Source organism: Mesorhizobium sp. 1B3, from assembly GCF_050958605.1.
Classification (GTDB): Bacteria; Pseudomonadota; Alphaproteobacteria; order Rhizobiales; family Rhizobiaceae.
Genome location: NZ_JBJHDO010000004.1, coordinates 1 through 226,302 on the forward strand (window position 1 = coordinate 1; position 226,302 = coordinate 226,302).

General features: G+C 61.9%; 211 protein-coding genes, 3 tRNA genes, 2 pseudogenes and 1 riboswitch (1 of these 217 only partly in view). Of the genes and pseudogenes, 140 read left to right on the plus strand and 76 right to left on the minus strand.

The window, feature by feature from the left end:
- Window positions 1–301: 301 nt before the first annotated feature.
- Window positions 302–1,093 (minus strand): exodeoxyribonuclease III, encoded by a 792-nt coding sequence (gene xth, locus ACCO56_RS12025; RefSeq protein WP_433640914.1) that lies wholly within the window; start codon window positions 1,091–1,093, stop codon window positions 302–304.
- 127 nt (window positions 1,094–1,220) lie between these two features.
- Between xth and ACCO56_RS12030 the strand changes: the two genes are divergently transcribed.
- A complete protein-coding gene (locus ACCO56_RS12030) occupies window positions 1,221–2,702 on the plus strand; it encodes a nucleobase:cation symporter-2 family protein (protein WP_433640916.1) in 1,482 nt (493 codons plus the stop codon).
- 78 nt (window positions 2,703–2,780) lie between these two features.
- Here the strand turns inward: ACCO56_RS12030 and erpA are convergent, their stop codons facing one another.
- Window positions 2,781–3,128, minus strand: a complete 348-nt coding sequence (gene erpA / locus ACCO56_RS12035) for an iron-sulfur cluster insertion protein ErpA (protein ID WP_433640917.1) — start codon at window positions 3,126–3,128, stop codon at window positions 2,781–2,783.
- Between the two features lie 71 nt (window positions 3,129–3,199).
- Here erpA and ACCO56_RS12040 point away from each other — a divergent pair, with 71 nt between their 5' ends.
- The 17 genes from ACCO56_RS12040 (at window position 3,200) to ACCO56_RS12120 (ending at window position 20,891) form a co-directional block, all read left to right on the plus strand.
- On the plus strand, window positions 3,200–4,420 hold the full coding sequence (locus tag ACCO56_RS12040; protein ID WP_433640918.1) for a deoxyguanosinetriphosphate triphosphohydrolase: 1,221 nt from the start codon (window positions 3,200–3,202) through the stop codon (window positions 4,418–4,420).
- A 94-nt stretch (window positions 4,421–4,514) separates the two neighbouring features.
- A complete protein-coding gene (gene argS / locus ACCO56_RS12045) occupies window positions 4,515–6,272 on the plus strand; it encodes an arginine--tRNA ligase (protein ID WP_433640920.1) in 1,758 nt (585 codons plus the stop codon).
- 103 nt (window positions 6,273–6,375) lie between these two features.
- Window positions 6,376–9,531: an SPOR domain-containing protein gene (locus ACCO56_RS12050; protein ID WP_433640922.1), complete on the plus strand. Its 3,156-nt coding sequence runs from the start codon at window positions 6,376–6,378 to the stop codon at window positions 9,529–9,531.
- A gap of 118 nt (window positions 9,532–9,649) precedes the next feature.
- Window positions 9,650–10,669, plus strand: coding sequence for a beta-N-acetylhexosaminidase (gene nagZ, locus ACCO56_RS12055; protein WP_433640924.1), 1,020 nt, complete (start codon window positions 9,650–9,652; stop codon window positions 10,667–10,669).
- Between the two features lie 65 nt (window positions 10,670–10,734).
- Entirely contained in the window at window positions 10,735–11,535 is an 801-nt protein-coding gene (locus tag ACCO56_RS12060) for a segregation and condensation protein A (protein ID WP_433641499.1), read from the plus strand.
- Window positions 11,532–12,263, plus strand: coding sequence for an SMC-Scp complex subunit ScpB (gene scpB, locus ACCO56_RS12065; protein ID WP_433640925.1), 732 nt, complete (start codon window positions 11,532–11,534; stop codon window positions 12,261–12,263). The genes ACCO56_RS12060 and scpB overlap by 4 nt, the downstream gene beginning before the upstream one ends.
- 33 nt (window positions 12,264–12,296) lie before the next feature.
- Window positions 12,297–13,394 carry an ABC transporter ATP-binding protein gene (locus ACCO56_RS12070; RefSeq protein ID WP_433640927.1) on the plus strand — a complete coding sequence of 366 codons (1,098 nt, stop codon included), beginning with the start codon at window positions 12,297–12,299 and terminating at the stop codon, window positions 13,392–13,394.
- Between the two features lie 36 nt (window positions 13,395–13,430).
- On the plus strand, window positions 13,431–13,652 hold the full coding sequence (locus tag ACCO56_RS12075) for a twin-arginine translocase TatA/TatE family subunit (protein ID WP_433640929.1): 222 nt from the start codon (window positions 13,431–13,433) through the stop codon (window positions 13,650–13,652).
- 33 nt (window positions 13,653–13,685) lie between these two features.
- Window positions 13,686–14,318, plus strand: a complete 633-nt coding sequence (tatB, locus tag ACCO56_RS12080) for a Sec-independent protein translocase protein TatB (protein ID WP_433640931.1) — start codon at window positions 13,686–13,688, stop codon at window positions 14,316–14,318.
- Entirely contained in the window at window positions 14,315–15,148 is an 834-nt protein-coding gene (tatC, locus tag ACCO56_RS12085; RefSeq protein ID WP_433640933.1) for a twin-arginine translocase subunit TatC, read from the plus strand. The genes tatB and tatC overlap by 4 nt, the downstream gene beginning before the upstream one ends.
- Before the next feature lie 206 nt (window positions 15,149–15,354).
- Window positions 15,355–16,659, plus strand: coding sequence for a serine--tRNA ligase (gene serS, locus ACCO56_RS12090; protein WP_433640935.1), 1,305 nt, complete (start codon window positions 15,355–15,357; stop codon window positions 16,657–16,659).
- 19 nt (window positions 16,660–16,678) lie between these two features.
- Window positions 16,679–17,437 (plus strand): 5'/3'-nucleotidase SurE, encoded by a 759-nt coding sequence (gene surE / locus ACCO56_RS12095; RefSeq protein WP_433640937.1) that lies wholly within the window; start codon window positions 16,679–16,681, stop codon window positions 17,435–17,437.
- The gene (locus tag ACCO56_RS12100) at window positions 17,434–18,081 is read left to right on the plus strand and encodes a protein-L-isoaspartate(D-aspartate) O-methyltransferase (RefSeq protein ID WP_433640938.1); all 648 of its coding nucleotides are present in this window, start codon (window positions 17,434–17,436) and stop codon (window positions 18,079–18,081) included. The genes surE and ACCO56_RS12100 overlap by 4 nt, the downstream gene beginning before the upstream one ends.
- A gap of 183 nt (window positions 18,082–18,264) precedes the next feature.
- Window positions 18,265–19,494: a peptidoglycan DD-metalloendopeptidase family protein gene (locus ACCO56_RS12105; protein ID WP_433640939.1), complete on the plus strand. Its 1,230-nt coding sequence runs from the start codon at window positions 18,265–18,267 to the stop codon at window positions 19,492–19,494.
- Between the two features lie 173 nt (window positions 19,495–19,667).
- The gene (locus ACCO56_RS12110) at window positions 19,668–20,021 is read left to right on the plus strand and encodes an ArsR/SmtB family transcription factor (RefSeq protein ID WP_433640941.1); all 354 of its coding nucleotides are present in this window, start codon (window positions 19,668–19,670) and stop codon (window positions 20,019–20,021) included.
- Window positions 20,008–20,472, plus strand: a complete 465-nt coding sequence (locus ACCO56_RS12115; RefSeq protein ID WP_433640943.1) for an SRPBCC domain-containing protein — start codon at window positions 20,008–20,010, stop codon at window positions 20,470–20,472. Before ACCO56_RS12110 ends, ACCO56_RS12115 begins: the two co-directional genes overlap by 14 nt.
- Entirely contained in the window at window positions 20,469–20,891 is a 423-nt protein-coding gene (locus ACCO56_RS12120; RefSeq protein WP_433640945.1) for a GFA family protein, read from the plus strand. Before ACCO56_RS12115 ends, ACCO56_RS12120 begins: the two co-directional genes overlap by 4 nt.
- Before the next feature lie 169 nt (window positions 20,892–21,060).
- On the opposite strand, the gene ACCO56_RS12125 is transcribed toward ACCO56_RS12120, so the two are convergent.
- The 4 genes from ACCO56_RS12125 to ACCO56_RS12140 form a co-directional block, all read right to left on the minus strand.
- A complete protein-coding gene (locus ACCO56_RS12125) occupies window positions 21,061–21,327 on the minus strand; it encodes a hypothetical protein (RefSeq protein WP_433640946.1) in 267 nt (88 codons plus the stop codon).
- Window positions 21,291–21,545, minus strand: a complete 255-nt coding sequence (locus ACCO56_RS12130) for a hypothetical protein (RefSeq protein WP_433640947.1) — start codon at window positions 21,543–21,545, stop codon at window positions 21,291–21,293. Before ACCO56_RS12130 ends, ACCO56_RS12125 begins: the two co-directional genes overlap by 37 nt.
- Window positions 21,542–21,859, minus strand: coding sequence for an ArsR/SmtB family transcription factor (locus ACCO56_RS12135; protein WP_433640948.1), 318 nt, complete (start codon window positions 21,857–21,859; stop codon window positions 21,542–21,544). Before ACCO56_RS12135 ends, ACCO56_RS12130 begins: the two co-directional genes overlap by 4 nt.
- Window positions 21,860–22,139: 280 nt before the next feature.
- Window positions 22,140–23,012, minus strand: a complete 873-nt coding sequence (locus tag ACCO56_RS12140) for an ATP-binding protein (protein WP_433640949.1) — start codon at window positions 23,010–23,012, stop codon at window positions 22,140–22,142.
- Between the two features lie 185 nt (window positions 23,013–23,197).
- Here ACCO56_RS12140 and yajC point away from each other — a divergent pair, with 185 nt between their 5' ends.
- Genes yajC through ACCO56_RS12160 form a run of 4 tightly spaced genes read left to right on the plus strand, consistent with a single transcriptional unit; the run spans window position 23,198 to window position 27,393 of the window.
- Complete coding sequence (yajC, locus tag ACCO56_RS12145; protein WP_433640950.1) at window positions 23,198–23,539, plus strand: preprotein translocase subunit YajC; 342 nt, start codon at window positions 23,198–23,200, stop codon at window positions 23,537–23,539.
- A 51-nt stretch (window positions 23,540–23,590) separates the two neighbouring features.
- Window positions 23,591–26,152, plus strand: coding sequence for a protein translocase subunit SecDF (gene secDF / locus ACCO56_RS12150; protein WP_433640951.1), 2,562 nt, complete (start codon window positions 23,591–23,593; stop codon window positions 26,150–26,152).
- Between the two features lie 4 nt (window positions 26,153–26,156).
- Window positions 26,157–26,546, plus strand: coding sequence for an Mth938-like domain-containing protein (locus tag ACCO56_RS12155; RefSeq protein ID WP_433640952.1), 390 nt, complete (start codon window positions 26,157–26,159; stop codon window positions 26,544–26,546).
- A gap of 4 nt (window positions 26,547–26,550) precedes the next feature.
- On the plus strand, window positions 26,551–27,393 hold the full coding sequence (locus tag ACCO56_RS12160) for a phytoene/squalene synthase family protein (RefSeq protein ID WP_433640953.1): 843 nt from the start codon (window positions 26,551–26,553) through the stop codon (window positions 27,391–27,393).
- Window positions 27,394–27,901: 508 nt separating this feature from the next.
- Here the strand turns inward: ACCO56_RS12160 and trmFO are convergent.
- Window positions 27,902–29,320, minus strand: coding sequence for a methylenetetrahydrofolate--tRNA-(uracil(54)-C(5))-methyltransferase (FADH(2)-oxidizing) TrmFO (gene trmFO, locus ACCO56_RS12165; RefSeq protein WP_433640954.1), 1,419 nt, complete (start codon window positions 29,318–29,320; stop codon window positions 27,902–27,904).
- 137 nt (window positions 29,321–29,457) lie between these two features.
- Here trmFO and ACCO56_RS12170 point away from each other — a divergent pair, with 137 nt between their 5' ends.
- Window positions 29,458–30,075, plus strand: a complete 618-nt coding sequence (locus tag ACCO56_RS12170) for a hypothetical protein (RefSeq protein WP_433640955.1) — start codon at window positions 29,458–29,460, stop codon at window positions 30,073–30,075.
- Window positions 30,076–30,565: 490 nt separating this feature from the next.
- Here the strand turns inward: ACCO56_RS12170 and ACCO56_RS12175 are convergent, their stop codons facing one another.
- Window positions 30,566–30,706, minus strand: a complete 141-nt coding sequence (locus ACCO56_RS12175; RefSeq protein ID WP_433640957.1) for a DUF1127 domain-containing protein — start codon at window positions 30,704–30,706, stop codon at window positions 30,566–30,568.
- 243 nt (window positions 30,707–30,949) lie between these two features.
- Here ACCO56_RS12175 and ACCO56_RS12180 point away from each other — a divergent pair, with 243 nt between their 5' ends.
- Both ACCO56_RS12180 and ACCO56_RS12185 read left to right on the plus strand, forming a co-directional pair.
- Window positions 30,950–32,053, plus strand: coding sequence for a DUF2157 domain-containing protein (locus tag ACCO56_RS12180; protein WP_433640959.1), 1,104 nt, complete (start codon window positions 30,950–30,952; stop codon window positions 32,051–32,053).
- Entirely contained in the window at window positions 32,050–32,634 is a 585-nt protein-coding gene (locus tag ACCO56_RS12185) for a GDYXXLXY domain-containing protein (RefSeq protein WP_433640961.1), read from the plus strand. Before ACCO56_RS12180 ends, ACCO56_RS12185 begins: the two co-directional genes overlap by 4 nt.
- 189 nt (window positions 32,635–32,823) lie before the next feature.
- Here ACCO56_RS12185 and ACCO56_RS12190 read toward each other — a convergent pair whose 3' ends face one another.
- Window positions 32,824–33,057 (minus strand): hypothetical protein, encoded by a 234-nt coding sequence (locus tag ACCO56_RS12190; protein ID WP_433640963.1) that lies wholly within the window; start codon window positions 33,055–33,057, stop codon window positions 32,824–32,826.
- 154 nt (window positions 33,058–33,211) lie between these two features.
- On the opposite strand from ACCO56_RS12190, the gene ACCO56_RS12195 reads away from it, so the two are divergent.
- Entirely contained in the window at window positions 33,212–34,255 is a 1,044-nt protein-coding gene (locus ACCO56_RS12195) for a ribonuclease Z (RefSeq protein WP_433640964.1), read from the plus strand.
- A gap of 44 nt (window positions 34,256–34,299) precedes the next feature.
- On the opposite strand, the gene ACCO56_RS12200 is transcribed toward ACCO56_RS12195, so the two are convergent.
- The 3 genes from ACCO56_RS12200 to ACCO56_RS12210 form a co-directional block, all read right to left on the minus strand.
- A complete protein-coding gene (locus ACCO56_RS12200; protein WP_433640965.1) occupies window positions 34,300–34,602 on the minus strand; it encodes a hypothetical protein in 303 nt (100 codons plus the stop codon).
- Between the two features lie 809 nt (window positions 34,603–35,411).
- Window positions 35,412–35,642, minus strand: a complete 231-nt coding sequence (locus ACCO56_RS12205) for a hypothetical protein (RefSeq protein WP_433640967.1) — start codon at window positions 35,640–35,642, stop codon at window positions 35,412–35,414.
- 319 nt (window positions 35,643–35,961) lie between these two features.
- Complete coding sequence (locus ACCO56_RS12210; protein ID WP_433640969.1) at window positions 35,962–36,165, minus strand: hypothetical protein; 204 nt, start codon at window positions 36,163–36,165, stop codon at window positions 35,962–35,964.
- Between the two features lie 324 nt (window positions 36,166–36,489).
- Between ACCO56_RS12210 and ACCO56_RS12215 the strand changes: the two genes are divergently transcribed.
- Entirely contained in the window at window positions 36,490–36,702 is a 213-nt protein-coding gene (locus tag ACCO56_RS12215; RefSeq protein WP_433640971.1) for a hypothetical protein, read from the plus strand.
- Window positions 36,703–37,008: 306 nt separating this feature from the next.
- Here the strand turns inward: ACCO56_RS12215 and ACCO56_RS12220 are convergent.
- A tRNA-Leu gene (locus tag ACCO56_RS12220) sits at window positions 37,009–37,093 on the minus strand.
- A gap of 343 nt (window positions 37,094–37,436) precedes the next feature.
- Between ACCO56_RS12220 and tig the strand changes: the two genes are divergently transcribed.
- From tig to ACCO56_RS12235, 3 genes are all read left to right on the plus strand, one after another.
- Window positions 37,437–38,924, plus strand: coding sequence for a trigger factor (gene tig, locus ACCO56_RS12225; RefSeq protein ID WP_433641500.1), 1,488 nt, complete (start codon window positions 37,437–37,439; stop codon window positions 38,922–38,924).
- Window positions 38,925–39,039: 115 nt separating this feature from the next.
- Complete coding sequence (locus tag ACCO56_RS12230) at window positions 39,040–39,393, plus strand: ArsR/SmtB family transcription factor (RefSeq protein ID WP_433640972.1); 354 nt, start codon at window positions 39,040–39,042, stop codon at window positions 39,391–39,393.
- Entirely contained in the window at window positions 39,390–39,878 is a 489-nt protein-coding gene (locus ACCO56_RS12235; protein WP_433640974.1) for an SRPBCC family protein, read from the plus strand. The genes ACCO56_RS12230 and ACCO56_RS12235 overlap by 4 nt, the downstream gene beginning before the upstream one ends.
- A 68-nt stretch (window positions 39,879–39,946) precedes the next feature.
- Here ACCO56_RS12235 and radC read toward each other — a convergent pair whose 3' ends face one another.
- The 5 genes from radC to ACCO56_RS12260 all read right to left on the minus strand — a co-directional run bounded on the left by radC (window position 39,947) and on the right by ACCO56_RS12260 (window position 45,844).
- The gene (radC, locus tag ACCO56_RS12240; RefSeq protein ID WP_433640976.1) at window positions 39,947–40,702 is read right to left on the minus strand and encodes a RadC family protein; all 756 of its coding nucleotides are present in this window, start codon (window positions 40,700–40,702) and stop codon (window positions 39,947–39,949) included.
- Window positions 40,703–40,866: 164 nt separating this feature from the next.
- On the minus strand, window positions 40,867–41,694 hold the full coding sequence (gene map, locus ACCO56_RS12245; protein ID WP_433640978.1) for a type I methionyl aminopeptidase: 828 nt from the start codon (window positions 41,692–41,694) through the stop codon (window positions 40,867–40,869).
- A gap of 333 nt (window positions 41,695–42,027) precedes the next feature.
- Window positions 42,028–42,103 (minus strand) — tRNA-Glu (locus tag ACCO56_RS12250).
- Window positions 42,104–42,383: 280 nt separating this feature from the next.
- On the minus strand, window positions 42,384–43,625 hold the full coding sequence (locus ACCO56_RS12255; RefSeq protein WP_433640980.1) for a YcbK family protein: 1,242 nt from the start codon (window positions 43,623–43,625) through the stop codon (window positions 42,384–42,386).
- A 389-nt stretch (window positions 43,626–44,014) separates the two neighbouring features.
- A complete protein-coding gene (locus ACCO56_RS12260; RefSeq protein WP_433640982.1) occupies window positions 44,015–45,844 on the minus strand; it encodes a PHA/PHB synthase family protein in 1,830 nt (609 codons plus the stop codon).
- Between the two features lie 97 nt (window positions 45,845–45,941).
- Between ACCO56_RS12260 and ACCO56_RS12265 the strand changes: the two genes are divergently transcribed.
- From ACCO56_RS12265 to recJ, 5 genes are all read left to right on the plus strand, one after another.
- Window positions 45,942–46,313: a hypothetical protein gene (locus ACCO56_RS12265; protein WP_433640983.1), complete on the plus strand. Its 372-nt coding sequence runs from the start codon at window positions 45,942–45,944 to the stop codon at window positions 46,311–46,313.
- Window positions 46,314–46,513: 200 nt separating this feature from the next.
- Window positions 46,514–47,731 (plus strand): LL-diaminopimelate aminotransferase, encoded by a 1,218-nt coding sequence (locus tag ACCO56_RS12270; RefSeq protein ID WP_433640984.1) that lies wholly within the window; start codon window positions 46,514–46,516, stop codon window positions 47,729–47,731.
- A gap of 48 nt (window positions 47,732–47,779) precedes the next feature.
- Window positions 47,780–49,093, plus strand: coding sequence for a homoserine dehydrogenase (locus tag ACCO56_RS12275; RefSeq protein ID WP_433640985.1), 1,314 nt, complete (start codon window positions 47,780–47,782; stop codon window positions 49,091–49,093).
- Window positions 49,094–49,245: 152 nt separating this feature from the next.
- Window positions 49,246–50,229, plus strand: coding sequence for a class II fructose-bisphosphatase (glpX, locus tag ACCO56_RS12280; RefSeq protein ID WP_433640987.1), 984 nt, complete (start codon window positions 49,246–49,248; stop codon window positions 50,227–50,229).
- Between the two features lie 135 nt (window positions 50,230–50,364).
- Complete coding sequence (recJ, locus tag ACCO56_RS12285; RefSeq protein WP_433640989.1) at window positions 50,365–52,149, plus strand: single-stranded-DNA-specific exonuclease RecJ; 1,785 nt, start codon at window positions 50,365–50,367, stop codon at window positions 52,147–52,149.
- Here recJ and ACCO56_RS12290 read toward each other — a convergent pair.
- The 3 genes from ACCO56_RS12290 to folE all read right to left on the minus strand — a co-directional run bounded on the left by ACCO56_RS12290 (window position 52,141) and on the right by folE (window position 54,343).
- The gene (locus ACCO56_RS12290; RefSeq protein WP_433640991.1) at window positions 52,141–53,112 is read right to left on the minus strand and encodes a patatin family protein; all 972 of its coding nucleotides are present in this window, start codon (window positions 53,110–53,112) and stop codon (window positions 52,141–52,143) included. The genes recJ and ACCO56_RS12290 overlap by 9 nt on opposite strands.
- An 86-nt stretch (window positions 53,113–53,198) precedes the next feature.
- Window positions 53,199–53,657: a phosphoribosyl-AMP cyclohydrolase gene (gene hisI / locus ACCO56_RS12295; RefSeq protein WP_433640993.1), complete on the minus strand. Its 459-nt coding sequence runs from the start codon at window positions 53,655–53,657 to the stop codon at window positions 53,199–53,201.
- Between the two features lie 53 nt (window positions 53,658–53,710).
- Entirely contained in the window at window positions 53,711–54,343 is a 633-nt protein-coding gene (gene folE / locus ACCO56_RS12300; RefSeq protein ID WP_433640995.1) for a GTP cyclohydrolase I FolE, read from the minus strand.
- A 236-nt stretch (window positions 54,344–54,579) separates the two neighbouring features.
- On the opposite strand from folE, the gene ACCO56_RS12305 reads away from it, so the two are divergent.
- Entirely contained in the window at window positions 54,580–55,026 is a 447-nt protein-coding gene (locus tag ACCO56_RS12305) for an iron-sulfur cluster assembly scaffold protein (protein WP_433641501.1), read from the plus strand.
- A 904-nt stretch (window positions 55,027–55,930) separates the two neighbouring features.
- On the opposite strand, the gene ACCO56_RS12310 is transcribed toward ACCO56_RS12305, so the two are convergent.
- Window positions 55,931–56,386, minus strand: a complete 456-nt coding sequence (locus ACCO56_RS12310) for a universal stress protein (RefSeq protein ID WP_433640997.1) — start codon at window positions 56,384–56,386, stop codon at window positions 55,931–55,933.
- 305 nt (window positions 56,387–56,691) lie between these two features.
- Between ACCO56_RS12310 and yidD the strand changes: the two genes are divergently transcribed.
- Together yidD and thrS are read left to right on the plus strand one after the other, a co-directional pair.
- Window positions 56,692–57,051, plus strand: coding sequence for a membrane protein insertion efficiency factor YidD (gene yidD, locus ACCO56_RS12315; protein WP_433641502.1), 360 nt, complete (start codon window positions 56,692–56,694; stop codon window positions 57,049–57,051).
- 116 nt (window positions 57,052–57,167) lie between these two features.
- Window positions 57,168–59,150 carry a threonine--tRNA ligase gene (thrS, locus tag ACCO56_RS12320; RefSeq protein WP_433640998.1) on the plus strand — a complete coding sequence of 661 codons (1,983 nt, stop codon included), beginning with the start codon at window positions 57,168–57,170 and terminating at the stop codon, window positions 59,148–59,150.
- Window positions 59,151–59,387: 237 nt separating this feature from the next.
- Here thrS and ACCO56_RS12325 read toward each other — a convergent pair whose 3' ends face one another.
- Window positions 59,388–60,347, minus strand: coding sequence for a hypothetical protein (locus tag ACCO56_RS12325; protein ID WP_433641000.1), 960 nt, complete (start codon window positions 60,345–60,347; stop codon window positions 59,388–59,390).
- Window positions 60,348–60,483: 136 nt separating this feature from the next.
- Between ACCO56_RS12325 and ACCO56_RS12330 the strand changes: the two genes are divergently transcribed.
- Window positions 60,484–61,071, plus strand: a complete 588-nt coding sequence (locus ACCO56_RS12330) for a nitroreductase family protein (protein ID WP_433641002.1) — start codon at window positions 60,484–60,486, stop codon at window positions 61,069–61,071.
- A 30-nt stretch (window positions 61,072–61,101) separates the two neighbouring features.
- Window positions 61,102–61,197 (plus strand): annotated as a pseudogene (locus tag ACCO56_RS12335) (flavin reductase family protein); the annotation flags it as partial.
- Between the two features lie 39 nt (window positions 61,198–61,236).
- Here the strand turns inward: ACCO56_RS12335 and ACCO56_RS12340 are convergent.
- Together ACCO56_RS12340 and ACCO56_RS12345 are read right to left on the minus strand one after the other, a co-directional pair.
- Window positions 61,237–62,103, minus strand: coding sequence for an HpcH/HpaI aldolase/citrate lyase family protein (locus tag ACCO56_RS12340; protein ID WP_433641003.1), 867 nt, complete (start codon window positions 62,101–62,103; stop codon window positions 61,237–61,239).
- Window positions 62,103–62,558: a MaoC family dehydratase gene (locus ACCO56_RS12345; protein ID WP_433641005.1), complete on the minus strand. Its 456-nt coding sequence runs from the start codon at window positions 62,556–62,558 to the stop codon at window positions 62,103–62,105. The genes ACCO56_RS12340 and ACCO56_RS12345 overlap by 1 nt, the downstream gene beginning before the upstream one ends.
- 108 nt (window positions 62,559–62,666) lie before the next feature.
- Here ACCO56_RS12345 and ACCO56_RS12350 point away from each other — a divergent pair, with 108 nt between their 5' ends.
- Window positions 62,667–63,818, plus strand: a complete 1,152-nt coding sequence (locus tag ACCO56_RS12350; protein WP_433641503.1) for a DUF2336 domain-containing protein — start codon at window positions 62,667–62,669, stop codon at window positions 63,816–63,818.
- A 71-nt stretch (window positions 63,819–63,889) separates the two neighbouring features.
- On the opposite strand, the gene parE is transcribed toward ACCO56_RS12350, so the two are convergent.
- From parE to ACCO56_RS12395, 9 genes are all read right to left on the minus strand, one after another.
- Complete coding sequence (gene parE / locus ACCO56_RS12355; protein ID WP_433641007.1) at window positions 63,890–65,950, minus strand: DNA topoisomerase IV subunit B; 2,061 nt, start codon at window positions 65,948–65,950, stop codon at window positions 63,890–63,892.
- Window positions 65,951–66,146: 196 nt separating this feature from the next.
- On the minus strand, window positions 66,147–67,850 hold the full coding sequence (locus ACCO56_RS12360; RefSeq protein ID WP_433641008.1) for an HAD-IIB family hydrolase: 1,704 nt from the start codon (window positions 67,848–67,850) through the stop codon (window positions 66,147–66,149).
- A gap of 178 nt (window positions 67,851–68,028) precedes the next feature.
- On the minus strand, window positions 68,029–70,830 hold the full coding sequence (gene gcvP / locus ACCO56_RS12365; RefSeq protein WP_433641010.1) for an aminomethyl-transferring glycine dehydrogenase: 2,802 nt from the start codon (window positions 70,828–70,830) through the stop codon (window positions 68,029–68,031).
- 12 nt (window positions 70,831–70,842) lie between these two features.
- Window positions 70,843–71,211 carry a glycine cleavage system protein GcvH gene (gcvH, locus tag ACCO56_RS12370; RefSeq protein WP_433641012.1) on the minus strand — a complete coding sequence of 123 codons (369 nt, stop codon included), beginning with the start codon at window positions 71,209–71,211 and terminating at the stop codon, window positions 70,843–70,845.
- A gap of 5 nt (window positions 71,212–71,216) precedes the next feature.
- Window positions 71,217–72,317 (minus strand): glycine cleavage system aminomethyltransferase GcvT, encoded by a 1,101-nt coding sequence (gcvT, locus tag ACCO56_RS12375; protein WP_433641014.1) that lies wholly within the window; start codon window positions 72,315–72,317, stop codon window positions 71,217–71,219.
- A 151-nt stretch (window positions 72,318–72,468) separates the two neighbouring features.
- A riboswitch (glycine riboswitch) is annotated at window positions 72,469–72,555 on the minus strand.
- Between the two features lie 72 nt (window positions 72,556–72,627).
- A complete protein-coding gene (fghA, locus tag ACCO56_RS12380; RefSeq protein ID WP_433641016.1) occupies window positions 72,628–73,464 on the minus strand; it encodes an S-formylglutathione hydrolase in 837 nt (278 codons plus the stop codon).
- 13 nt (window positions 73,465–73,477) lie between these two features.
- On the minus strand, window positions 73,478–74,083 hold the full coding sequence (locus ACCO56_RS12385; protein ID WP_433641504.1) for a DUF1345 domain-containing protein: 606 nt from the start codon (window positions 74,081–74,083) through the stop codon (window positions 73,478–73,480).
- Window positions 74,084–74,147: 64 nt separating this feature from the next.
- Window positions 74,148–74,609: a YaiI/YqxD family protein gene (locus ACCO56_RS12390; protein WP_433641018.1), complete on the minus strand. Its 462-nt coding sequence runs from the start codon at window positions 74,607–74,609 to the stop codon at window positions 74,148–74,150.
- 11 nt (window positions 74,610–74,620) lie between these two features.
- Window positions 74,621–75,748: an S-(hydroxymethyl)glutathione dehydrogenase/class III alcohol dehydrogenase gene (locus ACCO56_RS12395; protein ID WP_433641020.1), complete on the minus strand. Its 1,128-nt coding sequence runs from the start codon at window positions 75,746–75,748 to the stop codon at window positions 74,621–74,623.
- A 162-nt stretch (window positions 75,749–75,910) separates the two neighbouring features.
- Here ACCO56_RS12395 and ACCO56_RS12400 point away from each other — a divergent pair, with 162 nt between their 5' ends.
- Entirely contained in the window at window positions 75,911–77,923 is a 2,013-nt protein-coding gene (locus ACCO56_RS12400; RefSeq protein ID WP_433641022.1) for an acetyl-CoA carboxylase biotin carboxylase subunit, read from the plus strand.
- Between the two features lie 296 nt (window positions 77,924–78,219).
- Here ACCO56_RS12400 and ACCO56_RS12405 read toward each other — a convergent pair whose 3' ends face one another.
- A complete protein-coding gene (locus tag ACCO56_RS12405; protein WP_433641024.1) occupies window positions 78,220–79,269 on the minus strand; it encodes a type I restriction endonuclease in 1,050 nt (349 codons plus the stop codon).
- Between the two features lie 307 nt (window positions 79,270–79,576).
- Here ACCO56_RS12405 and dnaE point away from each other — a divergent pair, with 307 nt between their 5' ends.
- Together dnaE and ACCO56_RS12415 are read left to right on the plus strand one after the other, a co-directional pair.
- Window positions 79,577–83,104, plus strand: a complete 3,528-nt coding sequence (dnaE, locus tag ACCO56_RS12410; RefSeq protein WP_433641025.1) for a DNA polymerase III subunit alpha — start codon at window positions 79,577–79,579, stop codon at window positions 83,102–83,104.
- A gap of 19 nt (window positions 83,105–83,123) precedes the next feature.
- Window positions 83,124–83,894 carry a TSUP family transporter gene (locus ACCO56_RS12415; RefSeq protein ID WP_433641027.1) on the plus strand — a complete coding sequence of 257 codons (771 nt, stop codon included), beginning with the start codon at window positions 83,124–83,126 and terminating at the stop codon, window positions 83,892–83,894.
- A gap of 416 nt (window positions 83,895–84,310) precedes the next feature.
- Here the strand turns inward: ACCO56_RS12415 and ACCO56_RS12420 are convergent, their stop codons facing one another.
- The 7 genes from ACCO56_RS12420 to ACCO56_RS12450 form a co-directional block, all read right to left on the minus strand.
- Window positions 84,311–86,494: a molybdopterin cofactor-binding domain-containing protein gene (locus ACCO56_RS12420; protein WP_433641029.1), complete on the minus strand. Its 2,184-nt coding sequence runs from the start codon at window positions 86,492–86,494 to the stop codon at window positions 84,311–84,313.
- 3 nt (window positions 86,495–86,497) lie between these two features.
- Window positions 86,498–86,956, minus strand: a complete 459-nt coding sequence (locus ACCO56_RS12425) for a (2Fe-2S)-binding protein (protein WP_433641030.1) — start codon at window positions 86,954–86,956, stop codon at window positions 86,498–86,500.
- 191 nt (window positions 86,957–87,147) lie between these two features.
- A complete protein-coding gene (locus ACCO56_RS12430) occupies window positions 87,148–88,023 on the minus strand; it encodes a DMT family transporter (protein WP_433641032.1) in 876 nt (291 codons plus the stop codon).
- A gap of 92 nt (window positions 88,024–88,115) precedes the next feature.
- The gene (locus ACCO56_RS12435) at window positions 88,116–88,919 is read right to left on the minus strand and encodes a DUF72 domain-containing protein (RefSeq protein ID WP_433641033.1); all 804 of its coding nucleotides are present in this window, start codon (window positions 88,917–88,919) and stop codon (window positions 88,116–88,118) included.
- Between the two features lie 80 nt (window positions 88,920–88,999).
- Entirely contained in the window at window positions 89,000–91,921 is a 2,922-nt protein-coding gene (gene uvrA, locus ACCO56_RS12440) for an excinuclease ABC subunit UvrA (protein ID WP_433641035.1), read from the minus strand.
- Window positions 91,922–92,565: 644 nt separating this feature from the next.
- Window positions 92,566–93,057, minus strand: coding sequence for an N-acetyltransferase family protein (locus ACCO56_RS12445; RefSeq protein WP_433641037.1), 492 nt, complete (start codon window positions 93,055–93,057; stop codon window positions 92,566–92,568).
- Window positions 93,058–93,090: 33 nt separating this feature from the next.
- Window positions 93,091–93,375 carry a hypothetical protein gene (locus tag ACCO56_RS12450; protein WP_433641038.1) on the minus strand — a complete coding sequence of 95 codons (285 nt, stop codon included), beginning with the start codon at window positions 93,373–93,375 and terminating at the stop codon, window positions 93,091–93,093.
- Window positions 93,376–93,654: 279 nt separating this feature from the next.
- On the opposite strand from ACCO56_RS12450, the gene ssb reads away from it, so the two are divergent.
- Window positions 93,655–94,161, plus strand: a complete 507-nt coding sequence (gene ssb, locus ACCO56_RS12455; protein WP_433641039.1) for a single-stranded DNA-binding protein — start codon at window positions 93,655–93,657, stop codon at window positions 94,159–94,161.
- Between the two features lie 102 nt (window positions 94,162–94,263).
- Here the strand turns inward: ssb and ACCO56_RS12460 are convergent, their stop codons facing one another.
- Together ACCO56_RS12460 and ACCO56_RS12465 are read right to left on the minus strand one after the other, a co-directional pair.
- Entirely contained in the window at window positions 94,264–94,905 is a 642-nt protein-coding gene (locus ACCO56_RS12460; RefSeq protein WP_433641041.1) for a hypothetical protein, read from the minus strand.
- A 407-nt stretch (window positions 94,906–95,312) separates the two neighbouring features.
- Window positions 95,313–96,968 carry a hypothetical protein gene (locus tag ACCO56_RS12465; RefSeq protein ID WP_433641043.1) on the minus strand — a complete coding sequence of 552 codons (1,656 nt, stop codon included), beginning with the start codon at window positions 96,966–96,968 and terminating at the stop codon, window positions 95,313–95,315.
- Between the two features lie 216 nt (window positions 96,969–97,184).
- Between ACCO56_RS12465 and ACCO56_RS12470 the strand changes: the two genes are divergently transcribed.
- From ACCO56_RS12470 to ACCO56_RS12480, 3 genes are all read left to right on the plus strand, one after another.
- The gene (locus ACCO56_RS12470; RefSeq protein ID WP_433641045.1) at window positions 97,185–97,427 is read left to right on the plus strand and encodes a hypothetical protein; all 243 of its coding nucleotides are present in this window, start codon (window positions 97,185–97,187) and stop codon (window positions 97,425–97,427) included.
- 240 nt (window positions 97,428–97,667) lie between these two features.
- Entirely contained in the window at window positions 97,668–99,101 is a 1,434-nt protein-coding gene (locus tag ACCO56_RS12475) for a DUF1254 domain-containing protein (RefSeq protein WP_433641505.1), read from the plus strand.
- A gap of 134 nt (window positions 99,102–99,235) precedes the next feature.
- Window positions 99,236–99,892 carry a hypothetical protein gene (locus ACCO56_RS12480; RefSeq protein WP_433641046.1) on the plus strand — a complete coding sequence of 219 codons (657 nt, stop codon included), beginning with the start codon at window positions 99,236–99,238 and terminating at the stop codon, window positions 99,890–99,892.
- Between the two features lie 69 nt (window positions 99,893–99,961).
- On the opposite strand, the gene ACCO56_RS12485 is transcribed toward ACCO56_RS12480, so the two are convergent.
- From ACCO56_RS12485 to ACCO56_RS12495, 3 genes are all read right to left on the minus strand, one after another.
- Window positions 99,962–100,591, minus strand: a complete 630-nt coding sequence (locus ACCO56_RS12485) for a MarC family protein (RefSeq protein ID WP_433641047.1) — start codon at window positions 100,589–100,591, stop codon at window positions 99,962–99,964.
- A 179-nt stretch (window positions 100,592–100,770) separates the two neighbouring features.
- The gene (locus ACCO56_RS12490) at window positions 100,771–101,139 is read right to left on the minus strand and encodes a VOC family protein (RefSeq protein ID WP_433641049.1); all 369 of its coding nucleotides are present in this window, start codon (window positions 101,137–101,139) and stop codon (window positions 100,771–100,773) included.
- Window positions 101,140–101,172: 33 nt separating this feature from the next.
- On the minus strand, window positions 101,173–101,676 hold the full coding sequence (locus tag ACCO56_RS12495; protein ID WP_433641051.1) for a hypothetical protein: 504 nt from the start codon (window positions 101,674–101,676) through the stop codon (window positions 101,173–101,175).
- 35 nt (window positions 101,677–101,711) lie between these two features.
- Between ACCO56_RS12495 and ACCO56_RS12500 the strand changes: the two genes are divergently transcribed.
- The 3 genes from ACCO56_RS12500 (at window position 101,712) to gyrA (ending at window position 105,956) form a co-directional block, all read left to right on the plus strand.
- Window positions 101,712–102,581, plus strand: a complete 870-nt coding sequence (locus ACCO56_RS12500; protein ID WP_433641052.1) for a helix-turn-helix domain-containing protein — start codon at window positions 101,712–101,714, stop codon at window positions 102,579–102,581.
- Between the two features lie 28 nt (window positions 102,582–102,609).
- On the plus strand, window positions 102,610–102,966 hold the full coding sequence (locus ACCO56_RS12505; protein ID WP_433641054.1) for a VOC family protein: 357 nt from the start codon (window positions 102,610–102,612) through the stop codon (window positions 102,964–102,966).
- 227 nt (window positions 102,967–103,193) lie between these two features.
- On the plus strand, window positions 103,194–105,956 hold the full coding sequence (gene gyrA / locus ACCO56_RS12510) for a DNA gyrase subunit A (RefSeq protein WP_433641056.1): 2,763 nt from the start codon (window positions 103,194–103,196) through the stop codon (window positions 105,954–105,956).
- Window positions 105,957–105,996: 40 nt separating this feature from the next.
- On the opposite strand, the gene ACCO56_RS12515 is transcribed toward gyrA, so the two are convergent.
- Window positions 105,997–106,131: a hypothetical protein gene (locus ACCO56_RS12515; protein ID WP_433641057.1), complete on the minus strand. Its 135-nt coding sequence runs from the start codon at window positions 106,129–106,131 to the stop codon at window positions 105,997–105,999.
- 278 nt (window positions 106,132–106,409) lie between these two features.
- On the opposite strand from ACCO56_RS12515, the gene coaD reads away from it, so the two are divergent.
- From coaD to ACCO56_RS12565, 10 genes are all read left to right on the plus strand, one after another.
- A complete protein-coding gene (coaD, locus tag ACCO56_RS12520; protein ID WP_433641059.1) occupies window positions 106,410–106,910 on the plus strand; it encodes a pantetheine-phosphate adenylyltransferase in 501 nt (166 codons plus the stop codon).
- Window positions 106,911–106,928: 18 nt separating this feature from the next.
- The gene (locus ACCO56_RS12525; protein WP_433641061.1) at window positions 106,929–107,516 is read left to right on the plus strand and encodes a peptidylprolyl isomerase; all 588 of its coding nucleotides are present in this window, start codon (window positions 106,929–106,931) and stop codon (window positions 107,514–107,516) included.
- 117 nt (window positions 107,517–107,633) lie between these two features.
- On the plus strand, window positions 107,634–108,146 hold the full coding sequence (locus ACCO56_RS12530; RefSeq protein WP_433641063.1) for a peptidylprolyl isomerase: 513 nt from the start codon (window positions 107,634–107,636) through the stop codon (window positions 108,144–108,146).
- A gap of 73 nt (window positions 108,147–108,219) precedes the next feature.
- Entirely contained in the window at window positions 108,220–109,311 is a 1,092-nt protein-coding gene (queA, locus tag ACCO56_RS12535) for a tRNA preQ1(34) S-adenosylmethionine ribosyltransferase-isomerase QueA (protein WP_433641065.1), read from the plus strand.
- The gene (locus tag ACCO56_RS12540; RefSeq protein WP_433641066.1) at window positions 109,295–109,564 is read left to right on the plus strand and encodes a hypothetical protein; all 270 of its coding nucleotides are present in this window, start codon (window positions 109,295–109,297) and stop codon (window positions 109,562–109,564) included. The genes queA and ACCO56_RS12540 overlap by 17 nt, the downstream gene beginning before the upstream one ends.
- Window positions 109,557–110,687 carry a tRNA guanosine(34) transglycosylase Tgt gene (gene tgt, locus ACCO56_RS12545; RefSeq protein WP_433641068.1) on the plus strand — a complete coding sequence of 377 codons (1,131 nt, stop codon included), beginning with the start codon at window positions 109,557–109,559 and terminating at the stop codon, window positions 110,685–110,687. Before ACCO56_RS12540 ends, tgt begins: the two co-directional genes overlap by 8 nt.
- A gap of 68 nt (window positions 110,688–110,755) precedes the next feature.
- On the plus strand, window positions 110,756–110,992 hold the full coding sequence (locus tag ACCO56_RS12550) for an Lrp/AsnC ligand binding domain-containing protein (protein WP_433641070.1): 237 nt from the start codon (window positions 110,756–110,758) through the stop codon (window positions 110,990–110,992).
- A gap of 220 nt (window positions 110,993–111,212) precedes the next feature.
- A complete protein-coding gene (locus ACCO56_RS12555; protein ID WP_433641072.1) occupies window positions 111,213–111,944 on the plus strand; it encodes a peptidase in 732 nt (243 codons plus the stop codon).
- Between the two features lie 104 nt (window positions 111,945–112,048).
- Entirely contained in the window at window positions 112,049–113,479 is a 1,431-nt protein-coding gene (locus tag ACCO56_RS12560) for a pyridoxal phosphate-dependent decarboxylase family protein (protein ID WP_433641073.1), read from the plus strand.
- Window positions 113,480–113,793: 314 nt separating this feature from the next.
- The gene (locus tag ACCO56_RS12565; RefSeq protein ID WP_433641075.1) at window positions 113,794–114,876 is read left to right on the plus strand and encodes a helix-turn-helix transcriptional regulator; all 1,083 of its coding nucleotides are present in this window, start codon (window positions 113,794–113,796) and stop codon (window positions 114,874–114,876) included.
- A 65-nt stretch (window positions 114,877–114,941) separates the two neighbouring features.
- On the opposite strand, the gene ACCO56_RS12570 is transcribed toward ACCO56_RS12565, so the two are convergent.
- Window positions 114,942–115,844 (minus strand): cation diffusion facilitator family transporter, encoded by a 903-nt coding sequence (locus ACCO56_RS12570; protein ID WP_433641077.1) that lies wholly within the window; start codon window positions 115,842–115,844, stop codon window positions 114,942–114,944.
- Window positions 115,845–115,994: 150 nt separating this feature from the next.
- On the opposite strand from ACCO56_RS12570, the gene ACCO56_RS12575 reads away from it, so the two are divergent.
- The 9 genes from ACCO56_RS12575 to glpK all read left to right on the plus strand — a co-directional run bounded on the left by ACCO56_RS12575 (window position 115,995) and on the right by glpK (window position 126,057).
- The gene (locus ACCO56_RS12575) at window positions 115,995–116,771 is read left to right on the plus strand and encodes a DeoR/GlpR family DNA-binding transcription regulator (protein ID WP_433641079.1); all 777 of its coding nucleotides are present in this window, start codon (window positions 115,995–115,997) and stop codon (window positions 116,769–116,771) included.
- 110 nt (window positions 116,772–116,881) lie between these two features.
- On the plus strand, window positions 116,882–118,408 hold the full coding sequence (gene glpD, locus ACCO56_RS12580; protein ID WP_433641081.1) for a glycerol-3-phosphate dehydrogenase: 1,527 nt from the start codon (window positions 116,882–116,884) through the stop codon (window positions 118,406–118,408).
- 25 nt (window positions 118,409–118,433) lie between these two features.
- Window positions 118,434–119,516 carry an ABC transporter ATP-binding protein gene (locus ACCO56_RS12585; RefSeq protein ID WP_433641082.1) on the plus strand — a complete coding sequence of 361 codons (1,083 nt, stop codon included), beginning with the start codon at window positions 118,434–118,436 and terminating at the stop codon, window positions 119,514–119,516.
- A 4-nt stretch (window positions 119,517–119,520) separates the two neighbouring features.
- A complete protein-coding gene (locus tag ACCO56_RS12590; protein ID WP_433641083.1) occupies window positions 119,521–120,591 on the plus strand; it encodes an ABC transporter ATP-binding protein in 1,071 nt (356 codons plus the stop codon).
- A 3-nt stretch (window positions 120,592–120,594) separates the two neighbouring features.
- Entirely contained in the window at window positions 120,595–121,461 is an 867-nt protein-coding gene (locus ACCO56_RS12595; protein ID WP_433641085.1) for a carbohydrate ABC transporter permease, read from the plus strand.
- 112 nt (window positions 121,462–121,573) lie between these two features.
- On the plus strand, window positions 121,574–122,395 hold the full coding sequence (locus ACCO56_RS12600) for a carbohydrate ABC transporter permease (protein WP_433641506.1): 822 nt from the start codon (window positions 121,574–121,576) through the stop codon (window positions 122,393–122,395).
- Window positions 122,396–122,398: 3 nt separating this feature from the next.
- Window positions 122,399–122,680 carry a DUF2160 domain-containing protein gene (locus tag ACCO56_RS12605; protein WP_433641086.1) on the plus strand — a complete coding sequence of 94 codons (282 nt, stop codon included), beginning with the start codon at window positions 122,399–122,401 and terminating at the stop codon, window positions 122,678–122,680.
- A gap of 76 nt (window positions 122,681–122,756) precedes the next feature.
- The gene (locus ACCO56_RS12610; RefSeq protein ID WP_433641088.1) at window positions 122,757–124,481 is read left to right on the plus strand and encodes an ABC transporter substrate-binding protein; all 1,725 of its coding nucleotides are present in this window, start codon (window positions 122,757–122,759) and stop codon (window positions 124,479–124,481) included.
- 82 nt (window positions 124,482–124,563) lie between these two features.
- Complete coding sequence (glpK, locus tag ACCO56_RS12615) at window positions 124,564–126,057, plus strand: glycerol kinase GlpK (protein ID WP_433641090.1); 1,494 nt, start codon at window positions 124,564–124,566, stop codon at window positions 126,055–126,057.
- A 40-nt stretch (window positions 126,058–126,097) separates the two neighbouring features.
- Here the strand turns inward: glpK and ACCO56_RS12620 are convergent, their stop codons facing one another.
- Entirely contained in the window at window positions 126,098–126,487 is a 390-nt protein-coding gene (locus ACCO56_RS12620) for a BA14K family protein (protein WP_433641507.1), read from the minus strand.
- Window positions 126,488–126,798: 311 nt separating this feature from the next.
- On the opposite strand from ACCO56_RS12620, the gene ACCO56_RS12625 reads away from it, so the two are divergent.
- Entirely contained in the window at window positions 126,799–127,374 is a 576-nt protein-coding gene (locus tag ACCO56_RS12625) for an NUDIX domain-containing protein (RefSeq protein ID WP_433641092.1), read from the plus strand.
- Between the two features lie 135 nt (window positions 127,375–127,509).
- Window positions 127,510–127,585 (plus strand) — tRNA-Lys (locus tag ACCO56_RS12630).
- On the opposite strand, the gene ACCO56_RS12635 is transcribed toward ACCO56_RS12630, so the two are convergent.
- Window positions 127,580–127,846, minus strand: coding sequence for a hypothetical protein (locus tag ACCO56_RS12635; protein WP_433641094.1), 267 nt, complete (start codon window positions 127,844–127,846; stop codon window positions 127,580–127,582). The two genes, ACCO56_RS12630 and ACCO56_RS12635, sit on opposite strands and share 6 nt — an antisense overlap.
- Window positions 127,847–128,316: 470 nt before the next feature.
- Here ACCO56_RS12635 and ACCO56_RS12640 point away from each other — a divergent pair, with 470 nt between their 5' ends.
- The 4 genes from ACCO56_RS12640 (at window position 128,317) to ACCO56_RS12655 (ending at window position 133,329) form a co-directional block, all read left to right on the plus strand.
- Window positions 128,317–129,063, plus strand: coding sequence for a cytochrome c biogenesis CcdA family protein (locus ACCO56_RS12640; RefSeq protein ID WP_433641095.1), 747 nt, complete (start codon window positions 128,317–128,319; stop codon window positions 129,061–129,063).
- Between the two features lie 135 nt (window positions 129,064–129,198).
- Window positions 129,199–130,554, plus strand: a complete 1,356-nt coding sequence (gene glmU / locus ACCO56_RS12645; RefSeq protein WP_433641096.1) for a bifunctional UDP-N-acetylglucosamine diphosphorylase/glucosamine-1-phosphate N-acetyltransferase GlmU — start codon at window positions 129,199–129,201, stop codon at window positions 130,552–130,554.
- Window positions 130,555–130,686: 132 nt separating this feature from the next.
- Window positions 130,687–132,510, plus strand: a complete 1,824-nt coding sequence (gene glmS, locus ACCO56_RS12650) for a glutamine--fructose-6-phosphate transaminase (isomerizing) (protein ID WP_433641098.1) — start codon at window positions 130,687–130,689, stop codon at window positions 132,508–132,510.
- 57 nt (window positions 132,511–132,567) lie between these two features.
- Window positions 132,568–133,329 (plus strand): DUF502 domain-containing protein, encoded by a 762-nt coding sequence (locus ACCO56_RS12655; RefSeq protein ID WP_433641100.1) that lies wholly within the window; start codon window positions 132,568–132,570, stop codon window positions 133,327–133,329.
- Here the strand turns inward: ACCO56_RS12655 and recG are convergent.
- Window positions 133,281–135,389: an ATP-dependent DNA helicase RecG gene (recG, locus tag ACCO56_RS12660; RefSeq protein ID WP_433641102.1), complete on the minus strand. Its 2,109-nt coding sequence runs from the start codon at window positions 135,387–135,389 to the stop codon at window positions 133,281–133,283. The genes ACCO56_RS12655 and recG overlap by 49 nt on opposite strands.
- Before the next feature lie 157 nt (window positions 135,390–135,546).
- On the opposite strand from recG, the gene ACCO56_RS12665 reads away from it, so the two are divergent.
- Together ACCO56_RS12665 and mfd are read left to right on the plus strand one after the other, a co-directional pair.
- Window positions 135,547–135,834, plus strand: coding sequence for a succinate dehydrogenase assembly factor 2 (locus ACCO56_RS12665; protein WP_433641104.1), 288 nt, complete (start codon window positions 135,547–135,549; stop codon window positions 135,832–135,834).
- 4 nt (window positions 135,835–135,838) lie between these two features.
- The gene (mfd, locus tag ACCO56_RS12670) at window positions 135,839–139,333 is read left to right on the plus strand and encodes a transcription-repair coupling factor (RefSeq protein WP_433641106.1); all 3,495 of its coding nucleotides are present in this window, start codon (window positions 135,839–135,841) and stop codon (window positions 139,331–139,333) included.
- A 4-nt stretch (window positions 139,334–139,337) separates the two neighbouring features.
- Here mfd and ACCO56_RS12675 read toward each other — a convergent pair whose 3' ends face one another.
- Both ACCO56_RS12675 and ACCO56_RS12680 read right to left on the minus strand, forming a co-directional pair.
- On the minus strand, window positions 139,338–140,015 hold the full coding sequence (locus ACCO56_RS12675; protein ID WP_433641108.1) for a DsbA family oxidoreductase: 678 nt from the start codon (window positions 140,013–140,015) through the stop codon (window positions 139,338–139,340).
- A gap of 22 nt (window positions 140,016–140,037) precedes the next feature.
- Window positions 140,038–141,843, minus strand: coding sequence for an extracellular solute-binding protein (locus ACCO56_RS12680; RefSeq protein ID WP_433641109.1), 1,806 nt, complete (start codon window positions 141,841–141,843; stop codon window positions 140,038–140,040).
- A gap of 214 nt (window positions 141,844–142,057) precedes the next feature.
- Between ACCO56_RS12680 and ACCO56_RS12685 the strand changes: the two genes are divergently transcribed.
- Entirely contained in the window at window positions 142,058–142,687 is a 630-nt protein-coding gene (locus ACCO56_RS12685; RefSeq protein WP_433641111.1) for an invasion associated locus B family protein, read from the plus strand.
- A gap of 57 nt (window positions 142,688–142,744) precedes the next feature.
- On the opposite strand, the gene hspQ is transcribed toward ACCO56_RS12685, so the two are convergent.
- Window positions 142,745–143,077, minus strand: a complete 333-nt coding sequence (gene hspQ, locus ACCO56_RS12690; protein ID WP_433641113.1) for a heat shock protein HspQ — start codon at window positions 143,075–143,077, stop codon at window positions 142,745–142,747.
- Window positions 143,078–143,195: 118 nt separating this feature from the next.
- Here hspQ and ACCO56_RS12695 point away from each other — a divergent pair, with 118 nt between their 5' ends.
- Window positions 143,196–144,158 carry an AEC family transporter gene (locus ACCO56_RS12695; RefSeq protein WP_433641115.1) on the plus strand — a complete coding sequence of 321 codons (963 nt, stop codon included), beginning with the start codon at window positions 143,196–143,198 and terminating at the stop codon, window positions 144,156–144,158.
- A gap of 17 nt (window positions 144,159–144,175) precedes the next feature.
- On the opposite strand, the gene ACCO56_RS12700 is transcribed toward ACCO56_RS12695, so the two are convergent.
- Window positions 144,176–145,414, minus strand: a complete 1,239-nt coding sequence (locus ACCO56_RS12700) for a UbiH/UbiF family hydroxylase (RefSeq protein WP_433641116.1) — start codon at window positions 145,412–145,414, stop codon at window positions 144,176–144,178.
- Window positions 145,415–145,516: 102 nt separating this feature from the next.
- Here ACCO56_RS12700 and ACCO56_RS12705 point away from each other — a divergent pair, with 102 nt between their 5' ends.
- The 8 genes from ACCO56_RS12705 (at window position 145,517) to ACCO56_RS12740 (ending at window position 153,847) form a co-directional block, all read left to right on the plus strand.
- A complete protein-coding gene (locus ACCO56_RS12705) occupies window positions 145,517–146,407 on the plus strand; it encodes a DUF2182 domain-containing protein (protein ID WP_433641117.1) in 891 nt (296 codons plus the stop codon).
- Window positions 146,408–146,424: 17 nt separating this feature from the next.
- The gene (locus ACCO56_RS12710) at window positions 146,425–147,039 is read left to right on the plus strand and encodes a DUF1326 domain-containing protein (RefSeq protein WP_433641119.1); all 615 of its coding nucleotides are present in this window, start codon (window positions 146,425–146,427) and stop codon (window positions 147,037–147,039) included.
- The gene (gene pcsA / locus ACCO56_RS12715; RefSeq protein WP_433641121.1) at window positions 147,036–147,770 is read left to right on the plus strand and encodes a phosphatidylcholine synthase; all 735 of its coding nucleotides are present in this window, start codon (window positions 147,036–147,038) and stop codon (window positions 147,768–147,770) included. The genes ACCO56_RS12710 and pcsA overlap by 4 nt, the downstream gene beginning before the upstream one ends.
- Before the next feature lie 2 nt (window positions 147,771–147,772).
- On the plus strand, window positions 147,773–148,750 hold the full coding sequence (locus ACCO56_RS12720) for a quinone oxidoreductase family protein (RefSeq protein ID WP_433641123.1): 978 nt from the start codon (window positions 147,773–147,775) through the stop codon (window positions 148,748–148,750).
- A 287-nt stretch (window positions 148,751–149,037) separates the two neighbouring features.
- Window positions 149,038–150,615, plus strand: coding sequence for an ABC transporter ATP-binding protein (locus ACCO56_RS12725; RefSeq protein WP_433641508.1), 1,578 nt, complete (start codon window positions 149,038–149,040; stop codon window positions 150,613–150,615).
- Window positions 150,615–151,712, plus strand: coding sequence for an ABC transporter permease (locus ACCO56_RS12730; RefSeq protein ID WP_433641124.1), 1,098 nt, complete (start codon window positions 150,615–150,617; stop codon window positions 151,710–151,712). The genes ACCO56_RS12725 and ACCO56_RS12730 overlap by 1 nt, the downstream gene beginning before the upstream one ends.
- Window positions 151,705–152,619 (plus strand): ABC transporter permease, encoded by a 915-nt coding sequence (locus ACCO56_RS12735; RefSeq protein ID WP_433641125.1) that lies wholly within the window; start codon window positions 151,705–151,707, stop codon window positions 152,617–152,619. Before ACCO56_RS12730 ends, ACCO56_RS12735 begins: the two co-directional genes overlap by 8 nt.
- A gap of 157 nt (window positions 152,620–152,776) precedes the next feature.
- The gene (locus tag ACCO56_RS12740) at window positions 152,777–153,847 is read left to right on the plus strand and encodes a BMP family ABC transporter substrate-binding protein (protein ID WP_433641127.1); all 1,071 of its coding nucleotides are present in this window, start codon (window positions 152,777–152,779) and stop codon (window positions 153,845–153,847) included.
- Window positions 153,848–154,089: 242 nt separating this feature from the next.
- Here the strand turns inward: ACCO56_RS12740 and rimO are convergent, their stop codons facing one another.
- Window positions 154,090–155,406 carry a 30S ribosomal protein S12 methylthiotransferase RimO gene (rimO, locus tag ACCO56_RS12745; RefSeq protein WP_433641509.1) on the minus strand — a complete coding sequence of 439 codons (1,317 nt, stop codon included), beginning with the start codon at window positions 155,404–155,406 and terminating at the stop codon, window positions 154,090–154,092.
- Between the two features lie 49 nt (window positions 155,407–155,455).
- Window positions 155,456–156,151, minus strand: a complete 696-nt coding sequence (locus ACCO56_RS12750) for a TerC family protein (RefSeq protein WP_433641129.1) — start codon at window positions 156,149–156,151, stop codon at window positions 155,456–155,458.
- Between the two features lie 777 nt (window positions 156,152–156,928).
- On the opposite strand from ACCO56_RS12750, the gene cml reads away from it, so the two are divergent.
- A complete protein-coding gene (cml, locus tag ACCO56_RS12755) occupies window positions 156,929–158,125 on the plus strand; it encodes a CmlA/FloR family chloramphenicol efflux MFS transporter (RefSeq protein ID WP_433641131.1) in 1,197 nt (398 codons plus the stop codon).
- Between the two features lie 19 nt (window positions 158,126–158,144).
- Here cml and ACCO56_RS12760 read toward each other — a convergent pair whose 3' ends face one another.
- Window positions 158,145–159,029, minus strand: coding sequence for an EamA family transporter (locus tag ACCO56_RS12760; protein WP_433641133.1), 885 nt, complete (start codon window positions 159,027–159,029; stop codon window positions 158,145–158,147).
- A gap of 125 nt (window positions 159,030–159,154) precedes the next feature.
- Complete coding sequence (locus ACCO56_RS12765) at window positions 159,155–159,721, minus strand: TetR/AcrR family transcriptional regulator (RefSeq protein WP_433641135.1); 567 nt, start codon at window positions 159,719–159,721, stop codon at window positions 159,155–159,157.
- 85 nt (window positions 159,722–159,806) lie between these two features.
- Between ACCO56_RS12765 and ACCO56_RS12770 the strand changes: the two genes are divergently transcribed.
- On the plus strand, window positions 159,807–160,448 hold the full coding sequence (locus ACCO56_RS12770; RefSeq protein WP_433641136.1) for a glutathione S-transferase N-terminal domain-containing protein: 642 nt from the start codon (window positions 159,807–159,809) through the stop codon (window positions 160,446–160,448).
- Between the two features lie 156 nt (window positions 160,449–160,604).
- Window positions 160,605–160,895, plus strand: a pseudogene (locus ACCO56_RS12775) (DUF6105 family protein); the annotation flags it as partial.
- Here ACCO56_RS12775 and ruvX read toward each other — a convergent pair.
- Window positions 160,896–161,375: a Holliday junction resolvase RuvX gene (ruvX, locus tag ACCO56_RS12780; RefSeq protein WP_433641137.1), complete on the minus strand. Its 480-nt coding sequence runs from the start codon at window positions 161,373–161,375 to the stop codon at window positions 160,896–160,898.
- Between the two features lie 67 nt (window positions 161,376–161,442).
- On the opposite strand from ruvX, the gene ACCO56_RS12785 reads away from it, so the two are divergent.
- The 5 genes from ACCO56_RS12785 (at window position 161,443) to ACCO56_RS12805 (ending at window position 165,457) form a co-directional block, all read left to right on the plus strand.
- Complete coding sequence (locus tag ACCO56_RS12785) at window positions 161,443–162,150, plus strand: metal-dependent hydrolase (protein ID WP_433641138.1); 708 nt, start codon at window positions 161,443–161,445, stop codon at window positions 162,148–162,150.
- A 95-nt stretch (window positions 162,151–162,245) separates the two neighbouring features.
- A complete protein-coding gene (gene gatC, locus ACCO56_RS12790; protein WP_433641139.1) occupies window positions 162,246–162,533 on the plus strand; it encodes an Asp-tRNA(Asn)/Glu-tRNA(Gln) amidotransferase subunit GatC in 288 nt (95 codons plus the stop codon).
- A 3-nt stretch (window positions 162,534–162,536) separates the two neighbouring features.
- Window positions 162,537–163,007 (plus strand): GNAT family N-acetyltransferase, encoded by a 471-nt coding sequence (locus ACCO56_RS12795; RefSeq protein WP_433641140.1) that lies wholly within the window; start codon window positions 162,537–162,539, stop codon window positions 163,005–163,007.
- Window positions 163,008–163,018: 11 nt separating this feature from the next.
- Window positions 163,019–164,590 carry an amidase gene (locus tag ACCO56_RS12800; protein WP_433641141.1) on the plus strand — a complete coding sequence of 524 codons (1,572 nt, stop codon included), beginning with the start codon at window positions 163,019–163,021 and terminating at the stop codon, window positions 164,588–164,590.
- Between the two features lie 69 nt (window positions 164,591–164,659).
- A complete protein-coding gene (locus ACCO56_RS12805) occupies window positions 164,660–165,457 on the plus strand; it encodes a YdcF family protein (protein WP_433641142.1) in 798 nt (265 codons plus the stop codon).
- Here the strand turns inward: ACCO56_RS12805 and ACCO56_RS12810 are convergent.
- On the minus strand, window positions 165,433–166,152 hold the full coding sequence (locus ACCO56_RS12810) for a DUF599 domain-containing protein (RefSeq protein ID WP_433641143.1): 720 nt from the start codon (window positions 166,150–166,152) through the stop codon (window positions 165,433–165,435). The two genes, ACCO56_RS12805 and ACCO56_RS12810, sit on opposite strands and share 25 nt — an antisense overlap.
- A gap of 146 nt (window positions 166,153–166,298) precedes the next feature.
- On the opposite strand from ACCO56_RS12810, the gene ACCO56_RS12815 reads away from it, so the two are divergent.
- The 5 genes from ACCO56_RS12815 to ACCO56_RS12835 all read left to right on the plus strand — a co-directional run bounded on the left by ACCO56_RS12815 (window position 166,299) and on the right by ACCO56_RS12835 (window position 170,120).
- The gene (locus tag ACCO56_RS12815) at window positions 166,299–166,562 is read left to right on the plus strand and encodes a hypothetical protein (protein WP_433641144.1); all 264 of its coding nucleotides are present in this window, start codon (window positions 166,299–166,301) and stop codon (window positions 166,560–166,562) included.
- 161 nt (window positions 166,563–166,723) lie between these two features.
- On the plus strand, window positions 166,724–168,130 hold the full coding sequence (locus ACCO56_RS12820; protein WP_433641145.1) for an L-serine ammonia-lyase: 1,407 nt from the start codon (window positions 166,724–166,726) through the stop codon (window positions 168,128–168,130).
- Between the two features lie 61 nt (window positions 168,131–168,191).
- Window positions 168,192–168,629: a DUF1489 family protein gene (locus ACCO56_RS12825; protein WP_433641146.1), complete on the plus strand. Its 438-nt coding sequence runs from the start codon at window positions 168,192–168,194 to the stop codon at window positions 168,627–168,629.
- Window positions 168,630–168,690: 61 nt separating this feature from the next.
- On the plus strand, window positions 168,691–169,425 hold the full coding sequence (locus ACCO56_RS12830) for a VWA domain-containing protein (protein ID WP_433641147.1): 735 nt from the start codon (window positions 168,691–168,693) through the stop codon (window positions 169,423–169,425).
- On the plus strand, window positions 169,425–170,120 hold the full coding sequence (locus ACCO56_RS12835) for a DnaJ domain-containing protein (RefSeq protein WP_433641148.1): 696 nt from the start codon (window positions 169,425–169,427) through the stop codon (window positions 170,118–170,120). Before ACCO56_RS12830 ends, ACCO56_RS12835 begins: the two co-directional genes overlap by 1 nt.
- A gap of 50 nt (window positions 170,121–170,170) precedes the next feature.
- Here ACCO56_RS12835 and ACCO56_RS12840 read toward each other — a convergent pair whose 3' ends face one another.
- A complete protein-coding gene (locus tag ACCO56_RS12840) occupies window positions 170,171–171,532 on the minus strand; it encodes an SPOR domain-containing protein (protein ID WP_433641510.1) in 1,362 nt (453 codons plus the stop codon).
- A 298-nt stretch (window positions 171,533–171,830) separates the two neighbouring features.
- Between ACCO56_RS12840 and ACCO56_RS12845 the strand changes: the two genes are divergently transcribed.
- From ACCO56_RS12845 to ACCO56_RS12865, 5 genes are all read left to right on the plus strand, one after another.
- Window positions 171,831–172,160, plus strand: a complete 330-nt coding sequence (locus ACCO56_RS12845) for a phasin family protein (protein ID WP_433641149.1) — start codon at window positions 171,831–171,833, stop codon at window positions 172,158–172,160.
- Window positions 172,161–172,391: 231 nt separating this feature from the next.
- Entirely contained in the window at window positions 172,392–172,742 is a 351-nt protein-coding gene (clpS, locus tag ACCO56_RS12850) for an ATP-dependent Clp protease adapter ClpS (RefSeq protein WP_433641511.1), read from the plus strand.
- Between the two features lie 8 nt (window positions 172,743–172,750).
- Complete coding sequence (gene clpA, locus ACCO56_RS12855) at window positions 172,751–175,207, plus strand: ATP-dependent Clp protease ATP-binding subunit ClpA (RefSeq protein ID WP_433641150.1); 2,457 nt, start codon at window positions 172,751–172,753, stop codon at window positions 175,205–175,207.
- Window positions 175,208–175,321: 114 nt separating this feature from the next.
- A complete protein-coding gene (locus ACCO56_RS12860) occupies window positions 175,322–176,062 on the plus strand; it encodes an AzlC family ABC transporter permease (RefSeq protein ID WP_433641151.1) in 741 nt (246 codons plus the stop codon).
- Window positions 176,059–176,409 (plus strand): AzlD domain-containing protein, encoded by a 351-nt coding sequence (locus ACCO56_RS12865; protein WP_433641152.1) that lies wholly within the window; start codon window positions 176,059–176,061, stop codon window positions 176,407–176,409. The genes ACCO56_RS12860 and ACCO56_RS12865 overlap by 4 nt, the downstream gene beginning before the upstream one ends.
- A gap of 15 nt (window positions 176,410–176,424) precedes the next feature.
- Here the strand turns inward: ACCO56_RS12865 and ACCO56_RS12870 are convergent, their stop codons facing one another.
- The 4 genes from ACCO56_RS12870 to ACCO56_RS12885 form a co-directional block, all read right to left on the minus strand.
- Entirely contained in the window at window positions 176,425–176,856 is a 432-nt protein-coding gene (locus tag ACCO56_RS12870; protein WP_433641512.1) for an HIT family protein, read from the minus strand.
- 124 nt (window positions 176,857–176,980) lie between these two features.
- Window positions 176,981–178,183, minus strand: coding sequence for a GNAT family N-acetyltransferase (locus tag ACCO56_RS12875; protein WP_433641153.1), 1,203 nt, complete (start codon window positions 178,181–178,183; stop codon window positions 176,981–176,983).
- A 51-nt stretch (window positions 178,184–178,234) separates the two neighbouring features.
- Window positions 178,235–178,957 (minus strand): glycerophosphodiester phosphodiesterase, encoded by a 723-nt coding sequence (locus ACCO56_RS12880; RefSeq protein WP_433641154.1) that lies wholly within the window; start codon window positions 178,955–178,957, stop codon window positions 178,235–178,237.
- Window positions 178,958–178,963: 6 nt separating this feature from the next.
- Window positions 178,964–179,428, minus strand: a complete 465-nt coding sequence (locus ACCO56_RS12885) for a RidA family protein (RefSeq protein ID WP_433641155.1) — start codon at window positions 179,426–179,428, stop codon at window positions 178,964–178,966.
- Window positions 179,429–179,567: 139 nt separating this feature from the next.
- Here ACCO56_RS12885 and ACCO56_RS12890 point away from each other — a divergent pair, with 139 nt between their 5' ends.
- The 15 genes from ACCO56_RS12890 (at window position 179,568) to lpxB (ending at window position 194,421) form a co-directional block, all read left to right on the plus strand.
- Window positions 179,568–180,392, plus strand: coding sequence for a cell envelope integrity EipB family protein (locus tag ACCO56_RS12890; RefSeq protein WP_433641156.1), 825 nt, complete (start codon window positions 179,568–179,570; stop codon window positions 180,390–180,392).
- Between the two features lie 26 nt (window positions 180,393–180,418).
- Complete coding sequence (locus ACCO56_RS12895) at window positions 180,419–180,712, plus strand: DUF4031 domain-containing protein (RefSeq protein WP_433641157.1); 294 nt, start codon at window positions 180,419–180,421, stop codon at window positions 180,710–180,712.
- 314 nt (window positions 180,713–181,026) lie between these two features.
- Window positions 181,027–181,809 carry a 30S ribosomal protein S2 gene (gene rpsB / locus ACCO56_RS12900; RefSeq protein WP_433641158.1) on the plus strand — a complete coding sequence of 261 codons (783 nt, stop codon included), beginning with the start codon at window positions 181,027–181,029 and terminating at the stop codon, window positions 181,807–181,809.
- A gap of 122 nt (window positions 181,810–181,931) precedes the next feature.
- Entirely contained in the window at window positions 181,932–182,855 is a 924-nt protein-coding gene (gene tsf, locus ACCO56_RS12905; RefSeq protein WP_433641159.1) for a translation elongation factor Ts, read from the plus strand.
- Between the two features lie 148 nt (window positions 182,856–183,003).
- A complete protein-coding gene (pyrH, locus tag ACCO56_RS12910) occupies window positions 183,004–183,723 on the plus strand; it encodes a UMP kinase (protein WP_433641160.1) in 720 nt (239 codons plus the stop codon).
- A gap of 146 nt (window positions 183,724–183,869) precedes the next feature.
- Window positions 183,870–184,430 carry a ribosome recycling factor gene (gene frr, locus ACCO56_RS12915; RefSeq protein WP_433641161.1) on the plus strand — a complete coding sequence of 187 codons (561 nt, stop codon included), beginning with the start codon at window positions 183,870–183,872 and terminating at the stop codon, window positions 184,428–184,430.
- Between the two features lie 34 nt (window positions 184,431–184,464).
- Entirely contained in the window at window positions 184,465–185,184 is a 720-nt protein-coding gene (locus ACCO56_RS12920) for an isoprenyl transferase (protein WP_433641162.1), read from the plus strand.
- Between the two features lie 38 nt (window positions 185,185–185,222).
- A complete protein-coding gene (locus tag ACCO56_RS12925) occupies window positions 185,223–186,038 on the plus strand; it encodes a phosphatidate cytidylyltransferase (RefSeq protein WP_433641163.1) in 816 nt (271 codons plus the stop codon).
- Between the two features lie 113 nt (window positions 186,039–186,151).
- Entirely contained in the window at window positions 186,152–187,291 is a 1,140-nt protein-coding gene (gene rseP / locus ACCO56_RS12930; RefSeq protein ID WP_433641164.1) for an RIP metalloprotease RseP, read from the plus strand.
- Between the two features lie 219 nt (window positions 187,292–187,510).
- The gene (bamA, locus tag ACCO56_RS12935) at window positions 187,511–189,877 is read left to right on the plus strand and encodes an outer membrane protein assembly factor BamA (protein WP_433641165.1); all 2,367 of its coding nucleotides are present in this window, start codon (window positions 187,511–187,513) and stop codon (window positions 189,875–189,877) included.
- 53 nt (window positions 189,878–189,930) lie between these two features.
- Entirely contained in the window at window positions 189,931–190,989 is a 1,059-nt protein-coding gene (lpxD, locus tag ACCO56_RS12940; protein WP_433641166.1) for a UDP-3-O-(3-hydroxymyristoyl)glucosamine N-acyltransferase, read from the plus strand.
- Window positions 190,982–191,452, plus strand: coding sequence for a 3-hydroxyacyl-ACP dehydratase FabZ (gene fabZ, locus ACCO56_RS12945; protein WP_433641167.1), 471 nt, complete (start codon window positions 190,982–190,984; stop codon window positions 191,450–191,452). Before lpxD ends, fabZ begins: the two co-directional genes overlap by 8 nt.
- Window positions 191,453–191,459: 7 nt before the next feature.
- Window positions 191,460–192,299, plus strand: coding sequence for an acyl-ACP--UDP-N-acetylglucosamine O-acyltransferase (gene lpxA / locus ACCO56_RS12950; protein ID WP_433641168.1), 840 nt, complete (start codon window positions 191,460–191,462; stop codon window positions 192,297–192,299).
- A 44-nt stretch (window positions 192,300–192,343) separates the two neighbouring features.
- On the plus strand, window positions 192,344–193,243 hold the full coding sequence (locus ACCO56_RS12955) for an LpxI family protein (RefSeq protein WP_433641169.1): 900 nt from the start codon (window positions 192,344–192,346) through the stop codon (window positions 193,241–193,243).
- Window positions 193,240–194,421, plus strand: coding sequence for a lipid-A-disaccharide synthase (gene lpxB / locus ACCO56_RS12960; protein ID WP_433641170.1), 1,182 nt, complete (start codon window positions 193,240–193,242; stop codon window positions 194,419–194,421). The genes ACCO56_RS12955 and lpxB overlap by 4 nt, the downstream gene beginning before the upstream one ends.
- Before the next feature lie 105 nt (window positions 194,422–194,526).
- Here lpxB and gltA read toward each other — a convergent pair whose 3' ends face one another.
- A complete protein-coding gene (gene gltA, locus ACCO56_RS12965; RefSeq protein WP_433641171.1) occupies window positions 194,527–195,816 on the minus strand; it encodes a citrate synthase in 1,290 nt (429 codons plus the stop codon).
- Window positions 195,817–195,993: 177 nt separating this feature from the next.
- A complete protein-coding gene (gene gltX / locus ACCO56_RS12970; RefSeq protein ID WP_433641172.1) occupies window positions 195,994–197,418 on the minus strand; it encodes a glutamate--tRNA ligase in 1,425 nt (474 codons plus the stop codon).
- A 105-nt stretch (window positions 197,419–197,523) separates the two neighbouring features.
- Between gltX and ACCO56_RS12975 the strand changes: the two genes are divergently transcribed.
- Window positions 197,524–200,013: a ComEC/Rec2 family competence protein gene (locus ACCO56_RS12975; RefSeq protein WP_433641173.1), complete on the plus strand. Its 2,490-nt coding sequence runs from the start codon at window positions 197,524–197,526 to the stop codon at window positions 200,011–200,013.
- Here ACCO56_RS12975 and lexA read toward each other — a convergent pair.
- The 6 genes from lexA to ACCO56_RS13005 form a co-directional block, all read right to left on the minus strand.
- Entirely contained in the window at window positions 199,970–200,692 is a 723-nt protein-coding gene (gene lexA / locus ACCO56_RS12980; protein WP_433641174.1) for a transcriptional repressor LexA, read from the minus strand. The two genes, ACCO56_RS12975 and lexA, sit on opposite strands and share 44 nt — an antisense overlap.
- A 134-nt stretch (window positions 200,693–200,826) precedes the next feature.
- Complete coding sequence (locus ACCO56_RS12985; protein ID WP_433641175.1) at window positions 200,827–202,032, minus strand: molybdopterin molybdotransferase MoeA; 1,206 nt, start codon at window positions 202,030–202,032, stop codon at window positions 200,827–200,829.
- On the minus strand, window positions 202,029–202,526 hold the full coding sequence (moaC, locus tag ACCO56_RS12990) for a cyclic pyranopterin monophosphate synthase MoaC (protein ID WP_433641176.1): 498 nt from the start codon (window positions 202,524–202,526) through the stop codon (window positions 202,029–202,031). The genes ACCO56_RS12985 and moaC overlap by 4 nt, the downstream gene beginning before the upstream one ends.
- Before the next feature lies 1 nt (window position 202,527).
- On the minus strand, window positions 202,528–203,325 hold the full coding sequence (gene trpC / locus ACCO56_RS12995; protein WP_433641177.1) for an indole-3-glycerol phosphate synthase TrpC: 798 nt from the start codon (window positions 203,323–203,325) through the stop codon (window positions 202,528–202,530).
- Between the two features lie 4 nt (window positions 203,326–203,329).
- The gene (gene trpD / locus ACCO56_RS13000; RefSeq protein WP_433641178.1) at window positions 203,330–204,340 is read right to left on the minus strand and encodes an anthranilate phosphoribosyltransferase; all 1,011 of its coding nucleotides are present in this window, start codon (window positions 204,338–204,340) and stop codon (window positions 203,330–203,332) included.
- A gap of 8 nt (window positions 204,341–204,348) precedes the next feature.
- Window positions 204,349–206,238 carry a SurA N-terminal domain-containing protein gene (locus tag ACCO56_RS13005; protein WP_433641179.1) on the minus strand — a complete coding sequence of 630 codons (1,890 nt, stop codon included), beginning with the start codon at window positions 206,236–206,238 and terminating at the stop codon, window positions 204,349–204,351.
- Between the two features lie 143 nt (window positions 206,239–206,381).
- Here ACCO56_RS13005 and tpiA point away from each other — a divergent pair, with 143 nt between their 5' ends.
- From tpiA to ACCO56_RS13055, 10 genes are all read left to right on the plus strand, one after another.
- The gene (tpiA, locus tag ACCO56_RS13010; RefSeq protein WP_433641180.1) at window positions 206,382–207,155 is read left to right on the plus strand and encodes a triose-phosphate isomerase; all 774 of its coding nucleotides are present in this window, start codon (window positions 206,382–206,384) and stop codon (window positions 207,153–207,155) included.
- Window positions 207,156–207,298: 143 nt separating this feature from the next.
- Entirely contained in the window at window positions 207,299–207,709 is a 411-nt protein-coding gene (gene secG, locus ACCO56_RS13015) for a preprotein translocase subunit SecG (protein ID WP_433641181.1), read from the plus strand.
- A 294-nt stretch (window positions 207,710–208,003) separates the two neighbouring features.
- Window positions 208,004–209,074, plus strand: coding sequence for a L,D-transpeptidase (locus tag ACCO56_RS13020; protein ID WP_433641182.1), 1,071 nt, complete (start codon window positions 208,004–208,006; stop codon window positions 209,072–209,074).
- Window positions 209,075–209,228: 154 nt separating this feature from the next.
- Window positions 209,229–210,857: a CTP synthase gene (locus ACCO56_RS13025; protein WP_433641183.1), complete on the plus strand. Its 1,629-nt coding sequence runs from the start codon at window positions 209,229–209,231 to the stop codon at window positions 210,855–210,857.
- 335 nt (window positions 210,858–211,192) lie between these two features.
- On the plus strand, window positions 211,193–212,431 hold the full coding sequence (locus tag ACCO56_RS13030; protein ID WP_433641184.1) for a TCR/Tet family MFS transporter: 1,239 nt from the start codon (window positions 211,193–211,195) through the stop codon (window positions 212,429–212,431).
- A gap of 132 nt (window positions 212,432–212,563) precedes the next feature.
- Window positions 212,564–213,397, plus strand: coding sequence for a 3-deoxy-8-phosphooctulonate synthase (kdsA, locus tag ACCO56_RS13035; protein WP_433641185.1), 834 nt, complete (start codon window positions 212,564–212,566; stop codon window positions 213,395–213,397).
- A 69-nt stretch (window positions 213,398–213,466) separates the two neighbouring features.
- Window positions 213,467–213,832, plus strand: coding sequence for a PRC-barrel domain-containing protein (locus ACCO56_RS13040; RefSeq protein WP_433641513.1), 366 nt, complete (start codon window positions 213,467–213,469; stop codon window positions 213,830–213,832).
- A 122-nt stretch (window positions 213,833–213,954) separates the two neighbouring features.
- Window positions 213,955–214,404 carry a redox-sensitive transcriptional activator SoxR gene (gene soxR / locus ACCO56_RS13045; protein WP_433641186.1) on the plus strand — a complete coding sequence of 150 codons (450 nt, stop codon included), beginning with the start codon at window positions 213,955–213,957 and terminating at the stop codon, window positions 214,402–214,404.
- Window positions 214,405–214,523: 119 nt separating this feature from the next.
- On the plus strand, window positions 214,524–215,996 hold the full coding sequence (locus ACCO56_RS13050) for an MFS transporter (RefSeq protein WP_433641187.1): 1,473 nt from the start codon (window positions 214,524–214,526) through the stop codon (window positions 215,994–215,996).
- A gap of 163 nt (window positions 215,997–216,159) precedes the next feature.
- Entirely contained in the window at window positions 216,160–217,152 is a 993-nt protein-coding gene (locus ACCO56_RS13055; RefSeq protein WP_433641188.1) for an isopenicillin N synthase family dioxygenase, read from the plus strand.
- Between the two features lie 7 nt (window positions 217,153–217,159).
- On the opposite strand, the gene ACCO56_RS13060 is transcribed toward ACCO56_RS13055, so the two are convergent.
- Window positions 217,160–218,173, minus strand: a complete 1,014-nt coding sequence (locus ACCO56_RS13060) for an Lnb N-terminal periplasmic domain-containing protein (RefSeq protein WP_433641189.1) — start codon at window positions 218,171–218,173, stop codon at window positions 217,160–217,162.
- 189 nt (window positions 218,174–218,362) lie between these two features.
- Between ACCO56_RS13060 and eno the strand changes: the two genes are divergently transcribed.
- The 8 genes from eno to lpdA form a co-directional block, all read left to right on the plus strand.
- Complete coding sequence (gene eno / locus ACCO56_RS13065; RefSeq protein WP_433641190.1) at window positions 218,363–219,637, plus strand: phosphopyruvate hydratase; 1,275 nt, start codon at window positions 218,363–218,365, stop codon at window positions 219,635–219,637.
- Window positions 219,638–219,810: 173 nt separating this feature from the next.
- The gene (locus ACCO56_RS13070; protein WP_433641191.1) at window positions 219,811–220,137 is read left to right on the plus strand and encodes an FtsB family cell division protein; all 327 of its coding nucleotides are present in this window, start codon (window positions 219,811–219,813) and stop codon (window positions 220,135–220,137) included.
- A gap of 185 nt (window positions 220,138–220,322) precedes the next feature.
- A complete protein-coding gene (pdhA, locus tag ACCO56_RS13075; RefSeq protein ID WP_433641192.1) occupies window positions 220,323–221,366 on the plus strand; it encodes a pyruvate dehydrogenase (acetyl-transferring) E1 component subunit alpha in 1,044 nt (347 codons plus the stop codon).
- Between the two features lie 15 nt (window positions 221,367–221,381).
- Window positions 221,382–222,773, plus strand: a complete 1,392-nt coding sequence (locus ACCO56_RS13080) for a pyruvate dehydrogenase complex E1 component subunit beta (RefSeq protein ID WP_433641193.1) — start codon at window positions 221,382–221,384, stop codon at window positions 222,771–222,773.
- A 15-nt stretch (window positions 222,774–222,788) separates the two neighbouring features.
- The gene (locus ACCO56_RS13085; protein ID WP_433641194.1) at window positions 222,789–224,177 is read left to right on the plus strand and encodes a pyruvate dehydrogenase complex dihydrolipoamide acetyltransferase; all 1,389 of its coding nucleotides are present in this window, start codon (window positions 222,789–222,791) and stop codon (window positions 224,175–224,177) included.
- Window positions 224,178–224,346: 169 nt separating this feature from the next.
- Window positions 224,347–224,985 (plus strand): SGNH/GDSL hydrolase family protein, encoded by a 639-nt coding sequence (locus ACCO56_RS13090; protein WP_433641195.1) that lies wholly within the window; start codon window positions 224,347–224,349, stop codon window positions 224,983–224,985.
- Between the two features lie 3 nt (window positions 224,986–224,988).
- Window positions 224,989–225,564 (plus strand): N-acetyltransferase family protein, encoded by a 576-nt coding sequence (locus ACCO56_RS13095; RefSeq protein ID WP_433641196.1) that lies wholly within the window; start codon window positions 224,989–224,991, stop codon window positions 225,562–225,564.
- 18 nt (window positions 225,565–225,582) lie between these two features.
- Window positions 225,583–226,302, plus strand: the 5' portion of a protein-coding gene (gene lpdA, locus ACCO56_RS13100) for a dihydrolipoyl dehydrogenase (protein ID WP_433641197.1). The gene runs 726 nt beyond the window's last position; the window shows 720 of its 1,446 coding nt (coding positions 1–720); it begins with the start codon at window positions 225,583–225,585; the stop codon falls past the right edge of the window.

Genomic DNA, 226,302 nt, shown 5'->3' on the forward strand with positions numbered 1-226,302 from the left:
TCCGGTGCTTGTGCCGCGGCTCAACCGCATCACAAGCTTGTCGGCCACCTTCTCCCACAAGGGGAGAAGGGAAGACGGCCGCAGCACCAATGCCAATCGCCAGCGCTGGCGATTGGCAGGAGCGCTTGTGCAAAACTCCCCCTTCTCCCCTTGTGGGAGAAGGTGGCCGCGCCAAGCGCGGTCGGATGAGGGGTGCTCCAGAAGGCCCCGTCGGATGTGTGAATCTCGTAGGCTTTACGGGGGGAGAGATGCCGGCAGATGAGGGACTTGCCCGAACGGTCTACTCTTAGTGTCGCTGGTATTATGCCGCTTCCAACGAGAGTTCGACGACGGCCGGCACGTGGTCGGACGGTTTTTCCCAGGCCCGTACATGTTTCTCGATAAAGGCCGACGACAGCCGGTCGGCGGCCTCGGGCGACAGCATGAGATGGTCGATGCGGATGCCGTTGTTTTTCTGCCAGGCGCCCGCCTGGTAGTCCCAGAAAGTGTAGGTGTCGCGAGCGTCGGTCACGGAGCGAATAGCTTCGGTGAAACCAAGATATTTGAGTCGGCGGAACGCCTGGCGGCTTTCGGGCTGGAAGAGTGCATCATTGACCCATTCTTCCGGGCGCTTCGCGTCGATCGGCTCGGGGATGACGTTATAGTCTCCGGCAAGTACCAGGGGCTCCTCGAGGTGGAGGCGTGCCTCCGCCCATCGTTCGAGCCGTCCCATCCATGACAGTTTGTAGGGAAACTTCTCGCTGCCGACCGGATTGCCGTTCGGCAGGTAGAGCGACGCGACCCGGAGAGCGCCTTTCGAGGTGGAGAAGACTCCCTCGATGAAACGGGCCTGTTCGTCGTTCTCGTCACCGGGAAGGCCGCGATTTACCTCATCGAAAGGCAGCTTCGATAACAGCGCCACGCCGTTGAAGCCTTTCTGTCCATGCGTCTCGACATTGTAGCCCAGCGCTTCGATTTCGGCTCGTGGGAACTGGTCGTCGACCGACTTGATCTCCTGCAGGCATGCGATGTCGGGCGCGCTTTCGCGTAGCCAATGCAGCAGATTGCCGATGCGGGCGCGCACGCCGTTGATGTTCCAGGTGGCCAGTTTCATGAAAATCACACGAGAATTTCAAATAATTCTTGATAGCGGAATCTAGCAGACCGTCTGATCCTGCATCATCCCGCTTTGAAAGAAAACCCGGGTGGGGAGCGGCGGGACAACAATGGGGAACAACCGCATGTCGTCGACGCATCCGGCGGACGAGGCTTTGCCCGTTCCGCGTCTCACCGCGCTTGGATTTCAACACGTCCTGGTCATGTACGCCGGCGCGATCGCCGTGCCTTTGATCGTCGGTCGGGCGCTCAAGCTCGAGCCTGAGCAGGTGGCCTTCCTGATCTCCGCAGATCTCTTCGTTTGCGGCCTGGTGACGATCATCCAGTCCTTTGGCGCCACCCAATGGTTCGGCATCAAGCTGCCGGTCATGATGGGCGTCACCTTTGCCGCCGTTGCGCCGATGGTAGCGATGGCCAACGCCAATCCCGGCGTGGACGGCGCCCGCATGATCTTCGGCGCCATTATCGGAGCGGGCATCATCAGCATCGTCATCGCGCCGCTGGTGAGCCGGATGCTGCGTTTCTTTCCGCCGGTCGTCACAGGCACCATCATCGTGGTGATCGGCGCATCGCTGATGCGGGTCGGCATCAACTGGATTTTCGGCAATCCGGTGGGGCCGACCGCTCCCAGGATCGTCGCTCCCGAGCATGCCGCCTGGCTGAAGTCGGTGACGGAACTGGCGGCGGCTGGCGGTTCGGTCGTTCCGCCCCTGCCGGAGAAACTCGCGCTCGCTTCCACGATTCCGAATGCGGCCTATGCGCCGGTCACCAACATCGCCATATCGGCGATCGTGCTCGTCTCCATCCTGTTGATCGCCCGCTTCGGTCGGGGCTTCATCGCAAATATCGCCGTCCTGCTCGGCATCATCATCGGTGGCCTAGTCACCGCCGGTCTCGGCATGATGCATTTCGACAAGGTCGCTTCTGCGCATTGGTTCGCCCTTGTCACGCCGTTCCGTTTCGGAATGCCGATCTTCGATCCCGTGCTCATCATCACGATGACGCTGGTGATGATCGTCGTCATGATCGAGTCGACGGGCATGTTCCTGGCACTGGGCGAGATGACCGGCAAGAAGGTGTCGCAGCCCATGCTTTCCGCCGGCCTGCGCACGGACGGGCTCGGCACCTTGATCGGCGGCATCTTCAACACATTTCCCTATACGAGCTTTTCGCAGAATGTCGGGCTGGTCGGCGTGACGGGGGTACGCAGCCGCTTCGTCTGCGTTGCCGGCGGCGTCATACTGATCTTCCTGGGCTTGATGCCCAAGATGGGCGCGTTGGTGGAGGCTTTGCCGACCTTCGTGCTCGGCGGGGCAGGACTGGTCATGTTCGGGATGGTCGCGGCCACCGGCATCCGGATACTGTCGAATGTAGACTTCAAGTCGAACCGCAACAATCTCTTCATCGTCGCCGTGTCGATCGGCTTCGGCATGGTTCCGCTGGTGGCGCCGGACTTCAAGATGTGGATGCCGCACGACATCCACCCGCTGATCGAGTCCGGCATACTTCTGGCCTCGGTATCGGCTGTCGTCCTCAACATCTTCTTCAACGGAACGCAAGGCGACGAAGCCGGCGTCCGTGAAGCGGCGATGGCCGCGGAAGCGTGAGGCGCAGAACTGGGCGCTTCGGCACATATGGAAAGGGCCGCTGCAACGCGGCCCTTTCCGATTGTGCACCTGTAGCGCTCAGATCGAGAAACTGGTGCCGCAGCCGCAGGATGCGACCGCATTGGGGTTCTTGATCTGGAAGGATTGGCCCATCAGGTCGTCGACGAAATCGATCACCGAACCGCCCATATAAACCAGCGACAGGTCGTCGATCAGCACGGTTGCGCCGTCCTTCTCGATAGCGATGTCGTCTTCGTTCCGGGTTTCGACCAGATCGAACTTGTAGGAGAAGCCGGAGCATCCGCCGCCTTCGACCGATACGCGCAGGGCTGTTTTGCCGGGCTCGGCGGTCAGGATCTTGTTGATCCGCCTTGCCGCCGCGTCGGTCACCTCGACTTTCATCGCATTCTTTGCGTCAGCGCCCATGGCCATCACCTTGCATTCGCATCCGCACAATAGGTATGAAGCGCCAACGGGCAAGTCAACGGCGGCGATCCATGGCGGGCGCGAACGAACTAGGCGACATCGGCTTCGGCTACCGGCCGCGGGCAGCCTACGCCTGCGATCCCGCGCGATCGCGCGGCCGCTTCTACGGCGAGGTCGAAAGCCCGACCCGCACGCCGTTCCAACGCGATCGTGATCGCATCATCCATTCGACGGCTTTTCGCCGGCTGAAACACAAGACCCAGGTCTTCGTGGCGCATGAAGGCGATCACTACCGGACGCGGCTCACCCACACGATCGAAGTCGCGCAGATCGCCCGGGCACTGGCGCGCGCGCTTCGCTGCGACGAGGACCTCGCCGAAGCGGTGGCGCTAGTCCATGATTTCGGCCACACGCCTTTCGGTCACACCGGGGAAGATGCGCTCAACGAGAAGATGGCGCCCTGGGGCGGCTTCGATCACAACGCGCAGTCCTTGCGCGTGGTGACGAAGCTCGAGAGCCGCTACGCCGAATTCGACGGGCTCAATCTCACCTGGGAGACGCTCGAAGGGCTGGTGAAGCATAATGGGCCTCTGGCCGATCGCGATGGTAACGGCCTGGCAGGACCGATCCCCCAGCCGGTCCGCGATTTCAACGAGTTGTTCGACCTCGAGTTGGACCGGTTCGCCAGTCTCGAGGCGCAGTGTGCCGCGATTGCCGACGACATCGCCTATGACGCGCATGATATCGACGACGGGCTGAGAGCGGGGCTGCTGACGCTGGAAATGCTCGACGAGGTGCCGCTGGCGTCGCGTATCCTCCACGGCGTGCGCTCCCGTTACCCGGGGCTGGATGCCATGCGGACCGGCCATGAATTGATGCGTCGCCAGATCACTCTCATGGTCGAGGATGTGATCGCCACCTCCACCGCGGCCATTGCCGGGATGCGTCCCGGCAGCGTCGAGGACATCCATGCGGCCGGCCGCCCGATCGTGGCCTTCTCCCGCGACATGGCCTCGGCCGAGAAGCGACTGAAGGCCTTCCTCTACAAGAACCTGTACCGGCACGCTGATGTGATGCGGGTGCGCGCTGATGCCGATCGGATCGTTCGAGACCTCTTCGATGTCTATTTTGCCGATCCTCGGGCCATGCCCGATGGTTGGCGAGAGGGATTGGACCGTGCGGGCGATGCGGTAAAGGCGCGCTCGGTCGCAGATTTTCTTGCGGGCATGACCGACACCTACGCCTTGAAGGAGCATCGGCGCCTGTTTGACCGGACCCCGGATTTAAGCTAGAGCGCCCGCGCCTGCAGGCAGGATTTTTTTAGCTTGCAGGCTTCTTGCGCAGGCGGATGATCCGTGCGCCGACCAGAACCGAATAGAGTCACCCATGAACATCTTTGCCGAATTCAACGAGCGGATCAGGAAGGCCGTCGAAGCGCTCGAACTGAAGGACAAGGATGGCGGGGTTCTCGATCTTGGCCGCATTACCGTCGAGCCGCCGCGGGATCCCTCCCATGGCGATCTCGCCACGAACGCAGCGATGGTGCTGGCCAAGCCGGCTGGCCAGAACCCTCGGGCTCTGGCGGAGCGGCTAGCTGCCGCGTTGAAAGACGACCCGGACGTCTCATCCGCGGAGGTGGCGGGACCGGGCTTTGTCAATCTCAGGCTCGGTGAGGGCTTCTGGCAAGGCCAGCTCGCAGTCATTCTCGACGCGGGCCAGGATTTCGGGCGCTCCGCCATTGGAGCCGGCGCCAAGGTCAATGTCGAGTATGTGTCGGCCAACCCAACCGGACCCATGCATGTCGGCCATTGCCGCGGCGCGGTCGTGGGAGACACGCTGGCGAACCTGCTGGCCTTCGCAGGTTACGACGTCACCAAGGAATACTACATCAACGACGCAGGCGCTCAGGTGGATGTGCTGGCGCGGTCGGCGATGCTTCGTTATCGAGAGGCCTTGGGCGACCAGATCGGCGAGATCCCTCCGGGCCTCTACCCCGGCGACTATCTTGTTCCGGTCGGTCAAGCCCTGGCGAAGGAATTCGGAAGGAGCCTCCTGCAGAAACCAGAGGAAGAGGCGCTGGCGATCGTGAAGGATCGCACCATCGATGCCATGATGGCCATGATCCGCGAGGATCTGGCGCTGCTCAACGTGCATCACGAAGTCTTCTTCTCCGAACGCACGCTGCACGCCGACAATGCGCGCGCGATCCGCGCAGCGATCAGCGATCTGACCCTGAAGGGCCACATCTACAAGGGCAAGCTGCCGCCGCCGAAAGGCGAGAAGCCCGACGACTGGGAGGATCGCGAGCAGACCCTGTTTCGCTCGACGGAAGTGGGTGACGATATCGATCGGCCGCTGGTGAAGTCCGATGGGACATTCACCTATTTCGCCGCCGATGTGGCCTATCTCAAGGACAAGCTGGCGCGCGGTTTCGACGAGACGATCTTCGTTCTCGGCGCGGATCATGGCGGCTACGTGAAACGCATGGAGGCTCTTGCCAAGGCTTTGTCGAGCGGTGCGCTCAAACTCACCGTTCTTCTTTGCCAACTCGTCAAGCTCTACCGCGCGGGCGAGCCTGTGCGCATGTCCAAGCGCTCGGGCGACTTCATTACTTTGCGAGAGGTCGTGGAGGAAGTCGGGCGCGATCCCATCCGCTTCATGATGCTTTATCGCAAGAACGATGCTCCGCTGGATTTCGACTTCGCCAAGGTGACGGAACAGTCGAAAGACAATCCCGTCTTCTATGTGCAGTATGCCTCCGCGCGCACTCATTCGGTATTCCGGCAGGCGAGGGAGCAGCTCGGCGTGGATGATTTCAGCCGGGCCGCGCTCAAGGCAGCTGCGTCTCGCCTGACCGACGAGGGGGAAATTGCCCTCGTCAAGAAGCTCGCGGAATATCCGCGGTTGATCGAGCAAGCCGCACAGTCGCACGAGCCGCATCGTCTGGCGTTTTACCTCTATGATCTTGCAAGTGCCTTCCACGCCCATTGGAACAGAGGCACGGATAATACGGACTTACGTTTTGTTAAGGTTAACGATCCAGAATTGACATATGCCAGACTCGGGCTGGTGCAGGCCGTCTCGGACGTTTTGACGTCAGGCCTGGCGTTGATTGGGGCCGATGCGCCCAAGGAAATGCGCTAGGCAGCAGGGGATTACCTGTCACCTTTTGCCCACATTGCGCTGGTAGGGCCAACCCGGAAATGTGCCTTGGTCGCGCATTTCGAGTGCAAGTATGGGAAAGATAATGGCAGACAGCAACCAGCTCAAGCGCGTTGATCCTGTCGACCTCGGCGACGAAGATCCCTTTGCCGAACTCACCAGGATCATGGGCTTCGATCCGCGGGTTCCGGTGCATCCAGCGTCCGAGCGGCAGGCTGTGCCGGTCGTCGCGATGCCGGCGGTTGCGGCGCCGGAGCCTGATCTCGACCCGTCCTCCGACGATCTGAGCATCGATCTCGAAAAGGAACTGCTCGGTGATTTGGCGTTGGAAGAGGCATCGGCTCCAGACGTGGTAGCCGAGCGCGCTGCCGTTCTTCCCAGCCCGATCGAAGACGGCGAAGTCGACCCCAATCTGGATGTCGCCGTTGCGGCAGACCTCTATGACGAGTTTGCGCCAGAAACGGTCCGGGAGAGCTTCGACCGGGAACCTTTGTTGTCCGATGTCGATTTCGACGCGGCGTTCGAGCGTGAGCTCGCCTTCGGCGAAGATGGCTCACATTCTGCCGTGCCGATCGAACGGGATGCCGAGCTGAGCAGTCTCTCCGTCGAGGATGCGGCTCTTCTCGCTGTCTTGGACCCCGCGAGCGCATTCGACGAGCCTGCACAGCAGGTGGCGCCGCAGGCCGGCCCCGCGAATTCCTATTCGGGCGAGGATCTCGATCAGACCTTCGACTTGGCCATGGCCGAAGTCGATATGGATTTCGGCATGGATACCGAGACCTCCGGTCATCGTCTCGACAATGTCGAGCATGACCCCGACGCCCATCAGGCGCCAGTCTTCGAAGCGCAGTCGGACGAACCTGCCCCCTATCAAGAGGGCTCGATCGATTTCGACGATTTCGACGAGGCTTCCCTGGATGAGGCTCCTGTAATGGAGGAGGTCGCCTCGGAGGCGGCTTATGTCGAGCCGGAGGGCTCGGGCGAATTCGAGCCGCAGAACCAGGCTCATGTCGACCAGCAGGCCTCGGGGCATGACGAATGGCAGGCCGCTGAATATTCCGAGCCGCAACCGGCTGAGTATGCTGAGTGGCAGGCGGAGGATGTCGCGCCGCAAGGAGCGGAGCCGGAACTGGGCGCCGAGATGGCCGAACCCGCGGCCGCTATGGCGGCCGAGGCGGAGCCGGAAGAACTCAGCCTCGAGGACGAGCTGAACGCTCTCCTGGGCAATACTGTTCCGAGGGCGAAACTGACCGGAGGCTACGACGCTCCTCCTCTGAGCGCGGCGCTTGGCGAGGGTGCCGCATCGGCTGGCGGTCATGGCGAATACCGGTCCGATTTTGCGAACTGGGGCTCCCCGGCCGCTTCGGCGGCTCTGACTGGAGAGGCGTCGGTCGAGGCAGAAACCTATCGCCAGGACGACGCCGAATACATTTCCGACGACTATGCAGGCCCCTCTTACCAGGTTGCCGAGATCGAACACGCGCAGCAGTGGAGCGACGGTTCGAGCTACGCCGGGGCCGAGCAGTCGACGACGGTCGAACTGGAATTCGACGATGCTTTCGATGCGGCCTTCGAAAACAGTCTGCACGCCGAAGAGGCGGAGGTGAATGCCGGCCAATACGTCGGGCTGCAATCATCGGGGTCGGAACATTTTGCGGCCAATCGATCGGAAACCGTCTCGGCGTATACTGGCGCGGACCAGGCTCACGTCTGGCATGCAACGGCTTCGGCCGCGAGCGACGAGGACGTTCCCGACATCGAAACCATCGATGTGCCGGAAAGTGCCATTGCGGTGACCGATGACCTGGACATTCCGGAAGTGGCCTACGAGGAAGATGTGCGTCCGGCGCCTGTCTTCGACGAGTTCGAGAGCGAATTCGCAGCCGTCTTTGCCGAACCGCAACAGCCGGAAGCAACTGCCGCGCACCCCGAGGACGACCGCGATCCACACGCCGCCGAGACGCAACCCGTCGAAGGCGTTGCATACGACTACGGCGCCGGCGTCGCAGCGGCGGCTGTTGGGGCAGGCGCTGCCTATCAAGCGACAACTCGAACCCACGCACATCGCGATTTCGATCCGGCGCAGGGATTCAATGCCGACGAACTCCCCGGCAGCCGTAAGCCTGTCGGTCGCGACGCCGACCCGTTCGATGCCGTCGACTACAACGACCCCGACGAGGAAACGACTCTCCCGCCCTATGTCGAGACGCGTCGTGCGCCGCAACGGCGAGGCCTGATGATAGCGGCGATTGTCGGTGGCGTTGCCGTGCTGGGCGGCGTCGGGGCGTTCGCCCTGTCCTTTGGCGATGGTACCGACGTGCCGGCTATTGTGAAAGCTGATGACAGTCCGATCAAGGTGCGGCCGGAAAACCCGGGTGGGACGACTGTTCCCAACCAGGACAGCAAGGTCTACCAGACGGTTGCCGGTGCCGGGACGGCAGCCGCGCCGGCGCAGCAGAAGCTGATCAGCAGCGCCGAGGAGCCGGTTGACATGACCGCCAAGGCCCCGGAGCCGGAGGTAATACCGTCAGGCGTCAATGATGGGGAAGCGTTGGATGATGGCGACGATCAGATCGCCGCGATCACGAAGGCCGAGGACCGAATCGAGCCTTCGTCCGCAGCCGATCAGGCTGGAACCGACAACACCGAGGTTGCCGCCGTGACCCCTCGGCGGGTGCGCACCATGGTCGTTCGCCCCGACGGTACACTGGTCCCGCGTGAGGATCCGGCACCGGTCGCCGTGCCGGAGCCGCGGGCTGCCGCCGAGGCTATGATGGAATCGCAGCCGGCCGATGCCTCCGCCGAGCCGAAGGTGGCTGCCGCTTCGCCGGCAGCGACGTCGGCCTTGAAGCCTGCGAACGTTCCCGTCTCCGCCACTTCGGGCACGCCGGCCAGTGTTCCTGTTGCCCCGTCGCGTCCTGCCGACCAGCCGGTGAATGTGGTTGGCGAGGTCAAGCCGGATCAGGTCGCTTCGATCAGCACCGGTGCCCCCGCGGCGGGAGGCTGGTCGATGCAGATCGCCTCCCAGCCGAGCGAAGAAGCCGCGAAGTCGAGCTTCCAGGACCTGGCGCGGCGCTATGCTGGCGTACTCGGCGGCCGCGAAGCCACGATCGTCAAGGCCGAAATCGCCGGCAAGGGCACCTACTGGCGAGTTCGAGTGCCCGCCGGGAGCCGCAACGACGCCATAAGCCTGTGCGAAAGCTACAAGGCTGCCGGGGGCAACTGCTTCGTATCCAAGTAGCGGCGACAACAAGCTGATTGACGGCGCGGCATGAGGATGCCGCGCCGTCATCGTTTCAGCGGGGACCGCGCGGAGGCTGCGATTTCCTTGTCGGCAATCCCGGTTTAGGCTGAACTCCATGACCGAATCAAAAGCCATGATTCTCGGCTGTGCCGGGAAAAGCCTCACCGCCGAGGAGATCGGCTTCTACCGTGGCGAACAGCCCTGGGCTTTCATCCTGTTCGCGCGCAATATTGGCGAGCCGGAGCAGATCAGTGACTTGGTGGCCTCGCTACGCGACACAATCGGCCGACCGGATGCCCCGATTTTCATCGATCAGGAAGGAGGGAGGGTACAGCGGCTGCGGCCACCGGTTGCTCCGAACTATCCCGCCGCCGCCGCGATCGGCTCGCTCTATCGGCAGGATCGCCCGGCCGGCCTGAGAGCGGCCTGGCTGCTGGCCCGGCTTCATAGCTTCGACCTGCAACGGCTTGGTATCACGGCTGATTGCCTGCCCGTGCTAGACGTGCCGGTCGAGGGCGCGAGCGACGTTATCGGCACGCGAGCTTACGGCACCGATCCCGACGCTGTGATCGCCCTTGGCCGCGCCGCCGCCGAAGGCTTGATGTCCGGCGGCGTGCTGCCGGTGATGAAGCACATGCCCGGCCATGGGCGCGCCTTTGCGGATTCGCATCATGCCTTGCCGGTGGTCGAAGCGTCGTTGGAAGAGCTTCGCGCGCGTGACTTCCGTCCGTTCACCGCGCTCAGTCATCTCCCAGCCGCAATGACGGCGCATATCGTCTTTACGGCTGTCGATCCGCAGCGCCCGGCAACCACCTCGGCCAAGGTCATTGGCGAGATCGTTCGCGGCGAGATCGGCTTTGACGGTCTTTTGATCAGTGACGATACGTCGATGAAGGCACTTTCTGGGGATTTTCCGGAGAAAGCGGCCGCGATTCTTGCGGCGGGCTGCGATCTGGTTCTTCACTGCAACGGCGTGATGGAGGAAATGGTGGGGATCGCCTCCCGCACGACGGCGCTGACCGGAAGGTCTCTCGAGCGCGCCGAGCGGGCGCTCGGTTATATCAGGGCCGGTGACGAGACGCAGGAGATGGCATTCCGCACCGAATTCGCCAACTATTTTGAAGCGGTGGCCTGACGCCGCCTCGGGGAGAACGACGAAGCGTGGCCGATATCAAGAACAAGCCGGGCAACGCCGCGCCTCTGGAGCAATTCTGGGCCGAGAACGACGACGCGCGCACGTCCAGCGAGCCGTCGCTGGTCGTCGACGTAGCGGGATTCGAAGGACCGCTCGACCTGCTGCTTCATCTCGCCCGCAACCAGAAAGTCGACCTGTCCCGCATCTCCATTCTCGCGCTGGCCGAGCAATATCTGAAGTTCATCGAGCAGGTGAGGGCGCTTCGTCTCGAACTGGCCGCTGATTATCTGGTCATGGCAGCTTGGCTCGCATTCCTGAAGTCGAAGCTGCTGATCCCCAAGCAGGTGGATGACACGGGCCAGAGCGGCGAGGAATTGGCAGCCGTGCTGCAATTCCGCCTGAAGAGGCTCGAAGCGATGCGTGACGCCGCCGCTCGTCTGGTCAATCGCAACCGTTTGGGCCGCGACGTCTTTGCCCGGGGCGTTCCGGAACTCGTCATCGTCGAAAAAAGGAATGAATATTCGGCGACGCTGTATGATCTCCTGACGGCCTACGCGGCGCAGCGCCAGCGTCAGGCCATTACCAATGTGCGCATTGCCAAGCGTGGCGTCTGGTCGCTGAAGGATGCCCGCGAGATCTTGACCCGGCTGGTCGGCACCTTCTCGGATTGGACGGCACTCGACCGGTTCCTGCTCGATTATCTGACCAGCTCCGAAGAGCGACCGACGGCGATCGCCAGCTCCTTCGCCGCCAGTCTCGAACTGGTTCGGGAAGGGCGGCTGGAAATCAGACAGGAGCAAGCTTTTGCGCCGATCTACTTGCGCAACCGGCAGCAGGGGCCGAAGCCGATCGAGGTGACGTCATGACCGACAGTTCCAACGCCGCCGTCATTCCGTTCGTCATCGAAGACGAGGACCGCGGCGGTAACCCGGTCGAGCGCTTGCTTCTTGCGGAAGCGGTCCGCATGGCTGAAGCCATCGTCTTTGCCAGCACCGAGCCTGTTACGGAAAAGGCGCTCCTGGCGAGGCTGCCTGATGGCGTCGACCTGCCCCACGTGATGGCCGAACTGCGGACGCATTACGAAAAGCGCGGCGTCAATCTGGTCCGTTCGGGCGATGCTTGGGCGTTTCGGACCGCGGGCGACCTTTCTTTTCTCATGAGCCGCGATACCGTTCAGCAGAGAAAGCTGTCGCGCGCCGCCCTCGAGGTTCTGGCGATCATTGCCTATCATCAGCCCGTGACGCGCGCCGAAATCGAGGACATACGCGGCGTCGAAACTTCGAAGGGCACGCTCGACACCCTGCTCGAAACCGAATGGGTAAGGATGCGGGGGCGCCGAAAGACGCCGGGACGGCCGGTCACTTATGGCACCACCGACAAGTTCCTCGATCATTTCCAGCTCGAGGAGATACGCGACCTGCCCGGTATGGAAGAGCTGAAGGGCGCCGGGCTCCTTTCGGCGCGCATGCCCTCGAACTTCTCAGTTCCGCTTCCGCCGCCCGATCTTGACGCCCTCACAGAGGACGAGGAGCCGCTCAGCGATATCGACCTGGAGGAACTCGGCCTGTTGACACCACGCATCGAGAGTGATTGACCGGACCATCTTGAACATCCGAGGCTCTCGCTCTTGACGGTGCAGGAAGGCTCGCGGGTTTCGGCTGGCGTGACATTCGCCGCCCGGCTCTCCTTCGAGGATATCACTCATACCTTCGGCAATGGTTCGGCAACGCTGCACGGCGTCTCGCTGTCCGCCGAGCCCGGTGAGGTGCTTTGCCTCCTCGGTCCATCCGGCTCGGGCAAGACCACACTGCTCAGGATCGCCGCCGGTATCGAGGCGCAGACGACCGGGCGCGTGTTGCTCAATGACAGGGAGATTGCCGGGCCATCGGTTTTCCTCCCGCCGGAACAGCGCTCGATCGGGCTCGTCTTCCAGGATTTCGCGCTCTTTCCGCATTTGACGATCCTCGACAATGTCCGCTTCGGTTTGACGGCGCTCTCGCGCGAGGAGTCGCGGCGCGAGGCGATGATCGCGCTGTCTCGGGTCGGTCTGGAGCACTATGCGAATTCATATCCGCACGTTCTGTCAGGGGGCGAGCAGCAGCGTGTCGCACTAGCCCGCGCCATCGCACCCCGGCCGGCAGTGCTTTTGATGGACGAACCCTTTTCCGGCCTCGATTCCCGGCTGAAGGACAGCGTGCGGGCCGAGACCCTCGATATCCTGCGGCGCAGCCGGGCGACGGCGATCGTCGTTACGCACGATGCCGAGGAGGCTATGCGCATGGGCGATCGCATAGCGCTTCTCAGGGATGGCCGGCTGATGCAGATGGGCGGCGCCGAAGATCTCTACCAGAAGCCGGCGAATCTCTTCGTCGCGGGCTTTTTCTCCGAGCTCAACATTTTTGACGTCCGGGTGAAGGGGGGGATGGCCGAAACACCGGCCGGGCGCGTGCCGTCGGCGATGTTCGACGATGGCGCCGCGGTCACGGTGGCGATACGCCTTTCCGGCTTCGACGTATCGGAAAAGCAGGGGGAGACGCAGGCTCGTATCCTCTCCCGGCGCTATCTGGGCGTGGTCGAATTGCTCGATCTTGCGGTCCAGGGCACCGATCGGCCTGTCCGTGCCAGGGTGAGGTGCGGCGCTTTGTCATCCCATGCGCGCGATATTTTTCTTTCCTTGCGCCCTTCGGACGTACTTGTGTTTGAAACGCGGGTCGAAAACGCATAGATCAGTGCGAGGAAGATCCTTCGAAAGAGAGTGACAATGGGTTCGTTTTCGATTTGGCACTGGCTGATCGTACTGGTCGTCGTGCTATTGCTGTTCGGTCGGGGCAAGATACCCGAGCTGATGGGTGACATGGCCAAGGGCATCAAGAGCTTCAAGAAGGGCATGTCCGACGACGATGCGGTCGACGACACCAAGACCGTCGAGCATCGTTCTGACGAGACCGTAGCGGCCGCCAAGGAAAAAGCCAGCAAGAGCTGAGCAGCGGTTTTGGCCTAGCCTGATTGGATTGCCATGTTTGAGATCGGCTGGACCGAGATGCTGGTGATCGCGGTCGTTATGATCGTGGTCGTGGGGCCGAAGGATTTGCCGCGTATGCTGCGTACCTTCGGCCGGACGACGGCGAAGCTACGTGCGATGGCCGGCGATTTCCAGAAGCAGTTCAACGAAGCGTTGAAGGAGGCCGAGCTCGACGACGTCAAGAAGTCCGTCGATTCGCTGCGCAGCCTCGATCCGTCGGCCGAGATCCGCAAGCAGCTCAATCCCTTCGAAAAGGCCGCGGCCGATATCCGCTCCGGTCTGGATTCGCTCAAACCTTCGGCCGCGCCGACTGCCGAGGCAGTGACACATGCGGCCGAGCCGTTGAAGAACGGGCCGGCAGCCTTGCCCGAGCAGGCGCCTCCTGCCGAAGCTGTTCCCGCGCCGAAATCGGCCGAGCCTGCGCCGGCCGAGAAGGCGCAGCCGCAGGCCACGGCCGCATCGGCGGCAGGGCCGGTCAAGCCTGCCGGCAGCCGCGGTGTCGCGAAGGCGAAACCCGCCGCGGCCAAGGCCAAGCCGGCGCCCAAGGCGGCCAAAACATCCGCAAAGCCGAAAGCCGCGCCGAAGCCCGCCGCGGCACGCAAGAAGCCGGCGGGAAGCACAAAGTGAGCAATTCTGAACAAGACGAGATCGACAAATCGTCAGCACCGCTGATCGAGCATCTGATGGAGTTGCGCACGAGGCTGATGTGGTCGCTCGGCGGCTTCTTCGTCGCATTCCTCGCCTGCTTCTTCTTCGCCAAGCACCTATTCAACCTTCTCGTCATCCCGTTCAAATGGGCGACCGTCCTGGCCGGGCTCGATCCGCACAAGGTCGAGCTGATCTATACCGCACCGCAGGAATTCTTCTTTACACAGATCAAGCTCGCGATGTTCGGCGGAATGGTCATCGCGTTTCCGCTGATTGCGACGCAAATCTACAAATTCATCGCGCCCGGCCTCTACCGCAACGAGCGCGGGGCGTTTCTGCCCTTCCTGATAGCCTCTCCGATCCTGTTTCTCATGGGCGCGGCGCTCGTTTATTTCTTCTTCACGCCGATGGTCATGTGGTTCTTCCTCGCCATGCAGCAGACGGGCAGCGACGATCAGGTGCAAATCTCGCTGTTGCCGAAGGTTTCGGAATATCTCAGCCTCATCATGACGCTGATCTTCTCTTTCGGCCTGGTGTTCCAATTGCCCGTCGTGACATCGCTCATGGCACGGGTCGGGCTGCTGTCTTCGCAATCGCTCAAGGAGAAGCGCAAATGGGCGATCGTGATCGCTTTCGTGGTCGCCGCCGTTTTGACGCCGCCCGATCCGATAAGCCAGATCGGTCTTGCACTGCCGACGATCCTTCTCTACGAGATTTCCATCTGGACCGCCCGGATGATCGAACGGAAGCGTGAGGAGCAACAGGCCGCACGGGAAAGCAAGGAGGCCGGCGAGAGCGCCGGGGCGTGACCGAGGCTTTCTGCGTAGCGATGTTGTCCTTGCTGGACTGATCCGGATTGCTGCGCCCGGCGCGGTCCAAAGCAATCGCGACCGGGCTCTTCTGCAGTGCTTTGCCTTTCGGACATGTACTTTCCGCATCGGGCGTGCCGGCTTCCTTCGCCAGCGCGACGCGGTCGCTTTTTTACCGGACATGATTGAAATGGAATTCCTGGACCATGCTTGACATCAAATGGATACGCGACAACCCGCAGGTTCTGGTGGAGGCGCTGGTGAAGCGCGGCCAGCCGTCGGACGTGGCGCGGTCGACTGTCGAGGACGTCATCGCCAGGGATGAGGGCCGCCGCAACCATATTTCCCAGTTGCAGGAGGCCCAAGAGCGCCGCAACGCCGCTTCGAAGGAGATCGGCAATGCCATGCGCAACAAGGACATGGCGCTGGCCGAGAAGCTGAAGGAGGAGGTCGGCGCTATCAAAGCCTTCATCCAGGGCGGCGAGGCGGAGGAGCGCCGGCTCGACAAGGCACTCTTCGATGCGCTCGCCGTGTTGCCGAACGTCCCATTGAACGACGTCCCCGTAGGCGCTGACGAGGATGACAACGTGGAGATCCGTAAGGTCGGCGAGGTGCGCCAGCGGCCGAATTGGGCAAAGGAGCATTTCGAGATCGGCGAAACGCTTGGCCTCATGGATTTCGAGAGCGCCGCGAAGCTCTCCGGTGCCCGCTTCACCGTGCTGAAAGGACAGCTCGCGCGGCTGGAGCGCGCACTCGGGCAGTTCATGCTCGATCTCCACACCACCGAGCATGGCTATACCGAGGTGCAGCCGCCACTGCTGGTCCGCGACGAGGTTCTGTTCGGAACGAACCAACTGCCGAAATTCGAGGAAGACTTGTTCTTCACGCCGCACGCCGGCTCGCGTCTCGGCCTGATCCCAACCGCCGAAGTGCCGCTCACTAATCTGGTTCGCGAGCAGATTCTGGCGCAGGAGCAACTGCCGCTGCGCTATACAGCCCTTACGCCCTGCTTCCGTTCGGAAGCAGGTTCGGCCGGACGCGATACGCGCGGAATGCTGCGGCAGCACCAATTCTACAAGGTAGAACTCGTTTCCGTCACAGATCAGGAAAGCTCGATCGCCGAACACGAGCGTATGACCGAATGCGCGGAGACTGTGCTGAGGAAGCTGGGACTGCCCTATCGCACGGTCGTGCTTTGCACCGGCGACATGGGCTTCGGCGCACGTAAGACCTACGATATCGAAGTCTGGTTGCCAGGCCAGAACGCCTATCGCGAAATCTCGTCCTGCTCCGTCTGCGGCGACTTCCAGGCGCGGCGAATGGATGCTCGCTACCGGGGCAGGGAGGATAAGGGCACCCGCTTCGTCCACACGCTGAACGGGTCGGGTGTGGCGGTCGGTCGTGCGCTGATCGCCGTCATGGAAAATTATCAGAATGAGGATGGCAGCGTAACGATTCCTGAGGTGTTGGTGCCTTACATGGGCGGCACGACCAGAATTGAGACGAGATGACCGGCGCGGAGGCGAGAAGATGCGTATCCTCCTGACCAATGACGACGGGATCCATGCCGAAGGGCTGCAGGTGCTGGAGCGCATCGCGCGTCAGCTTTCGGACGATGTTTGGGTGGTTGCTCCGGAGACGGATCAGTCCGGATACGCGCATTCGCTGTCCTTGTCCGAGCCGCTCAGGTTGCGAAAACTCGGCGAGCGCCACTACGCCGTGCGCGGCACGCCGACCGACTGCGTCATCATGGGCGCCCGCAAGCTGATGCCGGGACTTCCCGACCTCATCCTGTCAGGGGTGAATTCCGGTTCCAACACCGCCGACGACGTGACCTATTCCGGCACCGTCGCAGGTGCCATGGAAGGGTGTCTTCTGGGGATACGCTCGATTGCCTTGAGCCAGGCCTACAATTTCTACAACCAGGAACGGATCGTTCCGTGGGAGGTGACGGAAACCCATGCGCCGGCACTGCTGGATCGGCTGATCAAGATCGATCTTCCGGCTGGCGTGTTCCTCAACGTCAACTTTCCCAATTGCCGGCCGGAAGAGATCCGCGGCACTGTGGCCACCGCCCAGGGCAAGTTGGTCCACGGCCTCTGGATCGACGAGCGGGCGGATGGCCGCAATTTCCCGTACTATTGGCTGCGTTTCGGCCGTGAACCGGGGGAGATGAAGCCAGGAACCGACATGGCCGCCCTGCGCGACAGGATGATTTCGGTGACGCCGCTGAAACTCGACCTGACGGCGCATGAAGTGAAGGACGCGCTGCAGAAGGCGATTGCATGAGCCCCGAAGAGCGCGAAGGTTTTGCCGCATTCATGCTCAGGCTTCGCGGCAACGGTATCGTGACCAAGGAGCTTGTGGCTGCTTTTGAAGCCACGCCCAGGCGCATCTTCATTCCCGGCCAATGGCAGTCACTGGCCTGGTCGGACCGGATGATCCCGATCGAATGCGGCGAGGCGATGGAAGGGGCGGACCTGCAGGCATCCGTATTGCGGGCGCTCGACATGCAGCCCGGGGTCCGCGTGCTCGAAGTGGGTACCGGCACCGGTTTCACCGCCGCGGTCATGGCGCGGCTGGCGGCTCGCGTCGTCACCATCGACAGATACAAGACGCTTGCCGAACAGGCCCGGCAGCGTTTCGAAGCGCTCGGACTGGCCAATGCCTTCGTGCGACAGGCCGACGGTTCCAACGGCCTGCCGGGCGAGGGGCCTTTCGACAGGGTTCTAGTCTGGGCGGCGTTCGACAATCTGCCCCGGCCTTTCGTCGACCAATTGTCCAGCGGTGGCGTCATGATCGCGCCGATCGGTCCGGCCGAGGGTGTTCAGGATGTTGCAAAGCTGACGAAGGTCGGCAGCCGCTTCGAGCGCGAGGATATCGGCCAGGTACGCCTCCAGCCGATTCTGAAGGGCCTTGCGGCGGCCATTTGACTCGAAAGCGGCTTGACGCGGGCGCCCCTGAGGGATGGTCGCGTGAGGCCGATCTCGGAAAAGTTTCCCAAACCCTCAAAATCCTTTCGATTTCAGTCTCCGATCCTTCGCCGCTTAACCGACCGGTAAGATTAACGCGCTTTAATCATGCCAGTTCGGCATCCGGTACGTATGGGTCTAGCGATGCGTTTCAGCGTTCTTAAAATCAACGGTCGTGTCCTGGCGCGCACTGCCGCGATCGCTCTGGTCGGTGGCGTTGCTGCAGGGTGCAGTTCAAGCGCCATGCGCTTCACCGATGGTGTGGATGGCATTTTCACCGCCTCCACGGATAATCAGCGCAATATCATCCGTCCGGGGAGCCAGCCTTATCCCAGCGACGTCCAGGCGGCGCCTGCCGGATCCGTCAGTCGTGGCAATCTCGCGCCGGCGCAGTCCACGATCGCACCGGTGGCGCAAAATCCGATGCCGCCTGCGCAGCAGCAGGTCGTGACTGCTCCAAGGCAGACGCCGAATGCCCAGCCTCCTGCCTACCCGAAGGTTGCTGAAGCCAAGCCCTTGGAACAAGCGGAGCCACCGCGGATGCCTGCGGGCAACGCCCCTGTTCCTGCCCGTACGCCCTCCGACACCGTTGCAGTCCTGCCTCAGGCGCCCAAGGTCAAGGATCGCGAGCCGGCAGCTCCGACCGAATCCGGCAAGGCCAACACCGCGTCGGCTACGAAGGGGAGCTACACCGTCCAGGAAGGCGATACGCTCACCGCCATTGCACGCAAGACAGGTGTGAGCGCTGGGGCACTGAAGAGCGCCAACGGAATGACGGACGGCCTGATTCGTGTTGGCCAGAAGCTCACGATCCCGGCGCCGGCCGCGGTCCAGACCGCGAGCGCCAAGCCTGCGGCAGTCGATCCCGCGACAACCGCCTCGTCGGCTCCCGTCAAGAAGGCAACGGAGCAGGTGTCCGGCTATACGCCGCCGAAAAAGGCGGAAAAAGTAATCGAGGACGCGGAGCAACAGGCTGCCATCGCTCCCGATTCCACCGGCATCGGCCGCATGCGTTGGCCGGTTCGCGGGCGCATCATCTCAGGCTATGGCACCAACAGCGGCGGCAAGGCCAATGACGGCATCGACATCTCCGTGCCGGAGGGCACATCGGTCAAGGCGGCCGAAAACGGTGTCGTGATCTATGCGGGTGATGGCCTGAAGGAGTTCGGCAATACGGTTCTCGTCCGTCACGAGGACGGCCTCGTCACTGTGTACGGTCACGCGAGCGAGCTCAAGGTCGCGCGCGGCGAGAAGGTCAAGCGAGGGCAGGAAATCGCCCGCTCCGGCATGAGCGGTTCCGCCGATACGCCGAAGCTGCATTTCGAAGTGCGCAAGAACTCTTCGCCTGTCAATCCCTCGAAATTCCTCGAATAGTCCTCGTCACCAGCGCGGGAGGCGATGTCGCGCCCCCCCAGCTTTTACCGGCCGCTCCTACGTTTGCCTGAAAGGGCATACCCAGGAGCGGCCGAGTTGTTTGGACTGTCATGACTTGACGCGTTGCGGCGGGACATGTAAGAAACCATAAGGTTAAATAACCATATGGTTTGATGGTCGTGCGAACCGATCCGTTGAGTGAGACATTCCAGGCGCTGGCCGACCCGACGCGCCGCGCTATCCTGGCGCGACTTGCGCTCGGCCCGGCTTCGGTGACCGAGCTTGCCCAACCCTTCAACATGTCCGGACCTGGCGTCTCCAAGCACCTCAAGGTGCTGGAGCGCGCCGGGCTCATCGAGCGCGGCCGCCAAGCGCAATGGCGGCCTTGCCGACTGATGGCTGCGCCGCTCAAGGAAGCCGCCGTCTGGCTCGAGGACTATCGCGCGTTCTGGGACGAGAGTTTCAACCGGTTGGACAGCTATATCGAGGAATTGCAGGCAAAAGGAGGTTCGGATGGCCGGCAATGAGCCCGTAGCCACGTCATACGCGCTGGAGATTTACCGTTTTTTCAACGCGCCGCGCAGCCTCGTGTTCAGGGTCTGGACGAGCCCAGAGCACCTCGCGCGCTGGTGGGGGCCGAAGGATTTTTCCGCGCCGTCCCTGTCGATGGATTTCCGGCCTGGCGGAAAATACCGGCACGCCATCCGGTCCGCTGAAGGAGCAGAATATTGGATGCGCGGCGTCTACCGGGAGATCGTCGAGCCGGAACGCATCGTCTTCACCTTCGCATGGGAAGAGGACGCGTCCCAGCCGACAAATGAGACGCTGGTCACGGTGACGTTCGAGGACCATGGCGGCAAGACGCGGCTGACTTTCCGGCAGGAGCCTTTCGATTCCGTCCAACAACGAGACTCGCATGCCGAGGGCTGGGGCGAATGCCTCGATCGGCTGCTGGCTCATCTAGCGAGGGACCAGTGAGGAAAACATATCACGGAAGCTGCCATTGTGGCGGCTTGCGCTTCGAGGCGGACATCGATCTGAGTGAAGGAATCCGTAAGTGCAATTGCACTTTCTGCCGGAAGGTAGGCTATCAAAAATCCTTTGCCTCGTATGAAGGGCTGCGTATCGTGCAGGGTCAGCAAACCATGCGCGATTATCAAGCGATACCTTCCTCCTGGCCCGCGGGCGACATCAATCACTATATGTGCCCGCATTGCGGCACGCATACCTTTTCGCGTGGCTACCTGGAAAAGGAGATGGGCGGCGACTTCTGGGCGGTGAACGTCGCTTGCCTCGATGATGCGACCGAGCAAGAACTCGATGCCGCCCCGAAGATTTATGAGGACGGCATCCGAGATCGGCAGGACCGCGCGCCAGCGATTACCGGATACCTCTAGAGCATTTCGCAGCCGACCGGATTCGGTCGGCGTCGCGAGAATGCGGCAAAAACAAAGACCTAAAGCAAAGCGTGTCACCCGAATCCGAGTGCCAGCGACATGCTTTAGTCTGACGCTCTGCCAAAGAATGAACGCCGGTTTTGCTGCGCTTACCTTGCGTATGCGATCGTCAGGCCCGGCGGGCAACCAAGTCGGCGAACCGCTGCAGGTACAGCGGCCAACCTCGATCCCCGCCAATACCGTCGCGTACGCTTTCCCAGCCTTCGCCGTGGCGTTCGAGGTTTCGGTGCTCGATCTCGACGCGCGTCCGGTGCCTCGCCTCGGCGATAAACCGCACTTCCCACTCGCTCGTCTTTTCCGAGTCGGTTTCGATCCGCCACTGCGGGGTGATGTTCCAGCTCAGGAGCACCCGGTTGGGCGGCTCGTAAGCAAGCACGCGTGCCACCGACACTCGCTGCCGTCGACGCCCCGGTCGTAGAGATAGCCGCCGACCCGAGGCTCGAAAACCGTCTCGGCGATCTGGACGGCGAGCAGATTATTTTCTGCGGGTTTGAAACTGCCGAAGTCCTCGGTGAAGACCTTGAACGCGCGCGCGATCGGCGCCTCGACCACGATCGACTGTTTCACGGACGTGTTTGCTGCATGAGCGCTCATTCTGACTCCTCCGATGGTCGCTCGACGGCCACCTTGTAGGCAGCCAACGTCTTGCTCCAAAACCGGTCGAGTTCCGCGCGAAGCTCTGCCAGGCCATCGGGATCGACACGGTAGATGCGCTGTTTGCCGGCCCGCGTGTCGATCACGAGCCCGGCGTCTTTGAGCACTTTCAGGTGCTGCGAGACCGCCGGCCGGCTGACCGGTACGGCGCAAGACAATTCGCCAACCGAGCACGGATGCTCGACCAGCAGCTCGAAAATCGTACGCCTCGTCGAGTCGGCGAGGGCGGTCCAACCACTTTTCGCGTAAGTCATTTCTAACGCGTAACGTAGATTTGTGTGTGACCACTGTCAAGCTTGCCGTCTAGCGGTGCTTGGCGAGTGCGGCCGCCAGCGCAGCAACGTCCCGTCGCAACGCTTGGCGTCGATGAGGCGCGATGATCGCGCTGGGCGTTGGCCACGCACTGGCGAACGCCCAGCCACCTGATTGCTGGCGGAGAGGAGCCGGCAGGCGGCCCGAAGGCGCTCGACGCCTATCGGGTCCAACCGGGCGCTCTATACCCGCCCTGTCCGCCGGCGCCGCGCCGCGGGCGTTTCAATCCTTGAGCGCCTGACCGAGGCGTCCGGCCAGATCTTGCGTGAACTGCCAAGCGACACGCCCGGAGCGGCTGCCACGTGTCGTCGCCCATTCCAGCGCTTCGGCCCTCAATATCTCGGGGTCGATATCGAGGCCGTGATAGGCGACATAGCCGTCGATCATCGCGAGATACTCGTCCTGCGAGCATTTGTGAAAGCCGAGCCATAATCCGAAACGGTCCGAAAGCGAGACCTTCTCCTCGACGGCCTCCGAAGGATTGATCGCCGTGGAGCGCTCGTTCTCGATCATGTCGCGCGGGAGGAGATGGCGACGGTTGGATGTCGCATAGAAGATCACATTTGTAGGACGGCCCTCGACGCCGCCTTCGAGCGCCGCTTTGAGCGACTTGTAGGACGTGTCGTCATGATCGAAGGAGAGATCGTCGCAGAACAGGATGAAGCGATGCGGCGCCTTCTTCAGGATAGTCATGAGCTTGGGCAGCGTATCGATGTCCTCCCGGTGGATTTCGATCAGCTTCAGGGGATCGTCGCCTCGGGTGGCGTTGATGTGAGCGTGCGCAGCCTTGACGAGGGAGGACTTGCCCATCCCGCGCGCGCCCCACAGCAGCACGTTGTTGGCGGGCAGGCCGGCGGCGAACCGTTCCGTATTCTCCACCAGAATGTCGCGGACACGGTCGACGCCTTTGATGAGGCCGATATCGACACGATTGACGCGGGTGACTGACTCCAGCTCTCCGGGATCGGCTGCCCATACGAAGCAGTCCGCGGCAGTGAAATCGGGCGCGGCCGCCCGGGGCGGGGTTAGGCGGCCGATCGCCTCGATCAGCCTGTCGAGTTTCTGTTCGATCGTTTCGGCATTATTCTGGGACATGAGGGCGGTTTTCCACTGCTGTGCGTATGGGCCGAGCCTCTAACACGCGAAAAATGCGTCGGGAAGCGTCGTGGGTCTGGGCTTGCCGCCGAATTTGTTGCAAAGCAGGCATGACCGACTATATTCCGGCCAACTTTCAAGGGGGCCGGAGACGGCCCCGTTTTTCCGTCTCAGGAGTTTTTTCGATGTTCGTGACGCCGGCATACGCGCAGACCGCGGGGGGCACTCCCGACATGTTCATCAGCATTTTGCCGTTTGTGCTGATTTTCGTGATCATGTATTTTTTGATTATCCGCCCGCAGCGTCAGCAGCTCAAGAAGCGCGGCGAGATGCTCGCGGCCATCCGTCGCGGCGACACTGTGGTTACCGGTGGCGGCCTGGTCGGTAAGGTGACCAAGGTGAATGACGGCAACGACGAACTGGAAGTCGATCTCGGCAATGGACTGAAAGTGACCGCGTTGCGCTCGACGATCGCCGACGTGCGCGTCAAGGGCGAGCCCATCGCCAATCAGAACGCCAAGAAATAACCGCATTAGGGGTGGAACGGCTGCGGTTTCCGCCCGACCGGACGAGGCAAGATGCTCTACTTCTCACGCTGGAAGACTATTTCGATCTGGCTGGTCGTGCTCCTTGGCGTGATCTTCGCCTTGCCGAACATGTTGTCGCAGTCGACGCTCGACAGCATGCCGAACTGGCTGCCCAAGCGGCCGATGACACTGGGCCTCGACCTGCAGGGCGGATCGCACATCCTGCTTTCCGTCGACCGCCAGGACCTCGTGACGGAGCGGCTGAACGCCACACGTGACGATATCCGCACGCTGCTGCGCGACGCCAAGATCGGCTATACCGGGCTGTCGGGTACGGGCCGCACCGTTCAGGTCAGGATCCGTGAGGCGAACGAAGTCGATGCGGCGAAGACGGCGCTGGCGCAGCTTACCCAGCCGGTTTCGTCGGGTGTCTTCGGCACCACCGCGGTCAACGAGTTGACCCTTGACGAGCCGGAGCCCGGCTTGCTGCGTTTTACGCTCACCGAGGAAGGGATCGACTATCGCGTTTCCAGCGCTGTCACACAGTCGATCGAAGTCCTCGGCCGTCGCGTCAACGAACTCGGGACCACCGAACCGATAATCCAGCGCCAGGGCGCCGACCGCATCCTTGTCCAGGTTCCCGGCCTGCAGGACCCGCAGCGCCTGAAGGAAATTCTCGGCCAGACGGCCAAGCTCACCTTCCAGATGGTCGACCAGTCCGTGCCGGTCCAGGAGGCGATCCAGGGCAGGCCGCCGGCGGGCACGACGGTGATGTATTCGCAGGACGATCCGCCTGTACCTTATCTCATCGAGAACCGGGTCATCGTTGCCGGCGAGAATCTCACCGATGCACAGGCAACCTATGACCAGCGCACCAACGAACCTGTCGTCTCGTTCCGTTTCGACGCCAAGGGCGCCACGCGTTTCGGCCAGGCGACACAGCAGAATGTCGGTAAGCTTTTTGCCATCATCCTCGACAATCAGGTCATCTCGGCTCCGCAGATTCGCGAACCGATCCTCGGCGGCACCGGCCAGATCTCCGGCAACTTCACCACGCAGAGCGCGAATGATCTTGCCGTGCTGCTGCGCGCCGGTGCCTTGCCCGCCGACCTGACCATCGTCGAGGAGCGCACGGTCGGCCCGAGCCTCGGCGCCGACTCTATCGCCGCCGGCAAATTCGCCGCGGTCATCGCCGGCGTGCTGGTGGTGGCCTTCATGCTAGTCGCCTATGGCAAGCTCGGCTTGATCGCCAATATCGCCCTGGCAGCGAATGTGGGATTGATCATCGCCATCCTGTCTGTCCTCGGGGCGACGCTTACGATGCCCGGCATTGCCGGTATCGTGCTGACCGTCGGCATGGCGGTCGACTCCAATGTGATCATCTACGAACGCGTCCGCGAAGAGCGAAAACAGGGACGATCGCTCGTCCAGTCGCTTGACGCGGGCTTTGCTCGGGCCTTGGCGACGATCGTCGACGCCAATTTCACGACCTTTATCGCCGCCGCGATCCTGTTCTTCCTGGGTTCGGGCCCGGTGAAGGGCTTCGCGGTCACGCTCGGCATCGGCATCATAACCACGGTGTTCACCGCCTTCACGCTCACACGTTGGCTGGTTGCGGTATGGCTACGCCGCTATAGGCCGAAGGAGCTTCCCAATGGCCTCATCCGGTTCGTACCGGACGATACCACGCTGCCTTTCATGGGCTGGCGCAGGTACGCCTTCACCCTGTCGTCGATTGTTTCGATCGCCTGCGTGGTGCTGTTCCTCACGATCGAGATGAATTACGGCATCGACTTCCGCGGCGGTACGAGCATCGAGGTGCAGGCCAAGGGCGACCAGGCGGACTCGGCCACGGTGCGCGCGGCGCTAAGCGAACTCAATATCGGCGACGTGCAGGTCCAGGAATTCGGTACGGCTCGAGAGCTGCTCATCCGCGTCGAGGGCCAGCAGGCCGGTGACAACGCCGAGCAGAGCGTTGTCGAGAAAGTTCGGATGGCGCTCGAGGACGACTATGACTTCCGTCGCGTGGAGTCGGTTGGGCCTACCGTATCATCGGAACTGGCCAGGGCAGGCACTATCGGTGTCCTTGCCTCGCTCGTGGCGATGCTGATCTACATCTGGTTCCGTTTCGAATGGCAGTTCGGCCTGGGCGCGGTAATCGCCACGGTGCACGACGTAGTCATGATGGTCGGCCTGTATGTGGTCACCGGCCTGGAATTCAACCTGACAAGTATCGCCGCCATTCTGACCATCGTTGGTTATTCGATCAACGACACCGTCGTCGTGTATGACCGTGTTCGCGAGAACCTGCGTAAGTACAAAAAGATGCCCATCGAGCAGTTGCTCGACCTGTCGATGAACCAGACATTGTCGCGTACGGTGTTGACGGGCGTGACGACGCTGCTAGCTCTGGTCGCGCTCTATCTGTTCGGTGGCGAGGTCATCCGGTCCTTCACCTTCGCGATGATCTTCGGCATCCTGGTCGGCACCTATTCGTCGATCTTTGTCGCGGGCCCGTTGCTGATCCTGTTCAAGCTCCGCCAGGAGGGCTCCGGCAAGGAGGAGCAGGACAAGAACGCATTGCCGCCCTCGGCCCAGCCGTCGAAGACCTGAGCGCATGGCCGGGGGAATTGTCATCCGCGAGGCGCATTTTCCCGGCCGCGCACCGATCGAGGCCTACGGCAATGGCGGCTTTCGTTTCGCCGACATGTCGCACCGCGGCTCTATTCTGTGCCTGCCTTCCGGTGTCTATGGCTGGGAACCTGCCGACCCCGCGAGCCTGAACGCCGACGATTTTGCTAGGCTCCTGGCGGAGGCGGACGATATCGAAATCCTGCTGGTCGGAATGGGCACCGACCTGCGCCCGCTCGGGCAAGCACTGCGCAACGTCTTCAAGGAGGCGCGCATTTCGGCCGATCCGATGTCGACAGGGGCGGCGGTGCGCACCTACAACGTCCTCCTGGCCGAAGATCGCGCGGTTGCGGCGGCGCTGATCGCCGTCGAATAGGGCCATGAAAGAGTCTGACGGCCAGGTGGCCGACATTTTGCGCGCGGCCGATCGCGACCGTTATCTTTCAGCGCTTTATGCGCCGGCGGAGAAGCGGGAAGGCTTGTTTGCGCTTTACGCCTTCAATGCCGAGATCGCGGCGATCCGCGATCGAATCCGCGATCCGTTGCCCGGCGAGATCCGGCTGCAATGGTGGCGCGACGTGCTGGCTGCTCCGAAGGGCGCCGGCGAAGGCCACCCTGTCGCTGTCGCACTGATCAAGACGATCGCCGCCAATAGTTTGCCGCCGGCGGCCTTCGACAATTATCTCGAGGCACGCATCTTCGACCTCTATGACGATCCGATGCCGAGCCGGGGCGATCTCGAAGGTTATTGCGGCGAGACGGCGTCCGTGATCGTCCAACTCGCGGCCTTGATCCTCGATCGCGCTTCCGCGCCGGATCACGCCGAACTCGCCGGCCATGCCGGTTGTGCGCAGGCGATTGCCGGTCTCTTGCGGCTTTTGCCGATGCATCGCGCCAGAGGGCAGTGTTATGTCCCGCGCGACATCCTGTCGGCGGCCGGGACCTCGCCTGAAGAATTCATAGCCGGTGACGCCCCGGAGGCGCCCCGCCGCGCCGTCGAGGCGATGATTGCCTTGGCCAATCACCATCTGAATGCGTTCCGGGAGGGGGCTCGGCGTCTTCCGCAAAGGCTGCGTCCCGCTTTCCTCCCGGTCGCGCTTGTTCCGGCCTATCTGGACAAGCTGGCCCGCGATCCCGGCAGGGCGCTGCGCGTCCCTGCCGACATCTCCGAGGTCAGGCGTCATTGGATCATGTTCCGAACCGCCGTCCGTGGGTGGCGGTGAGGACGGCACGATTGACGTAAACGTCAGTAGTTCGAGCCTCCACCCTGCGCTGCACCCCAAGGGGAGAATTTGGCTGTCGGTGACCACAGCACTCGAATTGCGACGTTGCTGATTGCGAAAAGCGAAAATGAAGGCCAATCTCCCCCCTTGTGGGCTACGAGATTCACACATCCGGCTGAGCTGTCTGGAACACCTCTCATCCGACCGCGCTTGGCGCGGCCACCTTCTCCCACAAGGGGAGAAGGGGGGAGTTTTGCACAAACGCTCATGCCAATCGCCAGCGCTGGCGATTGGCATGAGCGCTGCGGCCGTCTTGCCTTCTCCCCTTGTGGGAGAAGGTGGCCGACAAGCTTGTGACGCGGCCAAGCCGCGGCACAAGCGCCGGAGGTCGGATGAGGGGTATTCCAGAGACCGCCGACGATACGCAAGATGTGTGAATGTCGTAGCTTTGTGGGTGAGATGTCCGGCAGGACAGAGGGGGGTGGACAGCGCCACCCGATGCATCCCACTATTCGGCGGCGGCAGCCGCCTTGTCGAGCCCGAGCCAGGCGCGGCAGTCCGCAAGCGCCCGCGCCGTAATCGCCTTCTTCTTCGCGATCGACTTTTCCTTGCCGCGCAGGCGCTTGCCTTCGACCTTGGGCACCTCGGCAGCGGGGAACAGCCCGAAATTGATGTTCATCGGCTGGAACGAGCGCTTTCCCGGCTCGTCCTCGGAGACGATATGGCCGCCGGTGATGTGGTTGAGCAGGGCGCCGAAAGCAGTGGTTGCCGGCGGCGAGGGCAGGCTCTCCCCCAGGCGTTCCGCTGCAGCGAAGCGGCCGGCGAGCAGCCCGATCGCCGCGCTCTCGACATAACCCTCGCACCCGGTGATCTGGCCGGCGAAACGCAGGCCGGGGCGCAACTTGAGCTGCAGCGAGCCGTCGAGCAGGGTCGGCGAGTTGATGTAAGTGTTGCGGTGCAGGCCGCCGAGCCGCGCAAATTCCGCATTCTCCAGGCCAGGGATCATCCTGAAGATGCGTGTCTGCTCGCCATGCCTCAGCTTGGTCTGGAAGCCGACCATGTTGTAGAGGCTGCCGAGCGCATTGTCCTGACGAAGCTGCACAACCGCATAGGGCTTGACCGAAGGGTTATGCGCGTTGGTGAGGCCCATCGGCTTCATTGGTCCATGCCGCAGGGTCTCCGGCCCACGTTCGGCCATCACCTCGATCGGCAGGCAGCCGTCGAAATAGGGCGTTCCTTCCCACTCCTTGAATTCGGTCTTCTGCCCGTCGAGAACGGCCTGGATGAAGGCCTCGTATTGGGCCTTGTCCATCGGGCAATTGATGTAGTCCTTGCCGGTGCCGCCGGGGCCGACCTTGTCGTAGCGCGACTGGAACCAGCAGACATTCATGTCGATCGTGTCGAAATGGATGATGGGTGCGATCGCGTCGAAGAAGGCGAGGGCGTCGGCTCCAGTGGCCGCGCGGATGGCCTCCGCGAGAGAGGGCGCGGTGAGCGGCCCCGTGGCGATTATCGCTTGATCCCACTCCTCGGCCGGCAGGCCGGCGACCTCCTCGCGGACCACAGTGATGAGGGGATGCGCCTCGATCTTCTCGGTGACGGCCGCCGAGAAGCCGTCGCGGTCGACGGCCAGCGCACTGCCTGCGGGAACCTGATGCGCGTCGCCGGCTGTCATGATCAGCGAGCCCGCCAGACGCATCTCTGCGTGAAGCAGCCCGACGGCGTTGGTCTCGGCATCGTCGGAACGGAACGAATTGGAACAGACGAGCTCGGCCAGTCCTTCGGTCTTGTGCGCTTCGGTTCCGCGCACCGGCCGCATTTCGTGGAGGATCACCGGAACGCCGGCCTGTGCCGCCTGCCATGCGGCTTCCGAGCCGGCCAGCCCGCCTCCGATGATGTGGATAGGTTTCGTCGCCTTCGTGCTCATGTCGGCCGGAATAATCCTCGCATCAGCGAAAAGCAAGGAATGGAGGCTGTTGCATTCTTGCCTCTCTCGGCCCGCGATCTTCAACGGGTAAGGCAAGCCGGATTGCGGCCCGCCCGGCCTCCCGCTAATCATCGTGCATGAAGAGCCGTTCGGTAGCGCCCGCCTTGTTGTTGGTTCTTGCAGGTGCCGTTGCCGGATGCACCTCCGCGACAAGCCGTTACGACGCGCAACTCAAGAAGGTCGATCCAGCCCGGATCTATGTCTGCCACGGTTTTGATTGCTACCTTAAGACCCGCCTCGACATCACTGCCGCCGATGCTCGCCGGTTCTCCCAGATCATGGCGTCGGGCGCCGCATCGCCGCAGGCGGAGCGAGCGGCTATCTCCAAGGCCGTCCAATATTTCGAAACGCGGGCTGGCGAAGCCATCGGCGTGCGCGACGAGCCGAAGTCGAGCTTCGGCAAGTCGGGAGAGAAGGGCCAGATGGATTGCATCGACGAATCCACCAACACCCGGTCGCTTCTGCGTTATCTCGCCAAGCGTGGCCTGCTGAAATACCACACGGTGGAAAGCAACGTCTCCCGCGGCCTCTTCATCGATGGCCGCTATCCGCATTCGACTGCGGTGATCCAGGAGAAAGGGGGCGTCAAATGGGCGGTGGATTCCTGGTATGCGCCAATGGGTGGCGCGCCGGACATCATCCCCTTGAGTGACTGGCTGCCGCGCGGCGTGCTTTCAAGCGGTGCCCTGAACTGAGGGGCTGCAACCAGCGTCCATAATGCCTGGATAGTCCTCCAAATGCACAACACCCGCCGGGGGAGGAGATCCGGCGGGTGTCGTTTTGGTCGGCCAGCGTCGGGAGGAGGAGAAGCTGGCCGCATCTGTCGGGACCTGGGAGGAGGTAGGTCCGGACAAGATCTCTAGATTCGTCGGTCGCTTCCCGATCGGGGAAGCTTGGGAACAACACCCGCCGGGGGAGGAGGTCCGGCGGGTGTCGTTTTGGTCGGCCAGCGTCGGGAGGAGGAGAGGCTGGCCGCATCTGTCGGGACCTGGGAGGAGGTAGGTCCGGACAAGATCTCCGAATTCATATGTCGCTTCCCCTCGGGGGAAGCCTGGGAACAACACCCGCCGGGGGAGGAGGTCCGGCGGGTGTCGTTTTGATGGCCAGCAATCGGGAGGAGGTGAAAGCTGGCCTTATTCGCCATGGCCTGGGAGGAGGTAGGCCGGGGCGAAAACCCGTTGTTCGTCAGATCGACTTGCGCGCGACGTAAGGAATGTCGCTGCGGCTGATGCCGAGGTCGTTCAGTTCGCGGTTCGACAGGCGGCTCAGCTCGGACACGGTTTCCCGGTAGCGGCGCCAGTTGCGGTAGTTGCGGATCAGGTTCATCTCAGTCTCGTTTCGTCTTTATTCTTGCGGTTTGTCATTCGTGAACGATGCGTAGATAGACGCGTCGCCCGAGTTTTTGAAGAGCTGTTGCTGCATGGCAGCAATGCAGATTGTGCAATGCACCATCACAAACCATTCGCATTTGCGGCAAAATTTTACCCGAATCAAAAATCTCGCAACGTCAAGGACTTGCATCGGGTCTTGCGAGTAGGCAGCGTGCTCCGGGAGAGGAATCCGATATCGATGGTCGCCTACGCCACCCAGGTAAAGAAGGACATCGCACGCTGGGTCGAACGGGGCTTGATCGACTCCGGCACAGCGGACGCGCTTTCGCGGGATATCGACGCACGCCGGCGCGCTTCGTTCGGCTTCGGCACCATCCTAGCGATTCTGGCGGCCATTCTGTTCGGCGCCGCCATTCTGCTTTTCGTGGCGGCGAACTGGGAGGTGATGCCGAGGCTCGCGCGCGTGGCGCTTCTCTTCTCCACGGTCTTTGTCGGCTATGTGGGCGGAGCGCTGTTGAAGCTGCGGGGCCACGAGGCGCTCGGCGAAGCTCTGTGGCTGGTCGGGGCGGGCGCCTTCGGCGGGTCGATCGCCCTCGTCGGGCAGATGTATCACTTGCCCGGCGACGAGGCCGGCGCGGTTCTGACCTGGTGCCTCGGCACCGGTCTTGCCGCCGCCGCCCTCCGCTCCGGCCCCTTGACGGCGGCAGGCGTCGCTCTCGCCGCCGGGTGGCTGTTCATGCGGGGTTTCGAATCCTGGGACGCCGAAGGCTTCCCGCACCTCTTCCTGCCGATCGCTGCCGCTCTTTGGCTCATCTCCTACTGGACCGACAGTCGCGTCGCGCGACATCTCCTCCTGCTGTCGCTCATTTCCTATGTGGCGCTGCTCGCTATGGTCCACGACACCGTTGCCGTGGCGACAGGGCTGGCAGCGGGCTCGGCAGCCCTTTTTGCGCTGGCTGTATCGGCGTCCCAGGCCACGGAGGGCGTCGCTCGGATCGGGGGGAATCTGCCGACCTATGGCCTCATTGGTTTCCTGGTCGGCATGGTGTTCCTGCAACTCGATACGGAGGAGGTGGGACGGCTGGTCGGCACCGCCGCCGTCACACTCGCCGGCATCGTCGGCGCACTTTTGACGGCCGGAAGGGACAACAGGGCGCTGCGTTGGATCGCCTATCTCGGCTTTGCCTTCGAATTGTGCTTCTTATATGCCGTGACGCTCGGCACCATGCTCGGCACGGCGGGCTTTCTCCTGGCGGCGGCGTTGATCTTGGGCGTCCTTGCCGTCGTCATCATCCGCGTGGAGCGCCGCATGGCCACTCCGGCCGAAGGGAGCGCGGCATGATGCGGGGCTGGAGACTTGTCGTTGCGGCCATCGTCTTGTCACTTGTCCAGATCGGCTTCCTCGGTTGGATGATCACTGGCCGCGCGGCGATCCTGCGGGGCGGCGCGGAAGTGCTTCTGAAGGTCGAACCCGTCGATCCACGCGATCTCTTGCGGGGCGATTATGTGTCGTTGAGTTACGAGATCACGAACATTCCGACGAGCATCGTCACCAATGTCCGAGAGGGAGCGTCCGTCACGGAGGCGGGTCCGATCTTTGTGCGCCTGCACAAGGAGCCCGATGGCTTCTGGCGAGCCGTTTCGGCGTCGCTCGATGTTCCGGCCTCCGCGCCGCCGGAGCCCGGTGAGGCCGATATCAGAGGCGAGGTCATCTCGGGACGGCCGCTGGAGGCGGGCGGCTCGGTGCGTGCCCATTACGGGATCGAGCGATTCTATCTGCCGGAAGGCACGGGGCGGGCTATAGAGAATGACATGCGCGTGCGCCCCTTCGCCATGCGGGTTGCGATCGCCAAGGACGGGACTGCCCAGATCAGGGCGCTCGTCGACGAGGGCAAAACGCTTTTTGAGGAACCGCTTTACTAGCTCAGGTCCGCACGGCGATCGCGTCAGTCCCGCCATCGCGGGTGGCAATGGAGGTGCGGGCGAAACCCTGGCGGCCATCTGGCGTCCGGGACGATCTCATTCGCAGACGGGCAGGGTGCGGCACTGAATGGAGCGTGAACGTCCTTGAAACGCGGGAGTTCTCGCGTTTCAACCCCATGGCGAACTGCTTCAGGCTCTGTCCTGGACGCCGGTAGCGCCTTCCTGTTCCGCGCAATGGGCACAGCAGTAGATAATGTCGTCCTGCTCTACGCCGTGCCCGATGATGCGGCATTCGCAATGCGGGCATGTCGGCGCAAGCTTGTGGATCGCGCATTCGAAACTGTCGAACGTATAGGTCTGGCCGCCAGACATCACCTGAAACGTCTTGTCGTAGTCGTTGCCGCACTGATCGCATCGGGCCATGGGAAATCCTCCTGAAGCCCGTAACAAATAAAGGGATGGCAAGTTCCCGCGACCGGCAGCCAGCGTTTGCTCTATGTCGCTGAAAACTGCCCGGAGGGAACAATGACGCCCCCGCGGAATTCTGCGAGATGGCGAAATCCTTGCGAATATTGCCGTGACGGTTCTCGTCGAGCCGCGCCTGGTAAACGAACTGTTTTCCGACCCGCTGTTGCTGCTGGACTTCCGCTTCCGCAACAGGGCGATCCTTTTCGATCTCGGTGACCTCCAGACGCTTTCTCCTCGCGAGGTCCTGCGCGTCTCGCATATTTTCGTGTCGCATATGCACATGGATCACTTCAGCGGGTTCGACCGCCTGCTCGGTTTGTCCCTCTATCGTGACAAACAGGTCCACATTGTCGGGCCGCCTGGACTGACTGATGCCGTGGAGGCCAAGCTGCGCGCCTACACATGGAATCTTCTCGACGAGCGATCGCACGATTTCACCCTGGTTGCTTCCGACTGGACGGAGGCAGGGTTCGTCGCTGAGGCTGCCTTCCGAGCTCGGAATGCTTTCGCCCGGATCGACCGGCCGGCTCGAACCGCTCGCTTCCCCCTGGAGGACCCGGAATTCACGATCGAGGCCGTCGCGCTCGATCACGGCATCGTGTGCCTGGCTTTCGCTTTTCAGGAGAGAATCCGCGTCAACGTGCACAAGGCGCGGTTGGACGCACTCGAGCTTCCCGTCGGACCCTGGCTTACGGAGGCCAAGCAGGCAGCGCGCAGCGGGGCCGACGCGGTAACCGAATTCACAGCGATAGCGGGTAGGGTGGTGACGCTGGGAGAACTCCTGCGGAAGCAGGCGCTGGTCCGTGCTCCCGGTCAGCGTATTGTCTACGCCACTGATTTGGCCTTCCATCCGAACAATGTGGCGCGCCTCTGCGCGCTGGCACGCGGAGCCGATCGCCTCTTCATCGAAGGTGGATTCCTGGAAGAGGATCGAGAGTTGGCGGCATTCAAGAAACACCTGACGGCGGCGCAGGCAGGTGAGATCGCCAGGCGCGCCGGCGCGGCCTTCGCACAGCAGATACATCTTTCGCCACGCTATCTCGGACGTGAGGATGATTTAAGGGCAGAATTCGAGCATGCCTTTCGCGCCAGCTCTGCGGTGGAGGGTCAGCCGGGCCGCGATGGCGCGCCGCGGCCGGATTGGACAGGCTAATGGCAAGCTGGCGAGCGTTAGCCAGCATGCCGATCCAGGCCGAGCTATCCGGGCGGCTGTTCAGGTACTTTTCCTGGAGGAATGACAGGGGTAGTCCCGGTATCGGCCGGAGGCTCCTCGATCTCGCGATCGCCTGTCGGCGGCGGCAACAGGACACCCTTACAGCGCTCGAGCAACTCGGCAGAGCGCTGATTGTCGTTTGATTGCCCGTCCTTTTTCTCCTCGGCCTTGTCTTCGGGGTCGGCTCGACAGCGTTCCAGGGCTTTCGGTTCGCCGTCGCTTTCTGAAGGTTGAGCAAACACGGGAAACGAGAGGCCGCCAAGGGAAAGAAGCGCGACCAGCAACATCCCCGTGGTTGTCGTGTGGCATGACTTCGCCGAGGCGCTCGCCGTCGGCGCCGGAAAGCCTGGTTGTGAAGGGATTTCGGGTGGTGTCCCCGGAGGGATCTGGACAGGCTCTTCTTCGGGCGATGGAACGGGGTCGGGCGAAGGAGACGGAACGCCCGGCGGCTCGCCCGGTCGCGGTGTCTCAGGTGGCGGAGGAGGGCGGGCAGGTTCCGGATTCGGATTGCCCGGAGTCGGCTGCGGATTGTTCGGATCAGGAACAGGATCGGCCATCATGCGCTCCGTGGATCGTATGGTCAGGGATGCAACCACGCGGGCGGCCATCTGTTCCAATTGCGGTGGACCACATTCTCGGCCGCTAGTCCGCCGGGATCGCCACTGGCAGCGCATTGCTGGAATATTGGCGGAAGCGCGGAGACGTAAAAACGGGCTAAGAGACTGCTAGTCTTCTCGTCGACGCCGTCCTTAACCACGTAGCCTATCCCGACTGGTCTGCGGCGGCTGGACGGCAGGAGAGGCCAATCTACTCAAGCTTTCGGATGCGGCCCTTGTCCAGGCGAAATACGCCATCTTGCCCGCCCTGTTGCTCGAAGTCGGCTTGGAGTTCATCCCATGTGCCGAGATACTCGCCACAATCAGAACAGGTGATCGGTGTGTCACCCATTGCGTGTGCCGGAATGCGAAGCCGGATCTTCTGGCAATAGGGACATTCCAGGAGATGGTTCAGGTACTGGTCGGACATGGCAGGCAGAACACTGCGCTTTCCTGAACGCGAAGGCAAGCAAACATGGGAGCATCGATGGCTCCGGTACTTACGCTCCGGCCCCGCTGTCGCCCGGCGGAGCTTCGTCCGCATTCTCATCGACAGGTGTGCTGTCATCGATAGCCTTGTGCCGCTCCGCTTCGGATTCTGCGACCGACAGCAATGTATCTACATCGATCAGTTCTTCGTGCTGCGGCTGCGAGTGGATGAAGGCGCGAATCCGGTTGATCTCCTTCCGGATCCAATCGATTACGCTGGCATCTACAAGTCCTTTCGCCATGAACCCCGAACGGTGGAACGGCCCAGGGCGTTCCCTTGCTTCAGCGTGCAGCGGCTAATGGGATATGCCGACCCGTCGCTTTCCCGGGGGAACATTCGATCCGGCGGAAGCGTTCGATTTGGGCGCTCGGATGTTCATTCCGTCGACCGTTTCATCTCGGCCTGGGGGTGCCGTTGACCTTGCCGTTTCGCCTCGTCGGTTTCCATAGCGATCAAGGCAATTGCCAAGAAAAGGGCGCCGCCGAGTACGAACCCCAGGATGACTGTTACGAGCATGAGCACCGCCCCTCCGCGTCTTGGTCTCAAATTCCTTGGGGCAATCAGTCATCCCCAGGTTCCTGAAGGCGGACGTTCACGCCTGCCTCCCTGTACTGCTCGACCCGTTGCACGGCGTATTGGCGGTCGGCCGTCGACAACACCGTTTTCCAGGCCGCGCCAGGACCGTCGATCTGCGCGAGGACATGAAACACAGGTTTGCTGGCGTACGACCTGCGACCGATCGCGGGGTAGCGGGGTGGGGGCATCGGCTTTCCTTCGACTGCTACTTGTCGTGGGTAGGCGCGACAACAATGATAGGGCGAACCACATATTTGACAATGCTAATAGAACGGCTCAGGCTGGCGCCCTTTGAGGCCGCTGAGCCACCGATTACGCCCCTTTGGTGGCTCGTTTTATTTGCCGGCTCGGCAGCACCACTCCTAGTCGGCTTTTTGTATGTTCGGTTGCAGATTGGCTACAACGAAGTGGCTATTCGAATAGCTCGTTTGCTCAATCCCCGGTGGCGTCTGCGGGGTTTATGGTTGAGGAAAAGGGGATGGGTGTCCACTGCGACAGCTATGGAGACCTGAATGGTACACCTGAAGCAGATGCTACCCGCGGCGGCCGTCGCGCTACTGCTAACCGGCCCGAGCTTCGCCGCAAAGCCCGACATGCCACCGGGACAGGCGAAGAAGATCACACGGGCAGCACCCGGTCCGGTTGCGGGCGTGGGCCTGCCTGTTGTAGCGGCCTATGGCGCCTTTGTCTGGTACCGCCGGCGCAAATCTGGGAAGAGCCGGTAGAAAGAAGAGCAAGTGTTGGGAATTTGTCGGCCGCCTTGCTTGGGCGGCCTCTTTCTATCCGGTTATCAGCCTTCACCCGCAACGGAGGGGGCTTCCTCAATGCTATCGTCCTGCAGATAGCCCGCCGTCGTGAGCCACTCTCGCAGCAATTCGGCTGTTATTGTGCTGCGTGAGGCCTCTCCTGCACCAACCACCGGAAAATGCAGGGCGCAAACTGGGGCGCAAATGGTGGGCTGTGCCAAAAAATCGAACTGACAAAAAGCGCTTTTAGTAGCAGCGTTTAGCTGATTTTCGGAGCTGGAATTTTGGTGCGGATGAAGGGACTCGAACCCCCACGCCTTTCGGCACCGGAACCTAAATCCGGGGCGTCTACCAGTTCCGCCACATCCGCTTGCGAAGGCTGCAATCCCACGCGGCCATCATTCTGTCAACGTCGCCCTTGAATACAGGTGACATCGCAGACGCGAAGATAGTTGAAAATCGGGCCGGTGTGTGACAAAAGGCGTGGCAAATGTGACGGGATCGGCAATCCGTTCGGCTTGAAACCGGTAAGTAAAAGGAAAAACAATTACTTACCCTCTTGCGACGGCGAATTTCATGAAGAGGACGAGTTCCGGCGACGGCCGTGGAAGGCGCGTCCGAACCCCCACAGAACGGCACTCCCGGCACGAAATTCCGGCAGGCTCATGAGGCGAGGCCCGGTTCCGGGTATTCGTGAACACAAAGGTTGAATGATGCAGGTAACCGAAACGCTTAATTCCGGTCTGAAGCGCGAGATCAAGGTGACCGTACCGGCCAGCGACATGGAGGCCAAGCTCATGGAGCGGCTTTCGGACGCCAAGAGCAAGGTGCGCATCAACGGCTTCCGGCCGGGCAAGGTGCCCGTGCAGCATCTGCGCAAGATGTACGGCAAGTCCTTCATGGCCGAGGTCGTCAACGAGATCCTCAACAATTCGACGCGGGAAATCCTCTCCGACCGTGGCGAGAAGGCTGCCATGCAGCCTGAGATCAAGATGACCGAGGACGAGAAAGAGGCCGAAAAGATCCTGGCGGGGAATGCCGATTTCGAGTTCGAGCTGGCCTATGAGGTCATCCCGGCCATCGAGATCAAGGACTATACGGGCATCAAGGTGACCCGTCAGGTCTATGACGTTCCCGAGGACGAGATCGAGGATCAGGTGAAGCGGGTCGCCGAATCGGCCCGTTCCTATGAGCCGAAGGACGGCAAGGCAGCCGAAGGCGACCGGCTGACGATCGATTTCGTCGGCAAGCTCGACGGCGAGCCTTTCGAAGGCGGCGCCGGTACGGATCAGTTCCTGGTTCTCGGCTCCAAGCAGTTCATTCCCGGTTTCGAGGAGCAGCTCGTCGGCGTGAAGGCCGGGGAGGAGAAGACGATCACCGTCACCTTCCCGGATGACTACAGTGCGGCTCATCTCGCCGGCAAGGAAGCGGCCTTCGACGTCACGGTCAAGGAGGTGGCCAAGCCGGGTGAACTCGAACTCAATGACGAGACGGCGAAGAATCTCGGCCTGGAATCGATCGAACGGCTGCGCGAGATCGTGAAGGGGCAGATCGAGAGCCAGTTCGGCGCGTTGACCCGCCAGAAGGTGAAGCGCGAATTGCTCGATCAACTCGACGAGGGCTACAAGTTCGAGGCGCCGTCCAAGCTGGTCGAAGCCGAATTCAACAACATCTGGAACCAGGTCACCGCCGATCTCGAGGCGGCCGGCCGCACCTTTGCCGATGAGGACACCACCGAGGAAGAGGCACGCGATGAATATCGCCGCCTCGCCGAGCGCCGGGTGCGGCTCGGCCTCGTTCTTGCCGAAATCGGCGAGAAGGCGGGCGTGCAGGTCAGTGACGACGAGATGCAGCGCGCCTTGTTCGAGATGGTGCGTCGCGCTCCAGCCGGCCAGCAGCAGCAGCTCTTCGACTTCTACCGCAACAATCCGGCTGCACTGACCAATCTGCGTGCGCCGCTGTTCGAAGAGAAGGTCGTGGATCATCTGCTCACGCAGATCTCCGTCACCGACAAGAAGGTGAGCAAGGAAGAGCTGCTGGCGGAAGACGAGGACGGAACGGCTGAAAAGAAGCCGGCCAAGAAGACGGCGGCCAAGAAGGCCGAGAAGGCGGAAAAGAAGGCCGAGTCAGCCGACGAGGCCGAGGCTCCGAAGAAGAAGGCCACGCCAAAGAAGAAGGCGGCGACCAAGGAAGCCGAATAACTTTCATCCCATGCGCATTCGAAGAGGCCGTCCGTGAGGGCGGCCTTTTGCTATTCCAGGTCCAAGGAGCCTTTCCGCTTCTTGTGGTCAGAACCGCGCTGTGATAGTTAAGCATATGCTTCACCAATCGGACCAACTCGACCTGATGTATCAAGCGCTGGCCGACGCCAGCCGACGGGCCATGATCGAGCGCTTGAGCCGGGGGCCGGCGTCCGTCAGCGAACTGGCCGAACCGCTCGATATGTCGCTCTCCGCCGTGATGCAGCATCTCCAAGTGTTGGAGGCGAGCGGGCTCGTGAACACTGAGAAGGTCGGGCGGGTTCGCACATGCCGGATCGAACCCCAGGCGTTGGGGGTGGCGGAGCGCTGGATCAGTCAACGACGCGCTAGATGGGAGCAGCGCTTCGATCGGTTGGGCGAATATCTGGCAGTGCAGGCCGATGACAAACAGAAGGAGGAGAAATCATGACCGAGAGATCCGTGACCCACGCCACCTTCACCCTCGATCGCAGCTACGACGCTTCGCCGGCCGAAGTGTTCAGGGCTCATTCCGACCCTGTGATCAAACGGCGCTGGTTCGTGGAGGGCGAGGGGTGGGACATCGAATCCTACGATCTCGATTTCCGCGTTGGCGGCCGGGAAACGAGCAGCTTTCGGTATAAAGGCGGCGATCTCATCCGCTATGATTGCGTGTTCCAGGACATCGTGCAGGACCAGCGCATCATCGCCGCCTATTCGATGACGATCGGCGATCGGCGCATTTCCGCGTCGCTGGGCACGACGGAGTTGCGACCCGAAGGGCAGGGAACACGCCTCGCCTACACCGAGCAGGGCGCTTATCTCGACGGCTACGACGACGTTGAGGGGCGGAAGACAGGCTCCGGCACGCTGCTGGAAGCGCTGGCAAGAGAATTGCAGCGTATGCACCAGAGCAATTCCAGCAAAAGTGCGTAGCGGTTTCGCGTCCGGAATTGCGCAAACAAATAGATAGAGCGTTTTCGCGATTCGAAGCCGAAATGCTCTTAGATAAGCTGCAATCCCTTCATGCTGACATGGCCATTCTTGCCTATGATGACGTGATCGTGCACGGCGATGCCGAGCGGCTTGGCGGTGTCGATGATGGTCTTGGTCATCTCGATGTCGGCGCGCGACGGCGTCGGGTCGCCTGACGGATGGTTGTGGGCGAGTATGAGAGCGCTGGCAGAAAGCTCCAACGCACGCCGCACCACCTCCCGGGGATAGACGGGCGTGTGGTCGACCGTGCCCGTTTGCTGCACCTCGTCGGCGATCAGCGCGTTCTTTTTGTCCAGGAACAGGATCCTGAACTGTTCCCGCGGCTCGAACGCCATGGCCGCCCGGCAATAGGCGACCACCTGGCTCCAGGAGGATAGAATCTGCCGTCCCTTGATCTCGCTCCGGGCCATGCGCTGCCCGGCCGCGGCGATCAGCTTGAGGTCGAGCGCAACGGCCGGCCCGACACCCTGGACCTCCTGCAGGAGGTGGAGCGGCGCGCCCAGCACCTCGGCGAGCGAGCCAAAGCGCGCGAGCAATGCCTTGGCGATCGGCTTCGTGTCTGCGCGCGGAATCGAGCGGAAAAGCAGCAGTTCCAAGAATTCGTAGTCGGCGAATGCATCGGGCCCGGCCACGGCGTAACGTTCGCGCAGACGCTCGCGATGACCATGGTAGTGCGGTTTGTCGTTCGGCTTTATGAGCGGCTTCATCGGCGCCTCGCCGAGAAAGCTCTGCTGTCCGTCCGTTGCCCGCGGCTTTGTCCCCATCACACAGGCTCCCACCCACCGATGAATTCTAAGCAGGTTTCGCAAAAACTGTCCCGCGGTTTTCCGGCAAAACCTGCGGCAAGAAATGAGCTGGCATGACAAGCCACCGGAGAGACCCTCGGCAGCCCGTGGACAGTTGCCTGGGATCGCCGGAAACGGTTGGCTTACTCCGGCAGGCCGGGTCGATCGAGATTTGCCGGCGACAAGGTGAAAATCTCGCAGCCGGTGGCGGTCACGCCGACCGTGTGTTCGTACTGTGCCGAGAGGGATCGATCGCGAGTCACCGCGGTCCACCCGTCGGAAAGCACCTTCACGTGCGGCCGGCCGAGGTTGATCATCGGTTCGATGGTGAAGATCATCCCCTCGCGCATCTCGACGCCCTCGTTCGGGCTGCCGTAGTGAAGGATGTTGGGCGCGTCGTGGAAGAGGCGGCCGACGCCATGCCCGCAGAAGTCCCGGACGACGGAGCAGCGTTCGCCTTCCGCGTAGGTCTGGATCGCCGCGCCGATTGCTCCGGTGCGGGCGCCCGGACGCACGGCGGCGATGCCGCGCATCAGGCACTCATGGGTGACTTCGAGCAGGCGCTCCGCGGCGCGTTTGATCGTACCCACCGGGTACATGCGACTGGAATCGCCGTGCCAGCCGTCGAGGATGTAGGTGACGTCGATGTTCACGATGTCGCCGTCGCGCAGCGGCTTGTCGTCGGGAATGCCGTGGCAAACAACGTGGTTGATCGAAGTGCAGGTGGATTTCGTGTAGCCGCGGTAGTTCAGCGTCGCGGGCAGGGCGCCGTGATCCATGCCGAATTCGAAGACGAAGCGGTCGATCGCATTGGTGGTAAGGCCGGGCTTCACCATGTCGGCCAGTTCGTCGAGGCAGCGCGCGGTCAGATTGCAGGCCTTGCGCATACCCGCAAAGGCCTCTTCGTCGTAGAGCCTGATCTGACCGGTGTTTCTAAGGGGCGCCGTCTGCGCGTCGAGATAGGTGACCATGGATACAGTCCGCGTTGAAGCGGCGCACCCTGTCGATCGGCCGCGCCAGCCATCATGTGACATCCAACGGCCAAAGGTTCAAGAGGGACGATGTGCAGCATGCGATCACCGAGGCAGCGCATCCAGTATTCTGTTCGCCAGGTTCGGAGCAGATCTTGAGCAGCGAACGTTGGCTTCGAGTATCCAAAGGGCCGCTCGCTTGAACCGGCAAACTTCGGAATCGTGTCGGCGAGGCCGGGTTGGTACCGAAAGGGCGCGACCATCCTGGAAACGGATGAAAACAGGGTAGTCTCTGCGCCCTGGAAAAAAGCCGCGGAAAAAAGATGAAAAGCTTGGCACGCCCAACGGGAATCGAACCCGTGTTTCCGCCGTGAAAGGGCGGCGTCCTAGACCGCTAGACGATGGGCGCAAGCGAGAACGACCCGGCTTATAGTGAGCTTGTTGGGGGCCGGCAACCCGTCACGCTACGGAAATACAAACTTTTTTGCGCCTGCCCGTCATTTGCCTTTGGAGCCCGTCGGCGATTGAGCCGGGGGGGCCGAAAACAGCTGAAGCGCGACCCGGTAAGGCCCTGCGATTTCGGTAACATCGGTCATTTTGCCATGGGTCAAAGCGGATGCGAAAATTCATTCGTTCCGGGACATGCCGAAGCGACAAAAGGGCAAACCGATCTGATGGACGTTCGGAGCTCAGCCCCGCCGGCGGCAGCGCCAGTTCCAGTCGCGCTCGGGACCGACGTCGATGTGCACGGATTCGGTATGGCAATACGTGCCGACACCGCCGCGACCAGGCATGGAGCGGACGAATTTGGCGAGCTCCCACTTGCTGACGCCCGGAACCTGAACGTCGGCAGCCGCGCAGTACATGTGCAGCGAATTCTTGGCGCCGCGGGCGCGTCGATTATGCGCCGGGCTGCGATAGCCGGAGGTCACGACGATCTGCTTGCCATAATGCTGCTCGACGGTCTTCAACACCCGCACCAGCGAAGGCTTGAGGCACGAAACATCGACACGTTCGGTTTGCGTGAGCAGGCCGTTCGGCGCCAGGCGGGCAAGCCCCGCGGCCGAGGCCACCCGGACCGCACCATCGCCCTCATCCTCATGCAGGTCGATGTCACTGTCGTCGTCCAGCCCGGATTTACGTTTGATTTCGAACAGCCCTTCCTGACGCACGCCCGGCAGGAAATTCTCGCCGCTTCCCGTGCCGCCGCTGGCGAGCGAGGCCTTGACGAGGGGCTTGGCCGGACCGTTGGAGGCGAGCTCGATGATCGGCGTTGGCTTGCGCGGTTGCGCCGGGGCTGCCGCGGCCGCTGGCGCCGTTCCGAAGAAGGCGGACAGGAAGCCACCCTTCTTGGGTTCGATCGGGGTCGGCTTCTGCTGCGAGTCCGTGGCGGTCACGTAGACATCGCTCTTGGGCGTGGAAGCGGCGGCGCTCTTCGCCTGCGCGGTGTCCGCAGTCGCATCGGCCGCCTTCACATCGTCGGCCTTGGCTGCTGTCTGCTGCTTGGGCGCTTCGGCAGCCGCGTCCTGCGCTGGCGCCTGTGGGATTTCCGGAAACTTGCTGGCGGGATTGGATGCCGGAAGATACGCGATCTTAGGAGGGAGTTCGCGATCGCCCTCGGGAGACATGAGCGACTTGTCGACGGGAGCGGTCGTCCCCGGGGCTTGAGTTGCCGCCGTCTGGGATTGGTCCGCCGCAGCGGTTGCGTTCGCGGCGCTGCCTTCCGCGCTAACGCCAGCGTCGGCTGTGGTGCTGACGGCTTCTGCCGCTGCCTGCTCCATCACACCGGCCACGCCCGGGGCGTAGGATGGCGAAGTCATGTTGAAGGTCGTTTCGCCGTTGGTCGTGCAGGAAACCAGAAACGTGGACGCCATCGCAATCGAGACGATGCGCCAGTCCCTCGTCGCTTTTCGCGATCGCCCTGGTTTCAATGCGCTTCCCCTTCTCCGTTTCCTGCCGCTCAATGGCGGTGGCATCTCACGGCGACAACCCGCCGGCCCTGCCGAAGGAAACCATATGAGCGAATCTGCCTGTCCCCGAACTGTCCCACCATGGGGCCGAATTGTGCAGCTTCGCGAAGTCTGGCCACCATTTCGCCCGGTTTTACCGCATGGTCAATTCAACCGACATTACAGTCTGTTACACGATCGAAGCTGGAGCGAGCCTTGATTTTGCCCGTTTAAATCAGTTTGGCGTGGCTTCGCCCGCTTCACCTGCTTGGCTTCCCATCTTGCCGTAGGTTTGTCGGAAAACCGTGGGATACTTTCGAACCTGCTGAGCGGGGGCGACGAAGCAGGTGTCGTCGAGGCGGCGGGACGGTTCAGATCCTCACCTTCACATAGGTTCCCGGCGCATCGCCCAGGGTTTTGGTCCGGGCACCGACCTTCCGTGGTTTCACCCGCCTGTTGTCTCTTGCCTCGATCCATGCCTGCCAGTGCGGCCACCAGGAGCCCGGGTTTTCCGTCGCCTTCGCGATCCAGTCCTCGAACGCGCCGACCGGCTTTCCACCGGTCCAGTACTGGTACTTTTTCAAGGACGGTGGATTGACGACGCCGGCAATATGCCCCGACCCGGCCATCACGAATTCGACGTCCCCGCCGAAGTAGCGGCAACCGAGGAAAACGGACCGCGCCGGGGCGATGTGGTCCTCGCGTGCGGAAAGGTTGTAAACGGGAATCGCGATGTCGCCTAAGGAGACCGTGTGGCCGGCAAGCTGCATGCGCCCCTCCGACAGATTGTTCTCCAGATAGCAGTTGCGCAGGTAGAAGGAATGGTTGGCTGCGGCCATGCGCGTCGAGTCGGCGTTCCAATAGAGCAGGTCGAACGGCATCGGCTCCTTGCCGCGCAGGTAGTTGTTGACGACATAGGGCCAAATCAGGTCACCGGACCGCAGCATGTTGAAAGCGGTCGCCATCTTGGTGCCCTCGAGATAGCCGCGCTCGTTCATCGCGCGTTCGAGTGCGGCAACCTGGTCTTCGTCGACGAACACTTTGAGGTCGCCGGCGTGGGTGAAATCGACCTGCGTGGTGAAAAAGGTCACCGACTTGATGCGATCGTCGCCTTCCCTGGCCATCAGGGCGAGGGCGCCGGCGAGCAGCGTGCCGCCGACGCAATAGCCGATCGCGTTGACTTCGCGTTCGCCCGTGGCGCGCTCAACGGTGTCCAGGCCGTATTCGATGCCTTCGCGGATATAAGCCTCCCAGCCCTTGGCGCCGTGGCGCTCGTCAGGGTTGATCCACGAGATCACGAAGACGGTGTGGCCCTGTTCGATGGCCCAGCGAATGAAGGACTTTTCCGGATTGAGATCGAGAATGTAGAACTTGTTGATCCAGGGCGGGCAGATCAGAAGCGGACGCTTGAGCACCGTCTCAGTCGTCGGCTCGTACTGGATGATTTCCGCCACGTCGCTCCTGCCGACCACCTTGCCTGGCGATACCGCAATGTTGCGGCCGATCTCGAATTTCGAATAGTCGGCCTGTCTTAGCTTGAGGTCGCCCTTGCCCGCCGCGATGTCCTCCGCCAGCATATGCATGCCGCGCACAAGGTTCTCACCGCTGTTTGCCACGGTCTCGCGGAAGAGCTCGGGATTGGTCAGGACAAAGTTCGAGGGCGAGAGAGCCTGGCTGATCTGCTTGACGTAGAAACTGGCTTTGTGGCGCGTATGCTCGTCGAGCCCATCTGCATGCTCGGCCAGATCCGCGGCCCAGCGGCTCGTCACCAGATAGGCCTGCTTGAGGAAGCCGAAGAAGGCGTTGCGTCCCCATTCGGGATCCTGGAAGCGCTTGTCGCCGCGATCCGCCTTCTCGGCATCCTCGATCTCGGGTTCGGCGATTCGCCGGATCGAATTCGCCCAGACATTCATGTAACCGGAGAAAAGCCGGGTCTGGGCATCAAGCGCGCGGGTAGGATCGGCAAGCCAATATTCGGTGAGCTTGGAGAAGGTTTTGACCATGTCGGCCACCGGCTCGGCGACGCTGTCGCGAACTTCGCCCTTTTCGCGCGGTTTTGCCCAAGCGGCAGCGGCTTTGCCGGCTTCCTCCACCATTCGCGCCAGATTGAGCGCGAAGCGTTCGGGGTCTTTCACGAGGTACTGTTCCACCTGCGACTCGGCCCCGGCATTGGCCTTGCCCGAATCGTCTGATTTCGACATGGCGAGAACTATCCTCCCGAGCGCTTTCTTGACATCCTATCATGGGACCGCGATGAGGGTCCAACCGCAACCTCTACCGCCCGTTGGGGGAAAAACCATGACCGACCGTGTGGATCTTCGTTCCGGCGTTCGCCCAGCGTTTCTCCTTGCCGTTATCGTCGCGGTGGTTCCCACCCTGACCGCGTGCATGGGCTCGAGGCCTTCGCCGTCCCCCCATGTCGTTGGCGGCGAGATGCAGGGGGTGGGGCGCAACACCGGCACCTTCCCGAACCTTAACGTGCCGCCGCAGGTCGCGGCCGAGCAACTGACGCCGGAGCAGAAGCAGGCGAAGCTCGGCCGGTTGGACGCCGAGAAGCGCAATCAGGCAGCGGGGGCCGCCAATGCGCGACCGACCGTCGATGCTGCGCAACTGAAGAAGCTCGGCGAGACGCATGCGCAGGATGCACTAAAGTCGATCGAGGGGAATTAGCGCGCGCTGCAGGCGCTCCGGCGCGCCTCGGTCTCAGGGCACGGCGCATGGGCGTCAATCGGTGGCTGAAACGGGGCGCCCGGGTCGCGGCCAAGCTCGCCGGTTCCGCCTTCGAATAATCTGCCAGCGTATCGACCCCTGTCACAATTGGGTGTATATCGCGCCGGCGCATTTTCCTCCCGATCGCTGGAACCACTGAAATGGAAGAGTTTCACAAAGTCCGCAGGCTTCCGCCCTATGTCTTCGAACAGGTCAACCGCCTGAAGGCAAGCGCGCGTTCGCGAGGCGCCGACATCATCGATCTCGGCATGGGCAATCCGGACCTGCCGACGCCGAAGGCGATCGTCGACAAGCTGTGCGAAGTCGTCCGGGACCCGCGCACCCATCGTTATTCCTCGTCGCGCGGCATACCCGGCCTGCGGCGCGCTCAGGCGAATTACTACGCCCGCCGTTTCGGCGTGAAACTCGACCCCGACACCCAGGTGGTCGCCACGCTCGGCTCCAAGGAAGGTTTCGCCAACATGGCGCAGGCCATCACCGCGCCGGGCGATGTCGTTCTATGCCCCAATCCGACCTATCCGATCCACGCCTTCGGCTTCATCATGTCGGGCGGCGTCATCCGCTCGCTCCAGGTCGAACCCAATGATGGATTCATTCCGGCTCTTGAGCGCGGCGTCCGCCATTCCATTCCCAAGCCTCTGGCACTGATCCTCAACTACCCCTCGAATCCGACGGCGCTGGTCGCTTCGCTCGATTTCTACAAGGACGTGGTCGCGTTCGCGAAGAAGAACGAGATCATCATCCTCTCCGACCTCGCTTATTCCGAGATCTATTTCGATGGCGCTCCCCCTCCGTCGGTGTTGCAGGTGCCAGGAGCAATGGACGTCACCGTCGAGTTCACCTCGATGTCGAAAACCTTCTCCATGCCGGGCTGGCGCATGGGCTTTGCCGTCGGCAACGAACGGCTGATCGCGGCGCTGACCCGGGTGAAATCCTACCTCGACTACGGCGCCTTCACGCCGATCCAGGTGGCTGCGACAGCGGCGCTCAACGGCGACGGAAACGATATTGCCGAGGTGCGCGAGGTCTATCATCGCCGCCGCGACGTGATGGTCGACTCGTTCGGACGCGCCGGCTGGACCATTCCGGCGCCGGCGGCTTCGATGTTCGCGTGGGCGCCGATCCCGGAACCGTTCCGTCATCTCGGCTCGCTGGAGTTCTCCAAGCTGCTCATCGAGCAGGCGGACGTGGCCGTCGCGCCAGGTGTCGGCTTCGGCGAGCATGGCGACGAATATGTTCGTATCGCGCTAGTCGAGAACGAGCACCGCATCCGGCAGGCAGCCCGCAATATCAAACGCTTCCTGTCATCGGCCGAACGGCCTTCCGACAACGTGGTGTCGCTCGCCGCAAGGCGCTGAACGCGCCGGCCACGTTTTCAATTGAACGATCGAGGGGACCTCACGGCCATGGCCGAAGCTTTGCGTGTTGGAATTGCCGGTCTCGGCACCGTCGGGGCCTCGGTCGTGCGCGTGCTCTCCGAAAAGTCTGCCGAACTAACGCGGCAGTGCGGGCGCGAACTGGTAGTGACCGCGGTTTCGGCGCGCGACAGGGCGCGTGATCGCGGCGTCGATATTTCGCGATCAAGGTGGTTCGACGACCCGATCGAACTGGCGGGAAGCGCGGATATCGATGTCTTCGTCGAGTTGCTGGGCGGCGAGGACGGTGCGGCTCACGAGTCTGTCAAGGCAGCGCTGGAAGCCGGTCGCCACGTGGTCACGGCCAACAAGGCGCTGCTCGCCAAGCATGGCGTGGCGCTTGCCGAGATCGCTGAGGAGAAAGGCGTGCTGCTGAACTACGAGGCGGCGGTCGCCGGCGGCATTCCAGTCATCAAGACCATGCGCGAGGCAATGGCCGGCAACTCGGTGACGCGCGTGTTCGGCATCCTCAACGGCACCTGCAACTACATACTGACCCGCATGGAGGCCGAGGGCCTTTCCTTCGACGCCTGTCTAAGGGAAGCCCAACGCCTGGGTTACGCGGAAGCCGACCCGACCTTCGACATCGAGGGGCACGATACAGCGCACAAGTTGTCGATCCTCACCAGCCTTGCGTTCGGCAACCGCATCGCCGCCGACAGCATCTACATGGAAGGCATCTCCAACATCAGCCAGGCCGATATCCGGGCGGCCGGGGAGCTCGGCTATCGCATCAAGCTGCTGGGTGTCGCCCAGAAGACGGAGAGCGGCATCGAGCAGCGTGTCCATCCGACCATGGTGCCGACATCTTCCGTCATTGCCCAGGTGCATGGTGTCACCAACGCGGTCGCGATCGAAACCGACATTCTCGGCGAATTGCTGCTTTCGGGCCCCGGCGCGGGCGGCAACGCCACGGCCTCGGCGGTCGTGGGCGACATTGCCGACATCGCCAAGAGCCGCCCCGGCTTCCAGCATGCGCCAGTCTTTGGCCGCCCGGCGCGCGAGCTCAGGCCTTACAAGAAAGCGCAGATGCGCTCCCATGCCGGCGGTTATTTCATCCGCCTCACGGTGCATGATCGAATCGGCGTGTTCGCGGCTATCGCCAGGCGCATGGCAGACAACGAGATCTCGCTGGAATCGATCGTGCAGCACGCGGCCGGTCCGGACGCCGCCGATCAGAAGACCGTCATTCTCGTCACCCACGAGACCACGGAAGCGGCGGTGCGCAAGGCCGTGGAGGGGGTTACCCAGGATGGCCATCTCTCCGACAAGCCCCAGGTCATTCGTATCGAACGGGCCGAATAGCCCGCCGAGAAACTTCAATCGATTGATATGGTTATGAGGCCTTCCAAAGCCATTGGAAGGTCTTGCTGTTGTCATTTCGCTTTGACAAAAGGAAGGACCACCACGGTGCTTTTGCGCCGTCGATGACGAGAGACACTCAGCAGGAACCGAATATGGCGAAAGGCTCGACAGCCGGTCTCGACCGGATTCTCACCCTCGAACTCGTGCGTGTCACCGAGCGCGCTGCCGTGGCGGCAGCGCGACTGAGGGGCAGGGGCGACGAGAAGGCGGCCGACCAGGTGGCGGTCGACGCCATGCGGTCGGAGCTGAACAGGCTTCCGATCAAGGGCACCGTGGTTATCGGCGAGGGCGAGCGCGATGAGGCGCCGATGCTCTATATCGGCGAGGAGGTCGGCACGGGCGAGGGGCCCGAGGTGGATATCGCGCTTGATCCGCTCGAAGGCACGACGATCTGCGCCAAGAACCTGCCGAATTCGCTGGCGGTCATTGCCATCGCGGAAAAGGGCAGCCTGCTTTTCGCGCCGGATGTCTACATGGACAAGATCGCTGTCGGCCCCGGTTATCCCGAGGGCATTGTGGACATCGAGGCGCCTGCCGTCGAGAATCTCTCCAATCTCGCCAAGGCAAAGGGCGTTCCCGTAGCCGAGATCACGGCCTGCATTCTCGACAGGCCGCGCCATGCGCGCCTCATCGAGGAGGTGCGCGCCACCGGCGCGGCGATCCGGCTGATCGGTGATGGCGACGTGGCCGGCGTGATCCACACGACCGATCCGGACGAAACGGGCATCGACATCTATCTGGGCATCGGCGGCGCACCGGAAGGCGTTCTGGCTGCCGCCGCGCTGCGCTGCATCGGCGGCCAGATGCAGGGCCGGCTTCAACTCAACACCGACGAGACGATTGCCCGCGCGGCGAAGATGGGCATTGCCGACCCCAACAAGGTCTATCGAATGGACGAGATGGCACGCGGTGACGTGCTGTTCGCCGCGACCGGCGTGACTGACGGAAACATGCTTTCCGGCGTGAAGTTCGGCCGGCAATCGATCCAGACGCACACGATCGTCATGCGCTCGTCGTCGCAGACGGTGCGCGAGATCAAGGCGCGGCATCAGGATCTCGACAAGTTCGGAGCGTGATCTTTTGCTCCGATGCCGCCTCGTCGGCTATCTTCTGCGAATCATGAACGGGCGAGGCGGACCATTCCTTTCTCTCCCCGGCGTCGGGCCTATTCGGCTTGACGCCGGCCGCATCGTGATGCGCGGTTTCGCGCGATGAGCGGCGACAAGCGATATTTCCTGGGTGTGAAGCGATCGGCAACCGGCATTGCCTGGGAGCATCGGCTGAACGAACGTCAGGAGTTGACCGCGCTGGCGATCGCGCAAGGCTTCGGCACCGGCGACCTTCTAGCGCGCATCCTTGCCGGCAGGGGGGTGGCTGCCGAGGAAACCGAGCGCTTTCTCGATCCCACGATCCGTGCGCTCCTGCCCGATCCGTCTTCCCTCACCGACATGGAAAAGGCGGCCGAGCGCATCGCCGATGCCATTCTCCGGCGCGAGAAGGTGGCGATCTTCGGCGACTACGACGTCGATGGCGCTGCATCGTCGGCGCTGCTCAAGCGTTTCCTGGCCCACTACGGCGTGCCGTCGGAAATCTACATCCCCGACCGTATCTTCGAGGGGTATGGCCCCAACCCCGAGGCCATGCGCGAGCTCGTGGCGCGCGGGGCAAGCCTGATCGTGACGGTCGATTGCGGCACCAACAGCGCCGCGTCGATCGACGCGGCGAAGGAGGCGGGGGCGGATGTGGTGGTGCTCGACCATCACCAGGTCGGCGGTCCATTGCCGGAAGCGACCGCGGTGGTCAATCCGAATCGCGACGACGATCTTTCCGGACAAGGGTATCTCTGCGCGGCGGGCGTGACGTTCCTCGCGCTTGTGCAGACGGCCAAGTCGCTTCGCACGCGCAATACCGGCGTGGCGCCGCCCGATCTGCTGTCGTTGCTCGATCTCGTGTCGCTTGCCACGGTGTGCGACGTGGTGCCGTTGACGGGCGTCAACCGCGCCTTCGTGGTGAAGGGGCTGCTGGCCATCCGGCAGCAGCGCAACCCCGGCCTTGCGGCGCTGGCCCGCGTTTCCCGGATCGGCGAACCGGTGAATGTGTTTCATTTGTCATTCCTGATCGGACCACGCATCAATGCCGGGGGCCGAATCGGCGATGCAGCATTGGGCAGCAGGCTGCTGGCGACCGACGATCCGGCCGAGGCCGAAAGCATCGCCGCCACGCTCGACAGGCTGAACCAGGAACGCCAGGCCATGGAGCAGGAGATGCTTGCCCAGGCCCGTGCCGAAGCCGACGCCGAACTGATCGGCGGAACGGGCCCAGGCATCCTCGTCACCGCGAATGACAAATGGCATCCTGGGATCGTCGGGCTGCTGGCGTCGCGGCTGAAGGATCATGCGCGGCGGCCGGCTTTTGCCATCGCTTTCAACGCTAACGGCCTCGGCACGGGATCGGGACGCTCCGTTTCGGGTTTCGATCTCGGCAGGCTGGTGCGCGAAGCGATGGCCGAGGGCCTGATCGTCAAGGGTGGCGGTCACGCCATGGCGGCGGGCATAACAGTCGAGCGGGACAAGCTCGGCGCGCTGCGCGCTTTCTTCGAAACGCGTGCCGCCTCCGATGTTTTGCGGCTGCGCGATGAGGAAAGCCTCAAGATCGATGCCGCGCTCTCGGCGGAAGGTGCGACCCACGATCTTCTCGATGCTCTCGAGCGGGCTGGGCCCTATGGAGCTGGCCATCCAACGCCGGTGCTCGTGCTGCCGCGCCACAGGCTGGTGGATGCGCGCCTCATCGGAACCAACCACATCAGGGTCGATCTTCGGTCCGACGGTGGCGGCAAGGTCCAGGGGATCGCGTTCCGCGCGGCCGATGCCGAACTCGGGTCGTTTCTTGTGAAGAACCGCGGTTCCACCATTCATATCGCGGGAGGGCTGTCCGCTAACTATTGGAACGGCGCGCGCAGCGTCCAATTCCGCATCATCGACGCAGCTTTAGCCTAGGACGGTCTGCAGCCTTTCGAGATCGGCAAGCTGGGCTTTGGTCGCCTCGTAACCCAGCGCGATCGCCTCGTCGGCGCGGTGAAACTCGGAGAGTCCGATGTGGCCGAGCTTCGGCTGAAGCGAGAGATCCGGCGGGTCGCCGGCGAGACGAGCGCGCGAGATGCGGTCCTGGATGATGTTGAAAGCTTCCACCATCACGCCCATGACGCCCAGTCGCGCTTCCCTCGTCACGGCGCCGCCGCCTGGGCGGCCAGGCGGATTTGCGTCCCTTTCGACAACCAGTTCGCCGGCGCTGTGCTTGATCACTGCGGCGCGGCCGTAAAGGTCGTAGTGGAGATTGACGGCAACGACCAGCGGTTGCTCATAGGCACGGCACACCGACACCGGAACCGGGTTCACCAGCGCTCCGTCCACGAGCACGCGCTTGTTGGCTGTGACTGGCTCGAATACACCGGGCAAGGCGTATGAGGCGCGCATCGCGGTGATTAGCGAACCGCTCGACAGCCATATTTCGTGGCCGGTGCGAATTTCAGAAGCGACGCAGACGAACGGCTTGGGCAGATCGGCAAAAGTCACGCCGTTGAGATGCTGCTGGAGTCGGGCGTTAAGCTTCATCCCTCCGAAGAGGCCGCCGCCCACGAATTGCAGGTCGAGAAGCCCGAAAATCCGGCGCTTTGTCAGGCTTCGGGCAAATTCCTCCAGCTCATCGAGCTTGCCGGCCAGATAACATCCGCCGACCAATGCCCCGATCGAGGTGCCGGCGATCATGTTGATCTCGATACCTGCCTCGTCGAGGGCCCGCAGCACGCCGATATGAGCCCAGCCACGGGCCGCTCCGCCGCCGAGAGCCAATGAGATGCCCGACTTCCTTGCCGGCTTTGTTTCGGATGTCCCGCTTGGTGAAGAAGAACCGTTGGCCTCCCGCACTTCAGCCCTGGCTCTCATCGACGCCCATTCGAGCATCGCATACTCCCTTCTCTCCCATTCCTACTTTACGGGGCATAACGTATAGGAAGGATGAATTCTTGCTGTTTTCAAATCTCCGGTCGTCAACCGTTCGCAGAATAGACGCTAGAACTATCGAACAGGGGCGCGCTTCCATCTCCTCTAAGGCGTATTCCGCTCTTGTCGGACTCAACGCTTCTGTAGAAGCAGGAACGTCGCCCCGTGTGACAAGTTGCGTCGTGGCCCGAAACTTTCACTCTCAGCCATACGGCGTCCTGATCGCAATCCGTCCGCATCTCGACAACGTGCTGGAAATTCCCCGACGTTTCCCCTTTCTTCCAGAGCGAAGCACGAGAACGTGACCAATAATGGGCGATGCCGGTTTCGATCGTAAGGGCCAGTGCCTGGGGATTCATGTGAGCCACCATCAGCAGCATGCCGTCCTCGACATCCGTGACGACGGCCGTGATGAGGCCGTTGGCGTCGAAGCGGGGAGAGAAGACCTCTCCTTCCTCCAGCACCTTCTTGTCCGAGGCAGGTCGCGGAAAATCGATCGGCGTCATGGCCGGTTCCTTTCGAGACAGACCGCTGATGGGGAGTGCGCCGCGGCGAGGCGCTAGTTGCCGGCCCGTACCATCGTCACGAAGCGTACCTGCTCTTCGGGACTGTCCTTGAATGCGCCGGTGAAGGTGGAGGTGAGGGTCGTCGAGCCTTGCTTGCGGATGCCGCGCATGGCCATGCACATATGCTCGGCCTCTATCATCACGGCGACGCCGCGCGGATTGAGCACCTCCTGGATCACCGCGGCGATCTGGGCGGTCATGGCTTCCTGGGTCTGCAAGCGCTGGGCAAAGATGTCCACCACCCTGGCGATCTTCGAGAGGCCCACGACCTTGCGGTCGGGCAGGTAGGCGACATGCGCCTTGCCGATGATCGGCACCATGTGGTGCTCGCAATGCGAATGGAACTGGATGTCCTTGATGAGCACGAGATCGTCGTACCCGGCGACCTCCTCGAATGTCCTGCCGAGTTCTTCGGCAGGATTCATGTCATAGCCGGCGAACATCTCGCGATAAGCCTTGGCAACGCGCTTCGGCGTGTCCACCAGACCTTCCCGATCAGGATCGTCTCCTGCCCAGCGCAACAGCACTCGCACGGCGGCTTCGACTTCCTGCTGGCTCGGACGTTGGGTGGCTGTCTTTCCGACGCCGTCGGGCGCGGGCATGAGTTTTTTGATCACGGCATCCATAAAGGCGTCTCCCGTAGTTCCTCTCTACGGAGGAACGAGTTGAACGGACCACTGCCTGTTACGGGTTCCGCGAACGTTTTCGTTCCAGGCCCGAAGGCGGCATGTTCTCCTTCCGACGCGAGCAGACATGGCTTGCGGGCGCCGGAACCCAATCATTATATATGTGGCCGTGGGCTGATTGAAAGACGTGCCGGTGGCAACTGTTGTTCGCCTTAAGGCGACAGGGCGAGATGGCGATGATCAACGACGTCTATAACGCGAAAATACTTGGTTTTGCCGGTAATATCCCCCGCATCGGCCGGCTCGACAATCCGGACGCCACGGCGACCGCCCATTCGAAGCTCTGCGGCTCGACGGTCACCATCGACCTTAGCATGGACGGCGATATCGTCACCGACTTTGCCCATGACGTCAAAGCTTGCGCGCTCGGTCAAGCCTCGTCTTCGATCATGGCGCAGAACGTGGTCGGTTCCACGTCGGCCGAATTGCGCGAAGTCCGCGAGACCATGCGCAAGATGCTGAAGGAAAACGGCGCACCGCCGGAGGGCCGGTTCGCGGACCTGAAGTACCTGGAGCCTGTTCGCGACTACAAGGCCCGCCACGCATCGACCATGCTGACCTTCGACGCGGTCGTGGACGCGATCGGCCAGATCGAGAAGAAGCGCGCCGGCGAGGCTGCCTGATCGAAGGCATGCCTTCAGCGACATTGCATGGCTTTGGTCGGTTCAACCATCGGAGAACCGCCGACGCCAAGCCCCAAACCCCTCTCCGATCACCTCGATCCGGTGGCTACGCCTGCCGTGTTGAAGCGTGGTGGATTGGGTTTCGGTTGGTAAAGGTTTGCCCCAAGGCGGCCGCACGTTGGATGAGAAGCACGAGTCAACAGGGCTGCCAGGCGCTACGACGCAGTGGCCGGCGGGAAGGCGCTCTCGGCTAAAGAAGGATTGTGGCTTAACGGGTTGACCCTTGCGTTCTCACTACTACTTCGGAGCCTGCTGGGGGCGTCAAAACCGGATAGTTAAGATTTCATGCTTTGTAAGTTAGGCCGATTTGCGCCTCTTTTTAGTCTGCTGCCGATCCTCGCCTCTTGCATAATTCCCGAAGACACATCGCGGCGAGTTAGGGAAAACCCAACAACCGCCGCCGCCAAAAAGGAGATGGTTGGACTTAGTGAGGCAGATCTCAGGATGTGCGCGGGGTTTCCAACGGCCTCAGCGGATCTTGGGGAGGACGGGCGCATCTGGACCTACCAGCGCGAGGTACGTCGGGGAAGCCTCAATGTTGTCTTGCCAACCAATTCTGTGGGCGTTCTGCCAGCCCTGGGCGGATCGGTAAACGTCGCACCAGGTGGCTACTGCCACACTCAGATCAGGCTGAGGGAGGGGCGAGTCGCGGAAGTGGCCTTCGCGGGCGACAATAATGAGCCGAACAGCCTGAACACACTTTGCGTCGCGATGGTCGACGGTTGTGTTGCATATGCAAGGGAGCACGAGGGAAGACTAAAGCATGCCCGTTGACACTTCGGGGGGCTAACTGATTGAACGCCGGACGTCAGTCTGGCGTGACCTGTCTCTCCACTCTTTGTACCTATTGCTTGGGCGCTTGTCGGACGACCAGAACGGGAACCGAGCTGTTGGCGAGGACTTCGGAAGTCTCACTGCCAAGCAGCATCCGGACGATCCCACGCCGGCCATGGGATGACATTACAATGAGATTGCATCCCAAGCGTTGGGCCGTTTCCACGATTGCAGATGCCGCCCTTTCCTTCGGTGAGTGCACAGTGTCTGCTGGCACGTCCATCGCGTTGGCCTGAACCTTGATCTTGGCCAAAATCTCGGCAGCGGCCTGGTCTTGTCTCTCGTCGAATTGCTGGATGTCTTCCGTGCTTGGCGCCCATCCATCGCTGTAAATATACGGAAACGGCTCTGTTGCCGTAATGATCGTGACCTTGCTGCCGAGGGCTTTTGCCAATGAGAGGGCGTGATCGACGCCATTCTGAGCGAGTTCCGACCCATCGGTCGGCACCAGTATATGCGTATACATTGTGACCTCACGATTGGAAAAAGGACGAGGGCTAGCGAAGCACACATGATGCTGACCGACAAGCAGTGGGCTCTCCTGGATCCAAGCGCAAGCAGCCAACGATAGGCGGCAGGTCTCGGTTCAAGACCCATCGAGGGGGGGGCGACCGGGAGCAGACGCTGGGGACCAGGGGAAGCCGGGTGCCCCACAAAGCATCGGAAGAGAGGTCTGTCGGTAGCGGCAATGTGGCGCTGCCTTGCCGCCATTGCGATTTCCCATCCGAAGCGACATCTATTGGCCATGGATGCCTGGAGACGATCGGCGCGATGAGCCACGACCATCACGCGCATGCGACGTGCGGCCAGGGCCGCAACTGGTCCGGAGCGTGGCCGAAGACGCCCGGGCGGCTGTTCGGCACCGCATTTGTCCGGCTCTATCAATTGACGCTTTCCGGCTTCGTCGGAAATTCCTGTCGTCATCTGCCGACCTGTTCGGAATACGCCTACGAGGCGATAGCGCGCCACGGGCTGTGGGCAGGCGGATGGATGGGGCTTTTCAGGATCGCGCGATGCGGGCCAGGGGGCACGCACGGCATAGAGCGCGTGCCTGAACGTCTCGACGAGAGCTATCGCTGGTTCCTGCCCTGGCGCTATTGGCTGATCGGCAGAACGACCGATCGCGGCTGAACGGCCAAAGCCTTCCTCAAGCCTTTACGGCTTTTCGATTCGCCACTATTACCGGCGCGCTGGATTGGCCGGCACACCACCCGCGCTCGTTTGCGGGACTGGATAGGAGAAATATCTTGTCTGACCAAGTTTCCCTCACATTTCCCGATGGTTCCGTCCGCTCGTACGATGCGGCGACGACCGGTGCGCAACTGGCCGAGCAGATTTCCAAGTCGCTCGCCAAGAAGGCTGTCGCCTATGTGCTCGACGGGACCGTGCGCGACCTTTCCGACCCGCTTGGCCATTCCGGCAAGGTCGAGATCATGACCCGCGACGACCCGCGCGCGCTGGAGCTCATCCGCCACGATGCGGCCCATGTGCTGGCCGAGGCCGTGCAGGAACTGTGGCCGGGAACGCAGGTGACCATCGGGCCGGTCATCGAGAATGGCTTCTATTACGACTTTGCGCGTAACGAGCCCTTCACGCCCGAGGATTTCCCGGTCATCGAAAAGAAGATGCGGGAGATCATCGCTCGCAACAGACCCTTCACCAAGGAGGTCTGGTCGCGCGACAGGGCCAAGCAGGTGTTCCGCGACAAAGGTGAGGCCTACAAGGTCGAACTGATCGACGCGATCCCGGAAGATCAGGAGATCCGGATCTACAGCCAGGGCGAATGGTTCGACCTCTGCCGCGGCCCGCACATGGCTTCGACCGGACAGATCGGCAATGCGTTCAAGCTCATGAAGGTGGCCGGCGCCTATTGGCGCGGCGATGCCAACAACCCCATGCTGACACGCATCTACGGCACGGCATGGGCGGATCAGGCCCAGCTCGATGCTTATCTTCACATGCTCGAGGAGGCCGAGAAGCGCGACCATCGCCGGCTCGGCCGTGAGATGGACCTCTTCCATTTCCAGGAAGAGGGCCCCGGCGTCGTGTTCTGGCATGCCAAGGGCTGGAAGATGTTCCAGAACCTGGTGTCCTACATGCGACGCCGGCTCGGCGACCTCGGCTATCAGGAGGTGAACGCGCCTCAGGTGCTCGACAAGTCCCTGTGGGAAACCTCCGGACATTGGGGCTGGTACAAGGAGAGCATGTTCAAGGTGCAGTCGGCCGGTGACGAGACCGAGGACGAGCGGGTCTTCGCGTTGAAGCCGATGAACTGCCCCGGCCATGTGCAGATCTTCAAGCATGGGCTGAAGTCCTACCGCGATCTTCCGATAAAGCTTGCCGAATTCGGAGCCGTCCATCGCTACGAGCCGTCGGGCGCTCTGCATGGCCTGATGCGCGTGCGCGGCTTCACGCAGGACGATGCGCACATCTTCTGCACGGAGGAGCAGCTTGCGGAAGAGTGCCTGAAGATCAACGATCTCATTCTCTCCACCTATGCCGATTTCGGGTTCGACCAGATCGAGGTGAAGCTTTCGACGAGGCCGGACAAGCGCGTCGGCTCTGACGAGGCCTGGGATCACGCCGAAGAGATCATGGCCGGCGTGCTGGAGACCATCAGGGCACAGTCGAATTCGATCAAGACATCGATCAATCCCGGCGAGGGCGCTTTCTATGGCCCGAAATTCGAATATGTGCTGCGCGACGCCATCGGCCGCGAATGGCAGTGCGGAACCACTCAGGTGGACTTCAACCTGCCGGAGCGGTTCGGCGCTTTCTATATCGGCCCCGATTCGGAGAAGAAGCAGCCGGTGATGGTGCACCGGGCGATCTGCGGCTCGATGGAGCGTTTCCTCGGCATATTGATCGAGAACTATTCCGGGCACTTCCCGTTGTGGTTCGCTCCGCTGCAGGTCGTGGTGGCGACCATCACGTCGGACGCCGATGATTACGCTCGCGGGGTGGTCGAGAAGCTCAAGGCCGCCGGTCTCTCCGCCGAAGCCGACCTTCGAAACGAGAAGATCAACTACAAGGTGCGGGAGCACTCGCTTTCCAAGGTGCCCGTCATTCTAGTCTGCGGCAAGCGCGAGGCGGAGGAAGGCACCGTCAATATGCGCCGGCTCGGCTCACGCGATCAGGAATCGAAGACGCTGGATGACGCGGTCGCCGCGCTCGCAGAGGAAGCACTTGCTCCCGACCTGCGACGCAAACGCTTGGCCAAGGCAGCGTGAAAGCAAGAAATGGGCGGGACAGGAAGCTGTTTCGCCCTTCTATTTGGTGCGTCCTTCGAGGCTCGCTTCGCTCGCACCTCAGGATGAGGATGGTTGGTTCCATGAGTCTCAACCTGAGATGTCCCGAAGTGGCGAAGCGGCACTGCCCCCCTCATCCTGAGGTGCGAGTGAAGCGAGCCTCGAAGGACGCACGGAATCTATTTGTTTTCTCTCGGAACAATCGAAGCGCGGAGGCGATCAATCCGCCTGGTCCTCGGCGGCCGCCGCGGAAATTCCATCGGTTGCCAGCACCTCGACTTCCTGGCTGTGGCCGGGGACGACGGTGAAGTCCCGCTGGTAGATGCGGTCGCGATTCTTGGCCACGACGGCATATTCACCCTCGGCGAGGACCACCGAGGCATAGGCACCCACGCTTTCGCGGACGGGATCGCCGGAATCGCTGACGATCGACCAGGAGGTATCGGCGATTGCCTCTCCGCCTGCTTCTCGCACCAGCTTCAAGGTGATCTCCGCTGCGTGATGCTCGACGGTTGCTTCCGTGAGCTTTCCGGCCTCGACGCGTATGTCGGAGCGGATCACCGCATTGACCGAACCATAGGTCGAGACGACGTGGTAGGTGCCGGCATTGAGCCGCACGACCGTGTTCGGCTTCACGTCTTTGACGATGAGCGCCCGGTCGCCCTCTGTGTCGGCCGTCGCCTCATAGATCGAGAACCGCAGCTTGCCTGGCGGGACCTTCAGGTTTCCGGAGAGCACGGCGTCCAGCTTCAGTCCGCCGGCATCGAGAACGAGGCTGTCGCGCCGCGCCTCGCGACCCACCGTTATCCTCTTGGTGGCGCCGGCCCGGCCAAAGGATGCGTGGACGAGATAACTGCCTGGCTCGAGCTGGAACATGCTCGTCCCGCCTTGCGCCGAGGCGATGAGTGGCAACTTGCCGTCAGGCCCGGCATCGGGCTTGAAGATTCGCCAGACGAGGCCGCGCTTGAGTTCAGGCGAGTCGTCGGTGAGTTGAGCGGCAAGCGTGATCTGGCCTTGGCCTTGCGCCAACGTGCCTTCGCGCAGCGCGGGCGCATAGCTCGCGGCGCCGGGAAAGCTGGACTTTCCCTCCGTCTCCTGGGTATGTCCTTGGTACACCCCTGCCAACAGCATGGCCGTCAGGCTTGGCAGGAGCAGGAGTCTGTGGCGGCCGGCGATCATCGCTTGCCATCAAACCCATGGCGGTGGCAATTTCAAGACCAAATCGCGGCGGCACCACCGCCCGTTCAGTTTCCAGCCGAGCGTACCGTTTTCCCCTGAGGGTCCGCTTCAGCCAAGACCCCGAGGAGAGCGAGGAATGGGCAATCCGATCATCGAATTCATGCTGAACAGGAGCTCCGCTCCGATCCCCGAGCTGCGCGAGCCGGCGCCATCGGATGCCGAGATCGAAACGATGATCCGAATCGCGTCCCGCGTGCCCGACCACGGCAGGCTCGAACCGTGGCGGTTCATCCTTTATCGCGGCGATGCGCGCCTGGCGATCGGCGAAAAGCTCGCGGCGTTGGCGGAGCAGCGCGAGGGGCCGCTGGGTGAGGGACGCCGTCAGCAGGAATTGGCTCGTTTCTCGCGAGCGCCGCTGGTCATCGGCGTCGTGTCGAGCCCCAAGGATCATCCCAAAATCCCCCAATGGGAGATGTTTCTGTCCGGTGGGGCGGCCGCCATGAACCTGGTGATCGCCGCGAACGCGCTCGGCTATGCCACGAACTGGATCACCAACTGGTATTCCGACGTCGAGGAGGGGCGCCGCATCCTGGGGCTGGCCCCGCATGAGCGGGTCATCGGCTTCCTTCATATCGGCACGTTCAACGGAACGGCGCCGGAGCGGCCGCGCCCGGACGTTTCGGCACTTTACGCCGAATACTCAGGGCCTTGGAGCAAAACCTGAGCGTGCTTATGAGCCGGCGAGGGGGCACGGCTGCCCCATAACCCCTTCAAGGCGAATGTGGCACCTCGACCGATCGGGTGGATTTCGTCTGTGAGCGGGCAGGGCAAGGTAAACCTGGCGCTCTATTTCGCGATGCGCCGCCCGCACTGGAATGCCGATTGAGTGTCAAGCCGTCTTCGCTCGCGCCAGCAGGCGTTCGGCGAGCCGGAGATGAGGGCGGTCGTACATCTTCCCGTCTATGGCGACCACGCCGGGATTTCCGGCGGAGCGGAAGGCGTCAACCACCGCCTGCGAACGGGCGACGGCTTCGGCGGAAGGCGTGAAAACCTCGTTGATCACAGCAACCTGAGCTGGATGGATCGCCATCTTTCCCGTGAAACCGTCGCGCTCCGCCTCGACGCATTGTTCGCGGAAGACATCGAGGTTGCGGAAATCTGGAAACACCGTATCGATTGCCTCGGTTTCCGACGCCGAGGCGGCAAGCAGCGTGAGCGTGCGCGCCAGTCGAAAGACGTCGGTGTAGCGCCCCGCCGCATCTCGGGCGGTACGCGCGCCGATCGCCGCCGACAGATCCTCCGCTCCCCAGGTCATGCCGGCAAGGCGCGGCTCGGGACGATAGCTCCCGGCTGCCAGCACGCCGGCGGCGGTTTCGGTGATCAGCGGAATGATTCGCGTGCTGCCATCGATGATGCCGTTGTCGGCCTCGTGGACCCTGAGTTTTGCGGAGAGGTGCGAAACGTCGGCGCCGCTATTGGCTTTCGGCAGCATGATCCCATCGGGCGCGACACGCATCAGCGCGGCCAGATCGTCGTCGATCAGCCCGGACGAAAGGTCGTTGACGCGGACGTAGACACCAACGCCGCTTGCGTGACTCCTTTCCCGGATGAAGGCAGTTGCTATATCGCGAGCGGCCGCCTTGCTTGTGGGCGCGACCGAATCCTCGAGATCGACGATCACGATGTCCGCGCCGGACTGGAAGCCTTTCTCCAGCTTCTTTTCGGAGTCGCCGGGAACGAAGAGCAGCGAACGCATCAGGCTTCCCCGGCTTTTTTCATCATCGCCTGGCGCAGGCATTTGGCCACCAGCTTGCCGTCCTGATTGTAGGCACGGTGCTCGAATTCGACGATCCCACGGTCGGGGCGAGACTTCGATTCACGGACCGACTTGATTTCCGTCTCCACGCGAATCGTATCGCCATGGAACACGGGGTGCGGAAACACCGTCTCCGTCATGCCGAGATTGCCGATCGTCGTTCCGAGCGTCGTATCGTGCACGGAAATGCCGATCATCAGGCCGAGGGTGAAAAGCGAATTGACCAGGGGCTTGCCCCATTCGCTCTTTGCCGCGAAGTCGAAATCGATATGGAGTGGTTGCGGATTGAGCGTCATCACCGAAAATAGCATGTTGTCGCTTTCGGTCACGGTCTTGCGTAGCGGGTGATGGATCACCTGGCCCACAACGAATTCGTCGAGAAACAGTCCGGACATCGTCTCTCCCCACCAGATCTCAGGCAAGGTCATAGGCGGTGAAACCTGCCGCCGCAAGCTGGTTAACGTACATGGTGAACCGTTCGTAAACCATTGCTGTCTATCCCTATGTTCGGGTGTTGGGGAGCTACCGAGGTGACAGTCGTCAGTCATTTCCTGAAATGGATCAATACGGCGCGCGTGTCGGAACGTGCCGCAGCGGCAAGCGCTCTTGCGCAGGCTTATGTCGGCAAGAACCTGCCGTTCGAGGACCGTTGCGCCGCTGAAGCGGCACTTACCCTGCTCCTCGAAGATCCTTCGGCCAAGGTGCGCATGGCGATCGCGGAGGCGCTCTCGATGAGCCGCCATGCGCCGCCGCAGATCCTTGCCGCGCTCGCATCGGATCAGCCCGACATTGCTTCGCTGGTCCTTGCTCGTTCGCCTCTCTTCACCGATGACGACCTGATCGACCGCGTCGCATCGAGCGTCGGGACCGTCCAGCGCATCGTCGCGGGACGCCCCTATGTTTCCATGGCGGTGTCGGCGGCCATCGCGGAACTGGGCGAGGCCGAGGCATGTGTCGCCCTGCTTGCCAATTCAGGCGCGGATATTGCCACGCTGAGTTTCCGTCGCGTCGCCGAGCGCTTCGGCCATGTCGCTGCCGTGCGTGAGGCTCTCGTGGTCGATCCGCGACTCCCTTCCGATTGCCGGCACATGCTGCTGGTGAAAGTCGGTGAGGTTCTCCGCCAGTCACCCCTGGTGGCAGCCTCGATCGGCCCGGTCCGAGCGGAGAGGGTCATGCGCGATGCCTGTGTCAAGGCGTCCTTGACGCTTATCGACGGCATCCGTTTCGACGAGCATGCCGCGCTGGTGGAGCATCTGAGGTTGCGTGGCGACCTCACGAGCGCTTTTATCGTGCGGGTTGTCGCTCACGGGAAGATTGATTTCTTCGGTTCCGTGCTCGTCGGGCTGACCAAGCAGCATCGGAAGCGTGTGACCGCTTTGCTCGCGGGCGGACGCGATATCGCCCTCGCGGCGCTGTTTCGGGCGGCCGGCCTGCCCGCATCCATCGACGGGGTCGTTCTATGCGCTCTCAAGGTTTGGCGCGAGGTTGCAAGCGGCAAGCGGATCGCCGGCGCGCAGGAGGTTTCCTGGCTCATGCTGAACGAACTCGGCGATCGTCCGGCCGATACCAACCTGACCGCACTCCTGAAGTCGATCCACCTCGAGGCGCTGCGCGGCAACGCGCGCGAGCATGCGTTGGCGATTGCTGCTGCGTAGCTTGTTTAGCCCTGGCGGGAGGATCCCGGCAGGCGGATGAGCCCAAAGGGCAGTCCTAATTGCCACCGGTACTAGATGTCCAGCTCCTCGGCTTCCGCGAACTCGGCGCGGTCCTGGATGAAGCGGAAGCGGGCCTCGGGCTTGGTGCCCATCAGTGCGTCGACGGTGCTCTTGGTGGCTTCTTCCTCGTCGAGCACCTCGACCCTCAGAAGCGTGCGCTTCTTCGGATCCATCGTGGTTTCCTTCAGCTGGCTGGCCATCATCTCGCCCAGGCCCTTGAAACGACCGATCTCGACCTTGCCGCGCCCGGTGAATTCCTTCTTGAGGAGTTCGTCCTTGTGGGCGTCGTCGCGGGCATAAAGCACCTTGCCGCCCTGGCTGATCCGGTAGAGCGGCGGAACCGCCATATAGAGATGACCGCCGCGGATGAGCTGTGGCATCTCCTGATAGAAGAAGGTGATCAGCAGCGAGGCGATATGCGCGCCGTCGACATCGGCGTCGGTCATGATGATCACGCGGTCATAGCGCAGGTCGTCTTCGCGATATTTCGAGCGAGTGCCGCAACCGAGCGCCTGGATTAGATCGGAGATGAGCTGGTTGCCGGCCAGCTTCTCGGAGCCGGCGCTGGCGACATTGAGGATTTTGCCGCGCAGCGGCATCACGGCTTGCATGTGCCGATCGCGCGCCTGCTTGGCCGAACCACCGGCCGAGTCGCCTTCGACGATGAAGATTTCGGCCCCCGCCGCGGCATTCTGCGTGCAGTCGGCGAGCTTGCCCGGCAAGCGAAGCTTCTTGACGGCCGACTTGCGACTGACTTCCTTTTCCTGCCGTCGCCTCAAGCGCTCGTCGGCCCGGGCGATCACCCAGTCGAGAAGCTTCGAGGCCTCCTGCGGATTGTCGGCCAGCCAATGATCGAAGGGGTCGCGGATGGCCGACTCGACGATGCGGACGGCCTCGATGGTGGCAAGCCGGTCCTTGGTCTGGCCGACGAATTCGGGCTCGCGGATGAAGATAGACAACATTCCGGCGGCCGAGATCATCACGTCGTCGGCGGTGATGACAGATGCTCTTTTATTTCCAATGAGTTCGGCATAGGCTTTCAAGCCACGCGTCAGCACGTTGCGGAAGCCGGTTTCATGCGTCCCGCCTTCGTGCGTCGGAATGGTGTTGCAGTAGGAGTTGACGAAGCCGTCGCCGCCGAACCAGGTCACCGCCCATTCGATCGATCCGTGGCCGCCCTGCTTCTCGCTTTTGCCGGCGAAGATGTCGCGCGTCACCTGGATCTCGTCCCCGAGGGTAGCGCCGAGATAATCCTTCAGGCCTCCAGGGAAGTGGAAGATGGCCTTTGCCGGAGTCGTGTCCTTCTCCTTGATCAGGAGCGGATCGCAGGACCAGCGGATCTCGACACCGCCGAACAGATAGGCCTTGGAACGCGCCATGCGGTAGATGCGGGCCGGCTCGAAGGCCGCCCCCTTGCCGAATATCTCCGCGTCGGGATGGAAGCGGACTTTCGTGCCGCGCCTGTTGTGTACCTCGCCTAGACTTTCCAGCTTGCCTTGCGGAATGCCGCGCGAGAAACGCTGGCGGTAGAGCCGTCGCCCGCGGGCGACTTCGACTTCAAGAGCATCTGAAAGGGCATTCACCACTGAGACGCCGACGCCATGCAGGCCGCCCGAGGTCTCGTAGACCTTGGAGTCGAATTTGCCGCCGGCGTGCAGCGTCGTCATGATCACCTCGAGCGCCGACTTGTCCTTGAATTTCGGATGCGGATCGATGGGAATACCGCGGCCGTTGTCGGTTACGGTGAGATAGCCATCCGCACCGAGTTCAACCTCGATGAAGGTCGCGTGGCCGGCAACTGCCTCGTCCATCGAGTTGTCGATGACTTCCGCGAACAGGTGATGAAGCGCCTTCGCGTCGGTGCCGCCGATATACATGCCCGGGCGCCGGCGCACGGGCTCGAGCCCCTCGAGCACCTCTATGGCGTTTGCATCGTAGCCGTCACTATCGTCCCGGGCTGGGGTGGGGCGTTGTTTCGCCGCCCGCACCAGAGGATCGTCCGGCCGCGAAGGAGCGCGGGTCGGCTGGGGCAGCTTGTCGAGATTTGCGAAAAGATCGTTGCTGTCGTCCAAGGGCTTTTCTCAACTGCGAATCGCCCCACGATACTGCCACGCTTTGCGGGCGGAGCGACAGAGGTTCCCGTTCCGTTCAGGATTTTCTGCACATGCCCTACGACGGATGGGGCAATGTTTCAATAACCAAAAACCCTGATTTCCGTACAGGGTGGCCGCACAGGGTTCCTAATTCCTTAATCGCTGTTGGCCGGAGTCATTCCTCGGAGGCAGGCCCGGTGTAGCGGCGCCGTACGGCTTCGGCTATCCGCTTCCGGCTTTCCCCAATCGGAAGCGCATCGTCGGTCTCGATCGCGGCGGCTTCGTCGGCCAAAGCGTCGTCCTTGATCTGCCGGCGGAACCAGTCCGAGTAGTCTCCGGCACGCAAATGGTGTTCCCAGGTGCGGTCGTCGACACCTTCGGCGATCTGGAGGAAGATCATCAGATTCTGAGCCCGAAGATTCAATTGGCCGTCGGGTCCCCGGAAATAGAAGCTCGCACCTTCGTCGAGTTCGCCTTGCGCATATTTTCGCGAATGGCGTTTGCGCGATTGGCGGGGTTTTTCGGCCTCGATCACGCGCACCGGCTCGCCCGGTCGCCAGAACAGCACTTGGTTACCCTCCGGCGCGCGAAGGGCTTCCGGCGGCGTGACGCCGGCTTGCTCGCAATATGTCGTAAGCACCTCGTCGGCTTTTGGGCCTAGGGCCAGGACCGCCGTGACCATACGAAGCGCGTCCGGGGCCATCGCGCCGGGATGGACAGTGATGAGGATCGTGCCGGGGAGATCCTTGGAAAGCGCCAGTGACACGCTGTCGCGCGAATTCGGGAGCAAGTGGTGAGCCTCGTCGGCGATCAGCCAATGTGGCCTAGCGGTCTTCGCGCGAAGGTTTGCGAATTCCGGCAGGAAGTCCGCAAAGAATTCCGGACGCTTGTCGTGATCGATCGCCAGCGCGTTGAGAACGACGTTCGTATCCGGTTTCTCCAGCAATTCGAGCGCCTGCTTCCGGTTCGGGGGAGTTGTGCCGTCGCCGACGCTGACGGCATTCTCCAGTTCTCCGTAGTCGCCTTCGGGATCGAAGACACAGAATTGGAAGCCTTTCTCGACGCAACGTTCGGTCAATGCCGTGGCAAGGGTGGATTTGCCGATGCCGGAGCTGCCGGCGATCAGCACGCAATCCATTGGGCGCAGCTCCGCCGGGTGACCTTGCCCATCCTTCCCCACGGATAGCCGGTTGCGGGGCGCCGCACCGATATCCTGATCTCGGGATATCAGTTCTTCGACCAGTTGCTCCACGCCGGTGCCGCGGGCGCCAGTGGTGACGAGATCGGCGGTGTCCTTGACCGCGGGCAGGGCATTGGCCACCGCGACGCTGCAACCGCAGGCTCGCAGGAACGCGTGGTCGTTCTCCGCATCCCCGACCCCGACCACGTTGTGAGCGGAGAGCCCGAGTTCGGCAAGCGCGGCATCGAGGCCGGTTGCCTTGTTGACGCCGCTCGGCAGGATCATCACGGCTCCCTTGTTGAAGATGATGTCGAGTTCGAGCCCGAATTCCTTGATCGTATCGAGAACGGTCGTTTGATGAGGTTCCCACGTGGCGACGATCGAGCGGCCTACGGACAGCGGCGATACGCCTTTGGCTTCGAGGGCGGCGACGAAATCGGGCGATGGTTCGGGCGCGATGGGGCTTTCGCTCTCGGTGGCCGGCGTATACAGCAACGCTCCGTTTTCGGCGACGACCTTGTCGAAGATGCCGATTTCCGGAAAGACGCGCTTGAGATCGGGCAGTTCCCGTCCTGTCACCAGGATCAGCTTTCGTCCGGTTTTCTTCAGACGCTCCAGCGAGGCATACGTGCTTATCGGCACCGACCCGTCGCTGGCCAGCGTCCCGTCATAGTCCGTGGCGAGCGCTATGAAATACATTCCGACCTCCGCTTGGTTGTGCGGCTACAACGCTCGGCGGGCCAGGACAGTTTCGGTTGAAGGTATTCTCTGCCAAGCGCGGGCCTACCCGCCCAGTGCCGAGTGCTCTCCGAGCGGCGATGGCAGGCGGCACGAAGATCATCGGAAAAGGCCGGGGCAGTGCCCCGGCCTGAATCATTCAGCTTGCGAGAGCCTCGATGGGCGGGCAAGAGCAGACGAGATTGCGGTCGCCCCCGACATTGTCCACCCGCGAGACGGGCGGCCAGTACTTGGCGCTCTTGTCCGTATCGCCGCCGGGATAGGCAGCAACCATGCGCGAATAAGGGTGCTTCCAGCCATCGGCGAGGGCCTCGATCGCGGTGTGCGGCGCGTTGACCAGCGGATTGTCGTCCTTGGGCCATTCACCTTTCGCAACCCGCTCGGCTTCGGCCGCGATCGAGATCATCGCCTCGCAGAAGCGGTCGAGTTCTTTCTTGGGCTCCGACTCGGTCGGCTCGACCATCAGGGTCCCGGCGACAGGCCAGGACATGGTCGGCGCATGAAAGCCGTAGTCGATCAGTCGTTTGGCGACATCTTCTACGGTAACGCCCGAGTCGTCCTTGAAGACGCGCGTGTCGAGGATGCATTCATGTGCCACGCGCCCATTCTCACCTCTGTAGAGCACGGGGAAGTAGGCGTCGAGCCGCTGGGCGATGTAGTTGGCGTTGAGGATCGCCGTTTCCGTCGCCTGCTTCAGACCGACCGCGCCCATCATCCGGATATACATCCAGGTGATCGGCAGGATGGAAGCGCTGCCATAAGGGGCGGCCGCCACCGCGTGCTGAGTGCCCCCGGCTACATGGCCGGGCAGGAATGACGCCAGATGCTTCTTCACCCCGATCGGGCCGATGCCGGGGCCGCCGCCGCCATGGGGAATGCAGAAGGTCTTGTGCAGATTCATGTGGCAGACGTCCGCACCCAGATCGCCCGGCCTTGCCAGGCCAACCATGGCGTTCAGGTTCGCCCCGTCGAGATAGACCTGGCCGCCATGGTCGTGGACGAGCTGGCAGATCTCCTTGACGCCTTCCTCGAACACGCCGTGCGTCGACGGATAGGTGATCATCAGCGCCGCCAAACGATCGGCGTGAAGCGTGGCCTTGGCCTCGAGATCGGCGTGGTCGATGTTGCCGGCTTCCGTGCAATTGACGACAACCACTCTCATGCCGGCCATATGCGCGCTGGCGGGGTTGGTGCCATGCGCCGAGGACGGAATGAGGCAGACGTCGCGATGCGTGTCGCCGCGCGCCAAGTGATAGCGGCGAATTGCCAGAAGGCCCGCGTACTCTCCCTGGCTCCCCGCATTGGGCTGGAGAGACACCGCATCGAAGCCCGTGATCTCGCCCAGCCAGTTCTCCAGGTCGTCGATCATCGCGTGATAGCCGGCGCTGTGGCTTTCCGGCGCGAACGGATGGAGATTGGCCACGCTTGGCCAACTCACCGGCATCATCTCCGCGGCGGCATTGAGCTTCATGGTGCAGGAGCCGAGCGGGATCATGGCGCGATCGAGTGCCAGGTCCTTGTCGGCCAGCCTGCGCAGGAAGCGCATCATGTCGGTTTCCGAGCGGTTTTCGTGGAAGACCGGCTGCGACAGGAAATTCTTGCTGCGCGGATTGCCGGGCAGGGCGCTTGCGGCCCCTTCGGCGAGCTCGGTGCCGAACAGCGCGACGATCGCGGCAAGATCGGCCTCCGTCGAGGCTTCGTCGAAATTGATGGATACGCGATCGCTATCGATCGTCCGCACCAGCCGCCCGCCCTTTTCCGCTTCGGCGGCAATGGCTTTGGCACGTCCTGGAACATCGACAGTCACAGTGTCGAAGAATCGCTCACCCGCCAGCTTGAAGCCTGCCGCTTTCAACGACGCAGCGAGCCGGACCGCGAAACCGGCGACACGTGTGGCGATTGCCTGGAGGCCTTGGGGCCCGTGCCAGATCGCATAGGAGGCGGCCATATTGGCAAGAAGCGCCTGGGCGGTGCAGATGTTCGACGTGGCCTTATCACGGCGGATATGCTGCTCGCGAGTCTGCAGGGCGAGCCGGTAGCCCGGCCGCCCGTGCGCGTCGGTCGATTGGCCGACCAGGCGTCCGGGCATCAGGCGGGTCAGCTTGTCCGTCACGGCGCAATATGCGGCGTGCGGCCCGCCGAAGCCGATGGGCACGCCGAAGCGCTGCATCGAGCCCACCGCGATGTCGGCTCCGAGCTTGGCGGGCGCTTCGGTGAGTGTCAGGGCCAGCGGGTCGGCGACGAAGATCACCAGTGCGCCGGCCGTCTTAGCTGCCTCGATGGTCGCCGAGTGGTCGCCATAGACACCATAGGTATCGGGCCAGGGGATGATCACCGCTGCCGTGTTCTCGCCGATCGCGTCGGCGCCGATCTTGATGCCGAGTGGTTCTGCCCGTGTCACCACGACATCGAGCGTTTGCGGATGAAGCGATCCGGCAAGGAAGATCTCGGTACGTTTCTCGCGGTGGTGCCGAAAGGCGATGCCGACCGCCTCGGCCGCCGCACTTGCTTCATCGAGCAGCGAGGCGGAAGCGACTGGAAGGCCCGTCAGCTCGGTCACGAGCGTCTGGAAATGGAAGAGGAGTTCAAGGCGGCCCTGGCTGATCTCCGACTGGTAGGGCGTGTAGGCGGTATACCAGGCCGGGTTCTCGAAAAGATTGCGTTGAATGACCGGCGGCACATGCACGCCGTGATAGCCGGCGCCGATGAAGCTTTTCAGGACCGTGTTGGCGCTCATCTTGGCGAACAACTCGGCGAGCGCATCTGCTTCGCTGGCCGGTTCCGGAAGGTCGAGCGGCCGGCCGAGGCGGATCGACTTCGGCACCGCCTGGGCGATCAGCGTTTCCACCGAGGGTACGCCGAGCGTCGCCAGCATCGCCCTCGTCTCTGCCGGGCCAGGGCCGATATGGCGGCCCGTGAAGGTGGACGGGTTGTCGGTCATTTCAACACTTCCTCAGCCAATGAAGGCGTTGTAACCGGCCTCGTCGAGCAGGCCGTCGAGTTGCCCTTCGTCGGCGAGCTTCATCTTCCACAGCCAGCCCTCGCTTGTGGCCGCCGAGTTGACGAGGGCAGGGTCCGCCGAAAGGGCCGTATTGGCCTCGATGATCTCGCCGTCGGCCGGGGCATAGACATCGGAAGCCGCTTTCACGGATTCGACCACCACGGCCGTGTCGCCCTTCTTCACCATGCGGCCGACTTCCGGCAATTCGACGAAAACGAGGTCGCCGAGCTGCTCCTGCGCGTAGTTGGTGATGCCGACAGTCGCCACGCCGCCGTCGACGCGGATCCACTCGTGGTCCTGGGTGAAATAGGTTTTCGCCATCGAATTCATCCTTTGCGGTAGCGATGCGGCGTGAAGGGAAGGGGGTGGATATCGATCGGGATGCGCGCGCCGCGCACCTCGGCGTAGAAACGATTGCCCGGCCGGGCCATGGGAGTTTCTACATACCCCATGGCGACCGGGTGTCCGGCGGACGGGCCGAAACCACCAGAGGTAACCCTGCCGACCGGCTTACCTCCGGCATCGTAGAGATCGACGTCGTTGCGCACGGGCTGGCGACCTTCGGCCTTGAGGCCGACACGCTTCTGACGGGCTGCAGTTGCCAGGATGCCGCGCAGCGCCTCCGAGCCGACAAATGTGCCCCTGTCGCGGATGTCCTTCGGGATCGCCCATAGGAGGCCGGCGCTTGCTGGATCGGTGGTCTCGGTAATGTCTTGTCCGTGCAGGCAGAGGCCCGCCTCGAGCCGCAGGCTGTCGCGCGCCGCCAACCCGATCCACATGAGTCGATCGTCTTCGAGGAGCCTCGCCACCAGCGCACGTGCATCCTGCTCGGGCAGTCCGATCTCGAAACCGTCCTCGCCGGTATAGCCCGAGCGGCTCATGAACCAATCGGGTTTGGGCTCGATGCCGGTCATGAAGGTCAGCCCGGCGGTATCGACGCCTGCTCGGGCAAGCACAGCCTCTGCCTCAGGCCCCTGGATGGCAAGGAAAACGCGGTCGAGCGGCTTGAGCTGAACCGACAAACCGGAACTGAGGCCGCGCAGATGGGCTTCGTCCGTGGCCGCATTGCCGGCATTGGCAACCACCATGAACCGGTCGGCCGCCAGCCGGGTGACGATCAGGTCGTCGATGATCCCCGCCTTGTCGTTGAGCAGGAACGTGTATTTCGATTGCGAAGCGGCGAGCGCGCCGGCGTCGAGCGGGCAGGCCCGGTTCAGCAGCGCCACCGCGTCCTTTCCCGATAGCTCGAACAGCTTCATGTGGGAGATGTCGAACAACCCGGCATGTTCACGCGTGTGGAGATGCTCTTTGAGCACGCCGGCCGCATAGGTGATTGGCATATGCCAGCCCGCAAACGCACCGAAGCGTGCATTGGCTGCGACATGCAGGTCTTCGAGGGGAAGATGCTTGAGATCGGCGCCGGTCAAATGCTTCTCCAGAATAGCACGTGTCGGCCACACAATGCGGCCTGTTCGTGCCCCTCTGTCTGAAGCCTGAGAGACTCGCGCAACCGGAACCCTGTCGGCGGCGCTTACACCTTCGGCGCGGGGCTCTCACCCCGACTTTCCAGAGTCGTCTTACCTGTCAGCGGTTCTTTTGCCTGAGAGATTTCGGGCGATTTCCCCTTCGGCGGCAGCCAAGGCTGCTCTCTCCCGCTGACCGGCAGGGCCGAAGCCCTCGACGAGTCGGGACGCTAGACCAAGCCGATCGGTTTGTCACCTGTCTGTTTACGAAACCTCAGGCCGCAAGCCGTGCGGCGTGCCATTTCAGGTGATCTTCCATGAAGGTCGAGATGAAGAAATATGAATGATCGTAGCCCTCCCGCATGTTCAGGGTGAGCGGTATGCCGGCGTCGCGGCAGGCGGCTTCCAGCAGCCATGGCCGGAGCCCTTCATCGAGAAAACCGTCCGCCGTACCCTGGTCGACCAGGAATTCCGGGAAACGGTAGCCATCCTCGATGAGGGCGCAGGCGTCGTAGGGACGCCAGCCGCTTTCGTCCGGCCCGAGATATTTCTGGAGAGCGGGCCTCGACCATCCGGCATCCATCGGGTTGACGATCGGTGCGAAGGCGGAGCAGCTCTTGAAACGACCGGGATTCTTGAGGGCAATGGTAAGAGCGCCGTGCCCGCCCATGGAATGGCCTGATATCGCCTGGCGGCTCATGTCTACCGGGAAATTGGTCGCGACAAGGGCCGGCAACTCATCGACCACGTAGGAATACATGCGATAGTTTCGGGCGAAGGGCTCTTCGGTCGCGTCGACGTAGAAGCCGGCACCTTGCCCGAACTGCCAATTGTCCTTCTCGTCGGGCACGTCGGGTCCACGAGGGCTGGTGTCGGGACAGATGATGACGAGACCGAGTTCAGAAGCCATCCTGCGATACTCGCCTTTGTCCATCACATTGGCATGGGTGCAGGTGAGACCCGATAGATACCAAAGGACAGGACGCCTGCCTTCAGCCGCCTGGGGCGGAGCGAAGACAGCGAAGGTCATGTCGACGCCGCAGGCTTCCGACGCGTGGCTGTAAACGCCCTGGATTCCGTCGTGGGATTTGGAGAGAGAGATTGTCTTCATTGTTCTTTCCGCGTTAGCTGCCGAGCGAGACGACGAGGTTGACTGCTGCCGCCACCAGCACCGTGTTGAAGAAGAACGAAAGGACCGCGTGGAGGAGGTTCAACTTGCGCATCGTCGTGGTGGTGACGGCCACGTCCGACGTCTGCGCGGTCATTCCGATGATGAACGCGAAATAGAGGAAATCGTAGCCGGCCGGCTCCTTCGTGCCGGGAAAATCGAGCCCGCCATGGGGCTCGCGGAGATGCGCCTGTAAGCCCTCGACCGTCTCGTCGGGGCGCCAATAACGGTGCGCGTAGTGCATGGCCGCCATCGTATGGACCGTTAGCCAGCCCAGCGCGACCGAGGCAAGCGAGAAGCCGAGCATCACAGCATCCGGTCCGCCATGGCTGTTGATCAGAGCGAAGAGCGAGCCGACTGCCACGACCACAGTGCCGAAGGTTACGGCGAGAATGACCCAATCCGGTTCGTCGGCGCCTGCCGCGTGCTTCTTCAGATAAGCGGGGGTCAACTGCGGTATCTTCAGCGCCGTCAGGACAAGATAAAGGAAAAAGAACGTATTGGCGGCAGCGACGGTGACGAGCTGCCAGCTCAGCCAGCGGCTGGAAAGCAATGTCAGCATACCGCCAAGCGCGGCGACCGCGAATGGCGCGTGGCGCGTAAGCAGGCGTTGCAGACGCACGATCTCACCCCGCAGCTTTGATCGCCCGCCGTGCCATCTGTTCGAGGGCGCCGAGGAAACGCGAGCGGTCCTCCCGCATGAAGGCGGCATTGTAGCCCTTGCTTTCGCCCGTTTCACGCAGATGCTGCTTGAGGTCGCGCATGGCCACTGCCATCCCGATGGTTTCCGGCGTGAAAGGACGCCCGGTCGGACCGAGCGCGTGCGCGCCGAGCTCCACGACCCTGGCCGCAAGCGGGATGTCGGCGGTCACCACGATGTCGTTCGGCTTTGTCGCCTCGACGATCCAGTCGTCGGCCGCATCCGCGCCCTTCGACACGACGACATTGCGGATCATTGGATCGCGGGACGGACGCAATCCGCCGTTGGAGACGAAAGTGACGAGGAGCCCGTGCCGTTCCGCCACCTTCATCACCTCGTCTTTCACCGGGCAGGCATCGGCATCGACGAATATGGAGGGGGCCGCCATGCTGCCCCCGCTCAATAGATCACGACACTCCGGATGCTTTCCCCCTTGTGCATGAGATCGAAGCCCGTGTTGATCTCGTCCAGCGTCAGCGTGTGGGTGATCATCGGATCAATCTCGATCTTGCCGCTCATGTACCAGTCGACGATCTTGGGCACGTCTGTACGGCCGCGCGCGCCACCGAACGCCGTGCCTTTCCAGACGCGGCCGGTGACAAGCTGGAAGGGACGCGTCGAAATCTCCTGGCCCGCGCCAGCGACGCCGATGATGATCGACTGGCCCCAGCCACGATGAGATGCCTCAAGAGCTTGGCGCATCACCTTCACGTTGCCCGTGCATTCGAACGTGTAGTCCGCGCCGCCGATCTGGTCGGCGCCGCGCTTCGTCAGGTTGACGAGATAAGGCACGATGTCGCCGTCGACCTCCTTGGGATTGACGAAATGGGTCATGCCGAAGCGCTCGCCCCAAGCCTTCTTGTCGTCGTTGAGGTCGACGCCGATGATCATATCGGCGCCGGCGAGCTTCAATCCCTGGATGACGTTGAGGCCGATGCCGCCGAGACCGAAAACGATGGCCGTGGCGCCCTGTTCCACCTGGGCCGTGTTGAACACCGCGCCGACGCCGGTGGTGACGCCGCAGCCGATGTAGCAGATCTTGTCGAAAGGCGCGTCGGGATTGACCTTGGCCAGCGCGATCTCCGGCAGAACGGTGAAGTTCGAGAAGGTCGAGCAGCCCATGTAGTGATGGATCTTGTCCTTGCCGATCGAGAAGCGGCTGGTGCCGTCGGGCATGAGCCCCTGGCCCTGTGTCGCGCGGATCGCCGTGCACAGATTGGTCTTGCGCGACAGACAGGACGGACACTGGCGGCACTCCGGCGTATAGAGCGGAATGACGTGATCGCCCTTCTTGAGGCTGGTCACGCCCTTGCCGACGTCGACCACAACGCCGGCGCCTTCATGGCCGAGGATCGCCGGGAAGATGCCTTCCGGATCGGCGCCCGACAGGGTGAATTCGTCGGTGTGGCAGATTCCGGTCGCCTTGATCTCGACGAGCACTTCGCCTTCGCGCGGACCTTCGAGGTCCACCTCCACGATCTCGAGCGGCTTTCCGGCGGCAAAGGCGACGGCGGCGCGGGTTTTCATGGGGATTCTCCAACACAGATTTCGGCCTCAAACTTTCAGGTTTCCTCGGCGCGATCAACCCTGCACCAAAGTCCAGCAACGCCTCGCAAGGGCAGATTGCGCGCTTGAGCGGCGGGGGCGATCCACATAATAAGGGCGGGTCATCGGAGGAAACGCGCCCGCATGTTCAAGAAGATCCTGATCGCCAATCGGGGCGAGATCGCCTGCCGCGTCATCAAGTCGGCGAAAAAAATGGGGATCGCGACCGTGGCGGTCTATTCGGACGCCGACCGGGACGCCATGCATGTCGAGATGGCCGACGAAGCCGTCCATATCGGTCCGGCCCCGGCCGCGCAGAGCTATCTCGTTTCCGAGAAGATCATCGCCGCCTGCAAGGAGACCGGCGCCGAGGCCGTCCATCCCGGTTATGGCTTTCTCTCGGAGCGCGCTTCCTTCTGCGCCGCGCTGGAAGCGGAAGGGGTCGTCTTCATCGGCCCCAAGCCCAAGGCCATCGAGGCCATGGGCGACAAGATCGAATCGAAGAAGTTCGCCAATGCGGCCAAGGTGAACACCGTTCCGGGCTTCCTCGGCGTGATCGAGGATGCCGACCATGCCGAGAAGATCGCAGGTGAGATCGGCTACCCGGTGATGATCAAGGCTTCGGCGGGCGGCGGCGGCAAGGGCATGCGCATCGCCTGGAAGGAAGCGGAGGTCCGTGACGGTTTCGAACGGGCGCGGTCCGAGGCCAGGAGTTCCTTCGGTGACGATCGTGTTTTCATCGAGAAGTTCGTCGTCGAGCCGCGCCATATAGAAATCCAGGTTCTGGCCGACGCGCATGGTCACGCGATCTATCTCGGGGAGCGCGAGTGCTCGATTCAGCGTCGCAACCAGAAGGTCGTCGAGGAGGCGCCTTCGCCCTTCCTGGACGAAAAGACCCGCAAGGCGATGGGCGAGCAGGCCGTGGCGCTCGCCAAGGCGGTCGATTACCAGAGCGCGGGCACCGTCGAGTTCATCGTCGACAAGGATCGGAATTTCTATTTCCTGGAGATGAACACGAGGCTCCAGGTGGAGCATCCCGTGACCGAGCTCGTCACGGGCGTCGATCTTGTGGAGCAGATGATCCGCGTTGCCGCGGGCGAGAAACTCGCCATTCGCCAGAGCGACGTGAAGCTCGATGGGTGGGCGGTGGAAAGCCGCCTCTATGCGGAGGATCCCTATCGCAACTTCCTGCCGTCCATCGGTCGTCTGACGCGCTACCGCCCGCCCGAAGAGGGGCGGTTCGGCGATGTCGTGATCCGGAACGATACTGGGGTGAGCGAAGGTTCGGAAATCTCGATGTTCTACGATCCGATGGTCGCCAAGCTCTGCACATGGGCGCCGACGCGCCTGGAGGCGATCGACGCGATGTCCGACGCGCTCGACAGTTTCGTGGTCGACGGCATCGAGCACAATATTCCGTTCTTGTCCGCCCTGATGCAGCATCCACGCTGGCGTGAAGGACGGCTGTCGACCGGCTTCATCGCGGAAGAGTATCCCAACGGCTTCGCACCGATCACGCCGGACGAGAGCGAGAAGGGCGTTCTGGCGGCAATCGCCATGGCCGTCGAGCTGCTGCGGCGTGACCGCCTCGACCGGCTCGGCGGTCGCCTCGCGCCTCATTCGGGCGCGGTAAAGCCCGACTGGGAAGTCCGACTTGGAGAGGAATACATTCCCGTGTCGATCGTCGAAGGCATGATCTCCGTTCCCATGGAGGTCGATCTCTCGATAGCGGGCGGAAAGCCGCTCACGATCGCCTCGCAATGGCGCCCCGGCGAGCCGGTATGGCACGGCACGGTGGGTGGAAAGCAGGTTTCCGCCCAGATCCGCCCGCTGCTCAATGGCAGCCGCATTGCCTGGAAGGGAATGGCGGTCTCGGCACGCGCCATGTTGCCGAGAACGGCGGAACTCGACCGGCTCATGCCCGTCAAGCTGCCGCCGGATACGTCGAAGATGCTGCTCTGCCCGATGCCCGGCCTCGTGGTCTCGATCGCCGTCGCGGAAGGTCAGGAGATCAAGGCGGGCGAAACCCTGGCAGTCGTCGAGGCAATGAAGATGGAGAATGTGCTGCGCGCCGAGCGCGACCTCACCATCGCCCGGATCAATGCCAAGCCGGGCGACAGCCTCGCCGTCGATGCGGTGATCATGGAATTCGCGTGATGGGGCCGGTTGCTGGGAAACCGAGAGGAATCGGCATGAGGCGAGCAATGCCGCGCGAATGCCGAGCATGCCGTGTTTTACCGACCGGTTTTCTACCTCCCGGAAGCGTGGATTGAAACTGAGAGGTGGTGAAGGAGTTCATTCGGCCGCCTTGCCGCTCCTTCGCGGGAGCGTGGATTGAAACCACACGCCTTACGGCGAAATCGACATGGCCGACGTGTCGCTCCCTCGCGGGGGCGTGGATCGAAACTTGCCAGGCCTACCATTATGTCACCCAAGGTTGACCATCGCGGAAGCTACACGTTGTACTTTACCGCTGTGGCTCGAAGGCGGTCCGAGTAATCGTAGATGTGATCCAGCGTCTCGATTTGCACTCGCTCCTCCTTCTCTCCATCAAATAGGCTAATGTACTTGATCGCTCTGTTAAAATGCAGTCGGGTGAGAGGCTTGCGGTTGTTGTTATCGATCAAGACGGCGCAGTAGGATTTTGCATCGCGAATAACGATGCGTTGAGGACGAATGACTTCCCGCACGATCGCCTTGGCTATCATGAAGCCTTCGAGTTCCTCTTCGGTCGTGACGACCTCATCCTCGGTTATGGAGTTATTTTCAATCTCTTCAGCCAGCTGCTCAGTGTCGGCCAGTGCCGAGGAAATGCGGCTCTTGACCGAGTCGCGAATAACTTCGCGGAATGCTGATCGCACCAAGCCGGAGAACTGATCTTTCACTGCTGCTGTGAAGCGGCCATCATAAAGGCCCTCAGTGACCATTCTGACGAATGCCTCCGGTGGCTCGTCGACGATCTTGTTTATGGCGGACTTAATTGCCGAAGTGTATTTCAGACGCTCTGCCGTTGCGAGAATTCCGCTGACATCGAAGCCGGATTTCTCAAATTTCTTTAGCTCGGCTACCAGATGGGGCTGCATTTCTGACAATTCGAATGTCAGGAAGGGCCTGGTGTCTAGTTTGTTCGGCTCTTCTAGGTCGGTATGGAAATGGAAGCTCCGACCATTTGTTAGGATCGCAAATTTTGCGCTTGTGACGGTGAAATATCGAAAGAGTTGCGCCAGATGAACTTTATCAAGGTTCGTGGTGATCGGCTTGCATTCGATCAGGATGCGGATTTCGCCGTCCAGCTTGATTGCGTAGTCGACCTTCTCACCCTTTTTCCCTACCGCGTCCGCAGTAAACTCAGGAACGACTTCCGCCGGATTGAACACGTCGTAGCCAAGAGCGCGCAGGAACGGCAAGACTACTGCCGTTTTCACCGCCTCTTCCGTGGCCATGGTGCTCGAGTGTGACCGCACCCGCTCTGAGAGCAGATGCAGTTGTTCTTCAAGTGACATTTTCCCAAGTCCTCCCCAGAACTCCGGTTACCATTGCGTGTTAAAATCGAGTCTGCAAGCAGGAATTGCTTATTGCGCCTTCGCGCGCTAGCTCCTTCGCCAGGATCCTGCGATTGGGAGACCAGCCCCCGTCGCTCCTGCGCGGGAGCGAGTAGTATCGAGCTCCGGTGGCTCCCTCGGGGGGAACTGTAGTTGGGAGCCGCCTGGACACTTACGCTGTGCGCGCTGCCCTTTTCGACTGGACTCGCATGTAGGCGACCCAGACAATAGATAGACCGACACAGATTCCCAGGAGCGGCATTCGATCATGGCGAGTGACAGGCCTCAACGCGACCCGATCCTGCGCGACGCGCTGGCGAAGGACGAAGTCCCGCCTGTGCCGACTCGCAGCTTCGTGCATCTGCGCGTGCATTCGGCTTATTCGCTGCTCGAAGGCGCGTTGCCCCTTGGCAAGATCATAGGGCTGGCCGCGAAGGACCAGGCGCCGGCGGTCGCGGTTACAGACACCAACAATCTCTTCGGCGCTCTGGAGTTCTCGCAAAAGGCGGTGAAGGAAGGAATACAGCCGATCATCGGATGCCAGATCGATGTCGATTTCGCGGAGGCTCCGGACGGAACGAACCGCGGTTACCAAAAGAAGCAGCTTGAACTCTTTCCCCTCGTCCTGATCGCAGCGACGGAAGAAGGCTATGCGAATCTGGTGCGGCTGATCAGCCGAGCCTATCTCGAAACGCCGACCGGCGAGCCGATCCATTTGCAGCGGGAATGGTTAGGAGCCCTTGCCGCAGGCATAATCTGCCTTTCCGGCGGTCCGCGCGGCCCGATCGGCTCGGCTCTGAAGTCGGATCATGCGCCGATCGCGGAGGCGCGCTTGCTTTGGCTCAAGGAGCAATTCAGCGACCGCCTCTATGTCGAGATCGAGCGTCTCAAAGGCTACGACCGGACCGTGGAAGCGGCGACCGTCGATCTGGCCTACAAGCATGATCTACCCCTGGTGGCCACCAATGAAGCCTTCTTCCCCTCGGCGGAGGATTTCGATGCCCATGATGCGCTGATCGCCATTGCCGAGGGCTCGGTGATCGCCGAAGACAATCGCCGTCGGCTGACGCCCGACAATTATATGAAGAGCCAGCAGGAAATGTCGGCCCTGTTCGCCGATGTGCCCGAGGCGATCGACAACACGATTGAGATCGCGCAGCGCTGCTCCTACTACACCAAGACGCGTAGTCCGATCCTGCCGCGCTTCACCGGCGGCGATATCGAGGACGCCGCGGCCGTGGTGAAAGCCGAGGCGGAGGAACTCGCTCGTCAGGCGCGCGATGGTCTCGCCATGCGGCTCGCCACGCGCGGCCTGACGGAAGGGTACACGCAAGAACAATATGCCGAGCGGCTCGAGTTCGAACTCGGCATCATCGAGCGGATGAAGTTCCCCGGCTATTTCCTCATCGTTTCCGACTTCATCAAATGGGCCAAGGCGCACGACATTCCCGTCGGTCCCGGCCGCGGTTCGGGCGCCGGCTCGCTCGTCGCCTACGCGCTGACCATCACCGATGTCGATCCGCTGCGCTTCTCGCTGCTCTTCGAGCGCTTCCTCAATCCGGAACGCGTGTCGATGCCGGACTTCGACATCGACTTCTGCCAGGATCGCCGCGAAGAGGTGATCCGCTACGTCCAGGGCAAGTATGGCCGCGACCAGGTCGGCCAGATCATCACCTTTGGAACGCTGCAGGCACGCGCCGTGCTGCGCGACGTCGGCCGCGTGCTGCAGATGCCGTACAGTCAGGTCGACAGGCTCTGCAAATTGGTTCCGCAGAATCCTGCGAATCCGGTGCCGTTGCCGAAGGCGATCGAGGGTGAGCCTCGCTTCGCGGAAGAGGCCGAGAAGGAGCCGATTGTCCAGACGCTGCTCGATATCGCGCAGAAGCTGGAGGGCCTTTATCGACACGCCTCGACCCATGCGGCAGGCATTGTGATCGGCGACCGCCCGCTTTCCGAGCTGGTGCCGATGTATCGCGATCCGCGTTCGGACATGCCGGTCACCCAATTCAACATGAAATATGTCGAACAGGCCGGCCTGGTGAAGTTCGACTTCCTCGGGCTGAAGACGCTCACCGTGCTCGAAACGGCGGTGAAGCTGATCCGCCGCCGCGGCATCGAGATCGATCTGGCCAAGATTCCGTTCGACGATGCGCATACCTACGCGATGTTGTCGCGCGGCGAGACCGTCGGCGTATTCCAGGTTGAAAGCGCGGGTATGCGCAAGGCGCTGATCGGCATGCGGCCCGACCGCATCGAGGACATCATCGCGCTCGTTGCACTCTATCGTCCGGGCCCGATGGAGAACATCCCAACTTACAATGCGCGCAAGCACGGCGAGGAGGAGATCGAGTCGATCCATCCCAAGATCGATCATCTGGTGAAGGAGACGCAGGGGGTCATCGTTTACCAGGAGCAGGTGATGCAGATCGCCCAGGAGCTTGCCGGCTATTCGCTCGGCGAAGCCGACCTGCTGCGCCGCGCCATGGGCAAGAAGATCCGCGCCGAAATGGACAAGCAGCGCGAGCGCTTCGTCGAGGGCGCGACTGAGCGTGGGGTCTCGAAGCAGCAGGCCAATTTCATCTTCGACCTGCTGGCGAAGTTCGCCGACTACGGCTTCAACAAGAGCCACGCGGCGGCCTACGCGCTGGTGTCCTATCAGACGGCGTATCTCAAGGCGCACTATCCGGTCGAGTTCCTCGCCGCGTCCATGACGCTCGACATGTCCAACACGGAGAAGCTTTCCGATTTCCGCCAGGACGCCATGCGGCTTGGCATAGAGGTGATCCCGCCTTCGGTGATGACCTCCTACCGCCCGTTCGAAGTCGGCGAGAATCGCATTTTCTATTCGCTCGCGGCGATCAAGGGGGTCGGCGACGCCGCCGTCGAGCACATCGTTGCGAAACGCGGCGAGAAGGCTTTTACGAGCCTCGCCGACTTCTGCGAGCGTATCGATCCCAAGATCGTCGGCAAGCGCGTCTTCGAAAGCCTGATTGCGGCGGGCGCACTGGATTGCTTCGGCTACGACCGGGCCACGTTGATGGCCGGCGTCGAGCGCATGATGGGCCTCGCTCAGCGTTCGCAGGAGAATGCGGTATCCGGCCAGGCTGACATCTTCGGTGCGGCGCTGGCCGGATCGGCGCCGGCCTTGCATCTTCCTCAAGTCCCGCCATGGCTGTCCGCCGAGAGGCTGCATCGCGAGTTCCAGGCGGTGGGTTTCTACCTCTCAGCCCATCCTCTGGACGAATACAAGAGCGCCCTTGAAAAGATGCGCGTGCAGAACTGGGCGGAGTTCTCCGCGGCGGTCAAGCGCGGCGCGACAGCAGGGCGCCTGGCGGGGACGGTCACGACGAAGCAGGAACGCAAGACGCGCACCGGCAACAAGATGGGCATCGTTCAATTGTCGGACACGACCGGCCAGTACGAGGCGGTGCTGTTCTCGGAAGCGCTGGCGGCCTATCGCGACGTGCTGGAGCCGGGAACCTCCGTCGTCATCACGGTAGCGGCCGAGGACCGGCCGGAAGGTGTCAATCTGCGCATCCAGACGGTGCAATCGCTGGAGGACGAGGCGTGTCGCGTCCAGAAGGCGCTGCGCATCTATGTAAGGGACGCGGGCCCGATCAGCACCCTTGCCTCGCAACTCTCGACGCGCGGCGAAGGGCAGGTGAGCTTCGTGGTGATCAAAGATGGCGGAGCCGGAGAAGTGGAGATCGAGTTGCCCAACCGCTGCCGGATCTCGCCGCAGGTCGCCTCCGCCATGCGCGCGGTGCCGGGCGTGGTCGAAGTTGAACTCGTATAGATTTTGATCGGGAAGGGGCATGGATCCCGTCAGTCTGGCGGCGTTGCTCGCGTTCGCCGCAATCGCCGCTTACGTCCAAACGTTGACCGGATTCGCCCTCGGCCTGATCATGATGGGCGGTGTCGGCCTGACCGGCGTCATTGATCTGCCGCAAGCGGCTGTGCTCGTAAGCTGCCTGACATTCGTGAACGCGGTACTTGTCCTCGCCAAGGGCTGGCGCGACATCGCCATGCGCGAATTCACGTCAAGCATGGTGGCGAGCGCCATCACGCTTTTTGCCGGCTATTGGCTGCTCGGGGTCATGGCGTCGGCTTCGATGGACTGGCTCAAGCTTGTCCTGGGCTGCGTCATCATCGTGTCGAGCATTCAGCTCGCCATGAAGCCGGTGCAGTTCGCCCGGCCTTCGTCGACATTCTCTTTTGTATGTTATGGTTCAATCGCCGGCCTGATGGGCGGGCTCTTCTCCACGTCCGGGCCACCGCTGGTCTATCATTTCTATCGCCAGCCTATGCGCCCCGTCGCCATCAGGGAGACGCTCGTCGCCATTTTCGCGGCGAATGCCTGTATCCGCCTCGGAATCGTGGCGCATTCAGGCGACATGCCGCCGGCAAATTTGTGGTGGGGATTGTTGTCCATTCCGGTCGTGATCGTGTTCACGCTGACCGCCAAAAAGTGGCCGCCGCCGGTTTCCCCGTTGACCATGCGGCGCCTGGCGTTCGTGCTGCTCTTTCTTTCCGGAGTTTCGCTGGCAACGCCGGCGGCCTATGAGATCTTATTTGCGCCTTCGTAATGGACGGCCCGCGTTGCCGCGGGCTTCTACGCGAATAACCGCTTCAGTCGGCCATCTCGCCCCCCGAGTGCTGCCAGATTCATGCATCCCGGGCGCACGGAAATAGCGGGTGATAGCTGCTATCACTTGGGTTGGCTCCTTCGTTCGGCACCGTTGGGCGGACGGCCGCAATGGAACGGAATGGATCCTCGGGTCACGTCGCCTTCGCTTCGCTCGACGCCGGCCCGAGGATGACGAAGCTTCTATGTCGATGCCAATCGCCAACGTTGACGATTTGCGCAGGTCTTCAACGCCAATCGTCATCCTCGGGCGTGAGCCCGCGCCAGCGGGCGAGCTGACCCGAGGATCCATTCCGTTCCATTGCGGCCGTCCGCCCAACGGTGCCGAACAAAGCGGCCGAATCAATTCCGCCGCAGCTACGCCGACAACCCTTTCGAGATCGGCAGCCTGTGGATCGTCTTGCCGGTCGCGGCTCGCAGCGCATTGGCCACTGCGGGGCCGATCGGCGGCACGCCGGGCTCTCCAACGCCCGTCGGGTTTTCCTCCGAGGCAACGATGTGCACCTCGACCTTTGGCATCTGGTCGATGCGCAGCGGCGTGTAGGTATCGTAATTCGCCTGATCGACCACCCCGCCCGTCAGCGTAAGCTCTTCCTGAAGGATCGCGCCGAGACCGAAACCGATGCCGCCTTCCATTTGGGCGCGCACCTGATCCGGATTGACGGCAATGCCGCAGTCGACCGCACAGACGACGCGATCGACCGTGAAGTCCGTGCCGCCCTTGAAGGTGATCTCGGCCACCTGCGCGACATAGGTCGAGAAGCTCTCGTGCAGCGCCACACCACGGAAGCGGCCCTCGGGAAGCGGCGTGCCCCAATCCGCCTTTTCGGCGGCGAGACGGAGCACACCGGCATGTCGCGGATGCTTGTCCAGCATGGACAGACGGAACTCGACGGGATCGCGGCCGACGGCGGCGGCGATCTCATCGATGAAAGTCTCCACCGCATAGGCGGTATGCGTCGAACCGACCGAACGCCACCACAGAACCGGTATTTTCGACTGGGTGGAGGTAAGGTCGATCTTCACGTTGGGGATCGCATAGGGAAGATTGGCTGCGCCTTCGACCGACGAGCCGTCGACGCCGTCCTTCACCATAGGCGTGCCTTCAAAGATGGACTGCCCGACGATATGATCGTAGAGGGCCACCAGATTGCCCTCCTTGTCGACACCTGCCTGCATCGCATGCACATAGGCCGGCCGGTAGCGGCCGCCCCGCATGTCGTTTTCACGCGTCCACTGCACCTTTACGGGTGCTTTCCAGCCGAGGGCCCGAGCTATCGTGACTGCCTCGACGACGAGATCCGCATCCATCACTGCGCGCCGTCCGAAGCTGCCGCCAGACTTCATGACATGCAGCCTGACCTTGTCTGGCGCGACGCCGCCCGCCTGGGCGGCTGCCGCCTGATAGACATCCGGCATTTGATGGCCGCCCCATACTTCGAGCGTTCCGTCCTCTCCCATCCTGGCCACCGCGTTCAACGGTTCGAGCGAAGCATGAGCGAGATAGGGAAATTGGTAACGCGCCTCGATGACCTTGTCGGCCGACGACAACGTCCCGATCGCATCCCCGTCGTTTCGTGCGGTCGCCGCGGCCGCAGTCTCGGAGATGCGAACATACTCGGCCAGGATTTGATCCGAGCCTCGGGCTTCGGCGGAAGCTTCGTTCCAGCTCACCGTCACGAGATCGCGAGCCTTCAGCGCCGTCCACATGTCGCGACCGACGACGGCTATGCCGCGCGGGGTCTGGACGACATCCACGATACCGTCGAGAGCCTTGGCTTTCGAAGCGTCGAAACCGGCAATCTCAGCGCCGAACTTGGGTGGATGGATCATGACGGCGGTGAGCAAGCCGTCCATCTTGAGATCGATTGTGTATTGCTGGCTGCCATTGGTCTTGCCGGCCGAATCGTAGCGCTTAAGCTGCTCCGATCCGATCTGCTTCCATTCGCTGCGCGGCTTGAGCGGTATGTCGGTGGGCAGAGGCATTTCAGCCGCGGCCGCGGCGAGCTCGCCGAATCGGGCTTGCTTGCCCGAGGGGTGGGAGAGCACCCCTGAACTGACATCGATCTCGTTCTGGGGAACGTCCCATGCCTTGGCCGCCGCCGCCGCCAGCATCAGGCGGGCGCCGGCCCCGGCCTTACGGTAGCGCTCCCAGGACGACACGATCGAAGTCGAGCCGCCGGTGCCTTGCGCGGCGCCGCCCCAGGCCAGATTGCCGTAGAGGGCCGTATTGCCGGAAGCGCCGATCACGTCCAGCTTCGACCAGTCGCCGTCGAGCTCTTCCATGACGAGCGTTGCGATGCCGAAATAGGATCCCTGACCCATTTCGAACTGCGAAGAGTGAACCAGAATCCTGTCGTCCGGTGTGATCTCGACATAGGTCTTGAACGGATTGGCCGGCTTCGGCGTCGACTGGGCTGTGGCGCTATCCGGCCCAATCAACCTGTAGCCGATGACCAGTCCGGCAGTTGCCGCAGCACCCCTGAGGAATTGCCGTCTCGAGGGGCGCAGCGTGGCTAGTTCGGTGCGGAGCGGGAGCATAGGTCAAGCCTCCAGCCGGTGCGCGGCTTCATGGATCGCCGAGCGGATGCGTTGATACGTGGCGCAGCGGCAGAGATTGCCGCTCATGGCGGAATTGATGTCGTCGTCGGATGGCTTCGGCGTGTCGTTGAGCAGGGCGACGGCCGACATGATCTGCCCAGATTGGCAATAGCCGCATTGCGGTACGTCGAGCTCGGCCCAGACCTGCTGAACCGTCGCGCTTACCTTGCCCGACAGGCCCTCGATGGTGGTGATATCTGCGCCTTCCACATCCCCGAGAGCGGTCTGGCAGGAGCGGCTGGCCACGCCGTCGATATGCACCGTGCAGGCGCCGCACTGAGCCATGCCGCAGCCGAACTTTGTTCCGGTCAAACCGATGACGTCGCGCAACGCCCAGAGAAGTGGCATCTCCGGATCGACATCTAGCGTTTGCGCCTGGCCATTGAGGGTGAAAGCGACCATCACAGCTCCTCCTCGCTCGAGCAATCGTCGCTTACGCCTCGGTTTGGCTGGCATTGGCGCGCGTCGCGCCGAAGCGTAGCTGGACCATCTTCGGTTCGTGGCAAGGTAGGGGGACAGGCCGTGACCCGGCAAGCGCGATCATCGCGGATCGCGCGATCGTGAAGGTTACCCGCCGGGGGCAATGTGTCGAATCAGACAGTCGTCACCTGCGGTGCAGGGCGCTTCTGCAAATTGAACAGGTTGCCGCCAAGGATCAGTGCCGCGCCGCAGGCGGTAAAAACACCGATCTGCTCCTGATAGAGCAGCCAGCCGATCATGGCCGAAAACGGGAGGCGCAGGAAATCCATCGGCATGACGACCGTGGCGTCGGCATAGGCCAATGCACGCGCCATGCAGAAATGCGAAGACATGCCGGTGAAGGAGATCACGAGGATCCAGGGCCATAGTTCGATCGGCGGATTCCGCCACGTGTGGATTGCCGGGATCAGCCCGATCACCGACTGGATGACGAGCATCCAGAAAATGATCCGCACCACATTGTCGGTTCGGGTGAGCGACTTGACCATGACGATCGAGATGCCGAAGGTAACGGCGCCCGACAGCATGATCAGGTGCCCCGGATCCACTTGCTGGACACCAGGCCGCACGATGACCAGCACGCCGACTAGCCCGAGCAGGATCGCACCGATCCTTCGAGCGTTCAGGCGCTCGCCGAGAAAGGCGACTGCCAGGAGGGCGCCCCAGATCGGTGTGGTGAATTCGATCGAGATCAGCTCCGCCAGCGGGATCATGGTGAGCGCGAGAAGCCATGCATACTGGCCGGCATAGTGAACCACGTTGCGGCCGATATGCTGGAGGGGTCGCTTGGTGGCCATGGCGGGAAAACCGCCCACGGCGAAGACAAGCGGCAACAGGATGAAAAAGCCGATCACGGAACGCATTTCCATGACTTGGAAAACGTCGAGCGGCGGCATCGTCTCGCGACCCGCGATGGACATGACGAGGAAGGAGGCGATCGAACCTCCCATCCACAAAGCAGCTTTGAGATTCGATTGGGCCGTTGGCATGGCCGCTATCTGGCAGCCGTCGCCGGCTCCGACAACCCAGTAGAAATTATCATTCGACTGGACCAGAGGACCAACGCGCTTGGCCGTCGCTCTCAGGAAACCCGTTTCATGAACGCCATCGCGCCATGGGGCGCCCTGACCTTGCCTTCCGTGATGAAGTATACGAACACGTCGCGCGGCTTCGCTTCGGCCTTTGCGGATGGGTCTGCGTGGTGAAGGTCGGCAGGGTCGCCGCCTTCGGCCCAGGTCTTCGCGCGGGTCGCCCATTCGTCGAGCGCCTTGGGCGTGTAGCAATCCGGATTGTCGTCCTTGCCCGTCTGAAGCCGCGCATAAACGAAGTCGCCGGTGAGGTCGGCGATCGCCGGATAGGTCGCATGGTCGGCATAGACGATCGGAGTCCGGTATTTGCGCAGCAACGCGATAAATTCCGGTACGGCAAAGGACGCATGCCTCACCTCGACGGCATGGCGCAAAGCGACGCCGTCCTGCTTCTCCGGCAGCAGCTTGAGGAACGCCTCGAAATCTTGCGGATCGAACTTCTTGGTCGGCGCGAACTGCCAAAGGATCGGCCCTAGCTTCTCACCGAGAGCGGCAACGCCCGATTCCAGGAAGCGCATCATCGACTCGCCGGCTTCACCGAGCACGCGACGGTTGGTGACGAAACGGTTGCCTTTGAGCGAGAAAACAAAGTCTTCTGGCGCTTCACCAGCCCATTTGACGAAGGTGGGCTCCTTGAAGCTCGAATAGTAGGTGCCGTTGACCTCGATTGTCGGGACCTGCCGCGAGGCAAATCCAAGTTGCTTGGCCTTGGGAAGTTTCTCCGGATAGAAAGAGCTTTCCCAAGGCTCGAAGGTCCAGCCGCCCATTCCGGCCCGGATCGTTCCGGCTTTCGTCATTCCAGCCCTCCTCCTGTCGGCTTCGTAGCATGGACCGATGCCGAGAGGTCTGGCATCGGTAAATCCGTGGAGGCGACCATCTACTCCGCGGCCTCTCGTTTTCCCCTGGGCCGCCGCTCAAGAAGCTCCTTCAGATACTGCCCGGTGTAGCTGCGCGGTTCTTTGACGATGTCCTCCGGGCGTCCTGCCGCAACGAGTTCGCCGCCGCCATCGCCGCCCTCGGGGCCGAGGTCGAGAATCCAGTCGGCGGTCTTGATGACTTCGAGATTGTGCTCGATGACGACGACCGTATTGCCCTGGTCGACAAGTTCATGGAGCACTTCGAGAAGCTTGGCCACGTCATGGAAATGGAGCCCGGTGGTCGGCTCGTCGAGGATATAGAGCGTCTTGCCTGTGGCCTTGCGCGACAGCTCCTTGGCGAGCTTGATGCGCTGCGCCTCGCCACCTGACAGGGTGGTGGCCTGCTGGCCGACATGGATGTAGCCGAGACCGACCTTGGCCAGCGTCTCCAGCTTGTCGCGAACCGCCGGCACGGCCGCGAAGAACTCCACACCTTCCTCGACGGTCATCTCCAGCACGTCCGCGATCGACTTGCCCTTGAACAGCACTTCGAGCGTCTCGCGGTTGTAGCGTTTGCCGTGGCAGACATCGCAGGTCACGTAGACATCTGGCAGGAAGTGCATCTCGATCTTGATGACGCCGTCGCCCTGGCAGGCCTCGCAGCGTCCGCCCTTGACGTTGAAGGAGAAGCGCCCGGGCTGGTAGCCTCGCGCCTTCGCTTCCGGCAAGCCGGCAAACCAGTCGCGAATGGGCGTGAAAGCCCCCGTATAGGTGGCCGGGTTCGAGCGGGGGGTGCGGCCGATCGGCGACTGGTCGATATCGATCACCTTGTCGAGGAACTCCAGCCCTTCGATGCGATCGTGTTCTGCCGGATGTTCGCGCGACCCCATGATGCGCCGCGAGGCCGCCTTGAACAGCGTTTCGATCAGGAAGGTGGACTTGCCGCCGCCCGAGACCCCCGTCACGCAGGCGAACGTCCCCAGCGGTATCTCAGCGGTGACGTTCTTCAGATTGTTGCCGCGCGCTCCGACGACCTTGATGCGCTTGTTCTTCTTCAGCTCCCGGCGCGAATTCGGCATCGAGATCTCGAGTTCGCCGGAAAGATATTTCCCGGTGATCGAGTTCGGATTCGCCATGACTTGCGCCGGTGTTCCCTCGGCGATGATCCTTCCGCCGTGAATGCCGGCGGCCGGGCCGATGTCGACGACATAGTCGGCCGTCAGGATCGCATCCTCGTCATGCTCGACGACGATCACCGTGTTGCCGAGGTCACGCAGATGCCGCAGCGTGTCGAGCAGCCGCGTGTTGTCGCGCTGGTGCAGGCCGATCGACGGCTCGTCCAGCACGTAGAGCACGCCCGTAAGACCCGACCCTATCTGGGATGCGAGACGTATGCGCTGGCTCTCCCCGCCCGACAGCGTGCCGGAATTGCGCGACAGCGTGAGATAGTCGAGCCCCACATCGTTCAGGAAGCGCAGACGCTCGCGGATCTCCTTCAGGATGCGCACCGCGATCTCGTTCTGCTTGGCGTTGAGAACGTCGGGCAAGTCGGTGAACCAGGCGTCGGCCTTGCGGATCGAAAGTTCGGTGATCTCGCCAATGTGCTTGCCGGCGATCTTCACCGCCAATGCTTCGGGCTTCAGCCTGTAGCCGCGGCAAGCAGGGCAGGGCGTGGCCGACATGAAGCGCTCGATCTCCTCGCGCATCCAGGCCGACTCCGTTTCCTTCCAGCGACGCTCGAGATTGGGAATGACCCCTTCGAATGTCTTTGTCGTCTTATAGGAACGAAGGCCGTCGTCATACTGGAAGGTGACCTCGCGCTCGCCCGTTCCGCGCAGGATCGCCTGCTTGGCCTCCCCCGAAAGATCCTTGAAGCGATCACCTACTTTGAAGCCATAGACCTTTCCGAGCGCTTCCAATGTCTGGGCGTAATAGGGAGAGGTCGATTTGGCCCAGGGGCTGATCGCCCCGTCGCGCAGCGACAGGTTGTCGTCAGGAACCACGAGGTCCGGGTCGATCGCCCGCTGGCTGCCGAGCCCGTCGCAGGTCGGACATGCGCCGAACGGATTGTTGAAGGAAAACAGGCGCGGTTCGATCTCCGGGATCGTGAAGCCCGAGACCGGGCAGGCGAACTTCTCGGAGAACAGGATGCGCTCATGCGTCTCGTTCTTCGATTTGTAAGCCGACTCCCCCGCAGTCTCTTCGGCGGGCAAAGGCTTGTCGGCGAATTCAGCGACAGCCAGGCCGTCGGCGAGTTTCAACGCCGTCTCCAGGCTGTCGGCAAGACGTGCGGCGAGATCCGGCCGCACGACAATGCGGTCCACCACGACGTCGATGTCGTGCTTGTATTTCTTGTCCAGCGCCGGGACATCGGCGATCTCGTAGAAGACGCCATCCACCTTGACGCGTTGGAAGCCCTTCTTCTGGAGCTCCAGCAGTTCCTTCCTGTATTCGCCCTTCCGGCCGCGGACGATCGGCGCCAGCAGGTAAAGCCGTGTGCCTTCTTCGATATCCAGCACGCGATCGACCATCTGGGAGACTGTCTGGCTTTCGATCGGCAGCCCCGTGGCCGGAGAATAGGGAACACCGACGCGCGCGTAGAGCAGGCGCATATAGTCGTAGATTTCGGTAACCGTGCCGACCGTCGAACGCGGATTGCGCGACGTTGTCTTCTGTTCGATCGAGATGGCGGGAGACAGGCCGTCGATCTGGTCGACGTCCGGCTTCTGCATCATTTCCAGGAACTGCCGGGCATAGGCCGAAAGGCTTTCGACGTAGCGACGTTGGCCCTCGGCGTAGATCGTATCGAACGCCAGCGACGACTTGCCGGATCCCGACAGGCCGGTCATGACGATCAGCCGATCCCTCGGCAGATCGAGATCGACATTCTTCAGATTGTGCTCGCGCGCTCCGCGAATGGAAATGTACTTATGATCGGCCATCGCCGGTCCGCCGCCTGTCTCGTGAGTTGGGATGGCTGGGATCGCTCCGGCCAGTCCCTATGTAAGCATTTTCGCCGCTCCGTCGAGGCCCTGCCTTGTGGTGGCGCGGGAGCCGCCGGCAGGTTTGGTCTAGGAGCTTGAATGCGGAAGGGCAAGCAAAAAGAACAAAGGCCGAACAGGCTCCTGACAAAGCAACAGGAAGGCATCCTGTGACGATCACAATTTGGCTTTCCGGCAAGGGAAGTGTTGACGCAGCGGAATGTCAGGGGCAGAATTCAGCGGTCCCCGAAGCCGAGCGTCCAGCGGATGCTCTTCGTGACTGGTTGGGTTTTCGTAACGCTGTCAGGTACGAATAAAACGTTTCGGAAGACATCGTGGAAACAAAAGAGGAGCGGAGGCATGAACCCACCGGACAATCTCGTTTGGCTCCACATGGAAGTGGAGCCGCGGCAGCCCTGATCGCGTTTGACAAGCGCGAAGCTGCTGATCCCCTGACAATCAGAGACTACAGTCGGATCGGCTGAAAGGCCTGCATCCGAATTGAACGTCGGCAGTACAACTCCGACAGCCGGACTAGGAAGTCCGAAAGATGGCCCTGCGAGCCCGAGCGGCGGCAGGGCCTTATTTCTGGGGACGCCAGCGAATTACGGTGCGATACGGCGCACCATCAGGATCTCATCTATTTCCCGGCCCTCGTGAAGGAAGCCGCCCCGGATGCGCCCGATCTCTCGGAAGCCTTCGTTGCGATAGAAGCGAAGGGCTGCAGGGTTTTCCACGCTGGCCGACAATTCCAACTGCCGGATGCCGTTTTCGCGCGCGTAAGTGATCAGCTTGTCGAGCAGCTTCGTCGAAACGCCCGTCCCGCGGTGGCTCTTCTGCACATAGACCATCACAACGGTGGCTCGATGCGCCATCTTGCTGGAGCGCTCCCGCATGAGGCCCATGAGGCCGATGGGCCTCTCGCCGTCGAACGCGACGAAAACGGAATTGCCTGTTATGCGCCGACGCCATTCCTCATCCGGCAGCTTCTCCCAATCTTCCACGCTGCTCGCAAACGACGCCGGTTCGAGACGCAAGGCCTCGAGCCGGATACTCTGGAAAGCCTCGATGTCGTCAGGATCGAGGAGGCGGATCATCGTGAACGCCAATTCGGCACCTGCGGGATCGGACTAACGACGCCGACGTTCCTCTGAATCGGCGCTGCTGGCCCCGATCTGGAACATGACGCTGCCGGAGATCCTGACGTCCCAGTCTCCGACTTTGAAGTAGCCATCGTCCGTGTCGGGGGCCTCCAGCGGCTCGGGGGCAGGCGTGACGATGCTGTAGTTGCCTTCCACGCCGGGCAGGGCATCTGAGGCCTTCTTGCCGGAAACCTGGTCGGCCCAGGCCGGTGCCGCCAGTGAAAGCAACAGCCCTGCGAGTACGTAAGGTCGGTGGAAGCGTCGGCTCGTCATGCAACCCTTATATGCGGCGCTCCCCTGCCAGCCAAGTAACGATCCTGTTTGCCCAGAAGACACAATCAAGGGTTGCATGGAACAGGTCCGAAGGCCTGGAAATCCTGGCTTCTCGATCGCCTCTTGCCAAGCGCCGCAATTCTGGCTAGAACATAAAGAGAACAAACTATTTGTGGACAGGGACCACCTGATACGACCGGACGCGGCGCGCCGGCAAAGGTGATCGGATAGAATGCGCCGACAATTGCTTTTTGTTTCGGACGAGCGCGGAGAAGTATCATGGCGGGTAGCGTCAACAAGGTCATTCTGGTCGGCAATCTAGGCGCGGATCCCGAAATCCGGCGGCTCAATTCCGGCGATCCCGTCGTCAACATCAGGATTGCCACATCCGAAACCTGGCGCGACAAGATGACCGGCGAGCGCAAGGAAAAGACCGAATGGCACAGTGTCGTGATCTTCAACGACAATCTTGCCAAGGTCGCTGAGCAATACCTGAAGAAAGGCATGAAGGTCTATGTCGAGGGTCAGCTCCAGACCCGCAAGTGGCAGGACCAGAACGGCCAGGATCGGTATACGACCGAGATCGTGCTCCAGAAGTTCCGCGGCGAGCTGCAGATGCTCGATGCTCGCGGCGGAGGAGGCGAGGGCCAGGTCGGTTATGGAGGCGGTGGCGGCCGAGGGTCGGATTTCGGTCAATCGGGCCCGGACGACAGCTACAACCGCGGCGGTGGCGGCAGCCGGGGTGGCGGGGGATCGCGCGAGCTCGATGACGAGATCCCGTTCTAAGGCTATGCATGTCGCCCAAAAGTGTTCAGCGCTTTTGGCATAACGGCATGCACAATCAAGCACATAAAGCGTGTCGCTGAGTCCGATTATCGGCGACACGCTTTAGGAGTTTTCGGCGGCGGCTTTCGGGCCGGTATTCAGCTCTCGAAGCTTGGTCACGAATTGCTGTGGCCGGAGATACCTGGAAGGGACCTTGTATCCCATGGAGCGCGCAATGTCGCCGGTGAAGGCGTTGCAATTGTAGACCGAAGCTTGCCAAAGCCCCGCTCTGGCTTGAAGCTTGCGTATCTTCGCAACGGCATCGTCATACTCGGCTTTGTTCAACATCACGCGCCAGCTGGCCGCCCTGTATTGTTCCTCCAAGTCGCCGTCGCTCCATCCCGTTTCGGCGGGCACTGGCATGAAGTGGCCGAGAACATAGGGGACCGGGCTGTTTGACGCCGGGTGGAGGCCCGCAACCTCGGGATTGACGGCCTTCCCGGCTTCGTTCAGGCGACCGAAAACGACATAGGTATGGCCGTAGCTCAGCGCGTAGCGGGCACGGAATTCGACGAAGTAGGGGCGCTCCTTGTCACGAGACGGGCTTGCCGCCTTCCCCGCGCGGCCTGTCGCAGTCACCGATGGCGCAATCGAGGCTATGCGGCTCTGGCCAATCGACACATAGCCAGGCTGAGGCGGCAGATCTTGACATCCTGTTGTCGCGAGCGCGATGCAAGTCACAATCAGAATTGCAATGTTTCTCATCTTCAGCCTGCCAAAAAACGAGTCAGAGAATCACAGTTACGGTATCATCCCATCGCTCGTTTGACCAAGATGTCTCATGGAGCTTGGTCTGAAAGCAGCAGGCGCTGCTTTGTTTCGAAAGTTATCGGCGCACCCAAAGGCTGCCAAAGGGGCGTAAGTGTGTCTCGATTGGGATGCCGAAAACTACAAAGAACGGTGGAGAATTTGCCCCGAAAACCACCTGTTGTTGACGCAATTGTCGTGTCTATGGCGTCGGGTCTTCGGCGCGATTGTAGGCATGGGGTTCCGACAATGCGTGCTGGCTGTGGCGGCGTTACGCTCCGACAACGTCGATCTGCCATTGTCGAGCCGCCGCCAGAACAAGCGACAAACTTCTCCGCGGGGCAGAGCAGGTATCGTCTGCAGGGTCAGTCAAAGGGCCCCAATCCTGCTTTCCTCAGTGAGCCGAGGAACAATTCGGCATCTTCCGGACGGCCAAACCGCAACAGCGCCTCTTGCCGAGCGTTTCGCACCAAAGCGGGTTGATGTTTCAGGAGCCAAGAGCGCTCGCTTGCGAGCTCCTCCTTGTAACCTCCTTCGGCAAAGATCGCGGCAGCGATCAGGCGGTACAGGCCGTTGGTTGTAACATTTGCTTTCCTGATCCACATGGCGGCCTGCTGGTGGTCGCCGCTGAAATAAGAGCAAACGGCCAGCCCCACCTCGTAATAGGCGAGAGGGCCTGGATTGCGTTCACGCGCTTCGGCAACCAGCGGACATCCCTCATCCCAATTTCCGGATAGCGCCAGCCGGTATCCATACTCGCCCATAAGCACGGTGTCGTTGGGATTGATGGCCATTGCGCGGCTGCCGACTCTCATGGCCGCATCGATGTCTCCTCTGAAATACAGAGCGAACATCTGTGCCTGGAGACCCCTGGCATTGAGTGGCTCCAATTCCGTGGCACGGTTGGCAGTGGCCAGGGCACGATCGATCCACTGCGCCGAATACACGGGATCGAACGGGTGATGGAACCGAACCTCGTCAATGTAGGTCAACGACAGGAGCGCCCAGCCGGTGGCATAGCTGGGAAAGCGCTCCACTGCCTTTTCGAGACACGCGCGGACAGACGGACGAAGGGCCGCATCGAACCCGGCTCGATATGAGTAATAGGAAAGCGTGCACGAATAGGCTGCCCAATCGTCGGGAGGGTTGGGCACCACGAGCTTGGCGTCCGCCTCAAATATAGCCCCATAAGCCTGAGCCAGACTTGTCGCTACGTTGCTTGCGACATCGGCCTGAGCTTTCAAAAGATCGGGAACCGTCGTTGTGGCGTCGTAGCTCTGGGCCCAGAGCACCGATCCATCCGTGCGATTGAACATACGAATCCGAAACCGGAACGTGTCGGCTGATAGATCCACGCTTCCTGCAAGTGCATACCTCACCTGTGGAAGCGTTGACGGGCCGGATGACTGAACGACAACGATGTCCTTGAATTTGGAGAGTTGCCCGACGACCTCCTGCGTGAGCCCGCGGGCAAGGGCTGCAGACTCGTCCGACCCCGTCAAGTCGTCGAACCATTCAACCAGCAAGCGTGGGATTTCCGGCCTTGCGGGAGCGGGGCGGGACGAATAACCCCACCAGATCAATATGAGGGCGGCACCAACCAACGCCGTCGCCGCTAACCCGATATGAAGCCTGAGCCGCGGCCGCGAGTCGGGAGGCGAGGCAGTGACGACAGGCTTTTCAACGTCAGGGCTGTCGGTGCAACGCAGCGAGAAAGTGGGAACGTAACCGCCTTTTGGGATGCTGATGAGTATCGGATCAACCTGTCCCGCAGTCAGATAGTAACGTTCGAGTGCCCGACGGAGATGGCCCGCCTGGACACGAACGATTGGATCCGCTTGCGGGTCGAAGGAAGCGTCGCGGCCAAAAACCTCGATTGCTATCGAATATGCCTTGATGCGGCTGCCGCGCCCAGACAGCGCCTCTTCCACTACATAGCCGAGGAACCGGTGTTCGCGATCGGTTGCGTCAAAGTCCGGGCTGCTCAGGATGCGGGCGAGTTGGGCACGACAGTCCTCCACGGGAAGGCCGATTTCCTCTGTTGCAGAGGCTTGCGCGCGGATCACCACTCCCCCCTTGCCCTTCTTCGGCGACTTGCCCGGCTTTTAGTTTGTCGGGCTGGCAGTCTTCTATGTAATTTACATGCCGATTCTTGCTCCATCAATAGTCCGTAACTAGCCTCTTAAACGGCAGGTTGCGGTATGGAGAATAGAGCTGCGAGAAATAGGGAAGCTCTATTGTCGGCGTTGCGCCGATTTCCAGAGCTCGAACTCAAAATCCGTCGAATGATCGCGGCGGACCAGACTTTTCGCGACATGTGCGAGGAACTTGCAGAAGCTGAAGCAGCGTTGTCGAGAGTCGAGCAGCTTCCGTTGCCGGTCCGCGAGGCGAGGAAGGCTGAATGGCAGGAAATTACCGAGCGATTGACTCGCGAAATTGACGCCGCACTGCGGGGAAATCAGCCGCCGAACATGCATTGATCCCCCCGCACAGTGGCAACTTGTCCTGCGGCAAAGGCCAGCGGCATCGACGCCCTTCGTGCATTTCCGTCGGCGGCCGTCTTCTTCCCGATGGGATGTTCACAAAGGCTACCTTCATCGGCGCCATTCCGACTCGACGGCGTTGAGTGCTCGTTTCCCACGTAAAGCACTGTAAAATACATCCTCAGATGATTGTCAGCAAAGTAAACTCGAGCTCGTGTTTCAATGTTGGAGGTCATGATGAATATCACGCGTCGAACTCTTACTCTCGGCGGCTTGAGTTTGCTTGCCGGGTCGTCAGCAATTTCCCTTGCCCGCGCGGATTTCGGCGAGGGAGGTTTCCAGATCGGTGAAGACCTAGAGAATTTCTGGATAGCGACCGATGCATACATCTACGGCTATCCCCTGGTCACAATGGAAATGACCCGTCGCGTCATGACCAATGTCGCCGAGGTGAAGGGCACTCGCGGCCCCATGGGGCATATCATCAAGTTGCGCCAATATCCTGACGCTTCGTTCAGGGATGTGACTGCGCCGAATGCCGACACTCTGTACACGACTTCCTTTTTCGATGTCGGCAAGGAGCCGTACGTGCTCAGCGTGCCGGACATGAAAGGGAGATACTATTTGCTGCCGCTGCTCGACGGCTGGACGAATGTCTTCCAGGTGCCGGGCAAGCGGACCACGGGAACCGGAGCCCAGACGTTTGCCATCACGGGTCCCGGCTGGAGCGGAACTCTTCCTGAAGGCGTGACACAATATCAATCGCCAACCAATATGGTTTGGTTGCTCGGCCGTATCTATTGCACGGGAACGCCCGAAGACTATGCGGCGGTGCACGCATTGCAGGACGAATTCAAGTTGGTGCCGCTCAGCGCTTACGGAAAAGACTATACGCCGCCACCGGGCAAGGTCGATCCGTCCATCGACATGAAGACTGCCGTGCGCGATCAGGTCAATCGTCTCGACGCGGTCGAGTACTTCACCCTCCTGGCCGGCTTGATGAAGGCGAACCCGCCATCCGAGGCCGATGCGCCTGCGCTCGAACGCTTCGCCCGGATCGGACTCGTTCCTGGTCAGGGTTTCGACGCCAGCAAGCTGAAGGCGGACTTCCGCGATCGTATCCCGGTGATCGGTTTTGATCGGATCATGCTGCAGTTCAAGATCAACAGCCAGGTAAAGGATATCAACGGCTGGGCTTTCACGACCAAGACCGGGCTCTACGGCACGGACTATCTGATGCGAGCTCTCATAACCGCCATCGGGCTCGGCGCCAATCGCCCCCAGGACGCGGTCTATCCGACTTCCGAGAAGGATGCGCATCACCGCTCCTACGACGGCCGCAAGAACTATGTCATCCATTTCGAAAAAGGCCAGACACCGCCGGTTACGGGTTTCTGGTCCATCACGATGTACGATGAGAACTTCTTCTTCGTCGCCAATCCGCTCGACCGCTACTCGATCAGTCCCCGCCAAGATCTGAAGTACAATGCGGACGGATCTCTCGACCTGTACCTGCAGCACTCGTCTCCGGGTGCGGAAAAGGAGTCGAACTGGCTGCCCGCCCCAGAGGGCAAGTTCTTCCTCATGTTGAGAATGTACTGGCCGAACGAAAACGATCCTTCGATCATCGACGCGACCTGGACAATTCCTCCAGTGGAGGAAGCAGGCTGACGGCAACATCGTTGGTTTGGCGGCATCCCGTGGTCGAACGACCACTTCCGGGATGCCGCCTTTTCATCAAGCTCGTGGCACCCCATCGACGCCGCGAGAGCAGAGTTGCCCGACAGTTCGAAGGAGTGATACGCATGGTTCTCAGAAGCATTCTACTTGCCGTGACGGTGGCCGCCGGCATTTCGCTATCGGCCGGCGCGGCGTTCGCGCAAGATGCGATCTCGGCCCCCGCAACGAAATCGATCGGTGCCGCGAAACCCAAAATCGAGCCCGCCCTGATCGTCCTCAACTCCAAAGGTGCCGAGCTCGCCGACGGCAAGCTTGTTCTCTCCGGAGTATCGCCGAACTCCATCATGTTCGCCGATCGTCCGGTGCGCGCCGCGGGCCATGTGCTTACCTCGCATGTGATCGAGGAATGGGCCGAGGGCAGCGACAGCTTCGCCAAGGATCCTCCGAATGCGACCGTGTCGGTTCTTGGCAAGGGCGGCAATTCCGTCCTGGACGCCGTCGTGACGCTGACAGCGCCGCGATTGGAGGGCGAGATGTTGACCTTCGACGTCGACGTTCTGGAGGGGAGCATCGAGGGCTCCGAGGGTCCCGCCTCAATTTTCATAGACATCATCGGTATGCCCTTCACGCCGCTGTCCTTTGCCGGAGCGGCGAGGCGGTCCGCCTATCGCGGCGCCTGGTATGCCGGCGCAATGGCAGGCGCGGCTGCATCTCCGTACTATTATCCACACCCTTATGCGCGGCCAGCCTGCGGCATCTACCCGTATCCGCCGTGCTACTAACGACACCAGGAGCTTCTGCGCTGGCGCTCCAGGCAGAGCGCCAGCGGGAGTAGTCGCAAGTCGTCCAGTCTATGCCGCCATCAGTTCCTTGATCCCGTCGGCGACGAACTGGACGGCAAGCGCGGCAAGGATGACGCCGAGAAGCCGCGTGAGGATCGAGCGGCCGGTCTGCCCGAGAAAGCGGTCCACACGCTCGGCGAGTACGAAGACAAGGTATGTCAGCCCGATGCTGACGAGGATCACGCCGACGAGCGCGGCTTGACCGGCGAGGCCCGGAAGCGAAGCTGAGAGAAGTACCGTCGCGGAAATGGCTCCAGGCCCGGCGATCAGCGGAATGGCCAGGGGAAAAGCCGCAATATTGTGGATGTGGTCCCTGGTGATGGCCGCATCTGCACTTTTTTCTTTCCGCTCCTGGCGTCTTTCGAAGATCATCTCGAAGGAGATGAAGAACAGCAGCAGGCCCCCGGCCACGCGGAACGCCGGCAAGGTTATGCCGAAGACTGACAAGATTGCGGCGCCCGCCAGGGCGAAAAGCGTGAGCACGAGAAAGCCGATGGTCGAGGCGCGCAGCCCGACTTGCCGACGCTGGTCGCGGGTCATGCCGCGGGTGAGCGCCAGGAACAATGGCGCGAGGCCGGGCGGATCGATCGTGACGAGCATGGTGACGAAGGCGTTGAACAGGCTGTCGTAGCTCGGCATCGAACGTCCCCGATTGCCAGGGGAGTCCTAGAGCATTTTGCAGCCAAGTGGAAACACTGGCGTCGCACAAATGCCGCCAAGACAAAGAGCTAGAGCGCCTTTTCCGCGTCCCAATGGGCAGCCGGCGCTCTAGCGTAACCTGTATGGGCGAAGCCAGCAGGTGGGCCCAGCCATCATGTTCAGCCGCAATAAGCCTCGAGGCGGTACCCGTCGGGATCGACGACGAACGCAGCATAGTAATTGTCCGCGTAGTCGCGGCGGAGGCCAGGGCGCCCATTGTCCTGGCCCCCCGCATCGAGGGCCGCCTTGTGGAAGGCGTCGACAGCCTGGCGCGACGGGGCTGCGAAACAGAAATGCAGGCCGGACTGCTTGTCCGCCGGGACCGGATGATGCGCCTCGTTGACCCACAGCGCCACGCTTTGAGCGCCATAGCCGAGCGAGTTCGGCGCGGCGCTGATGCAGCGGTAGCCAAGCGGAGCGAGAATGGCGTCGTAGAAACGCTTCGAGCGGGCAGCGTCGACGACGCCGATGGAGACATGATCGAGCATGGTGGGTTCCTTTCGCGGATCGAAGGTCAATTCTCACGGCGTCGAGCGAAGAACTCGACCTGAGGCACCCAGCCTGCCCCCCTCCCGGCGTTCGCCGATCCAATGGAAGCTGTCCGGCGTGATTTCGGTGAAGCGCCAGCGCAAGATCGTCCCGGAGGCGTCGGCGCCTTCCTGCACGATCTCCTTGCCGACCGCCTTGCCGAGCTGGCGCAGATGTTTCTGCCCGATCCGGTCGACCCAGATGATGTGCCAGGCGTCCAGGCTCGGATCGTAGACGCGCAAGGTGGCGCCGCACAGGAGAGGTGTCTGGCTTTGTTCGCCGGGGATGTACCAGACGTCCTGGATGGCTCGGCCTTCCAGGATCCATCCGAAATGGATTTCTCCTCTGCTCGTCCGGATGTTCCCCGGCGCAAGATGGCGCACGGCATCCATGTCCCAGCTTCCGATCAGCCAGCTATAGAGATTCGCGTTGCCACCTTGTTCGAGGGCGGGGACGTCAGCGTGTAGCGCCGCGGGAAAGGAGCCGAAGATCGTCATAGCAAGGTCCTCGTGTCAGGAGAGACCACCCCAATATGCCCGGCCGCCTTCTGCCGCTTGGGAAATATTGCTATCTTTCACCCATGACGACAGCGTTGAGCATTGCTTCCGGCCGTGGCTGGGAAGTCTTCGATCTGATCTGCACGGCCGGGGCGAACGATCGGCGGTTCGAAGAGCAGCACCGACAATTCTGTGTCGCAGTCGTGACCAGAGGGACGTTCCGTTACGACGCCTCCCTTGGTTCGGCGCTGATGGCGCCGGGCACGCTTCTTCTCGGCAATCCCGGGACGTGCTTCGAATGCGGCCATGAGCATTCGCGCGGCGACAGATGCCTGTCGTTCCATTTTTCGGCGGATTATTTCGAACGCATCGTGGCGGGCATCGACGGCGCCACGCGCCTTCCCTTCGAGACGCCGAGGCTGCCGCTTCTGAAAGTGCTGGAACCTTTGCTTGCGAGCCTGGAGGCCGCCCGGGAGGCGGGCGAGCCGTGGGCCTTCGAGGAGCTTGGGCTGCGGATCGCGGGCGCTGCGATAATTGGTGCGCGCGGCCTGTCTGCGGCACCCCGATCCCCAAGCCGCAGGGACGAAAAACGTGTCAGCGAGGCCGTGCGTCATATGGAGGTCCATGCGGAAAGCGCTTTGTCGCTTGCGGAACTTGCAAAGGGCGTAGCGACGAGCCCTTACCATTTCCTGAGAAGTTTCAGGCAAGTGACGGGAATGACGCCGTATCAGTATCTGTTGAGGACAAGGCTCCATCGGGCTGCCGTGCGCTTGCGCACAACCGACGAACTGGTATCGAGGATCGCCTTCGATGCCGGGTTCAATGATCTGTCGACCTTCAACCGCCGTTTCCGTCGCGTCATGGGCCGTGCGCCGAGCATCTACCGTGCGCAAGGCGCGAACTAGCGTCCATCACAGCAATGGGAGATCGTCAATGAAGGTAAGGCGGATCGTTGCGAATATAGAGACCCGCGATCTCGCCGCGGCGCGGCGCTTCTATCATGATGTTCTGGGCCTTGATCCTATCATGGATCACGGGTGGATCGTTACTTACGGTTCGGGCCAACAAGCAACCGCCCAGCTCAGCTTTGCTACGCAGGGCGGGTCGGGAACGCCGGTTCCCGACCTCTCGATCGAGGTGGACGATCTCGACGCGGCGTTGGCGGGCATGAAGCGGGCGGGTTTTCCCATCGAGTATGGGCCTGCCGACGAAGATTGGGGCGTCCGGAGGTTCTACGTGCGCGACCCCTTCGGCAAGCTTGTGAATGTGCTTACGCACAAAGGCGGCTGATACCAGCCGCGGGGCGCGTGGAGACCTCCTGACGGCAACGTTTGCGTGCAAGAACGCGACCAACCCGGCGCGGCCTTTTGCCACCTGACGCTATGTCCTTGGCGCTGCAAGGAAAATTGCCTTCTTAAAATCGTGCCTTTCCGCAGAAATACGGCCTCTCGGATTGGAGTGAGGCGAAGCTTTCCTATATAAGAGGTCAGTGATTCCCAATCTGATCGTGATCCAATTTGACTGACCAGAAGACACCGCGCGGGCCTGATGGCGGCCCGACAGGCATCGAGCCGATTTCCATTATCGAGGAGATGCAGCGCTCCTATCTCGACTACGCGATGAGCGTGATCGTCAGTCGGGCGCTCCCTGACGTGCGCGACGGCTTGAAGCCCGTGCATCGGCGCATCCTCTACGCCTCGCACGAGAGCGGCTATCACTGGAATCGCAAATATGTGAAGTCGGCGCGCCCGGTCGCGGACGTGATGGGTAAATACCATCCGCATGGCGACGCCTCGATCTATGACGCCTTGGTGCGCATGGCCCAGGATTGGTCGATGCGCTCTCCTCTCATCGACGGCCAGGGCAATTTTGGTTCGATCGACGGCGATCCGCCGGCCGCCATGCGCTACACCGAAGCCCGCCTGACCAAGGTTGCGCACGAGCTACTCGAGGACATCGACAAGGATACCGTCGACTTCCAGGCGAACTACGATGCGACGGTCGAAGAGCCGAAGGTGTTGCCGGCCCGTTTTCCGAACCTGCTCGTCAACGGGTCGGGCGGCATTGCGGTCGGCATGGCCACGAACATCCCGCCGCACAATCTCATCGAGGTGGTCAACGGCACGATCGCACTGATCGACAATCCTGCCATGGATCTGCCATCGCTGATGGAGATCATTCCCGGGCCGGATTTCCCGACCGGCGGCCTGATCCTTGGAAGGTCCGGCATCTACAGCGCCTATTCGACGGGGCGCGGTTCCATCGTCATGCGCGGGAAGGTGCATGTCGAGGAGATCCGGAACGATCGCGAGGCCATCGTCGTCACCGAGATTCCCTTTCAGGTCAACAAGGCCTCGATGATCGAGAAGATGGCCGAACTCGTGCGCGACAAACGCATCGACGGCATCTCTGATATCCGTGACGAAAGTGACCGCCAGGGCTACCGTGTCGTCGTCGAGCTCAAGCGCGACGCCGTCGCCGACGTCGTGCTCAACCAGCTCTACCGCTACACGCCGCTGCAGACCTCCTTTGGCGCCAACGTCGTAGCGCTCAATGGCGGCAAGCCCGAGCTGCTGACACTCATCGACATGCTGAAGGCGTTCGTCGCCTTCCGTGAGGAGGTGGTCAGCCGCCGCACGAAGTACCTGCTTCGAAAAGCGCGCGATCGCGCTCACATCCTTGTCGGCCTGGCGATTTCGGTCGCCAATATCGACGAGATCATTCGCACCATCCGCAACGCGCCGAACCCGCAAGCGGCACGCGACCAGTTGATGGAGCGTCGCTGGCCGGCCGGCGACGTCGAGGCGCTGATCCTGCTGATCGACGATCCCCGCCATCGGATCAACGAGGACGGCACCTACAATCTCTCCGAAGAGCAGGCCCGCGCCATCCTCGCCCTGCAGCTTTCGCGCCTTACCGCGCTGGGTCGCGAGGAAATCGCCGACGAGCTGAACGCCATCGGCGCCGAGATCACCGAATATCTCGACATATTGGGCTCGCGGGCGCGGATCCAACAGATCATCAAGGATGAACTCGTGGCGTTGCGCGACGAGTTCGGCACGCCGCGCCGCACGGAGATCACCGACGCGGGCGCGGATATGGAAGACGAGGACCTGATCCAGCGCGAGGACATGGTCGTCACCGTCACCCATGAGGGCTACATCAAGCGTGTGCCGCTGTCGGTCTATCGAACGCAGAACCGCGGCGGCAAAGGCAAGACGGGCATGTCCACCAAGGACACCGATTTCGTCACGCGCCTGTTCGTGGCCAACACGCACACGCCGATCCTGTTCTTCTCGTCGCGCGGCATCGTCTACAAGGAGAAGGTCTGGCGCCTTCCTGTCGGCACGCCGCAATCGCGTGGCAAGGCATTGATCAACCTTCTGCCGATCGAGAGCGGCGACCGCATAACGGCCATCCTTCCGTTGCCCGAGGATGAAGGTCAGTGGAGCGAACTCGACGTCATGTTCGCGACCACACGGGGCACGGTGCGCCGGAACAAGCTGTCGGACTTCGTGCAGGTCAACCGCAACGGCAAGATCGCCATGAAATTCGATGAGGCAGGCGATGCCATCCTTGGCGTGGAGACCTGTACCGAAGGGGACGACGTGCTGCTGACCGCCGATTCCGGTCAATGCATCCGCTTTCCGGTCAGCGACGTGCGTGTCTTCAAGGGACGGGATTCGCTTGGCGTTCGCGGCATCTCGATGAACGATGGCGACCGGGTGATCTCTATGGCCATCCTCGAGCATGTCGACGCGACGCCCGCGGAACGCGCCGCCTATTTGAAGCAGGCGGTCGCGGAACGGAAGATGTCCGGGGCGGACGAGGAAGAGATCGCGCTCACGAACGAAGACGTCGGCGAGGAAACGACCCTGCCACAGGAGCGCTACGAATTCCTGAAGCAGCACGAGCAGATGGTTCTCACCGTCAGCGAATACGGCTACGGCAAGCGCTCGTCGTCTTATGACTTCCGCCTGACCGGACGCGGCGGCAAGGGCATCCGGGCAACCGACGTCTCCAAAACCGACGAAATCGGGCGGCTGGTTGCAACGTTCCCGGCAGGCCCCGATGATCAGCTCATGTTGGTTTCCAACGGCGGCCAGGTAATCCGCGTCCCCGTCGCCGGCATCCGCATCGCCAGCCGCGCGACCAAGGGGGTGACGATCTTCAACACGGCGGAAGGCGAAAAGGTCGTCTCCGTGGAAAGGATATCTGAGCCTCAGTCGGAAGTGGAAGCCGGGAACGGTGCGGCGGAAGATGCCGAGACGGAAAAGTAATTCCAAGAACGGCCGCGCGCAGCGGCCGTCATTCTAGAGGTCAGCGAGGCCCGAAGCGGTCGAACCTGCTCTTGCGGTCCTCAAAGCGAACCTTTTGGGCTTCCTGATGCATGCCGAAAGCCGTAGCGACGAGCATGGCGACTGTCATTGCTGCTGCGAGCATGAAGATCATCATGGTAACTTCTCCTGTGCTCCTCAACGAACACATGGGAATTTTGTTTCATCGTTCACAGATCGACTTTAGTCAGGTGCGTGTGAACTTTCCGTGATGGCGTCGTTCAGCCTCCGTTCATTCCGTACTCCGCAAGGCGATTTGCATTTGCGTTCCCGGCCCGCTAGGGCGGGATGGGTTCATTCAGACCGTACATCCCGCTCCAGCTGTATGAGTTAGCCCGCATTTATGCGACGCCAAGTGATTTCACTTGGCTGCAAAATGCTCTAGAAGCTCCTGCCATGACAGATCGCATCGCCATCTATGCCGGATCCTTCGATCCTCTCACCAATGGTCACCTCGACGTGTTGAAGGCGTCGCTCGCGGTTGCCGACATGGTCTTTGCGGCGATCGGCATTCAGGCGGCCAAGAAGCCGCTTTTCTCGTTCGAAGAGCGTGTGTCGCTGATCGAGCAGGTCTCGGCCGCCGAGTTCGGCAAGGATGCAGGCCGCATCAAGGTGGTATCCTTCGATGGCCTCCTCATCGATGCGGCCCGCAAGCTCGGCGCCTCGATCATGATCCGCGGACTGCGCGACGGCACGGACCTCGACTACGAGATGCAGATGGCCGGGATGAACGAGACCATGGCGCCCGAGCTGCAGACCGTGTTCCTGCCGGCGAGCCCGTCGGTCCGCACCATTACCGCCACACTTGTCCGCCAGATCGCCTCGATGGGAGGCAATGTCCGTCCTTTCGTGCCGGCACCCGTCGCCGAAGCTCTTGCCGACAAGTTCAGATCATAGACGCTTGAGGAGATGCCCATGAAGATCGCAAGGCTTGCAGCCTTCGCCACCATATTTGCGGCCATTATCGGTTTTTCCGGCGCTTCGATCGCCGCCGAGCCTGAAAACACCATGGTCATTACCCTGAAGGATGGCGACGTAACGGTCGCGCTCCGTCCCGATCTCGCGCCGAAGCATGTCGAGCAGATCAAGGCGCTGGTGCGTGAAGGCGCCTATGATAACGTGGCCTTTCATCGCGTGATCGACGGCTTCATGGCGCAGACCGGCGATGTCCAGTATGGCGATCTCAATGACGGCTACGACAGCGACCGGGCAGGTATGGGCGGATCGGAGCGCCCTGATCTGCCCGCGGAATTCTCCAAGGAGCGTTTCGTGCGCGGGGTGGTCGGCATGGCCCGGGCGCAGGATCCGAACTCGGCGAACTCGCAATTCTTCATCATGTTCGCCCCGGCGTCTTCGCTTGATGGTCAATACACGATTGTCGGCGAGGTCGAGAGCGGCATGGAGCATGTCGATGCGATCAAGAAGGGCAACCCAAGCGACAACGGTGCCGTCAGCGATCCGGACCGGATGATCAAGGTCCGCATCGCCGCCGACGGCAATTAGAGCATTTGCAGCCAGGTGGAATCTCCTGGCGTTGCATAAATGCGGCAAGATCGAGCGGCAGCTCAGGCTCTGCCTGAGCATGCGCCGCTCTAAAGAACAACAGCAAAGGAACTGGCTATGGCCGAGATCAAGGATCGCGAGAACGCGCTCATCATGGAGACCACCAAGGGCAAGGTGGTCATCGAACTGTTTCCCGACCTTGCGCCCGGCCATGTCGGTCGCATCAAGGAGCTGGCGCGTGAGGGCGCATATGACGGCGTGGTTTTCCACCGTGTCATCGACGGCTTCATGGCCCAGACCGGCGACGTGCAATACGGGAATTCGTCCAAGCCCTCCTTCAACCCGTCCCGTGCGGGCATGGGCGGCTCCGACAAGCCGGACCTGAAGGCCGAGTTCTCCAACATGAACCATTCGCGCGGCACCTGCTCGATGGCTCGTGCCCAGAACCCGAATTCCGCGAATTCGCAGTTCTTCATCTGCTTCGAGGACGCAGGCTTCCTCAACCGGCAATACACCGTGTGGGGCCAGGTCATTGAAGGCATGGAGAATGTCGACAAGATCAAGCGCGGCGAGCCGGTCGTCGATCCCGACAAGATCGTGTCGTTGAAAGTTGCCGCGGACGTGAAATAAGACGGCCTTTCCTTCTTCCCACTTGTGGGAAGAAGGACACTGTTGCGGCAGTTCTCCCGTCGAGGAGCTAATCTTGCGTGTCGAACTCTTCGACTTCGACCTTCCCGAAGACCGAATAGCGTTACGGCCGGCCGAGCCGCGGCATGCCGCGAAGCTGTTGATGGTCAAGCCGGGCGCGGCTTTGGCCGACAGGACAGTTCGCGATCTTCCGGATATCCTTAAGCCGGGAGACGTGCTCGTCTTCAACGACACCAAGGTCATTCCCGCCCAACTCACCGGCATCAGGCGGCGCGATGGGGCAGCGGCCCAGATCGACGCCACCCTTCATATGCGTGTCGCGCCTGACCGCTGGTTGGCTTTCGTTCGTCCAGCCAAGCGGATAACCCCGGGTGACAGGATTCAGTTCGGTCACGGCGGCAACGCCTGTTTTCTTGGCGCGCTCGATGCCACGGTCCTCGAAAAGCGCGAGGCGGGCGAGGTCTTGCTCGGTTTCGATCTCTCCGGACCGGTGCTCGACGAGGCGCTGCATGCTGTCGGGCACGTGCCCTTGCCGCCCTACATCGCGTCCAAGCGAGCGGACGACGAGCGCGATCGCACCGACTATCAGACGATCTACGCCAGGGAAGAAGGCGCGGTCGCAGCCCCCACGGCAGGTCTCCATTTCACGCCGGACCTGATGGCCAGGCTCGATGAGCGGGGTATCGAGCGGCAATTCGTGACGCTTCATGTCGGCGCGGGAACGTTCCTCCCGGTCAAGGTCGATGACACCACCGACCACAAGATGCATGAAGAAAGAGGGGTGGTGTCAGCGGCGGCGGCTGATGCGCTGAACGCGGTGCGCCGGCGCGGGGGAAGGATCGTCGCGGTCGGCACGACCTCGCTGCGGCTTCTTGAAAGCGCGGCGCGGGAGGATGGCGTGGTCGAACCCTGGTCGGGTGCAACCGGCATTTTCATCACACCGGGTTATCGGTTCCGGACCGCCGATGCGCTGATGACGAATTTCCATTTGCCGCGCTCGACCCTGTTCATGCTTGTTTCGGCCTTTGCCGGCCTCGACACGATGCGCGCTGCCTATGCCCATGCCGTGAACAGCGGCTATCGTTTCTACTCCTATGGCGATGCCAGCCTGCTGTTCCGGGAGGAGAACGATGGACGACGACCTTGACGCGATGGATCGAGACGCGCTGATTGCGGAAGTGCGAAAGCTGAGAAAAGGCATCCGTACGCACAGGGATGCCACGGGCCACGACCTTTGCTGGCATCATCCGGACCTTTGGTCGCTGTTGCCGGAAAGAACGAAGGCATCTATTGCCGTTCCCCCGTGGCCGAAATTCATGCGCGGCTGCATCCGCTACCGCCAATCTCTCGACCGGCAGGCGCCGGGAGCTCCCATCCACGACCAGGAATTCGATGGCTGACCGCTTTTCCTTTCGTTTGCTCGCGACCGACGGGAAGGCGCGGCGCGGCGAGATTTCCATGCCGCGCGGCGTCGTGCGCACTCCGGCCTTCATGCCGGTCGGCACGGGCGGAACAGTCAAGGCCATGTATATGGACCAGGTGCGGGCGCTCGGCTCCGACATCATTCTCGGCAACACCTATCATCTGATGCTGCGGCCTGGCGCGGAACGCGTCGGACGGTTGGGAGGCCTGCACGAATTCGCCCGCTGGCCGCATCCGATCCTGACCGATTCAGGCGGGTTCCAGGTCATGTCGCTGGCGCAACTGCGCAAGCTCGGCGAGAATGGGGTGACCTTCCGCTCGCATATCGACGGCGCCCCATACGAGATGTCGCCGGAGCGTTCGATCGAGATCCAGGGGCTGCTCGATTCCGATATACAGATGCAACTCGACGAGTGCGTTGCTCTGCCCGCCAAGGAGAGCGAGGTCGAGCGTGCGATGGAACTCTCCCTGCGTTGGGCCGAGCGCTGCAAGAAGGCGTTCGGCGATCAGCCCGGCAAGGCGATGTTCGGCATCGTCCAGGGCGGCGACATTGCAAAGCTCAGGATCCGCTCCGCCCAGTCGCTCACGGCCATGGAGTTGAAGGGCTACGCCGTCGGCGGGCTCGCCGTCGGCGAGCCGCAGGCTGTCATGCTGGAGATGCTCGAGGCGACGTGCCCGGAGCTGCCCGTTGACAAGCCCCGCTATCTGATGGGGGTCGGCACGCCCGACGACATACTGAAATCGGTGGCGCGCGGCATCGATATGTTCGACTGCGTCATGCCGACCAGGGCAGGGCGCCACGGTCTTGCCTATACGCGTCGCGGCAAGGTCAACCTCCGCAATGCTCGTCATGCCGAGGACCCGCGCCCGCTGGACAAGGAAAGCGATTGTCCGGCAGCGCGCGATTATTCGCGCGCCTATCTGCATCATCTCGTCAAGTCCGGTGAGGCGCTGGGCGCAATGCTGCTCACCTGGAACAATCTGGCCTATTATCAGCGGCTGATGCAGGACATACGCGATGCGATCGAGCAGGGCGATTTGGCCCAGAGATCGGCGCTCATTGCCGAGGGCTGGGAACGCGGCGATCTGCCGGCGCGCTAGGCAGGCTTGCGTGCTTGAAAGGAAGAATGCGGTCTGCAACAACGGCCACAACGAAATGAGGACAGGTCATGAAGGCTTTTTTCGTCCAGATCAAATGCGAGCTCGGCAAGGCCTATGAGGTTGCTTCGGCGCTCGTTGACGCCGAGATCGCCTCGGAGGTCTATTCGACGGCGGGCGACTACGATCTGCTTGTGAAGTTCTATGTCGACGAGGACGAGGACATCGGGCATTTCGTGAACCAGAAAGTCCATGCCATTCCCGGAATCAGGAATACCTTTACCACGGTGACTTTCCGCGCCTTCTGATGATCAAATTTTGCAGTCAGGTGGAAACACTTGGCGTCGCATAAATGCGGCCAAATATCGCTAATGCATGTCGCCCAAAAAGTGTGCAGCGGTTTTGGGCAAACGATATGTATGAAAACAACAGCTAAAGCATGTTGGCGAATACCAACTCGCGCGACATGCTTTAGAGCGGGATGCGCGGTTCCACTCCAATGCATCGCGCTCTAAAATGCGGAATACCATGACCTATTGTGTAGGGCTGATGATTGATCGGGGACTGGTGTTCATGTCGGACACCCGCACCAATGCCGGCGTCGACTCGATTTCCACGTTCCGCAAGATGCAGGTGTGGGAGGTGCCGGGCGAGAGAGTGATCGTGCTGATGTCGGCCGGCAATCTCGCCACTACCCAGGCCGTCGTGAGCCTGCTCGACGAGCGCTGCAGATCGATCTCCGAGCATGGCCCGACTGTCCTGGAAACTTCATCCATGTACCAGACCGCCCGCCTTGTCGGGAACACGGTCAAGGAGGTCATTGCCAGTTCATCGCCGGACGGACACAGGGGGGATTCCTATTTCAGTGCCTCGTTCATCCTGGGCGGCCAGATCAAGGGCAGCGAGCCTCGCCTCTTCCATATCTATCCGGAAGGCAATTTCATCGAGTCGACCGAAGACACGCCCTTCTTTCAGATCGGCGAGACGAAGTATGGAAAGCCGATCATCGTCAGGGCCTATGACCGGCAGATGACTTTCCCGGAAACAGTCAAGCTCCTGATGGTGTCGTTCGACTCGACCTTGAAATCGAATCTCTCCGTCGGCCTCCCAATCGATCTTCTATTCTACGAGCGGGATTCGCTGAAGGTGAAGCTCCAAAGGCGCATCAGCCAGGACGATCCCTATTTCCGTACTATCACGGATGGCTGGTCGAACGCGTTGCGGGCGGCTTTCGCGAGCCTTCCCGATTTCCCGGAGTAGGTGGCGAAGCCGGACGAGGCCCTGGCCGGATGCTGGATAGTTTCGCCGCGCATGCTATGTTGTTCACACGTTAAGTAATGGTCGTAATCGGGCAGGAGCCGGAAATGGACAGCAGGGAGTTTCGCGAATGGTCGAGGCGAGCGGCCGAATGGGGTGCTGACTATCGCGAGACGTTGCGGGAGCATCCGGTCAGGGCGCAGACCAGGCCCGGCGAGATTGCCGCCAGAATTGAAAATGCGCCGCCTGAACACGGCGAGCCCATGGAAAGGATCTTCGCCGACTTCGAGGAGATGATCCTGCCTGGAATGACGCATTGGCAGCATCCGCGTTTCTTTGCCTATTTTCCGGCCAATGCCGCGCCGGTTTCGGTGGTAGCCGAATATCTCGTAACCGCGATGGCGGCGCAGTGCATGCTCTGGCAGACGTCCCCGGCCGCGACGGAACTCGAAACAGCAATGATCGACTGGGTCCGGCAGGCCCTGGCCTTGCCGACGGGATTCTCCGGCGTGATCCAGGATTCCGCCTCGTCGGCGACGCTCGCTGCCGTCCTTACGATGCGTGAGCGTGCACTTTCCTGGCAGGGCAATGCCAACGGCCTCGCCGGCATGAAGCCGATCCGGATTTATGCATCCAACCAGGTCCACACGTCGATCGATCGCGCCATCTGGGTTTCCGGCATCGGCGAAGCGAACCTCGTGCGCATACCGACCAAGGGGCGTTGGCGCGGCATGGACGTCGCTGCGCTCGAGGCGGCGGTTGTTGCGGACAAGGAAGCGGGGCTGCTGCCCGCGGGCATCGTGGCCTGCGTCGGCGGGACCAGTATCGGAGGTACGGACGACCTCGCATCCGTCGCCGACGTGGCGAGGCGACACGGCCTTTATCTCCATGTCGATGCAGCCTGGGCAGGTGCGGCGATGATCTGTCCGGAATTTCGTCATTTCTGGCAGGGGATCGAAGGCGCGGATTCGATCGTCTTCAACCCACACAAATGGCTCGGCGCCCAGTTTGACTGCTCGGTGCAGTTCGTGAAGGACCCCGACAGCCAGGTGAAGACGCTGGCTATCCAGCCCGAATATCTGAAGACGCACGGCAAAGACGGCATCGTCAACTACTCGGAATGGTCGGTGCCGCTGGGTAGGCGTTTTCGCGCGCTCAAGCTTTGGTTCCTGTTGCGGGCGCATGGGCTGGAGGGGCTGCGCGCCATGATCCGCGATCATGTCCGCTGGAGCGAGAAGCTGGCGCAAAGGATCAGCGAGACGCCCGGTTTCGAGATCGTTAGCGAACCAATGCTGTCCCTGTTCTCGTTCCGGCACATTCCACCCGCCGGAGGGGATTCCGACGCGCACAACCAACGGCTAGTCGACAGGATCAACGACGACGGCCGTATCTATCTCACCCAGACCCGCGTGGATGGCCAACTCGCGATCCGCTTCCAGGCCGGACAGTTCGATGCGACGGAAGCGGATGTGGACGAGGCCTACGACACGATCGTTCGCGTCGCCGCGATGCTGGATCAAGTCGGGGTGGTAACATGAGCTGCTCACAGGTCGCGTCGCGCAGACCAAATATGGCCACGTTCTCTTTTAGCTCTTTTTCAGGCGGGATGAGCTCGCGTTGATTTCACGCCCATTGTAAGCGGCGTTATTTGACTCTCGGTCTGGGTTGTATTTTGGCGTCTTCACCCATTTTGGCGAGAAGATCTCGATAACCTTTTAAAGAGTGGTTTCAAAAGGTGGAGGAGCGCCCGCAAAAAGCCTAGTTGAAGTTTCGCGTATCTTTATAGGTAGTTATAGCGATAATTTATGGCGCTCGAAGAGCTAGCCAGAAAAATGGCCGCAGGTGTCCCATAATGGAAGGCAATGCACGTACGCTGGAGTTGATATATGAAGCTGCTTTCATTCCCGAGAATTGGCAAGCGGTTTTGGACAATATAGCCAAGGCGGCAGGGGCACACGGCACGGCATTGTTCAACTCGAACGACACTTCAACCCGAGCCATAGCGTCGGATTCGCTTGCTGATCTAAGCCAGAAAATGCTGGGTGAGGGCTGGATCAAACGTAACACCCGCGCTCAAAAGCTTTTAATGATAGATCACCCGGGTTTCATCGACGAAGCTCAGTACTTCACAGAAGAAGATTATAATACGCAGCCTATATTTACCGAAGTTATGAAGCCATTAGGCTACGGCTTTGGAACGTCGACCTTCATCACCGCTCCAAGCGGCGATCAGATGATTTTCGCGGTTGAGAAGAAGAAAGTTACTGGCCCGGTAACACCCGCCGCAATCTCTTATCTCGATCAGCTTCGTCCGCATCTCGCTCGCGCGGCGATGATGTCCAGCCGTCTCGAATTCGAGAGGATCACTGCCGCAGTCGAAGCATTGCAGATGAGCGGCTTGCCGTCCGCGGTGCTGCGTGGTGACGGACGCATTATCGGAGCGAACCGACTTTGGGATGAAATGACGCCGCAAATCGTAACGGCTGCTCGAGGCGATGTTCGCTTTCATTATGGACCCGCGAACGTCCTTCACAAGCAAACACTGGAGCAACACCGCTACCACGGAAGTCTCGCCAGCAAGTCCTTCCCTTTACCTCAAATCGAGCACCAACCGCCTGCGGTTGTTCATACCGTTCCTGTGGAAGGAAGCGCGCGCGACATTTTCAGTAACGCCGCCGTCTTCCTGATTGTCACGCCGATCGATCGCGAAAGGGTCCCCTCAGCCGAGACGATACAGGGCCTGTTCGATCTCACACCAACCGAAGCCAAGGTGGCGAGAGTTCTTGCAACGGGGCATGATGTTGCTGCCGTAGCAACGCATTTCTCTGTCAGTCAGGAAACCGTACGTTCACACGTCAAGGCCATCCTTGCCAAGTCGGGAATGGCACGCCAGACGGACTTTGTTGCGGCCATTGCAAGCATGAGAACGATCTGAGTTAGCGAATGAGGCTGAAGCGCCCTGGATGTGTAGGCAACCAGTGTCGCTTGGGACAACGTCTCTCAGATCCACTCTGGCCGAGCTGTAAAGGCGATTGTGAGCCACCGCTGGGGACCAGCCTCGCCAAGCCTGTCGCCGATGTCCTGCCGGATGGCGTCGAGCTCGGCGACGCCTGACTGCCCGAAATCGGGCGGCGTCACGATATGGATTTCGATGAAACGGGCGCGGCCGGCTTTGATCACGTAGCTGCTGTAGGTGAGAAAGCCGTAGCGGGTCATGGTTTCCGTCATGATGCGGCGGACCTCTGCGTCTAAATCGGCTGGCGCCACTTGCATGATTTCGCGCACCGCCTGCGCGATCGAGCGCGCAGGTACGAAAACGAGAGCAAAGCTCAGGACCGCGAGGACAAATGGGTCGGCATAGGGAGCCAGCCCCGCGAAGCGGCTTCCTGATAGGAGCGAGGCGGCAAGAAAGCTGACTGCAAGAGCAATGCTGAGAGCCCCGCCGACCAGCCAGCCTCGCGAGTCGATGCGCAGCAGTTCAGAATCGAGTTCCCTTGCGCGGCGGCGCATGAACACGCACATGCCCAGGCTGACGATGCTCGTGACCAAAGCATAGAAGGCGCCTGGTCCGAAGTCGATCAGGTGTCCGCCGCTGAGCAGTCCGCGCGTGGCGTCAATGAAGGCGTATGCGCAGGCCAGAGACAGAACAATGCCGTTGAACGCCGCAACGATCGGTTCCAGATGCCAGTAACCGAACTGGAAGCGGCGACTGCCTTCCCGGCTGACAAGCTTCGACACGATCAGCGCAACGGCGGTCATGGCGACGTCGACCACCGAATAGAAGCCGTCGAACACGATCGACTGAGAGCGGATCCAGAGGCCGAACGCGATCCCAGCGAGCCCGACGAGAAGCGTCACGCCGATCGAAATCCGCAGCAATTGCTGTTCGCGGGTCGTGTCCATGGCTCATCCTCGATCATCACTCGCGCGTGCCAATTCACTACGATCCCAACTTGGAAGCCAGAAGGTTCGATGTCGCGGGCGAGCATTGACACGCGGCCACTTTCGTTTTCGTATGAAGAGGAAGGAAACGAAAGCAAATGGAGCTACCCCGTGTATCTGCCGCCGCGACATACCGAGATCGTTCAGATGGCCAAGGACAACGGTCGAGTTCTGGTCGATGAGCTGGCGGTCCACTTCAACGTAACGCCGCAGACGATCCGGAAGGATCTCAACGATTTGTGCGAGCGTAGACTCCTGACGCGCATCCATGGCGGGGCGCTGTTTCCTTCCGGCATCGAGAACGTGGAATACGAAGCCAGGCGCAAGATCGCAGCCGAGGAAAAGGAGGCCATTGGGCGGGCTGCTGCGCGGCTGATCCCGGACAGTGCCTCGCTTTTCATCAATATCGGCACCACGACTGAGGCGGTCAGCAATGCGCTTCTCGATCATCACGGCCTAATGGTCATTACCAACAACATCAATGTTGCCAATAGGATGCGGGTATATCCTTCGATCGAAGTGGTGATTGCCGGCGGCGTCGTGCGAGGCTCCGATGGTGGGGTGGTCGGCGAGGCCGCCGTCGATTTCATAAAGCAGTTCAAGGTGGATTATGCGGTGATCGGTGCCTCGGCGATCGACCACGACGGAGCGCTCCTCGATTTCGACTTTCGCGAAGTGAAAGTCGCGCAAGCCATCATCGCCAACAGTCGGCACGTGATCCTGGTTTCGGATGGCACCAAATTCGAACGTACGGCGCCGGTCCGCATCGGCCATCTCAGCCAGGTCGACACTTTCATCACGGACCGCTGCGATATCGCGTCAATCCGCAGGATCTGCGGGGAGGCGGAGGTCGACCTCATTGAGACCAATCGCTCGCCTGTCCGCTGACACCTGGCCAACCTCTATATTTCGTTTGACATTCGTTAGTATTTCGAAATAATTCAAAACTGTCTTCGAATCTCCGAAATTACGGCATTGCGAAAGTCAGGGGTAGGCTTTTGGATCAAGCAGCGATCCATGATGTTTTCGTTATCGGCGGCGGCATCAATGGCTGCGGCATCGCCCGCGACGCTGTCGGGCGCGGTTTCTCCGTCTACCTCGCGGAAATGAACGATCTCGCCAGCGGCACGTCGTCAGGCTCCACCAAGCTGATCCATGGCGGCCTGCGCTACCTCGAACATTACGAGTTCCGCCTGGTACGGGAGTCCCTGATGGAACGCGAGGTCCTCTGGAGGAACGCGCCGCATATCATATGGCCTCTGCGTTTCGTCCTGCCGCATGCCAAGGGCCTCAGGCCGGCATGGTTGCTGCGGCTCGGCCTGTTCCTTTACGATCATATCGGCGGCCGCAAGCTCTTGCCGGCGACACGGACGCTGGACATGCGAAGCGATCCGGCAAGGAAACCCTTGAAGCCCCTGTTTTCTCGCGCTTTCGAATACTCGGACTGTTGGGTCAACGACGCCCGGTTGGTTGTGCTGAACGCACGCGATGCCGCCGACCGCGGCGCCATCATTCGGACCCGCGCGCGTGTGGCCGGCGCTCGTCGTGAAAACGGCCTTTGGACGATCGATGTCGAGGATCGGCGAACACGAACGATCGAGCAGGTCAGGGCTCGGCTGCTCGTAAACGCTGCGGGCCCGTGGGTGGACCATGTCCTTTCCTCGGCTGTCGGGCAGAAGGACGTCCACAATGTTCGCCTCGTCCAGGGCAGCCATATCGTCGTGCCCAAGAAATTCGACGGTCCGCGCGCCTATTTCTTCCAGAACAGGGATGGCCGCATCATCTTCGCCATCCCGTACGAAGACGACTTCACGCTGATCGGTACAACCGATCGCGACTATCGCGGCGACCCGAATTCGGTGACGATCACCGAGGCGGAGAGTGCCTATCTTTGCGAGGCGGCAAGCGAATATTTCTCGAAGCCGGTGCGGCGCGAGGACATCGTCTGGACGTATTCGGCCGTGCGTCCGCTTTATGACGACGGCGCATCGAAGGCGCAGGAAGCCACGCGCGACTATGTGCTGAAATCGGAGGGTGCCGACGGGGTCGCCCCTCTGGTCAATATTTTCGGCGGCAAGATCACCACATACCGGCGGTTGGCCGAAGCCATGATGGAGAAGATCGAGGGATTCCTCGGGAAGAGGGGCGCGCCTTGGACGGCGAGCGCGGCTCTGCCGGGTGGTGACTTCCCCACGACCGGCTTCGACACGCAGGTCGACCGGCTGAAATCCTCCTATCCGTTCCTGGATCTCGCCCATGCCCGCCGGCTTGTCCGGCTCTACGGGACCCGTGCGAAGGCCGTGCTCGGTCTCGCCAGGTCCCCCGCCGATCTGGGACGGAATTTCGGCGCCGACCTGTTCGAAGCGGAGGTCCGCTACCTGATGGAGCACGAGTGGGCGTGCACAGCCGAGGACATATTGTGGCGCCGCACGAAGCGCGGCCTCCGGCTGGCCCACGAACAGGTTGGCATATTGGACGAATTCATGCGTGGGGCGAGGGGCGCCCGACACGCGGCAGCGGAGTGAATCTCTAGCCTTGGGAGGAGGCGGGATGCTGGAGCTGAGAAACGTATCCAAGATTGTCGGTGGAGTGGAGCATATCCGCGACGTCTCGCTGACGCTGCAACATGCTTCGCTCAACGTTCTGCTCGGGCCGACACTTTCCGGCAAGACCAGCCTGATGCGGCTGATGGCGGGGTTGGATTCGCCCACCTCCGGTTCGGTCTGGTTCGATGGCCGCGATGTGACCGGCGTGCCCGTGCAGAAGCGCAAGATCGCGATGGTCTACCAGCAGTTCATCAACTATCCGGCGATGACGGTGTACGAGAACATCGCGTCGCCGCTTCGGGTAGCCGGCGCTCCAATGGACCGGATCGACCGGGAAGTTCGCCGTGCGGCGGATTTGCTCAAGCTGACCCCCTATCTTCAGCGCACGCCGCTCAATCTTTCCGGCGGCCAGCAGCAACGGACGGCGCTTGCGCGCGCGATCGTCAAGAATGCCGGCCTGGTATTGCTCGACGAGCCGCTCGCCAATCTGGATTACAAGCTGCGGGAAGAACTGCGCGCAGAACTCCCGAGGATTTTTGCCGAAACGGGCGCCATTTTCGTGTATGCGACGACTGAGCCGCATGAAGCGCTGCTGCTCGGCGGCAATACGGCGACGCTGTCCGAAGGCGCGGTCACGCAATTCGGACCGACGGTCGAGGTGTTTCGCAAGCCGAACGACCTGGTTACGGCGAAAACCTTCGCCGATCCGCCGCTCAATACGATCGTGCTGCGCAAAGCGGGCACGAATTTCCAGCTTGATGGTGGGGTCAACCTCCCGGTGCCGGCCGAATTGGCCGGTATTGCCGACGGCGTCTACACGATCGGCTTCCAGCCCCACCATCTTTCTTTGACACGTCCGAACCGGGATGCGGTCTCCGTGACGGCCAAGGTGTCCGTTACCGAGATCACCGGCTCGGAAAGTTTCGTCCATCTGGACTTTGCCGATGTGCGCTGGGTGATGCTGACACAGGGCGTCAAGGCCTTCGCTCCCGACGACAGGGTGGAGGTCTACATAGACCACCGCCATGTCATGGTATTCGACGAAGCCGGACGGGCGGTGACCGGCGTGAGCAAGATTGCGGCTTGAGACCATGGCACGGATCGAACTCGACCATATCCGCCATGCCTACGGACCCGATCCGAAGTCCGACGCGGATTATGCCCTGAAGGAAGTGCACCACATTTTCGAGGACGGCGGCGCCTATGCGCTTCTCGGGCCTTCGGGTTGTGGCAAGACGACCCTGCTCAACATCATCTCGGGGCTGCTGCATCCGTCGCACGGGAGGCTTCGTTTCGATGGTGAGGACGTGACCGAGCTTTCGACACAGGAGCGCAACATCGCACAGGTGTTCCAGTTCCCGGTCGTCTACGACACGATGACGGTTTACGACAACCTCGCCTTCCCGCTACGCAACCGTGGCGTCCCGGAAGCGGACGTCGACCGGAAAGTCCGGGAAACGTTGGAAATGATCGGCCTTGCCGAGCGCGCGCAACGCAGGGCGAGGGGGCTCACAGCCGACCAGAAGCAGAAGATATCGCTGGGTCGCGGGCTCGTTCGCTCCGACGTCAATGCGATCCTGTTCGACGAACCGCTCACCGTGATCGACCCGCACATGAAATGGGTTCTCAGGTCGCAACTCAAACAGCTTCATCGTCGCTTCGGCTTCACCATGGTCTATGTCACGCACGATCAGACCGAAGCGCTGACCTTCGCCGACCAGGTGGTGGTCATGTATGACGGCGGCATCGTGCAGATCGGCACGCCTGCCGAGCTCTTCGAAAGACCGAAGCACACATTCGTCGGCTACTTCATAGGATCGCCCGGGATGAATGTGATGCCGGCCTCGATCGAGGGCCATCTGGCGACCGTCGGAAGCCAGCGCATCGAACTGCCGGGGGCGCCCGTCGTTCCGCCACAGGGCAAGACGGAACTCGGCATCCGTCCGGAATTCGTTCGAGTGGGATCACAGGGCATGCCGGTTTCCATCGCCAAGGTGGAGGACATCGGCAGGCAGAAGATCGTGCGGGCGACCCTTGAGGGCCGGGAAATCGCGGCGATCGTCGGCGAGGACGAGGAGATCCCCGCCGAACCGCGGGTGACTTTCGACCCCGCCCGGATCAGCATCTACGCCAATTCGTGGCGCATCGAGCTCGGAGTTTGACCCATGGACAAGCCGTGGAACAACAGGGCCTGGTTCATGGTGTTGCCGGTGCTGCTGCTGGTCGCTTTCTCGGCGGTCATTCCGCTGATGACAGTAGTCAATTATTCCGTTCAGGACACGTTCGGTAACAACGTCTTCTTCTGGGTGGGCTCGGAATGGTTCGAGGAGATCCTCCACTCCGATCGTTTTTGGGAGGCGATGGGCCGCAACCTCATCTTCTCGGCCATTGTGCTGGCGATACAAATTCCTCTAGGCATCTTCATCGCGCTCAACATGCCGCGCAGCGGCTGGGGGGTGCCGGTCTGCCTGGTGCTGATGGCCTTGCCGCTTCTCATTCCCTGGAATGTCGTCGGCACGATATGGCAGGTCTTCGGCCGCATCGATATCGGCCTGCTCGGCTATACGCTTTCGGCGCTCGGCATCGACTACAACTATGTGAACGATCCGATCGACGCCTGGATCACGATCATTGTCATGGACGTGTGGCATTGGACGAGCCTGGTCGTACTGCTCTGTTATGCCGGGCTGGTTTCGATCCCCGATGCCTATTACCAGGCAGCCAAGATCGACGGCGCTTCGCGCTGGGCCGTCTTCCGCTACATCCAGCTGCCGAAGCTGAATCGGGTTCTGCTCATTGCGGTTCTGCTCCGCTTCATGGACAGCTTCATGATCTACACCGAACCGTTCGTCGTCACCGGCGGCGGCCCCGGCAATTCAACCACCTTCCTGTCTATCGATCTCGTCAAGATGGCGGTGGGACAGTTTGATCTTGGGCCCGCGGCGGCCATGTCTATCGTCTATTTCCTGATCATCCTCGCCCTGTCCTGGGTGTTCTACACCGTCATGACCAATGTCGGCACGGAGAAGTGAGATGGCGGCCATGGAAGAACAGGCTGCTCAAACCGGGACGAGCGCGCTGATGCGAAAATCCGCCGCGCGGGCAAGGGGCCTGACGGACGCGGAGAACGAAAGGCTCGCCCGCATGATGCGCCGCCGCGGCGAGGAGTCGCGTTTCTGGTGGCTGATCCCGACGCTCTACATCATCTTCCTGATGCTACCGATCTACTGGCTCATCAATATGAGCTTCAAGACCAACCAGGAAATCCTCGGTGCCTTCTCGTTGTGGCCGCAGAATCCGACGCTGCGCAACTACGCCGTGATCTTCACCGACCCGTCATGGTATTCCGGCTACATCAACTCGATCATCTATGTGGTCATGAACACGGTGATTTCCGTGCTCGTGGCCTTGCCCGCCGCCTATGCTTTTTCGCGCTACCGATTCCTGGGAGACAAGCATCTGTTCTTCTGGCTGCTGACCAACCGCATGGCGCCGCCCGCCGTTTTCGCGCTGCCTTTCTTCCAACTCTATTCGGCCTTCGGCCTGATCGACACGCACATAGCGGTGGCGCTGGCGCATTGCCTGTTCAACGTACCACTGGCGGTCTGGATCCTGGAGGGATTCATGTCGGGCGTACCCAAGGAGATCGACGAGACAGCCTATATCGACGGCTACTCCTTCCCGCGTTTCTTCGTGAAGATCTTCATGCCTCTGATCAGCTCCGGCATCGGTGTGGCGGCCTTCTTCTGCTTCATGTTCTCCTGGGTCGAACTGCTGATTGCCCGCACGCTCACGACCACTGCCGCCAAGCCGATCGCGGCCACCATGACCAGGACGGTCTCGGCTTCCGGACTGGACTGGGGGGTGCTTGCGGCTGCCGGCGTCCTCACCATCATTCCCGGCGCGTTGGTGATCTGGTTCGTCCGCAACTACATCGCCAAGGGCTTTGCCCTGGGGAGGGTGTGAGCCATGGACTTCTCGTGGATGGCCTGGACTTGGCCGACCGCCGTCTTCTTCGCAACGATCTTCCTGCTCCTGATTGGCATGGGTATCTGGGAATACGTCTCGCCCGGGGGCAATCCACGCGTCGGCGTCTTGCGGATAGAGACGACGAGGGGGGATCGTCTCTTTCTGTCGCTGCTCGGCAGCGCCTTCATCCATCTCGCATGGTTGGGCCTCGTGGGGCCCAACCTGTGGTGGGCACTCGCCCTCTCGGTCGTCTACGCCATCGGCGTGTTTCGGTTCGTCTAGGGAGAGAAAACTGTTGGAACGGCTGCGTGCCGGTAGTCGCTCCGATTGGGACTGCAACCTTGTAAGGGAGGAACTCATGCGACGGCACTTACTGACATCGACGACTGCTCTTGTCCTGTTGCTTGGCATGGGTCACGCCCAAGCCGGGATGGACGAGGCGAAGACCTTCCTCGATGCGGAGATCGGCGACATGTCGACGCTCGACCGCGCGGCGCAGGAAGCGGAAATGCAATGGTTCATCGATGCCGCGAAACCCTTCGCCGGCATGGAGATCAAGGTGGTTTCGGAGACGATCACCACCCATGAGTACGAATCGAAAGTGCTTGCAAAGGCTTTCTCGGACATCACAGGCATCAAGCTGACGCACGACCTGATCGGCGAAGGCGACGTCGTCGAGAAACTCCAGACCCAGATGCAGTCCGGGGAGAACATCTACGACGCCTACATCAACGACTCCGATCTGATCGGAACGCATTGGCGTTATCAGCAGGCGCGCAGCCTGACGGACTGGATGGCGAATGAAGGCAAGGACGTCACCAATCCGAATCTCGACGTCGACGACTTCATCGGCAAGTCCTTCACCACGGCGCCCGACGGCAAGCTCTATCAGCTTCCCGACCAGCAGTTCGCGAATCTCTACTGGTTCCGCTACGACTGGTTCAACGACGAGAAGAACAAGGCCGACTTCAAGGCGAAATACGGCTATGACCTCGGCGTGCCCGTCAACTGGTCGGCTTACGAGGACATTGCGGAGTTCTTTACCGGCAAGGAGATCGATGGCCGGAAGATCTATGGCCATATGGACTATGGCAAGAAGGATCCGTCGCTCGGCTGGCGTTTCACCGACGCCTGGCTGTCGATGGCCGGCAACGGCGACAAGGGCATACCGAATGGGCGGCCAGTCGACGAATGGGGCATAAAGGTCGACGAGAATTCGCGTCCGGTGGGTTCCTGCGTGGCGCGTGGAGGTGACACGAACGGCCCGGCCGCCGTCTATTCGATACAGAAATACCTGGACTGGATGAAAGCCTATGCCCCGCCGGAAGCGCAGGGCATGACATTCTCCGAATCCGGCCCGGTGCCGGCGCAAGGCGCGATCGCCCAGCAGATATTCTGGTATACCGCCTTCACCGCCGACATGGTCAAGGATGGCCTGCCGGTGGTCAATTCCGACGGCACGCCGAAATGGCGCATGGCTCCATCTCCCCACGGGGTCTACTGGAAAGACGGCATGAAGCTCGGTTATCAGGACGCCGGATCCTGGACGCTGATGAAGTCCACCCCGGACGATCGGGCGAAGGCCGCATGGCTTTATGCGCAGTTCGTGACCTCGAAGACCGTGGACGTGAAGAAGAGCCATGTCGGTCTCACCTTCATCCGCGAATCCACACTGCAGCATAAAAGCTTCACTGAACGCGCTCCGAAACTCGGCGGGCTGATCGAGTTCTATCGTTCGCCGGCGCGCGTGCAATGGACCCCGACGGGCACCAACGTTCCCGATTATCCAAAGCTCGCGCAGCTCTGGTGGCAGGCGATCGGCGATGCTGCTTCCGGCGCCAAGACGGCACAGGAAGCGATGGATTCGCTCTGCGCCGAACAGGAAAAGGTGCTGGAGCGGCTTGAGCGCGCCGGCGTTCAAGGCGATATCGGACCGAAGATGGCCGAGGAGCACGACCTCGCCTACTGGAACGCGGAAGCCGTGAAGGCGGGCAACCTGGCACCACAGCTCAAGATCGAGAACGAGAAGGAAAAGCCGATCACCGTCAATTACGACGAACTGGTCAAGAGCTGGAGCAAATAGGGACGGGCGTAAAGCGCCTCGGCCGGCGGGAAGGGGAGACGACGGCATGTCGTCTCCCCTGTTCATGTCAAAGGAGTAGGGAATGACGGGATTGATCCTTGCGATCGACCAAGGGACCACATCGAGCCGGAGCATCGTGTTCGACAGCGCCATGAGGCTTGTCGGAGTCGGGCAGAAGGAATTCACGCAATACTACCCGGCTTCGGGTTGGGTGGAGCACGATCCCGAAGAAATCTGGCAAAGCGTGGTGTCGACCTGCAAGGCGGCCCTGAAGCAGGCCAAGTGTGACGCGAAGGCAATCGCCGCGATCGGTATTACGAACCAGCGCGAAACGGTCGTCATCTGGGATAAAAATACCGGCAAGCCGATCCACAATGCGATCGTCTGGCAGGATCGCCGTACCGCCGGTCTTTGCGAAAAGCTCAGGAAAGCAGGTGTCGAAAAGACGTTCACTAGGAAAACCGGCCTCCTGCTCGACCCCTATTTCTCGGGAACCAAGATTTCCTGGTTGCTCGACAAGGTCAAAGGCGCGCGAAAACGAGCCGAAAGAGGCGAGTTGCTCGCCGGGACGATCGATTCGTTCCTGATCTGGCGTCTGACCGGCGGCAAGGTCCACGCCACCGACGCAACCAACGCCTCGCGTACCTTGGTTTACAACATCGCCACCAACCAGTGGGATTCGGAACTGCTCGACATCCTTCGCATACCGGCTGCGCTTCTGCCGGAGGTGAAGGATTGCGCCGCCGACTTCGGAAAGACCGAGAAGTCGCCTTTCGGCGCGGAGATACCCATCCTGGGAGTGGCCGGAGATCAGCAGGCCGCAACCATCGGTCAGGCATGTTTCGAGCCCGGCATGATGAAGTCGACCTATGGCACCGGCTGTTTTGCCCTCCTCAACACGGGCACCGACATGGTCCGGTCGAAGAACCGCTTGCTGACCACGATCGCCTACCGGCTGGAAGGCAAGACGACCTATGCTCTTGAGGGATCCATCTTCGTAGCCGGCGCCGCCGTGCAATGGCTGCGCGACGGGTTGAAGGTGATCGGTAAGGCCGAACACAGTGGCGAGCTCGCGGCAAAGGCGGATCCCACTCAGGACGTCTACCTTGTGCCCGCCTTTGTCGGTCTGGGCGCACCGCATTGGGATACCGAAGCCAGGGGCGCAATCTTCGGATTGACGCGGAATTCCGGACCGGCGGAGTTCGCTCGCGCAACGTTGGATTCCGTCGCCTTCCAGACCAGGGACCTGCTCGATGCCATGAAGAAGGATTGGAAGCCGAATGGTGCCAAGACGGTACTGCGCGTGGATGGCGGCATGGTCGCGTCGGATTGGACGATGCAGCGCCTCGCCGACATGCTCGACGCACCCGTCGATCGACCGACGATCCTGGAAACGACGGCTTTGGGTGCGGCCTGGCTCGCCGGTTCCAGAGCTGGTGTCTGGCCAAAGGCCAAGGAATTCGCGAAGGCGTGGGCACTGGACCGGCGTTTCAAGCCCGAAATGGAAGAAGCTGAGCGAGCCCGCAAACTCAAGGGTTGGCGAGACGCCGTTCGACGAACGCTGTCAGAGGCGTGATGCAGGTGGCCCGTGTCGCGAAAGCGGCACGGACCTGTGCTTAATTATACGGCGAGTAGCACTGTCGGCGCGGGCCATTGTAGGGCTGGAATGTATTGTCCCAAGCCCGATACGAGCGATAGCGGTTGTAACACCAGCGTTCATGCGCGCTGCCGCCGTCACTGTAGCGGTAGGTCGGCTGCGAGTTGGCGATGATGCCGCCTATGATGGCGCCTGTCGCAAAGGCCGCGCCTGGGAACCAGAAATCGTTGTAATAACGATAGCCGGGCCGGTAATAGCGGTATCCACGGTATCCTCTGTAATAGGGCCGTGCTCCGTGCCAACCACGATCCCAACCGGCTCTGCGGTCCCAACCGCGATTCCATCCGCGACGTTCCCAACCGCCTCCTCCTCGCCAGGCCCGGCCTTCCCACCCGCCGCCTCCACGCATACCGCGGGCACGTGAGCCTCCCATCCACCATTCACCCTGCACCTTCTGGACGTCCGTAGGGATGTCTGACACCTTCGGCACGAACATCGGGCCGGCCGCTGCAAGCGGCAAAGGGCCCGTAAAAGCCGCCGCCATAGCTACACAGAGGCCTGAGATTAGCTTTCTCATCACCTTTCTCCTCGGATTCGCAGGAGGTTCCTCTTGAACGAGTGTGCTCAATTTTGGTTCCTCGCAACTGGTACGATCCTGTTGGGGCCAGGGAGCAGATGCTAAACCGCTCGAGATTGAGCGCCAGATGCGTGGAGGCATGCATGCGGGACCGCATTCGTATTAGATCCGTCGAGTTGCTTTCCGATGACTGGGCGGTTCTGAAGAAGACGACCTATGATTATAAGCGACGGGACGGCACATGGGAAACCCAGACTCGGCAGACTTACGACCGGGGCGACGGTGCCGTCATCCTCCCCTATGATGCCCACCGCAACACGGTGCTGCTGGTCAGCCAATTCCGCTTTCCCGCCTATGTCACGGGCCATCCGGAGCCGCTCATCGAGGCTTGCGCGGGTCTGCTCGACGCCGACGATCCCGAAACGGCGATTCGTCGGGAGGCGGAGGAGGAGCTCGGCTATCGGTTACGTCAAGTTCGCCACCTCTACACGCCCTATATGAGCCCGGGCAGCCTGACCGAAAGGCTTTCCTTCTTCACCGCCGATTACTCGCCGCAGGACCGCATTTCGGACGGTGGCGGCCACCCCGACGAGGAGGAGAATATCGAAGTGTTGGAGATGGAACTCGACGAAGCTTTAGCCGCGATTCATGATGGTCGTATCGTCGACGCCAAGACGATCATGCTTATCCAGCATGTCATGCTCGACAGGCTTCGCTGAGTGCGCCGGAGCTTGCCGGAAGCGCCGGAGTGGCTTCTGTCGCGATCGTTCGGGACGACCGTGTTTTTCCGGTTGACCGACTGGGCCTCTCTCCCTATGTTCCGCCGCAATTTCCGGGGCGGCTTCGCCTGACGGGAGCGCATAGCTCAGCCGGTAGAGCAACTGACTTTTAATCAGTAGGTCCAGGGTTCGAATCCCTGTGCGCTCACCAAAAACGTAAGAAAAACAGCAACTTCCAAATCACGACCGTTCTTCGGTGGTTGACGCCGGTCGCGCGTTCCGATCCGAAGAGTTTTGGAGATTGCAGGAAGTAGCTAACTAAAATCCTCCACATCCCATAAACGTGGGTTTTCCATTTTCCTGCGATGACGGCGGATGGTGGGGGCAGCACGAACGGCGGCGGCGGGCAATTCTGAACGTCGAAGCTGCAGCGCGCCGTCGTCGCTTTCGTCCGGAACGCTGGAACTGTCATGCAGTCTATCGCCTGGCCTCGGCGACACGCTCGATCCCACTCCAGATAAGTCCGAACGAATCGAAGTAGGCGGGCCACCCCAGCCTCGCTGTCGCGCCGATCTGCAGCTCCAGTGTCGACACGGCGCGACGATCGACCAATATACGGGCGATGGAACCATGGCGGCTGCCGGCCGCCCAACAATGTAAAGCAAGTAGATGCTTAAGCCTTAATTTACCGATTTAGTCAAAAAATGCGTTTTGTCGGATTTGTTGCGTTCTGGTTCCGACCGGGCGTCTGGTTCAGGTGAAGCTCCTTCACCCAGGCAACAACCAGACGCTGCGGGGCTTCAGATATTCCAGCCTTGTGCGCACCCTTGTCGCGACGGTTTGCCACGTAATGGTGATTGGAGCGCCGGGCGCGGCGAAGCTATATGCTGCCCGCAACGAGCAACGATGCTCGTGAATCGAGCTTTGTGGGCAAAAGAACGCATGGGAATCGACGTCGGCTACATGAGCGCGATCGGGGCGGGAGCGCTATCCTTTCTGTCCCCATGCGTCCTGCCGCTCGTCCCACCGTATCTTTGCTACATGGCCGGCGTATCGGTCGATGATTTCCGCACGCAAAAGGCCTTTTCAGACGCAGGGCACACAAAGAAGGCCTTGCTTGTCACGTCATTCGCGTTCGTACTTGGTTTCTCCACGGTCTTCGTGGCGCTTGGCGCCGGCGCCTCGACGATCGGGCGCCTTCTGCGGGTTTGGCAGGAACCGCTTGCCATCGCCGCCGGTATCCTGATCATTGCCATGGGGCTGAATTTCCTCGGCGTGATCCGCATTCCGTTCCTGTCGCGCGAGGCACGATTCCACGCGAGCGGAAAGCCCGCGAGCGTGCTGGCCGCCTATGTCATGGGGTTGGCGTTCGCCTTCGGCTGGACCCCCTGCATCGGCCCCGTGCTCGGACCGATTCTGACGCTCGCGGGGGGGCGTGAAACGGTGGGCGAGGGCGCCTTGCTGCTGGCGGCCTATTCGCTGGGCCTCGGCATCCCGTTCCTGCTTGCCGCCATCTTCTCCGGCGTTTTCATGCGCTTTCTCTCGAAGTTCCGCGTGCACCTGGGGCGTGTCGAGAAGGTGATCGGCGGGCTTCTGGTGGTCGCCGGTCTGCTGTTCGTGACCGGCAGCACCACCGCCTTTTCATATTGGCTGCTCGAGACATTCCCCGCGCTCGGCCGGTTGGGCTGAAGAAAACCTATTTCCGCAGGCCGCCCCCTACCGATTAAGGCTGGGTTGTTCTACACCCCACCGAAATTTAACCGTATTGGGGAAGCATGAACGGACTGACATCCGCGGCTTTTCCGATCATCCGGAACGATCATCATGAGTGAAAGAACCTGCCTCTCGATCATCCTTGCCGCGGGCGAGGGCACGCGCATGAAGAGCGCTCTGCCGAAGGTGCTGCATGCGATCGCCGGCTTGCCGATGGTCGCGCATGTCGTGCGGGCGGCCGCCGCCGCCGGAGCAGGAGATGTCGCAATCGTAGCCGGCCGCGGGGCGGATGAGGTCAAGAGGGCCGCCATACCGTTTGCGCCGACGGCCGAAACCTTCGTCCAGAAGGAACGATTGGGAACGGCGCATGCCGTTCTGGCTGCGCGCAACGCCATCGAACGTGGCTATGACGACATATTGGTCCTGTTCGGTGACACCCCGCTGGTAAGCGTCGATGCCCTTGCAAAAGCCCGAGCAAAACTTGCCGAGGGCGCCTCGGTCGCGGTGATCGGCTTTCGTCCGCGCAATCCGACGGGTTACGGCCGCCTGGTCGAGCGGGACGGTGCGCTGCTCGCCATCCGCGAGGAGCGCGACTGTTCGGAAGCGGAGCGCGAGATAACCTTCTGCAACGGGGGGCTGATGGCCATTGCCGGAAAGGATGCGTTGCGCCTTCTGGACGCCGTCGGAAATGAAAATGCAAAGGGTGAATTCTACCTGACCGACATTGTCGAGATTGCCCGCGACGCCGGCCTGACTGCCGTCGCCACCGAGGCCGCATTCGAAGATCTGCTCGGCATCAACAATCGTGCCGAACTGGCCGAGGCCGAGGCGATCTGGCAGAAGCGCAAGCGGCGCGAAATAATGCTCGATGGCGTGACTCTGGTAGCGCCGGAAACGGTGTTCTTCTCGTTCGACACCGAAATCGGCTCCGACACGGTAGTCGAGCCGAATGTCGTATTCGGCCCGGGCGTCAAGGTTTCCGGCAATGCGGTGATCCATTCCTTCTCGCATCTCGAAGGCGCCAGCGTCGCTGAAGGCTGCCAGGTCGGTCCGTTCGCACGGCTGCGCCCGGGGGCGGAACTGCGTGGGAAGGCCAAGGTGGGCAATTTCTGCGAGGTCAAGAAGGCCGTGGTCGATACCGGAGCCAAGGTAAACCACCTGACATATATCGGCGATGCCTTCGTCGGGGCCGGCGCCAATATCGGCGCGGGCACGATCACCTGCAACTATGACGGCTTCAACAAGTTCTTTACCGACATCGGCGCCGGGGCATTCATCGGTTCGAACTCATCCTTGGTGGCTCCGATCAAGATCGGTCGAGAGGCTTATGTCGCTTCCGGAAGCGTCGTGACCGAGGAGATTGCCGATGGCGCGCTGGCTTTCGGCCGCGCGCGGCAGGCTACCTATCCGGACAAGGGCCGGCAATTGCGCGAGAAACTGGCGGCGGCCAAGCGCAAGGCCGAGTGACACCGGCTCTTGTCAAGCGGATAGCGGGAGAAACGATAAGTGACTTTCGCAACTGCAGCATTGGGCCTAAACGACGATTGAGCTTGTCCCGACGTGGTGAGATCGGGGGCAACTCTTCTTGGGGGTGACGGAATGTGCGGGATCGTCGGAATCGTCGGCCAGGCGCCGGTGGCTGAGCTAATCGTCGATGCGCTGAAGCGGCTTGAGTATCGTGGGTATGATTCCGCTGGCGTCGCCACGATCGAGAACGGCCAACTGGTGCGCCGCCGCGCGGAAGGCAAGCTCGTCAATCTCGAGCGACGCCTGAAATCCGAACCGCTCGATGGAAAGATCGGCATCGGCCATACGCGCTGGGCGACCCACGGCGTTCCCAATGAAACCAACGCGCACCCGCATTTTTCCGACGGCGTGGCAATCGTCCACAACGGCATCATCGAGAATTTCGCCGAGCTTCGCGAGGAACTGAAATGCGACGGTTACGAGTTCGCCTCGCAGACCGATACCGAAGTGGTTGCACACCTCGTGGCGCGCGAATTGAAGCGGGGGAGCCGACCGGTCGACGCTGCCCATAACACGCTGAAACGGCTCGAAGGCGCTTTCGCGCTTGCCATCATGTTCCGTGGCGACGAAGACCTCATCGTCGGCGCGCGCAACGGGCCGCCGCTGGCGGTCGGGCATGGGGATGGCGAAATGTTCCTCGGGTCCGACGCGATCGCGCTTGCGCCGTTCACCAACTCGATCACCTATCTGGAAGATGGTGACTGGGCCGTGGTCCGCCGCAATCACTTCCAGATCTACGATATGGAGGGCGCGCCGGTCGAGCGCAGGCGCCAGCAATCCATCGGCACCAGCTTCATGGTCGACAAGGGCAATCACCGGCATTTCATGGAAAAAGAGATCCATGAGCAGCCCGAGGTCATCTCCCACACGCTGGCGCATTACATCGATTTTACCGAGGGAACGTCGCGTGCCCTCGACATGCCCTTCGACTTCGCGACGCTCGACCGCCTGGCCATCTCGGCTTGCGGCACGGCCTATCTGGCCGGACTGATCGGCAAATACTGGTTCGAGCGTTATGCTCGCCTGCCCGTCGACATCGACATCGCGTCGGAGTTCCGCTACCGCGAAATGCCGCTGTCGCGGAACAGCGCTGCGCTGTTCGTGTCGCAATCCGGCGAGACGGCCGACACACTCGCATCGCTGCGCTACTGCCGCCGCGAAGGCGTGCCGATCGGTGCCATCGTGAATGTCCGGGACTCCACGATCGCACGCGAATCCGACGTGACGTTCCCGACGCTTGCCGGTCCTGAGATCGGCGTCGCCTCGACCAAGGCCTTCACGTGCCAACTCGCCGTGCTGGCGTCCCTGGCGGTCCGCGCCGCGGCGATGCGCGGCATGGTCACGTCCGACCAGGAGAAGGCGCTTGTGCGGCAGCTCTGCGAGGCTCCGCGCTTCGCAAGCCAGGTGCTGAAACTGGATGAACAGATCGAAAAAGTATCGCGCGAACTCGCGAAAGTACATCACGTGCTGTATCTCGGCCGCGATACGAACTACCCGCTCGCCATGGAAGGCGCCCTCAAGCTCAAGGAGATCTCCTACATCCATGCCGAGGGCTATGCGGCGGGCGAGTTGAAGCACGGCCCGATCGCCCTGATCGACGAGACGATGCCGGTGATCGTGATCGCGCCGCACGACCGGATTTTCGACAAGACAGTCTCCAACATGCAGGAGGTGGCCGCGCGCGGCGGCAGGATCATTCTGATCACCGACCGAAAGGGAGCGGAACGAGCGTCGATCAACGCCATGGAAACCATCGTGTTGCCGGATGTTCCGGAGATCATCGCGCCGATGATCTATGCGCTTCCCGTGCAGATGCTGGCCTACTATACGGCCGTGTTCATGGGAACCGATGTCGACCAGCCGCGCAATCTCGCCAAATCGGTGACGGTAGAGTAGTTGTCCCGCGGGGCTGTTGCGGCCTATAAAAGCGTTGGCAACAATCTCGCGTATCGAATGTCTGACTCCCTGAAATCGTTGTCCGCCATGGCGAGGCTGAGGAACTATTTCCTTGCCGGGGTGATTGTGTGCGCTCCTCTGGCGATCACTGCCTATCTGACCCTGGGCTTGATCAACTGGGTCGATTCCTGGGTCAAGCCGTATATTCCGGCCCGATACAATCCCGATAGTTATTTGCCCTTTGCCGTGCCAGGATTTGGCGTGCTCGTGGCGATCGTTCTCATCACCCTGATCGGGTTCTTCGCTGCCAATATCATCGGCCGTTCAATCGTATCCTTGGGCGAGCGGTTTCTGCATCGCATGCCTCTGGTTCGCACGATCTATCGCGGGCTGAAGCAGATTTTCGAGACGGTGCTGGCCAATCGCGCGGACCTCTTCAACAAGGTCGCGCTGTTCGAATATCCACGCAAGGGAGCCTGGTCGATCGTCTTCATTGCTTCCCACCAGGACAATGAAATTCACGACGCGCTGGAACCGCGCGAGGGCAAGACTGTCGCTGTCTTCAGGCCGATCACGCCGAACGTCACCACGGGTTACCTGCTCTATGTCGCGGAAAAGGACCTGATCCCCCTTGAAATGAGCGTCGAGGATGCAGCCAAGCTCTTGATCTCGGCCGGCCTCGTCGGGCCCAAATATGAAGCCGCAACGAGAAACCTTGCCGAGGGGGCGCTTGCGTCCCGAAAGCCGCTCCCCTCCGCCGCCCGGCCTGCTCAGCCGGCGCGCAGGAGCCGCACGGCCTCGTCCCGCCCGAAGAGATAGAGAAGCAGTCGGAGAGCCTCGCCGCGCTCCGACCGCATTTCCGGGTCCGCCGCGAGAAGCTCGCGAGCATCGTCGCGTGCGGTTTCGAGAAGATCCGCATGGTGCTCGATCCGGGCCACCTGGAAACCGGGCGTGCCGGACTGGCGTGTGCCCAGCAGCTCTCCTTCGCCGCGCAGTTTCAGATCTTCCTCGGCGATGACGAAGCCGTCTTCAGTGTCGCGCATGACGGACAGCCTGCGTTTGGCCGTTTCTCCAGGTGGTGATTTGTAGAGCAGAACGCAGGTCGAAGCCTTGCTTCCGCGCCCGACCCGACCTCGCAACTGATGCAATTGCGCAAGCCCGAAGCGCTCGGCATGTTCAATGACGATGATCGTGGCATCGGGAACGTCCACGCCCACCTCGACGACGGTGGTTGCGACGAGGATACGGGTTTCCCCCTCCTTGAAGGCGCGCATCGCTTCGTCCTTCTCGGCGCCCTTCATGCGGCCGTGCACAAGCCCGACCGCTCGCCCGAAGATCGGCTTCAGCATGGCGAAACGGTCCTCGGCTGCCATAAGCTCTATTTCTTCGGATTCTTCAACCAGGGGACAGATCCAATAGACTTTCTGGCCGTCGGCGATGGCGTCACGGATCCGGCCGATAAGCTCGTCGAGCCGGTCCAGCGGCAAGGTGACGGTTCGGATCGGCTGGCGACCCGCCGGCTTTTCCGTAAGACGCGAGACATCCATGTCCCCGAATGCCGTCAGCACCAGCGTGCGTGGGATCGGCGTCGCCGTCATCACGAGCATGTCGGGTGCGTTCCCCTTGGCGGTGATCGCCAGGCGCTGATGAACGCCGAAACGATGCTGTTCGTCGACGATCGCCAGAACGAGATCATGATAGGCCACCTGTTCCTGGAACAGGGCATGCGTGCCCACCACGATGTCGATGGAGCCATCGGCAAGGCCGGCGAGCACCTCGGCCCGTTCGCGGCCCTTTTCTCTGCCTGTCAGGATCGCAGTGCGCAGACCGGCCTGGGCGGCAAGAGGCGCCAGCGTCGCCAGATGCTGGCGGGCGAGGATCTCGGTCGGCGCCATCAGCGCGGATTGCCCGCCTGCCTCCGCTGCGCGGGCCATGGCAAGCAGGGCAACCACCGTCTTGCCGGAACCGACATCGCCCTGAAGCAGGCGCAGCATTCGCTCCGGTCGGGCAAGGTCGGCATAGATCTCGGAAAGCGCATTTTCCTGTGAATGCGTCAGGGAATAGGGTAACGCTGCCCTGACCCCGTCGACGATAGTCCCATCGCCTGCCAGTGGACGGCCGGAAAGCCGCCGGATTCGATTGCGCACCAGCGCCAGCGAGAGCTGCCCGGCAAGAAACTCGTCATAAGCGAGGCGGCGCCATGCAGCGCTCTCAGGCGAGACGTCGATGGGGTCGGCCGGGTTATGAATCCGAAGCAAGGAATCTGCGAAAGCCGGAAAGCTCCTGCGGCGTTTGACGTCTTCGTCCAGCCATTCCGGAAGAGCAGGAATGCGGGCGACGGACTGGCCGATGGCTCGGCGCAGCACCTTCCCCGAGAGGCCGGCCGTCAGAGGATACACCGGCTCCACCAGCGGCAGGCCGGCGGCTTCGTCGGCCCGCGCTATGTGGTCGGGGTGGACCATGGAGGGACGGCCGTTGAACCACTCCATGCGCCCGCTGACGACGACGGTCTCCCCTTCAGGCAAGGCCTTTTCCAGCCAGGCGGCATGCGCATGAAAGAAGGTGAGCGCAATCTCGCCCGTATCGTCATGCGCGTAGACGCGATAGGGTGCCGACCGGTTGCCGCGTGGCGCCGGCTGGTGTCGATCGACACGCACCTCGAGTGTGACGATAGCACCTTCCGCGGCGAAGGCGATGCCGGGTCTGTTGCGCCGGTCGATGACCGAATTCGGCAGCAGGAACAGGAGGTCGCCCACTCGCGCGGCTCGGTTGGTCAGATCGGCGGCCACGATTTTTTCGATCAGGGCAGCAACTTTGGGCCCGATGCCGTCGAGCGCGGTGACCGGAGCAAACAAGGGATCGAGCAGGGAAGGGCGCATCAACCGGCCCGGTATTTTGGGGAGCCGGTGTGGCTGCGAGAGACGGGACAGCGTGCGAACATCCGATGGATGTTAGACACGGCGCGGTCCGTTGCAAGGCTGACAGCAACGTCTATCCACGCTATATGCGCCGCTCTGCCGAAGGGGACGATCGATCATGACCGGAACGACACGATCCAGCGAAGGGCTCGATGAGCGCCGCCGAAAGCTCCTGTTCCGCTCCTGGCATCGCGGCATGCGCGAGATGGACCTGATCCTCGGATCCTTCGCCGACGCCGAAATCGGTGTCTTGACCGAGAGCGAAATCGACCAATATGAAAAGCTCCTGGAAATCCCCGACACCCAACTCCTGCCCTGGATCACCGGCGAGCGGCCGATCCCAGCCGAGCGCGACATTGCAATTCTGAGGCGGGTGCTCGCCTTCCGCCGGAACATGACTTTCTGAAAACATGTCCCTCATCGAAAAAATCGGCATACGCGACAACATCACGGGCCTTGTCACCGTCGATGGCGTGGCGGACGGCTACGAAGCCTTCGCCCTGGCGGCGATCTCGACCGAGCTCGCATCGGACCGCCCGGTAATTTTCGTTGCCCGCGATGGTCAACGTCTCCCCTCGATCGTCGAGGCATTGGCTTTCGCCGCTCCGGAGCTTCCGGTGCTGGAATTCCCTGCATGGGACTGCCTTCCCTATGACCGGGTATCGCCGGGAGCGGATGCCGCGGCGAGGCGACTCGATGCCCTGGCAGGGATGATTGCACTGAGGCGAGCGCCGCACCGCGCTGTGATCCTGACGACCGCCAACGCAATTCTCCAGCGCATCCCCCCGGCCGAGATCATCGACGCGCAGACGCTACGCGCCAAGCCGGGCAATCAGATCGACATGAAGATTTTGATTGCGCGGCTGGAGACTTCCGGTTTCGAGCGGGTGCCGACGGTCCGCGATGTCGGCGAATTCGCGGTGCGCGGCGGCATCTTGGACCTCTTCGCGCCGGGATCGGCCGAACCCCTGCGCCTGGATTTCTTCGGCGACACGCTTGAATCGATCCGGGCCTTCGACGTTGCGACGCAACGCACGACCGGTCAGCGTGCGGCCTTCGAACTGCAGGCGATGAGCGAAGTCGCCTTGACGCCCGAGACGGTGAGTCGCTTCCGCCGCAACTACATCGAAGCTTTCGGTGCACCGTCCCGTGACGATGGGCTTTACGCCGCAGTCAGCGAAAGCCGGCGATTTGCAGGAATGGAGCACTGGCTGCCCTTCTTCTACGAGCGGCTGGAAACAGTCTTCGATTATCTACCGGACGCTCCGATCGTCTTCGACCATCTGGCCCGCGAGGCATTGTCCGAGCGCCATGAGCTGATTCTCGATCATTATGAGGCGCGCATGCGCCAGACGAGTGGCGCCCTGAAAGACGCCGTGCCCTACAAGCCTGTCGCGCCGGCCCTGCTTTACCTTTCGCCGGACGATGTCGCCTCCACGCTGCCGGATCGCATTGCCGCCGAATTCACACCGTTCGACGCGCCGCCCTCGGACCGTGTGCGCCACGCAGGCTCGAAGGCCGGCCGCAGTTTCGAAACAGAACGCGCCGATCCCTCGGCCAATGTTTTCGATGCGGTGGTTCAGCATATCGGCGCAGTGCGCGCGGCAAAACGCAAGGTCGTCGTCGCCGGCTGGACCGAAGGTTCCCTCGATCGCCTTGCCCAGATTCTGATCGAACATGAACTCGGCAATCTGAAGCGTGTCGCGAGCCTGGCCGAAGCGGAAAAACTCGCGCCGGGGGAGGCCGGGCTCGCCGTCCTGCCGCTCGAGGCTGGTTTCGAAACCGATGGGCTCGTCGTCGTCGCCGAGCAGGACATCCTCGGCGACCGGCTGGTTCGGCGCTCCAAGAAACGCAAGCGTGCCTCGGACTTCATCGCCGAGGTTGCCGCGCTCTCGGCGGGTGACATCGTGGTACACGCCGATCATGGAATCGGCCGTTTCGTCGGCCTGCGCACGATCGAGGCTGCCGGCGCGCCGCATGATTGCCTCGAACTGCATTATGCCGGCGACGACCGTTTGTTCCTGCCGGTCGAGAACATCGAGCTTCTGTCACGCTACGGCTCGGACGCGGCCGAGGCCACTCTCGACAAGCTTGGAGGCGGCGCATGGCAGTCGCGCAAGGCCAGGCTCAAGCGACGGCTGCTTGAGATGGCGGGCGCTCTGATCCGGCTCGCCGCGGAACGGCAGATGCGGGAAGCGCCGGCGATGACGCCGCCCGACGGGCTTTACGGCGAGTTCTCGGCGCGCTTCCCCTACGAGGAGACCGACGACCAGCAGACTGCGATCGACGCCGTGCTCGACGACCTGTCCCTGGGCAAGCCCATGGACAGGCTGATCTGCGGTGATGTCGGTTTCGGCAAGACAGAGGTCGCTTTGCGTGCCGCTTTCCTGGCTGTGATGGAAGGTTTCCAGGTCGCCGTTGTCGTGCCGACGACCCTGCTTGCGCGCCAGCATTTCAAGACGTTCGCGCAACGTTTTTCCGGCCTTCCGGTGAAGGTGCGGCAGGCCTCGAGGCTTGTCGGATCCAAGGATCTTGCCGAGACCAAGAAGGGTATCGCCGAGGGAACGGTCGATATCGTGGTCGGAACGCACGCGCTTCTGGGATCCTCGATCGCCTTCAAGAACCTCGGCCTGCTCATCATCGACGAAGAGCAGCACTTCGGGGTCAAGCACAAGGAGCGCCTGAAGGAGCTGAAGACCGATGTCCATGTGCTGACCCTTTCGGCCACGCCGATTCCGCGCACCCTGCAACTGGCTTTGACCGGCGTGCGCGAATTGTCGCTCATCACCACGCCGCCCGTGGACCGCATGGCGGTAAGGACGTTCATTTCGCCCTTCGATCCCCTGGTCATCCGCGAGACGCTGCTGCGCGAACGCTACCGCGGCGGGCATTCCTTCTACGTCGTACCGCGCATTTCGGATCTGGCGGAAATCCATGATTTCCTGCGCGAATCCGTCCCGGAACTCAAGGTTGCCGTGGCCCATGGGCAAATGCCGGCTGGCGAGCTCGAAGACATCATGAACGCCTTTTACGACGGGCAGTACGACGTGCTCCTGTCGACGACGATCGTGGAATCCGGTCTCGACATTCCCACCGCAAACACGCTGATCGTCCATCGCGCCGACATGTTCGGGCTCGCTCAGCTCTATCAGCTCCGCGGCCGTGTCGGCCGATCGAAGGTGCGCGCCTATGCACTGTTCACCCTGCCGGCCAACCGCACGCTGACCCAGACGGCCGAACGGCGGCTGAAGGTGCTGCAATCCCTCGACACGCTCGGCGCCGGTTTCCAGCTTGCCAGCCACGACCTCGACATACGCGGCGCCGGCAACCTGCTGGGCGAAGAGCAGTCCGGCCATATCAAGGAGGTCGGATTCGAGCTTTACCAGCAGATGCTGGAGGAAGCTGTCGCGGAAATCCGCGGCACCGGTGAGATCAGCGACGGAAGCTGGTCGCCCCAGATCACCATCGGAACCGCTGTGATGATCCCCGAAAGCTACGTGCCCGATCTGCAGTTGCGCCTCGGCCTCTACCGTCGCCTCGGCGATATCGAGACGACGGAGGAGATCGATGCATTCGGCGCGGAGCTCATCGACCGCTTCGGGCCTCTGCCGGAAGAGGTCCAGCACCTGTTGAAGATCATCTACATCAAGGCGCTGTGCCGCAAGGCCAATGTCGAAAAGCTCGACGCAGGGCCGAAGGGCGTTGTCGTCCACTTCCGCAAGAAGGAGTTCTCGGATCCCGCCGGCCTTGTGCGTCTCATCGGCGAACAGGGTTCTCTGGCCAAGATCCGGCCCGACCAGAGCGTGGTTTTCATCCGCGACTGGCCTACGGCGGACAAACGGCTCGCCGGTTCGGCGGTGGTGATGACGCAGCTCGCGCGACTGGCTGACAAGGCCGCGGCTTGAACCTTCAGCTCGTTTCCAGCTCGCCGCGTGCTTTGGCGGCCGCGACCTGACGGATCGCGTCCGCCAGCGCTTCGGGATCCTGGGCACCCATGACAGCGTATTTGCCTTCCAGCAGGAAACACGGCACACCGGAAATTCCCATACGCGAGGCGGTGGCGATCTCGGCCCTGACCGCATCGGCATCGGCATCGGTCGGCAGGAGGGTCTCGACCACCGCTGCATCCATGCCGGCTTCGCGGGCGGCGGCGATCAGGACTTCGTGGTTGCCGATGTCGGCCCCTTCCTCGAAGTTCAGCTGAAACAGCCGCCGCACCAGCCTGTTCTGGACCTCGGGGTCGGCTGCACCCGCCCAACGGATCACCCGATGCGCGTCGAGCGTGTTGGCTGTCACCTTGATGGCATCGAAGGCGAATTTGATGCCCTCGTCGACGCCAAGTCTCTCCAGCCTTTGATGGATCTGCTGGATGCGCTCTTCGCTGCCGAACTTGTCGATCATATACCGACGACGGTCTTTTCCACCAGCTGGGATCGTCGGGTCGAGCTGGTAGGGCCGCCAGCGTATGTCGACATCGATGTCGGGCAAGGCGGCGGCCGCACTATCGAGCCGCTTCTGGCCGACGAAGCACCATGGGCATATGACATCCGACACGACATCGACGACAACGCTCTGCTTGGCGCTCATCACCTGCTCCTCCTGAAGACCGTCAGTTCTCTTCACGCCACCAAGTCGGCAATTGATAGCCGTATATTGGCGTCGTCGCCGGGTGTTTTACATGTTTCCATCGCGCAAGCCATTGGACCGGCGAATAATAGAACGGCACGACATAGGCCCCGCTCATCAGCACCCGGTCATAGGCACGCACGGCGGCGATAAAGGATTCCCGATCCCGCGCCTTGAGCAAGGTATCGATCATTGCATCCACCGCAGGACTGGCGACGCCAGCGATGTTGTAGGTTCCGGGTTGCTCCCGCGCAGCCGAGCCCCATCGCGCGACCTGTTCCACGCCGGGGGACAGGGAAGACGTATACGCATAGACGACGACGTCGAAATCATAGTCGGTTATTCGCCGCTGGTATTGCGCGGCATCCACGCTCCGGATGGTGACGGCAATGCCCAGCCTGCCAAGGGTCTGTTGCCATGCCATTGCAACCTGCTGACCGTCCTGGCCCTTCAGCATGATTTCGAAGGAAAGCGGCTTGCCGTCACGATCCAGCAACCGACCGTCCTCGATTGCGTAGCCCGCGGCCCGCAGCTTGTCGAATCCGGTCCTCAGGAAGTTGCGATCCCGTCCGCTACCGTCCGAGACCGGCGGCTGCCAACCCTTTGCCAGGACCTCCGGGGACACGGCGCCGGGGAAGGGGGCCAGCAAGGCGCGTTCGGCCTCGCTCGCCGGCCGGCCATGCGAAGAGAGTTCGGAATTATCCCAGAAGCTCTTCGTGCGCGTATAGGCGCCCGACAGCAGATTACGGTTCACCCATTCGAAATCGAACAGGGATACCAGCGCTTCGCGCAGACCGTGGTCGTCGAATGGCGCGCGCCTGGTGTTCATGACGAAGCCCAGCATTCCCGAGGGCAGCTTCGTGTCGAAGGTCTCCTTCACGATGTCGCCGCGGGTCACGGCTGCAAAGTCATAGTTGTTTTTCCAGCGACCGCTGTTGCCTTCGATGAGGACGTCCACGAGGCCTTTCTTAAAAGCCTCGAACATCGCATTCTCGTCTCTGAAATAAGTGAGGCGGATCTCGTCGTAATTGTCGAAACCGATCTTGGATGGAATGTCCTTCGCCCAGTAATCGGGATTGCGACGCAGCGTGATGCTGTCGCCCGGGCGGACGGTTTCGAGCTTGTAGGGACCGCTCCCGATCATCGGCTTCAAGGTCGATTTGTCGAATCGATCGGCGTCGATGGCATGCTTGGGCAGCACCGGCATCAATCCCAGAATGAGCGGCAATTCGCGATCCGGCTGCTTGAACGTGATGCGCAGGCCGTGCTCGCCGACCTTCTCCATCCTGTCGATCTTCCTGGCCGTGACGCCATAGCGCGGCAAACCCTTGTCGCGAAGCAGCTCGATCGTGAAGATCACGTCTTCGGGTGTCACCGGCTGCCCGTCGGAGAAGCGGGCCCGCTCATCAAGAATGAACTCCACGAAACTGCGCTCTTCGTCCGTCTCCACGGTTTTCGCCAGCAACGGGTAAAGCGTGAATGGCTCATCGCTGGAGCGCATCATCAGGCTGTCGAAGAGATTGTAGCCGAAGATCAGGTCGAGCGACCCACGCGCGGCATTGCCTTGCACGATGAACGGATTGATGCTGTCGAACGTGCCCGTCCAGGCATATTCGATCCGCCCGCCCTTCGGCGCATCCGGATTGACGTAGGGAAAATGCTTGAAATCCACCGACAGGGCAGGCTCGCCATGCATGGCGAGGGCATGCTTGGGCTCCGCCGCGGCAGGCTGCCAAATCCCGGCAAGGCAAAGGAATCCGGCAAGGACAGCCGAAAGCGATCGCCGCATTGTATCTCGTCCTGGTTATTCTGATTCGTTGTCACCCTATCATGGCGTCAGGCAACAACGGAAAGAGAGCGGAAATGCGCCCTCGCGCACTGGATTTGACGGCCTGTGCAGTGTAACACGCCGACGGAAGTCATTCTGTTGCCTCATTTGGGCAACACCAAGCAGACAACTGATCCGGACGCCGGGTCCGGCGAATTGAGAGGATTCGAACAATATGACGAGCGTGACGAACAACGCTTCCCGTCTTTCGGTCATGGCCGCCGGCGCTGTCGCCGTTCTGGCGGCCGGTCTCGCCCCGGCTTCCGCCCAACAGCAACCTCAGATCCCGCAAGGCTGGTTCAAGGCCTGCACCAAGCAGCAAGACGTCGATATCTGCAACGTCCAGAATATCGTCATGGCCGAAACCGGCCAGATGATCACGGGTGTTAGCCTGATCGAGCTCAAGGGCAAGGTCAATCGCAAGGTCTTCCAGGTCTCGGTCCCGAGCGGCCGCATGGTGCCTCCGGGCATTGGCCTGCAGATCGACGGCGGCAAGACACAGAAGCTCGACTACGTCATCTGCTTCCCCGACCGTTGCGTGGCCGAGGCCCCGCTTTCGGACCAGCTCGTTTCCTCCTTCAAGAAGGGATCCGAGCTTACCCTGACTTCGGTGAATTTCCAGAACCAGCCGAACCCGATCAAGGTCAGCCTCTCCGGCTTCACGGGCGCCTTTGACGGTGCTCCGCTGCAGCAGTCCGACATCGAGGACCGCCAGAAGAAGCTCCAGGAATTCGTCAGCAAGAACAACGAGGACTTCGCCAAGAAGCTCAAGGAAGAGCAGGAAAAGGCGAAAGCCGGGAACTGAAGCACCAAGCGGGCCGCATCAGCGGCCCGCTTTGTTTCTGGCTAGTGGTAGTCTGGGCTAGTGGTGGTGGCGAGCCTTGGGCTCGTAGTGGCCGTCCGGCCCGGCATCGAACATCTCGTTGATCTGCGGATGCCTGATGGGCTCGCCTGTTTCGTCTTCCTGCAGGTTCTGCTCGGAGACGTAGGCGATATATTCCGTTTCCGAATTCTCGGCCAGCAGATGATAAAAGGGCTGGTCCTTGCGCGGGCGGACCTGGGCGGGGATCGCCTCGTACCATTCTTCCGTGTTGGCAAATTCAGGATCGACGTCGAAGATGACGCCGCGGAACGGGAATAGCCTATGGCGGACCACCTGTCCGATCCTGAATTTCGCAGTCTTGACAACGTTCATCGATTTCACCTCGTTGTCATATTTGGCCTAGTGCAGTGCACAATTCAATCCTCTGGCGCTTGACGTCCCATCTTGCCGCAGCTAGCGGCGACAGGTTTCCATAGTCTCAACGGATCAAATGTCGGACGTCATCGGGCTTGTTCTGCCGTTCTTCGGACTGATCTTCATGGGCTTCCTGGTTGCCCGGATTACCCGGCAACCGGTAGAGGCGCTGGGCTGGATGAACACCTTCATCGTTTATGTCGCGCTGCCGGCGCTGTTTTTCCAGCTTCTCGTCAAGACTCCGTTCGAGAGGCTGACCGAGTGGGGTTTCATCCTGGGGTCGGTACTGGCAACCTATATCGTCTTCGCGGTCATGTTCGCCGCTTCGGTTCTCATGTCGCGCGGGGGGATCGCCGAGGCGACAGTCAAGGGCCTGGCGTCGGCCTACGGCAATATCGGCTATATGGGGCCAGGGCTCGCGCTTATGGCGTTCGGGGAGGAGGCTGCCGTCCCGGTTGCCCTCATCTTTTGTTTCGAGAACATCATTCATTTCGCGGTTGCGCCTATGATGATGGCGCTTTCCGGCGGAGGGATGCGACGCCCCGGCGCGCTAGTACTGGATGTAGTCAAGAAGATCGTCTTCCATCCCTTCATCATTGCAACCGCCCTAGGCGTGTGCGGAGCCTATTTCCAGTTCGCTGCGCCGGTTCCGGTCGAACGCTTCCTCGACTACCTTGCCCGCGCAGCTGCCCCTTGCGCGCTTTTCGCCATGGGCGTGACTTTGGCTCTCCGCCCGCTGAAGCGTGTCCCCGTCGAGCTTGCGCCGATCGCGATGCTGAAGCTCGTCGTGCACCCGCTGCTTTGTTACGTAGTTTTGAGCTGGATCGGCAATTTCTCGCAAACCTGGGTGTTCTCCGCCATGCTCCTGGCGGCGCTTCCTACGGCGACGAATGTTTTCGTGATCGCCCAGCAATATGGCGTATGGGTAGAGAGGGCCTCGGCCAGCATCCTTCTGACGACGGTCTTCTCAGTGGGCACGCTCACGGCTCTGCTTTACGCGATCACCACCGGCATGGTGCCGCCAGACCTGTTCCCGTAGACCGGATCAACCGGCCTTCAGGCTTTCGGTCCTCGCCCGATTGCGAAGGAGCCGAAATCCGGCCGCAACTGGCTGAGTGCCGAAGCGATGCCGCTGCCGGGCTGCATGCCCTCGCGCATGAAGAAGGACCGAAGGGGCGCGAGGCTGCCCAGCAGTCCGAGCCCTGCACCACGCGCGATCTGCGCCGGCAGCGTATTGGACAGAAGAGACATGTTGAGGAGATTGACGGCGCCGGTGCGGGCAAGAATGTCCGGGCGCCGCTTCCGGTCATAGATCGACAGGCTTCGTTCCGACCCAGGACCATCACGATGTTTCGACGCTGTTTCAACAAGATCGATGACGTCTCTCACACCGAGGTTCAGCCCTTGCGCGCCGATCGGCGGGAACACATGCGCTGCCTCGCCGACAAGGGCGATCCGGTTCTGGGCGAAGCGCGCCGGCAACGTCGCTGCCAGGGGGTATATCTGCCGCCCGGGCTCGACCGAAACGCGGCCAAGCATGGATTGCATCTGCTCCTCGACCCGCCGCGACAGCGCGGTGTCGTCGAGGAGGGCCAGCTCTTCTGCCGTCCGGGGACGCACCACCCAGACGAGGCTCGAGCGGTTCCCGGGCAGCGGAACCTGAGTGAAAGGCCCGGTTTCGGTATGGAACTCCGTCGAGGTCGATCCGTGGCCACGATCATGAGCGAAATTCAGAACCAGTGCGGCCTGCGGATAGGAGTGGACGGTCGTGCGGATGCCAGCAGCCTCGCGAGCGGGCGAAGCGCGGCCATCGGCGGCGACGCAAAGCTCGGCTTCGACCGTCGTACCGTCGGCAAGCCCGGCCGAGATCTGGCCCGTCGTCGTGGTCCAGCGATCGACCAGGGTCTTGTGCCACCGGATGGAACTTGCACCCGCTACCGCTTCTGAAAGCGTGGCGTTGAGGACGCGGTTCGGGATGTTGAGGCCGAAATAGCGCTCGTCGATTTCGACGGCGCGGAAAGTGACGACCGGGCTTCGGATCAACCGTCGCGTGGCGTCGACGATACGCATGACGGAAAGAGGAGCCGCCTCCGCTTCGAGGCTGTGCAGCACGCCGAGGGCGCTGAGATATTTGAGTGCCGGCGTCATCAGTGCCGTCGTGCGGCGATCGTCCGTCCGCGCGTCCGGTCCGACGAGGTCGACGGAAAAACCCGCCCGCGCCAGTCCCAAGGCGGCGATGAGGCCAACCGGGCCGGTCCCTGCGACGATGACGCTTTTCACAGCTTGCGTTTCCAACTGCGGCGCTCCGATCGATTGCTTGTTGGCGTGCGGATGCTCAGCGGTATATGGCAATCGTCCGGCCGGGATCAACGCGGCCAATCATCGCCACGGGGACAGATGGCGGAGCGGAGCGAGAATTTCGGAAATCTCGACACGAGAGGGCGTCTTGTCGCTCGGCTCGCATTGCGAACGCGTGCGGCAGTCTATGCCGTGCTCGGTCTCGGGATCGGATTGTCGTGGCTTCTTCTCGGGCTGATGGCGGCGCGCAGCGTGATGATCTCCGGGCCGGGGCCGGCCGCGCCGGGAAGCGAGATGCTTGAGTGGCTGTCCGATCTGCCCTGGCCGGCCATATTCGACAGGCTTGTTGGCCTTTGCCTTGGAACCGTGGCGCCGGATGCGGCGTATGCCGGCCAGCTCGCAGTGCTCACGGCCATGTGGTTCCTCATGGCGATCGCGATGATGTTGCCTTCGGCCGCCCCGATGATCCGCACTTATTGCGAGATTGCGGACACGGCCGCCGCGAAGGGGGAACGCGTCGTCCATCCCCTCGTGCTGGTCGCCGGCTACCTTGTGGTCTGGCTGGCGGCATCCTTCGGCTTCGCGTTGCTTACCTGTGTCGTTCAGGTCGCGACCGGGTCCGCGGTCGCTCCGTTGGGAACCGTTGCCGCGGCCGCAGCTCTCGTCGTTGCCGGTGTTTACCAATTCAGCGGCTTGAAGGAGGCCTGCCTCAGGAAATGTCGCAACCCGTTCAACGTTCTCTTTGCCCGCTGGACGGTTCGGCCGTCGGGAATTTTTGCCCTCGGCCTCGGGCAAGGTCTCTGGTGTCTCGGCTGCTGCTGGGCGCTCATGCTGGTGATGTTTTCCGTCGGCGTCATGAACCTTTTCTGGATGGTGCTGATCGGCCTGTTTACGGTGGTGGAAAAACAGGTTAGCGGCCGCATTCCGAGCCGCGTGGCGGGCTGTATACTGCTTGTGTGGGCCGCCGCGCTGCTATTAAGTCAGGTCTAAACGGGAGGCGACGATCCATGGCCGATCAAAGTTGGGCGCTCAAGGGAGAGCTTGTCCTCTCGTGCAACTGCACGGTCTTCTGTCCCTGCGTGCTGTCGCTGGGCAATCATCCGCCGACGGAAGGCTATTGCCAGACATGGGCTGGATTCCGCGTCGACGCCGGGCACTATGGCGACGTCGACCTTTCCGGTCTCAATCTCGGCCTGATCATGGAAATCCCAGGTTACATGAGCCGGGGGAACTGGACGGCAGGATTGTTCGTGGACGAGCGCGCCTCGATCTATGCTTCGAAAGCTTTCGGCAAGATCTTCTCCGGCAAGGCCGGCGGCACCACGTCGTTGCTGTCGATCCTCGTCGGCAACTTCCTCGGGGTCCAGAGCGCTCCGATCAGCTACGAGGTGCGTGACAGAACCCGGCTGTTCCAGATACCGAAGATCATCGACGGCGCCGTGACGCCGATCACCGGCAAGGATCGCGACAAGGACACGGTCATCACCAATTCCGAATATTGGATCGCGCCGGAGATCATCGTCGCAAAATCGGAAAAGAGCCGTATGCGTGCCTTCGGCCGAAACTGGAATTTCGCCGGCCGCTCGGCTGAAATCTGCAAACTGGACTGGCGCGGGCCGTGACCAATCCGATCAAGAAACAGAAAGTCACCTGGCCACAGGCGCGTGCCTTTTCGGTTCATCTGCTGACGGCATCGGGCTCCTTCCTCGCATTCCTGTCCGTAGTCGCCGCCAGCGAAGAGCGCTGGACCGCGATGTTCTGGTGGCTGGGGCTGGCGCTGCTCGTCGATGGCATCGATGGGCCGATCGCGCGCAAGCTGCAGGTCAAGGAAATCCTGCCGACCTGGTCGGGCGAGACCCTCGACAACATCATCGATTATATGACTTACGTCCTGATCCCGGCCTTCGCGCTCTACCAGCGCGGCTTCATGGGAGAGGGGCTGTCGTTCCTGTCTGCCGCGATCATCGTGGTCTCGAGCGCGATCTACTATGCCGATACCGGCATGAAGACGAAGGAGAATTTCTTCAAGGGATTCCCGGTCGTCTGGAACATGATCGTATTCACGCTCTTCGTCATCGAGCCAGGCGAGAAATTGTCCTTCGCCGTGGTTGTGATCGCAGCCATCCTGACCTTCGTCCCGATGAATTTCCTCCATCCGGTACGGGTGATGCGCTTGCGCTGGATCAATCTGCCGATGACGCTGTTGTGGTGCCTATTCGGCGCAATTGCGCTGATCGAGGACATGCATGCCGATCAATTCGTGAAAACCGGCATCGCGATTACCGGTGTCTATCTCTTTGTCATCGGCGGCATCATGCAAGCCTTCCCCAATCTAGGCCTCAAGAAGGGTTGATCATGTCCAAGGCAGTTCGAATTCACAGTCATGGCGGACCTGAGGTCCTTGTCTACGAAGACGTCGATCCTGGCAGCCCGGGCGAGGGGGAGGTCCTGGTAAGGCACAGCGCCATCGGCCTCAATTTCCTGGACACCTATTACCGCAGCGGGCTTTATCCGGCGCCGAAAGGCCTGCCCCTGACGCCTGGCGGCGAGGCGGCTGGAACGGTGGTCGAGACGGGCAAGGGCGTCGACTGGCTGAAGCCCGGCGACAGGATCGCCTACACGATGCCGCTCGGCGCCTATTGCGAGGAACGCGTCGTACCCGCCGACCGGCTCGTGAAGGTTCCCGACGGGATCTCCGACGAGCAGGCCGCCGCCATGATGCTCAAGGGGCTGACAGCCGAATATCTCCTGCGGCGGACCTACAAGGTGAATCCCGGCGACACCATCCTCTTTCATGCGGCCGCGGGCGGGGTGGGGCTGATCGCAGGCCAATGGGCTAAGTCTCTCGGCGCGACGGTGATCGGCACGGCCGGTTCGGAAGAGAAGGTTGCTCTGGCCAAGGAGCACGGCTACGACCATGTCATCAACTATCGGACCACCGATTTCGCGGCGGCGGTGAACGAACTCACCGGCGGCCGCAAATGCGAGGTCGTCTATGATTCAGTGGGCAAGGATACTTTTCCGGCCTCGCTCGACTGCCTCAAGACGCGCGGTCTCTTCATCAGTTTCGGCCAATCGTCGGGGCCGATTCCGCCCTTCAACATGGCGGTGTTGTCGCAGAAAGGGTCTCTCTACGCGACGCGGCCGACCCTCTTCAACTATATCGCCGCACGTTCCGAACTGGAGCAGGGCGCCCAGGCGCTGTTCGACGTGGTCGCCCGGAAAGCGGTCGAGATAAGGATCAACCAGAGATACCAGTTGAAGGAGACTGCCCGCGCGCATGCCGATCTCGAGGCACGCAAGACATCGGGAACGACGATCCTGCTGCCGTGACCATCTATTGCGGGCTAAGCCATAGTCGCTGGTTTTCTTGAAGCTCTTTCAAGTCAGGGGCAGCTTTGCCTCCTCGGCGGCTCATGCCTACCATGTTTGCGGGAACACAGAACACAGCGACTGCGGCAATCTGAAGCCAGCGGCACATTGGAGCGGCAAAAAAACCGACGGATTTCTGGCCGAAGGCGCGAGCAATCTATTGAGTCTCGCGCGGATTTCGGATTTGAAGTTCTGCAATGCCGATGACCCGATGTTTCGGGGGCGCCACCTCAGCCACAGGGTACAGCCTGGGAGGCACTGTGAGTGCAAGCGACGAATCCACGAACCTGCTCGAGGTCCGTGGCCTGACCAAGATATTCGGGACGCTGACGGCTTGCGACCATATCGACCTCACCATCGCGAAGGGTGAGATCCACGCCTTGCTGGGCGAGAACGGCGCCGGCAAATCCACATTGGTGAAGATGCTGTTCGGGTCGCTCGAGCCTCATTCCGGTGAGATTCGCTGGAAGGGCGAAACGGTCCGGATCAACAATCCCCATGCCGCCCGTCGCCTTGGCATCGGCATGGTGTTCCAGCATTTTTCGCTTTTCGAAGCGCTGACGGCAGCGGAAAACATCGCGCTGTCGCTCGATGACGATACGCCGATCGCAACGACGGCCGCCAAGGCTCGGGCCCTTTCGCACAGCTATGGTCTGCCCCTCGATCCGTATTCGTTGGTCGGCGATCTCTCTGTCGGAGAGCAGCAGCGCATCGAGATCATACGCTGCCTGCTTCAGGCGCCGGAACTCATTATCCTGGACGAACCGACTTCCGTGCTGACACCTCAGGAAGCCGACAAGCTCTTTGAAACACTCGAGCGTCTGAAGGCCGAGGGTAAGTCGATCCTCTATATTTCGCACCGCCTCGAAGAAGTGAAGCGCATCTGCGATCGCGCCACGGTCCTTCGTCACGGCAAGGTGGTCGGGCATTGCGATCCGCGCCGGGAGACGGCCGCCTCGCTCGCCCGGATGATGGTCGGCAACGAAGTCCAGGCAATCGTGCGGGCTCCCGCCGAGAATGCAGGCAAGGCGGAGACCTTGCTGGAGATGCGCAACCTCAACCGGATACCCGCCACGCCGTTTTCGGTCCCTCTGCGTGGCATCAACCTGTCAGTTCAAGCGGGGGAGGTGATCGGTATTGCCGGTGTCGCCGGCAATGGTCAGGGCGAGCTCTTCGAAGCGGTATCGGGTGAGGTTCTGCAGAAGGAAGCCGGAACGATCCGCATTCGTGGCAAGGATGCCGGCCGGCTCGGGATTTCGGCGCGCAGAAAGCTCGGGGCAGCCTTTGTTCCCGAGGAAAGGCTCGGCCATGGCGCGGTGCCGCGCATGACGCTTTCGGAAAACCTGCTGCTCTCGCGTCACGCCACCGACGCCAAGGCCTATCTTGGTCTGGCTGGAGCCATCAGGAACAGTTCCCTGGCAGTGGCTGCGCAGCGGATCATTTCAGTCATGGACGTGCGCAAGAGCGCGCCCGATCCGGAAGCCGCCTCTCTCTCGGGAGGCAACCTTCAGAAATTCATCATAGGCCGAGAGCTCGACAGGCAACCGTCGCTGATGATCGTCAACCAGCCTACCTGGGGCGTCGACGCGGGCGCGGCCGCGCGCATCAGGCAAGCGCTCATCGAGCTCGCCCGCAAGGGCTCGGCGGTCCTGGTGATCAGCCAGGACCTCGACGAACTCTTCGAAATCGCCGACGCGATCGCGGTGATGCACAACGGCGAGTTGTCATCGCCGCTCCCGCGCGCCGAAGCGACTTTCGAAAAGATCGGCCTGCTGATGGGCGGCGCCAACCCAGGCCATGCCGAGCCTCCGGTGGAGGCAGCCTGATGCGCATCGAACTCGTTAAGCGGCCTCAGCACTCTAGGCTTTTCAGCGCGCTTTCGCCTTTCATCGCCCTCGCTCTCACTTTGGTCGCCGGCGCCATCATGTTCTCCGCGCTCGGCAAGAATCCGGCGGACGCGCTCTACTATTATTTCGTCGACCCGTTGCGCGAGACATGGTCGCTGCACGAATTGGCGGTGAAAGCTGCCCCGCTGATCCTCATCGCTGTCGGCCTGTCGGTCTGCTATCTGTCCAACAACTGGAACATCGGAGCGGAAGGCCAGTTCATCATCGGCGCAATTGCCGGCTCCATCTTGCCGGTAGTCTTTCCGACTTTTCAGTCCTGGATCGTGCTGCCTCTGATGCTAGTCATGGGCATGATCGGCGGAGCGGCTTATGCCGCCATCCCAGCCTGGCTCAAGGCACGCTTCAACACCAACGAGATCCTGACCAGCCTGATGCTGGTCTATGTGGCGCAGCTTTTCCTGGATTGGATCGTCCGTGGGCCCTGGCGCAACCCGGAAGGCATGAACTTCCCGGAAACACGCACTTTCCATTCCTACGCCATCCTGCCGGAGATCTGGCCGGAATCCGGCAGGGCCCATTGGGGCTTCGTTTTCGCATTGGTCGCGGCGGTCGCCCTGTGGTTCGTGCTGTCGAAGACCCTGAGGGGCTTCGAAGTCAAGGTTCTCGGTCAAAGCCCGCGCGCCGGGCGCTTCGCCGGGTTCTCGGCAGGGCGCATGGTGTTCTTCGCGTTCGTGCTGTCGGGCGCGCTGGCGGGCTTGGCCGGGATCTCGGAGGTTTCCGGAGCAATTGGCCAACTTCGCCCGGTGATCTCTCCCGGCTATGGCTTCGCTGCAATCATCGTGGCTTTCCTCGGTCGTCTCAATCCGCTCGGCATCATCGCCGCGGGTCTGGTCCTGGCGCTGTCCTATCTTGGCGGCGAGGCGGCGCAGATCTCCATCGGGGTGTCCGATAAGGTGGTGCGCGCTTTTCAGGGCATATTGCTGTTTTTCGTGCTCGCCTGCGACACGCTGATCCACTATCGCATCCGCTTCATCGGCGCGGCGACCAAGACGCAAGAGGCGGCGCAGAATGCTTGAACAGGTCCTGATAACGATAGCGACCGCCGCCACGCCGCTGCTGATTGCGGCCATGGGCGAGTTGGTGGTCGAACGCTCAGGGGTACTCAATCTTGGCGTCGAGGGCATGATGGTCATGGGCGCCGTCACCGGTTTCGGTATCGCGCTTGCGACGGGCTCGCCTTGGCTGGGGGTGCTCGCGGCCATTGTCGTCGGCGCTCTGTTCTCCCTGCTTTTCGGTTTCCTCACCCTTACGCTGGTGACCAATCAGGTCGCGACGGGTCTCGCCTTGACCCTGCTCGGCCTCGGTCTCTCCGGAATGTTGGGCGAGGGGTTCGTCGGCTTTCCCGGCGTGAAGATGAGCTATGTCTATATTCCGTATCTCACCGACCTGCCACTTATCGGGAAGCTTTTGTTCGGCCAGGATCCGCTCTTCTATCTGTCGATCGTGCTGACGGCGGGCGTGGCGTGGTTCCTGTTCCGCACGAGAGCCGGTCTGACATTGCGCTCCGTCGGCGACAATCATGCCTCTGCCCACGCGCTGGGCATCAACGTCATCGGCATACGTTACCTTGCCGTGATGTTCGGCGGTGCCTGCGCCGGGCTCGCCGGAGCCTATCTGTCGCTGGTCTACACGCCGCAATGGATCGAGAACATGACGGCCGGCAGGGGGTGGATCGCGCTGGCCCTCGTTGTCTTTGCATCGTGGCGGCCGTGGCGGGTGCTGGCGGGCGCCTATCTGTTCGGCGCGGTGTCGATCGGGCAATTGCATGCGCAGGCGCTGGGGATCGGGGTTCCCTCCCAACTGCTGTCTTCGCTTCCCTACGTGGCGACCATCGTTGTGCTGGTCCTGATTTCGAGAAACCGCCGCTTGACGATGATCAATACACCGGCTTCGCTGGGCCGGCCCTTCGTGCCGGACCGCTAATGCATGTCACCCAAAACTGTGCAGCGGTTTTGGGCAAACGACATGCAAAAACAACAGCTAAAGCATGTCGGGCGAATCCCAATTCGCGCGACATGCTTTAGATGAGAACAACAAAGGACGGGATGATGCTCCAGGCTAACCAAAAGAGGACCACGTCATGAAGAAAACCATTCTGTCATTGGCCGCGGCAGCCGCTGTGCTGTCGTTCGGGACGATGGCGGCCGAAGCCAAGGTGAAGGGTTGCTGGGTCTATGTCGGCCCGATCGGCGACTTCGGCTATTCCTACCAGCACCATCAAGGCCTTCTCCAGGCCAAGGAGAAGTTCGGCGACGAGCTCGAAACCGCCTATCTCGAGAGCGTGCCCGAGGGAGCGGATGCCGAACGCGCCATCGAGCGCCTCGCCCGCTCCGGCTGCGACATCATCTTCACCACGTCCTTCGGCTTCATGGACGCCACCAACAAAGTCGCAGGGCGTTTCCCGGACGTGAAGTTCGAGCATGCGACGGGCTACAAGCGCGAGCATCCCAACGTCGCCACCTACAATTCCCGGTTCTATGAGGGCCGCTATGTGCAGGGCGTGATCGCGGCGAAGATGTCGAAGGCCGGGCTTGCCGGCTACATTGCTTCCTTCCCAATTCCGGAAGTGGTGATGGGCATCAACGCCTTCATGCTCGGGGCGCAATCGGTCAACCCCGACTTCAAGGTCAAGGTCGTCTGGGCCAACACCTGGTTCGATGCCGGCAAGGAAGCAGACGCGGCCAAGGCGCTGATCGACCAGGGCGTCGACATCATCACCCAGCACACCGACTCGACCGCACCGATGCAGGTTGCGACCGAACGCGGGATCAAGGCCTTCGGCCAAGCCTCCGACATGATCAAGTTCGGCCCCGAAACCCAGCTCACCTCGATCGTCGACGACTGGGGGCCATACTACATCGAGCGTATCCAGGCGGTGATCGACGGTACTTGGAAGCAGCAGGACGTGTGGGGCGGCATGAAGGAAGGCCATGTCGTCATGGCGCCGTACGCCAACATGCCGGACGACGTGAAGAAGCTTGCCGAAGAAACGGAAGCCAAGATCAAGTCGGGCGAATTCCATCCCTTCACCGGGCCGGTCACCAAACAGGACGGCTCGGAATGGCTGAAGGCCGGCGAGAAGGCGGATGACGCCACGCTCCTCGGCATGAACTTCTACGTGAAGGGCGTCGACGACAAGCTGCCGCAATGATCCGCGGATCCACGGGCGTTCATCTTTGACCGGTCGCGAATTGCCCCTCACTGTCCTGCCGGACATCTCTCCCCGCGAATTCGCGGGGAGAGAGACGACGGCCGGTTGCGTTTCGCCAGTCGCCAACCGTCGGCGATTGGCGAAGGCGAAGATGCCATCGGTCTTCTCCCCGTTCTTCACGGGGAGAAGTGGCCGGCAGGCCGATGAGGGGCTTGCCCAAAGGGCAATCTTTGTTGCCGTTCTTACACGGCCGTGCCGTAGAGATCGTAGGCGTCGGAGCGATCGATCTTGACGGTGACGATGTCGCCTGCACGAAGTGGCCGCCGCGACGAGATGTGCACGGCTCCGTCGATTTCGGGCGCGTCATACTTGGTGCGGCCCTTTCCATTGAGGCCGTGCGCTTCGTCGATGATGACCGGCAGGCGCTTGCCCAACTTCCTCTGAAGCTGGCCCGCCGAGACCTTCTGCTGCCGCTGCATGAAGCGGTGCCAGCGGGCCTCCTTCACCTCCTGAGGGACCTCGGACAAGCCAAGATCGTTGGAGCGCGCGCCCTTGACCGGCTCGTATTTGAAGCAGCCGGCGCGGTCGATCTTCGCCGCATCCAGCCAGTCGAGCAGCAGTTCGAAACCTTCGTCGGTCTCTCCGGGGAAGCCGACGATGAAGGTCGAGCGGACTGCGAGGTCCGGGCAGATTTCGCGCCAGCGACGGATGCGATCGAGGGTCTTTTCCTGATGCGCCGGCCGGCGCATGTTCTTCAGCACCTGGGGGGAGGCGTGCTGGAAAGGAATATCGAGATAGGGAAGGATCTTCCCTTCGGCCATCAGTGGAATGACCTCGTCGACATGGGGATACGGATAGACATAGTGCATCCGGACCCACACGCCGAGCTCGCCGAGTTCATGGGCGAGATCCAGGAACTTTGCCCGGACTTCCCGGTCCTTCCAGATGCTCGCCTGATACTTCAGGTCTATCCCATAGGCGCTTGTATCCTGTGAGATGACCAGGATCTCCTTGACGCCGGCGGCTGCAAGTTTCTCCGCTTCGCGAAGGACATCCGCTGCCGGTCTCGAAACGAGATCGCCGCGCAGCGCCGGTATGATGCAGAAGGTGCAGCGGTTGTTGCAGCCTTCCGAGATCTTCAGATACGCGTAATGGCGCGGCGTGAGCTTCACGCCCTGAGGCGGAAGGAGGTCGACGAAGGGGTCGTGCGCCGGCGGAGCGGCCTCATGCACCGCCGCCATGACGCTCTCGTAAGCCTGAGGGCCGGTGATGGCCAAGACATTCGGATGCTTCTCGCGGATGACGTCCGGTTCGGCGCCGAGACATCCCGTTACGATGACCTTGCCGTTCTCGGAAAGCGCCGCTCCGATGGCGTCGAGGGATTCGGCGCGGGCGGAATCGAGAAAGCCGCAGGTGTTGACGACGACCAGGTCGGCGCCGTCATGCTTGCGCGATATCTCGTAACCCTCCGCCCGTAGGCGGGTGATGATGCGTTCGGAATCGACCAGCGCTTTCGGGCAACCGAGGCTCACGAAACTGACACGCGGCGCGGCGGACATCTTGTTTGCTTCCGTTCTCGTCATGGATGGCTCCTACCGGGCGCAGGTTTCAGTGGCCGCCATTATGCGAACCGCCGAACCAGCCGCTGAGGAAACCGAACTGCTCGGGGAACTGATCCACGGCTCCATCCATGATCATCTTCAGGGCGACGTAGAGAATGATGAGCAGGCCGATATAGGCGATCCAGCGGTATTTGTGCAGAAGGCGTGCCACGAAGCTCGCTGCGAAGCCCATCAGGGCCACAGAGAGCATGAGTCCGATGATCAGCACGGTCGGATGTTCCATCGCCGCGCCGGCAACCGCCAGCACGTTGTCGAGGGACATCGATACGTCGGCGATGACGATCTGCCAGGCCGCGGCCGCAAAGGTCTTCGTCGGTGCCTTCCCCGCCACGCTGCCGTCGGTGTCCAGATCGGCATTGGCGAGCGCTTCGGTAGCGTCGTGCTCGGCTTCGTGGCTGACGCGGAGTTCGCGCCACATCTTCCAACACACCCAGAGCAGCAGCAGACCGCCGGCGATCAGCAGCATGGGGCCGATCTGGAGAAGCCAGGTCGTGATGAGCGCGAAGCCGATACGCAGTGCGGTGGCCGCGGCAATGCCGATGAGAATGGCTTTCTTGCGTTGCTCTGCCGGCAATCCGGCGGCCGCGAGGCCGATTACGATAGCGTTGTCGCCAGCGAGGACGAGGTCGATCGCGATGACTTGAAGCAGCGCGGAAAAGCCGGCTGCGGTGAAAATTTCCATGGAAAGGGCCCCGTCACAAACAGGTTTGGGACGCCCGTTAACGTGTGAGTTGGGCAGCCGTCAAGAAGCGTCGCAAATTGTCGCGAGCCGGCGGGCGCTTTGTGATCAGACTCCCGAGATAACAGGCGACCCGTAACGTCTGCAGCCGCTGCAGGCACCGGGCGTTCTTGGCAGGGGCCCAGTCAGTGCCCGCGGGGCGGGGTCGGCACTGCGCCTGTTAGCCTTCGAGAGGCAATTGGAAGAATATGTGACAAATCCCCAGGCGATACCGCTACATTGGACGTATCAGGCCCGACCCGGCTTCACGCCTTGGTGGACGGTCGTTCGCTAAAGGCTAGCCCGCACGAGCTATCGTGGATTGGGATGAAGCGCCGTCGGGGAGGAGGTCGACGGCGCTTCATCCGGTATGGCGGCCTGGAGGAGGAAAGGCCGCCAACGAATCTCACATAGGTAACGCACCCCGCTTCGACAACAGCGGTAAAAAAGGCGCGAACTGCAAGATTGTCGCAGCCTTTTCGTGAAGCGCTCGATCTCGCTTCGCGATGCAGCGACCTCCCGCTGGGTTGCGGCAGCCCGGGAGCGGTGATAGTTCCGCGCGATATCGAATGGACCAGCTTCTTGAGTCCGGGGGACACGACCATGAGGACCTGCAAGTCAGCAGATCGCTAAGCCGCAACAGCACTCGATTGTTGTTGCGGCCGTCTGTCAAGAAACTCCACCGGAATAGCTACAGGCAGATCGCCGCCCCGATGCACACATTTGAGCGGGCGCAGAATCATGCCTCATCCCCAATCCTTTGCCTGGAAACTCTCGTTGCCGGCTGCCATCCTGCTGATGGCCCCCTTCGATATCCTGGCCTCGCTGGCCATGGACATCTATCTGCCGATCGTGCCGGCCATGCCGGCGATCCTTGAAACCTCGCCTTCGGTCGTTCAGCTGACGCTCAGCCTCTACATGGTTCTGCTCGGACTCGGCCAGATCGTCTTCGGGCCGCTCTCCGATCGTATCGGCCGGCGACCCGTCCTGCTCGGCGGCGCATTGATCTTTGGCCTCGCTTCAGCCCTCCTGGCGGTCACGACATCCGCTGTCGTCTTCGTCCTCCTCCGCATCACGCAGGCTGCCGGCGCGTCGGCGGCGCTCGTCGCGACTTTCGCCACGGTGAGAGATGTCTATGCCGAGCGGCCGGAAGGCGCTGTCATCTATAGTCTGTTCGGGTCGATGCTGGCCTTCGTGCCGGCCTTCGGTCCGATCACCGGCGCATTGATCGCGGAGACTTTCGGCTGGCGGGGCATCTTTGTCGCCCTGGCAGTCCTGGCGCTCATGGCGACGTTGAATGCGACGCTCAAATGGCGCGAGACGCGGCCGGCGGACAGTGCCGGCGAGACGAACTTCGCCGCGATCCTGAGAAGTTCGGCTTTCTGGACCTACACGCTTGGCTTCAGCGCGGCGATGGGAGCCTTCTTCGTGTTCTTTTCGACAGCCCCGCGCGTGCTCATCGACCGGGCGGGCTATTCAGAGACCGCATTCAGCCTGGTTTTCGGAACGGCGGCGATAGTGATGATCCTCACCAGCCGTTTCGCAAAACGATTCGTCGCGTCATGGGGAATTGCGGGCAGCCTGGCGCGGGGAATGGCGATGCTGCTTCTGGGAGCCGCGCTGTTGGCGGTCGGCCAGTTGGTCGGAGATCCGTCCTTCGCGACCTTCATGCTTCCGATGTGGATCATCGCGGTCGGTATCGTCTTTGCTTCATCCGTTACGGCAAACGGCGCGCTCCAGGACTTCGGAAAGGCGGCGGGGGCCGCCGTTGCGCTCTATTTCTGCGTGCAGAGCATACTGGTCGCGACCGTGGGAACGGCGCTGATCGTCGTGCTTCCTGGCGACACGGCATGGCCGCTGATCGTCTATTGCGTGGCTTTGGCGTTGCTGACGCTCGGGGCGTTGCGTTTGCTGCAAAGGCGAGGGAAGAACGACTGAACAGCCGGTGCAAGGCTCATCATGATGGTCTTGCCTTCGCCAGGCGCGATCCGAAGAGGTTGATGCACAACCCCGCAATGACGAGGCTGGAGGCCAAAAGCTTCCAGCCTTGCAGCGGCTCACCGAGCAGCACCGCGGAGCCGAGGAATCCGAAGACCGGCACGAGAAGGGTAAAGGGCGCAACCGTCGAGACAGGATAACGGGCGAGCAGACCGCTCCATGCCGCAAAGCCGAACAGGGTCGAGAGATAAACGATGTAGGCAATCGAACCAACCGAAACCCAGTCCAGTTGCGTGAAACTTGCGACGAAGCCCGCGCGGTCGAGAAGCAGCGTCGCGATCAGGAGCGGCGGCAACGCAAAGAGACTTCCCCAGGCGACGAGACCCAGCACGCTGGCCGAACCGGCCTGCTGCGAAATGCGCTTCGAGACAATGTTGCCGCCACCCCATGAAGCTGCGGCGGCGATGAGAAGGGCGAGCCCGGCCATCGTCACGTCACCGCCGACATGCAGCCCGACATAGGCCACACCCGAAAAAGCGAGCAGCGCACCGGTCAGTTGCCACGGGGTCGGGCGTTCACTGAGCAGGAGGACGGATAGCCCGATCGTGAAGAAGACCTGGAGTTGCAGGATGAGCGACGAAAGCCCTGCGCTCATGCCGACCTTCATGCCCGTGAACAGGAAGCCGAACTGCATGGCAAAGATCAGCAATCCGTAGATCGCGATCAGGCGCATCGGCACGTCCGGCCGCTTGGAGAAGAAGACCCATGGGAATGCGGCGAGGGCGAAGCGAGCCACCCCGAGCGCCAAAGGCGAAACCTGACGCAGGCCGATCTTTATGATGGCGAAGTTGACACCCCAGATCAGCACGATGGCCAAGGCAAGGAAGAGGTGGCGCGGCTTCATCTCCGGTTCTCGAGAACAATCATGCCTTTGAATTGAGTTGAGTTTCTAGCTTGGCTGAAACCTTGAACCGAAAAGGAATTATCGGCGGGGGAGGGAACGGATAGCGCCGGTGGGCACGACGCAGGTCATCGGACGGCTTGGAGCAAGATCTCTGCTGCCCGCTTCGCCACGGCAATGGGCTCGGCGACCCCCTTTATGTACGCCTCCGTCACGGCTCCGTCGAGCAGCAGCACGATGCTGTCCGCCATGTGTGAACGTTCGGCGCGTTCTTCATCCAGGGCACGAAACACTTGGTCCCGCAGGGCTCGCTTGTAGCGCTGCACGACCGCGTGGACCGGTCCGGATGGCTCCCCCTCCTGCAAGCTCGCATGGATGAAAGGGCAACCACGATAATCCGCGCGAAGCGTTCCGCGGGCAAACAGGTCGAATATGCCTTCGATGCGGGCTTGTTCCGTCCCTGCCTCCGGCAACGTTTCGAGGGCGCGCAACGTCGCCGCGGCCATCTCCTCGTACACCGCCACGGTGAGCGCCTCCTTGGAAGGGAAATTGTTGTAGAGCGTCATGCGGGCGACACCGGCGGCATCCGTCACCTCGTTAATGCCGACATTCGAAGCGCCATGACGCATGAACAGCCTGCGGGCGGTTTCCAGTAGCCGGTCACGGCCGCCACCAGTTCTGCGATCATTTCCCATTCCCGTCCCATCCATTCGATTTGACACAGCAGTTCCGTCTGATAGGTATGTCAGTCTACCTAATTGTTAATCGGAGCGCTACATTATGCCCGAGCTAAGATTGTGGTTTTCGCCGGGGGCGTGCTCGCTTGCGCCTCACATCCTGCTGCATGAGATCGGCGCGGCCTTCGAGGCGGTAAAGACGTCGATCCCGGAAGGCGCGCACCTGACCGAGGAGTTCACGCGCCTCAATCCCAAGAACCGCGTGCCGGTCCTGATGCTGGACGGGGAGGTGATCACGGAACTCCCTGCTATCGCCACGGCTATCTCGAACCTGGCGCCTGACAAATGCCTGATGGGGCGAACCGATCTCGACAGGGTCCGGGCCTACGAGTGGATGAACTGGCTGTCTGGAACCGTGCATGGCCAGGGTTTCGGAGGGTTGTGGCGTCCGCAACGCTTTTCCGACGATCCTGCGGTATTCGAGAATATCAGGACCAAGGCGCGCCGAACCATCGCCGATTGCTTCGAGACGATCGACCGCCGGCTCTCGAGCACCTACTCGACCGGGCAGAACTTTACCGCGGTCGATGCCTTCCTGCTTGTCTTCTATCGCTGGGGGAACGGGATCGGTATCGACGTAGCGACGGCGTTTCCGCGATACGCTTCGTTTGCCGAACCACTTCTGCAACGGCCCTCCGTTGCTGCGGCAATCGCGGCGGAGGGTATCAATGCTCACGGGAGGTGAAGCCCCCTATGAGAAGCTGCACCTCGCGCGCGACGCACCGGCACGCGCACTCCATTAACCTTAATAAATGGTTTCGATTGCGGGCAGGACGAGCACCGGCCACTGTCCGCCAATGGGGTCCTTTCCTGATTTCCTCACTGTTCCCGGTGCGTGGCGATGAAGTACATCTTCGCAGCCTGGGCGACGCCGCTTGTGCTGTTCTGGGGATGGTACTTCCTGTCCCTGAACGACATGCATTTCGGCTATGTCATGTTGAGCAGGGGCGCCCACGACCTCGTTTTCGAGCTTTATGGGGAGATGCTTGGCATTGATCCCACCATCATACCCGGGCTCGTTGCCAGGGCCTGTGTTCTCGATACGCTGCTGATCGGAGCGATTTGGGCCTTCCGCCGCCGCCGCGAACTCGCCGCGTGGGGGCGACGCGTCCGTGGCAGACAAATCGGCCCGTCAGTCGCCGCGCAGACTTTGCAGCCGGTCGAGAACGCCCTGAAGGATGAAGGCGGCGGCCGCGGAATCGATGCGGCCGGCGCGCTTCTTGCGGGAAACATCCATCTCTACAAGCGCCCGCTCGGCCGCCACGGTTGACAGCCTTTCGTCCCAAAAGGCGAACGGCAGATCGCTGAATCTGGCCATGTTGCGCACGAAAGCACGGGAAGCCTGCGCTCGCGGTCCTTCGCTGCCATCCATGTTGATCGGCAGGCCGATAGCCACGGCCCCGGTGTTTTCCTTCCCGATGAGTTCCAGCAAGGTAGCTGCGTCCAACGAGAACTTCTTGCGGACGATCACCGGCCGCGGGTTGGCAAGGGAAAGTCCGGCGTCCGAGATCGCCAAGCCGATCGTCTTGTCGCCAAGGTCGAGCCCGGCGATTGTTTGGCCGCGTGTGAGATGACGGGGCAGATCTTCGACGGCGATGATCGGCAAAAGCATTCCTTCCCATTGATTTGGCTGGGGGTGGTTCTATCCTCCACGCGACATGAAATCGAGGAGACTTTTGATGAAGATCACCTGGTACGGTCATTCCGCCTTCCGCGTTGAAGCGGCCGGAGCGAAGATCCTGATCGATCCGTTTCTTACCGGCAACCCCTCATGGGGCAAGAGCTGGGAAGAGCCGGCCGAGGGGGTGACCCATGTGCTCCTGACGCATGGGCACAGCGACCATGTCGGGGATTCCTTGGCGATCCTCCAAAAGACCGGCGCCATGCTGGTCGCCAATTTCGAGCTTTGCATGTATCTCGTCGGCAAGGGCGTCAGCGACCAGAAGATCAATCCGGGCAATCATGGCGGTACGGTCGACTGCGGCGGTTTCACCACGACTTTCGTGCAGGCGCTGCATTCATCTTCCATGCCGGGCGAGGGCGGTTCGAATACCTATCTCGGCAACCCCGCCGGGCTCGTCCTGCATTTTCCGGAGGAGCCGACGCTCTATCACATGGGCGATACCGATATTTTCTCGGACATGGCGCTCATCAACGAGTTGCACGAACCGCGGATCGGCATGGTCCCGATCGGCGACCGCTTCACCATGGGCGGAGCGGTGGCGGCCCTGGCGTGTCGCCGTTTCTTCAATTTCGAAACCGTCATTCCGTGCCACTACGCGTCTTTCGGCATCATCGATCAGACAGCGGAAAAGTTCGTCGTCGGCATGGAGGGATCGGCCGCTCGGGTTGCGCAGCCCAAGGTAGGCGAGGCCTTCGAGCTCTGAGGATGGTCTCGTTTTGCGGCGGGCTGGCATCATCTCGATGTTGCGCTTGGCCGGCCGCACCGTTATAGCGCGAGCTTGCCTTTCCCGGAGCAGCCATGTCCGTCGACATCGAAACCGTCCGGCGCGTCGCGCGCCTCGCCCGCATTGCCGTAACGCCGGAGGATGCCGAGCGCATGACCGGCGAGCTCAACGCCATTCTCGGCTTCGTCGAACAGTTGAATGAAGTCGATGTGGCCGGCGTGGAACCAATGACCTCGGTCATCCCCATGGAGATGAAGAAGCGCCAGGACGCCGTCACCGACGGCAATAAGGCCGCCGACATTGTCGCCAACGCGCCGGCAACCGAGGAGAACTTCTTCCTCGTGCCCAAGGTGGTGGAGTAGGCGATGTCCATAGCGGTCACCGCTGAAAGCCCGCTGCAGGACGATATCCGTGCGCTGATCGACGAACTGAACGCCGCCCTGCTCGAGCTTACCCCGCCAGAGTTCTGCTTCCACATGACGGTGGAGGAAATGGCTGAGCCGGACACGACCGTGTTTGTGGCGCGCGACGATGGCGAGGCGGTCGCGTGCGGTGCCTTGAAGCGCCACCAAGACAGCATTGGCGAGGTCAAGCGCATGTACACCCGGCCGTCGCATCGCGGCAGGAAGATCGGTGCGGCGATCGTGACGCGTATCGAGGATCTTGCCCGGGCCGAGAGCCTCACCCGACTGGTGCTCGAAACAGGCGACCGCCACCCCGCCGCCTGGGCCGTCTATGAACGGGCCGGCTTCACGCGTTGCGGGCCGGTGCTCGACTATCCGGCTTCGCAATGGTCGGTGTTCTACGAAAAGCCTTTGATGGCCGAAGCGGCCTGAACGGATTGCTTATGACCGATTTGACGAAACTCACCATAGCAGCCGCGCGCACGAAGCTGCGCGCCAAGGAAATCACGTCAACCGAGTTGACGGAAGCCTATCTCGGCGCGATCGACCGCGCCAATCCGGTGATCAACGCCTATGTCACGGTTACGCATGATAAGGCCCGGGAGATGGCCAAGGCGTCGGATGCACGGCTGGCGCAAGGCGAGGCTGGAGCGCTCGAAGGCATTCCGCTCGGCATCAAAGACCTGTTCGCGACGGAGGGAGTGCACACACAGGCGTGCAGCCATGTGCTCGACGGCTTCAAGCCGCGCTACGAATCGACCGTCACCGCCAATCTGTGGGCCGATGGTGCCGTAATGCTCGGCAAGCTGAACATGGACGAGTTCGCCATGGGCTCGTCGAATGAAACCTCATATTACGGCCCGGTGATCAATCCCTGGCGCCGTTCGCGCGCGACGACGGCGGTGACGCCTTCGCCACATGCGGGCGAGGGCGGTTTCGTTTCCGACGGCGAGGCCGCGCGTGAGGCGCGCATCGTCGACAATGCCCAACTCGTGCCCGGCGGCTCGTCCGGCGGCTCGGCCGCCGCCGTCTCCGCTTTTCTCTGCGCCGGCGCGACGGCCACGGATACAGGCGGCTCGATCCGCCAGCCGGCTGCCTTTACCGGCACCGTCGGCATCAAGCCGACCTATGGACGCTGCTCGCGCTGGGGCACCGTCGCTTTCGCATCCTCGCTCGACCAGGCCGGTCCCATCGCCCGTGATGTGCGTGATGCGGCAATCCTGCTGAAATCCATGGCATCGGTCGATCCGAAGGACACAACCTCGGTCGACCGGCCCGTGCCGGACTACGAGGCGGCGCTCGGCCAGTCGATAAAGGGCATGAAGGTCGGCATTCCCAAGGAATATCGGGTCGATGGCATGCCCGAGGAAATCGAGGCGCTGTGGCGCAAGGGTATCGCCTGGCTGAAGGACGCGGGCGCGGAGATCGTCGACATATCGCTCCCCCATACCAAATACGCTCTCCCGGCCTACTATATCGTCGCGCCGGCGGAAGCGTCGTCGAATCTCGCTCGCTATGACGGGGTCCGATATGGGCTGCGTGTGCCCGGCAAGGATATTGTCGACATGTACGAAAGGACCCGCGCCGCCGGCTTCGGCCGTGAGGTCAAGCGGCGCGTGATGATCGGCACCTATGTGCTCTCGGCCGGTTATTACGACGCCTACTACCTGCAGGCGCAGAAGGTCCGCACGCTCATCAAGCGCGATTTCGAGGAAGTCTTTGACGCCGGCGTCGACGTCATTCTGACGCCGGCCACGCCGTCCGCCGCCTTCGGCGTTGCCGACCAGGACATGAATGCCGATCCGGTCAAGATGTATCTGAACGACATCTTCACCGTCACCGTGAACATGGCCGGCCTACCTGGTATCGCGGTTCCCGCCGGGCTCGACGGCAACGGCCTGCCGCTCGGCCTGCAGCTCATTGGACGGCCCTTCGACGAGGAGACGCTGTTCCGGACCGCCCATGTCGTGGAGCAGGCCGCCGGCCGCTTCGAGCCGGAGAACTGGTGGTCCTGACGGCTCATTCATTCCGCGCTGCCTTCGTTCGAGCGGCAGTTCAGATGACATGGTGGCGCCGGAGGGCACATGTTCTTCGTGATCTCTAAGGTCTTCTGGTTCGTCGCCCAGCCCGTCAACCTGACGCTGCTGCTCGTCGTCGTCGGACTCGTGGCTTGTGCCTGCGCATGGCGTCGGGTGGGCTACTCTCTGGTCTCGGCGGCCGCCCTGCTGCTTGGCCTGTCCGTCTGGTCCTCACTGGGCGCCAACCTGCTCGCTCCGCTCGAGGACAGGTTTGCCAGGCCGGAAGTATCGCCGGAGAATGTCGCCGGCATCGTGGTTTTGGGCGGCGGACTGGAGGGCAGCATCAACAGGTCTCGCGGCGGTTACGAGCTGAACAGCTCGGGTGATCGGTTCGTCGAGACTGCCATCTTGGCACGACGCTTTCCCGATGCACGCATCCTGGTGTCGGGAGGTTCCGGCGAATTGCTGCTCACCGGCGAGAGCGACGCCGACACTGCGCCGCGCCTGCTCTCGGCGCTGGGTGTCGCGCCCGAGCGCCTGATCCTGGAAAACAAGTCGCGCAATACGGACGAGAACGCTCGATTTTCCCGGGAACTTGCAAAGCCTCAGTCGGGAGAAACGTGGCTTCTGGTCACGTCGGCATTCCATATGCCCCGTTCAGTCGGCCTGTTCCGCAAGGCCGGTTTTGCCGTCGTGCCATGGCCCGTCGACTATCGCACCGCAGGCGACGAGGGCTACGGTTTCTTCGTCGACAATGCGATCGATTCGCTTCAGAATACGACACTGGGCATCCGCGAGTGGATCGGCCTTCTCGCCTATTGGCTGACGGGTCGCATCGATCAGCTTTTGCCTGGGCCCGCCTGAGGCTCCAGCACCGCCTGCCGGGCGGCCGAGAAATATTGCCGCCTGACGAGAACGCCGAGCACAAGCAGTGTCGCTATGGCGAAGACCAGCGGACCGATGAGCCAGCCCAGATAGCCGATAGCGAAAAAGATGCCGCGCAGACCAGTATTGAAGTGCTTGCCAGCGAGGATGTTCATGCGCGCGGCACGCCGCACGGCAAGCTCGATCTGCTCGCCCTGGTCGTGCTCTTGGCGCAGCAGCGGCACGGCACCGACGAGAATCGAGCAATAGTTGAAAAGCCGATACGACCACGCGAATTTGAAGAAAGAGTAGGCGAGCAGCACCGTCAGGCCCAGCACTTTGAACTCGAACAGGCCGCGTGCAGGGCTGTCGAGCAGCGGCAGGTCGGCCAGCACGACAAGCACCTTGTCAGCCTGTTGCAAAAGCGCAAGGCATCCGCCCAGAGCAATGAGCGATGTCGAAGCGAAGAACGCTGTGCCTTGCTGCAGGCCGATCATGATGCTGGTGTCGATCATCCTGAGTTCGCGTTGGGCCATGGTATGCATCCAGGCTTCGCGCTGCCGGTTCATGACAGATGTCAAGGATTCCCGGGAAAACAGCCGACCTTCGATCGACTGCGCATAGAGAACCCACACCGCAAGAAAGAATACCAGGGCTGCGAGGTCAGGCGTCGTCAGGGGGAAGGAATCGGCCATGCTCCTGTGTAGCACGAACGCGGTGCTCGGAGGGTTGCCGTAGCTGCCATGGTTGCGCCTCAAGGATTGATGATTCGTATATAAAAGTATGCCGACAAGCTATTGATTTTACTCAATTCACTACAAGGCGATCGGCTCGACTGCAAATGCCCGCCCAGCTTTTGCCTTTTTTGCGGTTGCGACGGCCGCGGGAACGGCGTATTCATCGCCCCGGTTTAGGGTCGGAACAGGCCGATCGCGGCAAGGTTTCCCGGCTGATGAACGGACAAAAGGAAATCATGGAAGACAGCGTGAATAAATCCTGCTGGGGCCTCACGGCCAAGGCAGTGATCGGGTTTGCGGGCATCATTCTGCTCGCATGGCTGGTCGGTGGCTCGGAATCCGCAGCGGTGCTGGCAACGGCCGGCTGATCCTTCCGCGAACATTCCCGCAGGCGCGGTGGCTTCACCGCGCCTTTTTGTTTGGCTATATGGCAAACGAAGATGTCGCGCCGGGATCAGGCGAAGTCGGCGCGCGCATAGCGCCGGCACGCGGAAAGGCGGCAGCATCAGCGCAATCCGGGAGCCTGACATTGTTTCTTTCGGTTTTCGATCTTTTCAAGATTGGCATCGGTCCGTCGAGTTCTCACACGATGGGGCCCATGACCGCCGCCTCGCGTTTCCTCGAAGAGCTTCTCTCCGGCGAATGGCCTCGGCCCGCGGCGGCCAAGGTTGCGCGTCTCAGCGCAAGCCTGCACGGCTCGCTCGCTTTCACCGGCATCGGGCACGGAACCGACCGGGCCGTGATCCTGGGGCTTGCCGGCGAAACGCCCGTTACCGTCGATCCCGACAAGGCGGATGCGATCGTCGACAGGATCAAGGGGGAAAAGAGCGTTTCGCCCCCAGGTCATCCCGCCTACCGCTTCGATCCCGCGACAGATCTCGTGCTGGACAAGAAGGCGCCGCTGCCGGGCCATGCCAATGGCATGGCGTTCTGCGCCTTCGATGCCGACGACAGACTGCTTCTGCGCCGAATTTATTATTCGACCGGCGGCGGCTTCGTGGTCTCCGATGAGGAGCTTCAACACATGAAGGCGGAGGGCCCGCTGCGTAAGGGGGCGGGAAAGCCCGTGCCCTATCCGTTCGGTAACGCCATGCAGATGCTGACGATGGCTGCGAACAGCGGGCTTTCGATCGCCGCCATGAAGCGCGCCAATGAGGAGCGGCACATGTCCCGCGAGGAACTGGATGCCGGCCTCGACCGGATCTGGGAGGCGATGCGCGCCTGCATCGACCGCGGCCTGTCGCAGGACGGGATCATGCCGGGCGGCTTGAAGGTGCGCCGCCGCGCCCGGCAGTTGCATGACAAGCTGCAGGAAGAATGGCGGACCAACCGCCCGAACCCTCTCCTCGCCAATGACTGGCTCTCGATCTACGCCATGGCCGTCAATGAGGAGAACGCCGCTGGCGGGCGGGTGGTGACCGCGCCGACCAATGGCGCGGCGGGCGTCGTTCCGGCCGTCATGCGTTATTGGCTGCACTTTCATGTCGAAGCGGACCAGGAGTCGATCCGCGACTTCCTTCTGACCGCTGCGGCCATAGGCGGCATCATCAAGCACAACGCCTCGATCTCAGGCGCGGAAGTCGGTTGCCAGGGCGAGGTGGGCTCGGCATCGGCCATGGCGGCGGCCGGACTGTGCGCTGTCATGGGCGGCACCCCCGAGCAGGTCGAGAACGCTGCAGAGATCGCGCTGGAGCATCATCTCGGCATGACATGCGATCCGATCGGTGGGCTCGTTCAGGTACCTTGCATCGAACGCAATGCGCTGGGTGCGGTGAAGGCCGTTACTGCGGCGTCCCTCGCCGTGAAGGGCGATGGGAAGCATTTCGTGCCGCTCGACGCCGCCGTCGAGACCATGCGCCAGACGGGCCTCGACATGAACGAGAAATACAAGGAGACAAGCCTCGGCGGGCTCGCTGTGAATGTGGTGGAATGCTGAAGGCCTGTGCAAAACCGGGCCGGCCATTGAATGCTTCCGTCGCGGTGGCTAATTTTCGCGAATGGCTCTCAATCTCATAAAACTCTGCGTCGGCTGCGACAGCGTCGAAGACCTGGAAGAATGGATCGCTTTCCGGCTCGACGAGCGTCGGCGCGCCGGAGAGCCGGTCGAGCAATATCATACTACCCGGATGGTGCCGACACGTGGCGCCGAGATCACCAGCGGCGGATCGCTCTACTGGGTCATCAAGGGCAGCGTTCAATGCCGGCAGTTGATCACCGAGATACGGCCTTTTACCGACGATGAGGGAATCGGTCGATGCCATCTGATCCTCGATCCGGTCGTCGTGCGAACGGAATGGCAACCACGCCGCGCGTTTCAAGGTTGGCGCTACCTGAAACAGGAAGACGCGCCCGCCGATCTCGGCAAGGGCAGGGCCGGCCTGGTGGAGATGCCACCCAGACTTCGGCAGGAGCTTGCTGAACTCGGCCTGCTTTGACGGAGGCGCAACACCGGCGCACCCCTTGTCAGCGAAGCGGCGAGGGCACATCTTCGTCTGCATGAACGAGAAGTCGCCGTCTGTTCCGAAAAAGCCGGGAGCGGTCCCGACAAAGCCCAGATCCGGGGCCTACGAGGTCGAAGCCTTCCTTGCCCAGGCAAGGGCACTGCAAGGGGGCTCTGATGCAGGGGGCAGGCTCATCCTGGCGCTCGACGCGACGATGAGCCGCCAGCCGACATGGGACCTGGCATGCCGGCTCCAGGGAGAAATGTTCGACGCGGCCGGCAGCCCGCCCGGCAAGCTCTCGGTTCAACTCGTCTATTTTCGAGGCCTTGGGGAATGCAAGGCCTCGCGGTTCGTGAGCGACACCGAAGCCCTCAAGAATCTCATGGTGCGTATCGACTGCCGGGGCGGCCATACGCAGATCGGCAAAGTTCTTTCCCACGCTCTCAAAGAAACCGCGAGACAGAAAGTGAACGCGGTCGTCTTTATCGGGGACGCCATGGAGGAGGAAATCGACGATCTCGCCGAGAAGGCGGGCAGGCTGGGCCTGCATGGCGTGCCGGTCTTCCTCTTTCAGGAAGGGGCTGACGCGAGCGTGGAGCGCGCGTTTCGTGAGATAGCGAGACTGTCCAAGGGGGCATGGTTTCGCTTCGACCGCAACGCCGCCGCCACGCTGGCGCGTCTTCTTTCGGCGGTTGCTCTCTTTGCCACCGGTGGTCGGAAAGCGCTCGCGGCGCGCGGGCGTCCGGAGGATCGGCTCCTGATTGAGAATCTACGGGGCAGTGGGACGTAATGACCGCCGCCTTCTATTTGGTCGCGGTTCTGCTGATGCTTGGCTTGCTGGCGCTCGGCTTGGTTCGGGTCGACGCGGCGCATCTTGCCGGCGCGCTTCGCAAGGCGGGGCCGATCCTCGTGGGCGGCGCCGGTGTCATCCTGATGCTGGTCGGGCGCGCGGCGGTCGGCGGCATGCTCATTTCCGGCGCGCTGGCATGGTACACATACCAGCGAAAATACCAGAGCCTGCGCAAGACACCGGGCAAACGTTCGTCCGTCCGGACGACGACGCTCGAAATGGAACTCGACCACGACACCGGTGGGCTGGACGGGACGGTGCTGGCCGGCAAGTACGCGGGAAAGGCGCTCGGCCAGATGTCGATGCCTGACCTACTCGACCTGCGTGCCGAACTCGCCGGCGACGACGAAAGCCGCCGCCTACTTGAGACGTATCTTGACGGCCGTTTTCCCGTCTGGCGCCACGACGCTGAGGCGGGTGTTGGCGAAAGGCAGCGAACTGCGCCAGGTGCGGGCACCATGACTAAGGAGGAGGCCTACAAGATCCTTGGTCTTGAAGCGGGCGCCTCCACGGCGGACGTCCGCAAGGCGCACCGCCGCCTGATGCAACGCCTGCACCCCGATCTGGGGGGCTCGTCTTTCCTGGCGGCGCGCATCAACGAAGCCAAGGACGTCCTTCTCTCCGATCACGACTGATTCTCCTTCGACTGATACTTCCCGGGAGATGGGTGAGATCGCCTCATCCGTTATTGCTGGACCGCGTAGCAGGCGATCTTCTGCTTCTTCAGGGCGCCGCAAGCATCCCATGCGGCGGTCTTCGTTTCGAAGCCGCCGAAGCGGGCGCGGTAGTAAGTGACACCGCCCTTCTCGAAGGGGACGGTGAAGCCGGCGGCCTCGGCAAGGATGCGGGGCGCTCGCTTGCTGGCCTTGGCGAGTGCTGCCTTTGCTTCCTCGTCGCTCGGCGAGGAAGCAATCTGGACCACCCAACCAGCTCGAGCGGTCGATGCCGTCTTGACCGGATCGACGGTGGAAGGTGTGGAGCCGGCATAACCCTGCTCGACCGGCGCCACGTCGCCGAATGCCTCCGCGATACGCCTCGACGGCGTGGGTGCCCCGGCGTCGAGCGATGCGATCTGAACCCCTTCGGCGGCGGGACGCGCGTCGGGCGTGGGCGCGTTCTTCTTCGGCAGCATGGCGGCGGCAATGGCCTTCACCGGCGTATCGGCGCGGATCTCGGCCGGTGCACTGCGCGCAATCAGGTCGCCACCGTCGCGGCCAGACGCTTTGGGCAGATACTTCTTGATCAGCTCCGCCATATGATTGTCGCGGGAGCGGCCACTCACCCCCCCCATGACAACGGCGACGATCTTGCGATCGCCTGACTTCACCGACGAGACCAGATTGAAGCCCGAGGCGTTGGTGTAACCGGTCTTGATGCCATCCACGCCTTCGATGCGTCCCAGCAGCTTGTTGTGGTTGCCCATGCGTTGACGACCGAAGGTGAAGGATCGGGTCGAGAAATAGTCGTAATACTGCGGGAAGTGCTCACGCAGCGCGATACCGAGCGTCGCCATGTCGCGGGCCGTCGAATGCTGCGCGGAATTGGGCAGGCCGGACGCGTTCTTGAAGACCGTATCGCCCATGCCGAGCTTGCGCGCCTTGCTCGTCATGATCCGGGCAAAACCTTCCTCGGAGCCGCCGAGATATTCCGCGATGGCTGCGGCGGCGTCATTGGCCGATTTCGTGACGAGCGCGTAGATGATGGTTTCGGCCGTTACCGAGTTGCCCGGCTTCACACCGAGCTTCGTGGGAGGCTTCGCCGAGGCGTTGGCCGAGAAGGGAATGCGCGTCGACTTCTTGAGCTTGCCCGACTCCATTGCCTCGAAGACCAGATAAAGGGTCATCATCTTGGTCAGGGATGCGGGGTAGCGCTCGGCATCCGCATTCGCGGAAAACAGCGTCTTGCCGGTGTTGGCATCGACGACGATCGCCGCATAGCGCGAATTGGCCACAGCTGGCGCGACGGATGTCAAGCCGATCGCAACCGCCAGCAAAGCGCCGGCCCAGGTTTTCGGGCGAAATAAGGTGAGGATAGGGTGACGAGCCAGCGACGCCTGACGCACTGTTACATCCTTTGAGTTTTCGTTGCATCCCCGAGGCACGGCAAAGGATCCGGCCTCGCATTCGAAAACCCTTAGGCAATCAATCTTACCAATCCGTTTATGGTAACCAGGATGTTGACGGTTTCCGGTGAGGTTTCGGTTAATTTTCGCCGCTTCTTAGCGATTGGCCATCACTGCCGCTGCGGCAGCAGCCATTGACTTTTTGTGCGACGCACAATAAAAAGGCTGCAACGCACAAAGATGTGCGTGCTCCGCTCCCCGTCGAACTGGAAAAGGTTCACTGATGACGCAGCCGTTTGAAGAGGCCAACAAGGTTGGCAAGGAATACCTGGACGCCAGCCTGAAGAGCTTTGCCTCTCTGTCCAAAAGCGTGCAGGCGATTGCCGTCGAGACCAGCGAGTACACCAAGAAGTCGTTCGAGGCCGGTAGCGCCGCCGTCGAAAAGCTGATTTCCGCCAAGACGCTGGACAAGGCCTTCGAGGTCCAGACCGATTATGCCAAGCAGGCCTATGAAAGTTTCGTCGCCGAGGCGACAAAGCTGGGCGAGCTTTACGCAGAGGTCGCCAAGGATGCCTACAAGCCGTTTGAGGCCGTGGTCGCCAAGGCGAAATAGCGGCTCATCACAAGCTTCGCAAAAGGACCCGGCTGCATAACTGCGGCCGGGTCCTTTTTTGTTCCCGCTTCACTCTTGGATGATCAGAGCCTGAAAATTTGGCCCCTACCCGAAAGGGCCATATTGTCAGCGAGAAAGAAGGTCTTAAAATCTGGCTATGAGCACCTACATGTCGAGACCGGGAAGGGATTCGGCGACAAGGAAAGCGCTTTGACGATCGGCGGGTTGGCCATGCATGCTGGTATGGTACGGATGCAGAATGGCGACGACGGCAACAACACTGTCGGCCGAGGCACCGCGGTCATAACGCGCACCAGGACAAAGACGAAAAAACCAAGTCTGTACCGCGTCCTGATCCTGAACGACGACTATACTCCGATGGAATTCGTGGTCCACGTGCTGGAGCGCTTCTTCCAGAAGGACAGGGAGGCAGCGACCCGCATCATGCTTCACGTTCACAATCACGGCGTGGGCGAATGCGGGGTCTATACATTCGAAGTGGCGGAGACCAAAGTGACGCAAGTCATGGACTTCGCCCGCCAGCACCAGCATCCGCTGCAATGCGTGATGGAGAAGAAGTGAGGTATTGAATGCCGGCTTTCTCGCAGGGCCTCGAAAAGGCGTTACATCAGGCACTCACTTTCGCCAATGAACGTCATCATGAATACGCCACGCTCGAGCACCTTCTGCTCGCGCTGATCGACGACAATGACGCGTCGGCGGTCATGCGTGCCTGCAACGTCGATCTCGACGAGTTGAAGCAGACCGTACTGACTTACATCGACACCGAACTCGACAATCTCGTCACCGGCTATGACGAGGATTCCAAGCCTACAGCGGGCTTCCAGCGAGTGATCCAGCGCGCGGTCATCCATGTCCAATCGTCCGGCCGCGAGGAGGTTTCGGGGGCCAACGTGCTCGTCGCGATCTTCGCCGAGCGCGAGAGTCATGCGGCCTATTTCCTCCAGGAACAACAGATGACCCGCTACGATGCGGTCAACTACATTTCGCACGGCATCGCCAAGCGTCCGGGCGCCAGCGAAAGCCGGACGCCGCGGGGCGCCGAGGACGATCAGGCCGGACAGGGCAGTGGCGATTCCTCGGATGAAAACGGCAAGAAGAAGCAGCAGGACGCGCTGAGCGCCTATTGCATCAATCTCAACCAGAAGGCCAAGTCCGGCCGTATCGACCCGTTGATCGGTCGCGCATCCGAGATCGGCCGTACCATTCAGGTGCTGTGCCGTCGTTCGAAGAACAACCCGCTCTACGTCGGCGATCCCGGCGTGGGCAAAACCGCGATCGCCGAGGGCCTCGCCAAGAGGATCGTCGAGGGCGATGTTCCGGAAGTGCTTGCCGGCGCCACGATCTTCGCGCTCGACATGGGCACCTTGCTTGCCGGCACACGCTATCGTGGCGACTTCGAGGAGCGTCTGAAGCAGGTCGTGAAGGAACTCGAGGAATATCCGGGCGCGGTTCTGTTCATCGACGAGATCCATACCGTCATCGGAGCCGGAGCGACCTCCGGCGGCGCGATGGACGCATCCAACTTGCTGAAACCTGCGCTCTCCTCGGGGACGATTCGCTGCATCGGCTCGACCACCTACAAGGAGTTCCGCCAGTTCTTCGAGAAGGATCGGGCTCTGGTGCGTCGCTTCCAGAAGATCGACGTCAACGAGCCGTCGGTCGACGACGCGATCGAGATCATGAAGGGCCTGAAGCCCTATTACGAGGACTTCCACAAGGTTCGCTACACAAACGACGCCATCAAGGCGGCGGTCGAGCTTTCGGCTCGCTACATCAGCGATCGCAAGCTGCCCGACAAGGCAATCGACGTGATCGACGAGACCGGTGCCTCGCAAATGCTCCTGCCCGAAGGCCGGCGCAAGAAGACGATCAGCGTGAAGGAGATCGAAGCGACGATCGCCACCATGGCGCGCATCCCGCCGAAGACGGTATCGGCCGACGACGAGAAGGTGCTCGCCGGATTGGAGAACGAGCTGAGACGGGTCGTGTATGGCCAGGACACCGCCATCAGCGCGCTCGCTTCCGCGATCAAACTGGCGCGTGCCGGACTGCGGGAGCCGGAGAAGCCGATCGGCTGCTACCTGTTCTCGGGGCCGACGGGCGTCGGCAAGACGGAAGTCGCCAAGCAGCTTGCCGCGTCGCTCGGTGTCGAGCTGCTGCGCTTCGACATGTCGGAATATATGGAGCGCCACACGGTCAGCCGGCTGATCGGCGCGCCTCCCGGCTATGTGGGATTCGACCAGGGTGGGTTGCTGACCGACGGTGTCGACCAGCATCCGCATTGCGTGCTCCTGCTCGACGAGATCGAGAAGGCGCATCCCGACCTGTTCAACATCCTTCTGCAGGTCATGGATCATGGCAAGCTGACGGACCACAACGGCAAGCAGATCGACTTCCGCAACGTGATCCTGATCATGACCACGAATGCGGGCGCGGCCGACATGGCCAAGGCCGCGATCGGCTTCGGCTCGTCCAAACGCGAAGGTGACGATATGGAGGCGATCAACCGGCTGTTCACGCCGGAGTTCCGCAATCGTCTCGACGCCATCATTCCGTTCGGCTCGCTTCCGATCCCGGTGGTCCACCAGGTCGTGCAGAAGTTCGTCATGCAGCTCGAGGCCCAGCTGTCCGAGCGTGGCGTCACCTTCGACCTGTCGCCGGAAGCAGTCGCCTGGCTCGCCGACAAGGGCTACGACGAGCGCATGGGCGCACGGCCGCTCGGCCGGGTGATACAGGAGCATATCAAGAAGCCGTTGGCGGAAGAAGTGCTCTTCGGCAAGCTGAAGAAGGGCGGCACGGTTCGCGTGACGGTCGAGAACAAGGAGAGCGGCGAGACGGGCCTCAAGCTCGAAACCATCGCCGACGAGATCCCGGTGAAGCCCAAGAAGGAAGAGCCGAAGAAGGATCCCGCGCCGCGCAGGGCCAAGAAGCCGGCCAAGAAAGCAGTGGCGCAGAAGCCGAAACCGGCCGGCAAGGGAGGCGCGAAACGCAGCCTTGTGCCGCAGCTCCCGCGCAAGGGGTAAGCACCTCGAGGGAAACGAGCGAAAGGGCCTCGGTGACGAGGCCCTTTCGCTTTTGATTGGTCCAATCGGACCGAAGCGCTGACTCGTCGGCCGCCCCGTGCTAATCGCGCCCCGATGCAGGAAGCCAACGCTCAACCGACCTTCAACCTGCGCCGGACCTGGTTCCTGCGCGGGATTTGGGCCGCTGTTTCTATTCCCGGGCTTATCCTAGCCAGTGCGTTTGTCGGCTTTGCCGGACTTGCCAAGGAGGCCGGTTTCACCCTTGCGGAAACCGTCTTCATGGTCGCCGTCGTGTGGGCCCTGCCTGGCAAGGTGGTTCTGATCGGCGCCGTCCTGTCGGGCGGCACGGTCTGGGCGGCCGCTTTCGCGGTAGCGTTGTCTTCCGTTCGGCTGATGCCGATGGTGGTTGCGCTGGTGCCGGAGATGCGCGGCCCCCGCACGCCGAACTGGGTGCTCTATCCGCTTTCACATTTCGTGGCCGTGACGTCATGGGTGCTTGCCATGGAGCAGCTCCGCGGCGTTCCCCGAACCATGCGCACGACCTTTTACGCCGGGCTCGGTGTAACACTGGTCGCCTTCAATATGGCCGTCACGGCGGTCGTCTTCCTGGTTGCCGAAAGCTTGCCGCCCACGGTTTCCGCCGCGCTCCTGATGCTCACGCCGATGTATTTCCTGACGTCGTTATGGGGATCGGCGCGGGAAAGGGCAGGGCACGTCGCCATGATCCTTGGCCTCGTGCTCGGGCCCCTCTTCCATATGGTCCTGCCCGGATTCGAACTGCTGGCCGCTGGAATGATCGGTGGCGGAGCGGCATACGGCCTCCATCGCCTCTCGCATCGGAGAAAGCGCACATGACCTTCGAGGGCATCGACGCCTGGTGGTGGCCTTATGTTTTCATTCTCATTGCCGGCTGGCTGGCGACCGATAGCTGGCGGTTCCTCGGCGTCTATTTGGGCGGTCGCATCGCTGATGATTCCAACCTTCTCGTGCTCGTCCGAGCAATGGCGACCGCGCTGGTTGCCGCGGTCATCGGCAATTTGATCGCCTTTCCTACCGGCGCGCTTGCGTCGAGTTCGCTCGCGCTGCGGGCCGGTGCCGCGGCGTTGGGATTTCTGGCCTACTTTTTCCTCGGGAAAAGGATCCTGCTCGGAATCTGCGTGGCGGAAGCGGTGCTGATTGCAGGTCTTGCCCTGGGCGGCTGATCGCCAACCGTTGGCTCAGGCTTCGGCCAAGGCGGCCCTGATCTTGTCGGCGTTGGCGGCAAGCACCTCCGGTTTCTCCATCTGGCCGGTATGAGGACGCAGCGCCACGCCTTCGAAACGCGGCAGGATGTGGACGTGCAGATGGAAGACGACCTGGCCTCCGGCCTGTTCGTTGAATTGCTGAACGGTCACGCCCTCGGCGGAGAACGCTTTCACGACGGCCCGCGCCAGCTTCTGAGTGGTGAGACAGACCGCGGCGAGGCTCTCCGGTTCCACGTCGAGGATGTTGCGGGCCGGCTTCTTGGGAATCACCAGGCAGTGGCCGTCGCCGCGCGGCATGATGTCCATGAAGGCGAAGGTGTCCCCATCCTCGTAGAGCTTGTAGGCCGGCAGTTCACCGCGCAGGATCTTCGCGAAGGCGTTGTTCGGGTCGTAGGCCGCGGTCATTGTTTCCTCGTTGCGTTTCGTCACCGGCGCTTCCCGAAGGGACCGCTCTAATTCGGGGTGCATGTTTCCCCGTTGCGGCACGAAGCGTCAAGGCGTGGGTCGATGTTTCGCCTGGAAGAAGCGCTCAATCACCTTTGCGAAATGGTCCGTGTTCCTGGAGATAAGCGCCCATGCGCGCCACCTCCCGCCTCTCATGCTCCAGATACTCGGCTACCGCCCGCTTCAGCCCGGGATGGGCGATGTAATGCGCCGACTGCACGGTGACCGGAAGATAGCCGCGGGCGAGCTTATGTTCGCCCTGGGCGCCGGCTTCCACCGTCTTCAGCTTCCGGGCGATCGCGAAATCGATTGCCTGATGATAGCAGACCTCGAAATGCAGAAACGGGTGGTCTTCGATGCAGCCCCAGTTGCGGCCGTAAAGCGTATCCGAGCCGATGAAGTTTATGGCGCCGGCAATATAGCGTCCGTTGCGCTTGGCCATGACCAGGAGGATGTCGTCCGCCATACGCTCGCCGATGAGCGAGAAAAAGCGCCGATTGAGATAGGGACGACCCCATTTGCGTCCGCCGGTATCCATGTAGAACGCGAAGAAGTCGTCCCAGGTCGCTTCCGTGATGTCGCTGCCCGTCAGCCACTCGATCGAGATGCCATCCGCCAACGCCTTGCGCCGTTCGGCCTTGAGCGCCTTGCGCTTTCGTGAGGCGAGCGTGGCGAGAAATTCGTCATAGCTGCCATAACCATCATTGAGGAAATGAAATTGCTGGTCTGCACGCCGCAGATAGCCAGCAGCTTCCAGAGCGGTCATGTCCGATTGCTGGACGAAGGTAACGTGGGCGGAGGAGACGCCGAGCCGGTCAGTCACGGCCTTGAGGCCGGCAGCAAGGGCGGCCCGGTTTGCTTCTGCGTTTCCTGCGGTGAGAAGGCGCGGCCCCGTGACCGGCGTGAAGGGCACCGAGGACTGGAGCTTGGGATAGTAACGGCCGCCGGCCCGTTCGAAGGCGTCGGCCCAGCCGTGGTCGAAAACATACTCGCCCTGGCTATGCGACTTCGCGTAGCAAGGAACGGCGCCGAGCAACCGGCCATTCTCTGTTTCGAGCCGCAAATGGTTGCCTTGCCAGCCGGTTTTCGCCGTGGCGCATGCAGAATCTTCTAGAGATGTAAGAAAACCAAAGGAAAGGAATGGGTTGAAAGGTTCTCCTTGCGTTTTGCGCGAAGTACCTCCAAGGCTTTCCCATTCTTCCCGACTGAATGCGCCTATGCTTGTGGCGATGCGGATGGCGTGAGCGCCATCCGCATTTCTTTGTGCCGCTTCGGTCCCGTTACCCATGCCGCTTACTTACGCCTCGGTCGGGAATGCGCAAGGGCGCCGCGTTCACCTTCATGCGACGAGCGGCGGTTCGAACCCTTCGAACGTCATCTGGTCGGCCTGGGCAAAGGTCTTGTCGACCATTTGCTGATCGCGCACGGTCCAGGTGATGACTGGCATCTTCAACCTGTGGCGGACGAAGCTGATGAATGGATTGGGCAGGTGGACGACGCTGTAGGATACGAACGAGATGCCGTGGCCCAGCATGGAAAAATGCGCCTCGATCTCGTGCGGCCGGTCGCCCGAAGCCGTGAGGCCGGCGGGAATGCCTGAAGCCTGGCCTGGAAACTGCCTGATAAGCCAGTGATCGAAGGACATGATCGCGACCTTGCCCGAATAGGACCTGAGCGCTTGCGCCACCTTGCCCACCAGCCCGTTATCCTTGCCGGGAATCCCCTTCAGCTCGATGATCAGGGGCACGCGCCCGCGGACCAGTGCCAGAAGCTCGGCAAGCGTCGGCACATGATCAGCGGTTCCGCCCACCCGCAGGGCGGCGAACTCCGCGGCAGTCCTCTGCCACACGAAACCTTCGGTTCCGGTGAGGCGCGCGAGGTCGTTGTCGTGAAAGACGACGACTTCGCCATCGAGCGTCAGATGCACATCGCATTCGATGGCGTAGCCACGCTCGACCGCCGCCGCGAAGGCCGAAAGCGTGTTCTCCCAACGGCTCCTGTTCAGATCATGGAAGCCGCGATGGGCGATCGGATGCCGGGTCAGCCAGGAGATATTGCTCATGAGCGGTCACTCGACCTCGATGACGGCTTCGATCTCGACCGGAGCGTTGAGCGGCAGCGCCGCCGTGCCGACTGCCGAGCGCGCATGTTTGCCATTGTCGCCGAGCACGGCCACGAGAAAGTCCGAGGCGCCATTAGCCACCAGATGCTGTTCGACAAACCCTGGAGCCGAAGCGACGAAAACAGTGATCTTCACGATGCGCTTGATCCTTGCGAGGTCGCCGATGGCCGCCTTGGCCTGCGCCAATATGTTGATCGCGCAGTATTTCGCGGCCTCCTGGCCTGTGGCCACATCGAGGTCCTGCCCCAATAGACCTGTCGCTGAAAGCTTGCCGTCCCTCAGCGGCAATTGGCCCGCAGTCATCACCAGATTGCCTGTACGGGAATAGGGCACATAGTTCGCGGCCGGCGCAGCGGCTGCCGGCAGCGCGACGCCGAGATCGGCGAGCCGTTGTTCGATTGTATCGCCCATAGTCTGGTCCTCATTTCTGTATGGGAGTGTCTCGATGCCGGGAAGTTGCTATTTTTGCCTCGCTTCCGCCACGAGTTTTTTTATTGTGGCCTATCCGCCTATCGCGGCTGCCTGCGGCCGCACTTCTGGAGTTTTGCCGATGCGCTTCATGCGCCTTGCTTACGTCGCCCTTGCCTCTTCCCCGCTCCTTGGGACCGGGCCAGCGCTGTCCGCCCAGCTTCTGGCGCCGCACCGGGCCGTCTACGACCTCGTGCTCGACAATGCGTCCGATCGTTCGGGGATCACGGGCCTCGCCGGGCGGATGGTGTACGAGTTCAACGGTTCCCCCTGCGAAGGTTATACGGTGAACTTCCGTTTCGTCACCAAGATCGACACGCGCGACTTGTCGCGGATGACCGACCAGCAGACAACCACCTTCGAGGACGGAGAAGGCAAAACCTTCGATTTCGTGACGAAGTCATTCGTCGAGCGCAGCCTGGATAGCGAGGTGAAGGGCTCGGCAAGGCTGGAGTCGTCCGGCCTGAAAGTGGACCTCGACAAACCGGAAAAGCAGACGCTTCAACTCGACAGCACCCAGTTTCCGACGCACCACCTGATCGAGTTGATCGACAAGGCCAAAAAGGGCGAAACCTTTTACGAAACCACGCTCTTCGATGGCTCGGAAGACGCCGATCGCGTCATGACCACCACGGTCGTGGTTGGGAAGCAGGGGGCGTCACCCCAAAACGATCCGGAACTGCCGGCGATGAACAAGCTTGCGCCGGCGCCATATTGGCCGGTCGAGATCGCTTATTTCGACCTGTCCAGCGACACCGATGGCGAAGAGGTGCCGGAATACCGGATTTCCTTCAAGCTCCATGAGAACGGCGTCACCCGCGATCTCCTGATGGACTACGGCGATTTCTCGATGCGAGGGAAGCTTGTGAACCTTTCTCTTTTCGACGCGCCGAAGCCCTGCGACTGAGATCGCGTTCGGAAAGCCGGGATTCCATGGCCGTTTACGTCGATGATGCGATCTGGCATTGGGCCGGCCGTCGATGGTGCCACCTGATGGCCGACGACATTGCCGAATTGCACCGCTTCGCGGCACGGCTCGGCGTCCATCGTTCGAGCTATCAAGGGCCTCCTAAGACCTCGGCCCCCCATTACGACATCACCGGCCTTGAACGTGACCGAGCCTTGCGGCTTGGCGCCGTACCGTGTGGTCGCGCGGAGATCGTGCAGGTCTTTCGGCGCGTGCGCGTTCCGCGTCGCGTGAAAGCCCCGGGGGAGGTCGAGGCATGACAGCTACGGCATTTGTAGCCCATTTCTTCGGAATCGAAGCCCGCATAGATGGTCAATCGGGTGGCTGACGGGGCGATGATAAAGACGGGAGCGTTGATCGCTTCACGGTGAGCCGGGCATTCGTTGCCCGACGCTTACCTTCATTCGTTCCGCGAACGCTTGCATTTGCGCCGCCCAGCCTCTATATGGCCGACCATTCCACACACGGACATGGGTTGCCGCGCGGGAGAAATCCGACGGAACCTCCGGTGGCGTAGCGGACCGATCCGCCACGTCAAGCGTCCGTGGAGGTTCAACCGGAAAGGAAAGCTAGAATGGCTCTGCCAGATTTCAGCATGCGCCAGCTTTTGGAAGCTGGCGTTCACTTCGGCCACCAGACCCATCGCTGGAACCCGAAGATGGCGCCCTACATCTACGGCGCCCGCAACAACATTCACGTCATCGATCTCTCGCAGACGGTTCCGCTGCTTCACCAGGCGCTGAAGCAGGTGTCTGACGTCGTGGCCCGGGGTGGTCGCGTGCTTTTCGTCGGCACCAAGCGCCAGGCGTCGGAGATCGTTGCCGATGCCGCGCAGCGCTCGGCCCAGTACTACGTCAACTCCCGCTGGCTCGGCGGCATGCTGACCAACTGGAAGACGATCTCGAATTCGATTCAACGCCTGCGTAAGCTCGACGAGCTTCTCGCTGGTGAAGCTCAGGGCTTCACCAAGAAGGAGCGCCTGAACCTCGAACGCGAGCGTGAAAAGCTCGACCGCGCCCTGGGCGGCATCAAGGACATGGGCTCTACGCCCGACCTGATGTTCGTGATCGATACCAACAAGGAAGCGATCGCCATCCAGGAAGCCAAGCGGCTCGGCATTCCGGTCGTGGCCGTCATCGATTCGAACTGCGATCCGGACAAGGTCGACTATCCGATTCCGGGCAACGACGATGCGCAGCGCGCCATTGCGCTCTATTGCGATCTCGTCGCCAAGGCGGCCATCGACGGCATCGCCCGCCAGCAGGGAGCCCTCGGCGTCGACATCGGCGAGTCGGTCGAGGCCCCGGTGGAGCCGGCGCTCGAGGAGACTCCGGCGGACGACCAGGCCGGCGCCTGATCCGCGAAGGTCCGGGGACCTTCAGACTATCTTGGACCTGGCGCGATATTCCCGCGCCTATCGCCGGCGCATCATCGAACATTCGGTGGTGCGCTGGTTCGTTTAGACACAAAGAGGCGAAGATGAGCATTTCCGCTGCACAGGTAAAACAGCTCCGCGACATGACCGGCGCGGGCATGATGGACTGCAAGGCCGCCCTTGCCGAAACCAACGGCGATATGGAGGCGGCCGTCGACTGGCTGCGCAAGAAGGGTATCGCCAAGGCCGACAAGAAGGCCGGCCGCACCGCGGCCGAGGGTTTGGTCGGCGTCGCCGCCGACGCAACGAGCGCCGTTGTTGTCGAAGTCAATTCCGAGACGGACTTCGTCGCTCGCAACGCTGCCTTCCAGGAGATCGTACGCAACGTGGCCCAGCTGGCGCTCGCGACCGACGGCTCTACCGAGAAGGTCGGCGAGGCTGCCTATCCCGGCACAGGCAAAAGCGTCACCGAGACGATCAAGGATGCGGTCGGCACGATCGGCGAGAACATGAGCTTCCGTCGTTCGGCAAAGCTGTCCGTTTCCGCCGGCGCCGTGGCGACCTACGTCCATAACGCCGCCGCCGACAACCTTGGGAAGATGGGTGTTCTGGTTGCCGTCGAGACGGCGGGCAACGCGGATGCCGCGCGCGCCTTCGGGCGCCAGGTCGCGATGCATGTCGCAGCGACCAATCCGCTCGCGCTGACCGCCGAGGAAATCGACCCGACCGTGATCGCACGCGAAAAGGACATCTTCTCCGACCAGGCGCGCCAGTCGGGCAAGCCCGAGAACATCATCGAGAAGATGGTGGAAGGCCGCCTGCGCAAGTTCTACGAGGAAGTCGTGCTCCTCAAGCAGGCCTTCGTGCTCAACCCCGACCTCACCGTCGAAGCCGCGCTGAAGGCGGCCGAGAAGGAGATCGGCGCTCCGGCCAAGATCGCCGGCTATGTGCGTTTCGCACTCGGCGAAGGCATCGAGAAGGAAGAGTCCGACTTCGCCGCGGAGGTTGCGGCCGCGGTTAAAAAGTAACGCTGCATCAAGCGCTTCCCAGCGGACAATGAAGGGCGCCCCGTGACATGGGGGCGCCCTTCGTGTATCGCAGGGCCGATCTGCGCGGATCTTCGGCATGCGGACCTCTCCGCGTCGACCGCTCCTGACCAGAACCGACGAGGAATCAATGACGGCGAAACCCCTTTACCGACGTGTCCTGTTGAAAGCGTCGGGCGAGGCGCTGATGGGTGACCAGCATTTCGGCATCGACGTGTCGGTGGTCGATCGCATCGCCGCCGATATCGCCGAAGCGCGGTCGCTCGGCGTGGAGGTGGGGGTCGTGATCGGCGGCGGCAACATCTTCCGTGGCGTCGCGGTGGCTTCCAAAGGAGGCGACCGGGTGACCGGAGACCATATGGGCATGTTGGCGACGGTCATAAACTCGCTGGCGCTACGCACGTCCCTGGTCAAGATCGGCGTCGATGCCGTCGTGCTCTCGGCCATCGCCATGCCGGAACTTTGCGAGAGCTTCTCCCAGCGGCAGGCCACGGCCTACATGAATGCCGGTAAGGTGGTTATTTTCGCCGGGGGCACGGGCAACCCGTTCTTCACCACGGATTCGGCGGCCGCCTTGCGGGCGGCCGAGATCGGCGCCGACGCCCTTTTCAAGGGGACCCAGGTCGACGGTGTGTATTCCAGCGACCCGAAGAAGGATCCCGACGCAGTTCGCTACGACCGCATCACCCATGAGGAAGTGCTGGTCCGGGGCTTGTCGATCATGGATACCGCCGCGATTGCACTTGCACGGGAAAACCACATTCCGATAATCGTCTACTCGATTCACGAAGCGGGCGGCTTCGGCGAGATATTGAGGGGCGGCGGACACTGTACAGTCGTCGCAGACTAGCATGGCGGCCAGGAAACGCGCACCAGAGACGATGGCGCCGTGAATCTCGAGAGATTGGATTTGAAGTTCCAGGGCGCTGGTGCCATCAATTGGAACGCGGGCCGAGCGCAAAACGTATTGAGTAGCGGCCGGAAGGAGATATCAAGATGAGCAACGGGGCTGACTTCAAGGATTTGCAGAGACGTATGGACGGTGCCATCACCGCTTTCCAGCACGATCTGGCTTCGCTCCGGACGGGACGCGCCTCCAGTAACCTTCTTGATCCGATCCAGGTCCAGGCCTACGGGTCGCCGATGCCGATCAACCAGGTGGCGACGGTTTCTGTCCCGGAACCACGCATGCTCTCGGTTTCGGTCTGGGACAAGCAATTGGTCGGCGCGGTCGATCGCGCAATCCGCGAATCCAATCTCGGCTTCAATCCAATCGTCGACGGCACGACGCTGCGCATTCCCTTGCCCGAGCTCAACGAGCAGCGCCGCAAGGAGTTGGTCAAGATTGCGCATCAATATGCCGAACATGCGCGCGTCGCGGCGCGGCATGTGCGCCGCGATGGCATGGAGCATATCAAGAAAGCGGAAAAGGACGGGGAAATCAGCCAGGACGAATCCCGGACCCAGTCCGACCGGGTCCAAAAGCTGACAGACGAGAAGATCGCGCAGATCGACAGCATGCTGGCCGAGAAGGAAGCTGAGATCATGCACGTCTGACCGCGCGGTCGGCGGGAAGGCGGTAGAAAAGATAATGACAACGCCCGCGCATGTCGCGATCATCATGGATGGCAATGGCCGCTGGGCCAAGGCGCGCGGCTTGCCACGCGTGGCCGGTCACCGCGCCGGCGTCGAGGCCCTGCGGCAGACGGTGCGTGCTGCCGGGGAAATGGGCATCGAGTGGCTGACCGTTTACGCCTTTTCGTCGGAGAACTGGTCGCGGCCGAAATCCGAGGTCAGCGACCTCATGGGACTGCTGAAGCTCTTCATCCGGCGTGACCTGGCGGAGCTCCACAAGCACGGCGTGCGGGTACGCGTCATCGGCGAGCGGGACGGGCTCGAACCGGACATCCGGGCGCTGCTCGAGGAGGCGGAAGAGCTGACGCGCGCCAACCGCTCGCTGAATCTCGTCATCGCCTTCAACTATGGCTCCCGGGACGAGATCGCGCGCGCGGCGCGCAAAGCCGCGCTTGCAGTCAAGGCCGGCAAGATAGACCCGGATTCGATCAGCGCCGATACGTTCGGCGAGTTCCTGGACACGACCGGGATACCTGACCCTGACCTGATCATCCGCACCAGCGGCGAACTGCGCCTGTCGAACTTCCTGCTCTGGCAAGCCGCTTATGCCGAGTTGGTCTTTCTCCCGTGCTACTGGCCGGATTTCGGGCGGACGGATCTGGCCGAAGCCCTGCGCAGTTTTGCATCCCGCGAAAGGCGCTTCGGCGGCGTTGCCGCCCGCGACGTCGCGCTATGAGCGACGGCGGCGATTCGCAGTCAAGCTCTCCCGGACGCTTGAGCAATCTTCAGACCAGGATCGTCTCTTCCGTTGTCCTGATCGTTGCGGTGATGGGTGTGACATGGCTCGGCGGAACGGCTTTCGCCATGCTTGCCGCAGCAATCTCCGGGGCGATCTTCTATGAATGGACCCGCATGTCGCGCGGCGAGGGCAGCGCCGGCCATCATGCAACGGCGGCCGTGCTGCTCGGCGTCGTCCTGATCCTGCTTCTCGTGGGTGTCGAGGCAAAGCTGATCTTCGGCGCCGCCGCCATAGCCATCCTCTTGTCCGCTCTCGATGCAAAATGGCGCCGCCAAGGGCTGGGGACGACTGCGGGGCTCTCTTATGCCGCCCTGTCGGGCATTTCGCTGGCGCTGCTGCGCGACGGCGACAGCCGGGGACTTGCCGCGATCCTCTTCCTGTTCGCCACGGTGTGGGTGACCGACATCATGGCCTATTTCGTCGGACGTTCGCTGGGCGGCCCGAAGCTCGCCCCCGCCATCTCGCCAGGGAAGACCTGGAGCGGAGCGATCGGCGGCGCCATAGGGGGCGTTCTTGCGGGGGCTGGCGCCGCGGCTGCGACGGGCTACTCGGAGATGGCGCTGGCGGGAGCCGTCGCTTTTGTCCTTTCTGTGGTCTCGCAGGTCGGCGATCTCTTCGAATCGTGGATCAAGCGGCGGCATGGCGTGAAGGATTCGAGCCAGCTCATCCCCGGCCATGGCGGTGTCATGGATCGTGTCGACGGGCTGGTGGCCGCTGCGTTCGCCCTGTATGTGATCGGAGCGCTGCTCGGCGGGGCGGGCCGGCCCGCTCACGGCTTGTTCCCCATCTGAGATGGCCACGCCGATGAACGGAACCGTTTCATGAAATCGGCGCGCTCCTGCCACGGATTCGCCGAGATTAACGTCAAATTCGTTTCGCGGCGGATCGCCGCCGAGGGTAAGCTTTGACCGAGTTCCTTTCCCATCTGTTCAGTATCGACGGCGTTCTTATCGGCACGATCGTGCCGTTCCTCTTTGTCCTCACGATCGTCGTTTTTGTCCATGAGATGGGCCACTATCTCGTCGGCCGCTGGTGTGGGATCGGCGTAACTGCGTTCTCGATCGGCTTCGGTCCCGAGCTTCTGGGGTTCAATGACCGCCGCGGGACGCGGTGGAAGCTGTGCGCCATCCCTCTGGGCGGTTATGTGAAATTCGTGGGCGACATGGGCGTGACAAGCCAGCCCGACAAGGCAGAGGCGGATGCGTTGCCCGAGGAACAGCGGCGGGTGGCCTTCCACAACCAAGCCGTCTGGAAGCGAGCGTTGACCGTTTTTGCCGGCCCGGCGTTCAATTTCCTGCTCACCATTGCCGTCTTCGCCGTCATGTTCTCCATCTACGGCCGGTTCGTGTCGGAGCCGACCGTTGCGGAGGTTCGGCCGGACTCGCCCGCCGCCGCCGCGGGTTTCCTCCCGGGAGACAGGTTCCTCAGCGTCGACGGCCAGCCCGTTGAAACGTTCGCGGACGTGCAGCGTCTTGTGTCGGGCAGGGCAGGTGATCCCATCGTGTTCGTCATGTCGCGGGACGGTGGCGAGGTCACGCTGACCGCGACGCCGGCGGTGAGCGAGCAGAAGGACCCGTTGGGCAACGTGGTCAAGATCGGCGTCATCGGCGTGGTCAACAACGAAGCCATGGGGCAACCGCGCGTCATCAGCTACACGCCGACCCAGGCTCTTGGCCAGGCAGTGCTCGAAACCGGCCACATCATATCCCGCACCGGGCAGTTCCTGACTCGTTTCGTGGTGGGGCGCGAGGACAAATGCCAGCTTGGCGGGCCCGTCAAGATCGCCGACATGGCCGGCAAGGCGGCCCGGATGGGCTTCGAATGGCTGGTGCAGCTCGTGGCGCTGTTGTCGGTGGGCATCGGTTTCCTCAACCTTCTTCCGATCCCCCCCCTTGATGGCGGCCATCTGGTCTTCTATGGCGTGGAGGCCGTGACAGGGCGCCCGGTGTCGGAACGCGCCACGGAATTCATCTATCGTACCGGGTTTTTTCTGGTACTGGTGTTCATGGGATTCGTTTTCTGGAACGACCTGTTCGGCTGTTGAAATCATGGGGGAAATAGCTTCGGGGGAAGCTGTGTTGAGATTGCATTTACCATGCCGCGGGATAGGCGTGACGCGAAAGCCACGGCCAGCGGTTTAGTAAATTCAAATTAACCAGAAGCCTTGCGTGTAGGGAAAATCCGACTATTACGGTATCGAGTTGACGCCGCGACGTCCGGATTTCTCGCCGTGGGGACTACGAGAAAAAGGTTTTACAGCCCGATGAAGGCAGCAATGAAATTTATGAGCGCCGCTTCGGCGGTGGCTTTATCCGCAGGGCTGGTTGTTCCGAGTGCGGTAGCGATTCAGTTGGTTTCCGCCACGGCTGTCGAAGCCGCTACGGTCAGCCGTATCGAGGTGAGGGGCAATCAGCGCGTCGACGCAGAGACGATCCGCAGCTATGTCAATATTGCTCCTGGTCGCCAATTTTCGAACGTCGACATCGACGAGGCGGTGAAGCGCCTGTTCGCCACCGGCCTGTTTTCGGACGTTCGCATCAACCAGGTCGGCGGCACACTGGTGGTCGAGGTCGATGAATACTCGATCGTCAACCAGGTCCTGTTCCAGGGCAACAAGAAGCTCAAGGATACGCAGCTTGCCGGCAGCGTTCAGCTCAAGCCGCGCGGGACCTTCTCCCAGACGCAGCTCGAAGCGGATGCCGAAGCCGTGCGCGAAGCCTATCGCCGCGTCGGGCGTGAGGATGCTACCGTGTCGACCCAGGTCGTCGATCTCGGCGAGAATCGCGTCAATGTCGTCTTCGAGATAAACGAAGGCGGACGCACCAAGATCGCGACCATCAACTTCGTCGGCAACAACGCGTTCGGCGACAGGCGTTTGTCCGACGTGATCTCGACCAAGCGTTCGACGATCCTGTCTTTCCTGTTCCGCAACGACATCTATGACGAAGAGCGGCTGCGGGCAGACGAAGAAGCCCTCCGTCGCTTCTATTTCAATCACGGCTATGCTGACTTCCAGGTTATCTCGTCCGTCGGCGAGCTGAATGAAGCCAACAACGAATACGTCATCACCATCACGGTTGAGGAAGGCGAGCGTTACAATTTCGGCGACGTCAGCATCGAAAGCACGATCGAGGGGGTCGATTCCCAGGCGCTGAACTCGCTGATCAAGACCCGTAGCGGCGATGTCTACAGCGCCAAGAAGGTCGAGGATACGATCATTGCGATCACCGAGCGCGTGGCCGGCATGGGCTATGCCTTCGCCCAGGTGACCCCGCGCGGCGACCGCAACTTCGAGAATCGCACCATTTCCGTCGTCTACACGGTCGACGAAGGTCCGCGCACCTACGTCCAGCGCATCGAGATCCGTGGCAACAATCGCACCCGCGATTACGTCATTCGCCGCGAATTCGACATCAGCGAAGGCGATGCATTCAATCAGGTTCTGGTCCAGCGCGCCAAGCGGCGGCTGGAGCGGCTCGATTATTTCGAGCGCGTCGAGATCGCGACGGCTCCCGGTTCCGAGCCGGATCAGGTCGTCCTGGTCGTCGACGTCGTCGAGAAGTCGACGGGTGAGTTCTCGATCGGTGCGGGTTATTCGACTGGCGGCGAGAACGAGGGTGTGAACGTCGAGGGCGCCATCACGGAGCGCAACTTCCTCGGCCGTGGTCAGTACATCAAGCTGTCCGCTTCCGGCGGCGCGAATGCGCGCGACTTTACGCTGTCCTTCACCGAACCCTACTTCCTGGGACGGCGCATCTCGGCTGGTTTCGACATCTATCGTCAGACCCGCAACTACACGAACTACGACAGTGAGATCACTGGGGGGTCGATCCGGTTCGGTCTGCCGATCACCGAGGCCTTGACCACGCAGGTCGCGTACAATCTTTCGCGAGAAGAGTACTCGTTGGACGATGACTGCGACCCGCTCACGGTGAACATGCCTGGCAGTAATTGCTTTGTTTCGACGTCCATTCTCAACGGCATCGAATCGAGCCCGTGGATTAAGTCCTCTGTCAGCGGCACGATCCTGTACAACACGATCGATGACCTGAAGAACCCGCACAGCGGTATCTATGCGACATTCACGACCGAGGTCGCAGGCCTCGGTGGCGATGCGCAGTTCGTTAAAGTCAGCGGACGCGGCAATTTTTACAAAACCCTCTCGGAAGAGTACGACATCGTCGGTCTGGCCGTCGTCGGTGCGGGCCACGTTTCATCGATCGGCAACGAATTGCGCGTTTTCGATATGTTCAAAAACAACGATCGAATGATCCGCGGCTTTGAATATAACGGAATCGGTCCAGCGGACATCCTACCCAACGGGGAGGTCGATCAGCTGGGCGGTCAGACTTACTTCCACGGAACGCTCGAAGCTCAGTTCCCGATGCCGGTCATTCCTGAGAGCTATGGCTTGAAGGGCGCTCTATTCGCGGATGCGGCCACGCTCTACGGCAACAACCTTCAGGACGATCTCGTCTCGACGGGTATGGAGTGGCGGGCCTCGGTCGGCGCCAGCTTGATCTGGGCTTCGCCCTTTGGTCCGTTGCGTGTCGACTACGCGGTCCCGGTCATGAAGCAGGATTCGGATCAGGTCCAGAATTTCAATTTCGGCATGTCGACCCGCTTCTAAGCAATGCGGGCCGGCGCTTCCGGGCCGGCCTCGGCCCGGAAGAAAAGGCATATATGACAGACCCGGTCTTCTTCGCGCCGTCACGCCGGTACACAGCCGCTGAGATTGCGGCCGTGACCGGCGCGCAGCTTCTGGATTCCGACGCCGCGGATGTCGCGATTACCGGCATCGCTCCCGCGTCGGAAGGTGGAGCAGGCAAGCTCGTTTACGTCGAGAACAAGCGCAACGCGCATCTTCTCGGTGGCCTCCAGGCCGCCGCGATCCTCTGCACGTCCGACCTCAGCGCCAGCGTGCCGGCGGGCATCGCCCGGCTCGTAACGCCGCGCCCTCAATACGCCTTTGCCCTCGCCGGCCGTACGCTCTATCCAGCATCGGTTTCGCCGCGAGCGGTGACGGGGGAAACCGGCGTATCGCCGTCGGCGCATGTTGCACCTTCGGCTCGCGTCGAAGAAGGTGCCATCATTGAAGCCGGAGCGGTTGTCGGAGAAGAGGCAGCGGTCGGCAAGGGAACGGTGGTGGCTCCGAATGCGGTCATCGGCCCGTTCTGCCGCGTCGGTCGGGATTGCTATATCGGGCCGAACGTCTCGCTTCAGTATGCGATGGTTGGAGACCGCGTCTTCATCCACGGCGGTGCGCAGATCGGTCAGGACGGCTTCGGCTTCGTGCCGGGCGCGGCTGGGCCGGAGCGCATTCCACAGATTGGTCGCGTCATCATCCAGAACGATGTCGAAATCGGCGCCAATACCACGGTGGACCGCGGCGCCATGTCCGACACGGTGATCGGGGAAGGCACCAAGATCGACAACCTGGTGCAAGTCGCTCACAATGTGCGCATCGGCAGGGGCTGTGTGATCGCCGGCCACAGTGGTCTTTCCGGTTCCGTCACAATGGGCGATTTCGTGATGCTTGGCGGTCGCGTGGGAATAGCCGACCATATCTCCATTGGCGACAGAGTGCAGATCGCCGCGTCGTCGGGCCTGATGCACGACGTGCCTTCGGGCGAGCGGTGGGCAGGCTCGCCCGCACGCCCGATGCGGGAGTTTTTCAAGGAAGTTGCGGCCATCCGAAGCCTGATGAAGCCGAAATCGTCCAAGGGGGAAAGCAATGGCTGATCAGGCCGGATCCACTCTCGAAACGGTCGACATCCTGCGGTTGCTGAAATTGCTGCCGCATCGCTATCCTTTTCTTCTGGTCGACAGGATCATCGAGATAGACGGAGACAATTCGGCCATCGGCATCAAGAACGTCACGTTCAACGAGCCGCATTTCCAGGGCCATTTCCCGGAACATCCTGTCATGCCGGGTGTCCTGATCGTCGAAGCGATGGCGCAGACCGCCGGGGCGATCTGCATCCGAAACACGGCCGGCGATAGGCCGTCGCTCGTCTATTTCATGACGATCGACAATGCCAAGTTCCGCCGGCCGGTCGTGCCCGGCGACCGCCTGGAGATCCGGGTGACCAAGCTCAAGCAGCGCGGCAATATCTGGCGCTTCGGCTGCGAGGCGACCGTCGACGGCGTTAAGGCGGCGGAAGCGGAAATTTCGGCGATGATGTCGCCCAAAACAACGGAATAACAAGATTTTGGCCCAGAAACAGGAAGCAGTCATCCATCCCAGCGCCGTTGTGGAAACCGGCGCTGTGATCGGAAAGGGGAGCCGCATCGGCCCGTTCTGCCATATCGGTCCGGACGTGAGGATCGGTGAAGATGTCGATCTGATCAGTCACGTCGCAGTCATGGGCGCTACAACGATCGGCAACGGCTGCAAAGTCTTCCCGCAGGCTGTGCTCGGAGCGCTGCCGCAGAATCTCAAGCACACCGGTGGCCGCACGACCTTGACGATAGGGCGGAACACGATCATCCGCGAAAGCGTGACGATGCATATCGGTTCCGACACCAGCCGCGGCGCGACCATCGTCGGCGACAACGGCTACTTCATGGCATATTCCCACGTCGCCCATGACTGCACGGTCGGCAACAACGTCACCATGGCAAATGGAGCGACGCTCGCCGGCCACTGCGAGATCGGCGACAATGTCGTGATCGGCGGCTTGACCGCGGTCCATCAGTTCGCCCGCATCGGCAACAATGCATTCCTGTCCGGTTGCTCGGCGGTGCCCGGAGATGTCATCCCCTTCGGCTTGGCGCGGGGCAACCTTGCCAAGCTGCGTGGGCTGAACATCGTCGGCATGCGGCGCTCGGGGATGTCGAAAGCAGATATCCAGACGGTGCGTCGGGCCTATCGGACGATCTTCGATCGGTCGCGAACCCTTTCCGAGAACCTCGACATCGCGAGCCGGGATTTTGCCGATTCGCCGATTGCCATGAGTCTCGTCGCCTTCCTCTCCGAACGTGGCAAACGTTATTTCGTGACGCCGCCTCTTGACGGCGCCGGCGATGATGGCGCTGATGACGAGAACTGACCGGCGCCAATCCTTTTACGGGATGAACCCGCCGGAACAGCGACATGATCCCGTTAGAGGGTGAGATGCAATCGGGGCATCCCATTCGCCTTGCTCCAGGGCAACGCGTGGCCGTGATCGCGGGAAGTGGGCGGCTGCCGGCCAATGTCGTCGAGGGCCTTGCCGCAGCCGGTCATGATCCTTTTGTCGTGCTGATCGCCGGCGAGGCGGATAGCGACGCGAGCCTCCGTACGCACGATCACGCAACGCTCGAAATCGAGGCCTTTGGCTCGCTTGCGCCGCTATTCCGCAAGAAGGGGATCACCCATGTGGTTCTCGCCGGTGGAGTCGGACGACGTCCCCGGTTGTGGCGCATGCGACCGACACCGTGGCTCCTGTCCATCATGGCAAAGGCGCTCTATGGTCTTTCCCGGGGTGACGATGGACTGTTGCGAACCATCGTTCGGGTGTTCGAAGACGAAGGCTTCAAGATCGTCGGCGCTCATGAGATCGTGCCCGATCTCTTGTCCCCGGAAGGACTCCTAACGAAAGCGGCTCCCACGGCGGCTGACCGTCGTGACCTGGACGCGGCTTTCACCGCCGCAAAGACCATCGGCGAGCTCGATATCGGCCAAGGCGCGATAGCCATTGGAGGGCGCGTGGTCGCCCTGGAGGGAATCGAAGGTACGGACGGCCTTCTGGAACGAACGCAGGCCATGCGCGATCATGGCCGGCTGGCTGCCGCGAAACGTGGTGCCCTGGTAAAATGCGCCAAGCCTGGCCAGGAATTGCGAGCAGATCTACCCGCTATCGGACCGGCGACGGTAGAGGGCGCGCATGCCGCAGGCCTCGCGGGCATTGGTGTCGAAGCCGGGCGCTCGCTCATGCTCGATCACGCGGAACTGATAGCCCGGGCAGACGAATTGGGGCTTTTCGTCATCGGCCTCCCGACGGATAAGTCATGAACGTTTCGGATCGGCCGCTCAAGATTGCCGTCGTTGCCGGGGAAGAGTCCGGCGATCTGCTCGGCGCGGATTTGATAAAGGCTCTCTCCGCCACGACCGGCCGCGCAATCGAGCCAATCGGGGTTGGCGGCCGACATCTGCAGGAACTTGGCCTGAAGCCTCTCTTCCCGCCCGGCGACATCGCCTTGATGGGCGTGGCGGCGGTTGTCCGCGATCTTCCCCGGCTGATCATGCGAATAGGTCAGACCGCGCGTTTTATAGCATCCCAGAAACCGGATTGCCTGGTGACGGTCGACAGCCCGGAATTCAACCTCCGCGTGGCGAAGAAGGTGAGGGCGCTGGCGCCGGAGATCCCGATCGTCCATTACGTCTGCCCGAGCGTATGGGCGTGGCGGCCGGGCAGGGCACCCGCAATGCGCCCGTATGTCGACCGGGTGCTCTGTCTTCTGCCTTTCGAGCCGGCAGAACTCGACCGGCTCGGCGGACCTGTTGGAACCTATGTCGGCCACCGCCTGACCACCGATGCTGGCGTGGCCTCCGCTGCAGCCGCGCAAGCGGGATCACGGGATTTGTCGCCTGATCGGGAAAAGACGCTGCTCCTTCTCCCTGGCTCGCGCCGGAGCGAGGTGCGCGGCCTTGTCGGCGCATTCGGGGAGACGGTTTCAATCCTGCTCCAGCGGGGCAACCGCCTGCGCCTTCTCCTGCCCACAGTACCGCATGTCGTCAACATCGTTTCCGAGGCCACGTCGCAGTGGCCTATGAAGCCACGGATCATCCTGGACAGTGCCGAAAAATGGCGCGCTTTCGGAGAAGCCGACGCGGCGCTGATCGCATCCGGCACCGTCTCGCTCGAACTTGCCCTGTCCGGCGTTCCGATGCTGTCCTGCTATCGGATCGACCCCTTGATGCGGCTCGGACAGAGCCTCATCAAAGTCTGGTCGGGATCGCTTCCCAATCTCATTGCCGACCGCGCCATCGTCACGGAGTTCTACGAACAATATATCCGGCCGGCGAACCTGGCGCGCCAGTTGGAAGCCCTGATGGGCGACACCAGTCTGCGTGCCTGGCAGAAGGAAGGGTTCGCGGAGGTTGCGCGTCGGATGGCAGCGGAGCGGCCGGCCGGTGAGCTTGCCGCGGGCGCGGTGATCGAAACGATCGCGTCCCGAGTGTCGGCTTGATCTTTCGCGGAAGCAGAGCCGATCGCTGATAGTCCGCCGCAACCGCGCTGTTGACGTGAAAAAGGCGCCCGTGGGCGCCTTTTCTGTAACTATCGCCGTTGCCGCTCAGCGCTTGGCGATCGGCACGTAGTCGCGTTCCGGAGCTCCGGTGTAGAGCTGACGCGGACGGCCGATCTTCTGGTGCGGATCCTCGATCATTTCCTTCCACTGCGCGATCCAGCCGACCGTACGCGCCAGCGCGAAGAGCACCGTGAACATGGTGGTCGGGAAGCCGAGTGCCTTGAGCGTGATGCCTGAATAGAAGTCGATGTTCGGATAAAGCTTCTTCTCGATGAAGTAATCGTCGGTGAGCGCGATCTTCTCCAGCTCCATCGCGACGTCGAGCATCGGATCGTCCTTGATGCCGAGCTCAGCCAGGACCTCATGCGTGGTCTTCTGCATGATCTTGGCACGCGGATCGTAGTTCTTGTAGACACGATGGCCGAAGCCCATCAGGCGGAACGGATCGTTCTTGTCCTTCGCACGGGTGATATACTCGGGGATGCGGTCGACGCTGCCGATCTCGCTCAGCATGTTGAGCGCCGCCTCGTTAGCTCCGCCATGCGCCGGTCCCCAGAGGCAGGCTATGCCGGCCGCTATGCAGGCGAAGGGATTGGCCCCCGAAGAGCCGGCGAGCCGCACGGTGGAAGTCGAGGCATTCTGCTCGTGATCGGCATGGAGGATGAAGATGCGGTCCATGGCGCGCGCCAGGACCGGATTCACCTTGTATTCCTCGCACGGCACGGCAAAGCACATATGCAGGAAGTTGGCGGCGAAGTTCAGCTCGTTCTTCGGATAAACGAAGGGTTGGCCGATATGGTACTTGTATGCCATCGCCGCGATGGTCGGCATCTTGGCGATCAGCCGGATCGACGCGACCATGCGCTGGTGCGGGTCGGAGATGTCGGTGGAGTCGTGATAGAAGGCCGACAGAGCGCCGACCACGCCGCACATGACCGCCATCGGATGAGCATCGCGGCGGAAGCCGGTGAAGAAGCGTGACATCTGCTCATGCACCATGGTGTGGCGCGTGACCCGATAGTCGAAATCGTCCTTCTGGGCCTTCGTCGGCAGCTCGCCATAGAGCAGCAGATAGCAGACCTCGAGAAAGTCGCCATGTTCGGCGAGTTGCTCGATCGGATAGCCACGATGCAGCAGCACGCCTGCATCACCATCGATGAAAGTGATCTGGGATTCGCAGCTTGCCGTCGAGGTGAAGCCGGGGTCGTAAGTGAAGGCGCCGGTCTGGCTATAGAGCGATCCTATGTCGATGACGTCGGGTCCAACCGTCCCGCTTCGGACCTTAAGCTCCAGGGTTTTGCCGCCAAATTCTAGTTTCGCCTTCGAATCGGTCATCGCAAACTCCTTTGCATCAAAATTGGCCGGGCGGGCCCGCACTTGCATCGCCACGGACCAGTAGCGGCAAAGTGCGCTGTTGCTATCGCATTTCTAAAGACATGCCAAGTTCGCCCGGCGCCTAATGTTGCACCGCAACAGGCCGGTTTCAATTGAGCAAATCGGCCTGCCGGACATTCAATCGATTTGGTCGGCGAGGCGCGCCAGGCTTTCGTCGCGCCCAAGCACTGCAAGCACGTCGAACACGCCCGGCGACGTGCTTCTTCCTGTCAGCGCGGCCCGCAATGGCTGTGCCACCGCGCCGAGCTTGTGGCCGCCGGCGGCGGCGAATTCGCGTATCGCAGCTTCCGTCGAGGCGGCGGTCCAATCGTGACCGATCGCTTCGAGCGCGGCCTTGGCCCCGGCAAGAATTGGCTTCGCCGGGCCGGCAACCAGCGTCGCCGCTTTCTCGTCCAGCGCGAGCGGGCGCTCGGCGAACAGATAGCCAGCATTGTCGGCAAGCTCCACGAGCGTCTTGGCACGCTCCTTGAGACCGGGCAGCGCCACCAGCAGCTTGGCCTTGCCGGCATCGTCCAGCTTGGCCAGCATGGCTTGGCCGTTCTCGAGATAGGGCAGGGTACGGACCAGCGTGTCGAGCAATTCCTCATCCGGCATCTGGCGCATGTAGACGCCGTTCAACGCCTCGAGCTTCTGGAAATCGAAGCGCGCTGCGCCCTTGTTGACGTCGTCGATGTCGAACCAGCGGATCATGTCGTCGAGGCTCATGATCTCGTCGTCGCCATGGCTCCAGCCGAGCCGCACCAGATAATTTCGCAAGGCGGCTGGCAGATACCCCATGGCGCGATAGGCTTCGACGCCGAGCGCGCCGTGACGCTTGGAGAGCTTTGCCCCATCAGAACCATGGATCAGCGGGATGTGGGCCATGACGGGTACTTCCCAGCCCATTGCATCATAGATCACCGTCTGCCGTGCGGCGTTGGTAAGATGATCGTCGCCGCGGATGATGTGCGTGACACCCATGTCGTGATCGTCGACAACGACGGCATGCATGTAGGTCGGCGTTCCGTCGGAACGCAGGATGATGAAATCATCCAGATCCTTATTGGGAAAACGCACGTCGCCCTGCACGCGATCGCGGACGACCGTTTCGCCATCGCTCGGAGCCTTGATGCGGATTGCCGGCCTCATGCCCTGCGGAGCCTCGGAAGCATCGCGGTCGCGCCAGCGCCCGTCGTAGCGGGGCGGGCGCCCTTCGGCACGAGCCTTCTCGCGCATTTTCTCCAGCTCTGCCGGCGTGGCGTAGCAATAATAGGCCTTGCCAAGACGGACGAGTTCTTCGGCTACTTCCCGGTGGCGCGATGCGCGCTGGAATTGCGAGATGGGTTCACCTTCCCAATGCAGGCCGAGCCAGGTCAATCCGTCGAGAATTGCCGCGGTCGCAGCGTCCGTCGAACGCTCACGATCGGTATCCTCGATGCGGAGCAGCATCATGCCGCCGGTATGGCGCGCATAGAGCCAGTTGAACAGCGCGGTCCGAGCCCCGCCGATGTGCAGATAGCCTGTCGGCGAAGGAGCAAAGCGCGTAACGACGGTCTTGGACATTGTCGGTTCCGGGATTGGCGGCTCGGGCGGCGAGGGGCCGCCGGCACGTGGCGTTTTGGTGGCGTTGATGTAGCATGTGTCGTCGGGCGTGCAAGGGGCAGCCGCATGGCTGAGGGGAGTACGAGGGAGATCGCGAACGAACGGTCGCTGTTTGGCGCGGCCGACGATGTCGTCGCTCCCGATGGAGAAGGTCACCGCATAAGGGGCGGCAAGTCGATCTCCCCGGGCCCGTTGCGCCTCCGTCTCCGTAACCTGGCTTCGGCATTCAGGTCGGCACTTGTTCTGGAATGGGAGCGCGGTACGGCGTTCCTGCTCATGCCGATATTTCTGGCCGCTGGAATTGTGTTCTATTACGCGCTGCCTGCCGAACCGGGTCTAGCCGCATTGGCGGGCGGGGGCGCACTTCTTTCCCTTGCTAGCTTTCTGGCGCGAACGCGACCGGCCCTCCATCTCTCGATGCTGGCCGTGTTTCTGGTCGTCGCGGGCATGTTCTTCGCCGCGCTCGAAACCTGGCGCGCCGGGACGAAGGTGCTCGGTGGCGAGATATCGACGTCGATCACCGGTCGCGTAGCCGTTATCGAGCATCAGGCGAATGGGCGTGTCCGGCTGACGCTCGATGTGCTCGACACGGCTCGGCCAAAGCTTCGCTACGCGCCGGACCGTGTCCGCGTCTCGGCAAGGTCGGTTCCGGCCGACCTGACTGCGGGAGCCATTGTGACCGGTGTGGTGAGGCTTTTCCCGCCCTCTGGGCCGCTGCGGCCAGGGAGCTATGATTTCTCATTCGAGAGCTATTTCGACGGTATCGGCGCCAATGGCTTTTTTCTCAGGGATCCCGTGCTGGCCGAAACCGACTTTGCACCGTCCATCCGGGAGCGTTTCGATGCCGAGGTCGAGAATGCGCGGACCGCGCTTGCTCAACATATCAGGGCCCGTATCGGCGGTTCCGAGGGGGAGATCGCGGCGGCGCTGATCGCCGGCACGCGCGCAGGCATTCCCGAGGAGGTGAACGAGGCGCTACGGCGCACCGGTCTGGCGCATGTCCTTTCCATCTCCGGCCTGCACATGGCGCTCGTCGCCTGGACGATCATGACAGCGCTGCGCCTGGGTTTTGCTTTGTTTCCCGACTTCGCCTCGCGCCGTCCTGTCAAGAAATACGCGGCTTCGATCGCGCTTGTCGCGACAGCCATCTATCTCTTCATCTCCGGATCGGCGGTCGCCGCGGAGCGCAGCTTTATCATGCTGGCTGTAATGCTCCTCGCCGTCCTTTTCGATCGCGCCGCGCTGACCATGCGTAATCTGGCGATTGCGGCCATTGCCATTCTCGTCGTCTCGCCGCACGAAGTGGTTGGCCCGAGCTTTCAGATGTCGTTCGCCGCGACCGCGGCACTGATCGGCGTCTACGCGTGGTGGTCGGAGCGGCGGGCGCAGGACGTGTCCGTCACGCATCGCGCAGATGCTTCGTTACCTCGACGGCTCGTGCGAAACGGCGTTCGCTATGCCGCAGGTGTTGCCGGCGTCTCGATCATCGCCGGCCTGGCGACGACGATCTACGGGGTCTATCATTTCCAACGTGTATCGCCGCTCAGCCTGGCGGCGAACCTCGCCGTCATGCCCGTCGTTTCCGTTCTCGTCATGCCTTTCGCCGTCGCCGCAATGGCCGCGATGCCGCTCGGTGTCGGCGGCCCTTTTCTCGACGTCATGGGGTGGGGGCTCTCCATGATGATCGTGGCCGCGGATTGGTTCTCCCGGCATTCGCCGCTGGATGCGGTGGGAACCATACCGGCCATCTCGGTCTTGACGATGACGGCGGCACTCCTGATCGCGACCCTGGCCACCACATGGCTGCGCGTGCTGGCGCTCCCCCTGGTCGTGGTGGGTCTCGGCACGGCAATGTTCAGGACGACACCCGAGGTCCTCATCTCAGAGGATGCTCGACTGATCGCAGTGACGTTGGCCGACGGGCGGTTGGCAGTGAACAGGCCGCGCCCAAATGGTTTCACCGTCGAGGATTGGAAACGGGCAACGTTGTCCGAAGCGCTGGCTAAGCCGCGGCAGAGCAAGGCAGCCGATGCCAAGCCGGAAGGGACCGAGCCTAGCCAAGGGCAATCGTCGGCTACGGAAAACCGGGTGCCGGTCATCCCGCTAAGCGATCTCACGGAGAACGACGGTTTTTATTGTGACGCCGGGCTTTGCGTGCTGCGCCATCGATCCGGCAAGCTCGTGATACATGCGGCCCATGCCTCGCTTGCTGCTCCGTTCTGTCGGGAAGCGGTTCTGATCGTCATCGATGACGCGACCGCCGAAAATCCTTGCTCGGTTAAGACAGTCCTGACCAAACGGCATTTGGCGCGGCACGGTGCTGCCACCATTGACCGCCTGCAGGACGAGGTCCCACAGGATGTTCGCCTCTCCCTGACCCGGCCCTATCGGCCCTGGCATCACCATCGCCAATTCTCGCGGGAAGCACGCGGGATCGCGCCATTCAAGCCGAAGAAACGCGAAGCTGAAGTCGCAGGACAGACGAAGGGCCCGATCTCGCAAGGCCGGAAAGCTAGTATCTCCGGATCAGGCCGATCAGGCGCCCCTGTACCTTGACCCTGTCCGGGCCAAAGATTCGTGTTTCATAGGCGGGATTCGCCGCTTCCAGCGCGATCGAAGCACCCTTGCGACGGAAACGCTTGAGGGTGGCCTCCTCGTCGTCCACGAGGGCAACGACGATCTCGCCAGGATTGGCTGTGTTCGTGTTGCGAATGATGACCGTGTCGCCGTCGAAAATGCCTGCCTCGATCATGGAATCGCCCTTGACCTCCAGGGCATAGTGTTCCCCGCCTGAAATCATTTCCGGAGGCACAGAGATGGAATGTGTCTTGTGCTGGATCGCATCGATCGGCACGCCTGCCGCGATGCGGCCCATCACGGGGATCGAGACCGCCGCAACCGTGTCGTCGTTGCTGCCGGTCATCTGAGGGCGCGTCGGTGCCGGGGCGGGCTTCTTTCCCAAGCTGCCTTCGATCACGCTTGGCGAAAACTTGCGCGCCGGCGCGAGGCCGGGAGCTATCGAATCGGGCAATCGAAGAACCTCGAGCGCCCGAGCCCGATTCGGCAGGCGGCGGATAAAGCCACGCTCCTCGAGCGCCGTAATCAGCCGATGGATGCCGGATTTGGACGCGAGATCCAACGCCTCCTTCATCTCGTCGAAAGATGGCGGGATGCCCGCTTCCTTCAGCCTCTCGTGGATGAACAGGAGCAGCTCGTGTTGCTTGCGTGTCAGCATTCCGTTCCCCGTGGAATCGCGCCAAAACAAAACCAGAACGAACACTATCTGTTCCAGTTGTGTTCTGCAATCGTTTAAATTTTGGTGTAAGTGCCAGGGGCTTGTCCGCGTCCGGCCGCCCGGTCACCGCAAGATCAGCGCAAGAAGAGAACGCGGCAGCGCGCGCCTGCCTCCGCCGCAGGCGCATTGGGTTCGCGGACGATAAGCGCGTTCGAGTTCGCCAGCGTGCGCAACATCGACGAATCCTGGACATGGAAGGGCGTGGCGATCAGCCGCCCGCCGGCGTCCTCGATGGTGGCGCGCACATAATCCTGCCGCTGGTCGTTTGCCTCCATCGCCGCCCCGAGAAGCGCATCTCGCACGTCCGGTTCATGGGAAAGGCCGCCAAGCTGCGCGAGAAGTGGCTTGAGAAAGAGATGCGAGCAGACCAGGCTGGCAACTGGATTGCCGGGGAGGCCCAGCACCCGTGTGGATCCCAGCCGGCCGAACATCAATGGTTTGCCGGGTCTCATGGCGATCTTCCAGAAATCCAGCGCCATTCCCTCACCGGCCAACACGTCGTGGACGAGGTCGTGATCGCCGACGGAGGCACCACCCAGGGTGACGATCACGTCGACCGAGGCATCGAGAGCTCGCCTGACCCGTGACGCGATGGCGTCGCGGCGATCAGGTGCGATCCCCAGGTCGACGGCTTCCGCCCCGATCGACTTTGCGACCGCCGCCACGCCATAGGCGTTCGAGGAGATGATCTGGGTGGGGCCGGCCTCGCTTCCGGGCGGCAGCAACTCGTCGCCGGTCGCAATGATGGCAATGCGCGGCCGTCTAACGACGCCGAGGGCAGTGTGATTGGCCGAGGCAGCCAGCGAGAGCGCGGCCGGATCAAGGACGCGGCCGGCTTGGAGCAGTTCGTCGCCTTCGACGAAATCCAGGCCACGACGGCGGATGTGCCGGCCGGAAGTGACCGGCTCGGTGGCCTCGATGAAACCGCCGTGCAACTTTCGAGCGTTCTCCTGGATCAGGATCGCGTCGGCGCCTTCCGGCACCGGCGCGCCGGTAAAAATGCGCACTGCCTGGCCGGCATTCACCTTACCAGGAAACAGTTTGCCGGCGGGCGCCTCGCCGATCACTCGCAGTCGTGCGGGAGCGGCCGCCACGTCGGCCGCGCGCACCGCATAGCCGTCCATTGCCGAAGCGTCGAATGGGGGCTGGGTACGCAATGCCCGCAGTGGCGCGGCGAGCACGCGGCCAGCCGCCTCGTGGAGGGGGAGCGTTTCCGCTGGACCCGGCTTTGCGCCTTCGACCACCCGCGCCAGCGCCTCCGCCACGGGCAGCAAGCTCATGACCTCTGTTCCTCGATATTGTAGTCGCCGGATTTGCCGCCCGACTTGGCGATCAGCCGGACATCCCTGATCACCATGCCGCGGTCGACGGCCTTGGCCATATCGTAGATCGTGAGACAGGCAACCGACACGGCGGTCAGGGCCTCCATCTCGACGCCGGTCTTGCCGGTCACGCGCGCAAGGGCCTTGACGCGTAGGCCAGGCAAGGCCTCGTCGGGTTCGATGTCGACCGAAACCTTGGTGAGCAGCAGCGGATGGCAGAGCGGAATGAGCTCGTGCGTCTTCTTGGCGGCCATGATGCCGGCTATGCGCGCGGTCCCCATGACGTCGCCCTTTTTGGCATCGCCGTCGAGGATCATGCGCAATGTTTCGGCGCGCATGGTCACGGTGCCTTCCGCGATTGCCGTGCGCGCGGTCTCCGCCTTGGCTCCAACGTCGACCATATGCGCCTCGCCGGAAGCATCAATATGGGTCAGGCCGCTCTTCCCGTTCATCTCAGCCGGCGCCATGAAGCAGAGCGCGAGTAGCCGCAGCGACGTCGGCTTGGCGCATCAGGCTCTCGCCGACGAGGAAGGCACCGATGCCGTGGCGGGCGAGGCGTTGGCAATCCGCATGGGTGAAGATCCCGCTCTCGCCGACGAGCAAGCGATCGGAGGGCACCATGCCGGCGAGCCGTTCCGACGTTTCTAGGCTCGTTTCGAAAGTTCGGAGATTCCGATTATTGATGCCGAGGAGCCGTGAGGAGAGCCGCAGGGCCCGCTCCATCTCGGCCTCGTCATGGACTTCGATCAGCACGTCCATGCCGAGTTCGAAAGCGGTCTCCTCCAGCGCTCTCGCCTCGTCGTCGGAAAGACTCGCCATGATGACGAGGATGGCGTCCGCGCTCCAGGCTCGGGCCTCGTAGACCTGATAGGGCTCGAACATGAAATCCTTGCGCAGCGCGGGCAGGGGGGCTGCTTTACGCGCTTGGGACAGGAACTCGGGTGCTCCCTGAAAAGATGGCGTGTCGGTGAGTACGGAAAGACAGGCGGCTCCCCCTTCCGCATAGGCTCTTGCCAGAGCCGGCGGATCGAAATCGGCGCGGATAAGCCCCTTGGACGGGCTCGCCTTCTTGATTTCGGCGATGAGGCCGAAATGCCCGGCTTCGCGTCTTGCGGACAAAGCAGCGAGAAAACCACGTGGCGTGTCGGCGTCGCGCGCCTGCGCCTTTATCTCGGCAAGCGGGAGACGCTCTTTCGCGGCGGCGATCTCTTGGCGTTTGTAGACTTCGATTTTCTTGAGAATGTCGGCCATGGCACTACGCGTTCGAGGTTGCGACGAGCGTCGTCAGGACAGCCAGGGCGTTGCCTTCATCGATCGAACGCGCGGCCATCGCCACGCCGTCGGCAAGCGATGGCGCCTTTCCTGCAACGACCAGGCCTGCCCCCGCATTCATCAAGACGGTATCGCGGTAGGCGCCCGCCTTGCCCGACAAGACGGCGCGCAGCGCTGACGCGTTGGACGCCGCGTCTCCACCACGCAGCTCCTCCCGGTCATAGCGCTTCAGGCCAACTGTTTCCGGAGTGATGGTGAAGCTGCGGACATCGCCGTCGCGAAGTTCGGCCACCTGCGTCTCGCCGGTGGTCGTGATCTCGTCGAAGCCATCGCCATGAACGACCCAGACTTGTTCCGCCCCGAGCGCCTTCAGCGTCTCGGCCAGCGGCACGATCCATTCCGGCGAGTAGACACCGACCATTTGCCGCTTCACGCCGGCCGGGTTGGAAAGCGGACCGAGCAGGTTGAAGATCGTGCGCGTGCCCAATTCGACACGGGACGGTCCGACATGTTTCATTGCCGGATGATGCGCCGGCGCGAACATGAAGCCGATGCCGGTCTGGTGGACGAGCCGGCCGATGGCATCCGGCGTTTGATCGATCTTGACGCCGAGGGCCGTCAGCACGTCGGCTGCCCCTGTTTGCGAGGAGAGGCCGCGATTGCCGTGCTTGGCAACCGGCACGCCGGCACCGGCGATCACGAAAGCCGAAGCAGTGGAGATGTTCACGCTGTGGGAGCCATCTCCACCGGTGCCGACAATGTCGACCGCATCTTCCGGCGCTTCGACCCGCAGCATCTTCTCGCGCATGGTGGCCACCGCGCCGGAAATCTCGTCGACGGTCTCGCCGCGCATGCGCAGAGCCATGAGGAAACCGCCGATCTGACTCGGCGTAGCCTCTCCGGACATAATGATGTTGAAGGCGGCCTTCGCCTCGTCGAAGGACAGCGTCTTGCCGGCAGCGACCTTGGCGATATGGGACTTAAGTTCGCTCATGGCCGGCCTCAGAATGCCAGGGCGCTGGTGACGGCATCCCTGTCGACCGTGACGCCATACTCGCCCTTGAGTCTCTCCACCATCTGACCGATCAGGTCGTTTGTCAGTCCGGAAGCGAAGACTTTCCGCGACTCTTCGGGCACGGCCTCGGGCCCTGATGCGGCAGGTTCGAACACGTCGGTCACCTTGAACAGGAGTTGAGCATCGCCCGACGGCGAGGCAGTCAACCCGACGCCGTTCAGGGGCACGGCGAAGACCGCGGCGACGCCGGCCCGGCCGATGTCGCCGTCATCGGCCTCGCGCTTCAAACCGCGCTTCGTCTGCTTCTCCAGGGAAAGCTCGGTCGCGATCGTGTCGAGTGGGGTACCGCTCTTGACCCGTTCCTGAAGCTCGGTCGCCTTCTTGCCGAGACGTGCATTGGTCTCGACCGCCTTCCAGTCGGCAACCACCTTGGCGCGCACTTCATCAAGCGTGCGGTCGCGGGCAGGGGTGATAGCGTCCACTTCGAAGAAAACGAAGCCGCTTGTGCCGATATTAAGCGGCGGGTTTTCCACATTGGCGTCCGCCTCGAAAGCGGCACGCAGCAGATCCTGAGACTGCGGGAGATCGCTGACGATCGAGCCGTCCGGGCGCAGCGCCGAACGATCGATGGCGTCGATCGTCACGACCTTGAGCTTCAGCCTGTCAGCCGCCTCCTGCATCGAAGCGCCGCCGGCACGCGCGTCCTCATAGGAATCGTGGACGTCGAGCAGGATCCGGCTGGCTTCGTCCTCCGCCAGCGTCCTGCGGATTTCCTCTTTTACTGCATCGAGCGGTTGCACGATCTCCGGTTCGACCTTGGTGACACGGATCAGCACGGGTCCGAAGGCACCCTTGACCACCTGGCTCACCTGGTTGGCCTGGAGCGAGAACGCCGCCTCGGCGACGGCCGGATCGGGGACGCGATCCCTGGACAAGGTTCCGAGTTGGACGTCGGCCGACGTCTTTCCTTCGGACTTCATGATATCATCGAAGGACGAGCCGGCATTAAGACTGGCGCGCGCCTGATTGGCGGCATCCTCGCTCTTGAAGACGATCTGCTCGATCGTGCGGCGCTCCGGCGTCGTGTAGCGCGATTTGTTGGCTTCGTAGTCCTTGGCGACCTGCTCGTCGGTGATGGCCGAAGTGTCGGCGATATCCGCCGGCTCAAGCTTGATATAGGAGATCTTCCGGTATTCCGGAGCTGCGTAGCTGGCCTTGTTCTGATCGAACCATGTGGAAAGTACGCTGTCGGAAGGCTCTTCGATCGGCTCGACAAGCGACTTGGGGAGCGCAAGGTAGTCGATTGTCCGATCCTCGCCGCGGTAAAGCACCATGGCTTTCAGGAACGTGTCGGGCGCCTCCAAACCATCCGTTATCGCCTCCACGATCTGCTGGCGCATGGCTGCTTGCTGGCGATTGCGCAGATAGTCGTCCGGCGACATGCCGATCTCGCGCAAGACATAGTCGAACTGCCGGCGGTCGAATTTCCCGTCCGGGCCGGCGAAGGCCGCGTCCTCGCGAGCCAGCGACGCGAGGCGATCCTTTGAAATGCCGAGACCGAGCCTGCGCGCCTGCTCGTCGAGAGCGGCCTCGTCCGCCACCTGGGCAAGGGCTTGTTCATTGATCCCGAATGCAGCCGCCTGCTCGCGCGTCAGTTGGCGGCCTAGCTGCCCCGACCAGATCCGCAGTTGACGATCGTAAGCCAGCCGGTAGTCCGTCGCCGACACGGAGGTGCCGCCGACGGTCACGACCTTTCCGCTTCCGATGCCACCCATGAGTTGCCCGGAAATGCCCCAGATGGCGAAGCTCACGACGAGCAACAGCAGAAGCAGTTTCGCGACCCAGGTTCCGGCGGCTTTTCTCAGACTGTCTAGCATAATCAAATCCGGTTTGGCGCCTCGCTCTTAGCGCCGTTTGCGAAAGGACGGCAATAGCGCCCTTCCTCGCCAGTGTCGATTGCTTTGTGGCCGGTTTTTGCTAGTGAGGGCAGCATCCGCAACCTGAACAAGGAGCTCCACCGATGACGCCAGGAATTCGCCCGCTTGTCGCCGGGAACTGGAAAATGAACGGCACGAGCGCTTCCCTTGATGAGTTGCGCGCCATCGGCGAAGGGTTTCTGAGCGGCTTGGATTCCCATGCCGACGCCCTTGTCTGCGTCCCGGCGACATTGCTTTCCCGCGCAGCCGAGATCGTCGCCGGCCGCACGCCGGTCGAGCTTGGCGGCGAGGATTGCCACGCAGCCGCGAGCGGAGCCCATACCGGCGACATCTCCGCGGAGATGCTTAGGGATGCCGGCGCCAGCCATGTCATCGTCGGCCATTCGGAGCGCAGGACGGATCATGGCGAGACCGATGCGGTCGTGCATGCGAAGGCGGAGGCGGCATGGCGAGCCGGACTGGTGGCCATCATCTGCGTCGGCGAGACGAGAACCCAGCGGGAAAGCGGAGCCACGCTGGATGTCCTCTCGAAGCAGATCGCCGGCTCCGTTCCGACGCAAGCCCTCGCCACCAACGCGATCGTCGCCTACGAGCCGGTCTGGGCGATCGGCACCGGGCTCACGCCGACCGCCGGCGATGTGGCGGAGGCGCATGCTCATATACGCAAGGAACTGGCGGCGAAGCTCGGCAAACCGGCCGAGACGATCCGTATCCTGTATGGGGGCTCGGTGAAACCGTCGAATGCCGCGGAACTGCTCGCAGTGCGGAATGTCGACGGTGCTCTCGTCGGTGGCGCGAGCCTCAAGGCGTCGGATTTCCTCGGCATTGCCGAGGCTTATAAAACGATCAACTCATAACCGGGATTCGTTCTCGGCATTTGCAATTCCTCGCGCCGGCACCATATTCGGCCAACGGGCTTGGAAATGCCGCGAAACCCGTGTAAGGAGCCGCCTCCGATACGGGGCTGGCTGGCCTCCTCTTAAATTTGCCGGATCGCTTCATGCAAACCGTCCTCATTGTCATTCACCTGATGGTCGTCGTCGCGCTTGTCGGCGTCGTGCTCCTGCAGCGCTCGGAGGGCGGCGGCCTCGGCATCGGCGGTGGCTCCGGCTTCATGACCGCGCGCGGCGCGGCCAATGCGCTGACCCGCACGACCGGTATTTTGGCCATCGCTTTCTTCGTCACGTCGCTCGGCCTTTCGATCCTTGCACGTTATGGAGAACGGCCGATCGACATCCTGGACCGTGTGCCGACGCAGAACGAGCAAGGCGGAAGCGGTGGAGGCTCCGGAGTTCTGGATCAGCTCGGTGGCGGGCCCGCCGCGCCGACCCCGCCCTCCACGGACAATGCCGGCACGCCGCCTGCTGCTCCCGCGGCACCCGCCCAGCCTGGCGTTCCCAGCGGGCAGTAAGCGACACCCAAGTAGTATTCTTCCAGTGCCCGTCATGCGGGCACTTTTATTTCCGTCTGCTTTCCTAAACCTTGCAGTCGGACGCTGAGGCGCGGCCGAAGCGACCTGTTGTCGATTTGACACACACCATTACAAATAGTGATTCGACGCACGTTGCGCGCGCCTTGGACCTCTCATCCCGCTTGAGGGCCAGGGCGTTAACCGCTTATAAGCTTCATGGCGGCAGATTGGCCAGAGGGCTTGGGTTTCGGCCGGCCACCGCAGCGGCATTCGCATCAAAATTAGGTAACAGACATGAAGTTTCGTAGCCTGCTCATGCTCGGCCTCGGGGCCGCGCTTGTCTTGGGTCCATCCTCCATGGCGTCGGCCCAAAGCGCCCTCGACGTGACGAAGACTGCGGCCATGAGTGTGGAAAAGCCTAAGGTCAAGGAAACAGCCAAGGGTAAGAATACCCAGAAGAATAAGAACAACGCCAAGGCCAACAGCAAGTCGCAGGACAAGGGGAAGACTTCCGCGAAGGCGAAGAAGAATGGACCGCGGGAAGCTGAGGTCGCCAAGGCGCAGCCGGAGAATTTCTTTGCCGCGATCTTCAAGCCCATTCGTCGCGTCGAGAGCGCGCCGGAGAGCTCGCAGCCGCAGAGGAAGTTGACTGCCAAGGAGCGGCGTGCAGCTGAGAAAGCCGCCAAAGCCAGGCCGGAAGCTCCAGAGATCGAGCAGCCGGTACACGCGATCGTTGCGACGGGCAACAATGGCGAACTGCGCAGCGGGATGGCGACGCAGCAGAATAACGACCTCTTTTCGGCCCTTTTCGGCGGAACACCACGCCAGCAGCTCCTGCCCGAAACGCGCGCCCTGGACGCCGCGTTGGCCGCAAAGGAGGCGCGCAAGCAATTCAAGGTAAAGGCCGATTTCGAGCCCCAGGAAGTAGCATTCAGCGGCTATCCGCGTGGCACGATCGTCATCGACACCTCGGCCCGTTATCTCTACCTGGTCGAATCGTCGGGCACTGCGCGCCGCTATGCCATTGCGGTCGGGCGCGAGGGGCTGGAATTCAAAGGCAAGGCGACAGTCGGAGACAAGCAGGAATGGCCGCGCTGGATCCCGACCCTCGACATGCAGAAGCGCGAGCCCAAGAAGTACGGCCAGTACAAGGACGGCATGCCCGGCGGCCCCGACAATCCGCTCGGCGCCCGCGCGATTTATCTCTACCAGGGCAAGAAGGACACGCACATCCGCATCCATGGCACGAACCAGCCCCAGACGATCGGAACCAACTCATCGAACGGATGCTTCCGGATGGTCAACGACCACGTCAAGGACCTCTACAGTCGCGTGAAGATGGGCACGCAAGTCGTCGTTATGTGATCCGAGGGCATGCCGCTGATTGAAAGGCCGGCCATGTGCCGGCCTTTGTTTTGCCTCGATGGAACCAGCATGCCGTTTGGGTAACTGTTAAAAACAGTATCTTGGTCGTTTTCCTCTGGCGGAATCAGTTCCGGCGCGCTAAGCCCTGACTCCCATGGCGCGATATGTATTCATCACTGGCGGCGTGGTTTCCTCCCTTGGAAAAGGCATTGCCGCGGCAGCACTTGGGGCACTCTTGCAAGCACGCGGCTACCGTGTGCGGCTCAGGAAGCTCGATCCCTACCTGAATGTCGATCCGGGGACGATGTCGCCGTATCAGCACGGCGAAGTCTTCGTTACCGACGATGGAGCCGAAACCGACCTTGACCTCGGCCACTACGAACGCTTCACCGGCCGCTCCGCCAACCAGAGCGACAACATCACCACCGGCCGAATCTACCAGAACATCATCGAGCGCGAGCGGCGAGGCGACTACCTCGGCGCCACCGTGCAGGTCATCCCGCACGTCACAGACGAGATCAAGAACTTCATTCTCGACGGCAATGACGACTACGACTTCGTGCTCTGCGAGATCGGCGGGACGGTCGGCGACATCGAGGCGATGCCTTTTCTGGAGGCGATCCGTCAGCTCGGCAACGACCTGCCGCGCAACAATGCGGTCTATGTGCATCTGACTTTGATGCCGTACATTCCAACCGCGGGCGAGTTGAAGACCAAGCCGACCCAGCATTCCGTCAAGGAGTTGCGCAGCATCGGCATCGCGCCGGACGTGCTGCTGGTACGTGCCGACCGGCCGATCCCCAAGGAGGAGCGGCGCAAGCTCTCGCTCTTCTGCAACGTGCGTGAATCGGCTGTCATCCAGGCGCTGGACGTATCGCATATCTACGACGTGCCGATGGCCTATCACCAGGAAGGACTCGACGGCGAAGTGTTGGCTGCCTTCGGGATCGATCCGGCGCCGAAGCCGCGTATGGAGCGCTGGGACGAGATTTCCGACCGGATCCACAATCCGGAAGGTGAGGTGACGATCGCCGTCGTCGGCAAGTATACCGGCCTGAAGGACGCGTATAAGTCGCTGATCGAGGCGCTTTCCCATGGAGGCATGGCCAACCGGGTCCGCGTCAAGCTCGACTGGATCGAAAGCGAGGTCTTCGAAAAAGAGGATCCCGCGCCCTTCCTCGAGAAGGTGCATGGCATTCTGGTTCCCGGCGGCTTCGGCGAGCGTGGCTCCGAGGGCAAGATACTTGCCGCCCGCTTTGCTCGCGAGCGCAAGGTTCCTTATTTCGGCATCTGTTTCGGCATGCAGATGGCGTGCATCGAGGCGGCTCGGTCACTGGCCGGCATCGAGAACGCCTCGTCCACTGAATTCGGTCCCACCAGCGAGCCGGTCGTGGGCCTGATGACGGAATGGCTGAAGGGCAACATGCTCGAGAAACGCCAGGCGGCCGGCGATCTCGGCGGCACCATGCGGCTCGGCGCCTATGATGCCTCGCTTCAGCAGGGCTCGCGCATCGCTGAAATTTATGGTGGCACTCAGATCTCCGAGCGCCACCGTCACCGCTACGAGGTCAATATCGACTACAAGGAGCGACTGGAAGCCAGCGGTCTGGTCTTTGCGGGCATGTCGCCCGATGGCGTTCTGCCCGAGACCGTGGAATACCCGGATCACCCCTGGTTCATCGGTGTCCAGTACCATCCGGAACTGAAGAGCAGACCCTTCGAACCCCACCCGCTTTTTGCAAGCTTTATCGAGGCCGCTGTCGAGCAGTCACGGCTCGTTTAACACCAAACATTGCTCGTAAGGTGTGAACAGAAAGGAGGCGGACCGGAGCCGCCTTTCTGAGGGACCTATTCGTCGACGCGTTGTACGAGAACGCGTCGACCATTCCGATGGAGAAGCAGACGAGTTGCGCGGCCGTGAAGCGCCGCATGTCTTTACCTCGGTCTCGTTTTTTTCGGAAAGCCAGGCGTATCTTCCAGCTACCATTGCATGAACATTGCTTTTTCCGCGGGCCACTCGCACTCCCGACACTCGCCTGTCAGGAGAAACAAAGCCAGCCGCTGGCCATCAGACGGTTGCAGGACTATAAGGCCGCTCCCTTATGAAGAGCCGTAACAATGTCCGTGCTTTCCGGAAACCGCCGCAAGGCCGTCATAGCTTTCATCTTCGTCACCGCGGTACTCGATATCGTGGCGATGGGCATCATCATCCCGGTATTTCCTTCATTGATAGAGGAATTCGTGGGATCGAATGCCGATGCCGGCTGGATCAACGGTGTGTTCGTGGCCCTTTGGGCGGGCATGCAGTTTCTGGCTTCACCCGTGATCGGTTCGCTCTCGGACCAATATGGCCGCAGGCCAGTCATCCTTCTGTCCTGCGCCGGCCTCGCCGTCGACTACGTGCTGATGGCGCTCGCGCCCAATCTGTGGTGGCTGGCAGCCGGCCGTCTCATCGCCGGCGTCACCTCATCAAGCTTCACCACGGTTTTCGCCTATATGGCCGACATCACCCCTCCAGAGGGGAGGGCGCGGGCATATGGATTGATCGGCGCGGCTTTCTCCGGCGGCTTCGTGCTTGGGCCGCTGATCGGCGGCTTCCTCGGCGAGATCTCGCCGCGTGCGCCATTCTGGTTCGCGGCCGGCCTGTCCGGCGTCGCCTTCCTCTACGGCCTGTTCATCTTGCCGGAATCCCTGCCACTCAAGAACCGGATGCCATTCTCGTGGCGGCGGGCGAATCCGTTCGGTGCGATGAAGCTCCTTGCGTCGCATCCGGAACTATCCGGCCTGGCGGTAGTGAACTTCTTGCTACATTTCGCACATCACGTGTTTTCGGCTGTGTTCGTTCTCTATGCAGCCTATCGCTATGGCTGGAGCCCGTGGCAGGTTGGCGCCCTTTTGGCGCTAGTCGGCGTGCTCGACATGGCGGTGCAAGGGCTGTTGGTCGGTCCCGCGGTCAAGCGTTTCGGCGATCGGGCCGTCATGGTGTTTGGTTTGTTCGGCGGCTCGATCGGCATCGCCTCCATGGGCTTGGCACCCACGGGCTTGCTGTTCACATTGGCCATGGTCCCAAATGCGCTGTGGGGGTTGGCGATGCCGACGCTGCAATCGCTGATGACGCAGCATGTATCGGAATCCGAGCAAGGGCAGCTCCAGGGAGCGAATATGAGCGTGGCCAGCATCGCTGGCGTAGCTTCGCCGCTATTCTTTGGCGCGGTTTACGCTTTCACTTTGCGAGAGGATTCCTGGTTGCCGTTCTCCGGCACGGCTTTTCTTGTCGCTTCGCTGGTCCTGCTCGTCGGCGCACTGCTCGGCTGGTTCGTCGCGAAGCAGGCGCAACGCCGCGAACAGCCGGCATGACAAATCGCCCGGCGGGAGGTAAAAGCCGGGCGATATTACCAGGTTCGCTTATCGCTAACCGCTCTCCGCCGGAAAAGACGCCGCGCGATCCGGAATGCAGGGCGATGCTTAAATCCACCCGTTCGAGGCAGCATGACCATACCGAACAAGACCGTCTCAGCAGGCAAAGTCGCCTTTGGCAATGATGCGCCGCTCGCGCTGATCGCAGGCCCCTGCCAGCTCGAATCACGCCAGCATGCCTTCGACATGGCCGGCGCCCTGAAGGAGATGACTTCAAAGCTCGGGATCGGTTTTGTTTATAAGACCAGCTTCGACAAGGCGAACCGCACCTCACTGAAGGGAACACGCGGTGCAGGACTGGAAGCAGCTCTGCCTGTTTTCGCCGACATCCGGAAGACCTTCGGCGTACCTGTGCTGACAGATGTGCACACGGAAGAGCAGTGCCTCACCGTCGCCAAGGTCGTGGACATCCTTCAGATCCCGGCCTTCCTGTCACGGCAGACCGATCTTCTTGTCGCTGCCGCGCAAACCGGGAAGGTCGTCAATGTGAAAAAGGGGCAGTTCCTTGCGCCCTGGGACATGAAGAACGTCGTCGCCAAAGTGACCGGTTCGGGCAATCCGAACGTGCTTGTCACCGAGCGCGGCGTGTCGTTCGGGTACAATACGCTCGTGTCGGACATGCGAGCTCTCCCGATCATGGCCGAAATCGGCGCGCCCGTCATCTTCGACGCGACCCATTCCGTACAGCAGCCCGGCGGCCAAGGCGGCTCCTCGGGGGGAGAGCGCCGCTTCGTCGAAACGCTGGCGCGGGCGGCCGTCGCCGTCGGTGTGGCGGGCGTTTTCATCGAGACCCATCAGAACCCTGACAGCGCGCCTTCCGACGGACCGAACATGGTGCCGCTGGACCGTATGCCGGCGTTGCTCGAGCGGCTGATGGCCTTCGACAAGCTGGCCAAGTCGGTTTGATTCAAAGGGAACCATCGCGTCGCTCCGTCATTGCTCTTCCGTCACCGAGAAGAAGAAAGGAGCGCAATGATGACGACTCTCTCCGGCCACACAAACGCCATCACCGCCTCGCGCGTGATCGGGACCGAAGTCTACAACACGGCGGGCGATCATATCGGCACGATCCAGGACATCATGCTCGAGAAGACGTCGAACGGAATCATGTTCGCCGTTATCGGGTTTGGGGGATTCCTCGGAATCGGCGAGAAATATCACGCTGTCCCTTGGTCCGTGCTCGACTACGATGAAAATCAAGGCGGTTACGTCGTGCCGTTCACGAGGGAACAGCTCCAGGCTGCGCCTGCCTATTCCGTCGAGGAGCTGACTCGCGACGACGGCCAAGCCGCCCGTGATGCTTCCTATGCCTACTACAAGGTCGAGCCCTACTGGCACTGAGCCGCCGGCATCGATGCACAGATCGGAATGGACGGCCTCGCCCCGCGGGGCCGTTCACGTTCCGTCTTGATCCCGGGTGGCGATTACAGCTATCACAACCTCGATATTAATCGAGGTTTAAAATGCAAGGTGCCAAGAGTACACTTACCGTCGGCGATGTCGCCAGGCGCAGTGGCGTTCCCGTTTCGACAGTGCATTTCTATGAGGCGAAAGGGCTGATCGCGGGATGGCGCACCGAGGGAAATCAACGTCGTTACCATCGGGCTGTCCTGCGCCGCATCGCGATCATCAAAATCGCGCAGCGCGCCGGCATCCCACTCGCCGTCATCAACGACGCGCTGGCCGACCTGCCGCACGATCATGTGCCGAACGCGCAGGATTGGCGGCGCTTCACGGATGCCTGGAAGGATATGCTGGAGGAGAGGATTATCAGCCTCATGCAACTACGTGACCAGATCGCGAGTTGCATAGGCTGCGGCTGTCTTTCCCTGGAGGAGTGCCCGTTAAGGAACCCAGGTGACGAACTGGGCAGACAAGGGCCAGGCCCCCGGCGGCTGGTCCCAAGGCGATGACGAGGTCTCCATTCATTTTGTCGCACTCCAGACAGCGGTAACTGCCTTGACTTGAAGTATGGTTGAGCTTCTACAAGCAGTGTCGGCTAGCGACAAGGGTCGCGTCATGGAGGCCGACATTGCAAAGCAACACCCACCAGACACTTGCATCGAATTCGGAGAACGCGGCTTCGGCAGGCGATGAGGAGGTGCCCGCCGGCTGGGGGGATCTTCTGAGCGGCAAGAACGGCGTCTACGCGCTCGCACTCGCCGGCGGCGTCACGCTGCATGCCGTCAATATGTACATTGCAACGACCGTCATGCCTTCCGTCATCGCCGAGATCGGTGGCCTCGATTTCTATGCATGGGCAACGACACTCTTCGTCGTGGCATCCATCCTCGGCGCCGCTCTCACTGCGAAACTCCTCAAGAGGAGCGGTCCCCGAAGCGCCTATGTCATCGCGACCCTGCTTTTCGGGACAGGCACGCTGATCTGCTCCCTGGCCATCAACATGCCGGTCATGTTGGTGGGACGAAGCGTCCAGGGGCTCGGCGGCGGATTTCTCTACGCCTTGGCTTACGGACTGACGCGGATCGTGCTTCCCGAGCGGCTTTGGGGTCGGGCAATCGGCCTGATATCTGCCATGTTCGGTGTTGCGACGCTGGTGGGGCCAGCCATCGGAGGCGCATTCGCCGAATACAGCGCCTGGCGGGCGGCATTCTGGTCCCTGTTGCCTTTCGCGGGCATGTTCGCGCTGGTGGCCTATCTGACACTCCCGAGAAGCAGCTGGGACAAGAACGAGAGATCTTCGGTACCATTCCTGCAACTGGCCTTGCTGACCGGAGCGGTTCTTGCGGTGTCGGCCGGCAGCCTATCGGCGGATCTGAAATGGAACATGGCGGGCCTTGCCGCGGGCCTGGGGATGATCGCATGCATCACCGCGATCGAGCGAAAGGCAGGCGCCAGGCTTCTTCCGAGGAAGTCATTCAATATCGCCACGCCGCTCGGGGCTCTCTACCTGACCATCGCCTTGCTGATGGCCAGCATGCAGCCCGAAATTTTCGTGCCCTACCTGCTCCAGAAGCTGCACGCGCAATCGCCGCTCTGGGCCGGCTACCTTGCGGCTCTCATGGCGATAGGCTGGACGGCAGCTTCGTTCTTGAGCTCACGATGGCACGAGAAAAGGGGCGATCGTCTCGTCCTCGGCGGACCTCTACTGGTCTTGATCGGACTGATCCTCCTTGCCGTGTTCCTGCCTGTCCACGGTGCCGGCGACTGGACGCTGCTCCTGCCCATCTGCCTTGGATTGATCCTGATCGGATTCGGGATCGGCCTGGCATGGCCAAGCCTGGTGACCCGCGTCTATCAGAGCGCGCCTGCGACCGAGCAGGATCTCGCGGCGGGCGGCATGACGACGGTCCAGCTCTTCGCCATGGCGTTCGGTACGGCCTGCGCCGGCATGGTCGCCAATTTTGCTGGGATCGCCGATCCTGGCGGGGTCGGCGGCGCCTCGAGCGCCGCGCTCTGGCTGGCTGGTGTGTTCGCCCTTGCTCCAGCGCTGTGCATCGTGATCGCCCTGAAAGTGGTTCGCCTCACCGGCGCGAAGCATTGACCCTGCTGGCCGGACATCCGGCGCCTGTCGGTGGCGAGCTCCTTCGGGTCGTCGCCGACGAATCCCGGGATGATCTGTTTCAACATTGAATTCTACCCTGGCCGGTTACGCCCGCTATGCTTCTTGCTTTAAGCTGGCGGGCGGCTAATCAGGAGGACCACGCATGCCGGCCACCCCATTTCCCGTTTTCGACCTTTCACGATTCGAAGGGGCCGACGCAGCCGGCAAGCAACTCCTCGGCCGAGAGGTCGACCGGATATGCCGCGCCACCGGCTTTCTTGCGATCAGCGGCCATTCCGTATCCCAGGAAATCATCGATGCAGCCTGGCAAAAGGCCCACGCTTTCTTCGATGAACCCTTGGCCGTGAAGGAAAAGGCGAGGGCGCCTTATCCCGGTTATCCCTACGGCTATCTCGGGCCGGGAGCCGAAGCCTTGGCGAAATCGAAGAATGTCGACACGCCACCAGACCTGAAGGAAAGCTTCAACGGCGGTCCGCTCGCGACGCCGGAAGGGCTTACGGACCCGCAAGCGCTTGCCTTCTGTTATGCCGATACGATCTGGCCCGAGGCGCCCACGGGATTCAGGTATGCATGGCAAGCCTATTATCGCGCGATGGAGGATTTGGCCGCGCGCATCATGCGTGTCTTCGCAACCGCGCTCTCACTGCCCGAGGATTTTTTTGAGCCCTTCATAGAAAGGCCGATCAGTGCCCTGCGCGCGCTCAACTACCCCGAGCCGCTCGTGACCCCACAGCCGGGGCAATTGCGCGCCGGGGCACATACCGACTACGGGAGCCTGACCATTCTCTTGCCGCAGGCCGGATCCGGCGGACTCGAGATCTTCACGCCGGAAGGCGAGTGGCGGGCCGTGCCACCTGTCCCCGGTGCCTTCATCATCAACATCGGCGACCTGATGGCGCGATGGACGAATGACCGCTGGGTCTCCACCCTGCATCGTGTCGTCAACCCCGACATCGAAGCGGGCAAGTCGAGCCGCCGCCAATCCTTCGCCTTTTTTCACCAGCCCAATTGGCATGCCGAGGTCGCCTGCCTGGAGTCTTGCCTGGCGTCGGGAGAAAAGCCCCGCTACGAACCCGTCCTGTCCGGCCCGTATCTGATGTCGAAATTCCAGGCCACCGTGAAGCCGGCGGCTTGATCCTCGTCTATTCGGATCTGATCGGGGAAGGCACGCCGACACGGATCGCCTTTGAGAAGTCAGGTGACGAGAGACCCACGGCCTGAGCACGCTCATCGATATGGGCAGCGGCTTTGAGGGCTTGCAGCGGGAAACCGCTTGCCAGCGCGCCCCTGCTGTAGGCGTATTCGGGCAGATAGCCATTGACGATGAGCCGCCAGTCAAAGGGAGCGACATCCCCAACGGCCCGCATCATCTTCCAGATCGTGGTGGTGCAGTTCGTCGTGAGTGAATTGTAGAACTGCGGCCTCACCGAGAGCTCGTTGGCGTCGGAGACATATTCGAGAAGGAGAGCTCGGGCGGCGACTGGGGAGACGTTCAGGCGATAGAGCTGCACGTCTTCTCGCCGGATGTTCGAGCGCAGGCCGACGACATCGCGCTCGTCGGCTGCGACAATCACCAGGGGATTGCTCTTGAAGAGGTCGGCAATCGGCGAGAAGGCGCCGCCGACCCGGCGACGCACCTCGATCGACCAGGCGAGATGCCCGCCGCCTTCGAAGCCGAAGCTCATGATCACATGGGCCATTTCAGGACCTGCCCAATAAGACATGAAAAGATCAAGTGTGCGAAGCTTCGACAGGTCGTAGCTGCGCGTAACCCAACTCTCGCCGAAGTCTGTTTCGCCGCGCCATTCGAAATTGCGGACACCGGCTAAGGTGAGCACGTCGTCCTCGATTGTCCCCGTAACTTGGCGTGCGACATCCGCGGACCAATCGACGTCGACAGGTGGCTTGATGGTGCTCCACCAGGCCAGGAGGGAAGCAAAGACGACGGCATAGCCGATGACCGCGAACCGTCGATGGCGGCCGAAAAGCGCGATGACGGTCGCGATGCCGAGCAAGCCAAACAGTCCTGCCGAAAAACCTCTTGCCGCTTCGGACGCCGGCAGGCGAAACCACAACGCCAGAGCGGCCCACAGGGTCGTGGCGACGATGACCGCGATGAGCAGGAGCAGGGACAAGCGGCCTAGGGTACGACGCAATTCGACCTCCTCCACGGCGATTCCGATCGCCGCAGCCTATTCCGCAATCAAAGCATAGAGGAGGGGCTGTTGATTACCGGATGAGTAGCAAACGTGACGACTTAATCGCTGCCCTGCGATTGCCTTTTATGGCGCATTGGCTAAGAGGGGCACGGCCTTCCTATTGCTTGATCGAGGGGATTTTCCTGCATGACCGCCATAGTTGAAATCGTCGGACGCGAAATCCTGGACAGCCGCGGCAATCCGACCGTGGAAGTGGATGTGGTGCTGGAAGACGGTTCGACGGGCCGCGCTGCGGTGCCTTCCGGCGCGTCGACCGGAGCACACGAAGCTGTGGAGCTCCGTGATGGCGGCACGCGGTATCTTGGCAAGGGCGTGGAGCGCGCCGTGGATGCCGTCAATGGCGAGATTTTCGAAGCGATCGGCGGCATGGAGGCCGAGAACCAGATCCACATCGACCAGACGATGATCGAGCTCGACGGCACGTCCAACAAGAGCAGGCTGGGTGCCAACGCCATCCTCGGCGTGTCGCTCGCGGTGTCGAAAGCTGCGGCCGCGGCGGCGGGCCTCCCGCTCTATCGCTATGTCGGCGGCCCGAACGCACGCGTCCTTCCCGTGCCGATGATGAACATCATCAACGGTGGGGCACATGCCGACAATCCGATCGACTTCCAGGAATTCATGATCATGCCCGTCGGGGCGCCGACGTTGCGCGACGCGGTGCGCTGGGGATCGGAGATCTTCCATACGTTGAAGAAGCGCCTCAAGGAAGCCGGCCACAACACGAATGTGGGCGACGAAGGCGGCTTCGCGCCCAACCTCAAGAGCGCGCAGGCTGCGCTGGATTTCGTCATGCAGTCGATCGAGGCGGCGGGATACAAGCCCGGCGAAGAGGTTGCCCTCGCACTTGATTGCGCCGCGACCGAATTCTTCAAGGACGGCAACTATGTCTACGAGGGCGAGCGCAAGACGCGCGATCCCAAGGCCCAGGCAAAATATCTCGCCAAGCTCGTCGCCGACTACCCGATCATTTCGATTGAGGACGGCATGGCGGAGGACGACTGGGACGGGTGGAAGGCGCTGACAGATCTCGTCGGCAAGACGACGCAACTCGTCGGCGACGACCTCTTCGTCACGAACTCGGCTCGCTTGCGCGACGGCATCCGCATGGGGGTTGCCAACTCCATCCTAGTGAAGGTCAATCAGATCGGCTCGCTCACGGAAACGCTCGACGCGGTCGAGACGGCCCACAAGGCAAGCTACACGGCCGTCATGTCGCACCGTTCCGGAGAGACGGAAGATTCCACCATTGCCGACCTGGCCGTTGCCACCAATTGCGGGCAGATCAAGACCGGCTCACTGGCCCGCTCGGACCGGCTCGCGAAATACAATCAGCTCATCCGTATCGAGGAAGAGCTGGGCACGCAGGCGCGCTACGCCGGCAAGGGCATCCTCAAGGGGTAAGGCACAGGCCGGCCGGAACAGCTGCAGATGCTCGACGCCGGGAGAGCGCCCGCTCTTCCGGCGTCGCCGCGTCAGATCCCCGATTTTCCCGAAGCGGCGTTCACTTCAGGTCCGCTCTGTAACCCGCCATTAATCATGACGGGGCACAGTGGGCGCGGAAAGGAATGCCGCCCATGTGGACACGCCAGCACAAGAAGAGAAATACCGGTAGACTGATCGTCCCGGCGATTTCGGCAGCCTTCCTCGCTTATTTCGGGTTCCATGCCTATAATGGGGAATTCGGCATCTACTCGCGTTACCAGTACGAGGCGCGGACTGTCGAGCTGAAGGCCCAACTCGAAGGCGTAAAGGCGCGCCGGATGGAGCTGGAACGGCGCGTGCAGCTTCTCCAAGACGGAACGCTGGAGAAGGACATGCTCGACGAACAGGCGCGCCGGGCGCTCAATCTCTCGCATTCCGACGAGATCACCATTATGCGCCCGCGCTCTTCGAGAAATTAACTGAATTTACGTTAATCGAAAATATGCCAATAATTACAATTGGTTAGAATGCATATCAGCCATGCGTTTTTCCGCATGGCCGAAGTGTCTTTCGCGTGTTAGCTTCCTTCTGTTCAGTGGGGAGGAGCATCTTTTGGCAGGCCTCCCGACCATGTCCGTGAAGAGACAGTCACAGGGAGCGATGAATGGCGACTGCCGCTAAGAAGGCACCGGCGAAATCGAAGCCGGATGGAAAGTCCCCCTCAGCAATAACGACGCCGAAACCGGTGGAATTCACCAAGGAGCAGGAGCTGTCCGCCTATCGCGACATGCTGCTGATCCGTCGTTTCGAGGAGAAAGCCGGCCAGCTCTACGGAATGGGATTCATTGGCGGCTTCTGCCATCTCTATATCGGCCAGGAGGCCGTGGTCACAGGTCTCAAAATGGCAATGGCGGACGGCGATCAGATGATCACCGCTTATCGCGATCACGGTCACATGTTGGCCATGGACATGTCCCCGCGCGGCGTCATGGCCGAATTGACAGGACGCCGGGGTGGCTATTCCAAGGGGAAGGGCGGCTCCATGCACATGTTCTCCAAGGAAAAGAATTTCTATGGCGGTCATGGCATCGTGGGCGCCCAGGTGTCTCTCGGCACCGGATTGGCTTTCGCCAATCGGTATCGCGACAATAAGTTCGTCTCGCTGACCTTCTTCGGCGACGGTGCTGCCAACCAGGGGCAGGTCTACGAAAGCTTCAACATGGCTTCGCTCTGGAAGCTCCCGGTCGTCTACATCATCGAGAACAATCGTTACGCCATGGGCACCTCGGTCGCGCGCTCGTCGGCCGAGACCGACTTTTCGCATCGCGGCGCCTCCTTCCGCATCCCCGGCATCCAGGTCGACGGCATGGACGTGCGCGCCGTGAAGGCGGCGGGCGATCTTGCTCTCGAATATTGCCGCTCCGGCTCTGGGCCGATCATCCTCGAGATGCAGACTTATCGTTATCGGGGCCATTCCATGTCGGACCCGGCGAAATACCGCTCGAAGGACGAAGTCCAGAAGATGCGGTCCGAACATGATCCGATCGAGCAGGTGAAGGCACGGCTGCTCGACAAGAAATGGGCGAGCGAGGACGATCTGAAGGCGATCGACAAGGAGGTGCGCGATGTCGTGGCCGACGCCGCGGATTTCTCGCAGACCGATCCCGAGCCGGACGTCTCCGAGCTCTGGACCGACGTGACGCTTTGAAAGGGGGGCAGGGACATGCCGATCGAAATTCTGATGCCGGCGCTCTCGCCCACCATGGAAGAGGGCAATCTCTCGAAATGGTTGAAGAACGAGGGAGACAAGATTTCCGCCGGCGACGTCATCGCCGAAATCGAGACGGACAAGGCGACCATGGAGGTCGAGGCCGTCGATGAAGGCACGCTCGGCAAGATTCTCGTCCAGGCCGGCGCCGAGGGCGTGAAGGTCAATACGCCGATCGCCGTGCTGCTGCAGGATGGAGAAACAGTCGGCGACATAGGCAAGGGCAACGGGGGAGCGCCGGCGAAAGCCGAGGCGCCCGCCGAGCCGGAAGCGCCGGCAACGAGCCAGGCGGAAGCGTCCGCGCCGGTTTCGGCCGCGCCCAAGGTCGAAGTCGCCGCCGATCCGGACATCCCGGCCGGCACCGAGATGGTCACCATGACGGTACGCGAGGCGCTGCGCGATGCCATGGCCGAGGAGATGCGCCGGGATCCCGAGGTCTTCGTCATGGGCGAAGAGGTCGCCGAATACCAGGGCGCCTACAAGGTCACCCAGGGTCTGCTGCAGGAGTTCGGCTCCAGGCGGGTCGTCGATACGCCGATCACCGAACACGGCTTCGCGGGCGTCGGGGTAGGCGCCGCCATGGCCGGACTGAAGCCGATCGTCGAGTTCATGACCTTCAACTTCGCCATGCAAGCGATCGACCAGATCGTCAATTCGGCGGCGAAGACGCTTTACATGTCCGGTGGCCAGATGGGTGCGCCGATCGTCTTCCGCGGCCCCAATGGTGCCGCCGCCCGCGTCGCCGCCCAGCATAGCCAGGACTATGCCGCCTGGTACAGCCACATACCGGGCCTCAAGGTCGTCGTGCCCTATACGGCGGCCGATGCGAAAGGCTTGCTCAAGGCGGCCATACGCGATCCGAATCCGGTGATATTCCTAGAGAACGAGATCCTCTACGGCCACTCCTTCGAAGTGCCGAAGCTGGATGATTTCGTGCTGCCGATCGGCAAGGCGCGTGTCCATAAGGCAGGAAAGGATGTGACCATCGTATCCTTCGGCATCGGCATGACCTATGCAGTGAAGGCCGAGGCGGAACTGCGCGAGATGGGGATCGACGCCGAGATCATCGATTTGCGCACCATCCGGCCAATGGACCTCGATACGGTTGTCGCCTCGGTGAAGAAGACCAACCGCCTGGTCGTCGTGGAGGAAGGTTTCCCGCAATCTTCCGTCGGAGACTTCATCGCCAACCAGGTGTCGCAGCGAGCCTTCGATTATCTTGATGCACCGGTCATCACCATCGCCGGCAAGGATGTGCCGATGCCTTATGCGGCGAATCTCGAGAAGCTCGCACTGCCGAATGTCGGCGAGATTGTCGCTGCGGTGAAGACCGTCACTTATCGCTAGGCCGGGGAGAGAGTCATGCCGATCAATATCACCATGCCGGCGCTCTCGCCCACCATGGAAGAGGGCAATCTGTCGAAGTGGCTGGTCAAGGAAGGTGACAAGGTCTCCCCCGGTGATGTGATCGCCGAGATCGAGACCGACAAGGCCACCATGGAAGTGGAGGCCGTCGACGAAGGCACCGTCGCCAAGCTCGTCGTTCCGGCAGGGACCGAAGGCGTCAAGGTCAATGCGCTCATCGCCATCCTTGCTGGGGAGGGCGAAGACGCCGCCACTGCGGCAAAAGGCAACGGCGAGTCCAAGGCAGCTGCCGAGCCGGCGAAGGTTGAAGCCAAGGCCGCCGCTGCTGAGCCGGAGAGGGCCGGGGCCAAGCCGGAAACCAAGACGGCCGGGAACGCTAACGCGCAGCCGGCCGAGGCCCCGAAACCTGCGGCTCAGCCAATTGAGCCTACGGATGGCGGGCGCGTCTTCGCGTCACCGCTTGCCCGGCGCCTTGCCAAGGACGCCGGCATCGATGTTTCCGCGGTCAAGGGATCGGGGCCGCATGGCCGTGTTGTCAAGGCCGATGTCGACGCCGCGATTGCCGGCGGTGTTCAGGCCGCGCCAGGCGCGGCGGCGCCGGCTGGTGCCCCGGCACAGGCTCCTGCCGCTAAGCCGATGTCCGACGATGCCGTGCTGAAGCTCTTTGAGCCCGGATCCTACGAACTCGTCCCGCATGACAACATGCGCAAGACGATCGCCCGTCGGCTCGTCGAGGCGAAGACCACGATTCCGCATTTCTATCTCACGTTGGATTGCGAAATCGATGCGCTGCTCGCGTTGCGCAAGCAGCTCAACGAGGCAGCGCCGACAATGAAGAGCGACAAGGACGACGTGCCGGCCTACAAGCTTTCGGTCAACGATATGATCATCAAAGCCATGGCCATGGCTTTGATGGCCGTTCCAGAGGCCAATGCCTCATGGACGGACAGCGCCATGATCAAGCACAAGCACGCCGACGTGGGGGTGGCTGTGTCGATTCCAGGCGGTCTGATCACACCGATCGTGCGCAAGGCCGACCAGAAGACCTTGTCGGTCATTTCCAACGAAATGAAAGACTTGGCCTCGCGCGCTCGCAACCGCAAGCTCAAGCCCGAGGAATATCAGGGCGGAACGACCGCCGTGTCCAACCTCGGCATGTTCGGAATCAAGGATTTCTCCGCCGTGATAAATCCGCCCCACACCACGATCCTTGCAGTAGGGGCGGGAGAGGAACGCGCCGTGGTCAAGGACGGCGAGATCAAGATCCTCAACATGATGACCGTCACGCTTTCCACCGACCATCGAGCGGTCGACGGTGCACTGGGGGCCGAACTTCTCGTCGCGTTCAAACGCTACATCGAGAACCCGATGGCGATGCTCGTATAGCGGCTATTGATGTTGGCGGGGTTCTCCCGCAGTTCCGCCGGCAGTCCGGCCGGCGGAGAAGTCCATGGAGGAACTGCGGCCGGTCTATGCTGCCGCAGGGGACAAAAGGCGGTTACACGTGGTGCGACCGTGAACCGTCGGCGACGTTCAACCGAGGGGGAGTGAGAAGATGAAGTCAGTTCTCTGTTACGGCGACTCGTTGACCTGGGGCTACAATGCCGAAGGCCCGTCACGCCACGCTTATGCGGACCGGTGGCCGAGCATACTCCAAGGTGAACTCGGCTCGACCGTGAATGTAATCGCCGACGGACTGAACGGCCGGACCACGGCCTTTGACGACCATCTGGCAGGCGAGGATCGCAATGGCGCCCGCACCCTGCCGGTCGTTCTCGGTACTCATTCGCCGCTCGATCTCGTCATCATCATGCTTGGCGCCAACGACATGAAGCCATGGATCCATGGCAACGCGTTCGTTTCCAAGCACGGCATGGCGCGTCTGGCACAGATTGTCCGGACGCATCCCTACCAGCTTAATGCTCCCGCACCCGAGTTGCTCATCGTATCACCGCCCGCCGTGTCGCGAACCGATAATGTCGAATTTTCCCAAGCCTTCGCCGGCGGCAACGAGGCGTCGCGGCACCTTGCCATGCATTATGCCGCGCTCGCCGAGGAGATCGGCTGTCATTTCTTCGATGCCGGCACCGTCGCCCGGACGACCCCGCTAGATGGCGTCCATCTCGACGCCGAAAACACCCGAGCCATAGGCAAGGCTCTCGCGCCGATGGTGCGGCGCATCCTGGAGAGCTGATCGTTGGCAAACGGCCTGACGATACGAGTTGCGGAAAAGCGCGACGCCGCCGAGCTGGCGATCCTGGTCGACATTTCCTCGCATGGCTTGGCTTCATGGCTCTGGGACGGCGCGGTGCTCGACGGTTCAGTCGATACGGCCCTCGAAAAGGGCCGGCTCGTCATGCGGGACGACCCACGTGAAGGGTGGCAGAGCGCAGTCCTTGCCGAATGGAACGGCGACGTGGCCGGTGTTTCGATCTCGTATCGTGTGGACCAAAAGGTGGCCGACCAGTCGGCGGCGCATCCGGTCGTGGAGCCGATCCTTACACTGCAGCGGCTAGCGATCGGCAACCGCTTCATCGACAGCCTGGGTGTCTATCGCGAGCATCGCGGCAAAGGCATAGGCCGCGCACTCGTCGAACATGAGATCGCGAGGGCGGACGAGCCTATCAGCTTGATAACGGAAAGCCACAATATGAAGGCGTTGAGGCTCTACCGCTCATGCGGCTTTGCGGAGATCTCGCGCAAGGCGGCGGTGCCGCGCCTTCCCGACGACGAGCGGCACGACTGGGTGCTGCTCACGCGAAACCCGGCGTAGATAAAGGCAGTAAGGAAGATGGCCGAAAATTACGACGTGATCATCATCGGTTCGGGCCCAGGCGGTTACGTGACCGCCGTGCGCTCGGCGCAACTCGGCTTCAAGACGGCGATCGTGGAGCGGGAGCACCTGGGCGGCATCTGCCTGAACTGGGGCTGCATTCCGACCAAGGCCCTGCTGCGGTCGGCCGAAATACTGCATTATGCCGAGAACGCGAAGGACTACGGCCTGCGGATCGACGGCAAGGTAAGCGCCGACGTGGCGGCGATCGTCGACCGGTCCCGCAAAGTGTCGACAAGACTCAACAACGGCGTCGCCTTCCTGATGAAAAAGAACAAGGTGGACATGATCTGGGGCGAGGCGAAACTCACCAAGCCGGGTGAGGTCGTCGTTTCCAAGTCTTCGAAGAAGCCGATGGAGCCGCAGCCCGCCACGCCGAAAGGCACCAAGGGCGAGGGCACCTATAGTGCCAAGCATATCATTCTCGCGACCGGCGCGCGTCCGCGCGTGCTGCCCGGCATCGAGCCTGACGGCAAGCTGGTCTGGACCTATTTCGAGGCCATGGTACCAAAGGAGCTGCCGAAGTCGCTTCTGGTCGTGGGCTCCGGCGCGATCGGCATCGAATTCGCGTCTTTCTATCGTACCTTGGGCGCCGACGTGACGGTGGTCGAGATGATGCCTGCGGTCATGCCAGTCGAGGATGCCGAGATATCGGCCTTCGCCAAGAAGCAGTTCGAG

Bases quoted from the DNA above. Each gene is read 5' to 3' on its own strand.
- scpB (WP_433640925.1), top strand. From the start codon at position 11,532: ATGACCGACAGTTCCAACGCCGCCGTCATTCCGTTCGTCATCGAAGAC.
- ACCO56_RS12685 (WP_433641111.1), top strand. From the start codon at position 142,058: ATGACGAGCGTGACGAACAACGCTTCCCGTCTTTCGGTCATGGCCGCC.
- ACCO56_RS12030 (WP_433640916.1), top strand. From the start codon at position 1,221: ATGTCGTCGACGCATCCGGCGGACGAGGCTTTGCCCGTTCCGCGTCTC.
- ACCO56_RS12785 (WP_433641138.1), top strand. From the start codon at position 161,443: ATGAAGATCACCTGGTACGGTCATTCCGCCTTCCGCGTTGAAGCGGCC.
- ACCO56_RS12290 (WP_433640991.1), bottom strand. From the start codon at position 53,112: ATGCTCGAATGGGCGTCGATGAGAGCCAGGGCTGAAGTGCGGGAGGCC.
- ACCO56_RS12415 (WP_433641027.1), top strand. From the start codon at position 83,124: ATGGATCCCGTCAGTCTGGCGGCGTTGCTCGCGTTCGCCGCAATCGCC.
- ACCO56_RS12170 (WP_433640955.1), top strand. From the start codon at position 29,458: ATGAAGAGCCGTTCGGTAGCGCCCGCCTTGTTGTTGGTTCTTGCAGGT.
- ACCO56_RS12155 (WP_433640952.1), top strand. From the start codon at position 26,157: ATGGCCGGGGGAATTGTCATCCGCGAGGCGCATTTTCCCGGCCGCGCA.
- gatC (WP_433641139.1), top strand. From the start codon at position 162,246: ATGTCCGTCGACATCGAAACCGTCCGGCGCGTCGCGCGCCTCGCCCGC.
- ACCO56_RS12505 (WP_433641054.1), top strand. From the start codon at position 102,610: ATGAAGGTAAGGCGGATCGTTGCGAATATAGAGACCCGCGATCTCGCC.
- tsf (WP_433641159.1), top strand. From the start codon at position 181,932: ATGAGCATTTCCGCTGCACAGGTAAAACAGCTCCGCGACATGACCGGC.
- eno (WP_433641190.1), top strand. From the start codon at position 218,363: ATGACCGCCATAGTTGAAATCGTCGGACGCGAAATCCTGGACAGCCGC.
- ACCO56_RS12805 (WP_433641142.1), top strand. From the start codon at position 164,660: ATGTTCTTCGTGATCTCTAAGGTCTTCTGGTTCGTCGCCCAGCCCGTC.
- mfd (WP_433641106.1), top strand. From the start codon at position 135,839: ATGTCCCTCATCGAAAAAATCGGCATACGCGACAACATCACGGGCCTT.
- radC (WP_433640976.1), bottom strand. From the start codon at position 40,702: ATGGGGACAAAGCCGCGGGCAACGGACGGACAGCAGAGCTTTCTCGGC.
- ACCO56_RS12620 (WP_433641507.1), bottom strand. From the start codon at position 126,487: ATGCGTGGAGGCGGCGGGTGGGAAGGCCGGGCCTGGCGAGGAGGAGGC.
- clpS (WP_433641511.1), top strand. From the start codon at position 172,392: ATGCATGCTGGTATGGTACGGATGCAGAATGGCGACGACGGCAACAAC.
- yajC (WP_433640950.1), top strand. From the start codon at position 23,198: ATGTTCGTGACGCCGGCATACGCGCAGACCGCGGGGGGCACTCCCGAC.
- ACCO56_RS12140 (WP_433640949.1), bottom strand. From the start codon at position 23,012: ATGTCCCAGAATAATGCCGAAACGATCGAACAGAAACTCGACAGGCTG.
- ACCO56_RS12605 (WP_433641086.1), top strand. From the start codon at position 122,399: ATGGACTTCTCGTGGATGGCCTGGACTTGGCCGACCGCCGTCTTCTTC.
- ACCO56_RS12885 (WP_433641155.1), bottom strand. From the start codon at position 179,428: ATGGGCGATACAATCGAACAACGGCTCGCCGATCTCGGCGTCGCGCTG.
- map (WP_433640978.1), bottom strand. From the start codon at position 41,694: ATGGTCACCTATCTCGACGCGCAGACGGCGCCCCTTAGAAACACCGGT.
- ACCO56_RS12730 (WP_433641124.1), top strand. From the start codon at position 150,615: ATGCGCATCGAACTCGTTAAGCGGCCTCAGCACTCTAGGCTTTTCAGC.
- frr (WP_433641161.1), top strand. From the start codon at position 183,870: ATGAGCAACGGGGCTGACTTCAAGGATTTGCAGAGACGTATGGACGGT.
- ACCO56_RS12340 (WP_433641003.1), bottom strand. From the start codon at position 62,103: ATGCGTTCGCTGCTCTTCGTTCCCGGCGACTCCGAAAAGAAGCTGGAG.
- surE (WP_433640937.1), top strand. From the start codon at position 16,679: ATGCGTATCCTCCTGACCAATGACGACGGGATCCATGCCGAAGGGCTG.
- ACCO56_RS12515 (WP_433641057.1), bottom strand. From the start codon at position 106,131: ATGATGATCTTCATGCTCGCAGCAGCAATGACAGTCGCCATGCTCGTC.
- ACCO56_RS12830 (WP_433641147.1), top strand. From the start codon at position 168,691: ATGAACGAGAAGTCGCCGTCTGTTCCGAAAAAGCCGGGAGCGGTCCCG.
- ACCO56_RS12585 (WP_433641082.1), top strand. From the start codon at position 118,434: ATGCTGGAGCTGAGAAACGTATCCAAGATTGTCGGTGGAGTGGAGCAT.
- ACCO56_RS12890 (WP_433641156.1), top strand. From the start codon at position 179,568: ATGCGCTTCATGCGCCTTGCTTACGTCGCCCTTGCCTCTTCCCCGCTC.
- uvrA (WP_433641035.1), bottom strand. From the start codon at position 91,921: ATGGCCGATCATAAGTACATTTCCATTCGCGGAGCGCGCGAGCACAAT.
- ACCO56_RS12185 (WP_433640961.1), top strand. From the start codon at position 32,050: ATGATGCGGGGCTGGAGACTTGTCGTTGCGGCCATCGTCTTGTCACTT.
- ACCO56_RS12750 (WP_433641129.1), bottom strand. From the start codon at position 156,151: ATGGAAATTTTCACCGCAGCCGGCTTTTCCGCGCTGCTTCAAGTCATC.
- ACCO56_RS12540 (WP_433641066.1), top strand. From the start codon at position 109,295: ATGGACGACGACCTTGACGCGATGGATCGAGACGCGCTGATTGCGGAA.
- lpxB (WP_433641170.1), top strand. From the start codon at position 193,240: ATGAACGTTTCGGATCGGCCGCTCAAGATTGCCGTCGTTGCCGGGGAA.
- secG (WP_433641181.1), top strand. From the start codon at position 207,299: ATGCAAACCGTCCTCATTGTCATTCACCTGATGGTCGTCGTCGCGCTT.
- ACCO56_RS12720 (WP_433641123.1), top strand. From the start codon at position 147,773: ATGTCCAAGGCAGTTCGAATTCACAGTCATGGCGGACCTGAGGTCCTT.
- ACCO56_RS12860 (WP_433641151.1), top strand. From the start codon at position 175,322: ATGCAGGAAGCCAACGCTCAACCGACCTTCAACCTGCGCCGGACCTGG.
- erpA (WP_433640917.1), bottom strand. From the start codon at position 3,128: ATGGGCGCTGACGCAAAGAATGCGATGAAAGTCGAGGTGACCGACGCG.
- ACCO56_RS12050 (WP_433640922.1), top strand. From the start codon at position 6,376: ATGGCAGACAGCAACCAGCTCAAGCGCGTTGATCCTGTCGACCTCGGC.
- secDF (WP_433640951.1), top strand. From the start codon at position 23,591: ATGCTCTACTTCTCACGCTGGAAGACTATTTCGATCTGGCTGGTCGTG.
- ACCO56_RS12530 (WP_433641063.1), top strand. From the start codon at position 107,634: ATGGCCGAGATCAAGGATCGCGAGAACGCGCTCATCATGGAGACCACC.
- nagZ (WP_433640924.1), top strand. From the start codon at position 9,650: ATGACCGAATCAAAAGCCATGATTCTCGGCTGTGCCGGGAAAAGCCTC.
- ACCO56_RS12130 (WP_433640947.1), bottom strand. From the start codon at position 21,545: ATGAGCGCTCATGCAGCAAACACGTCCGTGAAACAGTCGATCGTGGTC.
- ACCO56_RS12760 (WP_433641133.1), bottom strand. From the start codon at position 159,029: ATGAAGCCGCGCCACCTCTTCCTTGCCTTGGCCATCGTGCTGATCTGG.
- ACCO56_RS12330 (WP_433641002.1), top strand. From the start codon at position 60,484: ATGGGCAATCCGATCATCGAATTCATGCTGAACAGGAGCTCCGCTCCG.
- ACCO56_RS12105 (WP_433640939.1), top strand. From the start codon at position 18,265: ATGCGTTTCAGCGTTCTTAAAATCAACGGTCGTGTCCTGGCGCGCACT.
- ACCO56_RS12460 (WP_433641041.1), bottom strand. From the start codon at position 94,905: ATGAGAAACATTGCAATTCTGATTGTGACTTGCATCGCGCTCGCGACA.
- ACCO56_RS12235 (WP_433640974.1), top strand. From the start codon at position 39,390: ATGACCGAGAGATCCGTGACCCACGCCACCTTCACCCTCGATCGCAGC.
- ACCO56_RS12640 (WP_433641095.1), top strand. From the start codon at position 128,317: ATGGGAATCGACGTCGGCTACATGAGCGCGATCGGGGCGGGAGCGCTA.
- tig (WP_433641500.1), top strand. From the start codon at position 37,437: ATGCAGGTAACCGAAACGCTTAATTCCGGTCTGAAGCGCGAGATCAAG.
- pyrH (WP_433641160.1), top strand. From the start codon at position 183,004: ATGACGGCGAAACCCCTTTACCGACGTGTCCTGTTGAAAGCGTCGGGC.
- ACCO56_RS12115 (WP_433640943.1), top strand. From the start codon at position 20,008: ATGGCCGGCAATGAGCCCGTAGCCACGTCATACGCGCTGGAGATTTAC.
- yidD (WP_433641502.1), top strand. From the start codon at position 56,692: ATGAGCCACGACCATCACGCGCATGCGACGTGCGGCCAGGGCCGCAAC.
- ACCO56_RS12610 (WP_433641088.1), top strand. From the start codon at position 122,757: ATGCGACGGCACTTACTGACATCGACGACTGCTCTTGTCCTGTTGCTT.
- ACCO56_RS12325 (WP_433641000.1), bottom strand. From the start codon at position 60,347: ATGATCGCCGGCCGCCACAGACTCCTGCTCCTGCCAAGCCTGACGGCC.
- recJ (WP_433640989.1), top strand. From the start codon at position 50,365: ATGAGCGGCGACAAGCGATATTTCCTGGGTGTGAAGCGATCGGCAACC.
- argS (WP_433640920.1), top strand. From the start codon at position 4,515: ATGAACATCTTTGCCGAATTCAACGAGCGGATCAGGAAGGCCGTCGAA.
- ACCO56_RS12800 (WP_433641141.1), top strand. From the start codon at position 163,019: ATGACCGATTTGACGAAACTCACCATAGCAGCCGCGCGCACGAAGCTG.
- ACCO56_RS12360 (WP_433641008.1), bottom strand. From the start codon at position 67,850: ATGTATTTCATAGCGCTCGCCACGGACTATGACGGGACGCTGGCCAGC.
- fghA (WP_433641016.1), bottom strand. From the start codon at position 73,464: ATGAAGACAATCTCTCTCTCCAAATCCCACGACGGAATCCAGGGCGTT.
- ACCO56_RS12135 (WP_433640948.1), bottom strand. From the start codon at position 21,859: ATGACTTACGCGAAAAGTGGTTGGACCGCCCTCGCCGACTCGACGAGG.
- ACCO56_RS12450 (WP_433641038.1), bottom strand. From the start codon at position 93,375: ATGACGAGCCGACGCTTCCACCGACCTTACGTACTCGCAGGGCTGTTG.
- ACCO56_RS12570 (WP_433641077.1), bottom strand. From the start codon at position 115,844: ATGGACACGACCCGCGAACAGCAATTGCTGCGGATTTCGATCGGCGTG.
- ACCO56_RS12040 (WP_433640918.1), top strand. From the start codon at position 3,200: ATGGCGGGCGCGAACGAACTAGGCGACATCGGCTTCGGCTACCGGCCG.
- ACCO56_RS12675 (WP_433641108.1), bottom strand. From the start codon at position 140,015: ATGAGCGCCAAGCAGAGCGTTGTCGTCGATGTCGTGTCGGATGTCATA.
- ACCO56_RS12480 (WP_433641046.1), top strand. From the start codon at position 99,236: ATGGTTCTCAGAAGCATTCTACTTGCCGTGACGGTGGCCGCCGGCATT.
- trpC (WP_433641177.1), bottom strand. From the start codon at position 203,325: ATGGCCGACATTCTCAAGAAAATCGAAGTCTACAAACGCCAAGAGATC.
- ACCO56_RS12270 (WP_433640984.1), top strand. From the start codon at position 46,514: ATGGAAGAGTTTCACAAAGTCCGCAGGCTTCCGCCCTATGTCTTCGAA.
- trpD (WP_433641178.1), bottom strand. From the start codon at position 204,340: ATGAGCGAACTTAAGTCCCATATCGCCAAGGTCGCTGCCGGCAAGACG.
- ACCO56_RS12260 (WP_433640982.1), bottom strand. From the start codon at position 45,844: ATGTCGAAATCAGACGATTCGGGCAAGGCCAATGCCGGGGCCGAGTCG.
- ACCO56_RS12635 (WP_433641094.1), bottom strand. From the start codon at position 127,846: ATGACAGTTCCAGCGTTCCGGACGAAAGCGACGACGGCGCGCTGCAGC.
- ACCO56_RS12985 (WP_433641175.1), bottom strand. From the start codon at position 202,032: ATGAGCTTGCTGCCCGTGGCGGAGGCGCTGGCGCGGGTGGTCGAAGGC.
- moaC (WP_433641176.1), bottom strand. From the start codon at position 202,526: ATGAACGGGAAGAGCGGCCTGACCCATATTGATGCTTCCGGCGAGGCG.
- ACCO56_RS12710 (WP_433641119.1), top strand. From the start codon at position 146,425: ATGGCCGATCAAAGTTGGGCGCTCAAGGGAGAGCTTGTCCTCTCGTGC.
- ACCO56_RS12870 (WP_433641512.1), bottom strand. From the start codon at position 176,856: ATGACCGCGGCCTACGACCCGAACAACGCCTTCGCGAAGATCCTGCGC.
- ACCO56_RS12210 (WP_433640969.1), bottom strand. From the start codon at position 36,165: ATGCCCCCACCCCGCTACCCCGCGATCGGTCGCAGGTCGTACGCCAGC.
- ACCO56_RS12400 (WP_433641022.1), top strand. From the start codon at position 75,911: ATGTTCAAGAAGATCCTGATCGCCAATCGGGGCGAGATCGCCTGCCGC.
- ACCO56_RS12795 (WP_433641140.1), top strand. From the start codon at position 162,537: ATGTCCATAGCGGTCACCGCTGAAAGCCCGCTGCAGGACGATATCCGT.
- ACCO56_RS12655 (WP_433641100.1), top strand. From the start codon at position 132,568: ATGTCTGACTCCCTGAAATCGTTGTCCGCCATGGCGAGGCTGAGGAAC.
- ruvX (WP_433641137.1), bottom strand. From the start codon at position 161,375: ATGCTTTTGCCGATCATCGCCGTCGAAGATCTGCCCCGTCATCTCACA.
- cml (WP_433641131.1), top strand. From the start codon at position 156,929: ATGCCTCATCCCCAATCCTTTGCCTGGAAACTCTCGTTGCCGGCTGCC.
- gcvH (WP_433641012.1), bottom strand. From the start codon at position 71,211: ATGGCGAAAACCTATTTCACCCAGGACCACGAGTGGATCCGCGTCGAC.
- ACCO56_RS12565 (WP_433641075.1), top strand. From the start codon at position 113,794: ATGGAAGGCAATGCACGTACGCTGGAGTTGATATATGAAGCTGCTTTC.
- ACCO56_RS12590 (WP_433641083.1), top strand. From the start codon at position 119,521: ATGGCACGGATCGAACTCGACCATATCCGCCATGCCTACGGACCCGAT.
- ACCO56_RS12395 (WP_433641020.1), bottom strand. From the start codon at position 75,748: ATGAAAACCCGCGCCGCCGTCGCCTTTGCCGCCGGAAAGCCGCTCGAG.
- ACCO56_RS13020 (WP_433641182.1), top strand. From the start codon at position 208,004: ATGAAGTTTCGTAGCCTGCTCATGCTCGGCCTCGGGGCCGCGCTTGTC.
- tatB (WP_433640931.1), top strand. From the start codon at position 13,686: ATGTTTGAGATCGGCTGGACCGAGATGCTGGTGATCGCGGTCGTTATG.
- ACCO56_RS12435 (WP_433641033.1), bottom strand. From the start codon at position 88,919: ATGACGAAAGCCGGAACGATCCGGGCCGGAATGGGCGGCTGGACCTTC.
- ACCO56_RS12845 (WP_433641149.1), top strand. From the start codon at position 171,831: ATGACGCAGCCGTTTGAAGAGGCCAACAAGGTTGGCAAGGAATACCTG.
- ACCO56_RS12490 (WP_433641049.1), bottom strand. From the start codon at position 101,139: ATGCTCGATCATGTCTCCATCGGCGTCGTCGACGCTGCCCGCTCGAAG.
- kdsA (WP_433641185.1), top strand. From the start codon at position 212,564: ATGACCATACCGAACAAGACCGTCTCAGCAGGCAAAGTCGCCTTTGGC.
- ACCO56_RS12600 (WP_433641506.1), top strand. From the start codon at position 121,574: ATGATGCGCCGCCGCGGCGAGGAGTCGCGTTTCTGGTGGCTGATCCCG.
- ACCO56_RS12680 (WP_433641109.1), bottom strand. From the start codon at position 141,843: ATGCGGCGATCGCTTTCGGCTGTCCTTGCCGGATTCCTTTGCCTTGCC.
- ACCO56_RS12425 (WP_433641030.1), bottom strand. From the start codon at position 86,956: ATGGTCGCTTTCACCCTCAATGGCCAGGCGCAAACGCTAGATGTCGAT.
- ACCO56_RS12810 (WP_433641143.1), bottom strand. From the start codon at position 166,152: ATGGCCGATTCCTTCCCCCTGACGACGCCTGACCTCGCAGCCCTGGTA.
- ACCO56_RS12705 (WP_433641117.1), top strand. From the start codon at position 145,517: ATGGCGGAGCGGAGCGAGAATTTCGGAAATCTCGACACGAGAGGGCGT.
- ACCO56_RS12975 (WP_433641173.1), top strand. From the start codon at position 197,524: ATGGCTGAGGGGAGTACGAGGGAGATCGCGAACGAACGGTCGCTGTTT.
- ACCO56_RS12345 (WP_433641005.1), bottom strand. From the start codon at position 62,558: ATGTCCGGACTGTTTCTCGACGAATTCGTTGTGGGCCAGGTGATCCAT.
- ssb (WP_433641039.1), top strand. From the start codon at position 93,655: ATGGCGGGTAGCGTCAACAAGGTCATTCTGGTCGGCAATCTAGGCGCG.
- ACCO56_RS12495 (WP_433641051.1), bottom strand. From the start codon at position 101,676: ATGACGATCTTCGGCTCCTTTCCCGCGGCGCTACACGCTGACGTCCCC.
- ACCO56_RS13005 (WP_433641179.1), bottom strand. From the start codon at position 206,238: ATGCTAGACAGTCTGAGAAAAGCCGCCGGAACCTGGGTCGCGAAACTG.
- ACCO56_RS13025 (WP_433641183.1), top strand. From the start codon at position 209,229: ATGGCGCGATATGTATTCATCACTGGCGGCGTGGTTTCCTCCCTTGGA.
- ACCO56_RS12525 (WP_433641061.1), top strand. From the start codon at position 106,929: ATGAAGATCGCAAGGCTTGCAGCCTTCGCCACCATATTTGCGGCCATT.
- ACCO56_RS12920 (WP_433641162.1), top strand. From the start codon at position 184,465: ATGACAACGCCCGCGCATGTCGCGATCATCATGGATGGCAATGGCCGC.
- ACCO56_RS12955 (WP_433641169.1), top strand. From the start codon at position 192,344: ATGATCCCGTTAGAGGGTGAGATGCAATCGGGGCATCCCATTCGCCTT.
- ACCO56_RS12485 (WP_433641047.1), bottom strand. From the start codon at position 100,591: ATGCCGAGCTACGACAGCCTGTTCAACGCCTTCGTCACCATGCTCGTC.
- ACCO56_RS12100 (WP_433640938.1), top strand. From the start codon at position 17,434: ATGAGCCCCGAAGAGCGCGAAGGTTTTGCCGCATTCATGCTCAGGCTT.
- ACCO56_RS12895 (WP_433641157.1), top strand. From the start codon at position 180,419: ATGGCCGTTTACGTCGATGATGCGATCTGGCATTGGGCCGGCCGTCGA.
- gltX (WP_433641172.1), bottom strand. From the start codon at position 197,418: ATGTCCAAGACCGTCGTTACGCGCTTTGCTCCTTCGCCGACAGGCTAT.
- xth (WP_433640914.1), bottom strand. From the start codon at position 1,093: ATGAAACTGGCCACCTGGAACATCAACGGCGTGCGCGCCCGCATCGGC.
- dnaE (WP_433641025.1), top strand. From the start codon at position 79,577: ATGGCGAGTGACAGGCCTCAACGCGACCCGATCCTGCGCGACGCGCTG.
- ACCO56_RS12420 (WP_433641029.1), bottom strand. From the start codon at position 86,494: ATGCTCCCGCTCCGCACCGAACTAGCCACGCTGCGCCCCTCGAGACGG.
- ACCO56_RS12390 (WP_433641018.1), bottom strand. From the start codon at position 74,609: ATGGCGGCCCCCTCCATATTCGTCGATGCCGATGCCTGCCCGGTGAAA.
- ACCO56_RS12815 (WP_433641144.1), top strand. From the start codon at position 166,299: ATGCCCGCCCAGCTTTTGCCTTTTTTGCGGTTGCGACGGCCGCGGGAA.
- fabZ (WP_433641167.1), top strand. From the start codon at position 190,982: ATGGCTGATCAGGCCGGATCCACTCTCGAAACGGTCGACATCCTGCGG.
- recG (WP_433641102.1), bottom strand. From the start codon at position 135,389: ATGCGCCCTTCCCTGCTCGATCCCTTGTTTGCTCCGGTCACCGCGCTC.
- trmFO (WP_433640954.1), bottom strand. From the start codon at position 29,320: ATGAGCACGAAGGCGACGAAACCTATCCACATCATCGGAGGCGGGCTG.
- soxR (WP_433641186.1), top strand. From the start codon at position 213,955: ATGCAAGGTGCCAAGAGTACACTTACCGTCGGCGATGTCGCCAGGCGC.
- lpxD (WP_433641166.1), top strand. From the start codon at position 189,931: ATGACAGACCCGGTCTTCTTCGCGCCGTCACGCCGGTACACAGCCGCT.
- ACCO56_RS12405 (WP_433641024.1), bottom strand. From the start codon at position 79,269: ATGTCACTTGAAGAACAACTGCATCTGCTCTCAGAGCGGGTGCGGTCA.
- ACCO56_RS13090 (WP_433641195.1), top strand. From the start codon at position 224,347: ATGAAGTCAGTTCTCTGTTACGGCGACTCGTTGACCTGGGGCTACAAT.
- ACCO56_RS12265 (WP_433640983.1), top strand. From the start codon at position 45,942: ATGACCGACCGTGTGGATCTTCGTTCCGGCGTTCGCCCAGCGTTTCTC.
- ACCO56_RS12770 (WP_433641136.1), top strand. From the start codon at position 159,807: ATGCCCGAGCTAAGATTGTGGTTTTCGCCGGGGGCGTGCTCGCTTGCG.
- ACCO56_RS12625 (WP_433641092.1), top strand. From the start codon at position 126,799: ATGCGGGACCGCATTCGTATTAGATCCGTCGAGTTGCTTTCCGATGAC.
- ACCO56_RS12190 (WP_433640963.1), bottom strand. From the start codon at position 33,057: ATGGCCCGATGCGATCAGTGCGGCAACGACTACGACAAGACGTTTCAG.
- ACCO56_RS12740 (WP_433641127.1), top strand. From the start codon at position 152,777: ATGAAGAAAACCATTCTGTCATTGGCCGCGGCAGCCGCTGTGCTGTCG.
- clpA (WP_433641150.1), top strand. From the start codon at position 172,751: ATGCCGGCTTTCTCGCAGGGCCTCGAAAAGGCGTTACATCAGGCACTC.
- lexA (WP_433641174.1), bottom strand. From the start codon at position 200,692: ATGCTGACACGCAAGCAACACGAGCTGCTCCTGTTCATCCACGAGAGG.
- ACCO56_RS12665 (WP_433641104.1), top strand. From the start codon at position 135,547: ATGACCGGAACGACACGATCCAGCGAAGGGCTCGATGAGCGCCGCCGA.
- ACCO56_RS12230 (WP_433640972.1), top strand. From the start codon at position 39,040: ATGCTTCACCAATCGGACCAACTCGACCTGATGTATCAAGCGCTGGCC.
- pdhA (WP_433641192.1), top strand. From the start codon at position 220,323: ATGGCGACTGCCGCTAAGAAGGCACCGGCGAAATCGAAGCCGGATGGA.
- ACCO56_RS12175 (WP_433640957.1), bottom strand. From the start codon at position 30,706: ATGAACCTGATCCGCAACTACCGCAACTGGCGCCGCTACCGGGAAACC.
- rimO (WP_433641509.1), bottom strand. From the start codon at position 155,406: ATGTCCGCCGCGCCGCGTGTCAGTTTCGTGAGCCTCGGTTGCCCGAAA.
- ACCO56_RS12430 (WP_433641032.1), bottom strand. From the start codon at position 88,023: ATGCCAACGGCCCAATCGAATCTCAAAGCTGCTTTGTGGATGGGAGGT.
- ACCO56_RS12880 (WP_433641154.1), bottom strand. From the start codon at position 178,957: ATGAGCAATATCTCCTGGCTGACCCGGCATCCGATCGCCCATCGCGGC.
- ACCO56_RS12110 (WP_433640941.1), top strand. From the start codon at position 19,668: ATGGTCGTGCGAACCGATCCGTTGAGTGAGACATTCCAGGCGCTGGCC.
- ACCO56_RS12205 (WP_433640967.1), bottom strand. From the start codon at position 35,642: ATGGCGAAAGGACTTGTAGATGCCAGCGTAATCGATTGGATCCGGAAG.
- glpK (WP_433641090.1), top strand. From the start codon at position 124,564: ATGACGGGATTGATCCTTGCGATCGACCAAGGGACCACATCGAGCCGG.
- ACCO56_RS12475 (WP_433641505.1), top strand. From the start codon at position 97,668: ATGAATATCACGCGTCGAACTCTTACTCTCGGCGGCTTGAGTTTGCTT.
- ACCO56_RS13030 (WP_433641184.1), top strand. From the start codon at position 211,193: ATGTCCGTGCTTTCCGGAAACCGCCGCAAGGCCGTCATAGCTTTCATC.
- ACCO56_RS12865 (WP_433641152.1), top strand. From the start codon at position 176,059: ATGACCTTCGAGGGCATCGACGCCTGGTGGTGGCCTTATGTTTTCATT.
- rpsB (WP_433641158.1), top strand. From the start codon at position 181,027: ATGGCTCTGCCAGATTTCAGCATGCGCCAGCTTTTGGAAGCTGGCGTT.
- ACCO56_RS12825 (WP_433641146.1), top strand. From the start codon at position 168,192: ATGGCTCTCAATCTCATAAAACTCTGCGTCGGCTGCGACAGCGTCGAA.
- ACCO56_RS12560 (WP_433641073.1), top strand. From the start codon at position 112,049: ATGGACAGCAGGGAGTTTCGCGAATGGTCGAGGCGAGCGGCCGAATGG.
- ACCO56_RS13085 (WP_433641194.1), top strand. From the start codon at position 222,789: ATGCCGATCAATATCACCATGCCGGCGCTCTCGCCCACCATGGAAGAG.
- ACCO56_RS12555 (WP_433641072.1), top strand. From the start codon at position 111,213: ATGACCTATTGTGTAGGGCTGATGATTGATCGGGGACTGGTGTTCATG.
- ACCO56_RS13040 (WP_433641513.1), top strand. From the start codon at position 213,467: ATGACGACTCTCTCCGGCCACACAAACGCCATCACCGCCTCGCGCGTG.
- glpX (WP_433640987.1), top strand. From the start codon at position 49,246: ATGGCGAAAGGCTCGACAGCCGGTCTCGACCGGATTCTCACCCTCGAA.
- ACCO56_RS12305 (WP_433641501.1), top strand. From the start codon at position 54,580: ATGATCAACGACGTCTATAACGCGAAAATACTTGGTTTTGCCGGTAAT.
- ACCO56_RS12180 (WP_433640959.1), top strand. From the start codon at position 30,950: ATGGTCGCCTACGCCACCCAGGTAAAGAAGGACATCGCACGCTGGGTC.
- tgt (WP_433641068.1), top strand. From the start codon at position 109,557: ATGGCTGACCGCTTTTCCTTTCGTTTGCTCGCGACCGACGGGAAGGCG.
- ACCO56_RS12275 (WP_433640985.1), top strand. From the start codon at position 47,780: ATGGCCGAAGCTTTGCGTGTTGGAATTGCCGGTCTCGGCACCGTCGGG.
- ACCO56_RS12550 (WP_433641070.1), top strand. From the start codon at position 110,756: ATGAAGGCTTTTTTCGTCCAGATCAAATGCGAGCTCGGCAAGGCCTAT.
- bamA (WP_433641165.1), top strand. From the start codon at position 187,511: ATGAAGGCAGCAATGAAATTTATGAGCGCCGCTTCGGCGGTGGCTTTA.
- ACCO56_RS12875 (WP_433641153.1), bottom strand. From the start codon at position 178,183: ATGGGTAACGGGACCGAAGCGGCACAAAGAAATGCGGATGGCGCTCAC.
- ACCO56_RS12160 (WP_433640953.1), top strand. From the start codon at position 26,551: ATGAAAGAGTCTGACGGCCAGGTGGCCGACATTTTGCGCGCGGCCGAT.
- ACCO56_RS12350 (WP_433641503.1), top strand. From the start codon at position 62,667: ATGTTCGGGTGTTGGGGAGCTACCGAGGTGACAGTCGTCAGTCATTTC.
- glmS (WP_433641098.1), top strand. From the start codon at position 130,687: ATGTGCGGGATCGTCGGAATCGTCGGCCAGGCGCCGGTGGCTGAGCTA.
- ACCO56_RS12835 (WP_433641148.1), top strand. From the start codon at position 169,425: ATGACCGCCGCCTTCTATTTGGTCGCGGTTCTGCTGATGCTTGGCTTG.
- serS (WP_433640935.1), top strand. From the start codon at position 15,355: ATGCTTGACATCAAATGGATACGCGACAACCCGCAGGTTCTGGTGGAG.
- ACCO56_RS12595 (WP_433641085.1), top strand. From the start codon at position 120,595: ATGGACAAGCCGTGGAACAACAGGGCCTGGTTCATGGTGTTGCCGGTG.
- ACCO56_RS12215 (WP_433640971.1), top strand. From the start codon at position 36,490: ATGGTACACCTGAAGCAGATGCTACCCGCGGCGGCCGTCGCGCTACTG.
- ACCO56_RS12385 (WP_433641504.1), bottom strand. From the start codon at position 74,083: ATGCTGACATTGCTTTCCAGCCGCTGGCTGAGCTGGCAGCTCGTCACC.
- folE (WP_433640995.1), bottom strand. From the start codon at position 54,343: ATGGATGCCGTGATCAAAAAACTCATGCCCGCGCCCGACGGCGTCGGA.
- hspQ (WP_433641113.1), bottom strand. From the start codon at position 143,077: ATGAACGTTGTCAAGACTGCGAAATTCAGGATCGGACAGGTGGTCCGC.
- gltA (WP_433641171.1), bottom strand. From the start codon at position 195,816: ATGACCGATTCGAAGGCGAAACTAGAATTTGGCGGCAAAACCCTGGAG.
- coaD (WP_433641059.1), top strand. From the start codon at position 106,410: ATGACAGATCGCATCGCCATCTATGCCGGATCCTTCGATCCTCTCACC.
- ACCO56_RS12765 (WP_433641135.1), bottom strand. From the start codon at position 159,721: ATGGGAAATGATCGCAGAACTGGTGGCGGCCGTGACCGGCTACTGGAA.
- ACCO56_RS13070 (WP_433641191.1), top strand. From the start codon at position 219,811: ATGTGGACACGCCAGCACAAGAAGAGAAATACCGGTAGACTGATCGTC.
- ACCO56_RS12445 (WP_433641037.1), bottom strand. From the start codon at position 93,057: ATGATCCGCCTCCTCGATCCTGACGACATCGAGGCTTTCCAGAGTATC.
- ACCO56_RS12695 (WP_433641115.1), top strand. From the start codon at position 143,196: ATGTCGGACGTCATCGGGCTTGTTCTGCCGTTCTTCGGACTGATCTTC.
- ACCO56_RS12200 (WP_433640965.1), bottom strand. From the start codon at position 34,602: ATGTTGCTGGTCGCGCTTCTTTCCCTTGGCGGCCTCTCGTTTCCCGTG.
- ACCO56_RS12735 (WP_433641125.1), top strand. From the start codon at position 151,705: ATGCTTGAACAGGTCCTGATAACGATAGCGACCGCCGCCACGCCGCTG.
- gcvP (WP_433641010.1), bottom strand. From the start codon at position 70,830: ATGACCGACAACCCGTCCACCTTCACGGGCCGCCATATCGGCCCTGGC.
- hisI (WP_433640993.1), bottom strand. From the start codon at position 53,657: ATGACGCCGATCGATTTTCCGCGACCTGCCTCGGACAAGAAGGTGCTG.
- tpiA (WP_433641180.1), top strand. From the start codon at position 206,382: ATGACGCCAGGAATTCGCCCGCTTGTCGCCGGGAACTGGAAAATGAAC.
- ACCO56_RS12310 (WP_433640997.1), bottom strand. From the start codon at position 56,386: ATGTATACGCATATACTGGTGCCGACCGATGGGTCGGAACTCGCTCAG.
- ACCO56_RS13080 (WP_433641193.1), top strand. From the start codon at position 221,382: ATGCCGATCGAAATTCTGATGCCGGCGCTCTCGCCCACCATGGAAGAG.
- glmU (WP_433641096.1), top strand. From the start codon at position 129,199: ATGAGTGAAAGAACCTGCCTCTCGATCATCCTTGCCGCGGGCGAGGGC.
- ACCO56_RS12075 (WP_433640929.1), top strand. From the start codon at position 13,431: ATGGGTTCGTTTTCGATTTGGCACTGGCTGATCGTACTGGTCGTCGTG.
- ACCO56_RS12500 (WP_433641052.1), top strand. From the start codon at position 101,712: ATGCCCGGCCGCCTTCTGCCGCTTGGGAAATATTGCTATCTTTCACCC.
- ACCO56_RS13055 (WP_433641188.1), top strand. From the start codon at position 216,160: ATGCCGGCCACCCCATTTCCCGTTTTCGACCTTTCACGATTCGAAGGG.